At 61.5% G+C, this 230,686-nt stretch carries 195 protein-coding genes, 7 tRNA genes and 13 pseudogenes (1 of these 215 cut by a window edge); 119 read left to right on the top strand and 96 right to left on the bottom strand.

Annotation, left to right across the window (positions count from 1 at the left end; genetic code table 11):
• The 3 genes from aceF to lpdA form a co-directional block, all read left to right on the top strand.
• Nucleotides 1-577, top strand: the 3' end of a protein-coding gene (aceF, locus tag PTE30175_RS09515; protein WP_150696815.1) for a dihydrolipoyllysine-residue acetyltransferase. Its footprint begins 1,085 nt before the window's first position; the window shows 577 of its 1,662 coding nt (coding positions 1,086-1,662); the start codon falls outside the window, past its left edge; the stop codon is at nt 575-577.
• Nucleotides 578-655: 78 nt separating this feature from the next.
• The gene (locus tag PTE30175_RS09510; protein ID WP_150696814.1) at nt 656-1,243 is read left to right on the top strand and encodes an Ntn hydrolase family protein; all 588 of its coding nucleotides are present in this window, start codon (nt 656-658) and stop codon (nt 1,241-1,243) included.
• 19 nt (nt 1,244-1,262) lie between these two features.
• The gene (lpdA, locus tag PTE30175_RS09505; RefSeq protein WP_150696813.1) at nt 1,263-3,035 is read left to right on the top strand and encodes a dihydrolipoyl dehydrogenase; all 1,773 of its coding nucleotides are present in this window, start codon (nt 1,263-1,265) and stop codon (nt 3,033-3,035) included.
• Nucleotides 3,036-3,245: 210 nt separating this feature from the next.
• On the opposite strand, the gene PTE30175_RS09500 is transcribed toward lpdA, so the two are convergent.
• A complete protein-coding gene (locus PTE30175_RS09500) occupies nt 3,246-3,806 on the bottom strand; it encodes a phasin family protein (RefSeq protein ID WP_150696812.1) in 561 nt (186 codons plus the stop codon).
• Nucleotides 3,807-4,152: 346 nt separating this feature from the next.
• On the opposite strand from PTE30175_RS09500, the gene PTE30175_RS09495 reads away from it, so the two are divergent.
• The 4 genes from PTE30175_RS09495 (at nt 4,153) to PTE30175_RS09480 (ending at nt 9,641) form a co-directional block, all read left to right on the top strand.
• Nucleotides 4,153-5,103: a histone deacetylase family protein gene (locus PTE30175_RS09495; RefSeq protein ID WP_150696811.1), complete on the top strand. Its 951-nt coding sequence runs from the start codon at nt 4,153-4,155 to the stop codon at nt 5,101-5,103.
• Nucleotides 5,104-5,134: 31 nt separating this feature from the next.
• Nucleotides 5,135-6,022: a DMT family transporter gene (locus tag PTE30175_RS09490; RefSeq protein ID WP_224788672.1), complete on the top strand. Its 888-nt coding sequence runs from the start codon at nt 5,135-5,137 to the stop codon at nt 6,020-6,022.
• 358 nt (nt 6,023-6,380) lie between these two features.
• Nucleotides 6,381-7,628, top strand: a complete 1,248-nt coding sequence (pbpG, locus tag PTE30175_RS09485; RefSeq protein ID WP_150696809.1) for a D-alanyl-D-alanine endopeptidase — start codon at nt 6,381-6,383, stop codon at nt 7,626-7,628.
• Between the two features lie 339 nt (nt 7,629-7,967).
• A complete protein-coding gene (locus PTE30175_RS09480; RefSeq protein ID WP_150696808.1) occupies nt 7,968-9,641 on the top strand; it encodes a hypothetical protein in 1,674 nt (557 codons plus the stop codon).
• 22 nt (nt 9,642-9,663) lie between these two features.
• On the opposite strand, the gene PTE30175_RS09475 is transcribed toward PTE30175_RS09480, so the two are convergent.
• Nucleotides 9,664-10,503, bottom strand: coding sequence for an IclR family transcriptional regulator (locus tag PTE30175_RS09475; protein WP_224788671.1), 840 nt, complete (start codon nt 10,501-10,503; stop codon nt 9,664-9,666).
• A gap of 260 nt (nt 10,504-10,763) precedes the next feature.
• Between PTE30175_RS09475 and PTE30175_RS09470 the strand changes: the two genes are divergently transcribed.
• Together PTE30175_RS09470 and PTE30175_RS09465 are read left to right on the top strand one after the other, a co-directional pair.
• Nucleotides 10,764-11,492 carry a (Fe-S)-binding protein gene (locus PTE30175_RS09470; protein ID WP_150696807.1) on the top strand — a complete coding sequence of 243 codons (729 nt, stop codon included), beginning with the start codon at nt 10,764-10,766 and terminating at the stop codon, nt 11,490-11,492.
• Nucleotides 11,493-11,574: 82 nt separating this feature from the next.
• Nucleotides 11,575-12,990: a lactate utilization protein B gene (locus PTE30175_RS09465; RefSeq protein ID WP_150696806.1), complete on the top strand. Its 1,416-nt coding sequence runs from the start codon at nt 11,575-11,577 to the stop codon at nt 12,988-12,990.
• A 79-nt stretch (nt 12,991-13,069) separates the two neighbouring features.
• On the opposite strand, the gene PTE30175_RS09460 is transcribed toward PTE30175_RS09465, so the two are convergent.
• From PTE30175_RS09460 to PTE30175_RS09435, 6 genes are all read right to left on the bottom strand, one after another.
• A complete protein-coding gene (locus tag PTE30175_RS09460) occupies nt 13,070-13,729 on the bottom strand; it encodes an amino acid ABC transporter permease (protein WP_150696805.1) in 660 nt (219 codons plus the stop codon).
• A 138-nt stretch (nt 13,730-13,867) separates the two neighbouring features.
• Nucleotides 13,868-14,668 (bottom strand): cystine ABC transporter substrate-binding protein, encoded by an 801-nt coding sequence (locus PTE30175_RS09455; protein WP_150696804.1) that lies wholly within the window; start codon nt 14,666-14,668, stop codon nt 13,868-13,870.
• A 92-nt stretch (nt 14,669-14,760) separates the two neighbouring features.
• On the bottom strand, nt 14,761-15,783 hold the full coding sequence (locus PTE30175_RS09450) for a quinone-dependent dihydroorotate dehydrogenase (protein ID WP_150696803.1): 1,023 nt from the start codon (nt 15,781-15,783) through the stop codon (nt 14,761-14,763).
• Nucleotides 15,784-15,901: 118 nt separating this feature from the next.
• Nucleotides 15,902-16,681 carry an arginyltransferase gene (locus tag PTE30175_RS09445; RefSeq protein WP_150696802.1) on the bottom strand — a complete coding sequence of 260 codons (780 nt, stop codon included), beginning with the start codon at nt 16,679-16,681 and terminating at the stop codon, nt 15,902-15,904.
• Nucleotides 16,678-17,442 carry a leucyl/phenylalanyl-tRNA--protein transferase gene (aat, locus tag PTE30175_RS09440; RefSeq protein ID WP_150696801.1) on the bottom strand — a complete coding sequence of 255 codons (765 nt, stop codon included), beginning with the start codon at nt 17,440-17,442 and terminating at the stop codon, nt 16,678-16,680. The genes PTE30175_RS09445 and aat overlap by 4 nt, the downstream gene beginning before the upstream one ends.
• 25 nt (nt 17,443-17,467) lie before the next feature.
• The gene (locus tag PTE30175_RS09435; RefSeq protein WP_150696870.1) at nt 17,468-18,013 is read right to left on the bottom strand and encodes an NUDIX hydrolase; all 546 of its coding nucleotides are present in this window, start codon (nt 18,011-18,013) and stop codon (nt 17,468-17,470) included.
• A 175-nt stretch (nt 18,014-18,188) separates the two neighbouring features.
• Here PTE30175_RS09435 and PTE30175_RS09430 point away from each other — a divergent pair.
• Nucleotides 18,189-18,265: transfer RNA gene (locus tag PTE30175_RS09430), tRNA-Met, on the top strand.
• Between the two features lie 162 nt (nt 18,266-18,427).
• On the opposite strand, the gene PTE30175_RS09425 is transcribed toward PTE30175_RS09430, so the two are convergent.
• On the bottom strand, nt 18,428-19,771 hold the full coding sequence (locus PTE30175_RS09425) for a phosphoethanolamine transferase (RefSeq protein WP_191628956.1): 1,344 nt from the start codon (nt 19,769-19,771) through the stop codon (nt 18,428-18,430).
• A gap of 507 nt (nt 19,772-20,278) precedes the next feature.
• Here PTE30175_RS09425 and dusA point away from each other — a divergent pair.
• From dusA to PTE30175_RS09410, 3 genes are all read left to right on the top strand, one after another.
• The gene (gene dusA / locus PTE30175_RS09420; RefSeq protein ID WP_150696799.1) at nt 20,279-21,325 is read left to right on the top strand and encodes a tRNA dihydrouridine(20/20a) synthase DusA; all 1,047 of its coding nucleotides are present in this window, start codon (nt 20,279-20,281) and stop codon (nt 21,323-21,325) included.
• A gap of 109 nt (nt 21,326-21,434) precedes the next feature.
• A tRNA-His gene (locus PTE30175_RS09415) sits at nt 21,435-21,510 on the top strand.
• A gap of 274 nt (nt 21,511-21,784) precedes the next feature.
• A complete protein-coding gene (locus PTE30175_RS09410; RefSeq protein WP_224788670.1) occupies nt 21,785-22,981 on the top strand; it encodes a helix-turn-helix transcriptional regulator in 1,197 nt (398 codons plus the stop codon).
• A gap of 77 nt (nt 22,982-23,058) precedes the next feature.
• On the opposite strand, the gene PTE30175_RS09405 is transcribed toward PTE30175_RS09410, so the two are convergent.
• The 5 genes from PTE30175_RS09405 to PTE30175_RS09385 all read right to left on the bottom strand — a co-directional run bounded on the left by PTE30175_RS09405 (nt 23,059) and on the right by PTE30175_RS09385 (nt 28,929).
• The gene (locus PTE30175_RS09405; RefSeq protein ID WP_150696797.1) at nt 23,059-24,237 is read right to left on the bottom strand and encodes a CaiB/BaiF CoA transferase family protein; all 1,179 of its coding nucleotides are present in this window, start codon (nt 24,235-24,237) and stop codon (nt 23,059-23,061) included.
• A 211-nt stretch (nt 24,238-24,448) separates the two neighbouring features.
• Nucleotides 24,449-25,210 (bottom strand): SDR family NAD(P)-dependent oxidoreductase, encoded by a 762-nt coding sequence (locus PTE30175_RS09400; RefSeq protein ID WP_150696796.1) that lies wholly within the window; start codon nt 25,208-25,210, stop codon nt 24,449-24,451.
• 149 nt (nt 25,211-25,359) lie between these two features.
• On the bottom strand, nt 25,360-26,466 hold the full coding sequence (locus PTE30175_RS09395) for a 3-ketosteroid-9-alpha-monooxygenase, oxygenase component (protein WP_150696795.1): 1,107 nt from the start codon (nt 26,464-26,466) through the stop codon (nt 25,360-25,362).
• 199 nt (nt 26,467-26,665) lie between these two features.
• On the bottom strand, nt 26,666-27,508 hold the full coding sequence (locus tag PTE30175_RS09390; RefSeq protein WP_150696794.1) for an SDR family NAD(P)-dependent oxidoreductase: 843 nt from the start codon (nt 27,506-27,508) through the stop codon (nt 26,666-26,668).
• A gap of 32 nt (nt 27,509-27,540) precedes the next feature.
• Nucleotides 27,541-28,929 (bottom strand): spinster family MFS transporter, encoded by a 1,389-nt coding sequence (locus PTE30175_RS09385; protein ID WP_150696793.1) that lies wholly within the window; start codon nt 28,927-28,929, stop codon nt 27,541-27,543.
• A 200-nt stretch (nt 28,930-29,129) separates the two neighbouring features.
• On the opposite strand from PTE30175_RS09385, the gene PTE30175_RS09380 reads away from it, so the two are divergent.
• Nucleotides 29,130-30,560, top strand: a complete 1,431-nt coding sequence (locus tag PTE30175_RS09380; protein ID WP_150696792.1) for an aldehyde dehydrogenase family protein — start codon at nt 29,130-29,132, stop codon at nt 30,558-30,560.
• Nucleotides 30,561-30,606: 46 nt separating this feature from the next.
• Here PTE30175_RS09380 and PTE30175_RS09375 read toward each other — a convergent pair whose 3' ends face one another.
• From PTE30175_RS09375 to PTE30175_RS09350, 6 genes are all read right to left on the bottom strand, one after another.
• On the bottom strand, nt 30,607-30,774 hold the full coding sequence (locus PTE30175_RS09375; RefSeq protein ID WP_420819619.1) for a glycine zipper 2TM domain-containing protein: 168 nt from the start codon (nt 30,772-30,774) through the stop codon (nt 30,607-30,609).
• Between the two features lie 221 nt (nt 30,775-30,995).
• Nucleotides 30,996-31,071 (bottom strand) — tRNA-Lys (locus PTE30175_RS09370).
• An 86-nt stretch (nt 31,072-31,157) separates the two neighbouring features.
• Nucleotides 31,158-31,233, bottom strand: a tRNA-Lys gene (locus PTE30175_RS09365).
• Nucleotides 31,234-31,371: 138 nt separating this feature from the next.
• The gene (locus PTE30175_RS09360) at nt 31,372-31,551 is read right to left on the bottom strand and encodes a hypothetical protein (RefSeq protein ID WP_150696790.1); all 180 of its coding nucleotides are present in this window, start codon (nt 31,549-31,551) and stop codon (nt 31,372-31,374) included.
• A 195-nt stretch (nt 31,552-31,746) separates the two neighbouring features.
• Nucleotides 31,747-31,986: a DNA-binding protein gene (locus PTE30175_RS09355; RefSeq protein WP_150696789.1), complete on the bottom strand. Its 240-nt coding sequence runs from the start codon at nt 31,984-31,986 to the stop codon at nt 31,747-31,749.
• A gap of 72 nt (nt 31,987-32,058) precedes the next feature.
• Nucleotides 32,059-32,523 (bottom strand): rhodanese-like domain-containing protein, encoded by a 465-nt coding sequence (locus PTE30175_RS09350; RefSeq protein ID WP_150696788.1) that lies wholly within the window; start codon nt 32,521-32,523, stop codon nt 32,059-32,061.
• A gap of 456 nt (nt 32,524-32,979) precedes the next feature.
• On the opposite strand from PTE30175_RS09350, the gene glnA reads away from it, so the two are divergent.
• The 8 genes from glnA to PTE30175_RS09315 all read left to right on the top strand — a co-directional run bounded on the left by glnA (nt 32,980) and on the right by PTE30175_RS09315 (nt 43,309).
• Nucleotides 32,980-34,395 (top strand): type I glutamate--ammonia ligase, encoded by a 1,416-nt coding sequence (gene glnA / locus PTE30175_RS09345; RefSeq protein WP_150696787.1) that lies wholly within the window; start codon nt 32,980-32,982, stop codon nt 34,393-34,395.
• A 196-nt stretch (nt 34,396-34,591) separates the two neighbouring features.
• Nucleotides 34,592-35,692 (top strand): nitrogen regulation protein NR(II), encoded by a 1,101-nt coding sequence (gene glnL, locus PTE30175_RS09340; protein WP_150696869.1) that lies wholly within the window; start codon nt 34,592-34,594, stop codon nt 35,690-35,692.
• Between the two features lie 52 nt (nt 35,693-35,744).
• Nucleotides 35,745-37,319: a nitrogen regulation protein NR(I) gene (gene ntrC / locus PTE30175_RS09335; RefSeq protein WP_150696786.1), complete on the top strand. Its 1,575-nt coding sequence runs from the start codon at nt 35,745-35,747 to the stop codon at nt 37,317-37,319.
• 55 nt (nt 37,320-37,374) lie between these two features.
• Nucleotides 37,375-38,259 carry a dTDP-4-dehydrorhamnose reductase gene (gene rfbD / locus PTE30175_RS09330; protein WP_150696785.1) on the top strand — a complete coding sequence of 295 codons (885 nt, stop codon included), beginning with the start codon at nt 37,375-37,377 and terminating at the stop codon, nt 38,257-38,259.
• A 148-nt stretch (nt 38,260-38,407) separates the two neighbouring features.
• Nucleotides 38,408-41,308 carry a pentapeptide repeat-containing protein gene (locus PTE30175_RS09325; protein ID WP_150696784.1) on the top strand — a complete coding sequence of 967 codons (2,901 nt, stop codon included), beginning with the start codon at nt 38,408-38,410 and terminating at the stop codon, nt 41,306-41,308.
• 85 nt (nt 41,309-41,393) lie between these two features.
• A complete protein-coding gene (locus PTE30175_RS28205; protein ID WP_191628954.1) occupies nt 41,394-41,768 on the top strand; it encodes a hypothetical protein in 375 nt (124 codons plus the stop codon).
• The gene (locus tag PTE30175_RS28200; protein ID WP_191628952.1) at nt 41,765-42,241 is read left to right on the top strand and encodes a GGDEF domain-containing protein; all 477 of its coding nucleotides are present in this window, start codon (nt 41,765-41,767) and stop codon (nt 42,239-42,241) included. Before PTE30175_RS28205 ends, PTE30175_RS28200 begins: the two co-directional genes overlap by 4 nt.
• A gap of 63 nt (nt 42,242-42,304) precedes the next feature.
• A complete protein-coding gene (locus tag PTE30175_RS09315; RefSeq protein ID WP_150696782.1) occupies nt 42,305-43,309 on the top strand; it encodes a flagellar brake protein in 1,005 nt (334 codons plus the stop codon).
• A 22-nt stretch (nt 43,310-43,331) separates the two neighbouring features.
• On the opposite strand, the gene xth is transcribed toward PTE30175_RS09315, so the two are convergent.
• Complete coding sequence (gene xth, locus PTE30175_RS09310) at nt 43,332-44,111, bottom strand: exodeoxyribonuclease III (RefSeq protein ID WP_150696781.1); 780 nt, start codon at nt 44,109-44,111, stop codon at nt 43,332-43,334.
• 268 nt (nt 44,112-44,379) lie between these two features.
• On the opposite strand from xth, the gene PTE30175_RS09305 reads away from it, so the two are divergent.
• Complete coding sequence (locus PTE30175_RS09305; RefSeq protein ID WP_150696780.1) at nt 44,380-44,580, top strand: helix-turn-helix transcriptional regulator; 201 nt, start codon at nt 44,380-44,382, stop codon at nt 44,578-44,580.
• 316 nt (nt 44,581-44,896) lie between these two features.
• Here the strand turns inward: PTE30175_RS09305 and PTE30175_RS09300 are convergent, their stop codons facing one another.
• Nucleotides 44,897-45,355, bottom strand: a complete 459-nt coding sequence (locus PTE30175_RS09300) for a hypothetical protein (protein ID WP_150696779.1) — start codon at nt 45,353-45,355, stop codon at nt 44,897-44,899.
• A 1,682-nt stretch (nt 45,356-47,037) separates the two neighbouring features.
• Between PTE30175_RS09300 and PTE30175_RS09295 the strand changes: the two genes are divergently transcribed.
• Nucleotides 47,038-48,279, top strand: coding sequence for a phage integrase N-terminal domain-containing protein (locus PTE30175_RS09295; RefSeq protein ID WP_191628950.1), 1,242 nt, complete (start codon nt 47,038-47,040; stop codon nt 48,277-48,279).
• Nucleotides 48,280-48,323: 44 nt separating this feature from the next.
• On the opposite strand, the gene PTE30175_RS28195 is transcribed toward PTE30175_RS09295, so the two are convergent.
• Nucleotides 48,324-48,488, bottom strand: coding sequence for a hypothetical protein (locus tag PTE30175_RS28195; RefSeq protein ID WP_191628948.1), 165 nt, complete (start codon nt 48,486-48,488; stop codon nt 48,324-48,326).
• A gap of 14 nt (nt 48,489-48,502) precedes the next feature.
• Here PTE30175_RS28195 and PTE30175_RS28190 point away from each other — a divergent pair, with 14 nt between their 5' ends.
• The gene (locus PTE30175_RS28190) at nt 48,503-48,946 is read left to right on the top strand and encodes a hypothetical protein (RefSeq protein WP_191628946.1); all 444 of its coding nucleotides are present in this window, start codon (nt 48,503-48,505) and stop codon (nt 48,944-48,946) included.
• Nucleotides 48,947-49,475: 529 nt separating this feature from the next.
• Here the strand turns inward: PTE30175_RS28190 and PTE30175_RS09285 are convergent.
• A complete protein-coding gene (locus PTE30175_RS09285) occupies nt 49,476-50,129 on the bottom strand; it encodes a hypothetical protein (protein WP_150696776.1) in 654 nt (217 codons plus the stop codon).
• Between the two features lie 754 nt (nt 50,130-50,883).
• Here PTE30175_RS09285 and PTE30175_RS09280 point away from each other — a divergent pair.
• From PTE30175_RS09280 to PTE30175_RS09270, 3 genes are all read left to right on the top strand, one after another.
• Nucleotides 50,884-51,405 carry a GIY-YIG nuclease family protein gene (locus tag PTE30175_RS09280; RefSeq protein ID WP_224788668.1) on the top strand — a complete coding sequence of 174 codons (522 nt, stop codon included), beginning with the start codon at nt 50,884-50,886 and terminating at the stop codon, nt 51,403-51,405.
• Between the two features lie 444 nt (nt 51,406-51,849).
• Nucleotides 51,850-52,689, top strand: coding sequence for an endonuclease NucS domain-containing protein (locus PTE30175_RS09275; protein ID WP_150696775.1), 840 nt, complete (start codon nt 51,850-51,852; stop codon nt 52,687-52,689).
• Nucleotides 52,686-53,399: a hypothetical protein gene (locus tag PTE30175_RS09270; RefSeq protein WP_150696774.1), complete on the top strand. Its 714-nt coding sequence runs from the start codon at nt 52,686-52,688 to the stop codon at nt 53,397-53,399. Before PTE30175_RS09275 ends, PTE30175_RS09270 begins: the two co-directional genes overlap by 4 nt.
• 47 nt (nt 53,400-53,446) lie before the next feature.
• Here PTE30175_RS09270 and PTE30175_RS09265 read toward each other — a convergent pair whose 3' ends face one another.
• From PTE30175_RS09265 to PTE30175_RS09250, 4 genes are read right to left on the bottom strand one after another with little or no spacing between them, the layout of a single operon-like run.
• Nucleotides 53,447-53,968, bottom strand: coding sequence for a hypothetical protein (locus tag PTE30175_RS09265; protein WP_150696773.1), 522 nt, complete (start codon nt 53,966-53,968; stop codon nt 53,447-53,449).
• A complete protein-coding gene (locus PTE30175_RS09260) occupies nt 53,965-54,738 on the bottom strand; it encodes an abortive infection family protein (protein WP_150696772.1) in 774 nt (257 codons plus the stop codon). The genes PTE30175_RS09265 and PTE30175_RS09260 overlap by 4 nt, the downstream gene beginning before the upstream one ends.
• A gap of 5 nt (nt 54,739-54,743) precedes the next feature.
• On the bottom strand, nt 54,744-56,189 hold the full coding sequence (locus PTE30175_RS09255; protein ID WP_150696771.1) for an argonaute/piwi family protein: 1,446 nt from the start codon (nt 56,187-56,189) through the stop codon (nt 54,744-54,746).
• A 2-nt stretch (nt 56,190-56,191) separates the two neighbouring features.
• Entirely contained in the window at nt 56,192-57,919 is a 1,728-nt protein-coding gene (locus PTE30175_RS09250; RefSeq protein ID WP_150696770.1) for an SIR2 family protein, read from the bottom strand.
• Between the two features lie 384 nt (nt 57,920-58,303).
• On the opposite strand from PTE30175_RS09250, the pseudogene PTE30175_RS09245 reads away from it, so the two are divergent.
• A pseudogene (locus PTE30175_RS09245) lies at nt 58,304-58,414 on the top strand (DUF4113 domain-containing protein); the annotation flags it as partial.
• Between the two features lie 26 nt (nt 58,415-58,440).
• Here PTE30175_RS09245 and PTE30175_RS09240 read toward each other — a convergent pair.
• A complete protein-coding gene (locus PTE30175_RS09240; RefSeq protein ID WP_224788667.1) occupies nt 58,441-59,277 on the bottom strand; it encodes a peptide arginase family protein in 837 nt (278 codons plus the stop codon).
• 57 nt (nt 59,278-59,334) lie between these two features.
• Here PTE30175_RS09240 and PTE30175_RS09235 point away from each other — a divergent pair, with 57 nt between their 5' ends.
• A complete protein-coding gene (locus PTE30175_RS09235) occupies nt 59,335-60,048 on the top strand; it encodes a hypothetical protein (RefSeq protein WP_150696769.1) in 714 nt (237 codons plus the stop codon).
• A 2,034-nt stretch (nt 60,049-62,082) separates the two neighbouring features.
• On the opposite strand, the pseudogene PTE30175_RS29200 reads toward PTE30175_RS09235, so the two are convergent.
• Together PTE30175_RS29200 and PTE30175_RS09225 are read right to left on the bottom strand one after the other, a co-directional pair.
• Nucleotides 62,083-62,160, bottom strand: a pseudogene (locus tag PTE30175_RS29200) (SEC-C metal-binding domain-containing protein); the annotation flags it as partial.
• A gap of 276 nt (nt 62,161-62,436) precedes the next feature.
• Nucleotides 62,437-63,882, bottom strand: coding sequence for an IS1182 family transposase (locus PTE30175_RS09225; RefSeq protein ID WP_150696767.1), 1,446 nt, complete (start codon nt 63,880-63,882; stop codon nt 62,437-62,439).
• A 277-nt stretch (nt 63,883-64,159) separates the two neighbouring features.
• On the opposite strand from PTE30175_RS09225, the gene PTE30175_RS09220 reads away from it, so the two are divergent.
• Nucleotides 64,160-64,903, top strand: a complete 744-nt coding sequence (locus tag PTE30175_RS09220; RefSeq protein ID WP_150696766.1) for a TIGR02391 family protein — start codon at nt 64,160-64,162, stop codon at nt 64,901-64,903.
• Between the two features lie 81 nt (nt 64,904-64,984).
• Nucleotides 64,985-65,533 carry a hypothetical protein gene (locus PTE30175_RS09215; RefSeq protein WP_150696765.1) on the top strand — a complete coding sequence of 183 codons (549 nt, stop codon included), beginning with the start codon at nt 64,985-64,987 and terminating at the stop codon, nt 65,531-65,533.
• A 359-nt stretch (nt 65,534-65,892) separates the two neighbouring features.
• Here PTE30175_RS09215 and PTE30175_RS09205 read toward each other — a convergent pair whose 3' ends face one another.
• Together PTE30175_RS09205 and PTE30175_RS09200 are read right to left on the bottom strand one after the other, a co-directional pair.
• Nucleotides 65,893-66,258, bottom strand: coding sequence for a hypothetical protein (locus tag PTE30175_RS09205; RefSeq protein ID WP_150696763.1), 366 nt, complete (start codon nt 66,256-66,258; stop codon nt 65,893-65,895).
• Nucleotides 66,259-66,946: 688 nt separating this feature from the next.
• Nucleotides 66,947-67,327, bottom strand: a complete 381-nt coding sequence (locus PTE30175_RS09200) for a hypothetical protein (RefSeq protein WP_150696762.1) — start codon at nt 67,325-67,327, stop codon at nt 66,947-66,949.
• Nucleotides 67,328-67,538: 211 nt separating this feature from the next.
• Here PTE30175_RS09200 and PTE30175_RS29195 point away from each other — a divergent pair, with 211 nt between their 5' ends.
• The gene (locus tag PTE30175_RS29195) at nt 67,539-67,799 is read left to right on the top strand and encodes a DUF551 domain-containing protein (RefSeq protein WP_150696761.1); all 261 of its coding nucleotides are present in this window, start codon (nt 67,539-67,541) and stop codon (nt 67,797-67,799) included.
• A gap of 92 nt (nt 67,800-67,891) precedes the next feature.
• On the opposite strand, the gene PTE30175_RS09190 is transcribed toward PTE30175_RS29195, so the two are convergent.
• A complete protein-coding gene (locus tag PTE30175_RS09190; protein ID WP_191628944.1) occupies nt 67,892-68,671 on the bottom strand; it encodes a plasmid partitioning protein RepB C-terminal domain-containing protein in 780 nt (259 codons plus the stop codon).
• 4 nt (nt 68,672-68,675) lie between these two features.
• Nucleotides 68,676-70,763 (bottom strand): AAA family ATPase, encoded by a 2,088-nt coding sequence (locus PTE30175_RS09185; RefSeq protein WP_224788666.1) that lies wholly within the window; start codon nt 70,761-70,763, stop codon nt 68,676-68,678.
• 1,019 nt (nt 70,764-71,782) lie between these two features.
• Between PTE30175_RS09185 and PTE30175_RS09180 the strand changes: the two are divergent.
• From PTE30175_RS09180 to PTE30175_RS09155, 6 genes and pseudogenes are all read left to right on the top strand, one after another.
• Nucleotides 71,783-72,040: pseudogene (locus tag PTE30175_RS09180) on the top strand (transposase); the annotation flags it as partial.
• A gap of 226 nt (nt 72,041-72,266) precedes the next feature.
• A complete protein-coding gene (locus PTE30175_RS28975) occupies nt 72,267-72,401 on the top strand; it encodes a hypothetical protein (protein WP_263596282.1) in 135 nt (44 codons plus the stop codon).
• A 205-nt stretch (nt 72,402-72,606) separates the two neighbouring features.
• A complete protein-coding gene (locus PTE30175_RS09170; RefSeq protein ID WP_150696759.1) occupies nt 72,607-73,320 on the top strand; it encodes an NAD(P)H-dependent oxidoreductase in 714 nt (237 codons plus the stop codon).
• A gap of 199 nt (nt 73,321-73,519) precedes the next feature.
• Entirely contained in the window at nt 73,520-74,626 is a 1,107-nt protein-coding gene (locus PTE30175_RS09165) for an S-(hydroxymethyl)glutathione dehydrogenase/class III alcohol dehydrogenase (RefSeq protein WP_150696758.1), read from the top strand.
• Nucleotides 74,627-74,636: 10 nt separating this feature from the next.
• Nucleotides 74,637-75,488: an S-formylglutathione hydrolase gene (gene fghA / locus PTE30175_RS09160; protein ID WP_150696757.1), complete on the top strand. Its 852-nt coding sequence runs from the start codon at nt 74,637-74,639 to the stop codon at nt 75,486-75,488.
• Between the two features lie 84 nt (nt 75,489-75,572).
• The gene (locus tag PTE30175_RS09155) at nt 75,573-76,181 is read left to right on the top strand and encodes a glutathione S-transferase family protein (protein WP_150696756.1); all 609 of its coding nucleotides are present in this window, start codon (nt 75,573-75,575) and stop codon (nt 76,179-76,181) included.
• Nucleotides 76,182-76,206: 25 nt separating this feature from the next.
• On the opposite strand, the pseudogene PTE30175_RS09150 reads toward PTE30175_RS09155, so the two are convergent.
• Nucleotides 76,207-76,941, bottom strand: a pseudogene (locus tag PTE30175_RS09150) (GlxA family transcriptional regulator); the annotation flags it as partial.
• A 144-nt stretch (nt 76,942-77,085) separates the two neighbouring features.
• On the opposite strand from PTE30175_RS09150, the gene PTE30175_RS09145 reads away from it, so the two are divergent.
• The gene (locus PTE30175_RS09145; protein ID WP_150696754.1) at nt 77,086-78,093 is read left to right on the top strand and encodes a GlxA family transcriptional regulator; all 1,008 of its coding nucleotides are present in this window, start codon (nt 77,086-77,088) and stop codon (nt 78,091-78,093) included.
• 55 nt (nt 78,094-78,148) lie between these two features.
• Here the strand turns inward: PTE30175_RS09145 and PTE30175_RS09140 are convergent, their stop codons facing one another.
• The 3 genes and pseudogenes from PTE30175_RS09140 to PTE30175_RS09130 all read right to left on the bottom strand — a co-directional run.
• A complete protein-coding gene (locus tag PTE30175_RS09140) occupies nt 78,149-80,926 on the bottom strand; it encodes a winged helix-turn-helix domain-containing protein (RefSeq protein ID WP_150696753.1) in 2,778 nt (925 codons plus the stop codon).
• 114 nt (nt 80,927-81,040) lie between these two features.
• The gene (locus tag PTE30175_RS09135; protein WP_338044421.1) at nt 81,041-82,009 is read right to left on the bottom strand and encodes a LysR family transcriptional regulator; all 969 of its coding nucleotides are present in this window, start codon (nt 82,007-82,009) and stop codon (nt 81,041-81,043) included.
• Between the two features lie 156 nt (nt 82,010-82,165).
• Nucleotides 82,166-82,473 (bottom strand): annotated as a pseudogene (locus PTE30175_RS09130) (ferredoxin reductase domain-containing protein); the annotation flags it as partial.
• Between the two features lie 51 nt (nt 82,474-82,524).
• Between PTE30175_RS09130 and PTE30175_RS09125 the strand changes: the two are divergent.
• From PTE30175_RS09125 to PTE30175_RS09025, 21 genes are all read left to right on the top strand, one after another.
• A complete protein-coding gene (locus tag PTE30175_RS09125) occupies nt 82,525-82,632 on the top strand; it encodes a helix-turn-helix domain-containing protein (protein ID WP_420819618.1) in 108 nt (35 codons plus the stop codon).
• A 311-nt stretch (nt 82,633-82,943) separates the two neighbouring features.
• Nucleotides 82,944-83,696, top strand: a complete 753-nt coding sequence (locus tag PTE30175_RS09120; RefSeq protein ID WP_150696751.1) for an SDR family oxidoreductase — start codon at nt 82,944-82,946, stop codon at nt 83,694-83,696.
• Nucleotides 83,697-83,744: 48 nt separating this feature from the next.
• Nucleotides 83,745-84,185 (top strand): tautomerase family protein, encoded by a 441-nt coding sequence (locus PTE30175_RS09115; RefSeq protein WP_150696750.1) that lies wholly within the window; start codon nt 83,745-83,747, stop codon nt 84,183-84,185.
• A gap of 199 nt (nt 84,186-84,384) precedes the next feature.
• The gene (locus tag PTE30175_RS09110; protein ID WP_150696749.1) at nt 84,385-85,443 is read left to right on the top strand and encodes an aromatic ring-hydroxylating oxygenase subunit alpha; all 1,059 of its coding nucleotides are present in this window, start codon (nt 84,385-84,387) and stop codon (nt 85,441-85,443) included.
• A gap of 126 nt (nt 85,444-85,569) precedes the next feature.
• A complete protein-coding gene (locus PTE30175_RS09105) occupies nt 85,570-86,814 on the top strand; it encodes a polyhydroxyalkanoate depolymerase (protein WP_150696748.1) in 1,245 nt (414 codons plus the stop codon).
• Nucleotides 86,697-87,308, top strand: coding sequence for a 2Fe-2S iron-sulfur cluster-binding protein (locus PTE30175_RS29190; protein WP_420819616.1), 612 nt, complete (start codon nt 86,697-86,699; stop codon nt 87,306-87,308). The genes PTE30175_RS09105 and PTE30175_RS29190 overlap by 118 nt, the downstream gene beginning before the upstream one ends.
• A 247-nt stretch (nt 87,309-87,555) precedes the next feature.
• A complete protein-coding gene (locus PTE30175_RS09095; protein ID WP_150696746.1) occupies nt 87,556-87,996 on the top strand; it encodes a GlcG/HbpS family heme-binding protein in 441 nt (146 codons plus the stop codon).
• A gap of 81 nt (nt 87,997-88,077) precedes the next feature.
• Nucleotides 88,078-89,037, top strand: coding sequence for a PDR/VanB family oxidoreductase (locus tag PTE30175_RS09090; RefSeq protein ID WP_224788664.1), 960 nt, complete (start codon nt 88,078-88,080; stop codon nt 89,035-89,037).
• A gap of 90 nt (nt 89,038-89,127) precedes the next feature.
• Nucleotides 89,128-90,177, top strand: coding sequence for an aromatic ring-hydroxylating oxygenase subunit alpha (locus PTE30175_RS09085; RefSeq protein WP_150696744.1), 1,050 nt, complete (start codon nt 89,128-89,130; stop codon nt 90,175-90,177).
• A gap of 363 nt (nt 90,178-90,540) precedes the next feature.
• Nucleotides 90,541-92,001, top strand: coding sequence for a 2-hydroxymuconic semialdehyde dehydrogenase (locus tag PTE30175_RS09080; RefSeq protein ID WP_150696743.1), 1,461 nt, complete (start codon nt 90,541-90,543; stop codon nt 91,999-92,001).
• A gap of 17 nt (nt 92,002-92,018) precedes the next feature.
• Complete coding sequence (gene dmpE, locus PTE30175_RS09075) at nt 92,019-92,816, top strand: 2-oxopent-4-enoate hydratase (RefSeq protein ID WP_150696742.1); 798 nt, start codon at nt 92,019-92,021, stop codon at nt 92,814-92,816.
• Nucleotides 92,813-93,607 (top strand): 2-oxo-3-hexenedioate decarboxylase, encoded by a 795-nt coding sequence (gene dmpH / locus PTE30175_RS09070; protein WP_150696741.1) that lies wholly within the window; start codon nt 92,813-92,815, stop codon nt 93,605-93,607. Before dmpE ends, dmpH begins: the two co-directional genes overlap by 4 nt.
• A gap of 23 nt (nt 93,608-93,630) precedes the next feature.
• On the top strand, nt 93,631-94,884 hold the full coding sequence (locus PTE30175_RS09065; protein ID WP_150696740.1) for an acyl-CoA dehydrogenase family protein: 1,254 nt from the start codon (nt 93,631-93,633) through the stop codon (nt 94,882-94,884).
• A 14-nt stretch (nt 94,885-94,898) separates the two neighbouring features.
• On the top strand, nt 94,899-95,120 hold the full coding sequence (locus PTE30175_RS09060; RefSeq protein WP_150696739.1) for a 2-hydroxymuconate tautomerase: 222 nt from the start codon (nt 94,899-94,901) through the stop codon (nt 95,118-95,120).
• 10 nt (nt 95,121-95,130) lie between these two features.
• Nucleotides 95,131-96,048, top strand: a complete 918-nt coding sequence (locus PTE30175_RS09055) for an acetaldehyde dehydrogenase (acetylating) (RefSeq protein ID WP_150696738.1) — start codon at nt 95,131-95,133, stop codon at nt 96,046-96,048.
• Nucleotides 96,045-97,109 carry a 4-hydroxy-2-oxovalerate aldolase gene (gene dmpG, locus PTE30175_RS09050; RefSeq protein WP_150696737.1) on the top strand — a complete coding sequence of 355 codons (1,065 nt, stop codon included), beginning with the start codon at nt 96,045-96,047 and terminating at the stop codon, nt 97,107-97,109. Before PTE30175_RS09055 ends, dmpG begins: the two co-directional genes overlap by 4 nt.
• A 70-nt stretch (nt 97,110-97,179) precedes the next feature.
• On the top strand, nt 97,180-98,112 hold the full coding sequence (locus tag PTE30175_RS09045) for a catechol 2,3-dioxygenase (RefSeq protein WP_150696736.1): 933 nt from the start codon (nt 97,180-97,182) through the stop codon (nt 98,110-98,112).
• Between the two features lie 80 nt (nt 98,113-98,192).
• Complete coding sequence (locus PTE30175_RS09040) at nt 98,193-99,872, top strand: DUF1302 domain-containing protein (protein ID WP_224788663.1); 1,680 nt, start codon at nt 98,193-98,195, stop codon at nt 99,870-99,872.
• Between the two features lie 21 nt (nt 99,873-99,893).
• Nucleotides 99,894-101,240, top strand: a complete 1,347-nt coding sequence (locus tag PTE30175_RS09035; protein WP_150696735.1) for a DUF1329 domain-containing protein — start codon at nt 99,894-99,896, stop codon at nt 101,238-101,240.
• Between the two features lie 13 nt (nt 101,241-101,253).
• Nucleotides 101,254-102,324, top strand: coding sequence for a WD40/YVTN/BNR-like repeat-containing protein (locus PTE30175_RS09030; RefSeq protein WP_150696734.1), 1,071 nt, complete (start codon nt 101,254-101,256; stop codon nt 102,322-102,324).
• Entirely contained in the window at nt 102,321-104,816 is a 2,496-nt protein-coding gene (locus PTE30175_RS09025) for an efflux RND transporter permease subunit (protein WP_150696733.1), read from the top strand. Before PTE30175_RS09030 ends, PTE30175_RS09025 begins: the two co-directional genes overlap by 4 nt.
• 46 nt (nt 104,817-104,862) lie before the next feature.
• Here PTE30175_RS09025 and PTE30175_RS09020 read toward each other — a convergent pair whose 3' ends face one another.
• The gene (locus tag PTE30175_RS09020; protein ID WP_150696732.1) at nt 104,863-105,531 is read right to left on the bottom strand and encodes an SDR family NAD(P)-dependent oxidoreductase; all 669 of its coding nucleotides are present in this window, start codon (nt 105,529-105,531) and stop codon (nt 104,863-104,865) included.
• Between the two features lie 185 nt (nt 105,532-105,716).
• Between PTE30175_RS09020 and PTE30175_RS09015 the strand changes: the two genes are divergently transcribed.
• From PTE30175_RS09015 to PTE30175_RS08990, 6 genes are all read left to right on the top strand, one after another.
• Nucleotides 105,717-106,634 (top strand): LysR family transcriptional regulator, encoded by a 918-nt coding sequence (locus PTE30175_RS09015; RefSeq protein ID WP_150696731.1) that lies wholly within the window; start codon nt 105,717-105,719, stop codon nt 106,632-106,634.
• Nucleotides 106,635-106,863: 229 nt separating this feature from the next.
• Nucleotides 106,864-108,426, top strand: a complete 1,563-nt coding sequence (locus tag PTE30175_RS09010) for an amidase (RefSeq protein WP_150696730.1) — start codon at nt 106,864-106,866, stop codon at nt 108,424-108,426.
• A 63-nt stretch (nt 108,427-108,489) separates the two neighbouring features.
• The gene (gene nthB, locus PTE30175_RS09005) at nt 108,490-109,197 is read left to right on the top strand and encodes a nitrile hydratase subunit beta (RefSeq protein WP_150696729.1); all 708 of its coding nucleotides are present in this window, start codon (nt 108,490-108,492) and stop codon (nt 109,195-109,197) included.
• 13 nt (nt 109,198-109,210) lie between these two features.
• Nucleotides 109,211-109,816, top strand: a complete 606-nt coding sequence (nthA, locus tag PTE30175_RS09000) for a nitrile hydratase subunit alpha (RefSeq protein ID WP_150696728.1) — start codon at nt 109,211-109,213, stop codon at nt 109,814-109,816.
• A 10-nt stretch (nt 109,817-109,826) separates the two neighbouring features.
• Nucleotides 109,827-110,198, top strand: coding sequence for a nitrile hydratase accessory protein (locus tag PTE30175_RS08995; protein ID WP_150696727.1), 372 nt, complete (start codon nt 109,827-109,829; stop codon nt 110,196-110,198).
• A gap of 186 nt (nt 110,199-110,384) precedes the next feature.
• The gene (locus PTE30175_RS08990) at nt 110,385-111,422 is read left to right on the top strand and encodes a HoxN/HupN/NixA family nickel/cobalt transporter (protein ID WP_150696726.1); all 1,038 of its coding nucleotides are present in this window, start codon (nt 110,385-110,387) and stop codon (nt 111,420-111,422) included.
• Here PTE30175_RS08990 and PTE30175_RS08985 read toward each other — a convergent pair.
• Nucleotides 111,377-111,652, bottom strand: a complete 276-nt coding sequence (locus PTE30175_RS08985) for a hypothetical protein (protein WP_263596280.1) — start codon at nt 111,650-111,652, stop codon at nt 111,377-111,379. The two genes, PTE30175_RS08990 and PTE30175_RS08985, sit on opposite strands and share 46 nt — an antisense overlap.
• Between PTE30175_RS08985 and PTE30175_RS08980 the strand changes: the two genes are divergently transcribed.
• The 8 genes from PTE30175_RS08980 (at nt 111,651) to PTE30175_RS08945 (ending at nt 119,017) form a co-directional block, all read left to right on the top strand.
• Entirely contained in the window at nt 111,651-111,926 is a 276-nt protein-coding gene (locus PTE30175_RS08980; protein ID WP_191628962.1) for a hypothetical protein, read from the top strand. The two genes, PTE30175_RS08985 and PTE30175_RS08980, sit on opposite strands and share 2 nt — an antisense overlap.
• 18 nt (nt 111,927-111,944) lie before the next feature.
• Entirely contained in the window at nt 111,945-113,168 is a 1,224-nt protein-coding gene (locus PTE30175_RS08975; protein WP_150696723.1) for an urea ABC transporter substrate-binding protein, read from the top strand.
• 36 nt (nt 113,169-113,204) lie between these two features.
• Complete coding sequence (locus PTE30175_RS08970; protein ID WP_150696722.1) at nt 113,205-114,071, top strand: ABC transporter permease subunit; 867 nt, start codon at nt 113,205-113,207, stop codon at nt 114,069-114,071.
• 80 nt (nt 114,072-114,151) lie between these two features.
• On the top strand, nt 114,152-115,207 hold the full coding sequence (locus PTE30175_RS08965) for a branched-chain amino acid ABC transporter permease (RefSeq protein ID WP_224788662.1): 1,056 nt from the start codon (nt 114,152-114,154) through the stop codon (nt 115,205-115,207).
• A gap of 13 nt (nt 115,208-115,220) precedes the next feature.
• Nucleotides 115,221-115,937, top strand: coding sequence for an ATP-binding cassette domain-containing protein (locus tag PTE30175_RS08960; protein ID WP_150696720.1), 717 nt, complete (start codon nt 115,221-115,223; stop codon nt 115,935-115,937).
• On the top strand, nt 115,934-116,656 hold the full coding sequence (locus PTE30175_RS08955) for an ABC transporter ATP-binding protein (RefSeq protein ID WP_191628942.1): 723 nt from the start codon (nt 115,934-115,936) through the stop codon (nt 116,654-116,656). The genes PTE30175_RS08960 and PTE30175_RS08955 overlap by 4 nt, the downstream gene beginning before the upstream one ends.
• 441 nt (nt 116,657-117,097) lie before the next feature.
• Nucleotides 117,098-118,624: a CoA-acylating methylmalonate-semialdehyde dehydrogenase gene (locus tag PTE30175_RS08950; RefSeq protein ID WP_150696719.1), complete on the top strand. Its 1,527-nt coding sequence runs from the start codon at nt 117,098-117,100 to the stop codon at nt 118,622-118,624.
• 108 nt (nt 118,625-118,732) lie between these two features.
• On the top strand, nt 118,733-119,017 hold the full coding sequence (locus PTE30175_RS08945) for a YciI family protein (protein WP_191628940.1): 285 nt from the start codon (nt 118,733-118,735) through the stop codon (nt 119,015-119,017).
• A gap of 312 nt (nt 119,018-119,329) precedes the next feature.
• Here PTE30175_RS08945 and mmsB (PTE30175_RS08940) read toward each other — a convergent pair whose 3' ends face one another.
• The gene (gene mmsB, locus PTE30175_RS08940; RefSeq protein ID WP_191628938.1) at nt 119,330-120,220 is read right to left on the bottom strand and encodes a 3-hydroxyisobutyrate dehydrogenase; all 891 of its coding nucleotides are present in this window, start codon (nt 120,218-120,220) and stop codon (nt 119,330-119,332) included.
• 343 nt (nt 120,221-120,563) lie between these two features.
• Between mmsB (PTE30175_RS08940) and PTE30175_RS08935 the strand changes: the two genes are divergently transcribed.
• Nucleotides 120,564-121,478, top strand: a complete 915-nt coding sequence (locus PTE30175_RS08935; protein WP_150696716.1) for a LysR family transcriptional regulator — start codon at nt 120,564-120,566, stop codon at nt 121,476-121,478.
• 199 nt (nt 121,479-121,677) lie between these two features.
• Nucleotides 121,678-122,652, top strand: a complete 975-nt coding sequence (locus PTE30175_RS08930) for a quinone oxidoreductase family protein (RefSeq protein WP_150696715.1) — start codon at nt 121,678-121,680, stop codon at nt 122,650-122,652.
• An 87-nt stretch (nt 122,653-122,739) separates the two neighbouring features.
• Here PTE30175_RS08930 and PTE30175_RS08925 read toward each other — a convergent pair whose 3' ends face one another.
• Complete coding sequence (locus PTE30175_RS08925) at nt 122,740-123,612, bottom strand: AraC-like ligand-binding domain-containing protein (RefSeq protein WP_191628936.1); 873 nt, start codon at nt 123,610-123,612, stop codon at nt 122,740-122,742.
• A gap of 605 nt (nt 123,613-124,217) precedes the next feature.
• On the opposite strand from PTE30175_RS08925, the gene PTE30175_RS08920 reads away from it, so the two are divergent.
• A complete protein-coding gene (locus PTE30175_RS08920) occupies nt 124,218-125,873 on the top strand; it encodes an MFS transporter (RefSeq protein WP_224788661.1) in 1,656 nt (551 codons plus the stop codon).
• Between the two features lie 156 nt (nt 125,874-126,029).
• Nucleotides 126,030-126,377 (top strand): annotated as a pseudogene (locus PTE30175_RS08915) (IS110 family transposase); the annotation flags it as partial.
• Nucleotides 126,378-126,451: 74 nt separating this feature from the next.
• On the opposite strand, the gene PTE30175_RS08910 reads toward PTE30175_RS08915, so the two are convergent.
• The gene (locus tag PTE30175_RS08910; protein ID WP_150696713.1) at nt 126,452-127,222 is read right to left on the bottom strand and encodes an SDR family NAD(P)-dependent oxidoreductase; all 771 of its coding nucleotides are present in this window, start codon (nt 127,220-127,222) and stop codon (nt 126,452-126,454) included.
• 262 nt (nt 127,223-127,484) lie between these two features.
• Here PTE30175_RS08910 and PTE30175_RS08905 point away from each other — a divergent pair, with 262 nt between their 5' ends.
• Together PTE30175_RS08905 and PTE30175_RS08900 are read left to right on the top strand one after the other, a co-directional pair.
• A complete protein-coding gene (locus PTE30175_RS08905) occupies nt 127,485-128,933 on the top strand; it encodes an NAD-dependent succinate-semialdehyde dehydrogenase (RefSeq protein ID WP_150696712.1) in 1,449 nt (482 codons plus the stop codon).
• A 56-nt stretch (nt 128,934-128,989) separates the two neighbouring features.
• Nucleotides 128,990-129,739, top strand: coding sequence for an SDR family NAD(P)-dependent oxidoreductase (locus tag PTE30175_RS08900; protein WP_150696711.1), 750 nt, complete (start codon nt 128,990-128,992; stop codon nt 129,737-129,739).
• An 89-nt stretch (nt 129,740-129,828) separates the two neighbouring features.
• Here the strand turns inward: PTE30175_RS08900 and kce are convergent, their stop codons facing one another.
• The 3 genes from kce to PTE30175_RS08885 form a co-directional block, all read right to left on the bottom strand.
• The gene (kce, locus tag PTE30175_RS08895; RefSeq protein WP_150696710.1) at nt 129,829-130,758 is read right to left on the bottom strand and encodes a 3,5-dioxohexanoate:acetyl-CoA acetone transferase; all 930 of its coding nucleotides are present in this window, start codon (nt 130,756-130,758) and stop codon (nt 129,829-129,831) included.
• Between the two features lie 56 nt (nt 130,759-130,814).
• Nucleotides 130,815-132,035 carry a CaiB/BaiF CoA transferase family protein gene (locus PTE30175_RS08890; RefSeq protein ID WP_150696709.1) on the bottom strand — a complete coding sequence of 407 codons (1,221 nt, stop codon included), beginning with the start codon at nt 132,033-132,035 and terminating at the stop codon, nt 130,815-130,817.
• Between the two features lie 163 nt (nt 132,036-132,198).
• Complete coding sequence (locus PTE30175_RS08885; protein WP_150696708.1) at nt 132,199-133,182, bottom strand: alpha/beta hydrolase; 984 nt, start codon at nt 133,180-133,182, stop codon at nt 132,199-132,201.
• 364 nt (nt 133,183-133,546) lie between these two features.
• Here PTE30175_RS08885 and PTE30175_RS08880 point away from each other — a divergent pair, with 364 nt between their 5' ends.
• Nucleotides 133,547-134,926, top strand: a complete 1,380-nt coding sequence (locus PTE30175_RS08880) for an MFS transporter (protein ID WP_150696707.1) — start codon at nt 133,547-133,549, stop codon at nt 134,924-134,926.
• A 56-nt stretch (nt 134,927-134,982) separates the two neighbouring features.
• Here the strand turns inward: PTE30175_RS08880 and PTE30175_RS08875 are convergent, their stop codons facing one another.
• Entirely contained in the window at nt 134,983-136,149 is a 1,167-nt protein-coding gene (locus PTE30175_RS08875) for an acyl-CoA dehydrogenase family protein (protein WP_150696706.1), read from the bottom strand.
• 805 nt (nt 136,150-136,954) lie between these two features.
• On the opposite strand from PTE30175_RS08875, the gene PTE30175_RS08870 reads away from it, so the two are divergent.
• Nucleotides 136,955-137,326: a MarR family winged helix-turn-helix transcriptional regulator gene (locus PTE30175_RS08870; protein ID WP_263596279.1), complete on the top strand. Its 372-nt coding sequence runs from the start codon at nt 136,955-136,957 to the stop codon at nt 137,324-137,326.
• A gap of 9 nt (nt 137,327-137,335) precedes the next feature.
• Here the strand turns inward: PTE30175_RS08870 and PTE30175_RS08865 are convergent, their stop codons facing one another.
• Together PTE30175_RS08865 and PTE30175_RS08860 are read right to left on the bottom strand one after the other, a co-directional pair.
• Nucleotides 137,336-138,244, bottom strand: coding sequence for an HpcH/HpaI aldolase/citrate lyase family protein (locus tag PTE30175_RS08865; protein ID WP_150696704.1), 909 nt, complete (start codon nt 138,242-138,244; stop codon nt 137,336-137,338).
• Nucleotides 138,245-138,282: 38 nt separating this feature from the next.
• Entirely contained in the window at nt 138,283-138,741 is a 459-nt protein-coding gene (locus PTE30175_RS08860; protein ID WP_150696703.1) for a MaoC family dehydratase, read from the bottom strand.
• A gap of 550 nt (nt 138,742-139,291) precedes the next feature.
• Between PTE30175_RS08860 and PTE30175_RS08855 the strand changes: the two genes are divergently transcribed.
• Entirely contained in the window at nt 139,292-142,798 is a 3,507-nt protein-coding gene (locus PTE30175_RS08855; protein ID WP_420819615.1) for a pyruvate carboxylase, read from the top strand.
• Nucleotides 142,799-143,126: 328 nt separating this feature from the next.
• Here the strand turns inward: PTE30175_RS08855 and trxB are convergent, their stop codons facing one another.
• The 7 genes and pseudogenes from trxB to PTE30175_RS08820 all read right to left on the bottom strand — a co-directional run bounded on the left by trxB (nt 143,127) and on the right by PTE30175_RS08820 (nt 150,891).
• The gene (trxB, locus tag PTE30175_RS08850) at nt 143,127-144,125 is read right to left on the bottom strand and encodes a thioredoxin-disulfide reductase (protein ID WP_150696702.1); all 999 of its coding nucleotides are present in this window, start codon (nt 144,123-144,125) and stop codon (nt 143,127-143,129) included.
• 435 nt (nt 144,126-144,560) lie between these two features.
• The gene (locus PTE30175_RS08845) at nt 144,561-145,439 is read right to left on the bottom strand and encodes an MBL fold metallo-hydrolase (RefSeq protein ID WP_150696701.1); all 879 of its coding nucleotides are present in this window, start codon (nt 145,437-145,439) and stop codon (nt 144,561-144,563) included.
• Between the two features lie 11 nt (nt 145,440-145,450).
• Nucleotides 145,451-146,050: a hypothetical protein gene (locus tag PTE30175_RS08840; RefSeq protein WP_150696700.1), complete on the bottom strand. Its 600-nt coding sequence runs from the start codon at nt 146,048-146,050 to the stop codon at nt 145,451-145,453.
• Between the two features lie 221 nt (nt 146,051-146,271).
• The gene (locus PTE30175_RS08835) at nt 146,272-147,981 is read right to left on the bottom strand and encodes a DUF1302 domain-containing protein (protein ID WP_150696699.1); all 1,710 of its coding nucleotides are present in this window, start codon (nt 147,979-147,981) and stop codon (nt 146,272-146,274) included.
• A 69-nt stretch (nt 147,982-148,050) separates the two neighbouring features.
• Complete coding sequence (locus tag PTE30175_RS08830; RefSeq protein ID WP_191628934.1) at nt 148,051-149,418, bottom strand: DUF1329 domain-containing protein; 1,368 nt, start codon at nt 149,416-149,418, stop codon at nt 148,051-148,053.
• Between the two features lie 125 nt (nt 149,419-149,543).
• Nucleotides 149,544-149,800: pseudogene (locus PTE30175_RS28580) on the bottom strand (DUF6429 family protein).
• 5 nt (nt 149,801-149,805) lie between these two features.
• Entirely contained in the window at nt 149,806-150,891 is a 1,086-nt protein-coding gene (locus PTE30175_RS08820) for an IS630 family transposase (protein ID WP_150696697.1), read from the bottom strand.
• Between the two features lie 765 nt (nt 150,892-151,656).
• Here PTE30175_RS08820 and PTE30175_RS08815 point away from each other — a divergent pair.
• From PTE30175_RS08815 to PTE30175_RS08775, 9 genes and pseudogenes are all read left to right on the top strand, one after another.
• Nucleotides 151,657-152,721, top strand: a complete 1,065-nt coding sequence (locus tag PTE30175_RS08815; RefSeq protein ID WP_224788676.1) for a WD40/YVTN/BNR-like repeat-containing protein — start codon at nt 151,657-151,659, stop codon at nt 152,719-152,721.
• Between the two features lie 11 nt (nt 152,722-152,732).
• The gene (locus PTE30175_RS08810; RefSeq protein ID WP_224788660.1) at nt 152,733-155,153 is read left to right on the top strand and encodes an efflux RND transporter permease subunit; all 2,421 of its coding nucleotides are present in this window, start codon (nt 152,733-152,735) and stop codon (nt 155,151-155,153) included.
• Between the two features lie 145 nt (nt 155,154-155,298).
• Nucleotides 155,299-156,828: a CoA-acylating methylmalonate-semialdehyde dehydrogenase gene (locus PTE30175_RS08805; RefSeq protein ID WP_150696695.1), complete on the top strand. Its 1,530-nt coding sequence runs from the start codon at nt 155,299-155,301 to the stop codon at nt 156,826-156,828.
• A gap of 74 nt (nt 156,829-156,902) precedes the next feature.
• Nucleotides 156,903-157,808, top strand: a complete 906-nt coding sequence (gene mmsB / locus PTE30175_RS08800) for a 3-hydroxyisobutyrate dehydrogenase (RefSeq protein ID WP_150696694.1) — start codon at nt 156,903-156,905, stop codon at nt 157,806-157,808.
• Nucleotides 157,805-158,596: an enoyl-CoA hydratase gene (locus PTE30175_RS08795; protein WP_150696693.1), complete on the top strand. Its 792-nt coding sequence runs from the start codon at nt 157,805-157,807 to the stop codon at nt 158,594-158,596. The genes mmsB (PTE30175_RS08800) and PTE30175_RS08795 overlap by 4 nt, the downstream gene beginning before the upstream one ends.
• 1 nt (nt 158,597) lies before the next feature.
• Nucleotides 158,598-159,764, top strand: coding sequence for an enoyl-CoA hydratase/isomerase family protein (locus PTE30175_RS08790; RefSeq protein WP_150696692.1), 1,167 nt, complete (start codon nt 158,598-158,600; stop codon nt 159,762-159,764).
• 72 nt (nt 159,765-159,836) lie between these two features.
• A complete protein-coding gene (locus tag PTE30175_RS08785; protein ID WP_150696691.1) occupies nt 159,837-160,586 on the top strand; it encodes an electron transfer flavoprotein subunit beta/FixA family protein in 750 nt (249 codons plus the stop codon).
• 19 nt (nt 160,587-160,605) lie between these two features.
• The gene (locus PTE30175_RS08780; RefSeq protein ID WP_150696690.1) at nt 160,606-161,538 is read left to right on the top strand and encodes an electron transfer flavoprotein subunit alpha/FixB family protein; all 933 of its coding nucleotides are present in this window, start codon (nt 160,606-160,608) and stop codon (nt 161,536-161,538) included.
• 21 nt (nt 161,539-161,559) lie between these two features.
• A pseudogene (locus PTE30175_RS08775) lies at nt 161,560-162,012 on the top strand (hypothetical protein); the annotation flags it as partial.
• A 17-nt stretch (nt 162,013-162,029) separates the two neighbouring features.
• On the opposite strand, the gene PTE30175_RS28180 reads toward PTE30175_RS08775, so the two are convergent.
• The 4 genes and pseudogenes from PTE30175_RS28180 to PTE30175_RS08760 all read right to left on the bottom strand — a co-directional run bounded on the left by PTE30175_RS28180 (nt 162,030) and on the right by PTE30175_RS08760 (nt 163,779).
• Nucleotides 162,030-162,170, bottom strand: coding sequence for a hypothetical protein (locus tag PTE30175_RS28180; protein WP_191628929.1), 141 nt, complete (start codon nt 162,168-162,170; stop codon nt 162,030-162,032).
• A 76-nt stretch (nt 162,171-162,246) separates the two neighbouring features.
• A complete protein-coding gene (locus PTE30175_RS08770; protein WP_224788659.1) occupies nt 162,247-163,023 on the bottom strand; it encodes a glucose 1-dehydrogenase in 777 nt (258 codons plus the stop codon).
• A gap of 110 nt (nt 163,024-163,133) precedes the next feature.
• A pseudogene (locus PTE30175_RS08765) lies at nt 163,134-163,283 on the bottom strand (transposase); the annotation flags it as partial.
• 142 nt (nt 163,284-163,425) lie between these two features.
• Nucleotides 163,426-163,779, bottom strand: coding sequence for a terminase (locus PTE30175_RS08760; RefSeq protein WP_150696689.1), 354 nt, complete (start codon nt 163,777-163,779; stop codon nt 163,426-163,428).
• A gap of 102 nt (nt 163,780-163,881) precedes the next feature.
• Between PTE30175_RS08760 and PTE30175_RS08755 the strand changes: the two genes are divergently transcribed.
• Nucleotides 163,882-164,643: a helix-turn-helix transcriptional regulator gene (locus tag PTE30175_RS08755; RefSeq protein WP_150696688.1), complete on the top strand. Its 762-nt coding sequence runs from the start codon at nt 163,882-163,884 to the stop codon at nt 164,641-164,643.
• A gap of 286 nt (nt 164,644-164,929) precedes the next feature.
• Here PTE30175_RS08755 and PTE30175_RS08750 read toward each other — a convergent pair whose 3' ends face one another.
• From PTE30175_RS08750 to PTE30175_RS08710, 9 genes are all read right to left on the bottom strand, one after another.
• The gene (locus tag PTE30175_RS08750) at nt 164,930-166,645 is read right to left on the bottom strand and encodes a methyl-accepting chemotaxis protein (protein ID WP_224788658.1); all 1,716 of its coding nucleotides are present in this window, start codon (nt 166,643-166,645) and stop codon (nt 164,930-164,932) included.
• A 27-nt stretch (nt 166,646-166,672) separates the two neighbouring features.
• A complete protein-coding gene (locus tag PTE30175_RS08745) occupies nt 166,673-168,091 on the bottom strand; it encodes an NAD(P)(+) transhydrogenase (Re/Si-specific) subunit beta (protein WP_150696687.1) in 1,419 nt (472 codons plus the stop codon).
• Between the two features lies 1 nt (nt 168,092).
• On the bottom strand, nt 168,093-168,404 hold the full coding sequence (locus PTE30175_RS08740; protein WP_150696686.1) for an NAD(P) transhydrogenase subunit alpha part 2: 312 nt from the start codon (nt 168,402-168,404) through the stop codon (nt 168,093-168,095).
• Nucleotides 168,405-168,423: 19 nt separating this feature from the next.
• Complete coding sequence (locus PTE30175_RS08735; RefSeq protein WP_150696685.1) at nt 168,424-169,554, bottom strand: NAD(P) transhydrogenase subunit alpha; 1,131 nt, start codon at nt 169,552-169,554, stop codon at nt 168,424-168,426.
• A gap of 23 nt (nt 169,555-169,577) precedes the next feature.
• Entirely contained in the window at nt 169,578-171,722 is a 2,145-nt protein-coding gene (gene fadB, locus PTE30175_RS08730; protein WP_150696684.1) for a fatty acid oxidation complex subunit alpha FadB, read from the bottom strand.
• 74 nt (nt 171,723-171,796) lie between these two features.
• Nucleotides 171,797-172,060 (bottom strand): nitronate monooxygenase, encoded by a 264-nt coding sequence (locus PTE30175_RS28575; protein WP_224788657.1) that lies wholly within the window; start codon nt 172,058-172,060, stop codon nt 171,797-171,799.
• Nucleotides 172,061-172,239: 179 nt separating this feature from the next.
• Entirely contained in the window at nt 172,240-173,463 is a 1,224-nt protein-coding gene (locus PTE30175_RS08720) for an acyl-CoA dehydrogenase family protein (protein WP_150696683.1), read from the bottom strand.
• A 17-nt stretch (nt 173,464-173,480) separates the two neighbouring features.
• The gene (locus PTE30175_RS08715) at nt 173,481-174,218 is read right to left on the bottom strand and encodes an SDR family NAD(P)-dependent oxidoreductase (RefSeq protein WP_150696682.1); all 738 of its coding nucleotides are present in this window, start codon (nt 174,216-174,218) and stop codon (nt 173,481-173,483) included.
• A 38-nt stretch (nt 174,219-174,256) separates the two neighbouring features.
• The gene (locus PTE30175_RS08710; RefSeq protein WP_150696681.1) at nt 174,257-175,021 is read right to left on the bottom strand and encodes an SDR family oxidoreductase; all 765 of its coding nucleotides are present in this window, start codon (nt 175,019-175,021) and stop codon (nt 174,257-174,259) included.
• A gap of 235 nt (nt 175,022-175,256) precedes the next feature.
• Between PTE30175_RS08710 and PTE30175_RS08705 the strand changes: the two genes are divergently transcribed.
• The 7 genes from PTE30175_RS08705 to PTE30175_RS08675 all read left to right on the top strand — a co-directional run bounded on the left by PTE30175_RS08705 (nt 175,257) and on the right by PTE30175_RS08675 (nt 184,527).
• Nucleotides 175,257-176,465, top strand: a complete 1,209-nt coding sequence (locus tag PTE30175_RS08705) for an acetyl-CoA C-acetyltransferase (RefSeq protein WP_150696680.1) — start codon at nt 175,257-175,259, stop codon at nt 176,463-176,465.
• An 8-nt stretch (nt 176,466-176,473) separates the two neighbouring features.
• On the top strand, nt 176,474-178,609 hold the full coding sequence (locus tag PTE30175_RS08700; protein ID WP_150696679.1) for a 3-hydroxyacyl-CoA dehydrogenase NAD-binding domain-containing protein: 2,136 nt from the start codon (nt 176,474-176,476) through the stop codon (nt 178,607-178,609).
• Between the two features lie 2 nt (nt 178,610-178,611).
• On the top strand, nt 178,612-179,751 hold the full coding sequence (locus tag PTE30175_RS08695; RefSeq protein ID WP_150696678.1) for a CaiB/BaiF CoA transferase family protein: 1,140 nt from the start codon (nt 178,612-178,614) through the stop codon (nt 179,749-179,751).
• Between the two features lie 807 nt (nt 179,752-180,558).
• A complete protein-coding gene (locus PTE30175_RS08690; RefSeq protein ID WP_150696677.1) occupies nt 180,559-181,701 on the top strand; it encodes an acyl-CoA dehydrogenase family protein in 1,143 nt (380 codons plus the stop codon).
• Nucleotides 181,702-181,749: 48 nt separating this feature from the next.
• Nucleotides 181,750-182,658, top strand: coding sequence for an alpha/beta fold hydrolase (locus PTE30175_RS08685; RefSeq protein ID WP_150696676.1), 909 nt, complete (start codon nt 181,750-181,752; stop codon nt 182,656-182,658).
• A 137-nt stretch (nt 182,659-182,795) separates the two neighbouring features.
• Nucleotides 182,796-183,545 (top strand): glucose 1-dehydrogenase, encoded by a 750-nt coding sequence (locus PTE30175_RS08680; RefSeq protein ID WP_150696675.1) that lies wholly within the window; start codon nt 182,796-182,798, stop codon nt 183,543-183,545.
• A 328-nt stretch (nt 183,546-183,873) separates the two neighbouring features.
• Nucleotides 183,874-184,527 (top strand): TetR/AcrR family transcriptional regulator, encoded by a 654-nt coding sequence (locus PTE30175_RS08675; protein WP_150696674.1) that lies wholly within the window; start codon nt 183,874-183,876, stop codon nt 184,525-184,527.
• Between the two features lie 69 nt (nt 184,528-184,596).
• Here the strand turns inward: PTE30175_RS08675 and PTE30175_RS08670 are convergent, their stop codons facing one another.
• The gene (locus PTE30175_RS08670) at nt 184,597-186,402 is read right to left on the bottom strand and encodes an AMP-dependent synthetase/ligase (protein WP_150696673.1); all 1,806 of its coding nucleotides are present in this window, start codon (nt 186,400-186,402) and stop codon (nt 184,597-184,599) included.
• A 157-nt stretch (nt 186,403-186,559) separates the two neighbouring features.
• Here PTE30175_RS08670 and PTE30175_RS08665 point away from each other — a divergent pair, with 157 nt between their 5' ends.
• Nucleotides 186,560-187,621, top strand: coding sequence for a phosphotransferase family protein (locus PTE30175_RS08665; protein WP_150696672.1), 1,062 nt, complete (start codon nt 186,560-186,562; stop codon nt 187,619-187,621).
• Nucleotides 187,622-187,724: 103 nt separating this feature from the next.
• Here the strand turns inward: PTE30175_RS08665 and PTE30175_RS08660 are convergent, their stop codons facing one another.
• Nucleotides 187,725-188,735, bottom strand: coding sequence for an NADP-dependent oxidoreductase (locus PTE30175_RS08660; protein ID WP_150696671.1), 1,011 nt, complete (start codon nt 188,733-188,735; stop codon nt 187,725-187,727).
• 1,352 nt (nt 188,736-190,087) lie between these two features.
• Here PTE30175_RS08660 and PTE30175_RS08650 point away from each other — a divergent pair.
• Entirely contained in the window at nt 190,088-190,606 is a 519-nt protein-coding gene (locus PTE30175_RS08650) for a VOC family protein (RefSeq protein WP_150696669.1), read from the top strand.
• A gap of 158 nt (nt 190,607-190,764) precedes the next feature.
• Here the strand turns inward: PTE30175_RS08650 and PTE30175_RS08645 are convergent, their stop codons facing one another.
• The 3 genes from PTE30175_RS08645 to PTE30175_RS08635 are packed head-to-tail and all read right to left on the bottom strand — an operon-like array spanning nt 190,765 to nt 193,442.
• A complete protein-coding gene (locus PTE30175_RS08645; RefSeq protein WP_150696668.1) occupies nt 190,765-191,835 on the bottom strand; it encodes a beta-ketoacyl-[acyl-carrier-protein] synthase family protein in 1,071 nt (356 codons plus the stop codon).
• Nucleotides 191,832-192,416 carry a UGSC family (seleno)protein gene (locus PTE30175_RS08640; RefSeq protein WP_150696667.1) on the bottom strand — a complete coding sequence of 195 codons (585 nt, stop codon included), beginning with the start codon at nt 192,414-192,416 and terminating at the stop codon, nt 191,832-191,834. The genes PTE30175_RS08645 and PTE30175_RS08640 overlap by 4 nt, the downstream gene beginning before the upstream one ends.
• A 12-nt stretch (nt 192,417-192,428) precedes the next feature.
• The gene (locus PTE30175_RS08635; protein ID WP_150696666.1) at nt 192,429-193,442 is read right to left on the bottom strand and encodes a hypothetical protein; all 1,014 of its coding nucleotides are present in this window, start codon (nt 193,440-193,442) and stop codon (nt 192,429-192,431) included.
• A gap of 614 nt (nt 193,443-194,056) precedes the next feature.
• Between PTE30175_RS08635 and PTE30175_RS08630 the strand changes: the two genes are divergently transcribed.
• A complete protein-coding gene (locus tag PTE30175_RS08630; RefSeq protein WP_224788656.1) occupies nt 194,057-195,877 on the top strand; it encodes a flavin-containing monooxygenase in 1,821 nt (606 codons plus the stop codon).
• 93 nt (nt 195,878-195,970) lie between these two features.
• A complete protein-coding gene (locus PTE30175_RS08625) occupies nt 195,971-197,671 on the top strand; it encodes a flavin-containing monooxygenase (protein ID WP_150696664.1) in 1,701 nt (566 codons plus the stop codon).
• A gap of 769 nt (nt 197,672-198,440) precedes the next feature.
• Here PTE30175_RS08625 and PTE30175_RS28565 read toward each other — a convergent pair.
• Nucleotides 198,441-198,563 (bottom strand): annotated as a pseudogene (locus PTE30175_RS28565) (IS6 family transposase); the annotation flags it as partial.
• 15 nt (nt 198,564-198,578) lie between these two features.
• Here PTE30175_RS28565 and PTE30175_RS08620 point away from each other — a divergent pair.
• Nucleotides 198,579-199,026, top strand: a pseudogene (locus PTE30175_RS08620) (pantoate--beta-alanine ligase); the annotation flags it as partial.
• 54 nt (nt 199,027-199,080) lie between these two features.
• Nucleotides 199,081-199,500 carry an aspartate 1-decarboxylase gene (gene panD / locus PTE30175_RS08615; RefSeq protein WP_150696663.1) on the top strand — a complete coding sequence of 140 codons (420 nt, stop codon included), beginning with the start codon at nt 199,081-199,083 and terminating at the stop codon, nt 199,498-199,500.
• A gap of 646 nt (nt 199,501-200,146) precedes the next feature.
• On the opposite strand, the gene PTE30175_RS08610 is transcribed toward panD, so the two are convergent.
• The 4 genes and pseudogenes from PTE30175_RS08610 to PTE30175_RS08595 all read right to left on the bottom strand — a co-directional run bounded on the left by PTE30175_RS08610 (nt 200,147) and on the right by PTE30175_RS08595 (nt 204,626).
• The gene (locus tag PTE30175_RS08610; protein ID WP_150696662.1) at nt 200,147-201,967 is read right to left on the bottom strand and encodes a flavin-containing monooxygenase; all 1,821 of its coding nucleotides are present in this window, start codon (nt 201,965-201,967) and stop codon (nt 200,147-200,149) included.
• A gap of 183 nt (nt 201,968-202,150) precedes the next feature.
• Nucleotides 202,151-202,243: pseudogene (locus tag PTE30175_RS29185) on the bottom strand (IS6 family transposase); the annotation flags it as partial.
• Between the two features lie 98 nt (nt 202,244-202,341).
• A complete protein-coding gene (locus PTE30175_RS08600; RefSeq protein WP_150696661.1) occupies nt 202,342-203,487 on the bottom strand; it encodes an AraC family transcriptional regulator in 1,146 nt (381 codons plus the stop codon).
• Nucleotides 203,488-203,654: 167 nt separating this feature from the next.
• Nucleotides 203,655-204,626, bottom strand: coding sequence for an SDR family NAD(P)-dependent oxidoreductase (locus PTE30175_RS08595; RefSeq protein WP_150696660.1), 972 nt, complete (start codon nt 204,624-204,626; stop codon nt 203,655-203,657).
• A 355-nt stretch (nt 204,627-204,981) separates the two neighbouring features.
• Here PTE30175_RS08595 and PTE30175_RS08590 point away from each other — a divergent pair, with 355 nt between their 5' ends.
• The 3 genes from PTE30175_RS08590 to PTE30175_RS28175 are packed head-to-tail and all read left to right on the top strand — an operon-like array spanning nt 204,982 to nt 207,769.
• The gene (locus PTE30175_RS08590) at nt 204,982-205,764 is read left to right on the top strand and encodes an enoyl-CoA hydratase/isomerase family protein (RefSeq protein ID WP_150696659.1); all 783 of its coding nucleotides are present in this window, start codon (nt 204,982-204,984) and stop codon (nt 205,762-205,764) included.
• Nucleotides 205,765-205,781: 17 nt separating this feature from the next.
• Nucleotides 205,782-207,569: an acyl-CoA dehydrogenase C-terminal domain-containing protein gene (locus PTE30175_RS08585; protein ID WP_150696658.1), complete on the top strand. Its 1,788-nt coding sequence runs from the start codon at nt 205,782-205,784 to the stop codon at nt 207,567-207,569.
• Nucleotides 207,570-207,601: 32 nt separating this feature from the next.
• A complete protein-coding gene (locus PTE30175_RS28175) occupies nt 207,602-207,769 on the top strand; it encodes a hypothetical protein (protein WP_191628927.1) in 168 nt (55 codons plus the stop codon).
• Nucleotides 207,770-207,989: 220 nt separating this feature from the next.
• Here the strand turns inward: PTE30175_RS28175 and PTE30175_RS08580 are convergent, their stop codons facing one another.
• Complete coding sequence (locus PTE30175_RS08580) at nt 207,990-209,063, bottom strand: MBL fold metallo-hydrolase (RefSeq protein ID WP_150696657.1); 1,074 nt, start codon at nt 209,061-209,063, stop codon at nt 207,990-207,992.
• A gap of 411 nt (nt 209,064-209,474) precedes the next feature.
• Between PTE30175_RS08580 and PTE30175_RS28555 the strand changes: the two are divergent.
• Nucleotides 209,475-209,675: pseudogene (locus tag PTE30175_RS28555) on the top strand (IS701 family transposase); the annotation flags it as partial.
• A gap of 177 nt (nt 209,676-209,852) precedes the next feature.
• On the opposite strand, the gene PTE30175_RS08570 reads toward PTE30175_RS28555, so the two are convergent.
• The 3 genes from PTE30175_RS08570 to PTE30175_RS08555 form a co-directional block, all read right to left on the bottom strand.
• Nucleotides 209,853-210,347, bottom strand: a complete 495-nt coding sequence (locus PTE30175_RS08570) for a response regulator (RefSeq protein WP_150696655.1) — start codon at nt 210,345-210,347, stop codon at nt 209,853-209,855.
• Between the two features lie 15 nt (nt 210,348-210,362).
• A complete protein-coding gene (locus tag PTE30175_RS08565) occupies nt 210,363-211,961 on the bottom strand; it encodes a PAS domain-containing hybrid sensor histidine kinase/response regulator (protein ID WP_150696654.1) in 1,599 nt (532 codons plus the stop codon).
• A 362-nt stretch (nt 211,962-212,323) separates the two neighbouring features.
• Nucleotides 212,324-212,608 (bottom strand): DUF4224 domain-containing protein, encoded by a 285-nt coding sequence (locus tag PTE30175_RS08555; RefSeq protein ID WP_150696653.1) that lies wholly within the window; start codon nt 212,606-212,608, stop codon nt 212,324-212,326.
• A 225-nt stretch (nt 212,609-212,833) separates the two neighbouring features.
• On the opposite strand from PTE30175_RS08555, the gene PTE30175_RS28970 reads away from it, so the two are divergent.
• A complete protein-coding gene (locus tag PTE30175_RS28970) occupies nt 212,834-212,959 on the top strand; it encodes a hypothetical protein (protein ID WP_263596278.1) in 126 nt (41 codons plus the stop codon).
• Between the two features lies 1 nt (nt 212,960).
• On the opposite strand, the gene PTE30175_RS08545 is transcribed toward PTE30175_RS28970, so the two are convergent.
• Both PTE30175_RS08545 and PTE30175_RS08540 read right to left on the bottom strand, forming a co-directional pair.
• Entirely contained in the window at nt 212,961-213,272 is a 312-nt protein-coding gene (locus PTE30175_RS08545) for an addiction module antidote protein (RefSeq protein WP_150696652.1), read from the bottom strand.
• Nucleotides 213,273-213,275: 3 nt separating this feature from the next.
• The gene (locus PTE30175_RS08540) at nt 213,276-213,572 is read right to left on the bottom strand and encodes a type II toxin-antitoxin system RelE/ParE family toxin (protein ID WP_150696651.1); all 297 of its coding nucleotides are present in this window, start codon (nt 213,570-213,572) and stop codon (nt 213,276-213,278) included.
• Between the two features lie 141 nt (nt 213,573-213,713).
• Between PTE30175_RS08540 and PTE30175_RS08535 the strand changes: the two genes are divergently transcribed.
• A tRNA-Leu gene (locus PTE30175_RS08535) sits at nt 213,714-213,836 on the top strand.
• A 302-nt stretch (nt 213,837-214,138) separates the two neighbouring features.
• On the opposite strand, the gene PTE30175_RS08530 is transcribed toward PTE30175_RS08535, so the two are convergent.
• The 3 genes from PTE30175_RS08530 to PTE30175_RS08520 form a co-directional block, all read right to left on the bottom strand.
• The gene (locus PTE30175_RS08530; RefSeq protein WP_224788655.1) at nt 214,139-214,570 is read right to left on the bottom strand and encodes a surface-adhesin E family protein; all 432 of its coding nucleotides are present in this window, start codon (nt 214,568-214,570) and stop codon (nt 214,139-214,141) included.
• A 238-nt stretch (nt 214,571-214,808) separates the two neighbouring features.
• Nucleotides 214,809-216,065: a tyrosine-type recombinase/integrase gene (locus tag PTE30175_RS08525; protein ID WP_150696650.1), complete on the bottom strand. Its 1,257-nt coding sequence runs from the start codon at nt 216,063-216,065 to the stop codon at nt 214,809-214,811.
• A 334-nt stretch (nt 216,066-216,399) separates the two neighbouring features.
• Nucleotides 216,400-217,641: a dienelactone hydrolase family protein gene (locus PTE30175_RS08520; RefSeq protein ID WP_150696649.1), complete on the bottom strand. Its 1,242-nt coding sequence runs from the start codon at nt 217,639-217,641 to the stop codon at nt 216,400-216,402.
• Between the two features lie 679 nt (nt 217,642-218,320).
• On the opposite strand from PTE30175_RS08520, the gene PTE30175_RS08515 reads away from it, so the two are divergent.
• The 3 genes from PTE30175_RS08515 to PTE30175_RS08505 all read left to right on the top strand — a co-directional run bounded on the left by PTE30175_RS08515 (nt 218,321) and on the right by PTE30175_RS08505 (nt 219,412).
• Nucleotides 218,321-218,638: a DUF4148 domain-containing protein gene (locus PTE30175_RS08515; protein ID WP_150696648.1), complete on the top strand. Its 318-nt coding sequence runs from the start codon at nt 218,321-218,323 to the stop codon at nt 218,636-218,638.
• A 129-nt stretch (nt 218,639-218,767) separates the two neighbouring features.
• A complete protein-coding gene (locus PTE30175_RS08510; RefSeq protein ID WP_150696647.1) occupies nt 218,768-219,022 on the top strand; it encodes a hypothetical protein in 255 nt (84 codons plus the stop codon).
• A 159-nt stretch (nt 219,023-219,181) separates the two neighbouring features.
• A complete protein-coding gene (locus PTE30175_RS08505) occupies nt 219,182-219,412 on the top strand; it encodes a hypothetical protein (RefSeq protein WP_338044420.1) in 231 nt (76 codons plus the stop codon).
• A 79-nt stretch (nt 219,413-219,491) separates the two neighbouring features.
• Here the strand turns inward: PTE30175_RS08505 and PTE30175_RS08500 are convergent, their stop codons facing one another.
• From PTE30175_RS08500 to PTE30175_RS08490, 3 genes are all read right to left on the bottom strand, one after another.
• Complete coding sequence (locus PTE30175_RS08500; protein ID WP_150696646.1) at nt 219,492-221,177, bottom strand: gamma-glutamyltransferase; 1,686 nt, start codon at nt 221,175-221,177, stop codon at nt 219,492-219,494.
• A 104-nt stretch (nt 221,178-221,281) separates the two neighbouring features.
• Nucleotides 221,282-222,061 (bottom strand): class I SAM-dependent methyltransferase, encoded by a 780-nt coding sequence (locus tag PTE30175_RS08495; RefSeq protein ID WP_150696645.1) that lies wholly within the window; start codon nt 222,059-222,061, stop codon nt 221,282-221,284.
• Between the two features lie 369 nt (nt 222,062-222,430).
• Nucleotides 222,431-223,510, bottom strand: coding sequence for a calcium:cation antiporter (locus PTE30175_RS08490; RefSeq protein ID WP_150696644.1), 1,080 nt, complete (start codon nt 223,508-223,510; stop codon nt 222,431-222,433).
• A gap of 459 nt (nt 223,511-223,969) precedes the next feature.
• Here PTE30175_RS08490 and PTE30175_RS08485 point away from each other — a divergent pair, with 459 nt between their 5' ends.
• Nucleotides 223,970-224,539 (top strand): DNA-3-methyladenine glycosylase I, encoded by a 570-nt coding sequence (locus tag PTE30175_RS08485; RefSeq protein ID WP_150696643.1) that lies wholly within the window; start codon nt 223,970-223,972, stop codon nt 224,537-224,539.
• A 45-nt stretch (nt 224,540-224,584) separates the two neighbouring features.
• Complete coding sequence (locus PTE30175_RS08480) at nt 224,585-225,442, top strand: 23S rRNA (adenine(2030)-N(6))-methyltransferase RlmJ (protein WP_150696642.1); 858 nt, start codon at nt 224,585-224,587, stop codon at nt 225,440-225,442.
• 34 nt (nt 225,443-225,476) lie between these two features.
• Here the strand turns inward: PTE30175_RS08480 and PTE30175_RS08475 are convergent, their stop codons facing one another.
• The 4 genes from PTE30175_RS08475 to PTE30175_RS08460 form a co-directional block, all read right to left on the bottom strand.
• Nucleotides 225,477-226,259 (bottom strand): pseudouridine synthase, encoded by a 783-nt coding sequence (locus PTE30175_RS08475; RefSeq protein ID WP_150696641.1) that lies wholly within the window; start codon nt 226,257-226,259, stop codon nt 225,477-225,479.
• A 15-nt stretch (nt 226,260-226,274) separates the two neighbouring features.
• On the bottom strand, nt 226,275-227,402 hold the full coding sequence (locus PTE30175_RS08470; protein WP_191628925.1) for an acyltransferase family protein: 1,128 nt from the start codon (nt 227,400-227,402) through the stop codon (nt 226,275-226,277).
• Between the two features lie 259 nt (nt 227,403-227,661).
• Nucleotides 227,662-227,746 (bottom strand) — tRNA-Leu (locus PTE30175_RS08465).
• A 212-nt stretch (nt 227,747-227,958) separates the two neighbouring features.
• A tRNA-Leu gene (locus tag PTE30175_RS08460) sits at nt 227,959-228,043 on the bottom strand.
• Nucleotides 228,044-228,353: 310 nt separating this feature from the next.
• Between PTE30175_RS08460 and rnr the strand changes: the two genes are divergently transcribed.
• On the top strand, nt 228,354-230,686 hold a 2,333-nt coding region (gene rnr, locus PTE30175_RS08455), incomplete at its 3' end, for a ribonuclease R (protein ID WP_224788654.1).

Raw genomic sequence — 230,686 nt, 5'->3', positions numbered from 1 at the left:
GGAAGCCTTCCGCGTGCAGTTGAACAAGGAAAACGAGAAGTCGGGCACGAAGGTCACGATGCTGGCGTTCGTCATCAAGGCGTGCGTGATGGCGCTGAAGAAATTCCCGACCTTCAACGCGAGCCTGGACGGCGACAACCTCGTCTTCAAGCAGTATTTCCATATCGGCTTCGCGGCCGATACGCCGAACGGCCTCGTTGTGCCGGTCGTGCGGGATGCCGATAAGAAGGGCGTCTTCGAGATCGCGCGCGAGACGGGCGAACTGGCGAAGCTGGCCCGTGAAGGCAAGCTCAAGCCGGATCAGATGCAAGGCGGGTGCTTCTCGATTTCGTCGCTCGGCGGCATCGGCGGCACGAACTTTACGCCGATCATCAACGCGCCGGAAGTGGCCATTCTCGGGTTGTCGCGTTCGAGCCAGAAGCCGGTGTGGGACGACGCACAGCAGCAGTTCGTGCCGCGCCTGACGCTGCCGCTGTCGCTGTCGTACGACCACCGCGTCATCGACGGCGCCGAAGCCGCACGCTTCAACGCCTACCTGGGGCAACTGTTGCAGGACTTCCGCCGCGCCATGCTGTAAGGCCGGCGCCGGCAGGCGAGGGGCGCGATCCCGCGCCTGCCGGTCCCTGAGTTTCCCGACTTTGACGGAGAGCGTGCCATGACCACCGTGGTTGTCGTGAAGAAAGCGGGCGAGATTGCGATTGCCGCCGATTCGCTGGTGACATTCGGCGATACGCGTTTGTCGCAGGCGTACGAGGAAAATCGCAAGGTATTCGTCGTGGGCGATTCCTATGTCGGACTGGCCGGCACGACTGCGCACTTCCCGGTCATGCGGGCGATCCTGACCGGGATGGGCGACGAATGCCGTCTCCATTCCCGCGACGATGTATTCCGCACGTTCGTCAAGGTCCACCAGAAGCTCAAGGAAGAGTATTTCCTCAACACGAAGGAGGAGGAGGACGATCCGTACGAGTCGTCGCAGATCACATGCGTGATTGCGAATCCGACCGGCATTTACGGCATCTACTCCTACCGGGAAGTGTTTGTTTTCGATCGTTTCTGGGGCATCGGATCGGGGCGCAATTTCGCGCTCGGCGCGATGTACGCCCTCTACGATCACGATTTGAGCGCGAGTGCCATCGCCGAGGCGGGCGTGGCGGCCGGTGCGGAGTTCGACAAGAGCTCCTGCGGCCCGTTCCAGGTGCACGCGTTCCAGATCGATACCCTCAATACCATCAAGCCATAATGCGACAGGGAGACCCCGCATGAGTCTCATTGAAGTCAAGGTGCCGGACATCGGCGCGGAAGACGTTGACGTCATCGAAGTGATGATCAAGCCGGGCGATACGATCGCCAAGGATCAATCGCTGATCACGCTCGAGTCCGACAAGGCCTCCATGGAAGTGCCGTCCGAAGTGGCGGGCACCGTCAAGGAAGTGAAAATCAAGGTCGGCGACAAGGCCAGCCAGGGCACGCTGATCGCGACCGTCGAAACGGCGGGCGCGGGCGTTGCGCCTGCCAAGCCGGCCGCGCCGGCACCTGCCGCCGCAGCACCGGCACCGGCCGCATCCGCTGCGCAACCGGCCGTCGTGGCGCCGTCGGCAGCGAAGTTCGCCGGCGGTGCGGACCTCGAGTGCGAGGTCGTCGTGATCGGTGCGGGCCCCGGAGGCTATTCGGCAGCGTTCCGCTCGGCCGATCTGGGACGCAAGACGGTTCTCGTCGAGCGCTACGCAACCTTGGGCGGCGTGTGCCTGAACGTGGGCTGCATTCCGTCGAAGGCGCTGCTGCATACGGCAGCGGTTGCGGAGGAGGCGAGAGCGCTGGACCATCACGGCATCCATTTCGGCAAGCCCGAAATCGACCTGGACAGGTTGCGCGGCTACAAGGACAGCGTGATCGGCAAGCTCACGACCGGTCTGGCCGGCATGGCGAAGATGCGCAAGGTGGAAGTGGCGCAAGGCGTCGGCGTTTTCCTCGATCCGAACCACATTGAAGTGACGGGCCCGGATGGCGCGAAGCGCGTGATCAAGTTCGCGCAGGCGATCATCGCGGCTGGCTCGCAGGCGGTGAAACTGCCGTTCATGCCGGAAGATCCGCGCGTCGTCGACTCGACGGGCGCGCTGGAACTGCGTCAGATCCCCAAGAAGATGCTGGTCATCGGCGGCGGGATCATCGGTCTGGAAATGGCGACGGTCTACAGCGCGCTCGGCGCAGAAATCGACGTCGTGGAAATGCTCGACGGCCTGATGCAGGGTGCGGACCGAGACCTGGTCAAGGTCTGGGACAAGATGAACGCGAAGCGCTTCGGCCGTGTGATGCTGAAGACGAAGACCGTCGCCGCCGAGGCGAAGGCCGACGGCATCTACGTGAAGTTCGAAGGCGAGGCCGCGCCGGCCGAAGCGCAACGCTACGACATGGTGCTGGTGGCCGTGGGCCGCAGCCCGAACGGCAAGCGGATCGGCGCGGACAAGGCCGGCGTGGCGGTGAGCGATCGCGGCTTTATTCCGGTCGACAAGCAGATGCGCACGAACGTGCCGAACATCTTCGCGATCGGCGACATCGTCGGTCAGCCGATGCTTGCACACAAGGCGGTGCATGAGGCCCACGTGGCGGCGGAAGCCGCGCATGGCGAGAAGGCCTACTTCGACGCCTTGCAGATTCCGTCGGTGGCCTACACCGATCCGGAAGTGGCCTGGGCCGGCAAGACCGAAGACCAGTTGAAGGCCGAAGGCGTGAAGTACAGCAAGTCGGTGTTCCCGTGGGCGGCTTCGGGCCGCGCGATCGCGAACGGCCGCGACGAGGGCTTCACGAAGCTGCTGTTCGACGAAGCGACGCACCGCATTATCGGCGGTGGCATCGTCGGCACGCATGCGGGCGACCTGATCAGTGAGATCTGCCTGGCCGTCGAAATGGGCGCGGACGCGGTGGACATCGGCAAGACGATCCATCCGCACCCGACGCTTTCGGAGTCAATCGGCATGGCCGCGGAAATCTACGAAGGCGTCTGCACGGACGTGCCGCCGGCACGCAAGAAGTAAGCGGTTCCGGGGACTTCCCGAGACGTGAGCCGCCGCGAAGTTTGCGGCGGTTTTTTCATGCGCCCCGTTGACGCCCCGCGAAAAAGAAAAACCCGGCGCGGGGCCGGGTTCAAGGTACCTCGTCCTGCGAGAGGCGATCGGTACCGAGGAGACAACTTGCTGTCGCTACGCAGGTGAGGGCGCAGCGACCGTATTTCAATAGCGTGATGCTTACTTCTTCGGTGCAGCGGAGCGCGAAGCCTGGGCAGCAGCCTTCGTTGCAACGTTGGTCGCGGCGGCGAAGTTGGTTTCGGCGATCTCGACGGCTTGCTTGGTGGCCTTTTGCACGCTGTCGAAGGCGCTGTTCGCTGCGGACAGGGCCGACTTGGCCAGCGCGACAGCGGATTCCGAACCCGCCGGGGCATTCTTGGCAAGGCTGTCGAACAGCGCTTGTGCCGTCTGCGAGCCTTCAGCCAGCTTGCTTTCGGCAACCTTGTTCACTTCGGCTTGCGTGGCCGAGGCGATTTCATACACGTGGCGGCCATACGCGAGCACCTTTTCGGCGGCCGGTTGAACCAGATTGGCTTGCAGCGCCAACAGTTCTTGCGCGTCTTTCACGGCGAAAGCTTTTTCGGCCGTCGCGGCGGATTCTTCGAGCGAAGCCTTCACAACCTGAAGGTTCAGTTCGACCAGTTTCTCAACACCTTCAAAGGCCTTGTTGGTCAAGCCAAACAGGGTTTCCAGGTTGGCCTTGTGGGCGGCAGCGAATTGCTCGGGAGTCAAAAACGACATTGCGTTCTCCTATGATGTCATACACAGTTGACCCACTCCGTGTTCGCTGGTCTGTTCTCACCTTGGCGGCGGTGAAAACACGGTTGGGGCCGGCATTTGCGCGATGTCTTTTGATGCATCGCACAATCGCTAGTGTATATAAAAATTTTTTCGTGTCAAGATTTTTTTGTTGCGGTGCACCAATTGCCAAAAATCATAAGAAATCAACACCTTGTCACAAGGATGACACGTAGTTGGCGGCGGACTATGTAGCAGCGCGGCAAGCCTTTGCCCATGCGCTTTTCCGGGGTGTCAGCCGCTTGGGGCGCGGCCGGCGGGCGCGGCGTGCCGGTGGTACTATCCGGCGATGCAAGCCTTCTACAGTGACCATTTTGTCCTTCCGCTGCCGGCGGGGCATCGCTTCCCGATGCAGAAATACGCGCGCCTGCGGGAAAGGGTGGCGCAAGAGTTGCCGAATGTGCGTTTGACCGAAGCGGCCGCAGCTGACGACGCGACGTTGTTGCGCGTGCATACCGCCGACTATGTCACCCGGGTGAGTGCCGGCGCGCTGGCGCCGGCCGAGGCGCGCAAGATCGGATTCCCGTGGTCGCACCAGATGGTCGAGCGCTCACGCCGCTCCGCCGGGGCGACCCTTGCCGCATGCCGCGCCGCGCTTGCCGACGGCCTGGCAGTCAACTTGGCCGGCGGCACCCATCACGCGTACGCCGATCGGGGGGAAGGCTTTTGTGTCTTCAACGACGCCGCGGTTGCTGCTCGGGCTATGCAGGCGGCGCTGGGGCGGGGCACACGCGTGGCCATCATCGACCTCGACGTGCACCAGGGGAACGGCACGGCATCGATTTTTCGCGGCGATCCGAGCGTATTTACCCTGTCGTTGCATGGAGAACACAATTTTCCGTTCCATAAGGAAACGAGCGACCTCGATGTTGCGCTGCCCGATGGCTGTTCTGACGACGATTACCTTGTCGCCCTTGGCCACGCGCTGACCGATCTATTCGCGCAATTCCGTCCGTCGCTCGTGATTTACCTTGCGGGCGCCGATCCGCTCGCGGGCGACCGGCTCGGTCGGCTCGCGCTCACGCTCGATGGATTGCTTGCGCGTGACCGCCGGGTGCTGACGGCCTGCGCGGAGCGAGGGGTTCCTGTGGCGATCACGATGGCCGGCGGGTACGGCCGCGACATCGACGACACCGTTGCCGGGCATTTCGCTACCGTCCGTCTTGCAAGCCAGTTTCAGCGCCACTTCCAACAACAGTGCCCAACCCCGTGGTCCCATGACACCCGTCTTGTTGGCTGAGCCGCGCCGCGCCTCGCTCTGGAGCGCGGCCATGCCGTGGTTATTCGTCCTTATCTGGAGTACCGGCTTCATCGTGGCCAAATACGGGATGCCGTACGCCGAGCCGCTGACCTTCCTGTCGCTGCGCTTTGCCGGCACGCTCGCGGTCATGCTGCCGATAGCGTGGCTCTCCCGCACCCCATGGCCGCGCCGCGGCGGTACATCCGACTGGCGCCTCTACGGCCACCTTGCGGTCTCCGGGATCCTGATCCAGGCGGCCTATCTTGGCGGCGTTTGGGCGGCCATCAAGCTGGGGGTGCCGGCAGGCGTCGCGGCCCTTGTCGCCGGCCTGCAGCCGCTTCTGACCGCGCTGCTCGCGCGCGTCGTGGGCGAACCGGTGACGCGCCGCCAATGGATCGGGTTGCTGTTGGGCATTGTTGGCGTGGCGCTCGTCGTCGCCAACAAGCTCGGCGTGCGCGGCGTCAGCACCGCGGGCATCGCCTTGTGCGTGTTTTCGCTGCTCGCCATCACGATCGGTACGGTTTATCAGAAGCATTTCTGTCCGCATTTCGACCTGCGGGTCGGCACGACCGTACAGTTCGGCGCGGCGCTTGCCGTGACATTGCCGGTCGCATGGCTGACGGAAACGATGGCCGTGCAATGGCATGCCGCCATGCTGGGCGCACTTGCGTGGTCCGTGCTGGCGTTGTCGATCGGCGCCATTTCGCTGCTGTTCCTGCTGATACGCCACGGCGCGGCGACCAAGGTGTCCAGCCTGATGTACCTCACGCCGCCGACCACCGCCGTAATGGCATGGTTCTTGTTCGGCGAAACGCTTTCCCCGGCCAGCGCCGCAGGCATGGTCGTGGCCGCCTTGGGCGTTGCGCTCGTGATTGCGCGTAAACCCGCCCCCGCAACCCCCACTCGCGTGTCATCCTGATCGGGGGCTCATGCGTTGTGCGTTTGTGAGGGCCTGTTCACGCTAATATCGCGAGCCCGATATTAGCGTGAACAGGCCCTAGGCCCATCTTTCGAGAACGAAAGGGGACTTATCCGGATGGCCGTCCGGCTAATGGAATGCCAAACTTCATAGGCAGGCCGGATAAAAGCATGGCGTGACGCTTTGGCAATTTTTGGAAATTTGTGGCAATTATGTCGTAATGGACTGTTGCGGTGCGCAAAACAACCAGATGCCGGTTTAAGTATTGCAGCTAAGTCATTCATATTGCTTATTTTTTCGGACTTTACTAAACTTCACCCAAACTCGTTGCCCGCCAACCTTACGCTACCCCCAATTTATGTACGCGATCACCACCCTCGCACGACTGTGCCGCACCCGACTCTGGGGCGCGGCCGTAGTGGCGATCTCGCTCGCCGCCGGAACCCCGATGCTTGCGCATGCGGCCGGCAAAGCCAGTGAGTGCTCTCCCAAGGCCGCCAGGACCGCTGCACAGAAACGTGCGTGCGCAAAGGCGCAGCCGGTTGCCAAGCGCGCCGTTGCCACGACGGCTTCGGCACGTGAGACCAAAGGCCTGAATTCGGGCGCGCGCGCCAAAAAGCTCGCCGCCGTCAAGGAAGATGACGACGGCCCTGCGGCCAAGCGCGTCGCCATCAAGCGCGTGATCTATCGTCACGGCAAGAAGCACGTCGTCACGTCTTACCGCAACGTCAATTTCTCGCCGTCCCAGGAGCGGCTGTCGAGCGGCCGTGCCTTCGGCCTGCATGAGTCGCCGGATGCGCTCGCTCTGCGCTCGAGCGTGGCGTATGTCATCGATGAGCAGACGTCCGAAGTGTTGTTCGACAAGAACTCGCAAGCGGTGCTTCCGATTGCATCGATCACGAAGCTGATGACCGCGATGGTCGCGATCGACGCCAACGTGCCGATGACGGACGCGATGCAGGTGACGGACGAAGACCGTGACTACGAGAAGGGCACAGGCTCGCGCCTGTCGGTCGGCTCGACGCTCAGCCGCGAAGACATGCTGCACATCGCGCTGATGTCGTCGGAGAACCGCGCGGCGGCTGCGCTGTCGCGCTATTACCCGGGCGGGCGTCCGGCGTTCATCGAGGCGATGAACCGCAAGGCCAAGGAACTGGGCATGGCGGATACGCGCTTTGCCGATCCGACGGGTCTCACGAGCCAGAACGTATCGAGCGCGCGTGACCTCGTGAAGATGGTCAAGGCTGCCTACCAATACCCGCTGATTCGCCGTTTCTCGACGGACAGCAGCTATGACGTCAACACTGGCCGCCGCGAGCTGCATTACTCGAGCACCAACCATCTGGTGGGGCACAACGGCTGGGATATTGGTCTGCAGAAGACGGGTTACATCTCGGAAGCCGGGCAGTGCCTCGTGATGCAGACGACGATCGATGGTCGTCCGATGATCATGATCCTGCTGGATTCGACCGGCAAGTATTCGCGCTTCGCGGACGCCACGCGCGTTCGCAAGTGGCTCCAGGAAGGCGGTGCCGCACCGGCGCCGCGCACGGCCGGCACTGCGCCGACCGCACAAGTCGCTGCGGGCGGTCAACACGCACTGTAAGCCCGTGTTGCCGTAGCGAAAAGGCGCGCCCCCCCGACCGTCGGGCGCGTCTGCAAGATCAACCCCCATGTGCTGCGGCCATGGGGTTTTTTTATGGGCGGGCGCGAATTCGAAAGCTTCTCGTTCGTATGCCAAATCATTATCGGCCTGGTGCGTGGATGATGTCACTTAACGAGTGTCACGCTGAAGGACACTGGCCGACAATCTTGTCGATCGAACTCCAAAAAGCGCTGCACGATGCCTAAAGCACCGCCCGCCGTGCGACCTAGTATTGGTTGCATGCACTAATGCGGTGCGTAGTGGGGATCGTGCGGCGGACTCTTCAGGAGAATGCGACGAATGTTCTACCGAATCCCCGAAGAATATCGAATGCTGATGTCGATGTATGGGTCCGCAATCGCTCCAACCTCTTGGGAGCGGGGCGCGACGGCGGGCAGGTCGCGTACTGCGGCCAACGTCGCGCCGGTGCGCAGCATTGAGGAAATACGCGCCGATATCGCGGCTCAGTTCGACGCCATCCGAAACGTGGTGGCAACGCATGATGTCGCTGCCGAAAAGTCGGCCACCACGCAGCGCTTGGACGACATGTGTCAGAAGCTCGACAAAGCGATGACGAAGATGGCGGCGGCGTGGGATTTCTCCGTGCGCCGGAAATTTGCGGGCGGGACGCTCATACATCGTCTCGGCAAACAAATGAGCGTGACCGACGAACGCGCGCTCACAAAATCCGCTGTCGCGTTACGCAACACGTTGATTCAGTATGAGTTCGCAATGAAAGCGCTGGGCGAGCGCCTTCAGGCACAACGGGATTTACGCAGCCTGGCGCCGGCGGTCGGCGACGAGGTGAGTCCTGAATGTCAAGGACTTGAAGATGTGATCGAGAAGACGCAAAGCACTGTCGCGCAGTTCATTGCCGAGGCGAAAGATTCCATGCCGTCGGACAAATCGCGTTGGAATACCAAAACGGGCATGTACTTCTCGTTGGGTGCTGCGGGGCTTGCCATCGGTCTGGTCAACATACTGACGGGCGGCATAGTGGGTTTGGCAATCGCGTCTTCGGGCGTGACCTTGATGGGCACGGTCAACACGGTCGCCAATTTGCGGTTCTATCCCCGAGATCCTGGGTGGGACAAACTGGAAAAAGCCATCAATGCTTTCAAGGCGTTTGCTGACGAAATGGAGAGAGATATGTTGACATCGAACGTGGCCAATATGACGGGAAGGCTCGCGAACCTTCAAGGGAACGTGTCAGATGTTCGCAGTGACGTGAAGGGTGTTCGGTCGGAATTGCAATCCGTTCAGAATGTGCAAACGTCGAGCTTGTCAAACATGACGGGAAGGCTCGCGAACCTTCAGGGGAACGTGTCAGATGTTCGCAATGACGTGAAGGGTGTTCGGTCGGAGTTGCAATCCGTTCAGAATGTGCAAACGTCGAGCTTGGGAAGGCTCGCGAACCTTCAAGGGAACGTGTCAGATGTTCGCAATGACGTGAAGGGTGTTCGGTCGGAATTGCAATCCGTTCAGAATATGCAAACGTCGAATTCGGCAAAGCTCGAGAACCTTCAGGGGAACATCTCAGATGTTAGCGGGAACGTCTCGACCATGCAGGACGACTTGCATGAGGTCAAGAGCACTGTTAAGCCACTTCAAAGCGCGGTCGACGACCTGGCGAAAAAGGCAGAGGGTTTTGCGACGATCAGTGATATCGACAGGTTGGAAGCGGCCTTGCGTGAAATGGTCAACGTTCTCAAGCAGCCGTCCGTCAACGTGACGATTCCTGAAAAGTTGCAAAGCCTGCTGGACGAGTCAGGCGGCCGAAGCCCGGGCTCCCTGCCGAGGCAACGGCATTCGACGAGCGGAGACTCGCGGGATCGAGCTTCAGGACCGGACGCGCCCGGTATGACTCGCTCGTTTTCCTGCGGCGGCGTTTTCAGACAGTCAGCGATTATTCACGAGTTTACCGACGGATTGAAGCGCGTTGCTGCGGTACTGCCGTACGGCAGCAACGCGTAACGCGCGCAACCCTTGCTGGCGGCTATTCGCCCACCGCCGCCGCGACCGGTTGTCGCGGCATCGCCTGACCGTCGTCGCGCGGCTTCTGATTGAAGCCGAGCGATGACGAAATCTGCAGTGCCGTTTCGTTGAGGTTCGCAAGCCACGCATCCTGCAACCGATCGGCAGGTGCCGACAGCGACAGGCCGGCCACCAGCTTGCCACTGTCGTCGTAAATCCCTGCGGCGATACACCGCACCCCCAACTCCAACTCCTCGTTATCGCGCGCATAGCCTTGATGGCGCACCGACGTCAGCTCGCGTTCGAGCTTGTGCAGATCGGTGATGCTGTTGCGCGTGTGTCCCGACAACCCGGTTCGCGTCGCGTAGGCGCGCACACGCGTTGCCTCGTCGGCGGCAAGGAACAGCTTGCCGACCGAAGTCAGGTGCAGCGGCGCGTGGCCGCCGATGGCGCGCACCACCTGCATCCCCGAGCGCTCGCTATAGGCCCGCTCGATGTACACAATTTCGTCGCCCTGGCGCACCGACAGGTTCACCGTCTGACCGGTGGCACGGTGCAACCCGCGCATCGGTTGCAGTGCCGCGTCGCGGACCGACAGACGCGCCTTCACCAGATTGCCGAGTTCCAGCAGCCGCATGCCGAGACGATACGTGCCCGGATCGCACCGATCGACGAAGCGGCACGCCACCATGTCGTTCAGGATGCGGTGGGCGGTAGACGGGTGGAGGTCGGTCGCCTGTGCCAACGCTTTCAGGCTGACAGGGTCGGCGTGCGCCGACAGTGCGTCCAGCAGACGCATCATTCGTTCAATGACCTGGATCGAAGTGCGCGATTCTGCGCCCTGGCTTGTGTCGTCTTTCATGGGGATCGGTTCACGCCTCAGGCAAATTATGCATGACGCTATTCTATATCATATGGTGAAAAATGACGAAGCCGAACCTGCCGAAAAAACCTCGAATTCGCATCGGCGCGTCATCGTGACGCCATTTGCGGCGGATTGCTGCATGGCGGCGAAAACATCGGGGCATTCCCGTGCGGCGAGGCGCGGACCCGCGGGAACTGGGCCGAGGCGGACCTGCGCGCATATAATGGCGCATTACTCCCATTAGAGGACACTTCCCCATGCGCGTCGGACTCTTTGTCACGTGTCTGATCGACCTGATGCGTCCGGAAATCGGTTTCTCGACACTCAAGCTGCTGGAATCGGCGGGTTGCGAAGTGATCGTGCCCCACGCGCAGACCTGCTGCGGCCAGCCGGGGTACAACTCGGGCGAGCGCACCATCGCGCGCGATATGGCGCAGAAATTTCTCGACGAATTCGAAGACTTCGACTACGTCGTTGTGCCAAGCGGCTCCTGCGGCGGCATGATCAAGGCGCACTACGGCGACCTGCTGCGTGACGATCCGGAGTTGATGGGCCGCTACGCGCGAATCCAACCCAAGGTATTCGAGCTGACCGATTTTCTCGTCAACGTACTCAAGGTCGAGGGCGTGCCGGGCGCTTACGACGGCGAAGTGACCTATCACGATTCCTGCTCCGGCCTGCGCGAACTGGGCGTTCAGTCCCAGCCGCGTGAATTGCTGGCGAAAATGCCGGGTGTCAAGCTGACCGAGATGAAGGATTGCCAGGCGTGCTGCGGCTTTGGCGGCACCTTTGCGTTGAAGTACGGCAATATCTCCACGGCGATCGTCGACGAAAAATGCGCCAACGTCCACGCCAGCGGTGCGCCGGCCGTCGTGCTGGGCGACCTCGGCTGCATCCTCAACATCGAGGGGCGGCTGCGCCGTACCGGCGATGCCAAGACGCGGGTGCTGCATATTGCACAAGTACTGGCGGGCGATGCCCAGTAGCGCGGTGTCCGGCCGTTCGACCTACCGACTTTGCGCCGCCGCCGGGCAACCGGTGCGCGCCGCGTTTTCCTTGTGAGCCGCGATGCAAGTTCAATCGATGCATTTCAAGGCGCGCGCCGGGCAAAAACTTGCCGACCAGCGCTTGCAGACCAACCTGAAGAAACTGTCGACCAAATTTGTCACCGCGCGTGCGACCGCGATGGAGGAGATCGACTTCGAGGCCACGCGCGCCGCGCTCAAGGCGCGTCGCAACCGGGGTCTGGAGACGCTCGACGTATGGCTCGAACTGTTCGAGCGCGAAGCCGTGCGCCGGGGCGCCACCGTCCTGTTCGCAGAATCGACGCAGGACGCCGCGCGCCTGGTGGCCGAGATCGCGCGCAAGCATGACGTCAAGAAAGTCATCAAATCGAAGTCGATGGTGACCGAGGAACTACAGCTCAATCGTGTCCTCGGCGACATGGGTGTACAGTCGATCGAGACCGATCTGGGCGAGTACATCCTTCAGATCAACGACAACGAACCGCCGTCCCACATCATTGCGCCGGTCGTTCACAAGGACAAGGAAGAAGTCGCCGACCTCTTTGCGCGCGTGCATCACAAACCGCGTCAGACAGAGATCCCTGCGATGACGCGCGAGGCGCGCGAGATGTTGCGCCCCCAATTCCTGTCTGCCGACATGGGTGTCACGGGCGGCAACTTCATCATTGCGGAAACGGGTTCCGTGGCGGTGGTCACGAACGAGGGCAACGAGGGCATGTGCACGATCATGCCGCGCGTGCACGTGGCCGTGACCGGCATTGAAAAAGTGCTGCCGACGCTGGAAGACCTTGCGACCGCCATGCGTTTGCTGCCGCGCTCGGCGACGGGGCAGGGCACATCGAACTACTTCTCGCTCCTGACCGGCACGCGCGCCGAGGGCGAGCTCGACGGGCCGGAACACATGTACTTCGTGCTTGTTGATGGCGGGCGCACCGGCTTGATTGGCGGCGCGTTCCAGGACATGTTGCGTTGCATCCGCTGTGGCGCCTGCATGAACCATTGCCCTGTCTACCAGAAGATCGGCGGCCACGCGTACGGCTGGGTATATCCCGGCCCGATGGGTTCCGTACTGACGCCGAGTTACGTTGGCATCGAAAAGACCCTGGATCTTCCGCAGGCGGCCACGTTGTGTGGCGAATGCAACCGCGTGTGTCCGGTGGGCATACCGATTTCGGATTTGCTGCGCAAACTGCGGGAGCGCCAGGTTGAGCGTGGATTGCGTCCGTGGCAGGAGCGTTTCGGCTTGGCAGCGTGGGGTTTTGCCGTGCGCCGGCCGGCCTTGTATGCGACGTTGACATCGCTTGGCGGGCGCATCTTGTCGTGGATGGGGCGTGAGCGCGGTTCGATCAGCAAACTGCCGGGCGGTGGAGGATGGACGGACACCCGCGAGATGCCGGCCCCGAGCGGCAGGACCTTCCGCGCGATGTACAAGGCGCAGCGCGGAAAATCAGGCGAGTAGGTCCGTTGTCGGCCCCGGGCGTTGGACAGGACGGAGGCCGGACAACCTGCGCCAGTACAACGCGACGGTTTAAAGCAACTCAATGCTTTGCCGGCAACGCCAACCGCTGCTCGACATGGCGTTGCAGTGCAGACAGCACCGTACTCAACACCCAGTAAATCGCCGCAGCCGCCAAATAAAGCGGCAGTGGTTGATAAGTCGAAGCAATCACTTCCTGCGCGGACCGCAGCAACTCCGTCACCGTGATCACCGAAACGAGCGACGTATCCTTGATCAGGCTGATGAGGCTATTGCCGAGACTGGGCACGGCCATGCGCAGCGCTTGCGGGCCGATCACATAGCGCAGCGTCTGCCGGTGCGTGAGCCCGAGGCTGTAGGCAGCGAGCCATTGCCCGCGCGGCATGCCGAGCAGAGCGCCGCGCATGCTTTCCGAAAGATAGGCGCCGACGTTCAGGCTTAGCGTGAGGACCCCGGCGGGTGTCGGCTCGAGCGAAAGCCCCATGCCGGGTAGCCCATAGTAGACCACGAAAATCTGCACCAGCAGGGGCGTACCGCGCATGATGCTGACATAGGCGCGCGCGATGCCGCGAAACACCGCGATCTTGCCGATGCCCATCAGCGCGATGACGATGCCCAACGCGAGGCCGAACACCATCGACAACAGGGCGAACTTGATCGTCAGGACGGTGCCCTGCAGCAGAATCGGCAACGATTGGGCGGCGAGTTCAAAAGGATCCATAGGGGGCGGGGAAAATCGGTCGTGTTCAAGACCAACGCGCCGCACCGGACGAACCGGTGCGGCGCGTGGATTCGGCTTGTATCGATGCCGTCACGAGCGCGGGCGACACGAAAGACCGCGCGCGTTTCGTGCGGAGAATTACTTTGCCGCCAGCGGCTTCGACGTATCCTCGCCGAACCATTGCTGCGACAGTTTCGTCAGCGTGCCGTCTTGCTTCATCGACGTCAACGCATCGTCGATCGCCTTCGCGAACTTGGGGTTGTTCTTACGGAACGGGATGCCGACCGACTCGTTTGCGCCGGGCAGTACTGCACCGCCGCGCAGCGGCAGGTTCGACGTCTTGATCAGATACGCCAGCATCAGACGATCGTTGAGCGCCGCGTCGAGGCGATTCGACGCCAGGTCGCGCAAATATTCCGGCGCCCCGGGATACGTCTTCACATCGATGCCGGGGACCGACTTCGCGAGGTCGTTGTAATTGCTACCCAGGCTCACGCCCAGCTTCTTGCCCTTCAAATCGTCGAGCGACTTGAACTGGCGCGTATCGTCCTTGCGCTGAATCAATTGCGCCGCCGAGTAGACATACGGCTGACTGAAGTCGAACGACTGGCGGCGCTTCTCGTTGATCGCGACCTGATTGACGATCACGTCGAACTTGCCCGCTTGCAGGCCGCCGATGATGCCGCTCCACTCCGTCGTCACGAACTCGGCCTTCACGCCGAGCTTGGCCGCCACCGCCTTGGCCACTTCGACGTCGAAGCCTTCGAGCTCATTGCCCGCGCCGCGATAATTGAACGGAGGGTAGGTACCCTCGATACCGACCTTCAGGACACCGCGAGACTTTACTGTGTCGAGCAGATCCTCGGCATGGGCGCTGACGGACATCAGCGCAGCGGCGGCGAGCGGTACGAGGCAAAGTGTCTTGAGCCACGATTTCATGGCGGATCTCCTTCTGACATCGCCCGGACATGCCGGGCGTTGGGGAAAAAACGTCGGTGGGGCGCGAACGCCATCATCTCACGCCGTTCGCTTCAGCGCAGCGCTTCCACGCATTCTCGCACCAGCGCCGGACCGCGGTAAATCAGACCGCTGTACACCTGCACGAGACTCGCGCCCGCATCGAGCTTCGCACGCGCGTGGGCGCCGGACAGAATGCCGCCCACGCCGATGATCGGAATCGAGTCGCCAAGCTCCGCGCGCAACGCACGGATCACCCGGTTCGACGCCTCGAAGACCGGGCGTCCCGACAGCCCGCCCGTTTCGTTCGCGTGCGGCAGGCCGGCGACCGCCTCGCGCGAGATCGTCGTATTCGTGGCGATCACCCCGTCGAAACCGTGACGCGTGAGCGCGTCGGCGATGACCTTGATCTGATCGTCTTCCAGATCGGGCGCGATCTTCAGCGCGATCGGCACATAGCGGCCATGCTGGTCCGCGAGCGCGCGTTGCTTGTCCTTGAGCGGCGCGAGCAGCGCATCGAGTTCGCTGGCGCCTTGCAACTGGCGCAGATTCTTCGTATTCGGCGACGAGATATTGACCGTGACGTAGCTCGCAAACGGATACACCTTTTCGAGGCAAATCAGATAGTCGTCGACCGCGCGCTCGATCGGCGTGTCCGCGTTCTTGCCGATGTTGAGCCCCAGCGGGCCTTTCCAGCGCGCCGACTGAACATTCTGCAGGAACTGCTCGACCCCGCCGTTGTTGAAGCCCATGCGGTTGATGATGCCTTCGGCCTGCGGCACGCGGAAAATGCGCGGCTTTGGGTTGCCCGGCTGCGGACGCGGCGTGACCGTGCCGACTTCCACGAAACCGAACCCGAGCGCGGCCAGCCCGTCGATGCAACTGCCGTCCTTGTCCAGGCCGGCGCCAAGGCCGACCGGATTCGGGAACGTGATGCCCATGACCGTGCGCGGGCTGTCGGGCAAGCGTTGGCCCATGAGTCCGGCCAGGCCGAGCGAAGCGGCGCTGCGCAGGGCGGCGAGCGTCAAGTGGTGGGCCTGTTCGGCGTCGAGGCAGAACAGGGCGCGGCGGGCCAAGGGATAGAGCGGCGCTAGCACGATGAGGGGTACCGTCGAATCGGAAAAGCCGACATTTTACCGGCTGCGCGCCGGAATGCGGTTCAATCGCAGCGCAATGGCCGATCCATCCACGCGCCGGCGGCGGATCGCACCCCTGTCAAACCGTTGCCGCCGACTGCAGCATCTCCTGCGGCATCTCCTGCCAGCGGCCGTCCAGCAGGCCTTCGAGCGGATGGAACTTGGCTTTGTAGACCATCTTGCGGCTCGCAGCAATCCAGTAGCCGAGGTAGACGTTCGGCAAACCCAGCGCGCGCGCCTGCTCGATCTGCCAGAGAATGTTGTAGGTGCCGTAGCTTGCGCCCAGGGCATCCGGGTCGAAGAACGTGTACACGGACGACAGGCCGTCGCTCAGGATGTCGACCATGCTGATCATGCGCAGTGTGCCCGCGCCGGGGCGGCCGGCGGGCTCACGAAACTCGACCAGCCGAGAGTTTACACGGCTTTGCAGCAGGAACTGCTCGTATTGCTCGCGGCTGTCGTGGTCCATGCCGCCGCCGGCGTGCCGGCGCGACTGGTAGCGCATGTAAAGCTGATAGTGCTCTTCGGCGTAATGCAGTCCCGACACATTCACGTTGAGCGTGGCATGCCGGCGCCAGACGCGGCGTTGCGCGCGATTCGGCACGAAACGCGCGACGGGCACGCGCACCGGCACGCAGGCGCGGCAGCCATCGCAATACGGACGATAGGTGAACACGCCGCTGCGCCGGAATCCTGCGCGCACGAGTTCGCTGTAAACGTCCGAGTTGATCAGGTGACTGGGGGTTGCGACTTGCGAGCGCGCCGTGTGATTGTCGAGATAGCTGCAGGGATACGGCGCAGTCGCGTAGAACTGCAGGGCAGAAAGCGGAGAGAGCGGCAGTTCGTTCGGGTGCGTCACTGCGGAACCTTTTGAACCTTGTCTGCGGCGTTGCCTTGGAGCAGGGCGGTCAGGATCCCCTTGTCGAGGCGCCAGACCGGCGGGGCTGCGTCGACCGCCTGCCGGACGTGGGCCAGGAAGGCGCGCCGCGAGATTTCGCGGCCGCCCAGCGACGCCAGATGGGCGGTGCTTTGCTGGCAGTCTATCATTTCTATGCCGTGTGTGCGTGCGAACGCGACCAATGCCGCGAGCGCGATTTTCGACGCGTCGGTGCGGTGTGCAAACATCGATTCGCCGTAGAACATGCGCCCGAGCGACACGCCGTAAAGTCCGCCGACACGCACCCCGTCGTACCACGTTTCAATGCTGTGGGCGAGGCCGGCCCGATGCAGGCCGCTGTAAGCCTCGACGATCGCGGGCGTGATCCACGTGCCTTGCTGGCCCGGACGCGGCGCGCTAGCGCAGGCGTGCATGACGGCGGCAAAATTGTCGTCGAGACGGATCTCCCATTCAGGTTCACGCACTACGCGGCGCAGCAATTTGCGAAAATTCTGAGAAATCTTGAAGTCAGCAGGACCCAGGACCATGCGCGGGTCGGGACTCCACCAGAGGACTGGCTGGCCTTCGGAATACCACGGAAAGATGCCGTGCTCATAGGCATCGCGCAGACGGCGGGATGACAGATCGACGCCGGCGGCGAGCAGGCCGGGGGCATCGCTACGCGCGCCGAGCGCTGCTTCGACGGGGGGGAAGGGATCGTTGGCTTCCAGCCAGGCAACCATGGCGTCGGCGCGGCATGCCCGCGCGTCAGACGCGCAGCATGGGTTGCAGGATGTCGAAGGTGTGCAGGCCGAATTTCCCGGCGTCGCGATCGGCGAAGAAGAAGCGCAGCGTTTGCGCGACGGTCGGGAAAGCGATCTCGTCCCACGGAATTTCGTGTTCCGAGAACAGGCGCACTTCAAGGCTTTCCTCCCCGGCGGCGAAACGGGGCTCGCGCATGGTGGCCAGGTAGAAGATATGCACCTGATTGACGTGCGGCACGTTCAGCAACGAGAACAACGGGCCCACTTCGACGTCGGCCCCGGACTCTTCCAACGTTTCGCGCGCGGCCGCTTGCGCGGTCGTTTCGCCGATTTCCATGAATCCTGCGGGCAGCGTCCAGTAGCCGAGCCGTGGTTCGATGGCGCGCTTGCAGAGCAGCACCTGATCGCCCCAGACGGGCACCGTGCCGAGCACGTTGCGCGGATTCTGGTAGTGAATGGTGCCGCAATTCGGGCAGACGTGGCGCTCCCGGTTGTCGCCGTCGGGAATGCGCAACTCGACCGTATGGCCGCAGGCGGAGCAGAATTGGATGGGAGGGCGTCGGTTCATGTTGCTGGGAGTGTATCACTGGCCGAACGCGATGTGCGCAAGCCCCGTGGGATGAGGGAATGCGCGGGGCGTGTGTGATTTTCCGACGGCCCGTAACAATAATCAGGCACGGTTGTTGCAACGCAACCTGGATTGCGCTATACTTGAATTCTTCAGACGCGGGGTGGAGCAGTCTGGCAGCTCGTCGGGCTCATAACCCGAAGGTCACAGGTTCAAATCCTGTCCCCGCAACCAAGTTTCATCAGAAGCGCCGTCAAGAATTCGTTCTGACGGCGTTTTTGTTTTTGGTCGCCGCTTTTGGCGTCGTTCGGGTGTGCCGTTTTCGAGCACCTCACGTGCCCTTGACGTGCAGGGCATGCCGTTACAGGTGCGGCGCCGGCGAATCCCCGGGATTCGTCACCCTGGGTAGGGAAGGGTCCCGATAAAACGGGGCGCGTCGCGGAACCATTCGCCCAGGACATCATCTGCCGGATTCGCCAGCGGTGTCTCGATGCGCAGCAGCGAGGCCAATGTCCCTTCCAGGCGCGAGGTGCTGTACGCGCGTGATTCAACCATATTCGCCTTTCGGGACTCGCTTCGCGGCCAGACGATCATGGGTACGGCATGTCCTGCGATGTGGCCGGGGGCGTGTCCGGCAAAATTGCGTGTATGTCCAACTTCCTGTCCGTGATCCGCCGTGTAAAGCAGTGCGGCCTCGCCTGCGGGCAGTTGCCGCAGACGGTCGATGATGTCGCCGAGTTGTGCATCGTGATAGCGCATGGCTCGATCGTAGTGCTTGCGTGCGTTGCGAATCCATGGCCAGCGGTTTTTGCTGATCAGCTGGGCGTCAATCGGGTCGTCGTCTTGAAAGAACGCCCATGTCGCCGGATAGCGCAGGTCGTAATGCGGGTGTGCGCCGAGCATATGGACGACGATGAATTTGTGCGGCGCCGGATCGGATAATGCGGCGCTCACTAATGGCTGCAGCGCTTCGTCGAGGCTGCGCCCGCGTCGTCCGTCGTCGTTTGAATTCGTTTGTGCCCGGAAATCAGCTTCACTCGCAAAACGCCCCCACAAATATCGATCCACCTGATTGGTCAGCCAGTACGTCTTGTATCCGGCAAGTCGGGCCAGCGCGGTCACGCCGGGCCCTCGCATTTCATCGGTGCCGAGGGTCAGCATCGAGCGAATCGACGCTACCGTCGTGCCTTCCGAGGAGACAACATCGTTCATCACAAGCAACTCGTCGCGCAACGCCGAGAGCCGCGGCGATGTCTCGCGTAAGTAGCCATGGATCTGCCAATTCGTCCGGTTGATGCTCTCGCCCAGTACCAACACGACGGTGCGCCGGGACGGACCGACATACTTGACAGGTTGTGCAGCGAGCCAAATCGCCGCATCGTTTCGTTGCTTTGTCAGCTTGGCAATGTCGTCGCGAAATGCCGCGTTGCGGGTGTAGATTTTTGTCCAGCCGAATATCGGGTTCTTCTCGCGCGCGGTGGGATTGAGGTGGAGCATCCCGAAAATGGTGATCAGCACACATGCTTCAAGCCGCCAGCCTTCAGCGCGTGGTTGGCCAAGTCGCCAGAGCGCGGTGTAAAACAGTGCAAACCAAACGCAGAAGAGAACGCTCCATAGCAGCGACAGGGATGCAAGAAACTCCTTGGTTTCGTGCCAATGGGTATTTCCAAGGGCCGTGAGTACGGTGGGAGATTCGAGGGAGAGCCCATAGGCGGCCTGCAAACTTCCTGTCAGGCCCACGTCGACGGTCAGCAGGCAGTACCAGCAGAGCGCCAGCGATTTTGTCCATCGCCGTTTCGGCATCTGACGGGTCATCGCAAGCGACAGTGCAAGGACAGCGAGTATCTTGACGGTCTCTCGCCACTCGAGCCCGGCGCTGCCGAGCAGCGCGCCGCAGCCCGTCAGCAGCGCAATCACGCCCGGCCATTCGGCATACTTTCGCCAATACGATTCAAGGGTTATCGGATGGTCGACGCAGGGGGGTGTGGTCTTGTGCATTGCAACCTGTGGAAGGCATCAGAGAGATGCCCTTCGAGCGGGACGGCGTGATCGTTGTTCCACCCACGGGGATGTCCTTGTTGCATTTGGGATGGATCCTTGTGGGGCGGTAGGGCGATTTCCCGATCTCCGAGGGCTGGGCGTGGGCCGTGCGCCTGAAGGTTTTGAGCGCAAAATGGTAGAATGATCGTTTAGATCTGGCATTGACTGCCGGCGTTGCGGGGTATCCGTCACGGTCGGCGAATTCGCATGGCAAAATCCCCGAAGCCGAGCCGCCGCGTAAGCGTGGCCCCGATGATGGATTGGACCGACCGGCATTGCCGGTACTTCCACCGTCTGATTTCCTCGCATACCTGGCTCTATACCGAGATGGTCACGACTGGCGCGTTGCTGAATGGCGACGTGCCGCGTCATCTCGACTTCGACGGCTTCGAGCATCCCGTCGCGCTTCAACTCGGCGGCAGTGAGCCACAGGATCTCGCGCAAGCCGCGCGCTTGGGCGAGCAGTGGGGCTACGACGAGATTAATCTCAATTGCGGCTGTCCTTCCGAACGCGTGCAGCGCGGTGCGTTCGGTGCTTGCCTCATGGCCGAACCGGCGCTTGTCGCCGACGGCGTCAAGGCCATGCGAGATGCGGTCGACGTCCCCGTCACCGTCAAGCATCGTATCGGCATCGACGACGTCGAGTCATTCGCGTTCGTCGAGGACTTTGTCGGCAAGGTCGCGGACGCGGGATGCGCGACCTTCATCGTTCACGCGCGCAACGCGATTCTCAAAGGGTTGAGCCCGAAGCAGAATCGCGAAATTCCGCCGCTGAGATACGAATATGCCTATCGGCTCAAGCAATCGTTCCCGCACCTCGAGATCATCGTGAATGGCGGCGTGACCACGCTTGATCAGATCGAGGCGCATCTTCAGCATCTGGACGGCGTGATGCTCGGTCGTGAGGCCTATCACAACCCCTACGTGCTGGCCGGCGTCGACGCGCGTTTCTACACGGCGGATGCGCCCGTGAAGTCACGCATCGAGATCGAAGACGGTCTTATCGAATATGCGGCACGCCAGGTGGAAGGCGGCCAGTATCTCGGCGCGATCACGCGGCATGCGCTGGGACTCTATCGCGGGGTACCGGGCGCGCGCGGCTGGCGTCGCGTGCTGTCCGAGCCGAAGCGCTTGAAATCCGGTGTCGGCGCGTTCGAGGAGGCCCGCAGCCAGCTGCGCGCGGCCGCATTCGCCGAGGCGAACCTGGAGCACGCGGGGGATGCAGGCGCCGAGACGCCGCTCGCGGCCGCGTGAGCGCTGCAAAAAATTTGCGGCAAGTTGAAAATTCCGCTTGGCAAACCGATAAAGACACTTATATAATTTCGCTTCTGTTCAGCAAGCAAGTCTGTTGTTGATCACGGCGGTGGCCGTAGCTCAGTTGGTAGAGTCCTGGATTGTGATTCCAGTCGTCGTGGGTTCGAGTCCCATCGGTCACCCCAAAATTCCCTTGCAGTTCCAAGCGGTACCTCCCCGTTCGACACAGTTCCCCCACACGCGAAGTTCCCCTGTCGCATGTCGTTTGCCCATTGCGCGCTGTTTCGCGTCCATTGGCTATCCGGCAGGAATCCGATGTTCGCACCGGGGATTCATTCAATTTGGTATCCAGACTATCGAGCGTGCGCATCCTGCTTTCAAGCATCGCGCGTCGTCCATAAATAGTAGCGGATTACCCTAGATTGACGATAACGGAAAGGCCGCGACATACTGGATAACTTGAAACCTGAAGGATTGCTTGTGGGTACCGATGCATTGCCTCAGCAAGCTCCCGCGATTACCGTCGATCGCTTCGGAGAGTTGCTTGGCCTGATATATGACGCTGCACTTGAGCCCGCCAGGTGGACACGCTGCTTCGAGGAAATCTGTACCGAGTTCTCCGCCAACTACGTGTCGCTGATCGTGCGCCGCGGCACGCCTGAGGGCCTTGGCCTGATCTTCTCCGGCGCCGGCGACCGCCGTGTCATCCAGGGCGGCAACCCCTATCACGCGCTCAGCCCGTTCTCGGCATTGCCGCTGAACAAGCTCGTCACCATCGGCGATCTGCTCTCCGAGGCGGAATGGCGGGCGTCGCCGTATTACACCGACTGGTGCGCGCCGCAGGGTGTCTTTCACGTAATGGCTGTCGATTTCGCGGCGGCCGATCAGGCGGTGTACGGTTTCCGCATCACCCGGCCAGAGACCGCACCCCGATTTTCCAGCGAGGATCGGGCACTGTGCGAACGGCTTGTGCCGCATCTGCGCCGCGCACTGAATCTGTATCAGTCGACGCACCAGGACAAGCAGATCGGCTCGCTGTACAGCCAGGCGATGGTGCAATTGATGGTCGGCTTGGTGGTGCTCGACGAAAACGGCATGGTCCTCGAATGCAATCCGATCGCACGCGCCATACTGGATGCTGGTGACGGCCTCAAGATCGTCGGCAATCAGTTGACGGCTTCGTATGCGAACGACAATCGCAAATTGCAGCGCATGGTGCGCGAAGTGCTGCGTGTGCCATCGCAGATGGGCTTGATCGAGGCGATGTCCGTGAGCCGTCCGTCCGGGCGTGCAGGCTGGGGCGTCGTGGTGCGCGCGCTCTCGCCCGACGAATGGACCGACAGCAAACACCGTCCCACGGTGGCGGTCTTCGTTCGCGATCCGGAAGGGGCCTCGCATCCGCCCGTGCGCCTCGCGCAGCAGTTGTTCGAGCTGACGCCAGCCGAAACGTCGCTGGCCATTCAGCTTGCGAACGGTCTCTCGCTCGAAGAAGCTGCCGAAGCGCTCAACATCCGCCGCAATACGGCGCGCGCCCACCTGCGGTCGATTTTCTCGAAGACCGGGGTGCGCCGTCAGACGGAACTCGTGCGGATCTTCCTCAACAGCGTGATGATGCTCGGTACGCGCGCCAGCGCGGACATCGAGCCGGAGCGCTGATCAGGGCAACAGTGCCCGGCGGCCGGCGGCATCCACGGCGGCGCGCAGCGACGGCGCGGCCGACGACGGGCGGGCGTTCAATGACATGCGCCCGCGTCCGTCAGGCGGTCGATGTCGCTGTCGCTATGGCCCAGTTCGCGCAGGATGGCCCGCGTGTGTTCGCCGCATGCGGCACCGGCATCGGGCTGGCGGGGCGGGGTCCGGGAAAAGCGGGGCGCCGGTGCGGGTTGACGCTTGCCGTCGATGTCAACAAATATGCCGCGCGCTTTCATATGGGGGTGATCGGCTGCCTCGGCCAGGCCCAGCACCGGCGCGAAGCAGGCGTCGGTGCCTTCGAGCTTTTCGCACCAGTACGCCTGCGGCTGCGATAGGAACAGTGCCGTCAGCCGCGCTCGCAGGGCCGGCCATGCGCGGCTGTCATACTGGTCTTGCGGCGCGACGTCGTCGAGCCCCAGCCTTTGCAGCAGTTCTGCGTAAAACTGTGGCTCGATCGCCCCGACGGTCACGAATTTTTCGTCGGCGCATGCGTACGCCTCGTAGAACGGCGACGTGTGCGAGAAGAAATTCTGTTCGGGCGTGTCGCACCAAGTGCCCGCGCCGCGCATCGAATGAACCAGCGACATCAGCATGGCCGTGCCGTCCACGATGGCGGCGTCGACAACCTGCCCCTGTCCGGAGCGGCGCGCTTCGAGCAGTCCGGCGAGCAGCCCGGTCACAAGGAACATTGCGCCGCCGCCCATGTCGCCGATCAACGTAGGCGACACGGCGGGCGGCACAGCCGGGATGTCGGGCGTGGCCGGGCGTATCGCGAGACTGGTCGCGCCGGTCAGCGCCACGTAGTTGATATCATGGCCTGCCGCTTTCGCAAGCGGACCGTCCTGCCCCCAGCCGGTCATGCGGCCATACACGAGACGCGGATTGCGTGCGGCCACGGCGTCGGGGCCGAAGCCCAATCGTTCCATCACGCCGGGCCGAAACCCTTCGATCAGGGCATCCGCCGAGTCAATCAGTTGCCACGCGGCCGCGACGCCGGCGTCGTGCTTGAGGTCGAGCGCGATGGACCGTTTGCCGCGATGGATCGCCTGGCGCCCATAGCCTTTGCATGCGTCGGCGACGCGTTCGATGACAATGACGTCCGCGCCCAGATCTGCCAGCAACATGGACGCGAACGGTCCCGGCCCGATGCCGGCAAATTCGATGATGCGCGTGCCGGCAAGCGGGCCGCCGCGCGGGGAATCGGTGTAGCTGTCAGCCATGGTGTCCTTCCGAAGGCAGGCGATCGAATCAGGATGTTGACGCGGGGGGAACCCGACAAAGCATAGCAAATCCATGCTGCCCGCAAACGCGTGCTCGAGCGTGGTTCGTATGAAATAGTAGGGGGGCGGCCTGATCGGGGCCCTGCGGACGCCGGGGAACCGTACGCCGGACAGCGCAAGCCGTCCGGCGTTTTCTTCTACAGCTTGCGGCTTAGCACCAACGCGCCTGGCCGCCGTCGAGCGGGATCGTGGCCCCCGTCAGATAGCCGGCATCGGCGCTGACCAGGAACGCCACGGCACGGCCGATGTCTTCCTCGCACTCGCCCACGCGGCCCAGCGGGATCGTTTTCACGAACTCGGCGGCCTCTTCCGGGTGCTTCTCCGTCCACCATTTCAGCCCCGGCGAAAGCGCGTGCGGTGCAACTGCATTCACGCGAATATTGTCGCGGCCCCATTCGGAGGCGGCGGCGCGCGTGAGCGAGCGCATCGCTTCCTTCACGGCGGCGTAGATGCCGTAATTGGCGGCATCCCAACGCACTGCCGCCGAGCTGACCAGATTGACGATCGCGCCGCCGCCACGCGCCGCCATGTGCGGATAGCACGCGCGCATCAGCCGCAGCGTCGCCATCGGCCCGGTGTCGAAGCCCTTCTGAAAGTATTCGTCGGTGGCGTCGAGCAGCCGCATCGGGCCGCCGTCGTTGGCGTTGTTGACGAGGATGTCGACGCCGCCGAACGTTTCGACGGTATGCGCGACGGCGTGCGTGATGTCGTCAGCCGACGTTACGTCGCAGCGAATCGGCACCGCGTGCGCGCCGAAGCCCTTGATCTGCTCGCACGTGGCGATCAGTTTGTCTTCCGTGCGGCCGGCGACGGCGATGGCCGCGCCTTCCTTCGCCAGCGCAAACGCAATCCCTTGTCCGACGCCCTGTCCCGCGCCCGTGATCAGCGCGATTTTGCCTTGCAAACGGCCCATCTTCCTGTCTCCTTCGGTTCGATAGATTTGCTGCGATACCGGCAGCGTGAAGCGCGCCGCCAAAACGAAGGGCCGGAAATTCCGGCCCCTTCGTTTTGGCGCTTGATGAACCTCGCATTGCCGCGAGGTTCGTATTCACGACGCAAGCATCACGCCGCTTCGCCCGGGGTCGTGTACGGCACCGCGCCGCGCGGCACGTAGACGCCGTTGACCTGATTCTGGTACTCGGCCTTCGTCGCGCGCGGATTGAAGAACTGGCGATACCAGATGCGCGCCTTCATGAATGGCCCTTCCGTCGGCAAGAACATGCCGTTCAGGCAAGGGGCCTTGTTCATCCAAACTTCGAAGTCCTGCATGAACGCGAGGCGGCTCGATTCCTGGAACTGGCGCGCCGCCACCGTATCGGGCACCGTCACCGTGGCGTTGCCGCCCGGCGACTTCACCATCAGTGCATGCCAGACCTTGATGGAGCCGTCTTCAATCGGCGTGTGCGTGATCAGCAATACCGAATCGTAGAGGCCCGTGAGATACGAGATCAGCACGCCCGGGCCGTGATACGACGTCACCGTATGCAGCACCGGGCTCACGCCATCCGCGCCCACCAACGTGCGGTGCGGGCCGCATTGGCGTTGCGTGGCGATGTGGCCGTCGAATTCATTTTCGTAGCGCTGCACGGTCGAGCCGTGAATCGGCGAGAGGTGGGCCGAATCGCAAATGTTGTCGATGACTTCCTGCGGGTGCTGGTTCAGCGTGCCGAGATCGTCAAAGGTCCAGCGAACCCAGGCGGGATCGTCCCATTGCGGCAGGGTGGGGTGTTCCCACTCAGGCTCGCCGCCTTCCGGATCGTGCCAGACCCAGATGGCGCCCAGCGATTCCTTGATCGTCCACGATTTCACGCAGGCAGCGGCCGGAATGGGGCCGTTGTGATACGGAATATCGTTGCACTTGCCGTCCGGGCCGAATCGCCAGGCGTGGTACGGACAGCGGATATCGTCGCCCTCGACGTTGCTGCCGCCGCCGTCGATCACGACGTACGACGTATTGTTCGGCGCCGCGAGGTGCGTTTTCATGTGCGGGCAATAGGCGTCGAGCAGCACGACCTTGCCGGTGGCGCGGCCGCGATAGAGCGCGAAATCCTTGCCGAAAAAGCGCACGGCGACAGGCTTGTGTGTGTCGAGTGCCTTTGCATCCGCAATCATGAACCAGCCGCGCGGGAAGGTGAACTCGCCGAGGCGGTAATCTTTCGAGGTTGCCATGTTGTCTCCTTGGGGGGGCACCTGAAAATAGGTCTTTGCGAGGGTAATTGTTGCTGTTTCAGCCCGCCGCTGCATACTCTGTTTGGACGATGGAACACCCCCTCCAGGCTTGAAGATGCAGCCCGGCCGGCAAGGGCAACGGCCGCCGGGCATGCGAATTCGCCGTTAACGCGCGCAGTGTCTTGCAAGACTGATGGCGTCAGGCCGCCGTCAGTCCGTGCTCGCGCACCAGTTCCTGCAGATCGAGCATGACGGGCTTCTGCGCGAGCGTGGCGGCGTTGGCGTCGGTCGCGAGCCATAGCAGTGCGGCGGCGATCGCAGCGGGCGGCATCGCGCCGCGATGCTTCTCGAGCCAGCCGCCGTCGCCGAGCGTGGCCGTCACCGCTTCCGTCGTCACCACACCCGGGTTGACGGAAAACGCGCGGATGCCGGCCTTGCCGTGCTCGCGGTTGATACATCCCGACATTCGCGCGAGCGCTGCCTTCGAAGCCCCGTACGCGAAGCCCCAACCGCCCTGATCGGCGGGCACGGGCGGATCACTCTTTCCCGCCCCCGAGCACACATTGATGATCTGTCCGTACCCTTGCGCCAGCATGGCGGGCAGCACGCGGCGCACCAGATGCAATGGTGCGATCACGTTGCCGAACAGCGTGCGCTCGAGGGCATCGTCCGGCGTGTCGAGCAGCAGCGCGTTCATTTCGCGATTCTGATACACGGCGTTGTTGATGAGCAGGTCCACGCGTCCGTAATGCGCCAGCACAGCGTCGGCGGCGGCATCGAGCGACGCGACGTCCATCAGGTCCATTGGCGTGACGAACACCTCCGCACCCGTTGCGCGCACTGCGTCGGCCGTGACTGCCAGCGAACCGGCCAGCAGTGTGCCGTCGGGCCGCCGCAACTGGTGATCGAGCGCCTGGCCCTCGACTTGCGTTCGGGCGGTGATCGCGACGCGCCAGCCGGCGCGTCCGAAGGCGACGGCGGTGGCCGCGCCGATTCCCCGGCTCGCACCGGTCACGAGTACTACGGGGGGTGTCGTTGTCATTTTGTCTCCTGTGCGTCGTAGTGTGCGATGTTTCAGGCGCCCAGTGCTTCGAGGCGCCTGCGATACGGGTTGAGGGCGAGCGCGTAGCATCCGACCGTCAGCGCATACAATCCCATCGTCGCGACAAGTGAGTAGCGCAGCGCCTCGGCGCCGAACGTGGGCGCCAATGCGTCGCTCAGCACGCCCGCGACGAACGGCCCGCAGCCCACGCCGAAGAGCGTGATGAACAGGTTCAGCAGCGCGGAGGCCACACCGCGTTCGTGTGCGCGGACCAACTGGCTCATCGCGGAGTACGACAGTGCCGGGAACCAAGCGGCGAAGAAGCTGAACAGCATGGCGAACACGAGCGCGTGCGGCGTGTGCATGCCGCCGATCGTCCAAACGCCCGTGGCCGGCCATAGCAGGAACGCGAGGACCGACGGGATGCCAAGCGCCACGCCGATCATCGGCAGCGCCAATTGCCAGCGCCGGTCGCGCACCACCAGACGGTCGGCGAGTGCGCCGGAGAAGAGTGCTCCGGCGATCGCGCCGACGCCGCTTGTCAGGCCGAACATCAATCCGACTTCGGCGAGCGACACCCCATAGGTGCGCACGAGAAAGCTCGTCGCCCAAATGCCGTACGCGTAGCTCGGCACGCCGGCCACCCCGCATGCGAGACACAGGTACCGCAGCGCCGGAATGCGCCACAGGTCGAGCAGTTGGCGGAGGAACGATACCGGCGGCGTTGCCGCTGTGTCCGCCGCCGCAGCCATCCTGACCGCCTCGAACTGACCGCGTCCCGGTTCGCGCACGAACAGCCGCACGAGGAGCGCGAGCACGAGTCCGGGGCCGCCGAACCAGAGGAAGGTATGACGCCAGCCGAAGTGCTGCGCGATCCATCCGCCTGCCGCCATGCCGACGAGCACCCCGAGGTTCGGGCCCATCATGAATAGACTGATGACGAACGAGCGCTGGCGCGGCGGATACATGTCCGAGACGAGCGAAACCGACGGCGCCATGCCGCCCGCTTCTCCGATGGCGACGCCCATGCGGGCGGCGAGCAACTGCCAGAAGTAGACCGCCATCCCGCACCCCAGTGTCGCAAGACTCCACAGCGCGCAGCAGACGGCGACGATGTTGCGGCGGTTCGAACGGTCCGCGAGCTTGCCGACGGGCACGCCGAGGCCGGCATAAAGCACGGCGAAGGCGAGGCCCGACAGCATGCCGATGGCCGTGTCGGATGCGCCGAACTCGCGCTTGATCGGCTCGATCAGGATCGCGAGCGCCTGCCGGTCGATGAACGAGAAAATATAGACGAGCGCCAGCAATGCGAGGCTGAGGTGCGTGCGCAGGGTCACCCGTGCAGGCGGCGCAGCGTCGGCGATACGAAGATCGGGGGAGGCGTCGGCGCGCGGGGCGGACACCGGGGCGGAAATCGGCATGGTGAGTGTATGGGGGCGGGGAGGTGGCGACAGGTCGTATCGTTGCCGGGCGACGGGAGCAGGACATCGTCCCTTTGGACGACGTGGCCGGCATCGTGCCAAGATACGGTGTGATACCCGCCCGGGTCCGACGGCCCGCGCCTGGTGCGGCAGATGGCGTGCGAGTCGCGCGGCAAAACGAAAACATTCCAGGAGATACGATGGCGAGCCCTGAAGCTTTCCCCGACATCCGTGCGGCGCTGGACGTGCAGCGCCGCGCATTCACCGCGGCCGGCAGCGTCCCCGCCGCCACGCGCCGTCAGCGTTTGCAACGCGTGATCGACATGCTGGTGGCGAACGCCGACGCCTTTGCGGCGGCCATGCAAGCGGATTTCGGCCATCGCCCGGCGGTGTTTTCGATAGCGAACGACGTGCTGGGCGCGCTCGGTTCGCTCAAGCATGCGCGCGACCACCTGGAGACGTGGATGGGCGACGACGCCCGTCCATCCGTCGCCCCGTTCGACAACTTCGGCGCGACCGCGTGGGTGCGCTATCAGCCCAAGGGCGTGGTCGGCATCATCGGTACGTGGAACGCGCCGCTGTTTACGCTCTTTTCGCCGCTCGCGTGCGTGTTTGCGGCGGGCAACCGCGCAGTGTTGAAGCCGTCGGAGGTGACGCCCCAGACGGCGGCGCTTGTCGCCGGGCTGGTGGGGGAACACTTCGCGCCGGACGAACTCGCCGTCATCACCGGCGGCCCGGACGTGGCGGCCGAATTCAGCGCGCAGCCGTGGGATCATCTCGTCTTTACCGGCTCGACCGGCGTGGGCAAGCAGATCATGCGCGCGGCGGCGGAGCATCTGGTGCCGCTGACGCTTGAGCTGGGCGGCAAATCACCGGTACTGATCGGTCAGACGGCCGACATCCACAATGCGGCCGAGCGGATTGTCGTCGGCAAGACGCTCAATTCGGGGCAGCTTTGCGTCGCGCCGGACGTGGTCTGGGTGCCGGCCGAGAAGGCCGAAGCGTTCCTTGCCGAGGCGCGCGAGATTTTTGAGGGGATGTACCCTGACGTCGCACACAATCCGGACGTCACGGCGATCGTCAACGAAAAGCACTTCGCGCGTGTCGAAGGGTACATTGACGACGCGCTGCGCCGCGGCGCACGCGTCGAGACGTTGGGCGAAGCGGTGGAAAAGGATGCCGCGAACCGCCGGCTGCCGTTGCGCGCGGTGGTGAATCCGCCGCTCGATGCGGACATCTCGCAGTTCGAAATCTTCGGCCCGGCGTTCGTATTGCGGACCTACGACGAACTCCACGACGCGGTGGCGCAGATCAATGCGGGCGCTCGCCCGTTGGCGCTTTACTACTTTGGCGCGGACGACACCGAGCGCAACTGGGTGCTCGACCATACGCTGTCGGGCGGTGTGTCGATCAACGATGTCACGATGCACCCCGCGCTGCACGATGCACCGTTCGGCGGCATCGGTGCGTCGGGGATGGGCCATTACCACGGCCGAGAGGGCTTCCTCGCGTTCAGTCACGCGCGCTCGGTCTACAGCGCCGGCACGCACGATCCTCGAAGAGAGTGGGGCATGCTGCCGCCGTACAGCGACAACTTTGCCGCCATGATCCGCGCGGCGGTGACGCCATAATCGCACTGCCAGGCGGCTGATCGCGTAACGCTATGCAGTCCGTAGCTTACTTGCCGAGTTCGTGACCGATCACGCCGCCGACCACGGCGCCGCCGACGGTGCCGGCAGTGCTGCCGCCCGTGGCCTCGTGTCCGATGACGCCGCCGGCGACTGCGCCGCCAAGCGTACAACCTGCCATCGATACGGCCATCAGTGACGCTGTCAATAAGGCCATCAGCTTCAACATGATTTCCCTCCTTTTGCTGCGTTGTCCGGCGACAGGGGCGCCGGCACGCTTTCACAATAGCCGGTGCGGCAGGGGGTAGCTATCAGTCCGGACTGAATCGTATGTAGGAATGGGATGACATGCGGGGCGCCACGCGCTGGTTTGGGCATGACGTATTTGCGTGACGGAAAACAAAAAGGGCTGCACAGTGTGCAGCCCTTCATGTCGGGTGGTGGGGCGTGAGTGACTCGAACACTCGACCTACGGATTAAGAGTCCGCTGCTCTACCAACTGAGCTAACGCCCCAGCGCGAAGCCGGGATCTTCCTGCCGTGACTGCCGGTGGCGGGGAAGAAAAAAGGCTGCACGGCCTGCAGCCTTTCAAATATTCGTTGGTGGGGCGTGAGTGACTCGAACACTCGACCTACGGATTAAGAGTCCGCTGCTCTACCAACTGAGCTAACGCCCCAACGAGACCGAGATAATATCGACTCTCCCGACGGGGGTCAACCCTTATCGGTGAAATCGGTGAAAAATTCTTTCGGCGCACATGATGTCGGGCCGCCTATCGTCTCGTCTCGCACGGCGGCTGGCTGCAGGGCGGCATTCAAATCAGCGACGGCACGAGTTCGATGGCGATCACGGCGAGCACCGCGCCGATGACAACAAGCAAGGAGCGCCAGCACAGGCGAATCGTGCCCTTGCATGGCATCGCGCCAACAACAATCGCGCCAAATACGGCAAGCGCGAACATGGTGATCAACTGGGCGTTGGTCAGATGGAGCATTTCCCTCTCCCCGTTCCGCAGATGCCTGATCAGGCAACCATCACGGCCCGCGCGGCATGTCCGGCGCCGACCGCTGTCCGATTTGAGTATAGGGAATGGGGTGTATCAAGAAAAGCGGCGCGGCGACCGGGATTTCCCGAGTAACCGCGCCGCCTGGCGCAGATATGCAGCGTCCGTCGGGACGTGCCGGCGCGCTTATTCCGGCAAGTCGAGGATCAGGACGATCGTCCATGCGTCCTCGCCCTCATGGTGATACTGGCGCTCCACGACAATGAACGGCTGCTTCTTGTCGCCTTGTCCGAGGAAGAGGACGTCACCTTCCGCAGGCATGCATTCGATCGGAGGCAGCGCCAGCGGCGTGCCCTTCGGCATGAGCCGCTCCACCTTCTTCGACGCGCGCTCGGTCCATTCGATATCGAATTCGATCTGACTCACCGGTAATTCCTGTTCAGGCAAATAAACGGCTCATCGTAGCATGCGCGCCGAAGCGCCGCAAAATTGCGCCGGTCAGGCGCCGATCCAGGGCAGGCCGCGGTAGCACCAACCGCTGACGGCCTTGCGGTGGCTCTGCGCGTCCTTGTCGCCCTCGAAGCCCTCGAGGATGTCGTACGCCCCCGTAAAGCCGGCTTCCGTGGCGAGCTTCGCGGCAGCCTTCGAACGGGCGGCGCTACGGCACAGGAACAGCAACGTTGTGTCAGCCGACGACTGCGACTTCAATTGTTCCAGGAATTGTTCGTTCGGCACGCCGCCGGGATACCGCACCCATTCGATGTTGACGTACTGGCCGTCAGGCACTTGGGGGCGGCCCACCCAGTCGAGTTCAGCGCGCGTGCGCACATCGACGAGGCGCGCATTCGGGTCGGCCTGCAGCAGCGCCAGGGCTTCGTCAGGCGTCACGGCGCCCGCATAGCTCAATTGCGACGTCTCGCGGCGTTGTGCGGCTTGCTCGAGAATGGCTTTGGCGCTTGTCATGATGATGTGATCTCTGTGGTCGAAATTAACAGGACGATGGCCCGCCCATCGCGGGAGGGATGCCTCTGGATGAGCGATGGCGCGTGGCGGCATCGTGGCAATATTTGATTCTAGCGTGCGTCACGCTGCCTGCGGTGAACTGGCGCGGCGCGATGCCGCGATCCGCATGCACCAGAATGCGCGTCTCCATGGGCACTAAAGAGGTGCATAATGATTATATGCACCGATATCGGGATTCTATCGTATGCCGCGCACCAATATGGAGAATTCCGGGCGGAAGTGGTGAAAACCATTTTCCCTGTATTCAGATGGAGTTAGCATAGGTGACCTTGAAGCGATGGGGGTGGCACGCTTCGTGCTTATCCCCAATGAATCCGCATACGGAGTTCGTGAGAGGGTGGCCGCGCGGCCGGCAAATCAGCCTGCGGCGCCAGATTGAATCTTTCGGGAGATAGCATGAGCAAATCAGTGGCAGATGTACTCAAGTTGGTCAAGGATGAAGACATCAAATTCGTCGACTTCCGCTTTACCGACACGCGTGGCAAAGAGCAGCACGTCTCGGTGCCGGTGTCGCACTTCGACGCCGACAAGTTTGAAAGCGGCCACGCTTTCGATGGCTCGTCGATCGCCGGCTGGAAGGGCATCGAAGCTTCGGACATGCTGCTGGTGCCGGACGCCAACACTGCCTATATCGACCCGTTCTACGAAGAAACCACGCTGGTTCTGACCTGCGACGTGGTCGAACCGGCCGACGGCAAGGGCTACGACCGCGACCCGCGTTCGATCGCCAAGCGCGCCGAAGCCTACCTGAAGAGCACGGGCCTGGGCGACACCGCCTTCTTCGGTCCGGAACCGGAATTCTTCATTTTCGACTCGGTCCAGTGGAACACCGACATGTCGGGCACCTCGGTGCGCATCAATTCGGAAGAAGCCCCGTGGTCGTCGTCGAAGGACTTCGACGGCGGCAACACCGGCCACCGTCCGGGCGTGAAGGGCGGCTATTTCCCGGTCGCGCCGGTTGACTCGTTCCAGGACATGCGTTCGGAAATGTGCCTGTTGCTGGAACAACTGGGCGTGCCGGTCGAAGTGCACCACCATGAAGTTGCCGGCCAGGGCCAGAACGAAATCGGCACCAAGTTCTCGACGCTGGTGCAGCGCGCCGACTGGACGCAGATCCTGAAGTACGTCGTGCATAACGTCGCGCACAGCTACGGCAAGACGGCCACGTTCATGCCGAAGCCGGTCGTCGGCGACAACGGTTCGGGCATGCACATCCACCAATCGGTCTGGAAGGACGGTCAGAACCTGTTCGCGGGCAACGGCTACGGCGGCCTGTCGGAATTCGCGCTGTACTACATTGGCGGCATCATCAAGCACGCCCGTGCCCTGAACGCGATCACGAACCCGTCGACCAACTCGTACAAGCGCCTGGTGCCGCACTTCGAAGCGCCGGTCAAGCTGGCCTACTCGGCCCGTAACCGTTCGGCCTCGATCCGTATTCCGCACGTCGCCAATCCGAAGGGCCGCCGCATCGAGGCGCGCTTCCCGGATCCGATGGCCAACCCGTACCTGGCCTTCGCTGCCATGCTCATGGCTGGCCTGGACGGCGTCCAGAACAAGATCCACCCGGGCGAAGCCGCGGACAAGAACCTGTATGACCTGCCGCCGGAAGAAGACGCAAAGATCCCGACCGTCTGCTCGAGCCTCGAGCAAGCGCTGGGTTATCTGAACGAAGACCGCGAGTTCCTGACCCGCGGTGGCGTCTTCACCGATGCCATGCTCGATTCGTACATCGCACTCAAGACGGAAGAGGCGCGTCGCATCAACATGACGACTCACCCGCTCGAGTTCGAGATGTACTACTCGCTGTAAGCATCGCAAGCGATCGGGGCTCCATGGCGGTCCGGCCAATGTTGGCCGCCTGCTGCCCCGAATCGAAGAAGGGGGATGGTCCCGGCCGTCCCCCTTTTTTGTTGCCGTTTTTTGCCGAGTCAACATGAAATCTGCCCGTGCCAGCAGCAAAGCCAAGCTCGCCGACGCGCCCGCGAGCGCGACGCCGGCCGCGCACGTGCCGGCGGCCACCGTCGAGCCATGGGAAGCCGCGCTCGCCGCGACGGGCATCGTGCCGGGGCTGGAAGCCCTGCCAACGGTGCTGCTCGTGCTGGAGAAGCACACCTTGCGCGTCGTTTTCGCGAATCCGGCCGCCGAGGCGCTGCTTGCGTTGTCGCGCCGTTCGCTCTCGCAGATGACGTGGAACGACGTGTTCCTCAATGGCGAGGTGCTGAGCGCCACGATGGCGGACCTTATCTCCAATCTTTTTCAGACGACACGCCTCGATCTGGTGCTTGAACGCACCGGACAGGAGCCGCTGCATACGCATGCGATCGTCGCGGCGCCCGAAAGCGCGCCCGATTTCGTTATCGTCGAGTTGATCGAAAACGAGCAGAAGATCAAGAACGAGCGCGAGGAGCGCATTATCGACCAGGCGCTGATGAACAAGCACCTGATCCGCAACCTCGCGCACGAGATCAAGAACCCGCTCGGCGGCATTCGCGGTGCGGCGCAGCTGCTGGAGTTCGAACTCGAACAGCGCGAATTGCGAGAATACACGCAGGTCATCATCAAGGAGTCCGACCGGCTGCAGACGCTTGTCGACCGTCTGCTGGAGCCGCATCGCCATCCGTACATCGCCACGGACGTGAATATCCACGAAGTGTGCGAGCGGGTGCGTTCCGTGGTGCTGGCCGAGTTTCCGCAAGGGCTGGAGATCCAGCGCGACTACGACGTCAGCCTGCCGGATTTCCGGGGCGACAAGGAGCAGTTGATTCAGGCGCTCCTGAATATCGTTCGCAACGGCGCGCAAGCGCTGCGCGAGCAGATCGCGCGCGGCGACGCGCGCGTCGTGTTGCGCACCCGCGTCGCGCGAAAGATCACGATCGCCAAGCGATTGCACAAGCTGGCATTGGAATTGCATGTCATCGATAACGGGCCGGGTATTCCCGCCGACATCCGGGACCGCATTTTCTATCCGCTGGTCTCGGGCCGCGAGGGCGGTAGCGGTCTCGGGCTCACACTCGCACAATCGTTCGTGCAACGTCACGACGGTCTGATCGAATGTGAAAGCCGGCCCGGACGTACGGATTTCCGTATCTTGCTGCCCCTGGGATAAACCCGTCCGCCGCGCAATCTGGCGGCCGGGCATGAACGTTAAACGGTGAACAATGAAGCCGATCTGGATAGTAGACGACGACCAATCGATTCGATGGGTGCTTGAGAAAGCCCTGTCGCGCGCCAGCCTGCCCGTACGCAGTTTCACGGGCCCGCGCGAAGCCAGCGCGGCGCTCGAACACGACAGCCCGCAGGTGCTGGTGTCGGATATTCGCATGGCCGGCGGTTCCGGTCTGGAATTGCTTCAGACGGTCAAGCAGCGCCATCCCGGCTTGCCGGTCATCATCATGACCGCCTTTTCCGATCTCGACAGCGCCGTCGCTGCCTTCCAGGGCGGAGCGTTCGAGTATCTCGCCAAGCCGTTCGACGTCGATCGCGCGGTCGAACTGATCCTGCGCGCCGTGGAGGAAAGCCTGCGCGAGGCAACCGTCGACGAACGCATCACCGAAGAGCCCGAGATTCTCGGTCAGGCCAGCGCCATGCAGGATGTGTTTCGCGCCATCGGCCGTCTGTCGCATTCGAGTGCCACGGTGTTGATCACAGGCGAATCGGGCTCGGGCAAGGAGCTGGTGGCGCGTGCGCTGCACCGCCACAGTCCGCGTGCCTCGGGGCCGTTCATCGCCCTCAATACCGCCGCGATTCCGAAGGATCTGCTCGAGTCAGAGTTGTTTGGCCACGAACGCGGTGCCTTCACCGGCGCGCAAGCGACTCGGCGCGGACGCTTCGAGCAGGCCGAGAGTGGCACCTTGTTCCTCGACGAAATTGGCGACATGCCGCTCGATCTGCAAACGCGCCTGCTGCGTGTGCTGTCCGACGGCAATTATTATCGGGTTGGCGGCCATAGCCCGATCAAGGCGAACGTGCGCGTCATCGCGGCGACGCATCAGAACCTCGAGGACCGCGTGCGCCAGGGCCTGTTCCGCGAGGATCTGTATCACCGCCTGAATGTGATTCGGCTGCGCCTGCCTTCGCTGCGCGAGCGTAACGAGGATATTCCGCTGCTGGTGCGCCACTTCCTGCAAAAGAGCGCCCGCGAGTTGGGTGTCGAGACGAAGCGCATCAGCGAATCGGCGTTGAATCACCTCACGCGTTTCCCGTTTCCGGGCAACGTGCGTCAGCTCGAAAACCTGTCGAACTGGCTGACCGTCATGGCGCCGGCTCAGACCGTGGAGATCAAGGATCTCCCGCCCGAATTCCAGATGCCGTCGGCAGTAAACGCCTCCGTGACCGGCGGCGCGTCAGCGGCAGGCAGCTATGGCAACGTTGGCGTGTCGCCGGCGCCTGCATCGGCGTCTGCGCCGGGCAGCAGCGCAGCGGCGTCCGGCATGCCTGGCGCGCCGGGTGGCCTGCCGGCAAGCGCGGCGATGCCGACCGCGCACGGCGTGGCCGGCATTGCGGGCGGCGACATGGCCGATGCCTGGGAGCCGTTGCTGCGGCGCGAGGTTGCGCGGCTGCTGCGCTCGGCAACGCCGGATGTCATGGACCAGCTCACGCGCCGCTTCGAGACGGCGCTGATCAACGAGGCACTGGACTTTACGCGCGGACGCAAGGTGGAAGCGGCAAGCCGTCTCGGCATCGGACGCAACACCATCACGCGTAAAATCCAGGAATTGGGTCTGGAGTCGTAACGCGGAAATCGTTATGCTCCGGGACCGATACTTTTGACAGTCCTGGAGCATATCGATGGCGCGAAGAATTCTGGTGACCGGCGCAAGCGGTCAGGTAGGCTGGGAACTGGCCCGGACGTTGCAGGGCATGGGCGTTGTCTACGCGCCGCCGCGCGCCGATCTCGATCTGGATGACCTCGTCAGCGTCGCGCGCGTGGTGCGCGAGTTCCAGCCTGACCTGATCGTGAATCCGGCGGCATACACCGCCGTCGACCGCGCCGAGCAGGACGAGGCCGCCGCGCTTCGCATCAACGGCGAAGCGCCCGGCGTGCTTGCGGAAGAAGCAAAGCGCCTGGGCGCGCTGCTCGTGCACTATTCCACCGATTACGTGTTCGACGGCACGGCGCAGACGCCGTATCGCGAAGACGACCCCGTCGCACCGAAGAATGCCTACGGCCGCACGAAGCTCGCGGGCGAGTCGGCCATCGTCCAGAGCGGTGCGCGACATCTGATATTGCGCACGAGTTGGGTATACGGCATGCGCGGTCAAAACTTCCTGTTGACGGTCTTGCGGCTCGCGCGCGAACGCGACGAACTGCGCATTGTCGCCGATCAGTTCGGCGCGCCGACATGGTGCCGGACCATCGCGGAACTCACGGCGCAGATCGTGGCGCAGGGCCTTCGTGAAGACGGTCTGGACGACGGCTTCTGGCAAACGAATGGTGGCATTTACCACCTGACGTCGCAGGGCCAGACGACCTGGCACGGCTTCACGGAAGCCATTCTCGCGCGCGCGCAATTGGGCCGGCGCCCGATCGTCCACGCGATCGGCACGGCCGATTATCCGTTGCCGGCGCCGCGCCCGGCGTACTCCGTGCTCGACGGCGACAAACTGGCACGTACGTTCGGCCTGCGTGCGCCGGAGTGGGGCGACGCGCTCGATCTCTGCCTCGCGCGCTGACGCCGGAAGATGACCATTGCGTTCATGCACGAAATTACGTGTTATGGATCGCCGGGTGCGCGCATTTAGGAATAAGCCCGTCCGGTAGCCGGGATGCAGCGGGCAGTATGGTGGCTTCTGTCTTGGTGACACGACAAGGAGACACACCATGCGAAGCATCGTTTGTTGCTTGGGCAAGCCGTCCGACCCCACGCCACGTACTGTCAGCGGCACCGCAGGCATGGATGGGCACGGCGTTCCGCCGCCGGCGTGCCTGCAGGCGCTGACTGAGTGGCTTTCGCCGTCCGAGCGGGCCTGGTTGGCTGATACGGCGGATTGGACGGCCTACGCGCTGGCGCGTTTCGATGGGCCGCCGCACGGCCTGATCGGACATATGGTTGACGCCGTGCGCAACACCTGCCGGCGCGAGACACGGGCCAACGTTCATGCGACGTGGCTGCCGCTTGACACCGCTGCGCTCCAGCGCGAGTTTACCCGGCGTTTTCGGCACCTGAACGATTACGCGGATCTGGCGGCCTGTGCCGCAGCGTTGGTAGACGTCTGCCGCCCACACGGCACACCTGTGCCGCAGCGTCGCGCGGGCATGTCGACGATGTCCGAACCATGGAACAGCGACGGCGCGTCCGTGTGTCATGGCGATGCCTTTGATGATCTGATTCGTCGATGCGACACCACGCCGTTTTCCGACTGGCCCGCGCCGACGAAGTCGTTGGCGCTTCGGCTCACGCGGATGACCGGCGGTTGCGCCGCCGGGGCGAGCCTGCGGGATACCGCGCTCGACGGGCTGCGTGCAGCAGGCGCGAACTTCCACCGTACGGATTTACGCGGCGCAACGTTCGTGAAGGCCGCATTGCGCAAGGCCTGTTTCACCGATGCCCGGGCGTCGAACGCGAGCTTCGCGCACGCGGACCTGTCGCTGGCCGACTTCTGCGGCGCGGATCTTGCCGGGGCGGCCTTTCGCGGGGCGCGGATCGACCGGACGCAATTTCGCGATGCGCAGATGTCGCAGGCCGATCTCGGCGGCGCGGATGGGCAGAACGCCGACTTCCATCGTGCACGGCTCGTCGGCGCGGGTCTGCGGCGCACCGATCTGCGAGGACAGGCGTTCGAGGGGAACGACATGACGCGCGCGGATCTGACGCAAGCCGTGTGCGCACGCACCCACTGGCGCGGTGTCCAACTGACGGCTGCCTCGCTCGTTGGCGCCGATTTTTCGCATGCGACGTTCCGTGATTGCATTTTCGATCGTGCCAACCTGACCGGCGCGAACTTCGACGGCGCCATTTTTCGCGACGTTCGTTTTCACGACGCGATACTCGTCGGGGCGTCGTTGCGCGATGTGCGCTTCGCAGGGCTGGCGGATTTCGATGGCGCGACATGTTCAGACATGACGCTGTCCTTTCACCGCAAGGTCGCAAGCGGTGATTTCGACGTCGCCGTGAACGACTGGGCGATGAGCGTGGCCACGCTGCCGCCGCAAAATGTAGCGATGCGGACCGATGCGTTTTGCGAGCTGCTTCGCACGGCGGGTGCGACGCCGGCTCGCGCAGTGCCGGGCGACGGCATGCTCGAGTGGTGCTCATTGCCCCTGTCGTTGCGGGAGGCGGCGTGGTTTCGACGCCTGCTGCTCACCGATGCGGCGTGTGGCGGCCTGGCGGGGGTGAATCTCGTGGCGGCGCGCGACGTTTTCGCCAGCGAAATCGAGCGCCTGTCATCGGTATGGCAATCCGGGCAGGAAGCCGCGTGGGCATTGGGCCCGGTATTGCAGCATGCGCTCAGCCTGACGTTTCGCGAGCCCACATGGGCGCTGGCGCAGAGCAGTGCGTTGTGTCAGTTGATGTTCCTGGCGGCGCGTTGCGAAGCGCCCTGGATCCGCTCGGCGGGGAGGGCGCTGCGCCATCAATACCGGCAGGCGCTGCCGGAAAATTTGCGTCACGCCATGACGGCGTCATCGCTGGACAGCGCCGGCGGTCCGTTGTCCGAACGTTACGTTATCTTCGCGCCCGGAGGGCGGGAAGCCCTGGCTGTCGACGGGCGATTGCTGCATTTGGCTGCGTACGGATGGGTGCCGCCTGGCGGCGATGGGCGCCTGCTTTGGTATGCCGTTCACTGTTTCGCGATGGACGTCGTCGCGCCTGAGGCCATGCCGCGCCGCGCGCACGGCACACAACGTTCGTGCGTCGCGGGTGCCGGATCAGCCCGGACACTGGATGACCGGCCAACGCCGTTGGGCGACATTGGCCTTGCCCTCGCGCCATTTCCACTGCTGCGAAGCGCGACACCGCCGCCGCACACGCTTGAAGCGTTGCGCCACCTGTTGCGTCGGTGGTTCTCCGCCGACGATGCCGCCCCGCTGGTCGCGGCCCTTGAGCGCCCCGATGCGGCGGCCGTCTGCCCCGATAGTATTGAGGCCCGCTGGAATGCCGCGCTGAACGCGCTTGTCAAACCGGGCGCGCCCCGATTTCTCCCCGCACTGGAAACATTTGCGCGGGACAGTATCGGGGACTGTTTTTCGGCATGGTTGAGCGCCGCGCCGCCGGCACGCGGCCAACAGATCCGCGCGCTGATGCTTGGTCTTTGCGTAACGTTCATCCGATTCGCCTCGGCCGATCTCTTCGGCGATCGCGCCTGTGCGCCAGCGTTGCGCCGCCAGGCGCTCGCGCTGCTCGAGGGCACACGCCGTTGGCGCAGCGATGCCGCCGCCACGTTGCCCGATACGGATTGGCGCACGACGCTACACGACACGAATGCCGATGGCGCATCCATGTCGCGTCTGGCGCTGGCCATGCAATGCGCGCTGGACGACAGCGCCGATCCGTATTGGCCGGCGGCCCGTGAATTGACGATTCCGGCGTGGTGGCGCGTGCCCGACCGGGCGCAGGGCGCTCGTTCGGATATCGCGCCAACGTCTGCCGTGCAGGGCGCCGAGCACTGCGGCGTGACACATTGCGCGACTACGCACGATAGGGATCTTTTTTGGGATTCCTCTGAATCGAGTTGTGCAATGCGCGGCTCGGGCGGTCCGGGCGGTGCAGTCGGGCTAGCATAAGGTCTTGGCTTGTGAGATTTCGTGCGCGTGGTCGCGGAAGTGTGCGGCGCGCAGCAACGTCCGGAGCGAGCGAGGAGAATGAGCGATGCCCAAGCAAACAACGCAAAGCCTGGCGACGGCGCTACGGCACACGCTGCCGCGCGACCGCTTGCGGCCCCTGATCCGTCTGTACGAACGGCTGCTGGTCCTGTGCGGCGCATTGCTGCCGGTCGTGCCGATCGTGTTGCTTGTGAAGTATCCGTGGCCGGTTCAAGCGTGGTCGGCCCCGGGATTTCACGAGATCGCGATCGGCGTGTCGATCGCGCTGGCCGCGTTCGTGAGTGCGGTGACGCTGCGGTGCTATCGCGACTCGGGCGAGCCGTTGCTGTACTGGCTGACAGTCGCGATGCTGAGGATGCGCTGCGCAAACTGCGAAACGCCAACGGCGAACTGGCACGCCTGGCGTCGACCGATCCCTTGACCGGCGCGAGCAACCGGCGTCATTTCACGGCGCGCCTTGCGGCGGAGCTCACCAAGCGCCGGCCGCTCGCGGAGCCGCTTTGCCTGCTCTCGCTCGATCTCGACCATTTCAAGGAGATCAACGACCGATACGGGCATGCCGCGGGCGACGCGGTGCTCAAGGCGGTTACGCGCGCGTGCTGCGAGACCGTGCGAGCGGGCGACATCGTCGCGCGCGTTGGCGGCGAGGAATTCATGGTGCTGTTGGCGGGGGCTGCGCCGGCGGTTGCGTGCGGGGTGGCCGAACGCATACGCGCGTCCGTCGAAGCGCTGCGGGTGCCGATCAATGGCGGTACCACGATTCAAGTTACGGTCAGCGTGGGATTGGCGCGCGCCGATCAGGACGGCGTGTCATCGGATCATTTGCTGCGAGCGGCCGCTCAGCGGCTGTACGAGGCCAAGCGCCTGGGGCGCAACCGCGTGGCGTTTGCATGATCGTCCCGCGAATCGTGGTACAACTATGGAAATCTCCACCCGTCAGACTTCAGGTATCACGGCATGATGCAATCCTCACGTCATATTGCGGGTGCGCCGGGCTTTATCGCGGTGAATCGCCGCGAACTCGACGCCCATGCGCCGCTTTCCTGGCCGCTGTTCGACGCGGACGGCACCCCTTTGCTGGCGCAAGGCGAATGTATTCCGTCCGAAGCCGATCTCGATTGGTTGTTTACGATGTTTGCGCCTCACCGGCCACTCCCCGACATCGAGCCGGGGGAAGCCGGGGACGGCGCTGAATCGGCGTCCATGACTTACCTGCACGGCTTGCCGGTGCCGTTGCCCATCGGGGCCTGGTTACAGGTCCGCGTCGCACCGGGGGCAGAATTGTCGCGGGTACGCGCGCGGCTGGTTGGCCGTGCGCCGAACGGCATGCTGCTGATCACGCCGCCGACGGGCGGCGAGGCGCGCTTGCCGGTCGTGGCCGGCGACCGGCTGGCGCTGTGGACATTTCCGGGCGACAACCTGTACGAGTTCGTATGCGACGTTCATAGCGTCCATCGGGCGCCGTTCGAGTACCTGGTGCTGTCGCGGCCGATGCAGGTCCGTGAGACACCGGTGCGGCGCACCCCGCGCGTCGATACCCGGCTCGTCGCGCGTGTTTCGCCTGTCGACGAAAGCGGTCCGGCCACGTTTCAAGGCATGTCGGCGCAGTTGCGTGCTGCAGCCGCACTGGGGCGAGGCGACGATGGCGAGGATGGGGCATCGCCGGATGCGCCGGAATGGCTCGTCATGGTGCGCGATATCAGCGCGGAGGGCGTGGGCATCATGGCGCAATCGCCGCTGCCCGCGGGGTGCCGGCACGTGGCGCTGCAGTTTCGCGTACCGGTGGGGGCCGATATCGTGCCCGTGTTCGGCATGGCGGCCATCCGCCGTACCGAGGGCCCTTGCAGTGACGGCAGTTGGCTCTACGGCCTCGAATTCACGCGGATCGATGCTCGCAACCGGGCTGCCGTGCGCTGCTTCGTCTACGAGTTGCGGCTGGCGGATCCGAGGGCGCGAGGCTAGCCGATACAGGCCCCAAGGCGCCTCAGGCCGCCAGCGTGGCCACGACCGGCGCGTGATCCGACGGTTGTTCCCATTTGCGGGGCACGGGGTCGACCTCGCACGCTGTGCAGCGCTCTGCCAGCGCGGCGCTCAGCAGGATGTGGTCAATGCGCAAACCGGCGTTGCGGCGGAACGCACCCATGCGGTAATCCCACCAGCTGAAGATTTTTTCGGGTTGATCGAACAGGCGGAACGCATCGCGCAGTCCCAGCCCTTCCAGCCGTGCGAACGCTTCACGTTCCTGCGGCGAGACCAGGTTCTGGCCTTCCCAGGCCTTCGGGTCGTGGACGTCGCGATCTTCCGGCGCGATGTTGTAGTCTCCCAGCAGCGCCAGCCGCGGATGGTTCGCCATTTCGCCGGCCAGCCAATGGGTGAGGGCGTCGAGCCATTTCAGCTTGTAGACGAATTTGTCGGATTCCAGTGACTGCCCGTTCGGGAAATAGCCGCAGACGATGCGCGTGCCGGCGATCGTGGCGCTGATCAGGCGTTGTTGTTCGTCAGGGAAATTGGGCAGGTTGCGCACGATGTCGGTCGCTTCGCCGACTTTCGCATGATTGACGAGAATCGCGACGCCGTTATACGTCTTCTGGCCGGTGAAATGCGCCGTGTAGCCATGTGCGGCGAGTTCCGCAATCGGGAACTTGTCGTCCGTCAGCTTCAATTCCTGCAGGCACAGGACGTCGACGGGATTGGCGGTGAGCCATTCCTGTACGTGGCCAAGTCGAACCTTGAGGGAGTTGACATTCCAGGTGGCTAGTTTCATGGCGGATGGATTCTCTATTGTTGGCGTGGATTTCTAGGCGATTCTGATGTGTCTATCGCTAGCTAGCTACCCATCTAGCTACCCACTTTCGCGGTGGTAGATAAATGGGCGGACGTGATTTGATGTCATTGTAGGGCGGGCACCCCGGGGCGTGGTGGGCCGAGAAACGCAAGTTAAAAATACGATGGAATTAGCCGGCATTCTACCTATGAGGGTATGGGGTGGCCTGAAACAATGACGTCTACCAACCGCCCAAGAGGTTTCTGCCATGCTCATTTCCTCCCGCCACTCGCTGCTTCGCCTGCCTGATGTAATTGCCCAGGTTGGTCTGTCTCGCAGCTCGTTATACCGTCTTTTGGCTACCGGGGATTTTCCGGCGCCAGTAAAGATCGGTATTCGATCCGTCGCATGGAGAGCATTTGAAGTCGACGAGTGGGTGGCGAGTCGCCCGTCGCGCACGGAGGGCTGATCTCATGACGATCGCCGTTGAGAGGCACGAAGTGATGGAAGTATTGACGGGGCCGGAGCGTCGGCGGCGGAAGTGCTGGATTGCATGATCATCTGATGTCCAATCTACTTGTTAGGGCGCAAATGCTGCCGTCGATGTAGAGCAAATACGGCTTTCTCGGTGGAAGTTTCACCCCCCATCTGAAAAAATTCTTGGCGATCCTCATATTTGATGCCAGAAGGCCATGCATGAACCACTGTGGTGTCATTCACATTGGCGCCATCGCAGGGCTGATTGTGCTGTAGTGTGAATGGAAAATAGACGCTCAAACAGATGTCTACGCGGCTATTGGTGTCATGCCCGGACGGGGACGTCGGATAGGCGCCTTGAGCAAGGCTTCGTCGACCACTTTGCGGTAGTTGGTCGTGTCGTTTCCCACCTCCTGGAACGACAACCCTTCCGCGCGCAGGTCCGAGTGGATCGGGTTCTCGTAGACGACGAGACCTCCGAAGTAGGAGAGACCTGGAGTCTCTGTCAGGTACACGATGACGGGTTCGAACTGGACATCTAGGTCATCGCCTTGGTCGATGGTTGCGCGGTTGAACAAGATGCGCAGCTTTTCCGGTTGCAGTCCAACCTTGCGGAGCGTCTCGATCGTCCCTAGGGTCTCTTCCTGAACTCTGCCGTCCGGCGTCGTCGGAACGATGACAACGTCGAAGTCGTTGATGGCGCCGCGAACGCGGGCGAATTCCTTCATGATGTCGGCGTACTGCGAAGCGCCGACGTCGACGATCAAGTCCCGGGCTTCGATGATGATGTCGTCGATCAGGTTTGAGATTGATTCTTGCGTTGTCGATACGCTGCTAGTTTTGCTTGATAGTCCGGGGAGCTAAGCCGGTAGGGGACCACCACATCTTCCGCGGGCGCTTCGGCCCGTGTCTGGATTGTGTCGCCTTCTGTCGGGCGCTGTTCCCAGAATGCCTCGCCTGGAGCAGATGCATTCTTCTGAGGCGCGATAGGGGGAATCGGATGTGGCTGTGCCGCTGGTGTGGTAGGCAGGCCTGGCGCCGGCGTGCGCGTCAGCAGCTTGGTAGTTGCTAATGTGGCCGGCGAATGTGGCTCAAGTGGTTCCCGGGCCGGCTGCCGGGCCGTTCTGCTTCGAACGTGCTTGGCTACAGCGCGGGGGGTCACTGAGATGCCGTGTGCGAGATGCAGGTATTCGGCAATCTCGGTGAAACTCGCTCCACTCGCCCTGAATTCCAGGATCTGGTCAACCATTCCCGCAAGCTTTCCGCGCTTTCGCTCTTGCCGCTTTAGGTCGAAAAACTCGTCAAACGAGGTCACGGTGGTGTTTGCGTTAAGTTGCTTACTGGTGTGCTTAAAGTTACAGGGACAACTGATCTGAATCGAAATGATTGATGTGGAAATACGACTTTCATTTAAGACAGAGAAGAACCATCGGGAACGACCGGGAACGACCGGGAACGACCGGGAACCATTTCGGGAACCAAACGGAACTATCGGGAACCATCGGGAACCAAACGGAACTATCGGGAGCGACCGGGAACCATTTCGGAACCAAAGGGAACTATCGGGAACCAACAGGAAGTGCATTCGCGGGTGGTGTCGCGGAGCGTGCACAAGTATGCCCAGCGCGGGGCGGCCCTGCGGCGGATCAGCGCCATGCATGTGTATAAGAAATCCCGACGGCGCCTACTTGCAGCAAGGCTCCCGATGTGATTAACTTCTAGTCATCGGAGCGCAGTGGCTCCAACCAGTAGTTTCCTACGCCGCGTTGGCGGCATGCGAATCCCTCGCCGGATTCGCTCTCCTCGGAGTCAGTTGGTAGCACTACCTCTGACCACTCCTACAGGTGAATTCGTCGCACGACGACCACCTCGAAAAGCGAAGACGCGCGCAAGCGCGTTTTTTTTCACACAGTTCGAATCGAACGACAATCGAACACAGAGGAAGGGCGAAACCCTTATCTACTGTGGCAGAGCGTCCGGTACCGAACAACACAACGTACACAAATGAAAAGTCCGAAAGGTCGCACGACCTGCGGTAGAAGAGGCTTTTGCTGCCCCCTGGGGTGGGCTATCTGATCGGGTCGCAAGACCGGCGGATAGAGGGCTCGGCCTGCATGCTGAATGGCATGTGGGAGTTCAATGAACGAGGCTCGCACCGAGCCTACATCGTCGCAAGACGAACCGGTGCAGTATGGTCCCTGCTTGAAAGGCCAGTTCCAGCCCCCATGGGACGGAGACCCGGTTCGCGTAAGCGCCGGGGTGTCGCCGAGCGGTAAGAGTTGTAGTTGGAGCCGGCGCATAAACGCACATTTTTACGAAGGGCCAGCTCATGCCCCGCAAAAGCTACTGCAGGTGTGGTGCCCCGGCAAGAACGGGCGCGCATTTCACAATGCGCAAGTCGCGCGGCGAGGCGTGAACATTGTGTGATGTGTGACTTATGGAGGCTGGGATGAAAGCACTCGTAGAGCAAGACGCGCCGCAAGCGCCGCCGGCAGGGCGGAAGGACACCCCTGGAGGCTGGCGGAGGGAGTTACAGAGCATCGTGGACCGGCATGCTGGCGTCCGTGTGAACGGCAATATCGCCTCCCACCGGACGCGGGAGCTGACTTGTTCAGTGCTGTTCGCTGTATTCGGCACGCTGACCGGGCTTGGCTTCAAGCTCCAGAACCCTCGCAATCTCGGTGAACGCCACGTCGAGGCGCTCGTGCGCCACTGGCACTGGCAGGGCCGGGCCGTTGCCACGATGCAAAATGAACTCTCGGTGCTGCGTAAGTTCGTCATCTGGATCGGCAAGAAGGGAATGGTGCGCGGGCTTCAGGACTACCTCCCGGAGGTGCCGAAGGCTGACCTGCGGCGTAGGACCGGTACGATCGCGTCGAAGACGTGGACGAAGAACGGCATCAACATCGACGAGAAGATCGCCTTGGCGGACGCGCTCAATGAGCGTTTCGGCCTGATGCTCCGGCTGGTTGTTGCGTTCGGCCTGCGGCGCAAGGAAGTCATGATGCTCATTCCCTGGAAGTGCGACCACGGGGACTACCTCGCCGTCTACCCGAACGCGGGACCGAAGGGCGGGCGGGCACGGAATGTGCGGATCACGAACAGCTACCAGCGCGAGGTGCTGGACTACGTAAAGACGCGCATGCCGAAGGGCGATGCGATGGGCTGGAGAACGACGCGGCGCGGCAAGCCGGCGACCCTTGCGTACAACCTCAAGGAGTACGAGCGCCGCATGGAGGAAATCGGCATTTCCAAGAGCGCCGCCAGCGTCACCGGCCACGGGCTGCGTGCAGAGAACTCGGAGAACGCTGCCATGACAGATCCGGAGTTCCCGTTCGTGCCTCCGACGCTGGGCGGGACGGCCGACCAGATGCCTGCTGAGGACCTGCATCTGGCGATGAGTCGGGTCAGTGAAATGCTCGGCCATAGCCGCACGGGCATCACGGCTTCGTACTATGGTCATTTCGAGGGCTTCCGCCGCGCACCGCGCAAAGTCAGCGAGGAGCAGCGCCAGGCGCAATCGGCGAAGTCACGGCCAGTGCCGCGTGCGGTCGGAGTGGCGTCGCCCGCGGCAGTCCCCAAGCGGCCGGGCCAGGCGAGGGCAGGGCGGCGCCGGACGGATGCGTTGCTTGATGTGGGGCAACTGGATCTGCCGCTTAATGACCGTGCCTCGTTCACCCGGAGTCCGTGAGACTCGAACACCAGCTTTTCGATCTGCGGCCCGATGCCGTAATGTCAGTTGCCGGTCGCACGCTCCTTGTCGAGATCGCTGTGACGCTTAAGGTTGGGCGACAAACGCTGGCCAAGTTGCAGGCGCTTGGGTTTGCAGCGGTCGAGATCGATCTCGGCCGCGATCGTCCCGCCAACATTGGCGAGTTGGCCGCCGTGCTCTTCGGCCATGACTCCCGCAAAACGTGGCTTGTCAACTCGCGACAGGAGCATCTCCGTACGCGCTTGGGGGGGGGCAATGCGAAGCGCAATGCCTAGCGCAACTGTGCGAACAAGCTGAAATCGAGGCACAGCAAGGCCAGATTCGGGCGAGGGAGGCGGAGCAGTTGCGTCCGCGGATTGCGGAAGCCGAATTGGTACAGGAACGTCTCAATACGCGCGCTGGCAGTGCCGGGGTGAAGCGTGCCGGCGTGCGATACCAGACGCGCGATGGGGCTCTTGTCCTGCACGCGGGTACGGACCACCAGGTGCGAGTCACGATCGAAAGCGGCTCGGATGATATCCGTCAGGAACTCGAACGGCTGTGCGTCGGTACTCCCGAGGGCAGCTACCTGATCTCCAAGGCCTCATGGGCTCAACTGGTGAGCCGACACGGCCACGTGTTCGGTGCCATCACCAACGCGACTTAACCCCGCACTGGTGTCACCGCCTAAGCCTGCCGTGGAGATTCAGTCGACGCTGAACGTTGCCGCTTGTCGACCGGTTGAGTCCACAGCCATCTCCTGCCGTTCGGCCCGGCACCGTCTCAACGGCAGTTTCCAAGGTACAACGATCGTTCGCGCAGACGTCGCAGTCGGCAAGTCCTCGGCCTTTCCTGCCGTTCGACAGTCAAAGTTGATACGGCCGCTTGACGCAGCCTCCTACCGTTCGCTCACGACGCGGCCGGTGCGGGATGTCAGTCTACCGCTGGCTTGATCCGACGACCAAATTAGCCGCCCCACCGTGTGACAAAGCTCGTCCCCCCAACCTTGATTTCCAAAGCAACCTCGAGTTGGATTGGCGCAAACGGCCAGATTCGCACCGTAAACCGGATCGAATTCTACGCCGCCGTGCTGGCCTCCGGTACTTCGTCGCGGTCGCCCAAGTGGCCCACGGTTCCCCAAAATTGTACGAGCTGGAACTCGATCTGCCAGATATTTAGTCCAAACGCCAATCCCGTTAATCTGCGCGACTTTGCTCCGTCTGATAGAGGATTTGCTCAACAACCTCCACATTTTCCGCTTTGATGAGAGCGGGCTTGATGATGATTTCCTCTTCATCGCGCATGTCGAAGAACGCGGTGATGTCGCCCTTGCATACCGTCGTCTTGAGTAGGATTGCGTCTTGCCATTCATTCACCACATCCTTGGCCATATTCCGAGCTATTTCTCTGTCTATGCTCCAAGATAGGCCACTTGGGATTTTTGGGCGACCTGTCCCCTGAAGCCGGAAGACAACAACGTCATCCGGCAAGCTGTCGAGGCGGCGCCGCTCGCGAGGCGTCATGAGGGAGTTCACAGCATCTCCCAGCAACTCAATAAGTATCCAGTCGTCCGCATTGATACCGCTCGCCAACATTCGCCGTTTGAGCAGTCCCGCAATGACCCTTTTGTCGATACCATTCCCAAAAAGCAGATCCGCGAGATCGACGGTGCTTGATACGTTCTCGTCTTCTAGCTCAAATCCAAGTGCGACAGCCTCGGAGGTGTCTCGTGCAGGATAAAGCCGGGCGCTGAATTTGGCCCACCACGCCTTGCATGCAGCCTCGTTGTGGAAAGCGTTGGTTAGTCCCTCCTCAGTGAGGGACAGGAACGGGTTTGGAAGGATGGTCATGTTTGAATTTTTCAAGAGAGTTGGTATTGTCGAATTTCGAACTTTTGGACAGCGTGGTAAAGCGGGTTACTGCCGCCGTCACATGCCGTGCCCGATAGGTCGCGCACCGCTGCACTGTCGCCTCCGCCATACTATAACCCCTGGATCGTCACTTCCCGGTAACGCCTCATTTGGTAGCGTTTCTGGGTAACTTTGGGCTCCTCGAGAGTGTGGTGGATCGCGCCAGTGTTCTGTCAATGAAGCGGCCGATTAGGCGGTTCATCGGCCTTAGCGGACTTTAAACGATCGGCACGCCAACGGCCGTTGGCAGACACAGACCAGCCCGTCGGGCGAGGCCCTCGATAGGCAGTCACTGCTGTGCTCAACGCATGCGTACTCTCGACCCCAAGGAGCCGTTCAAAGGGTCGCATTTCTAATGCGAGGTGTCGCGTACTGCTCAAAGCACACGCCGATAATGCAGAATTTTCGGGGTGTAAAAGGCTTATCCTTTACCTGACAAGGGATTCAGCCTGTATGCCTGGGCCAGGTCTACAGTTCTGATACTTCGGGCATACAACGTGATGCGGGCTATTGGCGGCATCACGGAACGCCCTGCCGCGTTGATTTTGCGCCGATCGGATACCAGTTCCGGTGAGCATGCTCAGCCCCTTGGGCATACTTTAGGGATGTTTTTCGGCTCACCGTGGGACCGTGCCGGTGTATGCCCCGTATGCCCGGGTATGATCGGCGTCTCCTCCATCTCGCTGATCCCCGCATGCCGATCGACAACTGCACCCATACCTTCGACGAGCTGGCCGCGAACATCCTGCCGGCCCATCTGGAACGGCTGAAGACCGCCCTCCAATCGCCCATTCCAGCCAGTACCTTCGTCGGGTACACCACCGCCAAGAGCGCGCTGTCGGAGATCGGCGAGACCATCGACCGGAGCACGGACTTCCCAGGCTGCTACGTGTTCCTCGATGAGGACCGCCCGGTTTACGTGGGAATCTCGCGCGGGGTCATCAAACGCCTGCTGCAACACCTGAACTTCGAGACTCACTCGGCCGCCAGCCTGGTCTACAAGATGGCGAGCACGGACTTCCCGCACGAAATAAAGCGGGACCAGGCCATGAAGCACGATCAGTTCCGTGAGGTCTTCCTGACCGCACAGGGTCGCCTGCGCGAGATGTCGGTCGCGTTCGTCCAGATCGACAACGATTTGGAGCTGTACCTCTTCGAGGTGATGGCCTCCATGCATTTCGACACGGACACCTGGAACACCTTCCGCACCCACTGATTGAGCCGCGGTCTCGGCCTGCTCTGCACACGCCGATCACTGACCGGTCTATGCGCATCAAGTCACCCGCGCCAGCATCAGGCGCGTCAGCTGCCTCCAGTCCAACCGGTTCAATCTGTGCCACGGTTCCTGCTCCCCACCTCGCACGAGGCGACTACACCCTCGAACCGCCGACCGGTACGAACGCCGCAGACAAATCCCCGAACGGCGAGTCAAGGATCGCTCCTGTTGGTCGAAGAGACGCCCTCGCCTGAGTTTTTTCCACTGCGCCGGCTCTGGCAGCCAGATTCGCGCAGCGGCTGAAACCCGGTCCTTTCTGCCGAGTTGGCGGTCGCCAACAAGAGCAACACTTTTCCTCTGGCGCCAGCTCGTCGCACCATGGTTCAATCGGTGCCTGCCTGGGCGCGGCGCCCAGCGACAAGACCAACGCGAGGGACCTGAGCCGTGAGCACCACCAGCACCAACCGACCGCCGATCTGGCAACTCATCCGCGACGCGGTGAAGCCGCTAGGTCGCGAGACCAGCAACGCGGAGATCAAGCAACTCCTGGCGCAGGACCACCCCGACCTCAACGAGGGAACGGTAAACTGTCAGATTTCCATCTGCACGGTGAACCGGGTCGGCCGGGTCGGCTACCCCGAGAACAAGAAGCCCCGCCTGGCCAACGGCCGGTACGACTTCCTGTTCGCCACCGGGCGCGGCAAGGTGGTGTGGTACGACCCGGACAAGCACGGCCTGTGGGCTATCGAAGAGAGGCCGGACGGGTTGAAGGTGCGCCGCGTGGACGACTCCACCGAGGAGGCGCCTGCCTCGCCGGACATCGACGCTGCGGAGCCGGTGGACGATGGGTTCGGCGGTGGAGCGTTCGCGCTCGAGAGCCACCTGCGGGACTACCTGGCACGCAATCCGCCCAGCACCACTACGCACGGCCCCCTCACCCTGTTCGTCGACGCCGACGGACGGGACGGCGTGGAGTACCAGACCGACTGCGGGCCTGCGGACCTGGTGTTCCTAGACCGCGACGGCAACTTCGTGGTGTTCGAGCTGAAACTAGGCCGGGGCCCGGATGCGGCACTCGGCCAAGTGCAGCGGTACATGGGGTGGATCGAGCACCACGTGGCCAAGGGCAAGACCGTGTCCGGGGTGATCGTGGCGAACTCGATCAGCGACAAGCTCAAATACGCCGGCAAGGTCGCGCCGCGCGTGCAGCTCATGGAATACCGCCTGAGCGTCGAGCTGGCGCCGGCGGCGCTGACCGTGCCTGCGCCGGGAGATCGGGCATGATCGCGTGGTTGCCGCACGCCTCGACCGCGGCGGTGTCGTTCGTCGGGCACCTCGACGAAGGCGAGCTGCGCTTGCTGACCGGCGCCGTGTCGGTGGTGACCGTGCTCATCTCGGTCTTTGCCATCACCCGTCCGTTGCGCTACCAGAAGAGCGCGGCGCTGCTCGACCAGGCCGTGCGTGCGCTCGAACGCGCGTACAACGCCCTCACCGTCGACGGCGCCCAGACGGATCCTGTTCCGGCCGACCGGTTGAACTGGCTGACCGCCGCGCGCAACCTGGAAACGTACAAGGCGCTGAAACGCAAGATCGGCGTGAAGGTCCATCGCCGGATCGCGGACGACCACGAGGAGCATTGGCGCCACCTGATCTACCTCGCGCTCCAAGGCGATGCGTACCACCAGCCGACCTACTACGGCGAAGTGGTCGCACCCCGGGCGCAACGCCGCAGCGGGATCGAACCGCATTCCGCCGTCATCGTCCACGCGTTCGCGAAGTGGCCCGACGGTCGCCCGGACCCAGTAGAACACGCGGACTTCGATCGGATCTTCGAGGAGACGGACCCGCGCCCGGGCAACGTCGGGTTGAGGACGTTCCTAGACGCCCCTCAGAGCCGTGGTACCAGCCGCTTCCGCAACCTGCCGGATCCCTATCCAAAGGGGACCTGGTGGAGGCGCTGCCTTCGAACGCTCCGCCTGCGCCAACGCCTATGAAGTGAGCACGAGGTGCCGGCGCTGATGTCCCACCTGCGCTCTGGCGCTCAGCGCTCCCACATGGGTTTGGCAGCGGTATTGGTGATCAACCCGTGCAAGGCCACCGCCGCTTCGTGGATCTTGGCGGTGACCTCCTTGATGTCGGCGACCCGCACGAACTCAACGTTGGTCTTAAAGACGCCACGAGCCGACATGTATGCGATGTGAACCTGACCATCCTCGTCCAGAGAAAGTGCGTTGTGCGCGTACTTGTTACGCCCCGCCTGGGCCGACCGGACTTTCTTGATGACGATCTCGTAGTCCTTTAAGTGAGGTACCTGATCCACGAGCTGTCCGCATAGGGAACTTACGATGTCCACCCGCTGCTGGAAGTTGCTGTGCGCCACCATCGCCAACGCGCGAATGTCGGTCGGAGACTCATAGCCGGCCAGTTTCGAGATCGCGACCGCAGTCGTTGATTCGAGGGAGCCCCACAGACTCACCATGCGCCCAAGTTCGAGCAGGTATTCATCGGGGACTGGCCAGTTCGGGTTGAACTCGCCGCGTTTGGAGGTCTTCTGGGTGGTCATGACTGACTGGCCTGGGTCTTCGCTTCGATGGTTTTGAGAAAACGGACAAGGCCACCGATGTGGCTGACGATCAGTACGGCCTCGTCGTGATTCAGCATGGGGTTGTCGTGCGCCAGGCTTTGGTCGTTGCGCACCGTGTTCATCGCTTCCAGGTTGGATATGCTGGTCTTGAGGATCCGCTCGGTCATTTCGCTTTCGATGTGGCCGGCGCCGCGCAGGTGCTTGACGTACTCGCCCATCAGGCTGTGCAGCGGCTTCTCGCGCGTGACGGCGATGCCGCGTCGCTCGCAGAGCGTGCGCAAAAACTTCATCATGAAAACGTGCACACGGTCCAGAGCTGTAGCAGGCTCGTTCGCCTCGATCGCGGCCCGGATGTGCTTCGCCGCAGCGGTGAAATCCAGCGCATTGACGCTCGCCGTAAAGGCATCGGCCTCGGGAACCGGACTGCTGAGTTTCAGGCGGGAAATGATCGCTTCGACGGCAGCGCGCTGTTGCGGGTCGTCCGGCAAGCATCGGAACTCCTCCCCCCATTCGATCAGCGCGTCGAGCGCCCGAGCCACTAGGTGGTCGGACTCCAGCTCCCAGAATGCACGCATCCGCTTGGCCTTGGACGTGCCTTTGAACTGGTACTTCTCGTCGTAGATGTTGAGGTCAACCTGCTCCTGGAAAAACTCACCCATCGTTCGGTCGGAGAAGTTGAGCACGAAACCGCCGCCCATGTCGAGGTACGGTTCAAGGCAGCGACGATCGCGTGAAGTCAGGCTCGACATCGCATTCACATGAAGAGGCGATAGGGATACGCATGCCCCGGAAGATCTGGCACATTGGCGATGGTTCGCGCGAGCCGTTGCGAATAGCGAATGGTCACCGGCACCGGGTCGTACAACGCGTCGTTGTTCCAGTCCATTTTTGTTAGCCCGAGGGTTTCTAACGCAGCCACTTCCAGCGGTCCGCTGCCCGCGTGCCGGATGATGTTGAGCGGGCGTGGGATACTCTTGCTTCCCTGGAAAAACAAAGCTCCGCTGAGCGCAGCCGACGGAGCATTTCCCGATGCCCACAACAGCGCCGACCGATCCGTTCTCGTGAGGACAGTTCCCCGTGGCACCGGCGCTCGATCGGGCACGCTTCGGGGGCCGCCCTTCTTTCCCTGCTTCAGCCACACGCCACGCCAGGTGGCGCTGCTGCCGATCTCGATGCACTCCACCTCTGGGACCGTCGACAGGCCGTCGAAAACGCCTTGGAGTTCTTCGTCCTTGAACGACGTCGTTTTGTGGACGACGAGGCGTCGCGGCAACCGTCCACCGTTACGTCCAAGGTAGAGGCTCAGGCTACGTGCCATTACCGCCCGCATGTCGCTCCGACTGAGAAACGGGTTACGTCTGGCTTCGCGCGGATCCGCCACTTGCTCCTTGGCCTCAAAAGCGACGAACTGCATGCCGCCGCCGTCCGCATCGAACACTTGCGAGCAGCACGTGACGAACTGCGCGGACTTGGGGTCCCCGCGCAACGCGTAGGCGAGACCGATATAGGCCGTGTCTTCTGGCACACCGGCCATCGGCGCGAGCTTCCAGGGAATGCCGCCCGCCTTGGTGAAGAGTGCGATGGCCAGGCGCCAGGCCAAAGATGCCTTCAACCGGAATGTGAAAACACGATCGTTGATAACCTGTGTAGGGATGGCGTATCGGGCTCCGAGGGCCTTCAACGCGTCGTGCGCGTCGAATCCGTTGGCCGTGAATGCCGTTGCCCAAGCATCGGGAAGATGCACCAAGACGACATCAAACTGGTCGTGCAACGCGTCCAGACGCGCCATGGCCTCCGACATCGCCGAAAACAGCCGCTCATGGGGCGCCCCGGTGCGCGCGAGGGCCATGAGATCGTCGGGCCACTTGATATGCACGTCCTTCGGTCCTGCGACGAGCGGAACGCGAAACAGGTTTTCAAATCCTGGGAACGACGGCACGTAGTTGCGCCGGTCGCTTGCCTCGTGGCCTGATCGAATCGTGTCGACAAGGCCTCGGAGCTTCGACCAGCCTGACGCAGGGGCGATCGTCGCGACACGAAGCTTCGGGGTGTAGCCCTCGAACGTCTTGCCGTTGTAGGCACCAAAACGCAAAAGGCCACGCAGCGGGTTCTCGTCGAGGTCGGTGTCTTCGCTGTTAAACGTGAGAGCCGGCTCGTCCAGCAAGGAAAACGATGGCGCCTTCGAAAGGTTGTAGTCCATCGTTACTGGTTCCTTTGGAAGTACGCATGTTCATGGCTCGGACGGCTCCACGCCGTGACGGGCGAAACCTTGAACACCGCGTCGATGCCCTCGTCCTGGGGAACGCCCGTCGTCAGGAGAACGCGGCTCCCATCGCCCGCCAGCGTGTCGGCCCACGCGTCGATGATGGCCGCCCAAACGTGGTTGTAGCGCTGCGCCCATCGCTCCCGCCGCCAGTCGATGGTGGGGTCGACGAAGCGTGGACGGTCTAGACTCGTCTCGCTGTCGGGCCGATCCTGCGTGGGCTCTGGATAAGGGACGTCGACGAACGTAGCCGGCTCGAACGTCAACCACCAGCGATCGGCGGCCTGTTCCAGGTGAAGCTCTACCCCTTCCTGGAAGGGATACCCCTGCGGCGTCTTCCCGTATAGCGCGCTCGAATACGCGTTCCGCAGTTTGGCCTGCCGAGCCAACCGCGTCTCGCGCGCTTCCGGCGTTTCCTTGTCCGAGTCAACGTGAACCATCACCGCATGACCACTGCGTCGCCAGCGCACCCTCAGCGGACGGTTTCGGCACACGGCCCGCGTCAAGGCGTCGTATAGCAGCCCGAGAGCCCAACTGTCGTCGGCGGGCGCCAGGTTCACCGTGCCGTCGAGCCGTCCACCCGCTGGCCCGAAGGCACGAGCCAGCTCTTCATCATTCCCGAACGCGGCTATTTCCTTTCCCCTGCTGGCGACGATCGCCCACACGTCCGCGTCCCTCAGCATCTGACGAGCATCAGGCGTGGTTATGCTCCGCTCCAGCGTGATACGCCTCGCCACCCTCGGCATCTCCAGCACTGGGATGGCTGAGCAACGAAGAACAGGAAAAGCGCTGTGCTCCTTTGCGGGCAGCGGCACCGGTCTGACCACGCTGGGCGGCGCGTACGACCCGATGTGGGCGTCGAGCTGCTGCGGCCACGTCGAACCATCGACAATATCTGCCGCCAACTCATCGAACGTCTGGCACTCGACGACCGTGACCCGTACGCCTTTGGCTGCTGCGGCCTCGAGAAAGGCTCGGACGTCTGGCAACAATCCGTCGGCCGATCGGGCTACCCAATGGATCCCCGCGGGGTACGGCGTGGGCTGGGCCAGGGCATCGTTCAGAGCATTCATGACGGAAGCGTCGCGCCCGCTGTAGCCGACCACGATCAGGCCATACCGTCCGCAAGCACTTGTCAGAACCGTACGCATTTGCGCGTCCTGCTCACGCAGTTCGTCGGTTGTGTTTTTCAGGCTGACCGACTGATAGTCGCCGTGGATCTTCGCCAAGAGCGCGCGGCTCTCGCCCAGGGCGTGCATCGCACGTTCCGCGTTGTCGATGCCGGAGACCGATAGGTTGGCGCGCTCATCGGGAGCCACGAGTTGGTCGGTCACCGTCGCCGCAGTTTCCACCAGGCTGTCGAAGTTGGTCGTGAACACGCAAGGAACGCGACCGGTGGTGATCAGCGCTGCAAGCACTCGGTGCGCGTACGATGGCGTGCCCTTTTGCACCGCCCGGCTGATGTAGTTTCGCCGGTCCTGAGGTGTTGGGTAGACCGCCTCAAATGCCGCGGCGTACTCCATGGGATCGTTCGGCGGCGGGAGGACCGACCGTGACGCAAGGAACGTGTCGATGCGCTGGATCCAAAGCGGATCGTCAGCATCGACCTCCTTGAGCTTGGCCCCGGACAACTCGCAAAAAATCCGCTTTTTGAAGTCGGTGATCATCGCATAGCCGGTGGGGATTCCCGCAGCGGCTGAGGCACCCGCCCCCAAAAACCATGCGTATTGCGTTGGGCGAAGGCAAAACATTCTGGCGAACTGCGACCCCGAAACTGTTTGAATGCTCAAAACCGCTCCCGTCTATTGTCGTTTTGAGCGCCACCGCAGCGCACGAGATCTCTCCCGTCCTCGCACAACGGCACGCATTGCGAAGCTGCCCAGCAGTGTCGTCAGCCCCACCCCATGTCCGACAATTGTAATCAAAAGCCCCGCCGCCGCAGGGATCTCGTGATCACATCGCACTCCCCGACGACAAGCTCACCCGCCTGACTGTATATCCATACAGCATTTGCATCACCATGAACCACCCGTCCCCCTCGCCGAGGACGCGGGACTCTACGGGTCGGAAACGTCGAGGGCCACCAGGCGTGGCACATGAGCCAAAGCGCCAAAACACCCAGCTACACGACGGAGTGGGAGGGGTTGCCGACGGCGCGGTAAGCTGGTGAGCGGGTCGCCGGGACCGCTCAGGGCAAGGCGGTTTGGATGTGCTGAAGCATGTCCGCGAGCAGCGATTTCCCGGTGATCTTTGATCCCCGAAGCCGGAGGCTCTTCACGCACGCGGGTTCGGTCGCGACGGTGACCGCGAGCGCGTTTTGCAAGAGCTGGTAGAACGTCGTCGTATTGGTCGGGGCGATCGCTTTCTGCGTGTGGAAGTAGTCCAGGTCGATGTCCAGGATGTAGGGGTCTGCTCCGACGCCCGGCACGCCGTTCGCCCGCGCCTTGGCGTTGAGTTCGGCGATTTCGTGGTTCAGGTGGACCGATTCGAGCATCTGATCGGTGCGCGACCGCACGCACTGGTCGTCGTGGATGGGCTTCGTGCAGCCGATCGAGGCGCAACCCGAGCAGGTCTCGTAGACGTGCCCGACCGGGTCCGCACGGTTCTCGCCGGACAGGTTGATCACGAACGCGCGGGAGACGATGTCTGCCCGGATCGCGGTCCGGACGTGCTCGTCGTGCTTGAGCTTGGCGATCGCGCGCTTCACACTGGCCTTGGTCTTCCAGTCGATGTCCCCGATCAGACCGGGCAACATCGCGTCCATCGCCGCAGTGTTCTGGTCGGTCGGCCCCTTGTGCGTCGCCCAAAAGCGATGGTTGAAGAAGGGGTCTTTCGTGTCCGTGTGGTGGTCGAGCGTGAGCAGCGCCGGTGCCGGTGCGCCGGCCTGTGCCTGGCTGTGCCGAACCTCCGCCCAGCCTCCCAGGACGTGGTGGTGATCTTTGACGATGTAGACGTCCTTGCCGCCGATGGTGACCTTCTTGTGAGCCATACTGGTGATGCCCTTGTCGCGAGAGGGCATCAGCATACAACAACGTGAAGGGCCACACCACGGAGTGGGAGGGGCTTCCGACGGCGCGGTGACGTGCTACTGTTCGACGATCACAACGGTACGGGGAATGCCATGGACGTGGCCTGGTTTCTGAACCGCCGCCTGGATTTCATCCGACAGCTTTATGCCCGGGCGTCGGCGCCCTTCGTCGATCGTCGGACGAAGATCGAGAACGAGGAAGAGCCGTTTGTGCCGCCGTACTCGGAGGACCCGGAACCCGCCTTCATGCTCGAATGGCAGGAGGCCAACGATTCGATCGACGTCCTGGGCCATGCGTGCCTGTGCATGCTCGCGTCGGTGTTGCAGGCGTATCTGCAAACGCGCGTCAGGCTCCACTGCGAGGAGCTGAGCCCCGAGGACCGCAAACGCGTGTTCAAGAAAGGCTGGGTGCGGGGCTACGACCTGATCTTCACCGAGGCGTTCAAGATCCCGTTCGCCGACGGCCCGGTGCCCATCGCCGTCCTAGAAGACATCGTGCTGACCCGCAACAGCATCCAGCACGACCTGGAGATCACGACCAACCGGCCCAAGCACGCCGACCGGCAACCGGGGGCCGCGCGCTCGGTGTTCCTGGACGCCCGCGAGGTGGAGTTGCTCGATCGCATGGACCCGGACGCGCAGACCTGGTTGGCGCCGCCCAACGTGCACGTCGGCCAGGCCTCGCTCGAAGCCACGATCAACACCGTGGAGCGCTTCGTCGCCTGGCTCGACGCGGCCATCGAAGAGAAGCTGTACGGCCGGCGCTGAGATCTGACAGAGCCGAAAGGCCCCACCTCCGATAGGATCGTGTGATATTTGAACATCAAAGGCCAATGACGTACTGAGGATGGTTCAACAAACTAACGCTTGAGGTGACGGGGCACGACGCGACGCGGAAACTCCAGCCTGAAGGCATATCTCGTGGGACACTTGTGTACGACCGCGACGCGCGGAATATGGATCCGCCAAAGCCGTCGCGACTATCCGTCAGTCGGTGGATCGAACCACCGGTCGGCAGCAGGAAGTGGCCACATCCGCGCCGAAACACCAACGTCCGCTAAGGCCGATGACTCGACCGACATGATGGGTGGCTGAAGGACCGTTTATGGAGCGTAGCAGTCGCACGAATGTCCAGATGCCAGCCGCAACGAATGTCCCTTGATGGCCGGCAGTACGCGTTCAAACAAACCGCCGGAAGCTGCCGTTGAGGGCTTCGACGTTTATTCTGTAGAACGTTCACCGAACTAGTGCTATCGGCCAAGAGCCGACATTCGCATGGATTAGAAGCTACGCGAACTTAAGCCCAGCCGCAATGGCACCATACACGCTTCTCTCCGCAAAGATACTTGCGAGCTTCGGTTGATCTAACCTGGTCAACTCCTGGAAATCCGGCGCACCAGTCATACGCTCAAGTAAGCGCTCTTTGGGCGTTTGCTTGAAGCCATCAAGGAAGAAGTCGTACAACTGTAAGGGCGTTTCCACCTTCGTGCTCCGTTGGGTGACCACGCCGAAGAACGTGTCCGGATGCCGTCGCCACGCTGCTATCTCTTCGTCCGAAAGTGGCCACGTGCAGATAATGCTCGTACCGTTATCTAAGGTAAGACCGCAAACGGCCCGCTTCTCCGCTTCCATCACTGTTGCCGTGGTGAGTTCGCCGGGGCGCTCTATGGCATCGTGGTCCGTGACCAGATAGTGTCTACCAATGACCAATCGTGGTGCCCCATCACCAAACGCAAACTCAGGAACGTCGCCATCGAAGGTAGCAGGTATGTTGCTGTGGTCCTGAATAGAACGCATTAATTCATGCAATTCGATGTGAGACTCCCGCGCCTCAATCGCGGCACGCAGGCTTGGAGCCATGACATTCGCTTTGAAATCCGGGATCTGGAACCCGTCGACGTCCATGCAGCAACGAAAGGACGTCGATTCGAGATGATGGTGCCAAGGCGTATTCGTAACAATCAAATACGCTGGCGGCAACTGCTGGCCGTTAATGGTTTTGTGCTCAAAACCTCTCAGCTTGCGAACTGCGGAATTCATCAACGCAGATCCGTTCGCCTCACTGCCATCATCTGGCATGTTGATGTCTATGAAAACGATTCTCGGATGGTTTGCTCGCTTCTGTAGTGCCCCGATCAGCAGGTGCCCCATGCGTAACCTGGCTCCCGCCCGATGCTTGGCCTCGACGGAAAAGCGCTTTCCGGTCCTGGTGAACGTCGCGGTGAATTCACAATGAGTCGTCGTGCGATCATCCTCGTTTTCGAACTCAATTTCGAACCCTGCTCGAATAAGAGTGGCCGCTACGAAAACCTCATAGCGCGCACCTTCGAAATTGTCACGATTGCGCAGCCTCGCCACCAGTTTCTCCTGAAGCTCGGCATTGTGATCCAGGGCGTATAAGTCGTAGGCGAGGAACATGAACGCGGCGATCGCGCCGGTCATCTCGGCGGATGAGACCTTACCCGGCTCAGTGATGTAGGTACGCTGTTGCTCGCCCACCAACTGATACCAGTTGAGGATCGGATGGCGTTGATCCGATGGTTTCGCTAGCTCGGATGCTCCCCAATCCGAGCCAGAGCCCGAGCCAAGTGCGGTTTTGATGTAGTCAACCAGGAAATCGTGAAATGTCTTCCAACCTTTCGAGTACATCAAGCGATTTCTCACGGCCACTAACCGATGACCGGTCTCAGTCTGCACCGAGATGATGGGCCTCCCCATGCCCTGCTGGCGCTGACGCTGCGCTTCGGATGCTTGGGCACGAGCCACCATCTTTGGAATTTCGAACTGTAGACGATCTAAGTGGGCGAGCGCACCGTGGCAGCGCTTGAACTTCTTGCCGCTACCACAGGGACACGGATCGTTACGGCCTATCTTAGTCATAGGAAGTCGTCGTAGCCATCACAGTGCGATTGTAGGACATTGTTTTACGTTGCCTGCGCAAGCCGCTCAACGGCCGCACTTGGGACGCAGCAATTTCCGGTTTGGGTCGAGGGTGTGTGGAAACGCCGATTGATCCGCAGCATACGCGGCGGCCTGCGAGTCCTGCCTTGTTTTACTGATTCCGCGGTCAATTCACTGACGACGATCGGCTGAACGGCTCTGATGCCCTCCCCACCGTCGTCTTCGGTCCGCTCGGAAGGCGCAAAGGGTAGGTGCTTACGCACCCGCCAGCCGCATTGCTTTCATTGTTTTCGAGAACCCCAGTATTTTCAGCACGCGCTTGAGGTTGTAGGCGAGCACATGCAAGCTCATCTCGGTGCCCACGTTGGCCAGCCTGCGTGTCAGGAAGTGTGTGTAGCCCATCCAGTGCTTGAACGTCCCGAAGACATGTTCGACGGTTCTCCTGCGCACTGTCATCGCATCCGGCGTCTTGTCGAGCCGGCGTTGGACGGCTTCCAGCACCGACTCATGCTCCCACCGGGAGATTCGCCGGTACTTGCTCGGCGTGCATTGCGACTTCATGGTGCACTGAGGACAAGAGCTGCTCCAGTAGCTGCGTAGTTGCAGGCCTTTTTCCTCTCTGGTGAAGCGGTAAATCGCACGTTGACCGGCGGGACATTGATATTCGTCATCCCGAGCAATATAGACAAAGTCTGCCCTATCGAATCGACCATCGGCCTTTGCGCCAGACGTGGTGGGTTTGGGCAAGATCGCAGCAATACCAGCATCTGCACACGCCTTAATCTGAGAGCCGCTGAAGTAGCCGCGATCAGCTACTGCTCTGATCCTGGTCTTGCCCATGGCATCGCGAGCCGCTTGCGCCATGGGACTGAGCTGCGCTCGGTCGCTACCTGCATTCGTAACCTCATGAGCGACGACGAGATGATGCTTGGCATCGACAGCAACCTGCACGTTGTAGCCCACCATTCCTGAGCCCCTGCCGCTCGTCGCCATCGAGCGCGCGTCAGGATCGGTCATCGAGAGTTGACCGTCAGGTTCTGTCTTGAGTTGCTCCCTCACCTGGCCAAGCCTGCGCATCTGCTCGCGCAGTTGCGCGATCTTGTCTTGCAGTCGAGTGGTCTTGGCTTCCAACTCCGCCGGCTGCGTGCGATCGGCGGTCTCCAGCGCATTCAAATACCGCTGGATACTCTCCTCGATCTGCTGCTGGCGCTTGTCGACCTTGCCTGCAGTGAAGTTGCGGTCGCGAGTGTTGACGGCTTTGAACTTGCTGCCATCGATGGCAACTAGCGCTTGCGAGAACAGCTTGAGATCGCGGCACAGAACGACGAAGCGGCGACAGACGTTGCGAATGCCTGTGCCGTTATCCCGGCGGAAGTCGGCGATCGTCTTGAAGTCCGGCGCCAAGCGACCCGTGAGCCACATCAAGTCAACGTTGCGTTGGCATTCACGCTCCAGACGACGACTCGACTGGACCCGGTTGAGGTAGCCGTAGATGTAAATCTTCAACAGCACTGCCGGATGATAGGAGGGGCGACCTGTAGTCGAAGGCGTGGTTCCATCGAACCCGAGTGAGCCCAGTTCGAGTTCTTCAACGAACGCGTCGATGATCCTGACTGGGTTCTCCTCGGCGATGAAGTCATCGAGGCATTCTGGAAGCAACGTAACCTGCTTGCGGTCTTCGCCTTCTATGAATCGCTTCATCTGGACACCCAACCTGATTGCGTTGATCCAGTTTAGGCGATCACAGCGTTTTCACACACCCTGGGTCGGGAGCACGCATTCGCGGACAGTGAGACCCGACGTTCGCGGCCATCGGCGTGCGAACGGCAGGAAAGCGACCTGTAGCCGTCTCACCGACGTCGTCACCTCAACGGCGGCAAAGGCCGACCAAGAGACAGACACTGTGTCTGCTTACCGCGTTCGGCCGAGCCTTATAAATGATAATCTCCTTTGTCACGTATAAGAAACCGGTGAACCAATGATCGAACTGCCGACCGCCATCCCCGAAGTCGATGTGCTGCTTGCGCTAGAGCCGGAAGAGTTAGCTGCCAAGGTGATCTTCCTGCTGCGGTCACGACCGGAGGCCAAATTCAACTTTGGTAATTTGAGATTGGAACTTGGGATGGCCGGACATGCCCAGTATCCACGAGAACGCCTGCATGAAGTCGATCAGGCGCTCGCTGAGGCGTTTGCGTGGCTCGAGGCACAGGGGTTGGTGGTTCCCGATGAGGGGATGAATGGTCACAACGGCTGGCGTGTGCTGAGCCGGCGCGCGCAGCGCTTCGAGAACGAAGCGGCGTTCACGGACTACCGCACTGCGCGCCTTCTCCCGAAAGACCTGCTGCATCCGGCGATCGCCATGACCGTTTGGCTGTCGTTCATGCGCGGGGCTTACGAGACCGCAGCCTTCGAAGCGATGCGAGAGATCGAGATCGCGGTGCGCAAGGCCGCTGGCTATGGTGCCGCCGCGCACGGCATGCCGATGATGAAGAAGGCCTTCAATCCGGAGATTGGTCCGCTTACGGACTACGCGGTGGACATCGCCGAACGTGAAGCCATGCGTGACCTCTTTTCGGGCGCGATCGGCTCATACAAGAACCCGCATTCGCATCGGCATGAGCCGATTGAAAGCCCACGGGAGGCAATTGAGATCATCCTCTTGGCGAGTCATCTGCTGTACGTTGTCGATGCGCGCGTCGAAGCGATCCCGGCAAGCTCATGAACCATGGTGGAATGTGAGGCCGAGTACGCTGCCTGATCGATGCAGGCGTCCGGGTACGCTGGCTACTCCGGGGAACCGCTTATGAACAAGATACCGATGCTTTTCGCCCCCCACATCGAGCGAACTCGGCTCGACGGCAAACGGGAAGATGAAAGCGACTTCGACTACCTGAACATATCGAATCGTCCGGAAGCCGCGGAGGTGCGCCAGTTTTTCGAGTCGTTCCTTGAACGCTACCCGGGGGAGCATCGAGCGGAACTGCTTCAACGTCTTCGCGAATCAGATATCCAGTTTGCATCGGCAACGTTCGAGCTGTTCCTTTACACATGCTTCCTACAAACTGGGTGGACCGTAGAGGTGCATCCTGAGGTTCCAAATGGCAAAGGCAAGCGGCCTGACTTCCGGGTCCACACGGATACCGGCGATGCTTTCTACGTTGAGGCGACGCTTGCGCGCGAACTCAGCGACCAGGAGCTTGCGGCAGAGCGAAGAAAGAATGAGGTTCTACGCGCGATCGACGACATCCGTTCCCCCAACTTTTTGCTCGAAATTGATGTCCACGGTAGTCCCCGATCCAACGTGCCACGCAGGAACCTGCGTCATGTGCGCGCAAAAGGCCGACTGTACTGAAAGGTGGCTCATTTTTACTTTGCGCGCAACAACGCTGTAATCTTCGCGTTGTCGTGTTGATAATGGGCTGGGTCGACATAGATATGACCGCTGGCGCGACTAAAACGCGACCCCATGACGGTCAACCCACGCTTTCGCCCAGTCGATTCCCCGCTGTGTGGCGGACTCGAACGTGGGATAGGTACCGAGATCGTCACTTGCCCCGATCAGAAGATGGTCTTTCGAAACACTACCGGACGAATCGAAATGGCCGTCGGGGAGACCCTTGGCGAACCCCCAAACGGTGTATCCCTTGTACTGTTGTGGCGACACGGCAGCTCCCATCGCTTTGATGAATCGGAATGCGATACACAGCCAGATCATTCCAAGCTGTGTCGCGCACGCACAGCGCTGTGTGTGGACTTCCTGAGCGAGTTAAAGGTGAGTTCGAAGCTGAACGGGTGTTGTTCACGGTTTACAGGTTGAAAACTCTCAAGCTGTTTGTGCAGCTTGACCGCGATCAGCGGGCCGATGAGCAAGTTCATTTCGGTCTGCGTCGCATGCTCGATCGCGAACGCTAACCGATGATCCAGGTAGATTTCGATCGCCGGACACCGACCTGGCGCTCGACCCACGAAAGGTTCCGGCCAATAGATGAGCACACGACCGTCGCCTCTGTCGGCGAATTCAGAAGCGGCAGGAAAGATGCCTCGAATAAACGGGACGAGCGTTTCTGCGATCTTCATAAGTCCCCCCCCCCCCTCGGGGTTTATCCCAATGCTAGGTAATGAGGGGGCGAACAACAAGTCAATCGGCCAATATTCCGAGCTTTCAACATCTCGAATTTTGAGCAATTCGAAGCGTGACAGCACGGGCACTACCGGCCCCACAAAAAAAGCCCGCGCACATCGGCGGGCTGAATACCGTATCAAAGGGGCAGAATCTCGAGTACGGCGTGAATCGAAAGTATAGGAATCAATCGAGTGAGCGGATTACCCAAACATATGTTTGATAGAAGGCTTATGAAACGCGCATCTCAGTCCGCCCATAAAAGAAGCCCGCCAACGTGGCGGGCCAATCCTTCCTCGCTGTAAGTGGCCGAAGCGGAGGGGTGCGAGGAGGGATGTTGCTCAATATTCCTGACTAATTGTCGAAAGGCTATCAGATTTCAACCAGCAATTGGCGCGAGATCGCAAAATTGAATGTTGTCTTGCGGTCGCGAATTACCTCGACGCCGCTCAGGGACGCGCGGCATGCAAGGCGAACAACTTCCGGCAATGTTAGCGGGCACGAACGTCGACACCCAGGGGGCGCCCCCACGACTCTCTGACGCGAGCAGCTGCGTTGGTTCAGTTATTGTCGTTCGTGGACGGCGGCTATTGGCCTATTCTGTTGAAAATTCGCTGGCGGTCGATCGCCTGAGGTGTTCGTGTGTCAGTTCATGGAGCGCGAACGTTCCGCTTCATCTACCACGGGAATAATTCGTGCAAGGCCCTCGGCTAAGTGTTTCAGGCTGTCGTTTGGAACGCCGAAGCCAAGCCAACCAAACGCTGGATGCCTAAACTGGATGAGCGCTCCGCCGACTAATGGCTCAGGGGAGACCTGCCAAAACGGAGCGATAACAGAGGGTACTTGGTCGCCGATTTTAGGCGGCACTTCTGACACTGACGGCTTGAATTGCTGGCGCAGGTTGCCGAGGATGTTGATAATTTTGGTGAGGTTTTCCGAGTTCAAAGGGGCTCCGGAACCGGTGTCGAACTTGAGTTCTACCTTCCCATCGCTTTCCTTGAGCTCCAACTTGATTAGCGTCTTCATTCGGCACCTCGCTGCGGTCAGGGAATATTGGCAAGCCCCCGAACTACATGAGCCCCTTTCGGCGGGGACTCGGTCAAGTATATCCGCAGTTGTGCCATGTAACCGCCCATCTCAATTGCCGATAACGGATTCTTCTCCCACCATGCTACGATCAACGGATCATATGGGTGCTGACCACCGTACTGCGTGAGATCCGGGGAGGCGAAGACCAATGCGACAAGACGATTGGATATCCGCGAATGAGCGTCTGCCCAAACCCTCCTCGGGTTGCTCGTGTGTAGTGGTTTTGGTGACTGTGAACGATCCATCACTATTGAGAGACGGGGAGCCGGCCTTCATCGATATCGCGACTTACTGGCGCGATAGAGGCATCTGGACTATTAGCTGTAGAAGCGCCGACCGAAGTGTCTCGGACTTCCCTGTCCAGGTGAGCCATTGGATGCCGTTGCCAGCCCCTCCCACCGTAGACTAGCGAGTCGCGCATTTGTCCCTTGATCCGCTCAAGGGCAGCGCCGTCCACGGGCTGCTACGGCCGAACACGGGCGACCGGATAGGCAAAGCCGACTATCCCATACGAGCATCCGCCCCGGGAATGTCTTTGATCTCGGCAATTCGCTGAAGTCGCTGAAGATAGTCTGCATGAAATTGTGCCAACCAGCGCACGACTCGGGCATTGTTCAGCAAGTTAGCTATGTACGTTTTGACGACTACGAGCTTCAAATTGTCAGGGCCGTAGTTATCCTCCAGTAAGCGCGTATCGGTCTGTAATGCTGCTAGCTCTCGCTCCAACCGCTGAATTACGTCGGCCGCTTCGCTCTTGACGCCGGTACGTTTAGTACCGGCCTGCAGCTGATCGGGAGCCGTCGTCTCGAGCATGGCCAGAGCCAGTTTAGTCGAGAAATTTCCGAGGCTTACCATTGCCTGGGCAACGTCGATCTGACGAAATGCCTGCATCTGCCACAGGATGGGAAACACACTTCTTGGCACTTGCTTCTCCGCAAGAATGGCGACCGCCTCGCCGCAGATTCCATCCAACATTTTGAATCGACTTCGAATAGCGGCAGCAGATATTCCAAGCGCGGCACCCAGTCTCTCTGCCGAGACCCCCCTCTCTGCTGCCAGCACGATCATCCGATGCTCCTGGATCACTGCAAGGCGATTCACGCGCTTATTGTAGGTATAGGCTTCGTCGTCCTTGACGATGATGCATCGAGCGCGCTCGACTCCAAGGTCCGTTAGCGCTTCGACTCGTAAATGTCCGTCAAGGATGCTGAACTGACCGGCTATCGTCGGATGCGTGATTACAACCAGTGGCTCCACCAAGCCAATCGCCTTGCCCGACACAGCATCATTCCCCCAGCACCGCCCGCACGGCCGCCTCCACATCCGCCACCCGAATATCGGTCGTACGGTCCCGAATGCGACGCAGCGCCGCCACCCCAAGCGTCTTGTCGAGGATCGCGTCGGCATCGGCAATCGAGCGCCCCGTCACTTTATTGATCAGCAGGCCGACCGCCTCGGGCTGCACCCGCCAACGATTGCCCAGCTTCTTCCTGAGGGCCCCGCGCACATAGCCTGCCATCGCTTTGGGCCCCGGCACGTCGAAGATGACTTTCTCTTCGAAGCGCCCACCCCGTAGGGCGGCCGTGTCGATGCGATCGTAGTAATTGGTCGCGGCAATGAACATCACGTCCCGCATGCGGCCCCCGGCGCCGTCCATGGTCGCAAGGATCTTCTCGGTCAACATCCCGTAGTTCGTATGCCGCCGGTCTTGCAGGATACCGTCCGCCTCGTCGATGAACACGATCGCTGGCCGGATGTCGCACGCTTCCCGGTAAAGCTTGTCCCAGGAGCGCGGCTCGGCGATGATCTGCGCGCCGGTGAGCTGGAGAAACGCCCAGCCGCTCGCCTTGGCCAGTGCCATCGCCGCCTGCGTCTTGCCGGTGCCCGGCGGGCCGGTAAAGATGAGCCCCCGGGGAAGGCTCGCCCCCAACTGCTCCAGCCGCTCGACCTGCTCCATCCTGAATGCCAGATCCCGCAGCAGATCGCGGGAGGCTTCGGGCATGATGATGTCCGCGATCGCCTTGACGTCTTCCGGCAGTTGCCCCCGGCGGCCCTGCAGCAGGCGCATCGCCTGCATACCGATGTCAAACGTGACCGGTCCGCTGAATCCCCCATCCCGGCGCAGCTCACGCAACTGGCCTCCCAGGGCAGACAGGCGGGCCGCACTGAACCCCTCCCACCGGCCCGCGAGCGCCTGGATGGCCGACCGGTCGATGAAGTCTGCCCCCAGTTCGTCCCCAATCGCGCGGTCGAGCAGCGCCACGCGGGCTGTGAGATCCGGGGCCGGGATTTCAATCTTGAAGTCGAACCGGCCGTCGCGCTTGCCGGCTCCATCCAGCGCGTCCAGCGCATTGGTGGCCGCCACCAGGATGACCCGCGAACCGCGCAGGGCGACGATCTCGGTGAGCATGACATTGGTCAGATCCCGGTCCATCGCGTGCGCCCCGCCGTCGCGGGCCTTGATGAACGAGTCGATCTCATCGACAAAGAGGACGCAGGTGCCGACCTTGCGCGCCGCAGCAAAGACCGCCTTGACCTTCTGGGGTGTTTCGTTGACCCACTTGGAGGCGGTATCGCCATAGGCAATCGCGAGGAAGGGCACGCCAAGCTGACCCGCCAGGGCCTCGGCAAACAGGGTCTTGCCGTTGCCCGGCTCACCGAAGAGCAGGATCCCGTTACGTGGCCGGACCTGAGCCTCGATGATGTCTTGCGCGGCGCAGAACAGGCGTTTCTTGGTCTCGGTCATGCCGACGACGTCGGCGAAGGTGTAGCGGGCTTCGCGCACGTTGTCGCTGAAGTCGTACCCCGGCGCAGCGGGCTGTGCGGCCCGTTGGGGGCGAGGTGCCGGGGCAGGCGGCGGCGGGACAGGGACCGCAGGAGCCACGGGGGCGACTGGGGTCCTGGGCACGACGGACGCCGAAGGCGCTACCGGTACTGCAGGCACTGTCGGTGCGGGCGCTGCGGCTGGCGTGGCTGACGGTACCGAGGGGCTGATCTTGATGGCCAGCGGTATCCAGACTTGGGCGCCAGCGATCTCCATGGATGGAACGATTGCAGTGCGATGCAGGTGCCAGAGCCTGATGCCGGCGGCGGTCAGTACCAGTACCGCGGGAATGCTGAACAGAGACCGCTCGTAACCCAGGGGCACCAGGCCCAGGCAAAGCACGAAGAAGGCGACCCAGGTCCAGCCGCGCACGCGAGGGTTGGGCAGCCAGATGAGCGCGGCCGCGACGAAGGTCGCACCCAGCACGGTGCCGTTCTGGAGAGCGCCGGCGTGAGCCAGGCCGGGTAGTTGGGTGAGCACGGCAGTCAGGCTGGCCAGTACCGCGAGAAGGCGAATGCGCTGGAGGGAGCGGGAGTAACGCTGTTTCATAGGGACCTCGGCGTTGTTGTGGTCGACGGGGCGCGGCCTTGGCAGAACCGCGCTTCCTGAGGTTCAGTGTCCAACCCGATTGCGCCGATGCAAGTGGGCTTCGGGAGGCGGATGTGGGGATAGTTGCGGCTTCAATGCACTCATGGGAGTCCGAGCCACGTCCGCATCTTCGATGCCAGGCCTATGGGGGGACTTCCGTCGGTATGGCGGCGTCAATGGGGACGGTAACGCGGCCTTGGGCCCGCCGGACGACCTGCCGGCCGTTCGGTTTTGTGATGTGCCTCGGTCGTCCCCAGGCCAAGGGAATGGAATCCGCGGGGGCGGGGGAGGGCCGCAGGGTCTCACTTGCGGCGCCGGCGACGTGCCCACCGGATCGCAGCCATCAGGGGCCGGAGGTAGTCGCGCAGGCTCTGGCGCAGTTCATCGAGAAATATCTGCCATAAGCTCGGTTGCCGGTTCATCACAAAGCGCTCCTGAAATGAAGAACGAGGCCATCGAAGACGGTGAGGCATCACGCGCGATTGCGTGGCCGAGGGGCTGTGGATGTCAGATTAGGCAGGTGGCGGGCGATTTGCCGCCATGTGGCTGGACAGCGCAGAGAACGACCGGCACCTGCCTGGGCATCCGCATCGAAGACACAGGGCAGGCTCAGCATCTCATCGAGTCTTGTGGATGCAAGTCGTGGTGGCAGTGGCTGGAGGGGAAGAACGGGGAGATGAAGGGCTGTGTCTGATGTGCCCAGGGGGCGGGAGGGTGGAGGGTTTGCCATTGCTGTCAGGCCATAGCTGAAACCGGTGCCCGCGAACAGGCCCGGCTGCAGCACGGCAAAGTCGCCGGCATTGGCCAGCTCGGCGGAAAAGCGCGTCAGCGCGTTGCTGCTAGTTTTGAGCATCAAAAAATGTATTCGCCAGTGATCACGATCCCGGCAGCAGTCCAAGTGACCCTAGCCGACAAAACAGTACCGGTTGAAACTGGAAAATTTCGGCATGATGTTGACTCGACGACCAGGAGGTCATGCCGTGAAGAGGAGCAAATACACCGACGAGCAGATCGCGTACGCCCTCAAGCAGGCGAAGCTTGGCACACCGGTAGCCGAGGTGTGCCGCAAGATGGGCATCAGCGACGCCACGTTCTATAACTGGCAGACGAAGTTTGGCGGTCTGTCGCCGTCGGAAGTACGGCGCATGAAGTAGCTGGACGTAGAAAACGCTAAGCTCAAGCGGCTCGTAGCGGATCTGTCTCTGGACAAGGCTATGCTGCAGGATGTGCTGGCAAAAATGTATGGTCCGCCCCTCCCTCAGTCCCATAATCAGGGCTGGCACGAAACAACTCCGACGGAGGTGTGTCATGAGTCAGCGTATTCCCTCAGCTACTCGCGGGCATCGCGGGACCACTTGTGGCGCCACCAGTCACGGGGGTGCTACTCAATAGCGTGCTCGCATCGCTGGCCGGCACGGCGAGTGGCGTCTTCAATACAAGCCGTCAGATGGGGGCGCGCTTGCGGTGGCAGTATTCGGCACGTTGCTCGCGCAGTCGCACACGTTCGTGGTCGGCTTGCGCACCAGCCTCATCCTTGCCGCAGGCGTGGCGTTTGTCACCGCGCTGAGCAGCTTGCGACTCCAATCTACGGCAGAGTGAAGCCCCTGGCGAATGGATCAGCCTTCATTTCACTAAACAAAGCCAGATTGGCGGTATCCGCAGATAAAGTGTCAGTTTCGCCACTGTACCCGGGCTGTCGGCAACCGTAGACTCGCGGTTACGCCGTTCGCCTGCAGGCTTTTTGCGTCCTCCCACGTCCGGTCGCATTCGGCGCCACCGATTGTTTCAGTTCAGAGGATCTCAAGTGAATATCCTGATCGTCCACGCCCATCCGGAGCCGAAATCATTTACCGCCGCGCTCAAGAACGCTGCCGTCGATACATTGACGACAGCCGGCCATACGGTCGAGGTGTCCGACCTTTACGCGCTCAATTTCAACGCGGTAGCCAGTGCGGGGGATTTTGACAGTCGTCAGAATCCGGACTATCTCGTCTATGCGCTCGAACAGCGAAACGGCGTGAAAGACGACACGCTGTCGAAAGACATCCTCACGGAAATCGACAAGGTGCGGAGCTGCGATCTGTTGCTGCTGACTTTTCCGATCTTCTGGTTTTCAGTGCCTGCGATTTTGAAAGGGTGGATCGATCGCGTGTTCGTGTCCGGCGCCTTCTATGGCGGACGGCGGATCTACGATCACGGCGGCATGACCGGGAAGAAGGCACTCGTTTGCGCGACGCTTGGAGGTCGGCCCCACATGGTCAGCGAGGGCGGCATACATGGCGATTTGGTTGCAATGTTGCGGCCGTTGTTGCAAGGCACGTTGGGATACGTGGGCTTTGACGTGCTGGAACCCTTCTTCGGATATCACATTCCCTATCTAGATGATGCCGAGCGACACGGAATTCTGAACGAGTGGTATCAAGCGCTTGCCACACTCGACTCGCGATCCTTGCTACCCATGCCGTCATTGCGCAACTATGACGAAACGCTTGCGTTGCGGCGGATTGTCCTCGCGTAGGCGGCTGGCCCGGAAGCGACAACCTCGACATGGCCTTTGATGGGATTTCCTGGATATCCACCTGAACCGTTAAATTGGGACAAGTCTCCGCGTTCTTGGGCCAATATGGCATGAGGCGGTTTGTGGGCTCCTCGTACGAGGCAATAATCCAAGTCAGTGTCGCGTCGAGAACGTGATTCTCTTTGAGGAGACTTGTACGATGAAAACCAGAGCCGCCGTGGCATGGCAAGCGGGTGCCCCGCTGACGATTGAGATGGTGGACCTGCAAGGCCCGCGCGATGGCGAAGTGCTGGTCGAGGTGAAGGCCACCGGCATCTGCCACACCGACTACTACACGCTCTCGGGTGCCGACCCGGAAGGCGCCTTCCCGGCCATCCTTGGCCACGAGGGCGCCGGCATCGTGGTCGACGTCGGTCCGGGGGTGAGCAGCCTCAAGAAGGGCGACCACGTTATCCCCCTCTACACCCCCGAATGCCGCCAATGCAAGTTTTGCCTCTCGCGCAAGACCAACCTGTGCCAGGCCATTCGCTCAACCCAGGGCAAGGGCCTGATGCCCGACGGCACCTCGCGCTTCTCTCTCGACGGCAAGCCGATCCTTCATTACATGGGCACGTCGACCTTTGCCAATCATATTGTCGTGCCGGAGATCGCGCTGGCGAAGATCCGCGAGGACGCCCCGTTCGACAAGGTCTGCTACATCGGCTGTGGCGTGACCACCGGCGTGGGCGCGGTGATCTTCACGGCCAAGGTGGAGGCCGGCGCCAACGTGGTGGTATTCGGTCTGGGCGGAATCGGTTTGAATGTGATCCAGGGTGCCCGCATGGTCGGGGTTGACAAGATCATTGGCGTGGACCTCAACCCGGAGCGCGAAGCGTTGGCCCGCAAGTTCGGCATGACGCACTTCGTCAACCCGAGCCAGGTCGAGAACGTGGTCGACCACATCATCGGGCTCACCGATGGTGGCGCCGACTACAGCTTCGAATGCATCGGCAACACCAAGGTGATGCGCCAGGCGCTCGAATGCTGCCACAAGGGATGGGGCAAGTCGATCATCATCGGCGTGGCCGAGGCGGGGGCGGAGATCAGTACACGGCCATTCCAACTGGTGACCGGGCGCGAGTGGAAAGGCTCGGCTTTTGGTGGCGCGCGCGGACGTACCGACGTGCCGAAGATCGTCGACTGGTACATGGAGGGCAAGCTCAATATCGACGATTTGATCACCCACACCCTGCCGCTCGCGCGCATCAACGAAGGGTTCGACCTGATGAAGGCGGGCGAATCGATCCGCTCGGTAGTGGTGTACTGAGGACGTCGCCATGCTCGAACTCATCAGCGAACACGCCTGCTTTCGCGGGGTGCAGCGCTTCTACCGGCACGACTCGCCCGAGATTGGTTTGCCGATGCGCTTTTCGGTCTACCTGCCGCCGCAGGCATTCGAGCGGCCAGTGCCAGCGCTCTTTTACCTCGCGGGGCTGACCTGCACCGAAGAAACCTTCATGGTGAACGCCGGCGCGCAGCGCTTTGCCGCCGAGCATGGCTTGGCGCTCATCGCGCCCGACACGAGTCCTCGCGGCGCGAATCTGTCGGGCGAGACAGACGCCTGGGATTTCGGCGCCGGTGCCGGCTTCTACCTCGACGCAACCCAGACGCCATGGCGCGAGCACTACCGCATGTACAGCTACGTCGCGCGCGAGCTGTATGACCTGGTGCTGGAGGAACTTTCGATCCGCAGCGGCCATGTCGGCATCTTTGGCCACTCGATGGGCGGGCACGGCGCGTTGGTCCTGGCGCTACGCAATCCGGCGCGGTTCCGCTCGGTGTCAGCATTCGCGCCGATCGCCGCTCCGATGCAGTGCCCGTGGGGCCAGAAAGCGTTCAGTGGCTATCTGGGCGAGGACCGCGAAGCGTGGCGCCACTATGACGCCAGCGAGTTGATGACGGGGATGGAAACGCCGTTCCCGGCCGGGATCCTGATCGATCAGGGGCTGCACGATCAGTTCCTGGCCGAGCAGCTCTGCCCGGAAGCCTTCGAAGCCGCCTGCCGCCGCGCGAAACAGCCGCTGACGCTGCGCCGCCATGCGCGCTACGACCACGGTTACTACTTCATCTCGACGTTCGTCGAGGACCATCTCGCGTTTCACAGTCGCATTCTGTATGGGCAAGATTGAGATCCGCGACACCGACGATTATCGATTATTGCCCGCCAGAAGTTCGTCATTTCCATCGCATCACCCCAAGAGGAGACTCCTGTAATGATCAAGCTTTACGATTTTGAACTGTCAGGCAGCTGCTACAAGATCCGGTTGCTGATGAACAGTCTCGGCCTCGAATGCGAAGCCGTGAACGTGGATTTCGTCAACAAGGAGCACAAGACCGAAAAATACACGCGCCTGAATCCGTTTGGCGAGATCCCCATTTTCGAGGACGGCCATGTGCGTTTGCGCGACGCCCAGGCGATCATGGTGTATCTCGCCAGGAAATACGACAAGTCGAACCAATGGTATCCCGACGACGCGGAAGCGATGGGGCGCATCCAGCAATGGCTCTCGACGGGCGGCGGCGAAGTGATGAACGCAGCCGGCGCGCGTCTGGTCAAGATACTGAACTATCCGCTCGATCTCGAGAAGCTGCACGCGGGCGCCAACCGGGTGTTCAAGATCATGGACGATCATTTGGCCGAACGTGACTGGCTTGAGCTGGGCCACCCGACGATCGGCGACATCGCGTGTTTCCCGTACACCGCAATGGCGAGCGAGGGCGGCATCGATCTGAGCCCGTATCCCAACATCCTCAAGTGGATCGAACGCGTGAAGCGGCTGCCCGGGTTCATTCCGATGCCGGGGATTCCCGCCGCGGCTTAAGCTGGCGGGCTCGGGGCCGTCCGCTTCATGTGCCCGGCGTCAAGGGCACCGGCTGTGCGGCTCCCACACCTGTGGTCGAGAAGCGCTCACGGTAAGCGCGTGGCGTGATGCCGAGGCGCCGCTGGAACATCCGCCGCAGTTGATCGTCCGACGTGAAGCCGCAGCTGGCCGCGATGGACTTGAGCGGCAGTTCGGCATCTCCCAGCAGACGCTGGGCCAGTTCGAAGCGGGCCACCTCGATGAAGGCCGCCGGGCTATAGCCCGTCGCAGCGGAAAACATGCGCGTGAAATTACGCGTGCTCATCGAGGCATGTTTGGCCAGGTCCGGTGTCGCGAGCTTGTCAGTGAGGTGCTGGAGAATCCAGTCCTGCACGCCTCGAATGGTCGGATGATTGGTCATCTGGCTGGCCAGATGCATGCTGAACTGTGATTGTCCGCCGGGGCGCTTCAGATAAACGACCAGGTCGCGCGCGACTGCCAGGGCGAGGTCGCGGCCGAGATCTTCCTCCACCAGCGCCAGCGCCAGGTCGATGGCGGCGGTGACGCCCGCGGATGTCCAGATAGCGCCCTCCTTGATGAAGATCGCATCGGGTGCGACGGTGATGCCGGGATAACGCCGGCTGAGCCGTTCGGATACGCTCCAATGGGTCGTGGCGCGCTTGCCGTCAAGCAAACCCGCTTCGTCCAGGAAGAAGCTGCCCGAGCACAAGGACACCAGCCGGTTCAGCCGAGGCGCCACGCTTCTGACCCACTCGACGATCTCGACGACTTAAGGCCCACGGGGGAGTTTGGTCGGACGGCCGGAGGAGCGCGCCAATTGCATCACGAGTAAGCGCCGATTTACAGGTTGGGGTGCGGCTGCTATCGTGACAAAAATAAATCTTTACGTGCGGCTTCCGTCAATATGCCTTTCGCCGCGATTCTCGCCCTGGATGGCTGCTACGCATCAAGCCTTGCTGGCTTTGCAGACGTGCTGCAGGTGGCCAATGCACATTTGCGTAAGCAACGTGCTCCCGCAAGCGCTTATTTTGAATGGCGGTTTGTTTCGCTCTCCGGAAAGCCCGTGGTGGCGAGCAACGGCCTCCCGATCGCGGTGCGCGATGAAGTCGCGGATCGCCCGTTTGACCTGATCTTCATTCCCAGCCTTCACTACGGTGGCCGTAAAGTGTTCGAGCGCTTTCTTGGGGCCCATGCCCATGTGTACGAGTGGCTAAAGTCGGAGTGGCAACGCGGCGCATGGCTCGCGGCAAACTGCACGGGCACATTCGCTCTGGCGGAGACGGGCCTTCTGGATGGCCGCGTGGCGACCACCACATGGTGGCTAGAGCAACAGTTCCGTTCACGCTATCCACTCGTGGACCTGCGGCCAGATCCGGTAATCACCGAGGCGGACAGGCTGATCTGCGCAGGCGCGTCGGCGTCATATTTGCTCCAGGCGATACGCGTGGTGGAACGGTTCTCCGGTGCTGCCATCGCGTCGCGGTGCGCCAAGACCATGCTGATTGACATTAGCCAGACGAGCCAAACACCCTATTTGCCCCTGATTTCCGAGAAAGAACACTCGGATGCGCTGGTCAGGCGGGCGCAGCACTGGCTCATCGATCACTTATCGGAGCCCCTGCGAGTGCCACAGTTGGCGACCAGGCTTGCGGTAAGCGAGAGAACGCTCATCCGGCGGTTCAACGCGGCATTAGGGGAATCGCCCCTGACATACCTGCAGAATCTGCGCATAGATACCGCGCGGGCGATGCTGGAAGGCACTGGCCTGGGCGTGGAGGACATCGCGAGCCGCGTTGGTTACATCGACAGCAGCTCTTTCTCGCGTCTTTTCAAGGGGCGCATTGGTTTGTCCCCTGGCGCCTATCGTGCGCGTTTTCAGTTCGGCAAGACGCAAATCAAAAGCGGAGCTTAACCGCCACACGCCTTCGCTGATCGCAGCGACCCTGCATTGACGGGCGGCGCTGGAATCAAATCAGACCGCGCTGACGGGCAAGTCTGACCGCTACCGCCCGGCGGTGCACGCCAAGCTTTTCAAAAATCCGGCGCCAGTACCATTTCACCGTACTCTCCGCCAGACCCAGCGCATCCGCTATTTCTTGTGTCGCCAGACTATTCGCTGTCAACCGAATGATCTCGATCTCGCGCTCGGAAAGACTCGCGCTCTCTTCAAGCCGATCTGGTACGGGCAGAGGCAACACTAAATCGTTTTCAGCGCGGCCACCGAACGAACGCAGTAAAAGCTTCACATAGTCTCGCGAATAAACGTCTGACTCGGAAGGCGTCCTCGCAAGTTCCTCCAGCAGCGCCGAGATTGCTGTTCCTTCGTCCGTGAAGCTGCGAATGAATCCTCCGTCCGCGCCCCAGTGCAATGCCTCGATGAGGCTTCGGCGAGCGGCGAGAGACTCACCGTTGCGGACATAAAAATGGGCCAGCAAGATAGCCAGGCGAATGCTGGACCGGAGACAGTGCCTGTCGCGTGTCCAGTTCAACCACCGGCGCATTGACGCGATCGCCTGGCCAACTTCACCTCGCTCACAAGCCAAACGCGCGGCCGCGATTGCGAAACACTCCCGTGTGGTGTTGACATCGCCCGTGGGTGCAATGGACTGCAGTGCGCCCCGATAACGCGCATCATCTTTGAGTCGCTCCGCGTCCCGCGAAAGACCTTCCGCAATAAGGAGCCTGACACGCTCTGCAAATACGTGCGCATGCAGACGCTGCATGGCATACCGGTCTGCGATACCGGTAGCGATATCAAGGGCACGATGCGCAGTTCCCGGGTCCCCGTCGGCATAGGCCAGGCGGGCGGAGGTTAGCTGCCGGGCGATGACCGAGTCGACGAGGCCAAACTCAAGCGAGAGTTCGCGGCACTCATCGATCAGTCGACGCGCTTCGGTCAAACGGTTTTCTTCATACAGGACTTGTGCCAGTTGGGCCGATGGCATGGCGGCAAGCGTCGATTGTTCGCCATGGATGTGTATTGCAACGTTCCTGGCCTGTGCCAGCGACTGGGCTGCGGGGCCAAGCTCGCCGCGCATGAAGAACGTATTGCCGACGACAGTGTCAAGGAAAACCGTTCCGTAGATCGCACGACCTTCGACAAGTTGCTGCCTGATGGCCTCCGCTTCTGCCAGGACCCGATCACATGAGAAGGTTTCCCGGCGGCACATGATCATGGCAACTTCCACGGAGGCATTCATGAACGGGTCGTCGGTTGCGGACCCTGTCGCCCATGCAAAGCCCAACGAAACCGCACGTTCAAGATCATCGCTGAGCGCAGCGAGCATGATGTCACGATGCGCCAGTATGACCGACAGGGACTCTTTCTCCGCATCAGGCTCCGGCTTGCGAGGCATTTCCTGAGCGTCCGCTGCCCGTTTGGTGACATGGACGCGGACGTCATTCAGCGCTTCCCGGGCGTCATCGAAGCGCCAACGAATCATGTTTTCCCAAGCCATTTCCAGTTGTAGCCGCGGTAACGTCTTGAGAAGCGCGGCCGGCAGGCGATCGGCGTGCGCTTGCAGTGTGGTGGTTTGACCGCTGGCGAAGAGCCCTGTACTCGCTGCATCGATCAGTGCCCCCGCGCGCACGACGTCCTTGATCGCAAAGGCATGCTCGATCGCGTCGGTAGGAAGGTCATGCGCCGCCAGCCAGTCACAAGCGCGGCGATGGTAGCCGACCGCGAGATCGGGCTGTCGATCGTTGAGCCGTCTGCGCAATAGATCTGAAAAGAGATGGTGATAGCGATACCAGTTACGTTCACGATCCAACGAGAAGATGAACAGGTTCAGGGACTCGATACGATCGATGAACAGTCGGCTATCTGGGCATTCGAGCACCGCATTGGCCAGATCCGCGTTGAACCGGTCGAGGATGGAGGTTGCGAGTAGGAAACGCTGAATATCGTCCGACTGGTATTTCAGGACCTCTTCAATGAGAAAGTCGGCGACGCTGCGGTCTGCGCCGGTGAACTGTCGTAGAAAGGCCTCTACATCATCAGCGCATCGCATCGCGATCGCGGCCATCTGTAAGCTGGCAGCCCAGCCCTCGGTCCGCTTGCGCAGTTGCTCGGTTTGGGAAGGGGATAGTGTGACGCCGCCGGCGGACTGGACGAAAGCACTGGTTTCTTCGCTGGAGAATGCAAGAGCCTGGGCTTCTATTTCGTGGATATCCCCGAGTGCGCGCAGACGCGCGACCGGTAGCTTCGGCTGTCCGCGCGCGGCGACAACGACGTGAAGCTTTTCGAGGGGTGCAAGCAGGAGGGCGCCGACGAGATCGGAAATGCCACGCTCCTCGATCAGGTGAAAATCATCGAGAAAAAGAAACAGGTCGCCACGTAGACGGGCCAGCTCATTCAGCATCTCGGCCTTGAGCGCTGCGGGGGAGGGTATCAGACCAGGGATGATACCCGCATGAAGTATGCTTTTCGGATCTTGGTCAATCGACACACCGGAACGTCGGATGGCTTCCGTGACGTGCGCGACAAACCGGACGATATCGTTATCCTCGGGATCCACGCTGATCCAGGCGACATGCCGCCTTTGCGTCGATAGCAGATCGAAGCACTGGGCCAGGATACTGGTTTTGCCATAGCCCGCCGGCGCTGAAACCAGCAGCAGGCGCCGATTGAGATTGGGCTCGATTTCGTCGCGCATCAATCGATCCCGGCGCAGCAGGTTCCGCCTCTGTTTGGGAGGACGCAGCTTTGTACCTACCGTAACGAGGGGCGCCTGAAGCGTATCCACCAATTCTCCTTATTTTGTCGTTGGGCCTGTTGCACCATTTGAGCGCATCGCATTGGCAATTCACGATAAGGCTGATCCCCGGGCTCAAGAACGCCGCACGAGCATCAGAACAGTTCATAACTGTCTATCTTCTTCGGCCTCATCTCTAACGGATTTGACGACTTCCAGAAATGCCATCAATAACGGCGATCTGTCATCGCGGCGATAGATGCAACTGAGATCAACCGTGGCCTGTGGGGCGTTCTTGAAGGGCCGGTACACGACACCGGGAAACCTAAGGGTGGTGGCCGACTCGGGGACCAGGCAAATTCCGAAGCCACTGGCGACCAATGCAACGCCAGTCACCGCGTCGCCGACTTCCTGAGACACTTTCGGCAGAAAACCTTCGCGCCGGCAGAGGTCCATCACCCTATCGATAAAGTTAGGGCGCATGCCGCTCGGAAATAGGATCATCGGATGGTTCTTCAGCTCGCGAAAAGGAATAGCGTCCTCTCGCGCCAGTGGATGCGATTCGTTGACGGCCACCAGCAGTCGTTCGTTCCGGACCAATTGGGTCTCGATATCCGGCAATGGCTCCAGCAGCCGATTAAACCCCACCGTAATCCTGCGCTGTCGGAGCGCTTCGATTTGCTCGCCCTTCGTCATCGTATGGAGCACAACGTTGACTTCCGGATACGCGTTTCTGAACTGGAGGATAAGCTTGGGAATCGTGCCGAGAACGCCCGATCCGAAGATGCCGACATCGATCCGCCCGAGTCGTCCCTGGCCGGCACGCTGTGTGCGCTCAGTGGCCTGTTCCAACAATGAGCGAATATTCAGCGCTTCTTGAAGGAACAATTCGCCGGCTTGCGTGAGTTCGACACCTTTGGGCGTTCGGATGAAAAGATGCACGCCCATCTCTTCTTCCAGTTGCTGGATCTGTCTAGTCAGCGGGGGCTGGGAAATATTGAGAGTCAGCGCGGCCCGTCCAAAGTTCAGCTGCTCTGCAACTGCGATGAAATATTTAATCTGACGAAAATCCATCTCGGGCGTCCGCGGGGTGTAGAAAAGGTGGCGTGTGGAAATCTCGTTGGCGAGCAGCAAGAGGCACAAAACGCCGCATCGAGAACCATTCGTGTTTCTCAATATACTGCATCTCGATACTATTTTTGTATCGAAAAGAGGGTGCCAATGCCTTTGCGGGGCATTGGCACCGACATGACATTTCGGTTAGGTCCGCCGATAGCAGGTCTGCGCTGCTCAGATGACCTTGAACAGCGGACTCCGCACCAGCTCAACGTCGGCCGCCGAGAAAAACTTCTCGTGTAAATGTCGCGCTCAAACAAGCGGCCTTGCATCAACGTCGTGATACAGGCGTCGATCATCGCAGGCGGTCCACACAGATAAGCCTTGTGCCCGCGGAAGTCATTGCCGAAATGGGTTCTGGCGGCATCATGCACGAAGCCGCGAGCGCCAGTCCAGTCGCTATCCTCGGGCTCATGCGAGAGGGTCGCCGCATACGTAGATTTCCGGTGCCTCCCGGCTAGTGCAACGAAGTCATCGTGGTACCGAGCACCCTGCCGCTCGACGAAGTGGAAGCCGCACTGATCCGGAGCGCGATGTCACACACGCACGGCAATCAGTCAGCCGCGGCCAGACTTCTGGGTCTCACCCGGGCGCAACTGATTTATCGGCTGAAGACCTGCAAGCCCACGAACGAAGCGTGAGAGGCTCGTTGAGCGTCCATGCTCCCGGCGCACGCGAGTCAAGATCCCGGCTATACCGCAACCACCCCTCCAATCTCCCGCCTCAGTCCCTCCATACACCCGTTTCCATCGTCGCGCGTTGATGACCGGGTGCCGTTCGGAGCGGCCTCAGTCGCCCGGGTACGCCGGGCCTTGGCACGACACGTAGCCAATACCTTAGACGTATGGGCGGTTCGTGCCAAAGGTATTAGACGTATGAAGTCGGGCTTCCTAGACTTCGGCTTCAGAGAACGAAGTGAATGCCGCGGTCCGTGCGGCCTGAGGAGGAAGGGATGTGCCAAAGGGAGATCGCCGTCGTCGTGGGGAGCACCGGTGCAATGGGCACTGCGATCACCCGGCGACTGGCGTCAAGCGGTCTGAAGGTGGTGGCCGTGGCGCGCACGGCGGATGCCTTGCGGTCGCTGGTTAGCTCGACACCGGGCGTGCACGCTTGCGTGGCCGATATCGCTGACGACAGTGCCACCGACGTGATCCGCGCGTCGCTGGATGCACCCGTGCGCATGGTGGTGCAAGGCGCCGGCGTGGCCACGGCGGGCGGGGTATTGACCGCGCCCACCGCGACGGTGGTGGAGTCTGTGAACATCAAGGTGGGCGGCATGCTGCGCCTGGTGCGGGCGGTGGACGGCCACCTCGTGAAAGGTGCTCGCTTGGTGGCCATCGGCGGTCACTATGGATTTGAGCCCAGCGCCTACGCGGCCACGGCCGGCGTTGCCAATGCGGCATTGGCGAACCTGGTGCGTCAGCTTTCCTGGGCGTACGGCGAGCGTGGCGTCACCGCCCATCTGGTGGCACCGGGGCCGGCCGATACCGAGCGCTTGCGTCGTGTTGCCGCCGATCGTGGCTCGCGCGACGGCACTAGCGCTGAAGCGGTATTGCGCCAGATGCGGGCCGAGTCCGCCATCGGCGCATTTACGACGGTGGAGCAGATCGCCTGGGCCATGGTCACGCTGCTTGCACCTCAGGCCGATGCCTTGGCCGGCGGCACACTGTTCATGGATGCCGGCCGTCGCAAGGCCCTGCCCTGATCCTTCCCGCTTTCGTCCACCCCGCCACCCCGGATCGCCGCAGTCAAGATGCCCATCCTCGAATACCACTTGGCCGAAGGCCATTACGCCGACGCGCAAATCGCCGAACTGCTCGTCGCTTCCAGCCACCTCTACGCAGAGGTGCTCAATAGTCCCATCGAACGAGTGCGCGTGTTTGCGCAGTTTTACCAACCTCAGCATGTGGCGGTGGCGGGCAAGCTTTTGAGTCTCGGCGGTGCGCCGGCACCGTACTTTCACTTTCTGGTGCTCGAGGGACGTCCGCTGGACGAATGCCATCGGCTGCTCACCGGGTTCACGGACTTGGTGGTGAAGCTTCTCCACGCCGACGGCAGCCTGGTGCGCGGCGGATGTTGGCCTATTCCACCGCGCTATTGGGCCATTGCCGGCACGCCCGCCAGCCTGACGCGGGCCATGGAAATCGGTGCGCGGGCCAAGGCAACCAAGCCGATCGGAACTGGCCCAGGCTGACCTTACTTCTGAGCGCGGCGACCAGTAACGCGCAGAAGCTGCGTGCCGGGCGCGATGGCTAGTGGTTTGCACTAAGACCGACCCTCCGAAAAGGAGGGTGCCCGGAACAAGTCGCCTCCATACACTTCAATTGCATCGCGGAAAGCGTGACCCAAACTCAAGCCTCTGAAAAGCGGCGGGCATCCATAAGGAGACATCAATGTTTGTAAAAAACTGCTGGTACTGTGCGGGCTGGGACTACGAGCTTAGCCAAGGCAAGCATGCGATTCTGGCGCGCCGTATTGCCGATGAGCCAATCGTGCTGTACCGCAAGCCTGACGGCGGGGTGGTCGCGATGGAGGACCGGTGCTGCCATCGGCAGGCGGCACTGCATCTCGGGCAGAAGGAGGGCGACTCGATTCGCTGCATGTACCACGGCATGAAATTCGGTCCGGATGGTAAGTGCACCGAAATCCCCGGGCAGGACCATATCCCTGAGAAGGCCTGCGTACGCACGTATCCAGTGGTCGAAAAAGATAACTGGATCTGGGTATGGATGGGGGACCCCGCCAAGGCAGACCCGAGCCTCATCTGCTTTTCCGTGGGGCCGGGCGATAAAAATTGGAATATCAAAACGTCGCAGGTCCGGGTCAACGCCAACTACCGCCTTGAAATTGCCAATTTGATGGACCTGAGCCACCTTACTTGGGTGCACCGCAATACCTTCGGCGGAACGGACGCGTATACGAGAAACAAAATCAAGCACGTCATGACGCCGCGCGGTGTCAGATCGACGTTCTGGGTGCGTGGGGTGCCGGCCCCGGTGTTCGCTCAGCACATGTTTCCCCCCGGTGCATTGTTCGATCTGAGTTTCGACGTCGACATGACGTTGCCGTGCAATTTCATTCTGCATTTTCAGGTTTGGACAGCCGGTACCGCGACGGATGGCCCCTCCGACGGACAACTGGTTCTCGATAGCTATTCCTGTCAGGCGATCACGCCACGCGACGCAGATTCTGTGGACTACTACTATTCGTGGGGATCCAGTGTCGCGACTGACGGGCCTGGCATGAGCGACATGCTCTACGAGGCGATCAATGCCGCCTTTCTTGAAGACAGGGAGATGCTCGAAGCGCAACACCAGAACATCAAGGAGCGCACGGACAGAAAGATGGTGGACATCGTTCACGACGCCGGCCCTGGAAAGATGTTGTGGGTCCTCGAAAAGTTCCTCAAGGAAGAGGCGTCCACGCAGATCCCGATCGTCCAGGCGGCGTAGTGCCGTGAGGCGACTTTCCGTGGGGAAGAGGGTGCGCGGGTAACGACGGTGGCGTCGGCGGAATTTGCCATGACGCAGTGTTTCGGATTGATGCGGTTCCTGTCGCGGTCATTGTTAGAGGGACTTATGTTGTACGAGCTGAACGAACTGCAAAGCGCGACGTGGTCGCCGTTCCTGCCTTGGATTCAGGCGACCGCCGGGCTCCTTGCAAGTCCCTATAACCCGTTGTCCGGGACGCCTCTCACCCGGCAGATGGCCGCCGGCTGCGAACTCCTGGTGCGGCTATGCCAACGCTATCCCAAGCCGGAATTCGGTCTGACGGAAACCGTGATCAACGGCAAGCCGATCGGGGTTGCCGAACGCGTGGTGCTCGACAAGCCGTTTTGCCGCTTACTGCATTTCGAGCGCGCCATCGGGCGCCGCGATCCAGTGGTGCTGGTCGTGGCGCCGCTGTCCGGCCACCACGCCACATTGCTGCGCGACACAGTGCGGGCGATGCTGCCGGATTTCAACGTGTACATCACCGATTGGCGCGATGCCAGGAGCGTTCCGCGTTCCAAGGGCGAGTTTCATCTGGACGACTACGTCAACTATGTGCGCGAATGCATCGACTTCCTGGGGCCGGAAGTCCATGTGGTGTCAGTTTGCCAGTCCACGGCGCCGGTGCTCGCCGCGATTTCGCTGATGGCAAGCGATGGCGAGCCGACGCCTCGGAGCATGACCCTGATGGGCGGCCCGATTGACGCGCGCCGCAGCCCCACGCGCGTCAATGAGCTGGCAGTCGGCAATCCGCTGGCGTGGTTCGCGAGGAATCTGATCCACACGGTGCCGGGCAATTATCCGGGCGCAGGACGCCAGGTGTATCCGGGCTTCCTCCAACTCGCGAGTTTTGTGGCGATGAATCCCGACCGTCACCTGAAATCTCATCTGAACTATTACGGTGACATGTCGGCGGGTAACGTCGAGGCGGCAGAGGCACATCGGCGCTTCTACGATGAGTACAACGCCGTGCTGGACATGACGGCCGAGTACTATCTGGAAACCGTGCAAACCGTTTTTCAGGAGTTCTGTCTGCCCCGCGGAGTCTGGCGGGTACACGGTCAGAACGTGCGCCCGCAAGACATCGAATTCACGACGCTGATCACCGTGGAAGGTGAAGCGGACGATATCTGCGGCGTGGGCCAGACCATGGCCGCCCATGAATTGTGCGAAAGCATTGCGGTCGAGCGCAAGCATCATCTGAGCGTTCCCGGATGCGGGCACTACGGGATATTCTCAGGCCGGCGTTGGCGCAGCGACATCTATCCTCGAATTCGGGATCTGATTCGCCAGTGCGACGCGGCCGATGGCCTCCTCGCCGAAGCGGCGTAAAGAAGTGGCGCTATGTCATCCATTCAACGCTTTGTCGCAAGATTCATCCCTGCTATGCGATCTGTGCCCTATCGTCGATTTCTATTGTTTTTCTTTCGCGCCATGGGGCGATTCATGCCGTGCGCACGTTTATGAGGACAGCAGACATGCCAAATGACATTCGGATCGCCCCCGATACAACGCTTGCGGGGGCTGCTTATCACACGGTCGAAGTGGTAGATACCGGACGCGTCTTTCGATGCAGACCGGGTGAATCACTCTTGGCCGCGGTGGTGAAAACAAATAATCACGAGGTGCCGATCGGCTGCCGCGGAGGAGGATGCGGCGTTTGCAAAGTGGAGATTCTTACGGGTTCGTTTACGACCAAGGTAATGAGTCGCCGCCAAGTGAGCGAGGACGACGAACGGTGCAATCGGCTGTTGGCATGCTGTGTTTTTCCTGCCGCCGACCTTTCGATCAAAGTGGTCGGCCGTACTCGACGATCGCCCGCCTAGGCTTCCTGGGATGCAGAGCACAACCTGATCACAGCGCTGGTCCCATTTCGAGCGCGATGGCACTGCGGAAACAGACAAATTCCTGTCGTTAAGGCCATGCAAAAAAAGTATCGAAGCGCGGTGTGAAAGGTATTTGACGGTATTAGGGTGGCTCCATAGACTCAATTCACCCGAGGTGAAACTTCCGGGCAAGCAAGGAGTGCGAGCGCACGGACTGGGACCGCTACTGGAGTTTTGGAAACACGACATGAGCATTTACGTTACACAACACATCATCGATTGGCGGGCGGCATCCGAGGCGGTGCGTGGCGCCATGCAAACGGCCGAACGTATTGGTATCCGTATCAACGTTGCCATCGTCGACGCTTCCGGGAACCTGGTGGCATTTTTGCGCGCACCAGGCGCCTTCCTGCACTCGATCGAGATCGCGATCGATAAAGCTTATTGTGCCGCTGGCTTCTCCATGCCAACAGCCCACCTTGCGCAAGTGCTGGAGAGCCAGCCGCCAGCAGTCAAGGCGTGCTTGCAACTGCGGCCCAGGCTAGTAACGATTGGCGGCGGAGTCCCGATCCGATTCGATGGATCGCTCATCGGCGCCATTGGCGTATCGGGCGCTTCCGAAGAAGATGACATTCAATGCGCCACCGCAGGTATCGAGGCAATGATGCAGCTTGAGCGCGGCGCTTGAGGCGGCTGCCTTGGAAAGCAGCCTCGGAGAGCGCAAAAAAACATCTTGGAGACAACTCAAATGAACGGGCAAAGGACAGCCATGAGCGATGGGATTGACGTCATGGTGTCAAAAAAGGAGGCCATCGCGGAAGGCGTGATGCACTTCGAATTTCGGCCGGCATCCGGGGAACGGCTTCCGGCCTTCACCGCGGGTTCACACATCGACATCGCCTTGCCCAATGGCGCGATCCGCCAATACTCGTTGTGCAATGCCCCGCAGGAGTGTGATCGCTACGAGATCGCCGTACTGCTCGAACCCAACGGCCGCGGCGGCTCGCGCAGCGCGCATGGCGATCTGAAGCAAGGCGATGAGGTGCGCATCAGTGCACCGCGCAACCACTTTGCGCTGGTCCCCGCGCGGCACTCGATCCTGATCGCCGGCGGCATCGGCGTGACGCCGCTGCTGAGCATGGCCGAGCAGCTAACGCGTTCGGGTGCCTCTTTCAAGATGCACTACTGCACCCGGTCCGTCGCGCGCACAGCGTTCGCTCAACGGATCGGGGTCTCCGCTTTCGCGAGCCGCGTCCATTTTCATCACGATGATGGCGATGCCGGGCAGCGCTTCGATGTGCGGCAGGTCCTGAACGAACCGGCGCGGGACACGCATCTCTACGTCTGCGGGCCCGGGGGATTCATGGATCACGTCATTCAGGCCGCCCAGGCCGCAGGGTGGGCCGAAGAGTGCATCCACTTCGAGTATTTCGCGGGTGCGCCGGCCGACACATCCCACGATCGCGCGTTCGAAGTCATGCTGGCCCAGACCGGGTGTGTCGTTTCGGTGGCCGCCGACAAAACCGTCGTCCAGGCGCTGGCTGCCCAGGGTATCGACGTACCGGTGTCCTGTGAGCAGGGCGTCTGCGGGACTTGCGTCATGCGTGTGCTGGAGGGCGAACCAGATCACCGCGACGTTTATTTCAGCGACGCGGAGCGAGCCGCCAATGACCAGTTCACGCCGTGTTGTTCGCGGGCCAAGTCGTATCGGCTGGTGATCGACTTTTAGCCACGTTAGATCTGTAACGGCGAGGCCGGAGACCGTACGCGGGGCCATCGCTCAGCGACGCCTGTAATGAGAAAAGAGAGTGAATGAGACATGGAAACGAACACCCCCTATCTGTTGAATGCCTGGTACGCCGCTGCGCTATCGACGGAGGTCGGCCCCGAGGCATTGTTCCATCGCAAGATTCTCGACACGTCGATTTTGTTGTACCGCAAGCAGGACGGTACGCCGGTCGCCATGCATGACCGCTGCCCCCACCGGTTCGCGCCCTTGCATCTGGGCAAACGGCAGGGTGACGAGATTTCTTGTCCGTATCACGCGCTTCGATTCGACTGCTCCGGCAAGTGTACCCACAATCCTCACGGCAATGGCCATATCCCAAAAGCCGCGCAAGTCAAAAACTTTCCGTTGATGGAGAAGTACGGCTTTTTGTGGATATGGATGGGGGACCAGCCGGCCGACATCGGCTTGCTTCCCGATTTCAGCGAACTTGATCGCGGGCATCCCAACGGCGCGGGCTACACCTACATGCGTATGCCGGTCAACTACGAGCTGATCCTCGACAACGTCATGGACCTCAGCCACATCGATCACGTCCATGGCGAGATCATTACGACGCGGGGGCAACTGTCACCGTTGGTTCCCCAAGTTCAAGAAACGGAGCGTTCGGTTAATGCACGGTGGGAATGGAAGCAAACACCGCCACTGCTGATTTTTGCAAACTTCCTTCCGCAGCCCACCGAAGAAGCGAGGCATTACACCACCGTCTCCTGGACGCAGCCGGCCAATATCCAGTTGTCTGTCGGTGCGGTGCAGGGGGAAAAGTCATTCGACGAGTGCATCGGCCAGTATGACCTCCATACCATGACGCCAGAATCGCGGTTCAGCACGCACTATTTCTTTGCCACCCGGCGCAACCACAACGTCGAGGACGCGGAATATAACGCCATCAAAATCAAGGCGATGCATGAGGCTTTTGAAAACGAGGACGGGCAAATCATTCGGTCCGTCCAAGAGGAAATGGGCATGAGCGACCTGTTCGACCTCAATCCCGTACTCATGTCGAACGACGTTGCGGCGGTGAAGGTACGACGGTCGCTCAAGCGCCTCATCGACAACGAGAAACGCTTGAAAGCCGCGTAGCGGGGGCAGCCGAGCGCCGGCCGCGCCGGCCGCGCCGCCGCATCGTCGGCCGTAGACGAGACGGCGGCATGAATGTACCGACGCGGAGTTCCTGGTCAATCTTCATGCGGTGCGTGAAGAATGCGAATACCGTTCTGACGCTAAGTCGATGCAAAAAAGGTATTGGATCGTAGCTTTAAAGGTATTTGACGGTATCGGGATGGCTCCCTAGACTCCATTCAACCGACGTGTAGTTGTGAGCAAACAAGGGTTGCAAACACACCGCCTTAGCTTGTAAGCAACCCCGGTCAGAGGACTCGGTGCCGATAGCGTGAATGGCGAAACACCCCGTCCCATTTCAGCCGAACGAGTAACGGAAATCTCATGCAACTAATCAAGAATTTCATCAACGGCGAGTTTGCAGTTGCGGCTGACCAGAAATTTTTCGAGAAGCGATCCCCGCTCGATAACCGCGTTATCGCGCAGGTCGCGGAAGCCGGGCGAAACGAGGTGAATGCCGCTGTCCGGTCGGCCCGCGACGCGCTGCTCGGCGAATGGGGAGCACTGACGATGGACCGGCGCACAGAGCTGCTGTACGCGGTCGCCGATGAGATCACGCGACGGTTCGACGATTTTGTCGAGGCGGAAATGGCCGACACAGGGCAGCCGCATCATGTGATGGCGAATGCCTTCATTCCACGCGGTGCCGCCAATTTCAAGGTGTTTGCAGACGTCGTGAAGAACGTTCCGGGAGAGTCCTTCGAGATGGCCACGCCTGATGGGCGGGGTGCATTGAACTATACGATTCGTAAGCCGAAGGGAGTCATTGGGGTTATCTGCCCCTGGAATGCCCCGTTTCTTCTGATGACCTGGAAAGTTGGCCCGGCGCTTGCCTGCGGAAACACGGTCGTTGTCAAACCTTCCGAGGAGACTCCCTTGACCGCGTCGCTTCTCGGCGAAGTGATGAACACCGTCGGTGTCCCGAAGGGTGTCTATAACGTGGTACATGGTTTCGGTCCCGACTCGGCCGGTCAGTTCTTGACAGAGACTCCGGAGGTCGACGCCATCACGTTCACCGGTGAGACACGTACCGGGGCCGCGATCATGAAAGCGGCTTCCAATGGCATGCGAGACGTGTCGTTCGAACTCGGCGGTAAGAATGCCGGCATCGTCTTCGCCGACTGTGACTTCGATGCTGCACTAGACGGCATCTTCCGCTCCTCGTTTCTCAATACCGGTCAGGTCTGCCTCGGCACCGAGCGAGTTTACGTCGAACGGCCCATCTTCGAAAGGTTCGTTCAGGCACTGAAAGAAAAGGCGGAGGCCGTCAGATACGGGCGCCCCGAAGACCACGCCTCGAACTATGGTCCGTTGATTAGCCAAGAGCATCGCGCAAAGGTTTTGTCTTATTACGAGAAAGCGAAAGCGGAAGGGGCCACCATTGTTACGGGAGGTGGTGTGCCCGATATGCCGGCGGAGCTCAAGGATGGGGCATGGATTCAGCCAACCATATGGACGGGGTTGGCGGAGACGGCGACGGTCATCAAGGGAGAAATCTTCGGCCCATGCTGCCATGTACGCCCATTTGATACTGAAGACGAAGTCATCAACTTGGCCAACGACACCGAGTACGGCTTGGCTACCGCGATCTGGACACGGGATCTGGCACGTGCGCACCGCGTGGCGGCGCGCGTAGATGTCGGGATTACCTGGGTCAACAGCTGGTTTCTGCGTGATCTGCGTACGCCTTTCGGCGGTGCCAAGCAATCCGGCATTGGGCGAGAAGGCGGGGTGCACTCGCTCGACTTTTACACCGAGACGCGAAACGTCTGCGTGAAGCTCTGATCTTGGAATCGATGACCATGGACCCGAAGAAGATAGAGGCGTACGGAGACGAGCTGTATCAGGCGCTTCTTTCCCGCAAAACCGTTCCGCCACTGCTGGAGCGGGAGCCAGATATCACGATCGATGATGCCTACAAAATCCAATCGCGGATGGTCGCGCGTCGCATCCAGGCCGGCGAGACGATTGTCGGAAAAAAAATCGGGGTGACAAGCAAACCCGTGCAGGACTTTCTTGGTGTGTTCCAACCCGACTTCGGTCAACTGACTTCCGGAATGGTCTATCAGGAGGGGGACACGATTGATCTGGACACGCTGATCCAGCCCAAGGCCGAGGCTGAACTCGCCTTCGTCCTCAAGGACGATTTGCAAGGGCCGGGAATCACCGCGATGGACGTAATACGCGCAACCGATTATGTCGTCCCGTGTTTCGAAATCGTCGACTCCCGCATTACCGACTGGACCATCAAGATTCAGGACACGATTGCCGACAATGCGTCCTGCGGTGTCTATGTGCTCGGAAAGACAAGAGGCGACCCCCGCGCGCTGGATATTGCCTTGGCCGGGATGGTGCTGGAGAAGAACGGCGAACTTTTTTCCACCGGTGTCGGCGCGGCGGTCCGGGGTTCCCCCGCGAACGCGGTCGCATGGCTGGCGAATACACTCGGCAAACTGGGGATTCCGTTCAAAGCTGGCGAAGTCATCCTTTCAGGCTCTCAGTCAGCGCTTGTGCCGATCGCGGATCGCGACGAATTGGTGTGCACCGTGGGCGGCTTGGGTAGCTGCCGGGTGTCGTTTTCGGGAAGGAGCATCGCGTGAGTACGACATTGACCCATGAAGAGGTAGGCCGCCTCGCGGAGCGTGTTGATGACGCGCAACGCCGCGCACACGCGATTGCCAAGCTGACCGACGAGTTTCCGCTGATGACGGTTGCGGATGGCTACGCGGTTCAGGGCGACCTGCGCCGCCGGCGGATCGCGCGTGGGGCTCGCCTGGTAGGTTGGAAAGTGGGCTTGACCTCCAAAGCGAAAATGCAGCAGATGGGCGTCCATGAGCCAAGCATCGGCTTTTTGATGGACGATATGGCGCGTCCAGAAAACTCGGCAATCGACACGTCGGAACTCGTGCATCCACGCGTCGAGTGCGAGGTGGCGTTCGTGACGAAAAGGCTGTTGCGCGGGCCTGGTTGCACGATGCAGCAGGTGCTGGATGCGACCGATTTTGTGCTGGCTGCCGTTGAGATCATCGACTCGCGTTATGCCGGCTTCAAGTTCGATCTCCCGAGCGTCATTGCCGACAACGGCTCTAGTGCTCGCTTTGTTGGGGGCGGTCGAGCTCGTTACGCAGGCGAGCTCGATTTGCGCACGCTTGGCGTGGTCATGGAAAAAAACGGCGAGATCGTGGCAATGGGGGCCGCAGCCGCGGTGCTCGGACACCCGGCAGAAGCCATCGCAATGCTGGTGAATCTCCTCGGCACGCAAGATCAGGAGTTGCCTGCAGGGAGCTTTGTCATGAGCGGAGGAATTACCGAAGCCATTCACGTAAAGCCCGGTGACAACGTGGTGGCGAGATTCCAGGAACTGGGCAGCGTCTCGATGCGCTTCATCTAACCCGATCATAAGAGGCACTCAAAATGAATGCGCCTAACCAAGCCGAGAATGCTGTTGCCGGCCATCCGCAACGGCTGCAACCCGGCCTGTATCACGACCTTATGACGCCGGCCGAGTCATTGGCCATCCGCGAAGAAGTTCGCCGCTTTTGCGATGCAGAGGTGGCGCCTGTTGCTTGGGAAATTGGGCATCGCGAGGAAGCGCGAGAGCACTTCCCGCGGGAGTTGTTCCAGAAAATGGCGTCTGCGGGCCTATTTCGCATTCCGTTCAAGCGCGAAGTGGGCGGGCGTGGACTGAATTACGCCTGTACGGCGACAGCCATCACTATCGAGGAACTGGCCTACTACAGCAACAGTGTGGCAGCAATCTATGATGTCCATTGCATACTCGCTGGCCATGCACTGGAGCATGCCTCGCCGGAACTACAGCGACGCTATCTGGCGCCGCTCCTCGCAGGGGATAAGATCGGAAGTTTCGCGACGACTGAGCCCGATGCCAGCACGGATCTTTCCGTAGGCATGATGAAGACGGTGGCGCGACTCGATGGCGACAAATACGTTGTCAATGGGCAGAAGCGGTATATCACCAACGCTCCAGTTGCCGATTTCGTCGTACTTCTCTGTGTTGATGGCGAGCGCATGACCGAGCTGGTTATTGACCTCGATGCGCCCGGCGTCACGGTGGGCGCACCCGATAAAAAGCTGGGGAACCATGGCCAGCTGACCGCCGATATCCATTTCGACAATGTCGAAGTTCCGGTTTCGAATGCCGTTGGAGAGCTGGGCGGCGGCCTTCGTATTGCGCTGCAGACGCTGACTTATGGGCGGACTGGTATTGCCGCCTCCGGTGTCGGCATGGCGCAGTCCATCTTCGACCACAGTGTGGAGCGGTTAAAGACCCGACGGGCTTTTGGGAAGGCGGTCGCTCAGTTTCAACATTGGCAATTCAAGATGGCCGAGCGGGCGACAGAAATCGAAAATGCCCGAAACCTCTATGTCAAAGCGGCCTTGCGCATGGACGCGGGCGTGGCGTTCCCGGAGCCCGAGGCGGCGATGGCGAAGTACTACGCGACCAATCTCGCGGGCGAATTCGCGCGTGACGGCGTTCAGATTTTCGGTGGGTATGGGTATATGCGAGAACTCGGCCACGACCGTTCGCACTACCACGTTGAAGAAGTCTATCGGGACGCCAAGATTGCCGAGATATACGAAGGGACAAACGAAATCCAGAAGTGGGTCATCGCGCGGACCATTTTTGGTAAAGAAATCACGGCCTGATCGGGAGTACGACGATGCCAATCATCCAAATTCATTTGCTGGAAGGGCGGTCGGTGCAGCAAAAACGAGATCTTGTCGCCGACATAACTGCCGCCGTGACTGGCGCGCTCAGTGTCAGGCCGGAACAAGTGCGCATTCTTATAGACGAGGTATCGGCCGAGCACTTTGCCGTGGCGGGTCAGACAGCGCAAGAGCGAATGTCGGCCGAGGCGTCGATGCAGCCAGTGCAGGTTTGAGGAGAGGTTAATGGGAAAAATCAAGTGTGCCCTGATTGGGTCCGGCAACATAGGTACCGATCTCGTCTACAAGATTCGCCGCAGCGAGGTGCTCGAGCCGGTCTGGATGGTCGGCATAGACGCTGCGTCCGAAGGGCTCGCCCGGGCGAGGGAAATGGGGCTTAAAACCACTGCGGACGGAATTGACGGCTTACTGCCACACGTACGTGAAGATGGGATTCGGATCGCGTTTGACGCCACATCGGCTTACGTCCACGCGGAGAACTCACGGAAACTCAACGCACTGGGGGTCGTCATGATCGACCTCACACCCGCTGCCATCGGACCGCTATGCGTGCCTCCGGTGAATTTGAGGCCACTGGCGCGGACCCGGACAATGAACGTCAATATGATCTCCTGCGCGGGCCAGGCGACGATCCCAATCGTCAATGCCGTATCCAGCGTGCAGTCAGTCGACTATGCGGAAATCGTTGCCAGCCTGTCGTCCAAATCGGTGGGCCCGGGCACGCGCGCCAATCTCGACGAGTTCACATACACCACGTCGAGCGCGATCTGTGAGGTCGGCGGCGCCCGCCGCGGTAAAGCGCTGGCCATTATCAATCCGGCCGATCCGCCGATGATCATGCGCAACACCATATCTTGCCTGACCGACGATGCACCGGACAGGGACCGCATCACCACATCGATTATGTCGATGATTGGCGAGGTGCAGAAGTACGTGCCAGGTTACAAACTGATCAATGGTCCGGTATTCGACGGAAACCGAGTGGCGGTGTTTATGGAGGTCGCCGGCCTCGGCGATTACCTGCCTCGTTACGCGGGAAATCTGGACATCATGACTGCGGCGGCAACCCGTACGGCGGAGTTGTTTGCCGAGGGGATGCTGCGTGACGCAACGCAAGCGACAAATGTGGAGGCGACGCAATGAACGCGGCAACCAAAAGCTTAAGGGGCCGAAAGGTCATGCTTCACGATATGTGTTTGCGTGACGGCATGCACGCGAAGCGCGAACAGATATCCACCGATCAGATGGTGAAAGTGGCGACCGCGCTCGACGACGCAGGCGTGCCGCTCATACAAGTCACGCATGGTGGCGGGCTCGGCGGAAATTCGCTGCAGCACGGCTTCGCCTTGCATACCAATGAAGAGTACTTGCAGGCCGTCGTTCCGAAGTTGAAGCAGGCAAAGGTGTCGGTGCTGCTGATCCCGGGGCTCGGGACCATGAAGGACCTCGAATCCGCCTATCAATGTGGCGCACGCAGTGTGCATGTGGCGACCCATTGCACGGAAGCGGATACGGCCGGCCAGCACATCGCATTTGCACGCAAGCTGGGGATGGATACCACGGGCTTTTTGATGATGGCCCACCTGAACTCCCCCGAAGGCATCGTGCAGCAGGGCAAGTTGATGGAGTCGTATGGCGCCCAGACCATTTATGTGACGGATTCCGCCGGCTACATGCTGCCTGAGGACGTACGGTCACGCGTCGCAGCGTTGCGCGAAGCGTTGCGGCCGGAGACCGAGATCGGATTTCACGGTCATCACAATCTCGGCATGGGCATCGCGAATTCGATTGCGGCAATCGACGAAGGCGCAAGTCGCATCGATGCATCGGTCGCCGGTCTTGGCGCCGGTGCCGGCAATACGCCGCTGGAGGTATTCGTCGCCGTGTGCGAGCGCATGGGCATCGAAACGGGTTGCGATCTGTTCAAGCTGATGGACATCGCGGAAGACGTGATCTTCCCGATGATGGATCACATTGTTCGTGTAGACCGTTCGTCGCTAACGCTCGGCTTCGCCGGTGTGTATTCGACGTTCCTGTTGCATGCGAAGCGTGCCTCTGAACGTTATGGCGTACCAGCGCGAGACATCCTGGTCGAACTCGGGCGCAGGAAGATGATCGGTGGCCAGGAGGACATGATCGAGGACACCGCCATGACCATGGCCAAAGCGCGGGGCCTGCTGAAACCTCACGCGGAAGCGCTCTGATTAGTTGGCGAGGACACCACTCGGGGCGATGCGTGCGGGAAAAGGGCGAACTAAAACCAAGGAGACAGAAATGGCATTGCGAGGCGTTTTGCGGTTAGGTGAAGTCTGCATCCGCGTGCTGGACATGGTGGCGTCGCGGAAACATTACGGCGACCGCATGGGGTTGCATGAAGTGATGAGCGACGATCAGGGGCGAGTCTATTACAAGGCGTGGGACGAGCATGATCACCACAGCGTTGTGTTGAGAGAGGCGGACTCGTCCGGGCTGGATTACTTTGCATTCAAGGTTTACGACGACAAGACCCTCGTCGACCTTGAAGCGAAGATTGAGGCTTTTGGATTGCAGGTGGAGCGAATCGCGGCAGGCGTCTTTCCGAAAAGCGGGAGGCGCATTCAATTCGTCTTGCCCAGTGGCCACACCATGCAGTTATACGCTGAGAAGGAGCAGATCGGTAACACGCTGGGAACGTTCAATCCCGGCGTCATGCCAGACGAAGGCGTGATCCGCGGCTTTCGCATCAATCGCATCGACCATATCTTGCTGGGTGGCGTGAATCTCGATCAAAACGCCAAGCTGTTCCAGGAGGTCTTCGAGTTCGATATGAGCGAGCGGCTCATCGACGCCGATTCCAAGGCATCTCGCGCGCTCTTCCTTAGTTGTTCGACGAAACCTCACGACGTTGCATTCATTCTCCAACTGGAGCCGAACAAGTTTCACCATGTCTCCTTCCTGCTCGAATCGGTCAACGACGTCGTGCATGCGGCCGACATGATTGGGAAGTACCGAATTCCGGTGGATGTCGGTCCTAACCGACACGGTGTAACGCGCGGGGCGACGATCTACTTCTTCGATCCATCGGGTAACCGCAACGAGGTCTTTACCGGGGGATATGTCCACTATCCGGATACCCCGGTGCTGACTTGGGACACGACCGAACTCGGCGCGGCGACATTCTCACAGGACAACATCCCACGGGAGAGTTTTCTTACGGTGTTGACCTGACACGGTCGGAATCAGGGGGTAGACGACGCAGCGCAGCCAAACATACATCAACATGGCGCAAGGCAGGAGGAGAAGACAACGTGGGCATCATCAAGGCAAGGCGCAAAGAGCAGTCGGGGGGCAGTGGTCCAATTCGCACGCGGCGGGCGATCAGTATGGCGGTGTTAGCCCTCGGGGCGGCGGGGCAGGCATACGCGTTTGACATTGATACCGGGAATCCGGATATCAAGCTTCGTTGGGATAACACATTTAAATACAGCGCGGCGCAGCGAGTCTCGGGCCGGGACGATAATCTGGTGAATGACAACGCGGCCGCCAACATCAACAACATAAATCTTGACGATGGCGATCGGAATTTCAAGCGGGGGCTGATTTCGAACCGCCTCGATGTGTTGTCCGAGCTCGATTTCAGCTACCAGCAAAGGTTCGGCGCGCGCGTTAGCGGCGCCGCCTGGTATGACACGGTCTATAACCGGTCGAACAGCAACGATGCCCCAGGCCGGGCCAACCAGACGTCGGTGCCCTTCAATGAGTTTACCGCGGCGACGCGGGACTTGCACGGTCGTAAAGTCGAGGTGCTCGATGCCTTTGTGTATGCCAATGGTGATCGCGGCAACGTTCGGCTGGGACGTCACTCGTTGATTTACGGCGAGACGCTGTTCTTCGGGGCCAACGGCATCGCGTATGGACAATCGCCGGTGGACTACGTCAAGCTGTTGTCGGTGCCTAACTCGCAATTCAAGGAAATCATTCTTCCGGTCAACCAGATTTCAGGCCAGTTCCAGCTTTTGGATAACGTGACGGTCGGTGGTTATTATCAGTTCGAGTTCCGCAAGTCGCGTATTCCGGCGGTAGGAAGCTACTTCTCGTCGGCCGATGTGTTTGACGACGGTGGCGAACGTTTCCTGCTGGCGCCCGGTTTCGGGGCTCCCCGGGTCGGCGATTTGACGGCGAGGAATTCAGGGCAGGGCGGTGCGCAAGTGCGCTGGCGGCCGACGGGGTCGGACGTCGAGTTCGGCTTCTACGCGATGCAGTATCACGACAAGCTGTTCCAGACCTACTTGCGGCCGCTTGGCGCATTTGTGCCTGGTTTTCCATTCAATTATCAACTCGTCTACCCGGAGAACGTCAGATCGTTCGGCGCGAGCTTCAGCACGGAAGTCGCGGGCTTCAATCTGGCGGGAGAAGCCTCGATACGCCGGAATACGCCGCTCGTCAGCGACCCGCAAATCGATGCCAGTCCGAATGGTTCCGGAGGGATCAACGGGCAGGCCCTGTATGCGGTAGGCAACTCCGCGCACGCCAATTTGTCGGCCATCTTTGTCTTTAACCGCTCGCCGCTGTGGAATTCAGCCACGCTGACGGCCGAGGCTGGCTGGAACCGTCGCACGAGCATCACCAAGAACCCGGGCGCCCTGGCGGCCAACGCGTCGCGGGATGCCTGGGGCGTGCGCTTTGTGTTGGAGCCGCAGTGGTTCCAGGTGTTTCCGGGCTTTGACCTGTCAGCACCGATCGGTGTCGGTTTTAACCCGCACGGGAATTCGTCCGTGGTTCAGCAGTTCAATGGCGGCGCGAGGAAGGGGGGCGACCTCAGTATCGGGCTCAAAGGCGTGTATCAGCAGGTCTGGAAGGTCGGGCTGAACTACACGCACTTTTACGGCAGCGGCGGCCCCGCGCTTGGGGCGGACGGCCGTCTGACCTTCAACCAAAGCCTCCGCGATCGGGACTTCGTGTCCTTGTCGCTGCAACGCACATTCTGATAACGGACTCGGAGACACCCTATGAAAACCCTGAATACCCTCGCACTGGCAGTGCTTGCCATCGCTATGGCCGGCACGGGCAGCGTATCGGCGGCCGTGAGCCCTGAGGAGGCCGCCAAGCTCAAAACCGAACTCACGCCACTCGGTGGCGAGAAGGCCGGCAACAAGGAGGGCACGATCCCTGCTTGGGACGGCGGCTATACCAAGGTGCCGGCGGGCTACAAGTCCGGCCAGCCCCGGCCTGACCCGTTCGCCAATGAAAAACCGCTGCTGACGATCACGGCGGCCAACATGGCGCAGTACTCGGACAAGCTCGATGAGGGCCAGAAGTATCTGCTGAAAAAATACGCGGACTACAAGATCAACGTCTATCCGACCCATCGCACGGCGGCGGCGCCGCAATGGGTGTACGACGAGACGTTCAAGAACGCCACGCGCGCCAAGCTCGACGGCTACGCCGTGAAGGGTGCCTATGGCGGGCCTCCGTTCCCGATCCCGAAGAGTGGCGTGGAAGTGATGTGGAACCACGCGCTGCGCGTGGCGCCCGGTAGCGAAAACTGGTATTTCCGCAGCTACGTGGTCGATTCGAACGGCTCGGCGTCGATTGGCACTGGCGGGAACAACGAAATTCAGCGGCCGTACTACATCAAGGGCGAATCTCCCGAATCCGTCGAGAAGGGGTTCTACTTTGCCGCGCTGCAATCGGTAACTGAGCCATCGGTGCGCGCGGGGGAACTGGTGATATTCGAGGACAAGCTTGACGACACCCGGGCCTCCTGGCAATACCTGGTGGGGCAGCGGCGCGTGCGCCGGGCGCCCAACCTGTGTTGCGACACGCCGAACTTCGTCAACTCGGGCGTCGATTTCTTTGACGAGCCGTTCGTGTTCTTCGGGCCAATGGACCGCTACGACTGGAAGATCGTGGGCAAGCGGGAGATGTACATTCCCTACAACATGAACGGTTTCTTCCTGAAGTCCGACAAGGAGGTGACGGGCAAGCACTTTGCGAATCCAGAATATGTGCGTTGGGAACTGCATCGTGTCTGGGAGATCGAGGGGACCGTGCGAGCAGGACAGCGTGATGTACGGGCCCGCCGCAAGATCTATGTGGATGAAGACAGCTGGGTCGCGGTGCTTGGCGACACCTTTGATGGGCAAGGCACGCTCTGGCACACCACGATCGCGTTCCCGACGCTGATGTATGAACTGCCGGCGCTGTACATGCAGAATATGGAAACCCTGGACCTGCTCAAGGGCAGCTACACCTTGACCATCCATAACGACCAGAAGCTGCACCATGAAATCGTCAAACCGTTCCCGGTGAGCTTGTATACGCCGGAAGGCATGCTCAACAAGGGCGTGCGGTAGGTTGACGGCCAGCATGCACGAGAAGGTGAAAGCAATGCGCATATTGGAACGTGCGAGCCGCCGGCGGGCTTGGGTGGTCGGAGCCATTCTGGCTCTGGCCGCCTGGCCTTGTGTGGCGCTCGATCTGGACCCGCTCGACCCGTTGGCGCAACCCGCGGCCCAGAGTGTGCGGGCGGCGTCATCGGTGCTCATAGCTGTGGCACGCGCCGGGAACCGGATTGTGGCGGTGGGGGAGAGCGGCATCATCATTGCCTCCGATGATGACGGCAAGAGCTGGTCGCAGGCGAAGGTGCCGGTGAGCGTAACGCTGACAAGCGTCTACTTCGCTACGCCGCAAAAGGGCTGGGCGGTGGGGCATAGCGGCGTCGTACTCGCCACGAGCGATGGTGGCAAGACTTGGAGCAAGCAACTCGACGGGGCGCAATTGGCTCAGTTGCCCAAGGATGCGGGCGCGCCTGCCACCAACGCGGGCGACCCGATCCTCGATGTCTACTTTGCTGACGAAACCAATGGATTCGTGGTGGGTGCCTTCGGGCTGATGCTGCGTACTGGCGACGGCGGCAAGACCTGGGAGCGGTGGGAGCAACACGTGCCCAATTCTGAAGGCAGCCACCTCTATGGGATTCGTGCGGTGGGCGATGCGCTCTACATCGTGGGCGAGCGCGGTGCCATCTTTGTGTCGACCGATCGCGCGGAGCACTTCATCGCGGTCAAGTCTCCTTACGAAGGCAGCTTCTTTGGACTCACGGGCGTGCCCGGTAACGGTGTTCTGGTGTTCGGCTTGCGGGGGCATGCCTTCGTCTCCCGCGACCGCGGGCAGAGCTGGTCGGAGATAAAGACGGGCAGCGGCAATGCCTGGACCGGTGCGGCAATGCTCGATGACAAGCGCGTCGTTATGGTGAGCCAGGCCGGGGAGATCGTCCGTAGCGAGGACGGGGGCAGGCGCTTTGAGGCCGTGCCTGAGCGGCGCGCGCCACTGTCCGCGGTTGTCGGCACGGCTCATGGCGGCATGATCGCCGTGGGGGTGCGTGGGGCCGGCCTTGTTGAACTGCCGGTGCAAAAGACTGGAGCTTCTGGATCATGAATCACCTTAAGGAAGCAGGCGAGCACGGTCCGTCTGTCGATTATCAGCATCCTGCGAGCTTCGACAAACAGTCGGGCTCCCGAGTCGAGCGGCTGTTCTTCAACCACCGGCGGATCGTCGTCGTCCTGTGCGCCCTGATCACAATCGTGCTCGGCTTGCAGGCCAGCAAGCTGCAGCTCGCGGCTAGCTTCGAGCGCATGCTGCCCAGCGAACACCCGTATGTTTCCAACTTCCGGCAGTTCGCCCAGCAGCTTTCCGGCTCCGGCAATGTCTTGCGCATAACGGTGGCCACCAAGCGTGACTCCGTCTTCTACCCGGAGTACCTGGAGAAGCTGCGCAAGATCAATGACGAAGTGTATCTGTACCAGGGGGTGGACCGGGCCTACATGAAGTCGATCTACATGGCCGCGGTGCGCTGGATGGCGGTGACCGAGCAGGGATTGGAAGGCGGGCCCGTGATGCCCGATGGCTTTGACGGATCGCCCGCGAAGCTGGCCGAGCTGCGCAACAACATCGAGCGCTCGGGTCAGATCGGGCAACTGGTGGCGGCCGACTACAAATCCACTATCGTGCTGCTACCGCTGCTCGATGTCGACTACAACACGGGCAAGCCGCTGGACTATCAGGCGCTCAACCACAAGCTTGAGCAACTGCGCGCCAAGTACCAATCGCAGGACATTCAGATACACGTGACCGGTTTCGCCAAGGTGGCCGGCGACCTGCTCGATGGCTTGCGTCAGATTCTGCTGTTCTTCGCGGTCGCCATCGCCATTTGTACAGCGGTGCTGTTCTGGTACACGCGCTGCTGGCGCAGCACTCTGCTGGTCGTCACCTGTTCGCTGGTGGCGGTGATTTGGCTGCTGGGTCTGTTGCCCTTGCTCGGGTTCACGTTGAATCCGTACTCGATCCTGGTGCCGTTCCTGGTGTTCGCCATTGGCATGAGCCATGGCGCGCAGAAGATGAACGGCATCATGCAGGATATCGGGCGCGGCGCCCCGAAGCTGATGGCCGCGCGCCTGACGTTCCGGCGGCTGTTCCTGGCGGGACTGACCGCGCTGCTGGCCGATGCCGTTGGATTCGCGGTGCTGATGGTCATCAAGATCCCCGTGATTCAGGATCTGGCGTTGGCCGCGAGCTTGGGCGTGGCGGTCCTGATCTTTACCAACCTGGTGCTGCTGCCGATCCTGCTGTCGTATGCCGGCGTGAGTCCGACGGCGGCCCTGCGCAGCCTCAAGGCCGAGCGGATGGAGTCCGAAGACGGGCAACACCGCAAGCATCCGTTCTGGGCCTTCCTGGACCTGTTTACCGAGCGCAAATGGGCGAGTCTGGCGGTGGTCGCCGCCGCGGCTTTGGGGGGGGCAGGGTTCGTGGTCAGCCTCGATCTGAAGATCGGGGATCTGGATCCGGGGGCGCCCGAGCTGCGGGCCGATTCGCGCTACAACCGCGACAATGCCTATGTGGTGGGCCATTATGCGGCAAGCAGCGATGTCTATACGGTGATGGTGCCCACGCCTAAGGGCCGCTGCTCGGAATATTCGACGCTGCTTCGCGTGCACGCCCTCGAGTCTCGCCTGCGGGCGCTGCCCGGCGTGGAATCGACGCTGTCGTTCGTGGGCACCGCCAAGAACGGTCTCGTGGGTTTCGCAGAGGGCAACCCGAAGTGGTATGAGCTCTCGCGCGATCAGGCCAGCATCAATTCCGTGACCCAGTATGCGCCGCGCGAAACCCTGGATGCGCAGTGCAGTTTCCTGACTATCCAGACGTATCTGACAGACCATAAGGCGGACACACTCACAGCGGTCTCGAGGCTGGTCGACGAGTTCGGTGCGCAGTACAACAGTGAGGCGGCCCGCTTCCTGCCGGCGGCCGGGAATGCGGGCGTCGAGGCCGCGACCAACATCGTGGTCAAGCAGGCCAACCGGCAGATGCTGATGCTGGTCTACGGTGCGGTGATCATTCTGGCCTTCATCACATTCCGTTCATGGCGGGCGGTGCTGTGCGCAGTGCTGCCCCTGGTACTGACGTCGATACTGTCCGAGGCGCTGATGGTATGGCTCGGTATCGGCGTGAAGGTAGCGACTTTGCCGGTGGTGGCCCTCGGTGTAGGGATCGGCGTCGACTACGCACTGTACGTGCTGAGCGTGACGCTGGCGAATTTGCGGGCGGGCAAGCGCCTGTCAGAGGCCTACTATGGTGCCTTGCTCTTTACCGGCAAGGTGGTCGTGCTGACCGGCATCACCTTGGGCATCGCGGTGGCGACGTGGGCCTTCTCGCCAATCAAGTTCCAGGGCGACATGGGGATCCTGCTGGCCTTCATGTTCTTGTGGAACATGTTGGGCGCGCTGATCCTGCTGCCGGCATTGGGGCACTTCCTGTTGCGCGAGCGCGCATCGGTCGGTGTCGGCGCGGTTGGCGGGGAGACTCCCGCGAGCCTGCGCCAGTCGGGCGTCACGGAACAGGTCGATGCCGGGCAACAAGTCGTTGGACTGTGATCGATGGAAGGCGTTGGGCCTGGGGGCGAATTGGCGACCGTTTGACTCAGGTTACGATTTTTTCCCATTCCCACGATTTCGCATCCGTCTGCTCATGCAGAGTCCAGAACGCCTCGGCGATTTCCTTGGGCTTGTTTGTTTCGGGGGACACGAATGTGCAAACGGTCACTGTTGCAAGGTGGATGTTGTGGGCGCGCAGCGGCTCGAAAAGAGCCTTCGCCGCAGCACGGAGGCCTGCCTTCGCAACGCTGATATTGATGAAGTCGGGACTTGGCTCGATGCCGAAGCCTCCGCCGGTCAGCAGGATCGTACCGCCGCCACGGAGCGAAAGCACTTGTTTTGCCGCTTGCACGGCGGCCAAGGCACTCACGAGGTTGACGTTTGCATCGTGAGTCAGGCTGGCGGCGGTCTCAGCATCGAGAGGGCGCGTCAGCACCGTGCCACTCGCGTCATAGTGCAGCACGCCAGCGTTGTAGTGGAGCACTTCGAGGTCGTTTTCGTGGCGCTGAATCAGTTGCTGAACCGCTACCGGGTTCGACGCGTCGGCGCTTTCGAACACGACGTCGACTCCCGACTCACGCAGCGACCTGATGGCACCTTCGAGACGGGCTTCGGAGCGCGATGCGAGGACAATGCGGTAGCCATGGGCTGCGAATTGCTCGGCTGTTGCGAGCCCGATCCCCGGGCCGGCACCTAAGACAAGATAGGTTTTCAAAGTGGGTTCCTTGCGTTGTGTGCAAAATCAACATTGCGTTGGGCTTCCCCTCGTAATCGCTGGTTACTGATAGGCGGTCGAGGATGAGCTGCAAGGATAGGGGGCCGGGCATCGTCCGGGAATCACCGCTCGATTACACTCGTTATGAACTTTAAATTCATAATGTGTATTGGTGCGGAGGTAACATGATTTTTGGACCACAGCTGAAGGCACACCCGAGCCTGACGGCTTTATTGGCGTTCGAAGCCGTCGCCCGTCACAGAAATTTCAGCCAGGCGGCAGTGGAACTGCAGATCACGCCAACCGCAATTTCGCGGACGATCAAGAACTTGGAGGCGCAACTTAACGTTCGGCTTTTCAATCGCACCACCCGCAGCGTCGCACTGACCGAGTCGGGAGCCCAGCTACTGGAGTCGCTCGGCCCTGCGTTGGAAAGGATCTCGGAGTCCGTTCAACACATTGGCGAGACGGTCGATATGCCCAAGGGTGTTTTGCGTATCAATACGTCTTACGTGGCCTACGCCTGTTTCGTTCAGCCATTTCAAAAGGCTTTCGTCGAACGGTACCCAGACATCACGTTCGACGTCACGATCGACGACCGGCTTGTCGACATTGTGGGGACCGGTTTCGATGCCGGGATCCGGCTCGGGCACGCCGTACAGCAAGACATGGTCGCAGTGCCGCTTGGCCCGGATCAGAAGACGGTCGTCGTCGCCTCTTCGGCGTATCTGGACCTTCACGGCACGCCTTATAGCCCCGACGATCTGTTCGGTCATCGCTGCATCCGCCAGCGCTTTGGCGGCAGTGGCCGCTTTTTCGAATGGCGCTTTGGCAGCCGTAGAGCGCCGTTCGAGATGCACGTCGAAGGTAACCTGGTTTTCAACGAAATGCGCAGTGTGATGGACGCTGCCGCAAACGGGCTCGGCCTTGCGTACGTGTACAGGCAGTTCGCCGAGCCGGCGCTTGACGACGGACGTATCGTTCCGCTTCTGGAGCGACACTGCGTGCCGGGCGCGCCGTTCTACCTCTACTATCCGCATCGTTCACGTATGCCTGGCAAGCTGAGAGCATTCGTCAGCTTTATGCGCGAAATTCACGGCTGATCGGCGCTGTACATCCTCGGGCCACGAACGGTATGCAGGTTAAATCATTGGCGATCGTGGGCAACTAGTCGCCCGGGTTGTCTTGGGCAGTCAAATACGAATGACCGTCCTGAACAAGCGTCTCGCATATTGGCTTCGTAGCATGACTATCAAGTCGGCTGCCGTCGCGTGCGGTTTCGTGCGTCAGCCTCATGTTCTTCGTGTACTACATTCTCTTTGCGAGGTTTAAGTGAATACCCGTAGCTCCGATCGTTCCGGTACTGCGCAGAGCAGCGTCGCCGACATTCCGGCGCCGACCCCGGAGGATGTTCTCCAGATTTCTCGCAACCTCGGGCTTGGAGTGAGCGAGCAGGACGCCGGCTTTTACGCCGACGTCGTGGCGAAGAGCGTGAAGATTTACGATACCGTCTTTGCCATCGCGGCGGAGGGCGCGCCCCGGGCGCCTACGGGGCGCGAATACTCCGCCCCCCCCGCAGCGGAAAACGCCAACAACGCGTGGTACGTACGTTCGCATATCGTCGAATCGCCGACCGGCCGTCTGTCCGGCCGGCGCATCGCGATCAAGGACAGCATTCCCGTAGCGGGTCTGCCGATGCTGGCCGGCGCCAATATATTCGAAGGGTATATCCCCGAGTTCGACGCAGAAGTGGTGCGCCGTATTCTGGCCGAAGGTGGCGCGATCGCAGGCAAGGCGCATTGCGAATATCTTTGCTTCTCGGGCAGCAGCCATACGAACGTCGCAGGCCGAATCCAGAACCCGTGGGCGGATGGCTTTTCGTCCGGGGGCTCGTCTTCCGGCTCGGCGGTGCTCGTCGCCACTGGCGAAGTCGACATGGCGCTGGGGGCCGACCAGGCCGGTTCGATTCGTATGCCGGCCTCGTTCAGCGGGATCGTCGGGCTCAAACCGACCTATGGTCTCGTACCCTATACCGGCATCGCGCCGCTCGACGCGTCATTCGATCACGTTGGCCCGATGACGGCTAACGTCGCGGACGCGGCGCTGCTCCTGAGCGTGATTGCCGGTCCGGACGGTAGCGATGCTCGCCAGCACGGCGTGAAGCCGGCGAATTATGAGGTGGCGCTTGGCCAAGGCGTCAAGGGCCTGCGTATCGGCGTGCTCAAGGAAGGCTTCGAAGTACCGGGCAGCGACCCAGCAGTGGGCGAGCGCGTTCACCGTGCTGCCGCCGTTCTGGAGAGGCTCGGTGCGACCGTCGTTGATGTCTCGGTTCCGCTGCACATGCACGGTTTCGATATCTGGACGTCGATCGGCTGGACGGGCATGACGGAAACGGTCTTAAAGGGCAATGGATTCGGGATCTCCCGCAATGACCAGTACCCGATTTCGATGATGGAATGGGCTCGCGACCATGCAGCCGGAATCGATCAGGCGCCGCCGAGTGTCAAGCTCTTCTTCGTCATCTCCGAATACGCCAAACGCCATATCGGTTATGTGGGTTATGGCAATGGCATCAACGCCGGCCGCCTGCTGCGCCGCCAATATGACGAGGTGCTTAAAGACGTCGATCTGCTGCTGATGCCCACGACACCAATGACGGCCACACCGCTACCTGATGCGTCGACGTCGATCGAGACGGAGCTGAAGACGTCGCATCCGATGGCGCTCAACACGTCGCCGTTCGATTTCACGCATCACCCAGCGCTCACGCTACCCTGCGGCGGCGTCGACGGCATGCCGGTAGGCCTGATGCTCGTCGGACGACATTACGACGAGGCTTCGATTTTCCGCGCCGCGAACGCGTATGAAGAAACGGGCGAAGGTGCGTTCAGATAAGTACGTTAACTATGACGAATGTCCCGGTAGTCCGGAGCACCAATCAACGACTGGAGATCTAGCATGATAGGAATTCATGACATCGGTGGTTTCCACAACCTCGGACCCATCCAGACCAGGGACGAGGTCGTGTTCCATGAGCCGTGGGAGGGCCTGACCTTCGGTCTTCTGCTGGTTGCGGGCACGGTTGGGACGTGGGCGCTGGACGAATTCCGGCACATCATCGAAAAGATGCCGCCTGCAGACTACCTGAAGACGCCGTACTACGTGCACTGGCTGGAAGCGATCGAAGAACTGTGCGTGCGAGACGGGCTCGTAACGCGTGAGGAACTTGGTGCGCGTCAGCAAGCAGTCCGGAACGGAAAGCCGCTGCCGGATCTGAGCGGCACGAAGGCCGACCCCGCAGTCGTCGAGCGCCTGCGCGAAGGTGCGAAGAAGATCGCGTACGTTGGCCTCGGTGCGCGACGCCCGGATCAGAAGGAGTCTTTCGCGGTCGGCGATCGCGTGCGTGCGCGCATGAAGGCCGTTCCCGGCCATACGCGCCTGCCTCGCTTTGTATGGAACAAGCCTGGCACCATCGTGGCCTACAGTGGCACGTATCCGCTGGCCGACACGGTGGCCCATCGCAAGGGCGAAAACGCCCAGCCGACCTACGCGGTCCGGTTCGACGGCAAAGACCTCTGGGGCGACGACGCGGAGCCCAACACCAGCGTGACCATGGACCTTTACGAGTGTTACATGGACCTTGATACTGCGGCGGCGGCTGCTTGAGACGGAGAGCAACATGAGCGAACACCATCACCACCCACACGAGCTTTCGGAAGGCGAGGTCCGCGCGCGCGCGCTCGAGTCTCTGCTACGTGAAAAGGGCGTGCTCCAAGGGCCGGTCATCGACGAGATCATTGATACCTACACAAACGACATTGGACCGATGAACGGCGCGCGCGCCGTGGCGAAGGCCTGGGTCGATCCCGAGTACAAGAAGCGGCTGCTCCAGAACGCAACGGCGGCTGTTGCTGAACTTGGCATCAGCGGCATGGAGGGTGAGAACCTTGTCGCAGTCGAGAATACGGACGACGTTCACCACGTGATCGTCTGCACGCTGTGCTCCTGCTATCCGTGGCCCGTTCTTGGTCTGCCTCCGCGCTGGTACAAGGACGCGCCGTACCGCGCGCGGGTTGTGCGTGAGCCGCGCGCGGTGCTGGCCGAATTCGGCACGTCTGTGCCGGAAAGCAAGCCGGTCAAGGTTCTCGATAGTAATGTCGAAGTCCGCTATTTCATCGTGCCGCAACGCCCGAAAGGCACCGAGGGCTTCGCCGAAGAAGCCCTGGCCAAGCTGGTCACGCGTGACTCGATGGTCGGCGTGACGGTTCTGCCGGACGTCGCTTAGGAGCAACGACATGGAAGCGACGTATACGCCTTGCACAACGGGCACGGCCGGAGCCGAACTCGACCGCAACGTGACAGCCATGACCGGCGAGATTGCCATGCCGCGCGCGAACGGCGAGCTGGTTTTCGACGCGCCTTGGCAGAGCCGCGCGTTCGGTATGGCAGTAAGCCTTTCCAAGGCCGGCTACTTCACCTGGGACAAGTTTCGTACCGAGCTTGCCAGAGCAATTCGCGATCACGGCCAAAACGGCGTCGATGAGTATTACCTGCGTTGGCTCGACGCTCTCGAACAGTCGATGGCGGGTAGCGCCGTGATCGACCATAAGGTCTTGCACGAGCGCGAAGAGGACTTCCGGCACGGAGGGCGCGACGAGGTGTTCTGACGCGCATTGCAGTCGGGCGCGCTGCGTGGGCTCGACGCGGCCTGCCCCGACATAGGAGCGCGCCGTCGTCTATGAGAAGCGGTCGGCGGCGCTTGCTTTGTGCCACCGGCCGTCGTCCGGCTGTTCGCCGGAATTTGGACATTCGATAAGCAAGAGGATGCTGTGTATAAGCGATACATTGCGACGATGCTTGATGACAGCAGCAACGGGCTGCGCGGCCGCGTAACGGCGATGATTACCGTCGTCGTCGCTGCGAACCTTGCGGCGTGGGTTTATGCCGCGATTGTGTTGCACAGTCATCCGCTCCTGCTAGGAACGGCGTTGCTCGCCTACACGTTCGGCCTGCGGCACGCCGTAGACGCGGACCATATCGCCGCGATCGACAACACCACGCGCAAGCTGATGCAGACAGGGCGTCGCCCCGTGTCGGCGGCATTCTTCTTCGCGGTGGGGCATTCCACCATCGTCATCTTGCTTTCTTTGGGCGTTGCGTTTGCCGCATCCTCGATCGAAGGGCATTTCGACGAGCTGAAGTCGATCGGTGGCGTGATTGCCACGTCGGTATCCGCAACGTTTTTGCTCGTTCTTGCCATTGTCAACGTGCAGATTCTGTTCTCTGTGATCCAGACGTTCCGCCGGGTCAAACGCGGAGAGGCACTTGTGGAGGAGGATCTCGATATTCTCATGAACAAGAGTGGCGTGCTGAGCCGCATCTTCCGTCCACTATTCAAGCTCGTCACGCGCAGCTGGCATATGTTCCCGCTCGGGTTCCTGTTCGGCTTGAGTTTCGATACGGCAACGGAGGTAGCCTTGTTCGGCATCTCCGCAACGCAGGCGACCAGAGGAATGTCGGTGGAAACTATTTTCGTGTTTCCGACGCTATTCATGGCGGGCATGACGCTCATCGATACGGCCGATGGCCTGCTTATGCTCGGGGCGTATGGCTGGGCGTTCCGCCGGCCCACGAGAAAGCTCTTCTATAACATCACGATTACGTTCGTGTCAGTCGTGGCCGCGGTTCTTATTGGCGGTATCGAGGTGTTAGCGCTTTCGGCACAGCAGTTTCAGCTCAAAGGCGTGTTCTGGGATTTCATCGGCAGAATGTCCGACAATTTCGGAATGATCGGCTATCTGGTCGTCGGGTTGTTTATTGTCAGCTGGCTTGTTTCCGTCGCAATTTACAGGTTTGGAAAATACGACGACCTGCCAGTGAACTTCGGATAGAACGCAAGTCTACTCAAGTTCGCTGTTTCAGGCTCGGACGAGATTAGCCCATAGTCGCTGTTATCCTGACCGAAGCCTTCGTTCCATATCGCGATTTTCAATCCATCGACTCCCCGCTCGAGCGCCGGCATGTAGTTCGTGTCGAGGCCGGGCGCCACTTTCCCTTGCTGGCGCGTGTCATGCGCGTCATATCCAGCAATGATGGAAAGCAACTTTGCAATGCCTGCCATGGTGCTCGCCATGGGGCCCACGTGGTCGAGCGCCGCCCAGCTCATTGCTTCCGGTGCGCAGTCTCCCATGCCCATCCTGACGAATCAAAAAACGATGTCCTTGCATGTGGCGGCTAAGCGCGCGGGAGGCGGCTTTGCGTTGCCTCCCGTCGCCTTGTGTCTGTCACAGTCAAAGGTGCTGACCTCCGACGCCAAGAATCGCAAATTTCGAAACTTTAAGCTGCATGGAGACGAGTGCCGCACCCTCGCGGCGTTGACCAAAAAAATCTGTTGATTCCTGGAGAAGATAAAGATGGATCGTCGTTCGTTTATCAAAACGTCGGCCGTATCGCTGGCCGCCGCGAGCGCTGGCATGCCGTTGATCGCCTCGGCTGCAGACGAGATTCTCGTAGGTGGGTTGCATGATCTTTCTGGGGGGATCGACATTTATGGGAAGCCGATGGTCGATTGCCTGACGTTTGCAATCGAAGAGTGGAATGCAAAAGGTGGTCTTCTTGGCAAAAAGATCCGCTTTATCAATTTCGACACCCAGTCGAACATGCAGTTGTATGCGCAATATTCCCAGCAACTCGCGCTGAAAGACAAGGTCGCCGTGGTTCACGGCGGCATCACGTCGGCATCGCGCGAGGTGGTGCGCCCGGTACTCGACCGCTACCGCACCCTCTACTTCTATAACCAGGAATACGAAGGCGGTGTCTGCGATCGAAACACGTTCTGTACCGGCGTGACGCCGGCACAAACCGTGGCAAAACTGGTGCCGTACGCGATGAAGAAGTGGGGCAAGAAGGTGTACGTCATTGCTGCCGATTACAACTACGGCCAGATCACTTCACAGTGGATCAAGAAGTATGTCAAGGAAAACGGAGGAACGGTCTCCGCTATCGACTATTTCCCGCTCGACGTGACCACTTTCGCTTCGACGATTTCGAAGATCGAATCGGCGAAACCCGACATGATCGTCTCGTGCCTCGTGGGAGGCTCCCACATGTCGTTCTATCGTCAATGGGCGGCAGCGGGGATGCAGAAGAAGATTCCACTGGCTTCGACTACCTTCGGCATCGGCAACGAGCAGATCATCCTCTCGCCGAGCGAGTGCGACGGCTTCCTGCTCGCCTATAACTATTTCGAATCCGCAGACAACCCCGTCAACAAGGCATTCAAGACCAATTTCCGCAAGCGTTTCGGCAGCAACTATCCGAACGTTACCGAATTGGCCATGAGCGCCTATCAGGGCTTCAACCTCTGGGCCGAAGGGGTGAAGAAAGCGGGCACGGTGGATCGCATGAAAGTCATCGCCGCGCTGGAGGCGGGCGTAACGATCGACACTCCGAGCGGCAAGCTGTCGATCGACCCAGCGACCCACCACTGCATCCAAAACGTCAGTATTGCGGAGGTGCAGGACCATCAGTTCAAGGTACTCGAATCGTTCCCGGCACAGCCGCCGGGCGACACGAGCGCTGTCTGCAATCTGATCCGGAATCCGCAGGACAACCGGCAGTACACCATCAAGTTTTGAGAGTGCGGGACGGTCTTTTCGATAGAGGGGTAGGTGATGGATCTCGTTGCAGTCGTCGCAATACAGATCGTCTTCGCGATCGCGAGTCTGGTGATAGTGTCGGCGGGCCTGGCGGTCGTGTTCGGGATGATGAAGGTGATTAACCTTGCGCACGGCGAATTCATGATGTTGGGTGCCTATGCCGTCATCGCTGCGATAAAGTTCGGCATCAATATATGGGTTGGTATGTTTGTGGTCGCGCCAATCTCGGTGGCGATGGTCGGCGTCGTTCTCGAGCGCCTGTTCATCCGGCGGTTGTATGGGAGGATGGTCGATACCATGTTGGCTACGTGGGGGCTCTCGCTGCTGTTGATTGGTATCGTGACCTCCGTCGCAGGCAACACGACGTCAGGAATCTCCGCTCCGCTGGGGAGTTTCTCCATCGGGGCGTATTCCGTGAGCAATTATTCGCTCGTCGTCATTGCCGTCGCGGTCGTGATCGTCGTAGCACTGCGGCTCATTCTCGTGCGAACGTCTCTCGGCCTCGTTGCTCGGGGCACGATGCAGAATCCGGAAATGGCGGATGCACTTGGCATTAACCCCGGGCTTGTCTATTCCGGTACGTTTGCGCTGGGCGCAGCGCTCTCCGGACTTGCGGGCGCGCTGCTGGCGCCGCTGACCGGCGTCGTTCCGACAATGGGCGGAGCGTTTGTCGCGAAGGCGTTCATCACGGTCATTGGCGGCGGCCCGGCGGTCGTGCTGGGCATGATCAGTTCTTCGGTACTTTTCGGCGCACTGAACCAGGTCGTGACGTTTGCGTCGACGCCCGTGTTCGGCGAGGTTGCCTTGCTCGTCGGGGCCATCGTCATGTTGCGGCTACTGCCGCAAGGTATCACTGGGCGGTTTTTCAAGGGGGCGCTATGAACCACAGCCGGACATCAAAGCATGATTTCGTTCCCGGCGCCAACGCGCTGCAACGATTCGCCAGGTCATGGAAAAGCGCGGTGCTTACGCTCGCCATCGGGGCCACTCTCCTGCTGACGCTTCCGCGCATGCTCGACGACTTTATGCTCGTTCAGGCGACGGTCTATGTGGTGATGGCCATACTCGCGGTGAGTCTGGGCTTTATATGGGGTTTCGGCGGGATCCTTTGCTTTGGCCAGTCGGCGTTTTTCGGCATCGGTGCATATACCTATGCGGTCGCGGTTGCGAACATGGGCGAAAGCACCATGCCGTTCATTCTCGCGATTGCCGTTCCCGCCGCTTTTGCCGCTGTCCTGGGTTATCTGATTTTTTTTGGCCGGCTATCCGACGTCTATATGGGCGTCATTACGTTGACTGTGACGCTCATTCTGTTCAACGTCATGAATTCGACGGCAGGGCCGGAATGGAATATCGGCAGCGCATCACTTGGAGGATTCAACGGCATCCCGGGGATCGCAGCGCTCAACGTGCCAGGGCATCCGGACGACGTCATCGGGCCGCAAGGCATCTTCTACATCGCAATGAGCTCACTGCTCATCGTGTACGCGTTGCTTCGCTGGCTGCTAGCCAGCAAGGCCGGCCGTATAATTGTCGCCGCGAAGGAGAACGAGCACCGAGTGCTGCTATTGGGCTATGACTCTCGCGTCTACAAGCTCATGACGTTTGTTCTGGGTGCCGCCATCGCGGGGCTGGCGGGCTGTCTGTTCGCCAACTGGGGCGCGTTTACGAGTCCGACCATTTTTAGCCTGTCGCAATCGGCGCAGATCATCATCTGGGTCATCGTCGGCGGCCTGGAGACACTCGTCGGGCCCGTGATCGGTTGCATTGCCATTCAATGGCTGACCACGCAGATCGGTACGCAGCAAGTGGTCAACTCGAATCTCGTGCTCGGTGCGGTACTGGTGGCATTCGTGCTCCTCGTGCCAAAGGGAATCGTTCCGGGTGTGGGCGGCATCGCAAACTGGACGTGGAAGCGTCTTCGCGGGCGCCGAAAAAACGCTGAACCGAATGGTTCCGGCAGCGCGAACGCATTCGGAAAGCGAACTGCCGCGGACGTTGCAAACGCGGACGCATGAGGAGGCCGCGAACATGACACCACTTATCGAGACACGGAACCTGAACGTCAAGTTTGGCGGCGTACACGCGAGCCGTGACATCAACTTCAGGCTTGCCGAGCAGGAGCTGCGTTGCGTTATCGGGCCGAACGGCGCCGGGAAAAGTACGTTTTTCAAATTGCTGACCGGCCAGGTCAAACCGACCTCCGGCGAAATACTCTTTCGCGGGCGTAACATCGCGGGAATGCAGCCCCACGAACCTGGCCGGCTCGGGATTGGCATCAAGACGCAAGTGCCAAGCTTGTTCAATGGCCTGACAGTTTGGGAAAACGTCTGGATCGCGGCAAGGCGGCTGAATACGCCGAGGCAAACTGAACGGATTACGTCTGAGGTTCTGGAGCGCGTGGGCATGCTCGCGTTTCGCGATGCAATCGTCGGCCTGCTTGCGCACGGTCAGCGCCAATGGGTTGAGCTGGCTGTCGTTATCGCGGGCGACCCGCCGCTGATTTTGCTCGATGAGCCTGCCGCTGGCATGAGCGACGCGGAAGTCGAACGGACCGCGCAGCTCATCCTTGAGATCAATCGGCGTCACGCTCTCGTGGTCGTCGAGCACGACATGGGCTTCATCCGAAAGATCGCCAAGACGGTCACGGTGTTGCACCAGGGTGCGATCATTCGAGAAGACACGCCCGAGAACATCATGACCGATCCGTTCGTCCAGCAGATTTACCTGGGGAAGAAGCCACAATGAACGAAAAGACCAGCTTGCTTGAGGCGCGCGGGTTATGTGCCGGCTACGGCTCGATCCCGATTCTCTTCGACGTCGATTTCGCTGCCGCTCCGGGCGAGTCGGTCGGCATCTTAGGGCATAACGGCATGGGCAAGACGACGTTCCTTCGAACGTTGATCGGTGCGTTGCGAGCCACCACCGGATCGATCCGGTTCGACGGCGCGGAGATCACCAGCCTGAAGCCGCATGAGCGCGCCGTCCGCGGGATGGCCTACGTCCCGCAAGGTCGTGCGATCTTTTCGACACTTACTGCGCACGAAAACCTGAGGCTGGGATTGTACAAGACGGGGCGGGATGCGACGGACGCAATCGAAACCCTGCTCGAGTATTTCCCGCGTCTCAAGCGTTTGCTTGACCGGCCAGGCGGTTCTCTATCGGGTGGTGAGCAGCAGCTGCTGGCACTCGGGCGAGCGCTGGCAGGTAATCCGTCGGTACTATTGCTGGACGAGCCTACGGAAGGCATCCAGCCTTCGATCATCGAGGAGATTGCGGAGACGTTGGTGACGTTGCGCGCAAGCATGGACCTATCGATCGTCCTCGTCGAGCAGAACCTGGACTTCATCGCCGCGGTTTCACAGCGTGTTCTCGTGATCCGCAGAGGGCAGTTCGTGGGCGAGATTCCGCACGAGCATTTGACAGACCTTGAGGTGGTCAGCCAGTACGCCGGCGTACACGCTTAGCGTTGATGCACCAGGGTGCGAGGGCCACTTCGGCAAGCTTACCTACATGTCCCCGTACCCGTGCACCTCTGTGCGGAGCCTCTGAAGCTTGTAACGCGAGCTAAACCGCCATCCGGCGGTTTAGCGGGCCTGAGGCCGTACTGTCTCTTTGTCCCCGCCGCTACCGCCACGCCCTTTGCGACTTTCGGCCCTAGTGCGATTTGCGCACAACGATTGCGGAGTTTTGCACTTTTTGTGTGCCTTCATCGCGGAAATAATGGCTTCACGCTCACCGCATCGATCCTGTGCAACCGCACTGGCATCTCTGTGGACGGCGCAAGAGCATCACTGGGTCTGACGTACCGCTCGATTCGGGGCAGGTGGCCGGCGCAAATGATGGCGTGGTCGCCTGTCCGTCAAGCGGCGGTCGATCTCAATCAACCTCCATATCAGGCTCAAACTATGAACTTTCCAAGCGATCCTGTTCAGAACGCGGTTGCCACCGCGAAGCTTTTGATCAATGGCGAATTCGTTAACTCGAAGACCATCGAGTGGCGCGATGTTGTAAATCCGGCAACGCAGGAGGTCATCGGACGTGTGCCGTTTGCTACTAGCGCAGAAGTCAAAGCGGCGATCGACTCTGCGCACGAGGCCTTCAAGACTTGGCGCAACACGCCGGTCGGCGCGCGCATGCGCATCATGCTCAAGTATCAGGCCTTGATTCGTGAGCATCTGCCGCGCATTGCGAAGATCCTCAGTGCCGAGCAGGGCAAAACCATTCCCGACGCCGAAGGCGACATCTTTCGCGGTCTCGAAGTGGTCGAGCACGCGGCCTCGATCGGGACTCTCCAACAAGGCGGGTTCCTCGAGAACGTCGCCGGGAAGGTCGATACCTATACGCTGCGGCAGCCTATAGGCGTCTGTGTCGGGATCACGCCATTCAATTTCCCGGCCATGATTCCGTTGTGGATGTTTCCGATGGCGCTTGTGTGCGGCAACACGTTCGTGTTGAAGCCGTCAGAGCAAGATCCGCTGTCGACGATGGAGCTCGTCAAACTCGCGATCGAGGCAGGCGTGCCGAAGGGCGTGCTGAATGTGGTGCACGGCGGAAAGGACGTTGTGGATGCACTGTGCACGCATGAACACGTGAAGGCGATCTCATTTGTCGGCTCGACAGCGGTGGGCACGCACGTCTACCGACTCGGCAGCGAGCATGGCAAGCGCGTCCAGTCGATGATGGGCGCGAAGAACCATGCCGTGGTGTTGCCGGATGCGAATCGCGAGCACACTCTGAACGCTCTTGCAGGTGCAGGCTTCGGCGCCGCCGGACAGCGCTGTATGGCGACGTCGGTCATCGTGCTCGTTGGCAAGACGCAGGAGTGGCTCGCGGATCTCGTCGAGCGTGCGAAGAAGCTCAAGGTAAACGCAGGGAACGAGCCCGGGGCCGATGTCGGCCCGGTCGTCTCGCGCGCAGCGAAGGAGCGCGTCCTGCGCCTGATTCAAAGCGGCGTCAACGAAGGTGCGACGCTCTTGCTCGATGGTCGCGATGTCAAGGTGAAGGGCTTCGAGTCAGGCAACTTCATCGGGCCGACGATTTTCGCCGATGTCACGACGGACATGGAGATTTATCGCGAGGAAATCTTCGGACCTGTGCTGGTCGTCCTGAGCGTCGCGACTCTTGACGATGCTATCGCTCTCGTGAATCGCAACCCGTTCGGCAACGGTGTCGGCCTGTTTACTCAGAGCGGCGCAGCTGCTCGTCATTTTCAGAGCGAGATCGACGTCGGACAAGTCGGCATCAACATCCCCATTCCGGTGCCGGTGCCTTACTTCAGCTTCACGGGCTCGCGCGGGTCCAAGTTGGGCGACCTCGGTCCTTACGGCAAGCAAGTCGTGCAGTTCTACACGCAGACGAAAACGATCACGGCTCGTTGGTTCGACGACGCCACGGTGAATGACGGCGTCAACACGACGATCAATCTTCGATAGGCGGCAGCGCGCGCGGGACGGTTCAACACGCATTGCTGCTACCGTTTCGCGTTGCCCTGTTCGAGAAAGCAATGGCCAGCTCGACTGGCACGAAACATGGAGACGGAAATGCATTTCGTTATTTACTGCCTGGATAATCCCGCGACGCCGACTGCGCGAGATGAGCACTACCCGGAGCATCGCGCTCACCTCGCGTCAGCACCGTTGAAGCTTCTGGTGGCAGGTCCGTTGACGGAGGTCGCCGGCGAGAAGCGCATCGGCAGCATGCTGCTGGTCGAGGCGGAAAACATCGCCGAGGCGAAAGCCTTCGCAGAACGCGACCCGTTTTTTGTCCGCCGTGTCTGGAAAGATGTTCAGATCCATCCTTTCGTTAAATCGACGGATAACCGGTAGTTGTGTGTGCTTCGCGAAATCGCCGGAGGAGTCCAAGCTCCGAGCGAGCAGACACCGGGGGGGACTCGATACGCGTCGGTTTGCTGACGCGTCGCTCAGGCCGCAGCACCGACGAACGTCTGGAAGTCGCCGATGTCGTGGTACTCGGATACAACTGAGACTTGAGGCTGCGATCATTCGTGCTGCTACAGCGTATGAGGGCGGCATGCGGGATCGCGTTATTCAGCGGCTCAACTGTGTCGCAGAAAAAGACCCCGGAGGGTGAAGCCCCCAGGGGCTCTCAATGATCGAATCCTCACTTGACGCCGCTCGTCACTTCTTTCCGCTCAGATGCAGCACGAGCGAAGTCGCATCCATGTCAGCACCGCCACTGTCGGCATGGGAGGTCATCAGCTTGTGCGCAGTCTTTGCGGTTTCGAGTACGACACCGACTTCCCGGGCAGCTTCGACGGCGAGTTGCAGATCCTTTGCAAGGAGCCACGTCTTGAAGCCAGCCTTGTAGTCATGGGAGGACGGGGCATCGGGCACGACGTTCGGTGCCGGATTCCACAGACGGAAGGACCAGTTGTCTGCGGACGAACGCGTTGCGATCTCGAAGAATTCTTTCATGTCGAGACCAAGGCGCTGACCGAGTGCGGTCGCCTCGCAATTCACCGTGACGCAAACGCCCATGATGAGATTGTTCACAACCTTCGCGGCTTGACCTGTACCCGCGCCGCCAACGTAAGCGATGTAATCGCCCAGCGGCTGCAGCATTTCCTTTGCCTTGCCCGCATGCCTCTTTTCGCAGCCGATCATGAAGGTGAGCGTGCCGTCGCGTGCGCCTTCGGTACCACCGGACACCGGAGCCTCGACGAAGACAACGCCCGTGCTGGAGGCCGCCTCGTGCAGTTTGCGTGCGTAATCGATGCCGATGGTCGAGCAGTCGATGACCATCGTGCCGGGGCGGGCATTCGCAAACACGCCATTGGAGCCCGTCATGACCTCGTGCACATCCGAACCCGAGGGGAGCATCGAATACACGACGTCAGCATCGGCAACCGCATCCGCGATGCCGCTTGCCATCTCGACGCCGTCGCCAGCAGCACGCTCGCAAGCGCCAGGATCGATGTCGAAGCCTCGAACGGTGTAACCGGCTTTGATCAGGTGTTTGGACATGGGGTTGCCCATGAGACCGAGACCAATCCACGCGATAGTGGGCATGGGGTTGCTCCTTATGAAAATTGGTTTGCAAGAAAGTCCGTGCTTGCGACCTCTGCGTCTCTTCTGCAGGCAACGGTCACCGGACGAATGCATATTATGTTCGAGCCGCGTTCCGCGACAGGGCATCGCTTGCCAACGGCTGTGCATGGATTGCATGACAAGTAACCTGAGCAAAAGGGCGCACGGCAGGGAAGGTGGCAGTTGCACAGTCCGGCGGCTTCGCTTGCGTGTCGTCGATGTGCTTTCTTCGTGCGTCGCCTTCCAGTGAGAGGGTGCCCCGCAAGCGCGCAGCGCCGTGCGGTAGAATCTGAACGAAAATAAAATGGAGTAGACGAGTCGAGACATGCCAGCCCGAAAACAAGGCGAAAACTGGGACGATTTTCGATACTTTCTCGCTGTCGCCCGTACGGGCACGCTTTCAGCTGCGGCGGAAAGGTTGGGCACGGAACACACAACGGTTTCGCGACATATCCAGTCCCTCGAGAACGAACTCAAGAAACGGCTCTTCCACAAAAGTAACGCTGGTTATGTGCTGACTCCTGCTGGTGAGGGGGTACTGCAAACTGCGGAAGCCATCGAGAGCGCTTACCTGTTGTCGAAGGCGCCGACGGGGGGCGAGCAGCAACTTGAGGGCGTGGTTCGGGTCGGCGCGCCCGACGGATTCGGGAGTATATTCCTGACCCCGAAGCTCCATGAGCTCACCGATTTGCATCCAGCGCTGGAGATCGAGGTTTTCGCGGCGCCACGCGTTTTCAGTCTCTGGAAAGGCGAGGTGGATATCGCAATCAGCCTTTCGAGCGCCGAGCACATGCGAGTGGCGTCGCGACGTTTGACCGACTATCGGTTGTTCGTCTATGGCTCAAGAAGCTATCTCGCGCAAGCGGAGCCTATCAGGGCGGTTCGTGACCTCGAACGGCATCCGTTCGTCGGCTATGTGGAGGAGGGACTCTTCGCCCCCGAACTGAATTATCTGAGCGCGATCACCGACAAAATTGCGCCGCACATCCGAAGCTCGGCATTGTTGCCGCAAGTATTCGCCACGCTCGGCGGCCAGACGCTAGGTATTCTGCCGGCGTATATCGCCGCTTTCTTTCCTTCGCTCGTGCGTGTGCTTCCAGACGAGGTCGCGTTAACCTGTTCGTTTCACATGCACGTTCATCAGGATCACAGGAAAGCCGCGCATATTCGCGAGGCGGCCAATTTCATCGCCGAGGCTGTTAGGCGCAATACGCGCTTGTTCATGGGCGAGCCTTCGTGAAAGGTTGGGAAATGCTCGGCGAGTTTTCTGTCGCGCAGAATATGCACAACCACTGTTCATTTTTTCGCTTACCGGGTCTTTATGGTCGCGCGATCATCAAAGTGTTGGGAGGACGACGAGGCTTGCCGACCGGAATGCAAGACCTTGCAAGCTGGATCGCGGGACGTCGTCTCCGCAGGCACACATAAGGAGTGGAAGTATGACGCGAGCAATACGGCTGAATGAAACGGGCGGCCCAGAGTCGATGAGCTGGGAGGAGGTCGACATCGGCAAGCCCGGCAGCGGTGAACTGCGCGTGCGCCATACCGCTGTCGGCTTGAACTATATCGATGTCTATCATCGGCAAGGTGCTTACCCGCTGCAATTGCCTACTGGCTTGGGCGTCGAGGGAGCGGGCGTCGTGGAAGAAGTCGGGCCCGGTGTCAAGGGCTTCGCTGTTGGCGATCGTGTTGTGTATGCCGGTGGCCCTCCAGGCGCGTATTCGATCGAACGTCTGTTGCCTGCGGCGCGAGCCGTCAAGCTGCCTGAGTACGTGAACGATCAATTGGCGGCGAGCGTGTTCTTCAAAGGGCTGACCGTGGAGTACCTCATTCGTCGGTGCCACGAGGTCAAGCAAGGCGATGTCGTACTGTGGCACGCGGCAGCGGGCGGCGTCGGATCGCTTGCGTCTCAGTGGTTGAGTCACATTGGTGCGACGGTCATTGGTACGGTAGGTACGGACGAGAAAGCAGAGTACGCACGCGAGAACGGCTGCGCGCATACGATCAATTATCGGAAAGAAGACTTCGTCGCCCGGGTCAAGGAAATCACAGGCGGCGCGGGCGTCTCCGCCGTGTACGACTCGGTAGGCAAGGACACGGTCAATGGGTCGCTGGACTGTTTGCGTCCGCGTGGCATCCTGGTGAGCTTCGGGATCGCTTCCGGGCCGGCGCCGCTGATCGATTTGTCGACGCTCGGGGCAAAGGGTTCTCTGTTCGTTACAAGGGCTTCGGTCGCTCATTACACCGGACAACGCGAAGAACTCGAGGGCGCCGCACAGGCGGTTTTCGACATGTTGAAGGCCGGCCACCTGAAGGCTGACGTGCCCACGGTTTATCCTTTGGCCAACGTCGTGCAGGCGCACAGGGACATTCAAGCAGGAAAGACATCAGGCTCTGTGGTTCTGATGCCTTGAGCGCATAGGCTAAGGCACCGTTTTCATTGTCGCGAAAAAAGCGCCCATTTTTGGGCGCTTTTTTCATTTGTATCGAGCGGGCTCGAACTAACGGGCCTTAAGCACCGTGCTTGGCGAAGCCCCGTAGACTTTCTTGAAGAGCCGGCAAAAGTGCGACAGGTCCGCAAATCCGCATTGATAGGCGGCCTGCGTGACTTGACGAACCTTTCCTTCACTCAGCACTGCATAGCTCGCTTCGAGGCGTCGGCGCCAGATCTGCTGCATGGCCGTAGTGCCGCGCACTGCAAACACACGCGAGAGCGTTCTTTCCGATACATGTAGTTCGTTAGCCAAGGTATCGATGCACAATTCGTCGTCGTCGAAATGTGTGTCGATATATTCCAGTGCCTGCTTGTATAACTGATCGTGTCTGCAAGCCGACGTCGCGCCTTCATGCTGCAGTTGAATTTCCATTGCCGCCGTCAGTGTATCGACCAGTGCGCTGGCGTAGCGTGCCCTGGCCGCACTTGGCGCATTGGGATCGAGGCGGATGGCCTCTTTCATCATCTGCGCGAGTAGCAGCGCCATTGGCTGATTCTCGGCTATTTTCACGTTGACGAGCGATTCCGCGCGGGCAAATCTGGAAAGCAGCATTGCTCGCGGCATACGGAGCAACAACAAGGAACTGGTGTTCAAGTCGTGAATGAAGGGCCGTCCCGAATCATTGAGCGTAATATCGCCTGCGTGGAGCATGACCTCACGCCCTTGCTGAGACGAAAGCGTGGTGCCGGATTCGACAAACAGCAGGACGAAATCGTCGAGAGAGTCGCGGCGAATCCGGCGGTCGGTGCGCTCGAAGCAATGGTGTAAGGCACTGAATCGGCCAATGCTCGCATTCCCGATGGTGTGGCCGTGCAGACTACCTTCGAATTCTTCTGCTTCGGAGAACCGGCCGTCCGCAGGCATGAATTGCGCCGCCACTGCGTCGTTCCAGAACTCGGGCCGTTGACGGGCCACGATACCGTCTGTTGAATAGTGAAATTCCATAGCGTCCCTGCTCAAAAGTACCGCCAATCCTGCGATTCGCGTCGTTAAATCCAGCCCATAAGCAAGCAAACATCAGGCCAGAAATCGGAAAAATCACGCGCCAGTAGCCATCAAGGATAGGTATAGAGCGGGGTAGTCGATATTCGGACTTTCACCGTAATCGGGCATGGTTACCGCACTGCATTGACTAGCTGGTTCCCCAAAAGGGTGCGCACGGCGGGGCATGGTTCAGGTATGCGGCGTATTCGGCTTTTTCTAATCACGTCAATGCGGTCGCTCCGACATTGACTCGGCTGCAGGTAACTCGGCGCGGGTGAACACTGACGTGAGGCACGCACGGCGAGAATAAAAATAGCTGTTATGCGATGTGTGCACAATGAGTGTTGAATTTCTCCCTTATCCGGGTCTTGTAATCGCTCCAATATCTGTCAATACAAGGCGGGCGCGTATGTGAGCCCGACTTCAGATCGCGGGCACATCGAAACATAAAGCAACGAGGATGCGTGCCCTATAAGACAGATTACAAATGGAGACAAGGCATGAGTTCAGTCCTGGCAGCGGCGAGCCCCGTAAGAATGAACGGTAAAGAACGTGTGATTGTCTTTGCGTCATCTCTCGGGACAGTTTTTGAATGGTACGATTTTTTCCTCGCGGGTGCGCTTGCCCCCTACATCAGCAAGACGATTTTCTCTGGGGTCAACCCGACTGCCGCGTTTATTTTCACGCTATTGAGCTTCGCCGCAGGTTTCGCGGTGCGGCCGTTGGGTGCCGTGTTCTTCGGGCGCCTCGGGGATATGTTGGGGCGCAAGTATACGTTCATGGTGACCATCGTGTTGATGGGTTCATCCACTTTTCTGGTCGGTCTGCTCCCCGGATATGCTGCGATCGGGATTTTTTCGCCCGTCATTTTCGTGGCAATGAGGATGCTTCAAGGCCTCGCTCTGGGCGGTGAATATGGCGGCGCGGCCACGTATGTCGCAGAGCATGCACCAGCCAACAAGCGCGGCGGCTGGACCTCGTGGATTCAGATGACCGCGACGCTGGGCCTTTTCCTATCGCTGCTCGTGATCCTTGGGGTCAGGACGAGCACGGGTGAGGCCCACTTCGCCGCGTGGGGCTGGCGCATTCCGTTCCTGCTTTCCGTCGCGTTGCTGGGCGTGTCCGTGTGGATTCGCCTGCAGCTCAGCGAATCACCCGCGTTTCAGCGCATGCACGCCGAAGGCAAGGCATCTAAAGCGCCCCTGAAGGAAGCGTTCGGACATTGGAAGAACGTCCGACTGATGCTCATCGCGCTTTTCGGTGTGACCGCTGGCGAGGCTGTCGTTTGGTACACGGGCCAGTTCTACACGCTGTTCTTTCTGAATCAGACGTTGAAGCTCGACGGTCCAATGACCAACACGATTCTCATCGCCGCCTTGTTCGTCACTGCGCCGTTCTATGTGGTTTTCGGAGCGCTGTCCGACAAAGTGGGACGCAAGCCAGTGATGTTCATCGGATGCCTGTTGGCGGCCCTTACGTACATTCCCATGTTCAAGGCGCTCACTCACTATGTGAACCCGGCGTTGGAGGAAGCTCAGGCGCGAGCGCCAATCGTGCTTCTTGCGGACCCGCAAGAGTGTTCCTTTCAGTTCAACCCGGTCGGCACGGCCAAGTTCACCAGTTCCTGCGACGTTGCGAAGGCGGCGCTGTCGAAGGCCGGCGTCAGTTACGAAAATCGCCCTGCTCCGCAGGGGCAGGCGGCCACTATTCAGGTGGGTGGTCTGAGCGTGACCTCCTACGATGCAAAGTCTGGAAATGCCACCACCTTGGCATCGCAGTTCGATAGCGGGCTAATGCATGCACTGGCACAGAGTGGCTATCCGTTGAAAGCCGATCAGAATCGGGTGAACGTCGGCATGGCCATTGTCGTCCTGATTGTGTTGATGTTGTTTGGCACCATGGTTTACGGGCCGATGGCAGCGATGCTGGTGGAGTGCTTTCCAACGAGAATCCGCTACACATGTCTATCCGTCCCATATCACATTGGCAACGGCTGGTTTGGAGGATTTCTCCCGGCAAGTGCATTTGCGATCGTCGCAGCACGAGGCAATATTTATTCGGGGCTCTGGTATCCCATCGTCGTCGCTGCCGTTGCATGTGTCGTGTGCTTATTCTTCGTGAAGGAGACGAAAGGGATCGACGTCGACGACGAGTGATTGAGTGGCGTTGCGTGCCAGGTGCTGGTCGGTTGTGATGGCATTGGCGATTCTCGGGAATCACACTTTCGTCGAGCATGCACTCCTTTTGGTGCTTTTCATGTACGTCGCGTCTGACCGGTCTTTCGCGATTTTTGCCGCACTTTGCTGCCCTCACGACGCGACGCGGCATACAAGCTCCTGCGCGCAGGCGATCTGTCTGCGGTGTACGTGCTGAGCGTCGAGGATGAGGCATTTCAGGATCTGGCCCGTGCGTGGGCGGCTGCCCGAGACGATCTGCGGCAAGCCCGGCAGCGACTGAAGTCGTTCCTGCTCTCGCACGGTGTGCGTTACATCGGCCGCGCGGACTGGGGCGCCGCGCATCGGCGCTGGCTCAGCAAGTATTCGTTCGAGAGCGAGTGGCGGCAACTGGCGTTTGACGAACATCGGCGCACAATCGAGGACCGGCTCGCACAATGCGACCGCCTGCAAGCGGCGCTGCGCGAGGCGGTGCTGACCTGGCGGTTCAACAAGCGTCCAAAACCTACCCTGACTCCAATTCCGAATTTCGTTCCAAGCAGTTCAACCGCCGCTCGTCGCTATCGGCATGTAAAGCCCCCATCGATCGGGAGGGCGACACCCGTTAAATACGCGGCGTCGTCCGATATCAAGAATAATGCGGCACGAGCCACATCTTGCGCTTCCGCGACGCGTCCCAAGGGAATCTGGGCAGTGAATTTTGCTTCAACTTCCTTTGCCTCTTGCGCACTGAGGCCTCTGCCCATGAAGTCAGGAAGCATTGGGGTATTGACCGGACCGGGGCAAACGACATTGACACGGATCTTGTCAGCGGCAAGCGCCAGTGCCAATGATTTTCCCAAGCCTACTACCGCGAACTTCGCGGCGGAATAGATTGGGCTAAATTGCGAGCCGACCAGACCTGAAACGGAGGCCGTCAACAAGATTGCGCCGCCGCCGCGTTTGCGCATGTGGGGAACGACATGACCACTTGCCACGACTGATGCTCGGAGGTTCAAGTCCATCGCATGCTGGTAGGCCACCAGGTCTACGTCTTCGATCCCACCTGGTCCTGGCGTACCAGCGTGATTCCAGAGGATGTCGATGCCTCCAAGACGGATGGCAGCTTCGTCGACTGCACGCTTGCACTCATCCGGGGAGGTCAAATCGGCCTGAACGGCATAGGCGGTGCCACCCTGTCGACGGATGTCTTCGACGACGGACGATGCTTTGCCGCCGTCGAAGTCGACGACTGCAACCGCAGCGCCTTCGCTGGCGAACAACAGAGCGGATTCTCGGCCAATGCCGGATCCGGCGGCAGTGACGACGACCAATTTATCTTTCAGGCGCATAGGTGCCTCGCTTAAAGCCGCGTGCGGTACGGCTCGGTTGATGGAGTGCCCGGCATGGGGAAACAGCGGGAGGTCGTGCTGCTCGATGAACCTAACGCAGTATGCTGAGGTGACGGCACGGGGGAGTGTCTCCTGACATGTCGCAATTGACGACCAGCACACGAGGTTATCCGGGTCAGGCAAAACCAAAAGCTGGACACATGGTATCGCATGACATAGTATGCATGCAAACGATATTTTGAACTCAGTAGATGGAGACGACATGAACCTTGACGCAAAGCGGGGCTATTCAGAGCCTCTCCAATACATTGCGGGGCAGTGGCGAGCCGGTCGGGGCGGCGTTGTTGGCCAGATTCACAATCCGGCCACGGGCGAGGGGCTGTCCGATATTCGCGGTGCGAACGAGGACGACCTGAATGATGCGCTTGCGGCTGCGGATGACGCGTTCGGAACTTGGCGCCGGAAATCGGCGATCGAGCGTGGCGGAATCTTGACGCGGGCGGCGACCTTGTTGCGCGAGCGAGCAACGGACATTGCGCGCGTCATGACACTCGAGCAGGGTAAGCCACTGGCCGAATCGACGCTCGAAGTGATGCTTTGTGCCGAAACCCTCGAATGGTATGCGGCCGAGGGATTGCGAGCGTATGGCCGGGTCATCCCTCCGCGGTCGGGTGTCGCGCGGCAAATGGTGCTGCCCCAGCCGATTGGTCCAGTCGCCGCCTTCGCGCCGTGGAATTTTCCCGCGCTGTTGCCCATGCGCAAGATTGCGCCTGCATTGGCTGCCGGTTGCACGATGGTGCTGAAACCCGCTGAGGAAACGCCCGCTTCGGCGCTCGCGCTTGTCGCAGCGCTGCGGGACGCCGGATTGCCGGATGGTGTGCTCAATGTGGTATTCGGACAGCCGGCGGAGATCTCCGAGCATCTCATCCGTTCCGACGTGATCCGGAAGATTACGTTTACTGGATCGACTGCGGTGGGCAAGACGCTTGCGGGGCTGGCGGCGCAACACGTCAAACCTTGTACGCTGGAACTCGGGGGGCATGCGCCAGTTTTTGTATTCGACGACGTTGACATCGAGCGGACGGTCGCCGTGTGTGTCCAGGGGAAACTGCGCAACGCTGGGCAGGTTTGTACCTCTCCGACCCGGTTCTTCGTGCAGACCGGCATCTATGATCGCTTCGTCACGCAACTGACGGCGGCGATGGCGCAAACCAAGGTTGGCGACGGCCTGAGCGCGGAGAGCCAAATGGGGCCGCTCGCCAGCGCACGCCGTTTACACGCGCTGGAGGCAACGGTCGCGGATGCGGTCGCTGCCGGCGGCGTGGTCCGTACCGGCGGTGCACGCCTCGACGGCGCCGGCTATTTCTTCGCGCCGACGCTTATCGAAGGCACGCCGGTTCATGCGCGTCCGATGCAGGTCGAACCATTCGGGCCGATCGCGTTCGTTAACCCATTCGAAACCGTCGATGATGCGCTGCGTGAAGGTAATCGCCTGCCGTATGGACTGGCGGCGTACGTATTCACGTCGTCGTGGTCGACGGCCGCGGTGATGAGCGAGGCGCTCGAAGCCGGCGGCATCGGCATCAACGCTTTCAGCGTATCGCACATCGAGGCGCCGTTCGGCGGTGTAAAAGAAAGTGGATATGGGCAAGAGGGTGGGCTGGAGGGGCTGCAGGCCTTCCTTCACCAGAAGTACGTCCATCACGTTTGAAGCACGCGTGCGGGTGCGCGTCATCCGCATGACGGAAGGGCTTGGGAGAACAGGTAATGCTACGAAACAAGGTAGCGCTCGTGACGGGCGCAGCATCCGGGATTGGGCGAGCGGTCGCCGAAGCATTCGGACGCGAGGGCGCCCGTGTTGTGCTCGCGGACATTGCCGCGAAAGATGGGGCGGCGGTAGCGGAGGCGCTGCGGCAACGCGGTGTCGACGCATCGTTCAGGGAGATCGACGTCTGCGATCCCGGGCAGTTGGAATCATTGGTGAAATTCGCCGTGCGAGAACATGGCCGACTGGATATCGCATGCAATAACGCAGGTATTGGCGGGCCGACGACGCCGATCGCGGATTATCCGCCGGAGGACTGGCGTCGCGTGATCGACGTCAACCTATCTTCAGTCTTCTATGGCATGAAATTCCAAATTCCCGCGATGCAGGACAGCGGCGGCGGCGCGATCGTCAATGTTGCATCGGTGCTGGGTCTGGCGGGAAGCGCGAATGTCTGCGCATATACCGCGGCCAAGCATGGCGTGATCGGTTTGACAAAGGCAGCAGCGCTGGAGTGTTCAGCTCAAGGTGTGCGCGTCAATGCCGTGGCGCCCGGGTTCATCCGAACGCCGATGATCGGTCGCCACACGAGCGTGCCGGCGCATGAGGAAATGTTGAAAGCACTACATCCGATCGGACGTCTCGGGATGCCAGAAGAAGTCGCCGAATTGGTTGTTTGGCTGGCGTCGGACCGCGCGTCTTTCGTAACCGGTGCTTGCTATCCGGTTGACGGGGGGTATTTGGCGCGGTGACGAGTCGGCGCGATTCGGCACGGCCGACGGCGCGCGCGGAGACGGCTTGAGATGGCCGATCGCCGCGTGCGCGCGCCGCGCCGGCAGCATTAGAACGCGACTTTGTCGCGCCCCTTCAACTGCAGGATTTCCCGGGCTTCGTCCGGCGTGGCGACCTCGCGACCGAGGCCCTCGATGATCTCGCGGACTTTAAGCACCTGTTCAGCATTGCTGCGCGCGAGTTGCCCCGCGCCAATCCACAGGCTGTCCTCGAGCCCCACACGCACGTGTCCACCCATGGACGCGGCCATTGCGGCAACTGACATCTGGTTGCGGCCGGCGCCGAGCACCGACCAATGGTAATCCTTGCCCAACAGTCGGTCTGCAGTGCGCTTCATGTGCATCACGTCTTCGGGGTGCGCGCCGATTCCGCCCAGGAGACCGAACACGGTTTGCACGAAGAACGGCGGCTTGACCATGCCTCGATCGGCGAAGTGAGCGAGGTTGTACAGATGCGCAGTGTCGTAGCATTCGAATTCGAAGCGTGTACCGCTGGGCGTCAGCGTATCAAGTGCTACTTCGATGTCGCCGTAGGTGTTGCGAAATACGAGATCTCTGCTCCCCTCGAGATACGGGCGTTCCCAATCGTGCTTGAATTCCTTGAAGCGGTTGAGCATCGGGAATAGTCCGAAGCCCATCGTGCCGATGTTCATCGACGCGATTTCGGGCTCGAACACGCGAGCGGGCTGGATGCGCTCCTGTACCGACATGTACGGCGAACCACCGGTCGTCAGGTTGATGACGACATCGCTGCGATGCTTGATGCTCTCGAGAAACGGCGCGAATGCTTCGGGGCGTTGATCGGGCTTGCCGTTCGATGGATCACGTGCATGCAGGTGCACGATTGCCGCGCCAGCCTTCGCTGCGTCAACTGCGGAGTCGGCGATTTCTTCCGCGGTGACGGGCAGATAAGGCGACATCGACGGGGTATGGATCGAACCAGTGATCGCGCAACTGATAATGACTTTTCGACGTGACATATGGATTCCTTATGGAAGTGGTTGTTGATGGCGAATGAGCCGGCTAGGATGTGCGCTCAGGTGGCAGATGCTGGCAGGCGAACGGCGGCGGATGCGGATAGTGCGTCGATTTCGGCATCGCTGTAGGCCGCTTCTGCGAGGATTTCCCGGCCGTGCTGACCATGCTGAGGCGGTGGGCGCCGCTGCTGCGTGCGTTCTCCGTCGAACCGGATCGGTTGCGACACGCCGCGGAGTTCGCCGCGCAGCGGATCGTCGTAGCTGTAGACGATGCCGCTCGCCAGCGTATGCGGATGCACCGAGATTTCCGCCAGCGAATGGATCGGGGAGCATGGAATGCCGGCTTGACCAAGCAGGGTGAGCCAGGTGTTGCGGTCGCGCGTGACGAGGACCGCGCTTACCAGCGCGACGGTTTCCGCCCGGTGAGCAACGCGATCGGCGTTGGTGCGAAATCGCGGATCGTCAACGCTCGATTCGAGCCCGACAATCGCACAAAATTTCTTCCACAACGCGTCGTTTGCGACGCCCAGTATCAGAGGGTGGTCTGCCGTGTCGAAGGTTTCATATGGACAAAGCGATTCGTGGCCCGATCCAGGCTTCACCGGTTCCGTACCTCGCTCCCAGAAGGCTTGCAGGTAATAACCGAGAAAGCCGATCGCCGAGTCGAACAGCGATACCTCGACGAGACCGCCTTCGCCACTCCTGCCACGTTCCAGGAGTGCGGCGAGGATGCCGATCAACGCGTGCAGGCCAGTCGCCTGGTCGACTGGCGAGAACGGACTGCGTACTGCAGGACCGTTGGGCTCTCCGGTGATGGACAGCATGCCGGAGAACGCTTGAAGGATAACGTCATATCCCTTGTCATCGCGCATCGGCCCGCTGGGCCCGAAGCCTGAGATGTTGCAATACACCAAACGCGGATTGAGTCGGCGAAGGGTCGACTCATCTACATTGAGCCGTTGTGCGACGCCGGGGCCGAAGCTGCAGATCACAACGTCGGCGTTGGCGGCAAGCCGGTGAATGACTGCTTGGCCATCTGGATTGCGGAGATCGACGATGAGGCTGCGTTTGTTGCGATTCGCGCTCAGGAAGACCGTGCCCGTTGGCGGCGAGCGGTCGCTTGAGCGAAACGGCGGCCAACCGCGCGTTTCGTCGCCGTCCGGCGCCTCAATTTTGATGACATCGGCCCCCATGTCGCCTAGATACTGGGCGCACAGCGGTCCCGCCAAGACCTTGGAAAGGTCAAGAACCTTGATGCCCTCGACAGGCGTTCGACTCATTCGGTTGTCTCCTTCACATCGGAAATTTGATTGTTGCCCTGTTCAACGAAAGCGCCGTGGCGCTGCAACCCGGCGCGCGAGCGTGAACCGTGGCCTATCCGAACCGGAACCCGGTGTAGCCAGCTCCGGCGACATTCCGGCAGATGTCCCGATAGGCGCCTGATCAGGTGTTTCTGGCGTCATTTCGCGGTTCTTGAGTAGGGAGAGAATCGGGGGCAGGCAGCGAGGCGTCCTCGCATTGCGAGGTGACGTGCTGTCCGAGCTGTTGCAACAGCTCGGAGACAGGCGGAACCAAATTGGCGAAATGGGCAAAGCCGTGCGTCATGCCGGCCGCGCGGTGCAACTGAACCATGACACCTGCCTCGGCCAGGCGACGCGCATAGTCCTCGCCTTCGTCACGCAGCACGTCGTATTCAGCCGTCGCGATCCAGGTGGGCGGCATGCCCGAGAGGTCGTCGGCCCGCACGGGCGAAATACGAGGGGTGAGCCACAGCCCGGGCGGTGCGTAGTGTTCGAAAAACCAGCGCATGTCGGCTCGAGTGAGCGGCATGCCGTCCGAGCACAGGCGGTAACTGTCGCGTTCGAAATCGGCGTCGGTGACTGGATAGAGCAGGAATTGCAACGCGCACGACACGCGCTGACGCAACGCGGCGAGCGCGACGATTGCCAAGTTGCCGCCTGCGCTGTCTCCTCCGACGACGAAGGGCACCGCATCGCCGGCGAGGCGTTCGCGTGCCGCGAAACTCCACGCGATGGCGTCTTCGGCATCGTCCAGTCCGGCCGGAAAACGATGCTCCGGCGCGAGGCGGTAGTCGACGAGCAGAAGCGCGCAACTGCTGTGATGGACGAGCTCGCGGGCGAGGCCGTCGTAGTAGTCGAGACTGCCGCACACCCAGCCGCCGCCATGAAAATACACGATGAGCCCCTTGGCACGATCCGTCGGACGATAAAGGCGCGCCGGTACCGATCCCGACCGGGTGGGCACGTGCATCTCTGTCACAGAGCCGACTGCGGGCCCCGGCCCAAGCGCGGCCCTCGAGCCGTCCAGACTGGCACGCAATTGCGGTGGTGTGCAATCGGCGATAGCCGGCCGACCGGCGCTTTGCGCTAGCTGAATCAAGTGCTGAAAGACGGGATGCAACGGCATTACGGCTGTCTCCGGAAGAGCCAAGTACTTCCTCCGCGATGAGCGTGCACCGGGAAAACCATGGCTTTAGTTTGGTAGATTGTATTGCACAATATAGTATGCATGCAAACAATAATAAACCTTGTCGTCGGCCCCTGTTTAGCCGCACTGGTCCGGTCAAGATGAACATAAATCTGGAGGCGATCAATAGCCCGGACATACACAACCGGGTGACATTTGAAGTCAATTTCCGTGCCCGCGTGCCTGCATCGCGAGATCAAGACAAAATCGCGAACAAGTCAACGCCCTACAGCCTCGGCGGCAAGCTGCTCCCTGTCCCGGCGCGCGACACACTTGCCATAACCGTCACAAAAGGAGATCCATCGTGTCAGATCGTTTGATCGACGTTCAGGAGTATGTCAACGCCAGAAGAATTTCCGCCTTCCAGTGGTCGATCGTCGTCGTCTGTGTGCTGCTTATGGTCGTCGACGTTTACGATGTCGCTGCCATCGGCTACTCCGCGCCGCTCATCATCGAGCAGTGGCAAATAGACAAATCGGTGTTTGGCGTGATCGTGAGTGCAGGTGTCTTCGGCATGGCGGCAGGTGCGCTTCTCAATGGCGTACTGACCGATTACCTGTCCCCGAAGAAGGTGCTGATCAGCGCGTTACTGATCTACGCGCTGTGCACGATCGCGTCGGCTTACGCGCGCGACCCGGTGATGCTCGGGGTGTTGCGGTTCTTCACCGGATGCGGTATCGGCGCTGCCGTCCCCATCAGCGTCGTGCTGACCCACGAGTATTCGCCACAGCGCGTGCGCGCGTTGCTCACCAGCGTGACGGTATGCGGAACCTATGCCGGCGCCGTGATTTGCGGTTGGGTGGCGGCCGCCTTGATGCCAACGCATGGGTGGCAGATCGTTTTTCTGATCGGCGGCGTCGCCCCGCTGGTGCTGGCAGTGATATGCCTCGTGCATTTGCCGGAACCGTTGCAGTACATGGTGTTAAAGCATCGACCGGCCCGCCAGGTTGCTCGCGTATTGCGGAAGATCGATCGCACGGCGTCGCTCGATGGTGCGCGCTTCACGGTTCGAGTCGATGGCGCCGATCACAAGCAATCGAATGAATTGAAGGTGATCCTGTCCCGGAGGATGCGGCTTTCTACGCTCATGCTGTGGAGCATCTATTTTCTTGGCGTAGTGGTGTACTACGTGATGATGAGCTGGCTGCCGACCATGCTGCGTGAAAACGGCATGAGCATTCGGGAGGGGGCGCTGATCACGAGCCTGCTGGTGACGGGCGCCATTTTCGGGGCGCTGCTGTTCGGATGGCTGATGGACCGGTTCGAGCAGCACATGGTACTCGTGATCGGCCTGTCGACAGGCGTCGTACTGGGCGGGGTCATGGCGTATCAGATCAATCAGCCCGCCTATTTGCCGATCAGCGCCTTCGCCGCCGGATTTTGTACGATCGGCACAATTTCTTCGATGTTCGCGCTCGCCGCGTCGACCTATTCGCCTGACGGCCGTACGGCTGGGATTTCATGGATGAACGGTGTAGGGCGATTCGGCGGATTGCTCGGGCCGATAGTTGCGGCCGCATTGCTGCGGCAGGGCATGGCGGTCGGAATGGTGCTGGTCTGGTTGATGATGGTGCCGACGGGATTGCAAGTGGTGGGATTGCTTCTGAAGCGTGCCTGTGCGCGCCGCTTGTCGGAAGACCGTCGCTCGCCTGACGCGGGGGCAATGATGTCGGAGATTGTTTAAGGGGGGGCGCTTCCGGCACATGCTTCCGGAAGCGCCACCTTCCCGTCGTGAGGGTGTCAATAAGACTTCGGCAGATTGAGAACCTTCTCCGCGATGAACGACAGGATCAATTGCGGTGAAATTGGGGCGATACGTGGCAGCATCGCTTCGCGGAAGTAGCGTTCGACGTGATACTCCTTCGCATAGCCAAAGCCCCCGTGCGTCAATACCGCGGTCTCGCACGCACGGAAGCCGGCTTCCGCGCAAAAGAATTTCGCGGCATTCGCTTCGGCACCGCATGAGCGGCCCTGGTCGTACAACCAGGCCGCCCGCTGATAGAGGAGCGTGCCGGCTTCGAGGTCGACCCAGCGCTCCGCCAGCGGATGCTGAATGCCCTGATTTTTGCCGATCGGGCGGTCGAACACGATCCGTTCGCCGGCGTAGGCGCTGGCGCGGCGCAGCGCAGCTTTACCGAGACCGGTCGCCTCGGCCGCCAGGAGCACGCGTTCCGGATTGAGTCCGTGCAGGATGTATTCGAATCCCCGCCCCTCTTCACCGATGAGGTCTTCCTGCGGAATTTCCAGTCCGTCGATGAACAGTTCGTTTGAGTCGACCGCCTTGCGGCCGAGTTTCTCAATTTCTCGCACCTCGATCTTGCTGCGATCGAGATCGGTGTAAAACAGGCTCAACCCATGGGTTGGCGACTTCACTTCGCCGATGGGCGTGGTACGGGCGAGGAGCATGATCTTGTGCGCGACCTGGGCAGTCGAGATCCAGACCTTTTGTCCGTTCACGACGTAATGATCGCCGCGGCGGACGGCCGTCGTCTTGAGCTTGAGCGTATTGAGGCCGGTATTGGGTTCGGTGACGCCGAAACATGCCTTGACCTGACCTGCGATGATGGGCGGAAGCCACCGCGCTTTTTGCGCGTCGGTACCGTGAACGACGGCCGGATGAAGTCCAAATACGTTCATATGAACGGCGGAAGCGCCCGACAGACCTGCACCTGTCGAGGTGATCGCCTCCATCATGCACGCGGCTTCGCTGATCCCGAGCCCGGCTCCTCCGTATTCGACGGGCATGGCGATACCCAGCCAGCCGGCACCGGCCAGCGCCGAGTAGAAGTCGTCGGGGAAGCCGCCTTCACGATCCCTCTGTAGCCAATAGTCGTCGTTGAACGGAGTGCACACCTCCTGGATTGCGGCCTGAATGGCCCGCTGATCTTCGCTCAGATCGAAATTCATAGTGAATTGTCTCGTTTCGTGTTGGAATCGTCAGGGGCAGTATCGACTCGCCCGGCGGAGTCCGAAGCCTCACGCATGTCCGATTCATGGTGCTGCGACAAGGACTGCCCTCGCGGTCAGGCTGTTAAGCCGCCTGGGGCTGGCATGAGTCGTGTCGTCGGAAAACCATGCCGCATGATCAATTATGTATGCATGCATACGATATGGCAAGCATCGGTTAGCCAGCCGGTTGGCGCCTCAAAGACAGCGACACAGCGCTCGCCAGCGACGGGCGAACAATTTGCGAAACGGTAGTGTCGAGATGTCGATCAGTGCGTCAGCTCGCACGTCGATGCTGGCACCAACTGAACCTGGCAGCGCCGTATTCAGTGAAGCCGACATCGACATCGATGTGCGACAGCGATGGGAAGACTGGACAGGCGGGGAGTGACGCGCGAACGAGAATCCACGCATTAGATTGTCCAATGTGGAACAATACTATATCGTAGGCTATTTTATGTAATCGAACGAGAGCGGATCGCTACACTGACGCTCGGGAACTGGGCGCTGCCAGCATGTTCCGTGTGTCATTGGACGACCTGCCGAAAGGGGGAGCAATTTGAACGTATCGCCTCGAAAGAAGGCCACCGCGTCTGCGGCGCGGAAACCGAAAGATCGTCAACTGAAAAGTGGGCGCAACACTGGCGACGAACAGGCGCCTACATACGTCGATTCCGATAACTGGGACCAGCGTCTCGGCTTCTTGATGCATGACGTATCAAGGCTGAGACGGACCGTGTTTGACGATTTCATGCGGCCACTCGGCGTGACTCGTTCCCAATGGTGGGTGCTTGCCCATCTGTCGCGTCACGATGGCATGGTTCAGACTGAACTGGCCAACCGCCTGGAGCTCGGCAAGGCGGCGCTTGGCGGTCTCGTCGATCGGCTGGAGTCGGCGGGCATCGTTGAGCGACGCGCCGACGAGATCGATCGTCGCGCGAAACGGGTCTATTTGTCTGCGAAGGGCGCCCGGCTCATCGCCGAGATGCGCGAGAGAAGCAATCAAATGAGCGACCGGATCCTGAGTGGGTTGACGCGGGATGCGCGCCGGCAACTCGCTGAAATGCTGGCGCTCGTCAAGAGAAATCTCGTCGCGATTCGCGAGGAAGCCGGATGGCGAGACGACGAGGACATATGACAACGTCACTTAACGTACCGACGTCTCGGAACGGCTTTCGATAATCGCGGCGGTGTGAAGAATTCGCTGGGCTTGCTTGAGGTGCGGCATGTCCAGCATCTTGCCGTCCAGACCAATCGTGCCGAGCCCTGGATTTGCGGTGAACAAATCGACGACGCGCGTTGCCCAATCGACTTCTGCCTTCGTGGGCGAGAACGTTTCGTTGATGATATCGACCTGATCGGGATGGATGGCGATTTTGCCTGTGAATCCGGCTCTGCGCGACAGAGCGGCTTCGTTGCGCAGGCCCTCTCCGTCGCGATAGTCTGCCCAGATGGTATCGACCGGCTGCACGTTGGCAGCGGTTGCGCCTGCGAGACACAGTGCTTTGGCGAGTGCGTAGACGGAATCGTATTGTCCGCCTTCCAACCGATTCGCACTTGCGCCAAGCGCAGCCGCGAGATCTTCCGCGCCCCAGGTGAGTCCGCGCAGCCTGGTACTGCACCCGGAATACGTGCCCAGCGCAAACAGCGAACGGGCCGTCTCCGTAGCGACCGGCATGATACCGATTGCGCCAGGGGGGAGGCCGTCGCGCGCTTCGAGCGCGTCAAGACAATGAGAGAGGCGGGAAATATCGGCCGGCCCGTCGACCTTCGGCAACAATATGCCGTCGGGTGCGCCGGAGACGACCGCGAGGTCGAGCATGGCCTGCGGGGTAGAGAGCGGGTTGATGCGCACCCATAGCTTTTTCCGCCGTCGATCTGGTCGATTGCGCAAGTAGTCGAGGACCATTGTTCTGGCCAGCGCCGTTCGCGACGGAGCGACCGAGTCCTCCAGATCGAGGATCAAGGCATCCGCGCCGGAAGACAGACTTTTGTGCAGCTTGCGTTCGTTGTCACCGGGGACGAACAACAATGAGCGAAGCGGCGCGGCGACCATTGCCGTCGTATATGCCGTGTTCATGGGATGAATTTCCGTCACGAGTTGGAGGGCAACCGGTACATCAACGCGGTTCGCTTGCAGGAAGCCACCAGCTCGTTCCGCTGGTTGTACGCAAGATGCTGGAAGACGACAATGCCATTGTCGGGCCGTGAGCGACTGGCGCGCTTTTCGATCACGCGAGTCTCGACTCGCAGCGTATCGCCGGCAAACACTGGCTTCGGAAAGCGAACTTCGTCCCAACCCAGATTGCCGATGGTCGTACCCAGCGTGGTGTCCGCGACCGAGATGCCAACCATTAATCCGAGCGTGAAGGCGCTATTCATAAGTGGCCGCCCGAACTCGGTGTCCTTCGCGTATTCGATGTCCAGATGGATCGCCGCGGGGTTGTGCGTCATCGTGCTGAACAACAGATTGTCGGTTTCGGTGACGGTCCGTCGGATGTCGTGCGAGAACACCCGGTCGATCTCGAACTGTTCGAAGTAAAGGCCTGGCATGAGCTTTCCAATAAGTATGTATGGTGATAGTATGCATGCATACGTATTATCTGTTGGATTAGAAAAAACCCTAAGATGCAGTGGAAGGCGGGCGTCACGCGCAGCGACTTGCGCTGTTTCGATTCGACCGTTTTTCGGTAAGGGAACCGCAAGGTATCGGGTACCCAGATCATCGTAAGCTCATTGGCCCGCGAGACTGCTGCCAAGCCTAGGCAGTCGCCACGATCGTTTTAGATCCGGTCCCTGCGACAATCACCTATGGGATCCGTCCCGCAAGCCTGATTACACTCGCATCCGCGAGACTGATCGTCGTCCCCATGACATTCGCCCCATCAGACTTCGTGTCAGCACGAAAAATCCCACGGCACAACCCGGCAAGCACCGTCTGCACCACTGTTGCGAATCTGCCGAGATGATTGGATCCACCAGTTAAGGCATCAGGCTTTGACGCACGGGTCACCGATACACGTGTTTCGCCTGCACGAAATTGCCACAGCACAACGCGCAATTACCCCTTTCGCCGAACATCAACCTAATCGCAGAGGTAAACATGCACTCCATCGATCCGATGCCCCGTAAGCGGATCAAGTCCGTCCTGATTGCCAACCGCTCCGAAATTGCGATCCGCGTAATGCGCGCCGCAGCGGAGATGAATATGCGCACCGTCGCGATATATTCGCGTGAAGACCGGCTGGCATTGCATCGCTTCAAGGCTGACGAGAGCTACCTTGTGGGCGAAGGCAAGAAGCCGCTTCAGGCCTACCTGGACATCGAGGACGTGTTGCGCATTGCGCGCGCCGCCAAGGTGGACGCCATTCACCCCGGCTACGGATTCCTGTCGGAAAACCCGAATTTCGCCGAAGCCGTGATCGCGGCCGGCATCGAATGGGTGGGCCCGTCTCCGGAAGTAATGCGCACGCTGGGCAACAAGGTGGCGGCGCGCAATGCCGCCGTCGCGGCAGGCGTGCCGGTTATGCCGGCCACGCCTCCGTTGCCGCCGGACCTTGACGAATGCAAGAAGCTGGCAGCCGGCATCGGCTACCCGGTCATGCTCAAGGCCAGCTGGGGCGGCGGCGGGCGCGGCATGCGCGTCATCAACGGCGCAGCCGAATTGCCCAATGCGCTTGCAGCGGCCCGGCGCGAAGCGCTGGCGGCCTTTGGCAACGATGAGGTTTACTTTGAGAAGCTCGTACAGCGCGCCCGCCACGTGGAGGTACAGATCCTGGGCGATCGACAAGGCAACGTAGTGCACTTGTTCGAGCGCGACTGCACCGTGCAGCGCCGCAACCAGAAAGTGGTGGAACGGGCGCCCGCGCCCTACCTCGACGACGCCCAACGCCAGGCCCTGTGCGACAGCGCCATCCGCCTGATGAAGGCCGTGGACTACACGCACGCAGGCACGGTGGAGTTCCTAATGGATGCCGACAACGGGCAGTTCTACTTCATCGAAGTCAATCCGCGCATTCAGGTGGAGCACACGGTGACCGAGCTGATCACAGGCGTGGACATCGTCAAGGCGCAGTTGCGCATCAGCGAGGGGGGACGCATCGGCATCACGGAGGACACCGGCGAAGACGCCCCAGAGCACCGGGCCAGCGGCGTGCCGGAGCAGAGCCAGATCAGCTTCAACGGCACGGCGCTGCAATGCCGTATCACGACCGAAGATCCGGAGAACGGCTTTCTTCCCGACTACGGGCGCCTGTCGGCCTACCGAAGCGCCTCGGGCTTCGGCATCCGGCTGGACGCCGGCACCGCCTACGGTGGCGCGGTCATCACGCCGTACTACGACTCGCTGCTGGTCAAGGTCACGGCCTGGGCATCCACCGCGCGGGAGTCGGTACAGCGCATGGACCGCGCGCTGCGTGAGTTCCGCATTCGCGGCGTTGCCTCCAACCTGCAGTTCCTGGAGAACGTGATCAACCACCCGGACTTTGCCGCAGGCACCGTGACCACGCGCTTCATCGACACCACGCCCAAACTGCTCGAGTTCGCCAAGCGGCGCGACCGCGGCAGCAAACTGCTCGGATTCATGGCCGACATCACTGTCAATGGCAACCCGGAAATGGCGGGGCGCAAGATGCCTGAGCTGCCGTTTCCCAAACCCGTGCTGCCGCGCGCGGATTTGAACGCCCCCATTCCGCCTGGCTCACGCGATCGGTTGAAAGAACTAGGACCGAAGGGGTTCGCGCAGTGGATGCTGGACAGCCAGCCGGTATTGATGACTGACACCACGCTGCGAGACGCACACCAGTCGCTGTTCGCCACGCGCATGCGCACGGCCGACATGTTGCCCATTGCGCCGTTTTATGCGCGTGAGTTGTCGCAGTTGTTCTCCATGGAGTGTTGGGGGGGAGCGACGTTCGACGTGGCCATGCGCTTTTTGAAGGAAGACCCCTGGCAGCGCCTGGCACAGCTGCGCGAGCGCGTGCCCAATATCGTCTTCCAGATGCTGCTCCGCGGTGCCAACGGCGTGGGCTATACCAGCTATGCCGATAACGTGGTGCAGTTCTTCGTCAAGCAAGCGTCTGCGACTGGCGTGGACTTGTTCCGCGTGTTCGACGCGTTGAACTGGGTCAAAAACATGCGCGTGGCTATCGATGCCGTGCTGGATGCGGGGGCTCTGTGCGAAGGCGCCATCTGTTACACCGGCGACCTGTTCGACCCCACCCGCGGCAAGTACGACCTGAAGTATTACGTGGGCATTGCCAAGGCGTTGCAGCAGGCCGGCGTGCACATCCTGGCCATCAAGGACATGGCGGGTATTTGCCGCCCGCGGGCCGTGGCCGCGCTGGTCGCGGCGCTGAAGTCGGAAACCGGCCTGCCCGTGCATTTCCATACCCACGACACCAGTGGGATCGCCGCCGCCTCGGTGCTGGCGGCTGTGGACGCCGGCTGCGATGCCGTGGACGGTGCGCTGGACGCCATGAGCGGCCTGACTTCCCAGCCCAACCTCTCTGCCATCGCAGTGGCGCTGGCACATACCGAGCGCGATCCCGGCTTGTCGCCCCACGCGCTGCACGCGGCATCCACCTACTTTGAGGGCGTGCGGCGCTTCTATGCGCCGTTCGAGAGTGATATCCGCTCGGGCACGGCAGACGTCTACCGCCACGAGATGCCCGGTGGTCAATACACCAACCTGCGCGAGCAGGCGCGCGCCATGGGGCTGGAACACCGCTGGACCGAGGTCGCCCAGGCCTATGCTGACGTGAACCAGCTGTTTGGCGACATCGTCAAGGTCACACCCACGTCCAAGGTGGTGGGCGACATGGCCATCATGATGGTGGCCAACGACCTCACGCCAGCCCAGGTGGTCGATCCGGCGCACGAGGTGGCCTTCCCGGAGTCGGTGGTGTCACTGTTCAAGGGCGAACTGGGCTTCCCGCCAGACGGCTTTCCTGCCGGGCTGTCGCGCAAGGTACTCAAGGCCGAGCCGCCAGCAGCCTACCGTCCCGGCGATCACCTGCCCCCCGTGGATCTCGAGGCCGCGCGCATCACGGCCGCGAAGGCGAGCGGCATCCCTGTGGACGAGATGGATGACCGGCAATTGGCAAGTGCCCTCATGTACCCCAAGGTTGCCAGCGAATTCCATCAGCATTTGCAAAGGCATGGCGACGTTTCCGTCCTGCCCACGCCCACTTTCTTCTATGGCATGAACCCCGGCGACGAAGTGGCGCTGGAGATCGACGCCGGCAAGACACTGCTGGTGAGCCTGCAGACCATCCACGAGGACAAGGGCATCGCCAAAGTGCAGTTCGAGATGAACGGCCAGTCGCGCATGACCAGCGTGGCTCGGGCCGGAGCGGACACTGCCGCCCAACGCGCGGTGGCCGAACCCGGCAATCCGCTGCATGTGGGGGCGCCCATGCCCGGCGCCATCGTTACCGTACCGGTAGCGGAGGGGCAAACGGTGCACGCTGGCGCCACGCTGTTGTCGCTGGAAGCCATGAAGATGGAGACTCATCTGGCGGCTGAACGCGATGGCGTGATTGAGCGCGTGTTGGTCAAGCCGGGTGACCGTGTGCAGGCCAAGGATTTGCTGATCGTGTGGCGAGCATGAGCGCCGCAGCGCGAACGACCCGCTCCCGTACATCCACAATGCACATCAAGAGCTAACTCCTACCCAAACCGGAACAAAATGGGTCCGGTTTCAGAATTACGTGGACGCGATCCTCCCGGTCAGAAAATAGCCGGACAAGATGACTTCACCGGGGGCTCACGTTGCAACCGAGGCATGCGGAATCGAATCTCGGCGCGAGTGCCCGACGCCAAAAGGGCCGCGGGCGTATTGGCCGCGGCCATTCGACGAGCTTCGGGCAGTTTCGGGCAGCTTCGCGCTGCGCACGCCCGAACGTCCGAACGTCCGGGAGCGCGCTTTGCCGGCTATTTTACCGGTCTGCTTCGTGGCTCATCATGTGCGGCTGGGTCGCCTCGTGGATGCTCTCGAGGTAGCGCTGCGCGTCGAGCGCGGCCATGCAGCCCGTGCCCGCGCTTGTGATCGCCTGGCGATACACATGGTCTTGCACGTCGCCCGCCGCGAACACGCCCGGCACGCTGGTGCCGGTTGCGTTGCCGTTCAGACCGCCGTTCGTGAGGACGTAGCCGTTCTTCATCTCGAGCTGGCCGGCGAAGATGTCGGTGTTCGGCTTGTGCCCGATCGCGATGAACACGCCCTGCAGGTCGACGTCAGTCGTCGCACCGGACTGCATTTCTTTCACCCGGATCCCGGTCACGCCCGCGTTGTCGCCCATCACCTCGTCGAGCACGTGGTTCCACTTGATCTCGACGACGCCTTCCTTCTCTTTCTCGAGCAGGCGGTCAATCAGGATCGGCTCTGCGCGGAACTTGTCGCGGCGGTGGATTACCGTGACCTTCTTCGCGATGCCCGCAAGATACAGCGCCTCTTCGACCGCGGTGTTGCCGCCGCCGACCACCGCGACGTGCTGCTGCTTGTAGAAGAAGCCGTCGCAGGTCGCGCACGCGGACACGCCGCGGCCCATGAACGACTCTTCGGACGGAATCCCGAGATACTGCGCCGACGCGCCGGTCGCGATGATCAGCGAGTCGCAGGTGTACTCGCCCGAGTCGCCGATCAGGCGGATTGGCTTCTCGTCGAGCTTCGCGGTGTGGATGTGGTCGAAAACGATCTCGGTGTCGAAGCGCTCCGCGTGTTCGAGGAACCGCTGCATCAGCTCGGGGCCTTGTACGCCGTTGGCGTCGGCCGGCCAGTTCTCGACGTCGGTCGTTGTCATCAGCTGCCCGCCCTGGGCTAGGCCCGTGACGAGCACCGGCGACAGGTTGGCGCGCGACGCGTAGACGGCGGCGGTGTAGCCGGCTGGGCCGGAACCGAGAATAAGGACTTTGGTGTGCTTGCGCGAGATGGACATGGTGCCGAATTCGTAAAAAGGCGCTGTCTAGCGATAAAAGACGGTCTGCTCGGGTGGGATCGATTCATTCGCACGGCGCAACCGGGGCGCGAGTGTAGATGAGCATGAATCGCGCATCACAAAGGTCTGCCCGATGTGCGGCTGAGTGAGCCTGTCAATTGAGCAACACTTCGCATTCGCCGACAGCAAAATCGAGTAATGAAACGAATTTCTAACTCAGGAGAACAGCATTAACTCAATGCCGATGATGTGCGTGACGCAATTAGCGACGACGATCACCGGCTTGCGGGAAGGCCTGTGCGTAGCAGACGGGGCAACGGTGGCGGATACTATACTGCGCGTCACGCCACCATCGACTGCCAGAGTCTGCCGGTATAACTTGTGAACAGTCAGCGAACGCCTTTAGGTGGCAATGTTTATCGCAAGATCACGTATTCAATGCACACGGCTGATCGCATCATCCGCCAGGGTTACCTCTACCAAAGTCAGCCCCTCCTTGGAAACCCGTGACGGGAACACATCCTTCAAGCGACTTTCGTGAACCGGAATGACCCGTGTGTAGTCACCACCCACCGCCTTCATGATTTCCTCATAAGCCATAACAATGTTGATTTGACTTCCCTGAGCGTACCCTACAGGTCTATATTCCGGGTCTTCCTTATCCGAGCCAAACAGATTCTCGTACTTGTAGACCAAGTCACCCACGAGTGCCCAGACATCCTCGGAATTACGCTTTCCGTCGTTTCGAACGATGACATACTGACTTCCTGGAGTGTGCGAATCATATGCTGGCATCAGGTCGATGCCCGGCAAGACATCTTCCATCGGGCCACGGACGCTGACAAGCCGTCCCTGCCTTGCCAAATCCACGACCCTGAGAATATCCGATGGGTCAATCGCAGAGAGAAGCCATCGGAAACGCTTCTCTAGTGACAGCATCCAGACCCATTCCGACAGTTCTTGCTCCTGAATGTAGAACTTGGCGTTGCGGAAGAGGTCAATGCCGCCCATGTGGTCAAAGTGAGCGTGCGTGATAAAGACGTGTGTCACATCGTCTGGATGAACATCGCATTCGGATAAGACTTGATTCGCCGATCGCCAATTGACGATGGCATATGCTTCGGCCATCTCAGCTGCATGATCAACATGATTGAAACCAACGTCGACTAGCGCACATACGCCTTGCCCCTTTATGAGCACATATCCGTACGGCAGTTTCTCTGTGCCCGAATTGTGGTCGCCGTACACGAGACCTCCCTTCGGAAAATCAACCGTGTACGCGTACTCGAGTACGTGAATAGAGTACAGACTCATCGCTCCTCCATCTACCATTCTGTGAAAGACTGTTTAAAGGTACCCGCTATGCCCTCACCATCCGAGGTCACAGATCGGCAACATGAGCAACACGCAGAACTGATGTCGACCACTTCGAAGCCTGGAAGACACTGTCCGGCCGATTTAAGTTCAGTCAGCGCTCGCTTGATGCATTCGAGTGCGTTGTGGATTGGCGTTCCACTCTTCAGTCGAGACCGGGCGTCGTCAAGAGCGCGAACCGCTCTATCGACCCAGGACGCGCTTCTAGTCAAATGCCAGTGGAAATGCCGCGTATGTGCGGTCGCAGATAAAGCCCCCAAACAATCAGTTGTTTCGCCAAGTTCAAGCCGTGCCTTGTCGATCATCGGATGGTCGTAAACACCGACACTTCCGACCGACGAAAGTACAAGCAGACCAGCAACCTGCCCCGTGATATCACGTAAAGACGAAAAGATTGGCTTCGCGCGAGCCACGTATAGCGCGCTTGCAGCATCGAGGCGCTGCTGAATTGAAAGGAAATTGCCTTCAGCGATCGGAGTCTCCACGCCCTTGGCGGCATTACTGTGTTCCTTCATTTCTCTCCCGAACACGCGCGTAGCATCATCGCTCATGCAAATCTCCGATCCAAAAGAAGAGAGCCCGCGAGCACCGGATCGGAATCCCGTTCGATGGGCGGGTTGACTCGTGCCCGTCGGACATTGGCTCAGTCTTCATCAATGACTTGCCGAATTCGGGCTGTCAATTCTGTGGTGCCGCTCGGACTTCATTGCACCGTTTAGACCTCCTGCGCCCATACGGTGGCAGGAGGCGTTTCAATAGCGGGTAATGGACCTCAGAACGTCGCTTTGAACGTCAGGGAAATCCAGTTGCGGTCCCAATATTTGCCGAGGCTTGCGTTGCTGTTACTGAGGATGCCGGCCGAATCGTTGCTATGCCGCGCGATGAATCCGTTATAAGCGAGACTGACCGTGTACTTCTGCCTGACATCAGCCGTCAGCCCGATGCTGTAAGCGCCTTGACCTTGATTGTCTCCGAACGGGACGGGCGAGTTTCCATGCAGACCAATCGAAAAGAAGATCGGCATTTTCAGATCTACGCCGTTGAATACCGAGTACCAAATCGGCATGAACTGCACCCCCAATCCATACGCCTGCTTGGTCGGACAACCGTGATCGATGGCGACACCTGGCGTCGACGTGCCAGCGCCGCAGTTTTGCGGCAAACCAAGGAAAAGCTTATACGGATCGTTTGTAACCCGTAAGAGATTCGAGTAAGTGAGTTCGCCGATCAGCGTCGCAGAATCGAACAGCGGGGTTTTTCCGAAATAGGCGATAGCATTGACCAAGGCGGTGAAGACGTTGCCCTGCGGATGCCAATCTCCTTGGCCCGTAGATAAAAATACCGGCGCAAAGGGCGTCGCCCCCAGCATCGCATTCCGACGATAGGTAATATCCGTGCCCACCGACACGCCGGCGACGTCCTTTGACAAACTGAAGCCAATCAACTGTTGCCGAGGCTGCGTGTAGTCGGCCACTGCGCTCGTCGGGCTGTTCATCACGAGCTGGGGGAATTTGTTCGTGTAGTCACGGTAATAAAAGCCGGCACTACCATCGAGCCATTCCGGACGTACCTTCAGTGCAATACCCCAGTCCCCCATTTCATTCTTCGGACGCTGGGTACCGTTAAACGTCACCCCAGGCCCGATGAACGGCAAAAGGGTTCCACCGCCCAAAGTGAGAAAATCCGCCGCACCGAAATACGTTCCACCATCGGGCAACATCGCTGGTTTCCAGCCCAGATAATATTCTCCGGCTAATGTGACCTTATTCGTCAGCTGGGCAGTAAAGGAGATCTGATTTGTTGGCAAGAAAAGTGCCTTTGCCTCGGTACCGGGCGCAGTAAGCGCAGTACGGACGTCGACAGGCCCTTGACCGTCAGCGACGCCACCCACAAAGGAAAAGACCGACTCGCCCCAGTAGATGTTGTGCTGTCCAACCTTGATGTCGATTGGCACGTTGCCTGCGTTCACCCGGCCGAATGCGAACGCATCAAGGAGCTGACCCGAAGGTCCCCGGTTCCAACGCTTGATATAGTCCGTGTATTGATTGTTCGGCAATTGGCTCAAGCCAAGGGCTCCGAAAGCCGGATCGGGGGCCGCGGAGGCATTGTGGTATGCCTCGTCGTACCACACATTGCCGCTGACGCGAAAGCCCCAGTGATCCTTGTAGATGAAATCGAACTCCGAAAGATCACTGATGCGGTTCGTGATGACATCGCCGGCCTTCCCGAACTTCCTGTCGGAGGCCGTAGCCGTGAGATCGCCCGCACCTCGCCCATTCCCGCAGATGTTGGGGTCGCAGTTTCGCGCGCGAATGCCCAGATTGTACTGGATCGAGTTGTCCCAGCGCACTGACAGATCCGGATTGCCGGTGTCGAACTCAAATGCGCCCGCCACGTCGGGGCGGCAAAAGGCGGCCGCCAGTGCGGTGACAAGGGCTGCCCGCTTGAATGGGCGCGCAAATTTCGTTTTCCTATTCATCATTAATTGTCTCCTCGTTATAAGGTCTCACTTGATCGCCCGCGTCGCTGGGACCGATGGCGTCAGTTTCGATCAGCGTACTCCGGTGGCTGCCAGCGAATCCGGCGACATTTCGCGTGAGGTCTGCGCCGGGACGGCTCGCACGCCGCTCTCAGGAAGCGCAACCGCCAAGTAGGCGCCGCGAACGAAGTCGTACAGCAGAGTCGTCACCGAAAAAGGAGCCGGACCGTCGGGGCCGTCGGGGAGCATGACCGTCGGTCGGAACGTCGTGCGGTACAGTTTGCCGGCGGCGTCGTAGTCGTCGCTGGAGATGTTTTGATATCCGTCCTCGCCGACGTAGAAGACACGCTTGGGCAGCAAGTGCCGCTTTCCTTGCTTGACGGTGGCTTCGACGACATAGACGCGCTGCAGCTCCCACCGCATGCAGCTCGGGTTAAGGAAATTTGGCTGCACCACCTTTTCGGAGCCGCAGGCGCTCTTGTCAAGCATCAGCTTGTGATTGTTGTTGAGGACGAGCTTTTCCTGCTTGCCGATGAGCTTCATGTCGTAGCGCTCCGGCGACCCTTGGAACACTTCAAGTTGGTCCATCGTGGCTACCCCGCCCACATTGGGAGCCGGTGTGTCGAAGGTGAGTTCGGGCGCAAGGCGTACGCGCCGTTGTCCCGGGATGTACTGCCAAGCCTTAGTCGGTTTGGCCTGAGGGTCGGTGTACTGGTACTGCAGGTAGGCCTCACCTGCCGACCGGCTGGGCGCCATCGTGTAAGCCTGGAACTTGGAGAGGAGGGTGGCATCTGAATCCCCTCGCTTCGGATCGTAGTACGGAGCGTAGACGGTGTCCTCGACTTCGCCGCTCATGATCGGCTTGCTCGACGCCTCGACCAGCCAGTTTTTACTGCGTGTGGCGAATGAGTACAGACGGGTACGCGCCAGATAGTCCCAGATCACCTCCTTGCCGTTCTTTGGAAGCGGGAACGGTACGCCGGGGAGGCAGGTCTTGGGATCGAGGCCGTTGCCGTCATCGATCGTGGTGCAGTGCCGCGCGTTCTTGAGCGTATTGTTCTCGATCCATTTGCTCGCGGCGAAGGTTCGACGCGTCGGGTAGACGTCGATTCGGTAGTCTGGAAAGCGCTTCAGAAGTGCCTTCTGCCCTTCGGTGAGCTTATCCGCATATTGGGCCATGTTGGCCGCCGTGATCGAATACAGTGGCTTGTCGTTGTCGAGGGCACTAGCGTCCTTGGCCGCCGGCGACTTGGTAGTGCCGCCCGTCCAAGCCGGAATCGAACCGTCCGCATTGGCCCGCGCGTCGGCGCCGAACCAAGTCACGTCGGCAGTCGCCAGCTTGGCAGCGTCAGCCTCGCTGACGGCCGCCATCGCGGGCAATTGCAGACCGGCGCCGATGGCGCTGATTGCAAACAACGAGCGGAGTTGGAGAGTGTTCATAATTGCCTTCCTTGGGTGCAGAGGTGGACCAATGTGGTAGTGCGGAAGCATCCGCCCGACCTGCCGAGTGGGCAAGCATCCAGTTGCACAGGTCGATTGACCTTGCTGTACAACTGCGTCATGAGTTAAAAGTTCGTTTCATTATTGATCTTTGCTGCTTGAGGTGACGAATGTTGCTTGACCAGTCGCTCAGGTTCGCGCAGACCCTCCTGCGCGAGCACAACGGACTTCGCTTTCTTGATGGGATGGCCAATCGTGCATCGTTCATGGAGCGGGTTGCGGACATCCCAATCGAAGCTTTTCCACGCGCGGTTTTGGTCATGACGCGTCAGTAAAGAGGTGCGAGAACTGCGTCGTCAACTGCAGCGGTGTCGATGTTCATTGCCTTCATTCCGATTCCTTACGGATCGGAGCGCACCAGCGCTCGAGGCACGCCAGAATTTCGTCGGCTGACTTGCTCCAGATGAACGGCCGAGGATTCGTGTCATAGACATCGAGGTAATTGCGGATCGCATCTTCGAGCTGACGTGTCGAGCGATGGGTACCGCGTCGAAGGTACTTCTCGGTGAGCGTGGCAAACCAGCGTTCAATCTGGTTGTTCCGGAGGGCAGGCGTTGGCGTAACGTGCACGTGAAAGCGTGGGTGACGGAGAAACCAGTTCTTGATCGAGGGCGCCGTATGCGTGCCGTCGTTGTCCATCACCAGATGCACGTCCAGGTCGGACGGCACGTTTGCGTCAATAGTGCGCAGGAACAGCAAGAATTCACTGCTGCGATGATGCCGATGCAGCTCGCCGATCACTCCGCCGGTCGCGATGTCCAGCGCCGCGAACAAGGTGGTCGCGCCGTGGCGCAAGTTGTCGTGGGTACGTCGCTCGGCAATGTCCGGCGCGAGCGGTGGCATAGGCTGCGTTCGATCCAGCACCTGGATCTGACTCCTCTCGTCCACGCTCAGCACCATCGCCTTGAGCGGCGGATCCAGGTACAGGCCGACAATGTCGCGAACCTCGTCGACAAACAACGGATCGCCCGAGCGCTTGAACGTTTCCTGCCGATGCGGTTGAAGGCCGAACGCCCGCCAAATTCGCGATACCGCCGTCTGCGAAATTTTCATCTCACGGGCCATCGTGCGCGTACTCCAGTGCGTCTCCCCCGCAGGCGCGGACTCGAGTGTCTTTGCAATGACCGCGTCGACATGCGAGTCGTTGATAGTCTTCGGCGCACCAGGACGCGGCGCATCGAGCAATCCGTCCAAGCGATGAGCAACGAAACGCGCGCGCCATTTTGAAACGGTTTGTTGGGTAACTCGCAGTCTTGCCGAAACGATTTTATTGTCAATGCCATCGGCACACGCCAGCACAATCCGAGCCCGTAATGCCAACGCCTGCGCTGTCTTGCGACGCATCGTCAATGCCTGGAGCTGTTCGCGCTCCGATTCGGTCAAAATGAGTTCCGCCTTCGGTCTTCCGCTCATTGCCGCCTCTTGCAGCACGTGCCGTCAATCACACAGTAGTACAGCGGGCAAATAATTCAACGAATTTCTAACTCAGGGCGCCAGTTTAGGGCCTTCAGTGTGCCGCGCGGGCCACGCTAACCTACCATCGGGGATTCCCCGGAACAGCAAGAGGCGGTATCTTGCTTAGGTAGCGGCTTGCGCCGGGATTGGACGCGGGCGTGGGGGGCTGCCCGAACTACCTGGCGAAGTAGCTAGGGCCCTTGATGTGACACGTCAACCGAGGTGGCGGCCACCTAGGCCGCGGCGGTCAACAGCCTCGTGCCGGCCGCAGACAGCGGCAAGTTGCAGGCGGCGCTGTGGTGAGCTACATGGATCATGTATCCGCTCAACGTGTGCGGTGCAGGCCTCTCGCCGGAGAATTATCTTGCATAGGGTTTCCTGGATTCGCGGGGCCGACTTTTATTACGACCTTACCGGCGCCCGTAGTCTGCTCATTCCGTCGTGATGACTGGGAGGGACCGATGCGGCTTCGCGCTTACCTGTGGTTCCGGGGATTGCCAGGTAAGCCACGTCGCGCTGGGATATTCGGGTCAACCGCGCTGTTTCACGCGGACATGGCGCTCCGCCTACAGGTCAGGACAATACGGTTGAAGTCCGGCTCGGACGTGCCCGCGGCGGAGCCTCCGACGCAGTGCGTTCATTTCTCACCTGCTTGCCCACATGTCAATGCATCGCTGTGCCCGATCTATAGCGCGCCTCGCTCGAGGCTGCACCTTGCTCGTAGTGCTCTGCTGTGCGAGCACCTTGCTTTGGTCCCAGACGCCTGTTAAGCAGGAGGCCGGCGATCCTCTACGCCTGCCCGGCGTGCGCGTCCGCACGGCCGCGGATGCCCCCATTCTTGCCGTGGCGGCGCGTGAGAGTCTCGTTCTGGCTGTGGGGTTGCGGGGGGTGATTCTGCGCTCCGAAGACGGCGGGGCAAGCTTCGCTTCGGTGGAGGAGCCGGTCGGGGTCGACCTTACCGGTGTCGTAATTGTCGGTCACGAGAGGGCGTTCGCGGTGGGGCAGCGCGGCGTCGTGCTGCGCAGCGACGATGCCGGGCGCCACTGGCGCATGGTACTCGATGGGCCGCATGTCAAGAGCCTGATCGGTGCGCAGGGGCAGGCGGCGAATCCCAGCGGGAGCGATCTGGCGGCGCAGAGCGCAAGCCGTGTCGATACATGGCCGCTCTTCGACGCCGACTTTGTCGACATGAATCACGGCGTGGTGGCGGGTGCCTTCGGCCTGCTCCTGCGCACGGAGGACGGCGGCGAAACCTGGCAGGATGTGTCCGCTACGCTTGGCGATGCGTCGGCCTCTCACCTGTACGGTTTGCGTAGCGTCGACGGGGCGCTGTTCCTGGTCGGCGAGCGGGGTTTGATCCGGTGGCGCCCGTCGGGCAGTCCGCGGTTCCAGCCGCTGACCTCTCCCTACCGAGGCAGCTGGTTCGGTCTCGCAACGGGGCAGGGGACATTGCTTGTCTTCGGCATGCGCGGCAACGCGTACACCAGTCGCGATGGCGGACGTAGCTGGCGGCCCCTGAAAACCGGAACGCAAGCCAGTCTGGTGGTGGGGCTGCTGCTCGACGACGGTTCTCCCGTGCTTGTGGCGCAGAACGGCGAGGTCCTGTGGGGTGAAGCGGGCGCCGACTCCCTGCAGCGCCTGCAGGCGCCGGCACTGCCCTATACGTCTGCTGCTGTGGCCGTCGGCCGCGACGGACGGCGGAAACTGGTGCTCGGCGCCCTCTCGGGTGGACTGAAGGTCCTGCCCTTGCCGGCGAAACCCGCTTCCACTCATTCCACCAAGCCCTGAGTCAAATTGTCATGAAAGCAGCCCACCGCGACCTAGAAATGCCCGTCGTGCGCCGGGTCGAGGACTTCGACCTTCGCTCCGGCAATCTGCTGGAGCGCCTGATCTTCAACTACCGGAGTGTCGTGCTGGCCCTTTGCGTACTGGCCACAGTGATCCTCGGCACCCTAGCGTTTCGCTTGACCGTGAACGCCAGCTATGAGGACATGTCGCCGCGTGACCATCCGTTCGTGGCGAACTATACGGCCAATCAGCGCGATCTCAAGGGACTGGGCAACACGCTGCGCGTGGTCGTCGAAAATCCACATGGCGACATCTTCGACGCCAAGTACCTGGATGTGCTTGCGCGAATCAACGATCAACTGGTGCTGTTGCCCGGGGTGGACCGCGCTTGGGTCAAGTCGTTGTGGAGCCCACTGGTCCGCTGGACCGAAGTCACAGAGGAAGGTTTCAGCGGTGGCGCGGTGATGCCGGAGGACTACGACGCATCGTCGCGCTCGATAGAGCAGGTGCGGCGCAACGTGCTACGTGGCGGGCTCGTCGGCTCCATCGTGGCCAACGATTTCCGGTCTACCATGATTGTCGTGCCGCTCGCCGCTACCGACGCGAATGGTGCCTCCTCGGAGATCGCCTACGCTGACCTTTCCAAGAGCATCGAGCGCATCCGGCAGCAGTACGAGGCGACCGGCAACGTGCGCATTCACGTTATCGGTTTTGCCAAGCTGGTGGGCGACCTGATCGACGGCATCCGCAGCGTGATGTGGTTCTTTGCCGCCGCAGCCGTGATTACCGCGCTGATCCTGTACGGATACACGCGCTGCGTGAGGAGCACCATCCTCGTGGTGGCGGCCTCGCTCGTCGCGGTTGTGTGGCAGCTCGGCCTGTTGCGGCTAGCGGGCCTTGCGCTTGATCCGTATTCGATCATGGTGCCGTTCTTGGTGTTCGCGATAGGCGTCTCGCACGGCGCCCAGAAAATGAACGGCATCATGCAGGACATCGCCAACGGCACGCACCGCTACGTCGCGGCGCGCTACACATTCCGCAGGCTGTTCCTGGCTGGCCTCACGGCACTGGTCGCCGACGCGGTGGGTTTTGCCGTGCTGGCCTTGGTGGACATCCCGGTGATCCGGCATCTGGCTTTCGCGGCCAGCGTTGGCGTGGGCGGCCTGGTGTTCAGCAACCTCATCCTGATACCGGTTATCCTCTCGTTTACTGGGGTCAGCGCCCGGGCCGCACAGCGATCCGTGACGCCACCGGTCGACGAGGCGTACGTGCGGGGCACAGTCGAACGGTTCCTTGCGCGCCTCACGCGGCGTGGCGCGGCGGCGTTCGCGGTGGCCGTCGCGCTTGTTCTGGGCGTTGGCGCCTGGCACGTCAGCACCCGGCTGGCCGTTGGCGACTTGCACCCCGGGGCGCCCGAACTGCGTACTGACGCGCGCTACAACCGGGACGTGGCCTATATCGGCGACCACTACGGCCTTTCGTCCGACGTCTTCGCCGTGATCGTCAAGACCGTGCCGGACGGCTGCATGCGATACGAGACCATGGCGCGCACTGACCGACTGACCTGGCTGCTGTCACAGACCCCGGGGGTGCAGGCAGCAGAGTCCCTCGCGGATCGCGTACGGCTGTACACGTCCGGTGCATTCGAGGGTAATCCCAAGTGGTATACGGTGAGCGCGGATCCGGCGCTCATCAATCCGGCGATCGCCGCAGAGGCTGCGCTGACGACCACGCTGATGAACGGCGATTGTTCAGTTTTCCCGATCGTGGCGTATCTACAGGATCACAAGGCCGAGACGCTCAAGCGGGTGGTCGGTGTCGCCCAACGCTTTGCCGATACCAACAACGACGACCACACAAAGTTCCTGCTGGCTGCGGGCTCGGCGGGCATTGATGCGGCTACGAACGAGGTGGTGGCCCGGGCCAACCTGCAGATGCTCCTGTACGTCTACGCGGCCGTCGTCGCCTTGTGCTTCATCACCTTCCGCAACTGGCGTGCCGTGGTGGTTGCGGTGCTGCCGCTCATGTTGACTTCAGTCCTGTGCGAGGCACTGATGGTGTACCTCGGCATCGGCGTCAAGGTCGCCACACTTCCCGTTGTCGCTCTGGGCGTCGGCATCGGTGTGGACTACGCCTTATATCTGTTGAGCGTCCAACTGCAGGTGCAGCGGTCTGGGGCGAATCTGGCGGACGCGTATCTGCAGGCGCTCCACTTCACGGGCAAAGTCGTCGCCCTCATCGGCTTCACGCTGGCTGCGGGAGTGTTGACCTGGGTGGCGTCGCCCATCAAGTTCCAGGCAGATACCGGCGCATTGCTGGCGTTCATGTTTGTCTGGAACATGCTGGGCGCGATTGTCTTGATCCCGGCTTTGTCGCACTTCTTGCTGAACGACTGGCGAAAGCAAAAAACGACTGTCGCGGCCACGGCGTGAGAACCGGCCACTGACACGGGGGCGGAACCCTGAGCCGCATGCACGAAACCTCGACCATGGAACAAGACATGCGCAAGGCTATCTGCACCGTCGTGCGATCTATCGGCACATGTAAGAACGAGATTGTCAAAAAAGGAGATGGGCCATGAATGCAACGGTAGCAACACTCGCAGAGCAATCGGTACAGACGGTGAAGCTGCTCATCAGTGGCGAATTGACCGAGTCGACAACGACCGAGTGGCGTGATGTCGTCAACCCCGCCACGCAGCAGGTGCTGGCACGCGTGCCGTTCGCTACGACGGCCGAAGTCGACGAGGCCATCCGTTCGGCCCATGCCGCATTCGCAACATGGAAAAACACGCCGATCGGCACGCGCGTGCGCATCATGCTGAAGTACCAGGCGCTCGTTCGCGAGCACATGCCGCGCATTGCGAAGATCCTGACCGCGGAGCAAGGCAAGACGCTGCCCGATGCCGAGGGCGACGTCTTTCGCGGGCTCGAGGTCCTCGAGCACGCGTGCTCGGTAGGCACGCTGCAGCTTGGTGAATTTGCCGAGAACGTTGCCGGCAGCGTCGATACGTACACGTTGCGTCAACCGATCGGCGTCTGCGCAGGCATCACGCCGTTCAACTTCCCCGCGATGATCCCGCTCTGGATGTTCCCGATGGCCATCGTTTGCGGCAATACCTTCGTGCTCAAGCCGTCCGAGCAGGATCCGCTTTCGACGATGGCGCTCGTCGAATTGGCGCTCGAAGCCGGTGTGCCAAAGGGCGTGCTCAACGTCGTGCACGGCGGCAAGGACGTCGTCGATGCCCTTTGTACGCACGAGCTCGTGAGGGCGGTTTCATTCGTCGGTTCTACAGCCGTCGGCACGCACGTCTATCGCCTGGGCAGCGAGCACGGCAAGCGCGTACAGTCGATGATGGGCGCGAAGAATCATGCGATCGTGTTGCCCGATGCCAACCGGGAGCAGACCCTGAACGCCCTCGCCGGTGCCGGCTTCGGCGCGGCTGGTCAGCGTTGTATGGCGACCTCGGTGGCCGTTTTCGTCGGCGCATCTCAGCAATGGCTGCCCGAGCTCGTCGAAAAGGCCAGGACGCTGAAGGTCAACGCGGGACACGAGCCGAAGACCGATATCGGACCTGTCATCTCGCGGGCTGCGAAGCAACGCGTGCTCGGCCTCATAGGAGCCGGCGTGAAGGAGGGCGCGACGCTTCTGCTCGATGGCCGTAACGTCGAGGTTCCGGGCTATGAAGACGGCAATTTCATCGGCCCGACGATCTTCAGCGATGTGACCACGGAGATGGAGATCTACAAGACCGAAATCTTTGGTCCCGTGTTGCTCGTCATGACTGTGCCGACGCTCGATGAGGCGATTGCACTCGTCAATCGCAATCCGTTCGGCAACGGCGTCGGCATCTTCACGCAGAGCGGGGCGGCGGCGCGCAAGTTCCAAAGCGAAATCGACGTCGGGCAGGTAGGCATCAACATTCCGATCCCGGTGCCCGTGCCGTATTTCAGCTTTACGGGCTCGCGTGGTTCGAAGCTCGGCGACCTCGGCCCGTATGGCAAGCAGGTCGTTCAGTTCTACACGCAGACGAAGACGGTGACGGCGCGCTGGTTCGACGATGCAGCCGTCAGTGACGGTGTCAACACGACGATCAGCCTGCGTTGAAACACTAAAAGAACACAAGACAGCGAACGCGCGAGCGAAGAAGGCTCGGCGACGGGCAAATGGGAAACGTCATCATGAAGATAGGTTTCGTCGGGCTTGGCAACATGGGTGCGCCCATGGCACGCAATCTCGTCAAGGCTGGGCATGCGTTGAAGGTATTCGACCTGAGCGACGAGGCGGTGCAGGCCCTCGTCGATGCCGGGGCGCAGGCCGCCGCATCGCCGAAGGCGGCGGCAGACGATGTCGAATGCGTGATCACGATGTTGCCCACCGCGGCACATGTGCGCGAGGTTCTCGTAGGCGAGAACGGCATTCTTGCTGGGATCGCGCCAGGGGTCACGATCATCGACTCGAGCACGATTGATCTCGCCAGCGTAAAGGCGTGCGCGGCAATCGCGGCGCAGCGTGGCAACACCTTCGTCGATGCGCCCGTTTCGGGCGGTACCGGCGGCGCTGCGGCAGGCACGTTGACCTTTATGGTCGGGGCGAGCGAGAGCGTCTACGAAAAGGTCATGCCCATCCTTCTGGTCATGGGTAAGAACATCGCCCACTGCGGCGAGACGGGAATGGGGCAGGTCGCGAAGATCTGCAACAACCTCGTCCTGGGCATTACGATGGCCGGGGTTGCGGAAGCGATGTCGCTCGGTGTGGCGCTCGGCATCGACGCGAAGGTGCTTGCGGGCATCGTGAACACTTCCACGGGACGTTGCTGGAGCTCGGAGACTTATAACCCCTACCCGGGCGTCATCGAAACGGCCCCGGCATCGCGCGGCTACATGGGCGGTTTTGGCACCGATCTGATGCTCAAGGACATGGGGCTCGCGACGGATGCTGCCAGGCAGGTGCGCCAGCCAATCTATCTCGGCGCGCTCGCGCAGCAACTCTACCTGACGATGAGCGCGCGCGGCGGGGGCCGCCTCGATTTCTCCGCCATCATCAATCTTTACCAAGCCGACACAATACCAAGGGTACCCGAATGATCGAGCTCGAATATGTGGAACACGGTGATCAGCCGGCCATTGCGCTGATCACGCTGCAACGCCCTCCGGCCAACGCGTTTACGCCAGAAGGATTGTTGCAATTGCAGAGAACAATCGAGCGTCTGAATGCCGAGCCGAGCGTGCGTGCAATCGTAATCACGGGCAGTGGGCCGAAGTTCTTCAGCGCGGGTGCGGATTTGAATACCTTCGCCGATGGCAATAAGGAATTCGCACGTGTCGCCGCAGCGCGCTTTGGCGCCGCATTCGAGGCGTTGCAGAACGCGCGCCCCATCGTGATCGCGGCCATCAACGGCTACGCGATGGGCGGCGGGCTCGAATGCGCGCTTGCCTGTGACATCCGCATTGCCGAGGCGCACGCGCAATTGGCTTTGCCCGAAACGGCGGTCGGCCTGCTGCCTTGCGGTTGTGGGACACAGACGTTGCCCTGGCTCGTCGGCGAAGGATGGGCCAAACGACTGATCCTGACAGGGGAGCGCGTCGATGCGCCGACGGCATTGCGCATCGGGCTCGTGGAAGAGGTGGTGGAGCAAGGCGCTTCGCGTGAGGCGGCCATTGCGATGGCGAAGCGCGTGACGAACCTCAGTCCCCTTGCAGTGACGTTCAGCAAGCAGTTGATTCACGAAGCGAGCAGTGGAATCCCGCGTCGTGCAGCCTTGGCGATCGAACGCGAACGCTTCGTCGATCTCTTCGATGATCCGGACCAGCGCGAGGGCGTAAACGCGTTCCTCGAAAAGCGCGCACCGCGCTGGCATAGGCAAGGGGCCTGACATGGCGCATGAGGTACCGAATGAACGATCGATTGACGAAGGCGTGGCACAGACGCAAGCGGACGCGGACGTGCTTTTCCGGGTCGTCAACCGTGTGGCTGTCATTTCGCTGAATCGCCCGACCGCGCTCAACGCGTTGTCGCACGGGATGGTGATCACATTGGCAACGCTCTTCGAGCGGTGCCGTAACGATGATGAGATCGTCGCGGTGGTCTTGCGCGGCAACGGGGACAAAGCCTTCTGCGCGGGCGGCGATGTGCGCGCGTTGCACGAAAAAGTCAAAAGTGGCAGTTCGGAATGGCTCCAGTTCTTCGTAGACGAGTATCAGCTTAACTATGTAATTCACACCTTCCCGAAGCCGGTGGTCGCGTTGCTCGACGGCATCACCATGGGGGGCGGCATGGGCCTCGGTCAGGGGGCGAAGCTGCGTGTGGTCACGAATCGCACCAGGATGGCTATGCCGGAGACCCGTATCGGGCTCTTCCCCGATGTCGGCGCGACGCGTTTTCTGTCGGCGATGCCGGTGGAACTGGAACTTTACGTAGGCTTGACCGGCGTGACGTTGTCTGGTGCCAGTGCGTTGCTTTGTAATCTGGCCGATGTCTGCGTTCCCCCCGAGTGGCTCGCCACGTTCGAAGATCGACTGCAGTGCATGCCAGTTTATGCCGACCATGGTGGGGCGATGGCCGCCTTGCGCCGCGTATTTGAGCCGCCTGTAAATGTTGTCGCGCATGCTGCGCTAAGCGACGTGCTGCCGTTGGTGACAAGGCACTTCAACGCGTGTTGGACGGTGGAAGAAATCGTTGCTTCGTTAAACGATGCGCTCGAGCGTGAGGCATCGCCTGAAGTTCGTCAATGGTATAGATCGACGTCGGAAGCGCTCTCGACACATTCGCCGACGATGCTGAAGGTGACGCGCGACGCGCTATTGCGCGGCCGCACGATGACGCTCGCCGAATGCTTCCGGATGGAACTCGATTTGATGAGCCGCGCCGTGCCTGACGGCGATTTCGTCGAAGGCGTGCGCGCGCAGCTCATCGACAAGGACGGGAAGCCACGCTGGCGACCGTCTACGCTCGACGAAGTCAAGGAAGTGCATGTTCGTCATTTTGGCTCTGCACGATGGGGCGCCGAGGCCCATCCGCTCGCCGAGCTCGGTCGTCGATGATCACTTATCGAATGAGAAGTTTCAATCGTCCGTGCCCTTAGCGTTACGGCAGGCGGATTCAGGAGTGCGTAAATGAAGGTTTTGGTAGCGGTGAAGCGCGTGGTGGATGCGAACGTCAAAGTCGCCGCGAAATCGGATCGCACGGGCGTCGACATCGCGAATGTAAAGATGTCGATGAACCCGTTCGATGAGATCGCCGTGGAAGAGGCGGTGCGTCTGAAGGAAGCGGGCCTGGCGACGGAGATCGTCGCTGTGTCGTGCGGCGCGGCGCAATGTCAGGAAACCTTGCGCACAGCGCTGGCGATCGGCGCGGACCGCGCTATCCTGGTCGAGTCGGACGAGGAGCTGCAGCCGCTGGCGGTGGCCAAGCTCCTGAAGGCGCTGGTCGACAAGGAGCAGCCACAACTGGTGATCCTGGGCAAGCAGGCGATCGACGACGATTCGAACCAGACGGGCCAGATGCTCGCGGCGCTGGCGAAGCTGCCGCAGGCCACGTTTGCCTCGAAGGTGACGGTGGCCGATGGCCGTGCGCATGTCACGCGCGAGGTGGATGGCGGCCTGGAGACGGTGTCGCTGTCGCTGCCGGCGGTGATCACCACCGACCTGCGCCTGAACGAGCCGCGCTACGTGACGCTGCCCAACATCATGAAGGCGAAGAAGAAGCCGCTGGAGACGGTCAAGCCGGCGGACCTTGGCGTTGACGTGAGCCCGCGCCTGAAGACGCTGAAGGTGGTCGAACCGGCCAAGCGCGGCGCTGGCGTGAAGGTGCCGGACGTGGCGACGCTGGTCGAGAAGCTCAAGAACGAAGCCAAGGTGCTGTGAGAGAGGGAGGAGAGGGGATATGAGCATTCTGGTCATTGCGGAACACGACAACCAATCGATCAAGGCAGCGACGCTGAACTCCGTGACGGCGGCGCTCCAGTGTGGTGGCGACGTGCACGTGCTGGTCGCGGGCGCGAACGCGGGGGCGGCCGCGCAACAGGCCGCGCAGATCGCCGGCGTGAAGAAGGTGCTGCACGCCGATGCGGCGCACCTGGGCGACGGCTTGGCGGAGAACGTGGCGGCGCAGGTGGTGGCGGTGGCCGAAGGCTACACGCACATCCTGGCCCCGGCGACGGCCTACGGCAAGAACATTGCGCCGCGCGTGGCGGCGTTGCTGGACGTGGCGCAGGTCTCGGAAATCACTAAGGTGGATACCCCCGACACGTTCGAGCGCCCGATCTACGCGGGCAATGCGATCGCGACGGTGCAGAGCGGTGACAAGGTAAAGGTGGTCACGGTGCGTGCCACAGGGTTCGACGCGGCGGCCGGGCTGGGGGGCACGGCCGCTGTCGAATCAGTGCCGGCGGTCGAGGATACGGGACTTTCGTCGTTCGTGGGTCGAACAGTCTCCAAACTCGACCGTCCGGAACTGACTTCGGCGAAGATCATCGTCTCGGGCGGCCGCGGGCTGGGTTCGGGCGAGAATTTCACCAAGGTGCTCGAGCCGCTGGCGGACAAGCTGGGAGCCGCACTGGGTGCGTCGCGCGCGGCGGTCGATGCGGGATTCGTACCGAACGACTATCAGGTGGGCCAGACCGGCAAGATCGTCGCGCCGCAGTTGTACGTGGCGGTGGGCGTCTCCGGCGCGATCCAGCACCTGGCAGGCATGAAGGACTCGAAGGTGATCGTCGCGATCAACAAAGACCCGGAAGCGCCGATCTTCAGCGTGGCCGACTACGGCCTCGTCGGCGATCTGTTCACGCTCGTGCCCGAGATGGCATCGGCACTGTAGGGTAGTGATACGTTTGATCGCCCGATCTATGCAGGCAACGCGATCGCGACGTTACGGAGTCGTCAAAAGGTAAAGGTGGTCACCGTGCGTGCCACAGGCTTCGACGTGGCGGCCGAGTCGGGGGGCTCGGCCGCTGTCGAATCAGCGGTGGCGGTCGAGGATACGGGACTTTCGCCGTTCGTGGGTCGAACAGTCTCCAAACTCGACCGCCGGGAGCTGACCTCGGTGAAGGTGATTGCCTCGAGCGACCGCTGGCTGACAGGCTTGATACAGCGCTGGGTGCGTTGCGTGCGGTGGTCGACGCGGACTTCGAGCCGAACGACTATCCGACCGTGCGAGATACCTTCGCGAAGGGCGCGAACCAAGCAGCAGCATGAGAGCGTGTGTCGCGTTCCATCTCGAGGTGGCGGACCTTACAGCGCAGCCGCGTGGGCTCATGCCGCTGGGCCGTGGTCAGCCCATCGTGTCGAGTAGGGTGGGACGCGCGGAGATCAAGCTTGGCGCCACGCCGTAGCCGGCAGCGGTGCGAGGATCACACCGATCATGGCTGCCTCGCCGGCGTTGGGCTCCTGCCCTCCGGTGAGCATCAAATGGGTGAGCTGGGTGAATCGGCGCTTGCCAATCAGCTCCATTGCGAATCGCGCCTGGCCACATTGATGGTATCCGGCGGGCCGGCATGGCCCGAACGGATGGTGGCGTAGCGCTTGCTCACTGGATGAAGCCTCCGTCCGCGACGAATGCCGCGCCGGTAATGAAGCTCGCTTGGTCGCTGACGAGGTAGACGACGAGCGAGCTGATCTCTTCCGGCTCCCCGAGTCGGCCCAGTGCTGACGCCGCTGCCACGCTCTTGATCAGCCGCGTTGACTGCGGAGTCGAGGTGGTCATCGGCGTGTCGATCATGCCAGGGTGAACCGAGTTCACCCGTATGCCGTATGGCGCGAACTCCTTCGCCGCGACCTTGGTCATTCCGCGCACCGCGAACTTGGATGCGGTGTAGGCAATCGCGTTTGCCCAGCCGACGAAACCGGCCACGGAGGAGACGTTCACGATTGTCCCGCGGCCAAGGCGGCGCATCGAAGGCAGGACCGCCTTCATTCCAAGGAAGCAGCTGACCTGGTTGACGTCGATCAGCCTGCGGTAGTCCGCCTCGCTGGTGTCCTCGATGGTGTTCCAGGCCAATATCCCCGCGTTATTCACGAGGATCTCGACGGGCCCGAATACCTCCTCGGCGCGCGCGAGCGCGTCCGCCCATCCGGACGAGCTCGTGACGTCGTGGCGCACGAACGCCACGCGATCGCCGAGCTCATGAGCGAGAGTCTGGCCTTCGTTCTCGAGGAGATCTCCGATCACGACGCGCGCGCCCTGTCGAACCAGCGCCCTGACGTGCGATGCGCCCATACCGCGGGCGCCGCCTGTGACAAACGCGACGCGGTCAGCCAGCAGCGGGAATTGTGAGGGGAGCATCGCGCTTTCGCTTGTGGACATGGGATTTCTCCACGTGTGTGATAGATCTGGTTATTCTAACTCGCTACTGTCGTTATGTCAGTAGTGTTGTGCCTGATCAGTGACACAGGCGACCGACGTGGGATGCGTCTCAGGATGTCGTGCAGGCCACGGTTCTTCAGTTCATTGAAGACCTTGAGCCAGAACTTGGCGCCTTCGGTTTGTTCGATCCACAGGCCCAGCACTTCCTTGCGGCCGTCGGCGCGAATGCCCAGCGCCAGGTACACCGCCTTGTCCTTGACCGTGCCTTTGCCGGCGATAATAGCCGGCAAAGGAACCCGAAGCGAAATAAGGCGGTATTTCCCCGGCCATTTTTCGCGACGACGGTGTTTTCATCCGGCTGCGCATGGTGCATTGGTTGCCGCGTTAGCCACGCGGCGCCGATTACCGCGACGCTGCGCGCAAGGCCCGCGTCCAGCCGCCAGAGAATGCGAAGCGAGGAAAGGTTACCCATTGCTCGATGAGGATGCGGACCAAGGCTTCGGCCGGTCCGGAGAACGGCTCGGGCCGCTCGGGCTCGCCGCGATGGCAGCGGCCCTGCCACGCAAGCGATGCTGCCATGGCGGCCAGTGAGAGCGTCGCCGCTATCCACATGCCAAGCAGCAGAGCGGTGACCAGCGCCGTATTGGCGGCGACGAACGCCGGTACAGCCGCGAGGTGTACGAGCAGGTTGCGGCGAGAGCGGTGGGTCCGCGCGTAATCCAACCATTGCCGTTTGACGAGTTGCAGGAGGGGCATTTGCGTATATCCTTTGCAGTGCGCGATACATAGGCATCTCGACACAGCCTAAGCGACGGATCACGTCCTGTCTTGAACGTTCTGGCTGTCAAGAATCCAGTCATGCTCATTGCACCCAATTCCGGCGCATTCCCGTGGCCCACTGCGATGATCGTCTGGGGAGCGGGAGACGCTTCCAGCGAACATCGGCACCACAGCGTTCAGCTCATCCTGGCGCTGACCGCGAACTTGCGCATTCGCCGCGGCGACGGAGAGCCTTGGCACCTCTGCGACGCCGCGCTGGTGCGCGCGGACGCACCGCACGAAGTGGACGCGCGCGGTGCCACGGTGCTGATCGCCTTCGTCGAGCCGGAAAGCCCGCTGGGCGAGGCCCTGGCAGGACGCATTCCTGCGGACATCGCCCACATCCCGGCGGCCGAGGCGGCACGCTGGCGCGGCGCGGTCTGCGCGGCCGGCTCGCCGAGCGACGCGGGAATCAGGAGGTGGCTGGAGGCGGATCTGCTTGACGGTCGTCCCCCGCCTACCCTGCACCCGGGGGTACGGCGCGTGCTGCGCCACGTTCGCAACCACCTGCAGGAGCCCGACGCGCTGTCGCTGCGTGCGCTGGCCGTAGTGGCCGGCCTGTCGCCGTCGCGGCTGATGCACGCCTTTACCGCTTCGATGGGTATTGCGCTGCGTCCTTACTTGCTCTGGTTGCGCCTGCAACTGGCCTGCGGCGAACTCATGCGCGGCGCCAGTGTGACCGAGGCGGCGTTGCAGGCCGGATTCGCCGATGCTGCCCACTTGAGCCGTACCTGCCGGCGTATGCTCGGAACCACGCCAACGGCGATTGCCGCACGCAAGGCACGCAGCAAAATTGGATGAGCCACGTCTACTCGAATGACTGCTCGTTCCTGCAGAGCAGGCTGAGTATCGCCTCGCGATCGATGTCCCCTGCTGCGGATTGGGACGTACGCGACGTGGACGGCTGGGTTGGTCGAAGCCTGAGCGCGCCTGCAGGACAGGCTACGGCGGGCCGAGCGCGCCGAAGCCGACCCGAAACGTCCTCAGTCGAGCCTGGAGGATCGGACGCCACGTGAGGCATATTTCGCGACGCTGCCTGCGATTGAATCGGCAGCATGATCGGCCCCGGGCGCTCCAATTAAAAATCTCAGAAACCTGGCCGCACTACCGAGGCCACCTCTTTTGGCTTCGTACCGGTTGAGGATGCCTTCGGCACCGAAAGGCTTTGCCTGCCCTCCGGCTTGACCGTGCGCGACACGGAAAGTCCCGCATCGGCCAGCTTGAACACCGAAACGGCATCCCGGAGCTTGAGCGCCTGTTCTTCAAGCGACTGCGCTGCGGTAGCCGCCTGCTCGACGAGCGTCGCATTTTGCTGCGTGACGACGTCCATCTGCACGACTGCCTGATTGACTTGCTCGATGCCCCGGCTCTGCTCCTCCGACGCAGCCGCAATTTCGCTGACGATATCGGACACCTGCTTGATCGCTTGCTTCACCTGTCCGATGGTCGCGCTGACTTCCGTCATCTGCTGAGTGCCGTCCTCGATCATCGCCACCGACGAGCCGATCAGTTCCTTGATTTCCTTCGCTGCGGCCGCCGAGCGCTGCGCGAGACCGCGCACCTCGCTCGCCACTACCGCGAAGCCGCGTCCTTGCTCGCCGGCGCGGGCAGCCTCCACCGATGCATTCAGCGCGAGAATATTGGTCTGGAACGCGATGCTTTCTATCACGCCGGTGATTTCGGAGATCTTGCTGGAACTGCCGCTGATTCTCTCGATCGTACTGGCCATGCCTTGCACCGCATCGTCGCCGGTGTCTGCCATGTCGGTGGCACGCGCCGCGAGTGCGTTCGCTTGGCGCGCATTGTCGGCATTCCGCTTAACGGTTTCGGTCAGTTGCGTCATGCTCGATGCAGTTTCCTCAAGCGATGCAGCCTGTTCTTCCGTACGCGCAGACAGGTCGACGTTATCCGAGGCGATCTGTTTCGCCGCCGAGCTAATCGTCTCGACACTGGTGCGCACACCCCCGATAATCTGCGCGAGGCTCGCGTTCATCTTTTCCAATGCACGCATCAGTTGCCCCATCTCGTCGTTCGTCCTTACCTCGATGCGTGCAGTCAGATCGCCGTGCGCGACACGATTGGCCTGCTCGACAGCTGCTCGCGCCGGCGTCACCACGCTACGCCGAATGAGGATCGACGCCGCCACAACCACCAACAGAGCCACCACAGAGGTCCCCGCCAGTACGGCCAAAGCGAGCCGCGCGGAAGTCTTTGCTTCTGCGTACGACTGGTCCGTACTTTTGTAGAACTGGTCGATACTCGACTGGATGTCCGCCTTCCAGGCCGCATGCAGGCTGGTTGGATTGAGACTGGTCAATGCAGCGGCCCCGCCTGATGCCAATGCGGCGTCGTGGATGATCCCCATCATCACGGTGTTCTCTGATGCTGCGTTCTCCAGGCGCTGGGAAACATCCTTCGGCAGCTTGTCGCCAGCACGTTCCACGATAGCGCTCAACTTCGCATAATCAAGTTCGTACGTCCTGATGGCATTTTGCACGCCCTTCGCCTGCGCCTCCACGTCTTCGGCAGTCTGTGTCTGTGCGTAGCCCAGTGCGAGATTGCTGAGGTTGCTCAAGTCATTCAACATCGCCTGCGCCACCTTGGTCTCCTGCCCATGGTGCTCGACGATATCGGTCATCTTGTCTCGCATCGACGCGAGCTGCGCGATCGCTAATGCAGCCAGAGCCATCAGGAGCACCAACACCACCCCGAATCCTGCGGTCAACCGGTGCGCCAGCGTCATTCCACGCTTGCGAGCAACACCCGACCCGATGTGTTTGCGGAACCAATCTACTCTCGGCATCGACGTCTCCTATGTATCGCCTCGGACTTACTCCACCGCCTTCACCATCTCCTCGACCACCTTCTTCGCATCGCCGAAGACCATCATGGTCTTGTCCATGTAGAACAACTCGTTGTCCAGGCCGGCGTAACCGGCGGCCATGGAACGCTTGTTGACGATGACGGTCTTGGCCTTGTACGCTTCAAGGATCGGCATGCCGTAGATGGAGCTGCCCTTTTGTAGCGCGGCCGGATTCACCACGTCGTTGGCGCCGAGGATGATGGCCGCATCAACTTGACCGAATTCGCCATTGATGTCTTCCATCTCGAACACCTGGTCGTAGGGCACTTCGGCTTCGGCCAGCAACACGTTCATGTGGCCGGGCATGCGGCCTGCCACCGGGTGGATGGCGTACTTGACCGTCACGCCCTTGTGCGTAAGCTTCTCGGCCAGCTCTTTCACCGCATGCTGGGCACGCGCGACTGCCAGTCCGTAGCCTGGCACAATGACCACGGTTTCGACATTGCCCAGGATAAACGCGGCATCGTCGGGGCTTCCGCTTTTCACACTGCGCTGCTGCTGTGCAACTTGGCCCGCTCCGGCCGCGCCACCAAAGCCACCCAGAATAACGTTGAAGAAGCTGCGGTTCATGGCCTTGCACATGATGTAGCTCAGGATAGCGCCCGAGCTGCCCACGAGCGAACCGGCGATGATCAGCATGCTGTTGTTCAGGCTGAAGCCAATGCCTGCCGCTGCCCAGCCCGAGTAGCTGTTGAGCATGGACACCACCACAGGCATGTCGGCGCCACCAATGGGGATGATGATGAGCACGCCCATCGCAAAGCCCAGCGTGCAGACCAGGGCGAAGTCCACGGGCGATTGCGAATGCCAGAAGCTGAGCACGCAGAACACCGAGGCCAGGCCCAGCACGGCGTTAAGCTGGTGCTGGCCGGAGAAGGTTACTGGCGCGCCCTGGAACAGCCGGAACTTGTACTTGCCCGAGAGCTTGCCGAAGGCGATCACAGAACCAGAAAAGGTGACTGCGCCGATGAATGCGCCGAGCGCCAGCTCGAAGCGATTGCCCGCGGGAATCTGGCTGCCCTTGGCGGTGATCTGGAAGGCCCAGGGTTCGACCACGGCAGCAGCGGCGATGAATACCGCTGCCAGGCCTATCATGCTGTGCATGAAGGCCACCACCTCGGGCATTTTGGTCATCTCTACGCGCTGGGCCATCACAGTCCCGGCACCGCCGCCGATCAGCAGGCCCAGAAGCACCCAGGCCAGGCCGGTTCCTGAGCCGGCCAGCTTGATGATCAGCGCGGAGGTGGTGAGCACGGCAATGCTCATGCCGACCATACCGAAGGCATTGCCGCGGAGCGAGGTGGCGGGGTGGGAGAGGCCCTTGAGAGCCTGGATGAAGCATACACTCGCAACGAGGTACAGAAAGACAACGAGGTTCATGCTCATGTTACCGACCCTCCTTCTTGGCTGGAGTCTTCTTCTTGAACATCTCCAGCATGCGCCTGGTGACCAGGAATCCGCCAAAGACGTTCACCGCGGCCAGGGCCACTGCAAGCACGCCGAAGCTGCGCCCGAGGATGGTTTCCGTCAGCGCTGCGGCCAACATGGCGCCCACGATGACGATCGCTGACACGGCGTTGGTGACTGCCATCAGCGGCGTGTGCAGCGCAGGGGTGACGTTCCAGACTACGTGGTAGCCCACGTAGACGGCCAGCACAAAGGTGCTGAGGTTGATGAGGGTGTGGGATACTGCATCCATATATCGTCTCCGTTGCGCGTCAGGCGCGCTTGACTTCACCGCCGTGGGTCATCAGGCAGGCATCAACGATGTCGTCGTTGGCAGGCATCTCGAAGCGGGCGTCCTTGGTGGTGACCAGCTTCAGAAAATCCAGCACATTGCGGGCATAGAGGGCCGACGCATCGGCCGCCAGCAGCGCAGGCAGGTTGGTCTCTCCGACGATGACCACGCCGTGCCTGGTCACCGTCTTGCCGGCCTCGGTCAACGGGCAATTGCCATCGCGGCCATTCGGGCCCTTGCCGGCGGCGATGTCGACGATCACCGACCCCGACTTCATGGCTTTGACCATCTCCTCGGTGATCAGCACGGGGGCGGCGCGGCCGGGGATCAGCGCGGTGGAGATCACCACGTCGGCCAGCGCCACGCGCTTGGCCACCTCCACCTTCTGCCGGTCCAGCCAGCTCTGCGGCATCGGCCGGGCATAACCGCCCACGCCTTCGGCGGCTTCCTTTTCCTCAGCGGTTTCGTAGGGCACGTCGATGAACTTGGCGCCCAGTGACTCCACTTGCTCCTTCACTGAGGGGCGCACATCGGAGGCCTCGATCGTCGCGCCCATGCGCTTGGCGGTGGCGATGGCCTGCAAACCCGCCACGCCCACGCCCAGGATCACCATTCGCGCGGCCTTCACCGTTCCGGCGGCGGTCATCAGCATGGGGAAGAACTTCTGGTAGCGGTCGGCCGCCATGGTAACGGCCTTATAGCCGGCGATGTTGGCCTGGCTGGACAGCACGTCCATGCTTTGCGCGCGGGTGGTGCGCGGTGCGGCCTCCAGTGCGAAGGCGGTCAGGCCGGCCGTGGCCATGGCCTGCAGGCCAGCCTTGTCGAAGGGGTTGAGCATGCCCACCAGCACGCTGCCCGGTTTCATCAGGGCCAGCTCGTCGGCTCGTGGGCGCTGTACCTTCAGCACCAGCTCGGCAGCGAAGGCCGCTGCGCGGTCTACGATCTGGGCCCCGACGGCCTCGTAGGCCGCGTCAGTGACGCTGGCCGCCACGCCAGCGCGCGCTTGCACCTGGACCTCGTGGCCCTGGGCCGCGAGCTTCTTGGCAGTTTCCGGGGTGACGGCAACCCGGGTTTCCCCAGCCACTGTCTCCAGTGGAACACCGATGCGCATGAAACGTCTCCTCTTGACAGGCTTTAGTAATAGGTGGCGCCGCGGGCGGCCATGTCGCGCATCCCGGCGGTCGGCACGTAGGCCGGACCGAATGCCGCGAGCGCGTCGGCCCGGCCCACGATCTGGCGCAGGCCCAGCGAGTCGGCGTACTTCAGGATGCCGCCCAGATAGGTCGGGAAGCCAACGCCCAGCAGCAACGCCATGTCCAGCTCGGCCGGCGTAGCGACCACGCCGTCCTCGAGCGCGTGCGCTGCCTCGATCAACATCGGCAGCATCATCCGTTCGACGATCTCCGCGTCGGTCAGCTCGATACGCCGGCCACCGCTCAACTGCGCCAGTAGATCGTGCGTGTCGGGCGCAGCACTGCGGCGCGGCTTGCTGCCGTGAGCGGCGTCGTAGCGGTAAAAACCAATGCCGTTTTTCTGCCCCAGGCGCCGGTGGCGCACCATCAGCTTGAGCGCGTTATCGTCGAGCGGCGGCATCCGTTCGGGGTAACCGCCAAAGACGATCTCCACCGCGTGGCAGCCGGTGTCCATGCCGATCACATCCTGCAGGTATGCCGGCCCCATCGGCCAGCCGAAGTCCTCCATCACCCGGTCAATGCACTCGAAATCGGCGCCGTCGGCCAACAGCTTCAGGAAGGCGCGGACGTAAGCCGCGAGCAAGCGGTTGACGAGGAAGCCAGGACAGTCCTTCACGACAATGGGCGTCTTACCCATGGCGGCAGCGAAGGTCACGGCGGTGGAGACCGCTGCGTCGGTGCTGCGACTGCCGCGGACGATTTCCACAAGCGGCATCGCCGGCACCGGGTTGAAGAAATGCATGCCGACGAAGTTCTCCGGCCGCGCAAGCCCGCGGGCGATATCGTCGATCAGCAGGCTCGAGGTATTGCTGGCGATGACGGCATCGGCGCGGATTTTCGTCTCCAGATCGGACAAGACCTTGCGCTTCACGCCTATGTTCTCGACCACGGCCTCGATCACCAGTTCGGCGGCATCGAAGCCGGCCTCGTCGAGCTGCGGGTGGATGGAGGCGAGTATGGCGTCGGCCTGCTCCTGTGTCTTGCGTCCGTTGCGCACTTGCTTGGCCAGCAACTTGCCGGCCTCGCCGATTCCGAGCTCGAGCTGTTCCTGCGCGATGTCTTTGAGCAGCACCGGCGTGCCACCGAGCGCGCTCGTGTAGGCGATGCCGCCGCCCATGATGCCGGCGCCCAGCACTGCCAGTTGCTTGACGGGCCGCGCGGTGCGCGCGTGCTGTTTGACCAGTTTCTTGACGGACTGGCCTGACAGAAAGGTTTGCACCAGCGCGCCGGCGGCCTGGGTCTTGGCGATGTTCGCGAAGGCCTGCGCCTCGGCGTGCAGCGCACCAGCACGGTCCAACGTGGCGGCTTCGGCGAGCAGTTGCACTGCGGCCGCTGCGGCGGGCTGGTGTTTGGGCGATGCTTTGCGCACTTTGGCCAGTGCGGTGTCGAACAAGGCCTTGCGTTCGGTGGATTCCATCGTAAGTGGCCTCCGCTTGCGCTGCTGCGCGGCGCGCCAGTCGATACGGCCGGCGATCGCGTCGCCCAACACGGCCAATGCCGTCTCGCGAAGTGCCTGTGGCGGGCTAGTGCGGTCGGCCACCCCAGCTTCCAGCGCCGCCTGCGCGCCCGACGGCTTGCCACCGGTGATCCAGTCGAGAGCGACGGCCGCGCCCGCCACGCGCGGCAGGCGCGACGTGCCGCCAAGTCCCGGGAGGAGCCCTAGGCTCACTTCCGGCAGGCCAATGCGGGCGGTGTCAGACATCACGCGAATGCTGCCGCTCAAGGCCAGTTCCAGGCCACCACCGAGCGCATAGCCGTTGATTGCCATGACGCTGGGCACATCGAGGTCCTCGAAAGCCGTGAGTACCAGGTTGGAGCGGGCCACGTGGGCGGCCAGTTCAGGCATCGGCAGCCTGAACGTCTCGCCGAATTCGGTAATGTCGGCGCCGACGACGAAGGCGTCCTTGGCGCTGCTGACGAGCAGGCCGGCGACGCCCGCGGCCGCTGCGATGATCCTGGTGGCCTCGCCCAACTCACGGATGGTGGTGGCGTCGAGCTTGTTGATGGCATCGCCCTGGCGGTCGAACACGAGTTCGATGATGCCGCCATCGAGGCGCTGCAGGCGCATGGCGTTTCCTTGATACATACCTCAGTTCCTTTCTCGACAATGTTGTTCGGGGCGCCCCGCGTTGGCGCGGGCGACAGTCGCCATGCGGTCAATCAGGGGCGCCCAATCGGGTACATCGTTGCGTTGTTCAGGAAGATCGGCCGCGTGCCGCGCACGCGGACATACCGCAGAGCGCGGCTGATCCCGTCGTGGATCTGCGCTTCCCGCATCGCGCAACAGCGTGTGCCCATGTTGAAGCCCTGCGCGCTGAGCATCAGGGCGGGGCGAAGGCCTTGGCCATCGGCGTTGCCGCCGGAGGCGACGACGGGGACCTTCAGCGCCGGCGGGTTGGCAGGTATCAGCGCGGGGCCGTTCACGTCGTCTTTGCCATCTGCGGCGGCAATGCGCGTGCTGTGTCGCTGGCCGCAGTGAACGCCCGGGGGCGCTACAGACGTCCCCGGACGGCACTGTGACCAACGCACGTGTGGTGCCCGCCCAGATCGCCGAAGTTGTGGGCACGGGGCAGCAGGGCCGGGGACGTCAGTGCGATGGCAGCTCAGTGAGCGTTTGCGCAGTATTCGCCAATTTTCAGCTTGCCAAGCTGTGCGATGTGGACTTCGTCCGGACCGTCTGCAATGCGCAGATAGCGGTTGGTCGTGAAGAAGTAGGCTAGTGGTGTGTCGTCGCTCACCCCCATGCCGCCATGAATCTGGATCGCGCGGTCGACTACCGTCTGCGCCATTTGCGGCGCGACGATCTTGATTGCTGCGATAAGGTCTTTGGCGACCTTGTTGCCATAACGGTCCATGTGATCGGCGGCCTTCAGGGTCAACAGGCGCGCCTGTTCGATTTCGCAGTAGGAGCGCGCGATGTCCTGGCGGATGCTGCCTTGCTCCGATAACTTCTTGCCAAAGGCCACGCGATTTTGTGCGCGGCGCGCCATGATTTCGAGTGCGCGCTGTGCTTGACCGATGGAGCGCATGCAATGGTGTATCCGGCCAGGGCCGAGCCGTCCTTGGGCAATTTCAAATCCGCGGCCTTCACCAAGGATCAGATTCTCGCGAGGCACGCGCACGTTGTCGAACTTCAGCTCACACTCCCCAAAGGGCGAGTGCAGGGACCCGAAGACGGTAGTGTCACGTACGATGCTGACGCCTGGCGTGTTTCGCGGCACGAGGATCGTCGAGTGCTGTTGGTGAACCGGATTGTTCAGCAGCGTCTTGCCCATGACCAGAAAGATCTGGCACTGCGGATGCCGCGCGCCGGTGATCCACCATTTGCGGCCGTTGATGACGTAATCATCGCCATCGGGAAGAATCGTCATTTGGAGGTTAGTCGCGTCGGAAGATGCGACCTGCGGCTCGGTCATCACAAAGGCGGAACGAATCTCACCGTTCAGCAGGGGCTCGAGCCAGCGCTCCTGCTGCTCCGGGCTGCCAAACTTGGCCAGGACCTCCATGTTGCCGGTATCGGGCGCCGAGCAGTTGAAGACCTGCGAGGCAAAGGGCACGCGCCCCATGATCTCGGCCAGCGGAGCATATTCGAGGTTGTGGAGGCCAGGGCTAAAGCGGCCGTACTCACATGGCAGGAACAGATTCCACAGGCCTTGGGCCCGGGCCTCGGCCTTGAGAGCTTCCATCTTCGGCCATTCTTGCCACAGATGAGCCGGGTCATTGACGAACCCGTAGTAATCCTGCTCATTTGGATAAATGTGTTCATCCATGAACGCTTCGAGGCACGCGATCAACCCACGCACCTTGTCGGAATGTTCGAAGTTCATCGTGTTTTCTTTCAAGTTCAGAGATTGACCCCGCCGTCGACCACCAGCGTGTGGCCGACAACATAGGAAGCCAGCGGCGAGGCCAGGAACAGCGCGGCGCCTGCCATGTCCTGCGGCAGCCCCAGACGGCCGGCTGGGATGGTAGCGATCACAGCTTCGCGTCGCTTCGGATGTTCCGTCATGACTTTGGTGAGCTTGGTGTCGACCAGTCCGGGCGCCAGACCGTTGACGCGAACACCATCGCCGGTCCAGGCCTGGGCCAGAGACTTGGTGAGGCTGATTGCGCCTGCCTTTGACGCGGCGTAGGCCGGATTGCCCACATTGCCCTGCAGGCCGGAAACCGAGCTGACGATGATCAGCGCGCCGCCGCGCCGGGCCAATGCGGGCTTGAAGCGGCGTGCGCAGTGCATAAGGCTGTCGAGATTGACGCGCACCACGCGCTCCCAGCCCTCGCGTTCGAATTCGCCGCGGTTGTAAACGACGATGCCCTGGCACAGCACCAGCACGTCGAGTTCTTCGAAGGGCTCCGATGCTGCGGCGATGGCATCCGCATCGCCGACGTCGACCTGGGTGTAGCCCAGGCCCGTGAGGTCCGAACCTTCGCTTTCGCGATAGTCCTGCGCGGTCGGACGCGTGCCCCAGACGTGCACCTGGCCGCCCCGAGCCCGAAAGGCCTGTGCAATGCCGTTGCCAATGCCGCTGGAGCCTCCCACCACGAGAACGTGCTGGTTACTGAAATCGAGTTCGCTACTCATGGGTGAATCCACAGAAAATGCGTTCGAAGATGCCTGTCTTACTTGGCTTGCATGCGGATGCCGCCGTCGATGCGGATGCATTCGCCGTTGATGTACCCGTTTTCGACCAAGCAGGTCGCCAGATGCGCAACCTCCTCCGGACGGCCCAGCCGCTTGGGATTGAGCACTTGGGCCGCGAGCGAATCGATCACTTCAGGCTGCGTGGTATGAAACAGCGGTGTATGAATCAGTCCCGGCACGATGGTATTGACGCGGATGCCATAGGAGGCGAGATCGCGCGCGATCGTCAGGGTCATTGCCACGACGCCGCCCTTGGAGGCGGTGTAAGCCGCCTGGCCCATCTGCCCTTCGTAGGCAGCGACCGAAGCGGTATTGATGATGACACCGCGCTCGCCATCGTCCAGTGCGTTCTTCGCCATCTGTTCCGCGGCGAGACGCAGCACGTTGAACGTGCCGATGAGGTTGACCTGCACGATTTTGTTGAACTCAGCCAGCGGGAACGGGCCGTTCTTGCCGTAGGTCTTGAATACGTTGCCGATGCCGGCGTAGTTGATGCAGACGTGCAGTGCGCCGAAGCGTTCGATGGTCTGGTCGATGCCGGCTTGTACCGCAGCCTCGTCCGTGACGTTGACCTTGACGAACAGCGCTCGTTCGCCCAAGGATTCGGCCAGCTGCTGCCCTGCCTCTTCGTTCATATCGAAGATCGCGACGCGGCCGCCCATCGCCGTGAACTTGTTGACGGTCGCCAAGCCCAAGCCCGAGGCGCCGCCGGTGATGATGGAAACGCTGTTTTCGATTTTCATGGTTGCTGTCCGGAAGGTGGGTGAATGATTGCTCCCAGTTTGTCATCGGCGCAGCCGGCTAACCTTGATCGCAGCCGACAGCGCGATTGACCGGGGGCATCTCTCGGGCTGTCATTTCTTGTCAATCGCCCCGTCGGCGCTGGTCATTGGCGCGCCTTTCTCTGGGCCGAATACTTGTCCCCATTCCCCGCGTCGAACACGGCGCGACCGAGTTCATCATTTCAAGGATGGTCTGATGGCACAAACGGCATATATCTTTGACGCGGTGCGCACACCGCGCGGCAAAGGCAAGAAGGACGGCTCACTGTTCGAGGTCAAACCGATACATCTCGCTGCCGGGCTTCTCACCGAACTGCAGCAGCGGCACGCGCTTGATACGGCGCGCGTGGATGACGTGGTCCTCGGTTGCGTGACTCCTGTGGGTGAGCAGGGCGGCTGTATCGCCAAGGCCGTCGCACAGTACGCCGCTTGGGACGAGAGTGTTCCCGGCGTGCAGCTTGATCGCTTCTGCGCCTCGGGTCTCGAAGCGGTGAACCAGGCTGCAAGCCGCGTGGCTAGTGGGTGGGACGATCTCGTTGTGGCTGGCGGCGTGGAGTCCATGTCGCGCCTGCCCTTGGGATCGAGCGGCATCGCCATGATGGAGGACGCGGAGATCGCGACTCGCTTGAATTCCGTACCGCAGGGCGTGGGAGCCGATCTGATCGCTACCCTCGACGGCTACACGCGCGAGGACGTCGACGCGTACGCGCTGGAATCGCAGCGGCGCGCGGTGCGCGCACGCGACAGCGGCTGGTTCGACCGCTCGGTCGTGCCGGTGCGCGACATCAACGGGGTGACGATCCTGGAGAAGGACGAGTTCATCAAGCCGGGCACGACGATGGAGGGTCTCGCCGCTCTCAAGCCCTCGTTCGAGGCGATGGGCAATCTCGGCTATGACGAGATCTGCCTGCGCAAGTACACCTCGGTGGACCGGGTCCGTCACGTTCACACGCCCGGCAATTCCTCGGGCATCGTGGATGGCGCGAGCGCAGTGCTGATAGGCAGCGAAAAGGCCGGCCGCGACTTGGGCCTCACGCCTCGCGGCCGCATTGTGGCCACCGCCGTGCTTGCCACTGATCCGATCATCATGCTCGCTGGACCGGGGCCGGCCGCAAAGAAGTGCCTGGCCAAGGCCGGCATGACGACCAAGGACATCGATCTGTTCGAGATCAACGAGGCCTTCGCTTCGGTGGCGCTTCGCTTCATGAAGGATCTCGACATTGCGCACGAGATCACCAACGTCAACGGCGGCGCCATCGCGCTGGGCCACCCACTGGGTGCGACCGGAGCGATGCTCGTGGGCATCATGCTCGACGAGCTGGAACGCCGCAACCTCAAGCGCGCGCTGCTGGCCCTGTGCGTGGGCGGCGGCATGGGCATTGCCACTATCATCGAGCGACTCTGAGAAATTCCATGTCTGCATTCAATTACGACAAAGACGACGACGGCATCGTGACCCTCACGATGAACATGAGCGGTACCGTGAACGCCATGAACGCGGAGTATCGTGCCGCGATGATCGAGGCGCTTGCCAGGCTCGAAAAGGAGCCGGGGCTCAAGGGCGTGGTGATCACTTCGGCGAAGAGCACCTTCTTTGCAGGCGGCGACCTGAACGAGTTGCGGGCCGCCGTTCCAGGCACGGAAGCGGCATTCTTTGCCGGCGTGCAGGAAACCAAGGCACAGTTTCGCCGGCTGGAGAAGCTTCCCGTTCCCGTGGTGGCCGCGATCAATGGCGCGGCGCTGGGTGGCGGTTTCGAGCTCGCGCTGGGCTGCAATCGCCGCATCGTCCTCAACCGGCCGTCGGCCGTCGTCGGTCTGCCGGAGGTGACGCTGGGCCTGCTGCCCGGCGGTGGCGGCATCGTGCGCCTGGTCTACCTGATCGGACTGGAAAAAGCGCTGCCCTACCTGCTCGAGGGCACACGCGTGAAGCCCGAGGCGGCGCTCAAGGCCGGTCTCGTCGACGAACTGGTGCAAGAACTTGAGGATTTGGTGCCCGCTGCCAAGGCTTGGATCAAGGCCAATCCCACCGCCCACGAGCAACCCTGGGACCGCAAAGGCTACCAGATTCCCGGCGGCACGGCACTCTCGCGGCGCCTCGCTCAGGTCTGCACTGGCGCGATGGCCGTGCTGGCGAAGAAAACGCGCGGCCTGCTTCCCGCACCGGACCGCGTGCTGGCGGTTGCGCAGGAGGCAACGCTGCTGGACTTCGACACCGCGCTGCGGGTCGAAACCCGCGGCCTCACCCACCTGGTGATGACGCCGCAAGCCAAGAACATCATCAACACGATGTTCTTCCAGATGAACGAGGTCAACGGGGGCGGCTCGCGTCCGAAGGGCATCGAGAAGAGCAAGGTGCGCAAGCTGGGCATCGTTGGCGCCGGGATGATGGGGCAAGGTATTGCCTACGTTTCTGCGATGGCCGGCATCGAAGTCGTGCTCCGTGATGTGACGCTCGAGGCAGCGCAGAAGGGTAAGGCATACTCCGAGAACCTGCTCGCCGCTGCGGTCGCCAAGGGGCGGCTTGATGCGGCGAAAATGGACGCCACGTTGGCGTTGATCAAGCCCACCGCCGACGCCGCGGATCTGAAAGGGTGCGATCTGATCGTCGAAGCGGTGTTCGAAAATGTCGATCTCAAGCACGAAGTAACCCGCGAGACCGAGTCCTTCCTGGTGGAGGGCGGAGTCTTCGGCTCCAACACCTCGACGCTGCCGATCGCGTTGCTGGCGAAGGCCGCGCAACGGCCCGAGAATTTCATCGGCATTCACTTCTTCTCGCCGGTGGACAAGATGCCGCTGATCGAGATCATCTGCGGCGACAAGACCAGCGACGCCACGCTGGCCAAGGCTTTCGACTACGCGCGGCAGATCGGCAAGACCGCCATCGTAGTCAACGACGTACTGGGCTTCTTCACGTCGCGCACCTTCGGCACTTACCTTGACGAAGGTGTGCGCCTGATGGTCGATGGTGTCGATCCGGTCGTGATCGAGAATCTCGGGCGCCAGGTCGGGATGCCAGTTGGTCCGTTGGCGGTGCAGGATGAAATCAGCCAGCAACTGGCATTCAAAGTGAAGCAGACGCATGAGGCGCTCGGCGTGCTGCACAGCGTGGCCGACACGCACGTCAGCTCGGACGTCTGCGAGCGCATGGTTACGGAGTTCGGCCGCGGCGGCCGTTACCATGGCGGTGGTTACTACGACTACCCGGAAGGCGGCGAAAAGAAGATCTGGCCCAAGCTCTACGAACTGTTCCACAAGAAGGACGTTTCCCTGCCGGAAGCGGACATCAAGGACCGCTTGCTGTTCCGCCAGGTGATCGAAACCATCAAATGCCTGCAGGAGGGCGTGCTGCGCTCCGCGGCCGACGGCAACGTCGGCTCCATCCTCGGAATCGGCGCGCCAGTGTGGACGGGCGGCTTCCTGCAGTTCGTCAACACCTATGGGCTGGAACGCTTTGCGACGCGAGCTGCGGAGCTGGCAGGCCGCTATGGTGAGCGCTTCGCGCCGCCCGACCTGTTGCTGCGTAAGGCGGAAGCCGGCGAGAGCTTCTGACCATGGGGCCGCTGCACGGATTCCGCGTCATCGAGATGGCGGGCATCGGGCCGTGCCCGATGGCCGGCATGATGCTGGCCGACATGGGCGCGGAGGTGATCCGCGTCGAGCGCGGCACGCGTCTTTCACCCGATCAGCTCAACGACGTGAGCTTTCGTGGCAAGAAGTCGATCGCGCTGGACCTGAAGAAGCCCGGCGGTGTCGACGCTCTGCTGCGTCTCGTCGACGAGGCGGACGTCTTGCTCGAGGGCTATCGTCCGGGCGTCGCCGAGCGGCTGGGTATCGGTCCCGAGGCCTGTCGTGCACGCAATCCGAAGCTCGTCTACGGCCGCATGACGGGCTGGGGGCAGGAAGGGCCGATGGCGCAGGCGTCAGGGCATGATATTAACTACATCGCCCTTGCCGGCGCGCTCTACGCCATGGGCCGCCGCGGCGAGCGGCCCATTCCGCCGCTAAATGTCGTTGGCGACATGGGCGGCGGCGGCATGCTGCTGGCGATGGGTGTTATTGCGGCGTTGCTGGAGGCGCAGCGCTCAGGGCAGGGCCAGGTAGTGGATGCCGCAATGGTCGATGGCACCGCGCAATTGATGTGGATGTTTCACGGCCTCCAGGCCGGCGGCTTCTGGAACGCCGAGAAGCGTGGTGTCAATGTGACCGATGGCGGGGCGCCGTTCTATGACGTCTATGAAACCGCGGATGGCCAGTACGTCGCGGTGGGCGCCATCGAGCCACAGTTCTATGGCGAACTGGTGCGGCTCAGCGGCGCCAACGCGGGAACGATGGCCGCGCAGTACGACGAGCGCCGCTGGCCCGAGATGCGCGAGGAACTCGAGCGAGTCTTCAAGACGCGTACGCGCGCGGAGTGGTGCAGCAGCCTCGAAGGCAGCGATGCCTGCTTTGCCCCCGTCCTGAGCCTGCTTGAAGCGCCTGGGCACCCGCACAACCAGGAACGCGGCACCTACATCGAAGTCGATGGCATTGTGCAGCCGGCGCCGGCGCCGCGCTTCTCGCGCACGGCGTCGGAAGTGCGTCACGGCGCGCGCCCTGCTGGAGCGGATGGCGAGGCACTGCTATCCGCTGCGGGCTTTACGCCCACTGAGATCGAGTCGCTGCGTCGCGACGGCGTTCTCCTGAAGTGCTGAGCCGCGGACCTTAAACGTCATGTAAGCAAACAGCGGTGGACGATGGCGGAGCGGAGCGAAGACTTCCTGCCGCCGTCGTATGTGTCGGTCTGCTGGGTCTGTTGTTGAGGGCGTGACCCTCTGGGGAAGCCTGCCCGACGTTGTCTGGTCGGGTAGCTCCTATGTGCGGTGACATTCCCGTGTACTTTGGCGGGATTGGACGTGCGGTGCCGTTATGTACGGCGCTCTTCGGGCCAGCCAGAGTCGAGCGCACGCGTTGCTGGGTGCTTGTAGCGGGAATTGTGGGTGCTGCGATTCTGTTTATCCGCACGCTATGAAGCGGGACAGACATGCAGTGCGAATCAGCAGTCGATGGTGAGGTTGATGATGATCCGTGGCGAAAGGTCTTTGCGTTCGATATTCGACAAATGGGCGGGGCGCACGTCCGCAAATCCGGTTCGTATCACCCGACTACGCCACGCGCGATCGAAACGCAACGTGAAAGTTGTGCTCGCCACATCGCAGACGGAGTACACAATCTTCTTTTTTTGCCACGATGACGGTACCTGGCACGTTTTCCCACCAAATGTTGCGCGCCCGGTGTTGCGTATCGGGAAATACGCGGCATGACGGATATTTTCTTCGGCCGGCACATCCGTTAGAGCCCGTTGGATCGCTGATCCCAAAAGCCGAGCACTTGATTCCGATCATCCGGGGCGTCAGCTTCAGTCAATCGACGGGTAAGGCGAGATCATTGTTGCAGGCCGGTGCGACTTTGATACTGGCTGTTGCCCAAACCATACAACACAGTCTCGAGAAGGGGCTTTGATGCAAAGACAACACTACACCGCAGAGCATGAGTTGTTTCGCGATGGCTATCGGCAGTTCCTGCGCAAGGAAGTGCTGCCCCATCGCGAGGCTTGGCGCGAGGCTGGCATCGTGCCGCGCGAAATGTTCCGCAAGATGGGCGAGCATGGTTATCTGCTGATCTGGGCAGACGAGAAGTATGGTGGTCTCGGCGTGGAGGATTTCCGCTTTCAGCAGGTCATGCTGGAAGAGGATGCGCGTTACGGCGAAGCTGGCTTCTACCACACGCTGCACAGTCGGCTGGTCGCACCGTACCTGAAGCATTTCGGCAATGCCGAGCAGCAGGCGCGCTTGCTGCCCAAGTGTGTCTCCGGCGAAAGCATCCTGGCAATTGCCATGACCGAGCCCGATGCCGGCTCGGATCTGGCCGGTATGAAGACACGTGCCACGGACTGCGGCGATCACTGGCTGCTCAACGGCACAAAGACCTACATCTCCAACGGCATAAATGCGGATCTAGTGGTCGTGGCGGCTAAGACCAACCCTGACAACCCGCGCCAGATCGGTTTGTTCCTGGTCCAGCGCGGCATGGAGGGTTTTGAGCGCGGACGCACGCTCGCCAAGATGGGGCTGAAGGCGCAGGATACCGCTGAACTGTTCTTCCGCGACGTCAAAGTCCCGAAGGAGAATGTGCTCGGCGATCCGTTCAAGGGATTTCATTACCTGATGCGGGGTCTTGCCGAGGAGCGCCTGATCGGTTCGGTGATGTACCTGGGCAACGCATGGGGCTCATTCGAGGTGACCTGCGAGTTCGTCAAACAGCGTATGGTGTTTGGAAAGGCGCTGTCGGAGATGCAGAACACCCGTTTCAAGCTGGGGTCGATGCGCACCGAGCTGGAAGTCGCGCAGACCTACGTGGATCACTGCGTGGACCGCCACAACGCCGCCGAGTTGACCGCCGAGGTGGCGGCCATGGCCAAGCTGTTCACCAGTGAAGTCGAGGGGCGTGTGGTCGACGAGTGCGTGCAATTGCACGGTGGCGCCGGCTACATGGAGGAATACGAGGTCTGCTGGCGCTACACCAACGCGCGCATCTCCCGCGTCTACGGCGGCAGCTCAGAGATCATGCGCGAAATCGTCGCGCGCTCGATTCTCGGGCGCTGAGCGGCGGAGTGTTTACGGCAATCATCCGATTACGACAATTATCCGACCATGTCCATGAATCCACAGCCCACCACCGTCGCCGCATCATCTGTCTCCGCTCCGCGGCCGCGCGCGGTCTCAGCAGCGGATCTCCGGCAACCCTTGCAGGGTACCGTGCACGTGCTGGAGCGGCCGGATGGCACCCAACTCCATGTGGTCGTCGATGGCAACGGTCCGCAGAGCGTGCTTCTGGAGCATGGGTTCTCCATGTCGGCCGATGTCTGGTCACTTGTGCAGCGAGAACTGGTCGCGCGCGGTTTGCGGGTGATTGCCTACGACCGGCGCGCTCACGGACGATCGACCTGTGGTCGCGACGGCCTGACGTCGGCGGCGCTGCGGGCGGATCTCAAAGCCGTGGCCGAGACCTTCGACGTGAATCAGGCGGTGCTTGTCTGCCACTCGATGGGCAACTTTGTCGCGCTCGGTGCGCTGGAGGATGCGACTTTCAGGAGCCGGTTCCGCTACGGCGTGCTTGTGAATCCGGTGACGGGCCACAGCGCGAAGGGCTCGCCGGTCGTCCTGTTTCAGGCGCCGTTGTTGGCGTTGGGCGTGGTGCAATGCCTTGTGCGCATTCCAAGCGTCGGGCGCAAGTTCGCCCGGATGAACCTCGGGGGGGCTGCGAGCGACGCGGTTGTGGAGGCGACGCGACTGACGTTGGCGGAGGTCTCCACCAAGTTCTCACCGGTGCTCAAAATGTTGCGTCGCGAATCGGTCGAGTCGGTTTTGGCGCGGATCGACCTCCCGCTGCACGTGTTCACCAGCAACGAGGACAGAACGACGCCCGCGTGGCATGCCGAGCTGATTGTCGCGCGCGCTCCGCGGGCGAAGATCGATTACGTCGCGGGCGCTGGCCACATGCTCCCCTGGGAAGCGCCGGACGAGATCGTGCAGGCCGTACTGGCCGGACTGCCGGCGTGACACGTCCGGCACGCCGCCCGCGGCGGTTCGGTCTGCAGGGTTGCGTCGGCGGCGTCGAGGCGTGACCACGTCGACGGAATTTGGCGCGTTTGAAACGTGTTCGTCAACAATCCAATCGAAATAGTGAGGAGGTGAAAATGGGTCGAGTGGAAGGAAGCGTCGCGATAGTGACCGGTGCAGCACGCGGAATGGGAGCGGCACATGCGCGTGCCCTCGTGCGCGAGGGCGCACGGGTCATTCTCACGGATGTGCTGGAGGAGGACGGCCGCCGCGTCGCGGAAGAACTCGGGGAGTGCGCGCGATTCGTGGTTCACGATGTGACCCGTTCCGAGGACTGGGAGCGCGTCGTGGCGGCGGCCGAGCAAGCGTTCGGCAATGTCACGATCCTCGTCAACAACGCCGGCATCGGGCTCGCGGCGCCGCTTGATGCCACGACCGAGGCAGACTATCGCCGGGTCATCGAGGTCAACCAGGTGGGGCTGTTCCTCGGCATGAAGGCGGTACTCGATTCCATGACCCGCGCTGGCGGCGGATCGATCGTCAATATTTCCTCGGTCGCGGGCATTGTCGGCACGGCCCACAGCATTGCCTACTCGGCGTCGAAGTTCGCCGTGACCGGAATGACGAAGGTCGCCGCGAAGGAGCTTGGGCCGCGCGGGATTCGGGTCAACTCTGTGCATCCCGGGGTAATTGAAACCCCGATGCTGACCGAGGCGGCCGGCACCGAGGAGATCATCCAAGGCCTCCGAGCGGCCGCCGCAGCGACGCCGCTCGGCCGGCTTGGTTGCCCTGACGACGTTAGCAGGGTGGTGCTATTCCTCTCCTCCGACGAATCGTCCTTCGTAACCGGATCGGCGTACGTCGTGGACGGCGGATTTATTGGCTGACGCTCTCGCCTACCCGAAACGTGTCACATCGCGCGCTGCGCTTACCAAGCAAGAGCTGCCCGGCTGAAGCGGCGCCGCACTGGTCGCATCCTCGACCCCTCCGCGTATGTTAAGGGGCGATTTCATCCGGAATCAGGCATTTATTCGACGGCGTTCTGCGGCGCCTTGCTATACTGGCAGTTCACCAGTAAGGATGAACGCAGATGGAAGACACTTTTTCTTGTTCAATGCTCTGCGCGAGGTGGTCCGGGTATCGCTGCCGAGCAAGCCGACCGCGCGCTGAGAGAGGTATCGACGGCAGGACAATACCTTCGATGGGAGGCGTGGCATGTCTGACGTGACCCCGCCTCCTGTACGTCGTCGCGTTCGGTTGAACGCAGACGCGCGCCGCCAACTGATCATCGATGTCGCCCAGCAGCTGTTCTCGAAGCGGCCGTATTCCGATGTCTCGATGGGTGATATCGCCGATGCTGCGGAGATCGGCAGGGCAAACCTCAACTACCACTTCGGTACCAAGCGCGATCTCTACGTCGAAGTCATCAAGAACTTCGCCAGATTGCCGCCCCTCCCGCCGGTGTCTCGAACGCGTCGACCGCTTGAGGAGGAGGTGCACCACATCATCGACAACTGGCTGGACATCGTCTGGCAGAATCGCGGCACCTTCATTACGATTTCCGAGTCGGGCCCTATCAACAGCGACCGCGAGATCGAGGCTATCCTGGCGGACGGCAGGGAGGCGTGGGCGGGCCGCCTGGCCGATCTGCTCGAGCTGCCGGGAGGTGCCACCCGTCCAGCGCGCGGGCTGATCCATACTTTCCAGGCGTCGTGCGAGACTGCGGTGGACGAATGGCTGCGGCGCGAGCGGCTCACGCGCGACGACGTGCTGGTGCTGCTTGTCGAGACGCTGCTCACGATCGCGCGAACGGTCGTGCCCAAGGTCCTCGATCCGACAGCGGCGCGTCCGTCGTCGGCAGGCCGCTGAAGAGAAGAGCGCCTGCCTCGCGCAGCCGGTAGAGGTCATCGGCCTCGAGGCCGCGCAGCGCAGCCACAATTAACCGCCAGCTCCTTCGGAATACATCGCCTCGATCTCGTTCTCGTACTTGTCCGCAATCGCCTTGCGCTTGAGCTTCATCGTCGGTGTCAGTTCGTCGCCGCCCGGCAGCCAGTCGCCGGGCACGATCGTGAACCGCTTGATCTGCTCCACTCGGGCGAGCCGCCCGTTCGCCTCCTGCACCGCGGCCTCGACGGCGCGCCGGACCTGGTCAACATGGGCAAGCTCATTGAGCGCCGTCCCCTCAATCCCACGCTGCGCTGCCCATTGCGGGGCGTAGTCCGGGTCGAGCACGATCAGCGCCGTATTGTAGGGCCTGCCTTCGCCGATGCAGACGGCCTGCCCGATGAGCAGGCTGGTGCTCTTGAGGGTCGCCTCGATGTGCGCCGGCGACATGTTCTTACCCATCGCGTTGATGATGAGTTCCTTTTTGCGGTCGACGATCCTGAGGTAGCCGTCCTCATCCAGCGTGCCGATGTCGCCGGTGTGGAACCAGCCGTCGGCGTCGATCGCTTCGGCAGTCTTGTCGGGCGCGTTGCGGTAGCCGAGCATAACGTATTCGCCGCGGACGAGGATTTCTCCGTCGGGCTCGAGCTTCAGCTCCAATCCCGGCGATGGCGTCCCGACCGTACCGATTCTGACCTTGCCCGGCCGGTTGCACGTGCCGGCGGCGCAGGTCTCCGAGAGGCTCCAGCCCTCGGTAAGCTCCAGTCCGAGCGCGTGGAAGTACTCGATGACCGCAACAGGTGTGGGCGCCGCGCCCACGTGGACCGCGCTGGCCTGATCGAGGCCGAGCATCTTGCGCAGTCCGGAGAATAGTTCCCTATCCGCCTCTGCGACCGTCGCCTCGAGCTCTGCCGGCACGGGCTCGCCGCGCTGGCGCAGGCGCACGCGCTCGATTGCCGCCTGGATGGCCTGCTGCATCGGGAGGCGCTGCGCTTCGGGCTGGGCGGCCAGCTTCGCTTCCAGGCCAGCCTTGAGCTTTTCCCAGACTCTCGGCACCGCCAAGAACCAGGTCGGCCGCACCTGCGGGAGATACGAAAGTATCTCACGCGGGTTGGGGCAACAGGTCACGGAACCGGCGTAGACCACCGGGATATAGTGGTGCGCGATCCGCTCGGCGATGTGCGCTGCGGGGAGCCAGGAGATGACACGGAAGCCTGAGGCGAGGCCGACGACTTCCTCCACTGCCCGCGTCGCGGCCATGATGTTGCGGTGCGACAACTGCACGCCCTTCGGCGACCCGGTCGTGCCGGAGGTATAGATCAGCGTCGCGGGGACGTCCGGGCTTATATCAGCCGCGGCGGCGGCGAGGTCGAAGTCGGGAGCCGACTGCTCGAGATCTGCAAGGGCGATGGTACCGCCGGAAGCTGGCGCGTCGACCACGACCACATGCTTGGGCCCAGGCAGGTCCTTGCTCGCTTCCATTAGCATCGGCAGCAAAGCCGCCTCGACAATCGCCACATCGGGCGCAGCATCTGTGAGCAAGTACCGGATCTGCTCGACGGGGGCGGTGAGGTAGATCGAGAACGGCGTGGCGCCGAGCGTGACCGCGGCGAGATCGACGATGTGGAACTCCGGGCGGTTGCCCATCATGATCGCGACCGTTCCACCCCGTCCGACGCCGAGCGCGCCCAGTCCGCGTGCGACCGCCTCGACGCGACGCAGGAGGGTGGCCCAGGTCAGTGACACGCTATCGTCGAGCGTGCGCACCGCCACGAAATCAGGGTAGTCGCGTGCTGTTCGCCGCAGGGCCTCATCCAAGGTGAGGGCGTCGACCGCGCGGGTCGATCCGGTGCTGGCCATTGCTTGTCTCCAGTTCTTTCTAGTTACTGTCAAAATGCCAGTAATAATGCTACCATGCTTGGACTGGGAAGTGGAAATTCTGGAGAGCCGCCGAATCCACGGCGAGGCTGACGTGCGCGCGCGAAGGTCGCAAAACTGCTTGAGACGATTATCACCAATGACTGAAATCGATTTTGGCGCGGTGACGCGCTGGATGGACTCGGCCGGCTTGCCGGGCGGTCCCGTTGAGGATGTGCAGCCGATCGGCGGTGGGACGCAGAACGTGATGCTGCGCTTTCGGCGCGGCGGCAGCAACTACGTGCTGAGGCGCGGCCCGCGACACCTGCGCCCGCACAGCAACGATGCGCTGCGCCGCGAGATCCGCGTGCTCGAGTCCCTGTCTCGAACCGAGGTGCCCTGCCCGCAGATCGTGGCAGCCTGTAAGGACGAGCAGGTGCTCGGTGGTGCGGTCTTCTATCTGATGAAGCCGGTTGACGGCTTCAACGCCACTGTGGCCTTGCCTGACTTGCACGCATCCGACGCCGCCGTGCGTCATGCGATGGGATATTCGGCCGTTGATGCGCTGGCCGCCCTTCACGCCGTCGACCACGAGCGGGTCGGGCTCGGCGACCTAGGCCGTCCCGAAGGCTTCCTGACGCGCCAGGTTGCACGCTGGCTCGGCGAGCTTGAGTCCTACAAGCGCCACGATGGCTACCCCGGTTCTGAGCTCCCCGCCGTTGCCGAGATCGCGGACTGGCTCGAGGCCCGCGTCCCCACGTCGTGGACGCCGGGTATCGTGCACGGTGACTTCCACCTTGCCAACCTGATGTTCGCCCAGGACTCGCCTGCGGTCGCCGCGATCGTCGATTGGGAGATGTGCACCATCGGTGATCCGCTGCTCGACCTCGGCTGGCTGCTGGCGACGTGGCCGGACTCTGAGAACCCATCCCCCGCGGCCGCACATGTGCTCGGCGCAGCCGGCGGCCTGCCGGCGCCGGCCGAGCTGATCGAGCGCTACACCGCCCGCTCCACGCGCGACCTCACGGCGATCGATTGGTACACGGTCCTCGCCTGCTTCAAGCTCGGCATCGTGCTTGAAGGCACGCACGCCCGTGCCTGCGCGGGCAAAGCGGACAAGGCCACCGGCGATTTGCTACACCGCGCCGCGGTCGGGCTGCTGCAACGCGCTGAGGCGATTATCGCTGGAGCGCGCACGTGCTGGGCGACACAATCGACCTGATTCTTGGAAAGGCAGCTGCTGCCCGACTACGAGCCGCACGTCGTCGGGACCTTCTCAGCACTTGGGAAGTCCCGACGACGTGCGTTGAAGTGGCGTGCCTCGTTCAGGCAGGGTTCGCGACTCGGATCATCCGCTTGCCGAAGTTCGCCCCATTCAGCAAGCCGACGAGCCCCTCGGGCGCAGTTTCGAGACCCTCGAGAATATCTTCGCTCGGTTTCAGCGACCCATCCGCGAGCCAGCCTTCGAGCACCTTGAGCCCCTCCGGGTAGCGATCGATATAGTCCCACAGGAGGAATCCGCGCATCGTCAGGCTCTTGAGGACCAGGAGCCCGGGAACGCCACGTGGCCCGGCGGCGAAACCGCGCGTGTCGTACTGCGACACCGCGCCACAGCAGACGATGCGTCCGCCGTGAGCCATGGTGCTCAGCATGGCGTCCAGCGTGGGGCCACCGACGTTGTCGAAGTAAACGTTGGCGCCGTCGGGACAGGCTTTGCGAAGCGCATCGCGTAGCGAGGGATCGCGATGGCTGACCGCCGCGTCGAAGCCTAGGCTGTTTGTGAGCCACTGCTGCTTCTCTTCGCTACCGCAAATGCCCACCACGCGGCAGCCGTGGAGCTTGGCGATCTGACCGACGATGGTGCCAGTCGCGCCGGCGGCCGCGGAGACCACCACCGTCTCCCCACGCTTGGTCTCGCCCGCCTCCAGCAGTCCGAAGTAAGCGGTCAGCCCGGTGATGCCGAGCACGCTGAGGTAGTTCGGCAGCGGTCGCGTGGGCGCGATGCGCTCGAGTCGGGACGCATCGACGGCGGCGTACTCCTGCCAGCCGAGATCGCCTGTGACGATGTCACCCGGGGAGAGGCCGTCACAGCGGCTCTCGACCACTTGCCCGATTGCGAAGCCCGGCATCACGTCGCCGGCGCGCAGGGCGCGGCGGTAGGTATCGGACTTGAACCACGCACGGCCTGCCGCATCGATCGAGATCAGCAGCACGCGACACAGCGCCTGGCCTTCTGACGGCTCGGGTCGATTGGCAGTCTCCAGGACGAAGTTTGACGCGGCGAGGTGCTCCTCCGGGATTGTGGCCACGCGCCATTGGCGATTCAGGTCGGTCATAGTGTCTCCATTCATCAGGGTGTAAACCGCGGCTTGCGAGGGCGAAGTCACGGAGCCGGTCGGCGGCGTTGTGTTCCTCGTGCGGTACTGTCATTATGACAGTAATGACTCTATGTCTCAAGCAATCGTCGTGCCCGAGACCAATCGCCAGATCCTCGTTTCCGCGCGCTCGTGCGGCGGGATCGAGCCAGCGGATTGGGCGCATGTCAGTGCTTCGGTCCGCGTGCCGGGCGACGGAGAGGGCGGTTCACCGCGCGCACGCGCTTCGTATTGCTCGACCATGCGATGGGCGGTTGGATCGCCGACATTCCGTCCTACTTCGCCCGATCGTGCTTGGCGAGTCACGGTGGCGCGCGGCAAAGACGGCGCCACGGGGGCGAAATGCGTGGCGGCTACATTCACGTGCTCACTGCGGCCATGGTCGTGGAGACTGCGGGGCGGATGACCGGGGGCGGGACTGCGGGAAAGTCCGGGGTGCAGCGAGCCCCGGTGACGCTTGCGCATCCTCAATTTTACTGACACAATGACAGTAAAGCTTGGCGGACAAGACGGCCAGTGGTTCGGCCGGACGAGTGTGTCGCCAACGTAATGGGCGACTGGCTGCGATTACGTCGAATGTTCACATGTATGGCCGCGCCGTCATGTGCGGCGCCACGGGCTAAACCGGCGTGTTCGCCGCTTGAGCATTGGTCGCGCGTGGAGCCGCTGTTTGCTTCATGCGGCCGCCACAGGTTCGATGTGATCCCGATGGGACCCCCGAGGACTAGCCGGAAGGACGAGTAACTGAGGAAGCTGCCGAGTTACAAAAGAGATGCTGAAGTACTGAGCTTTACGTTATACGCGGCATTAAGGTGTAGAACATGGATACCGGGAAAACCTCCTTGCGTTCGCTAATTGACAAATGGCTCGGGCCGTCGCCGGAGAGGCAATTGGGGGGCACGCGGTTCGGGCGCACTGCAAATGGTGTGCGTTATGTTTCCGTCGAAGTGTTACGAATGGCCGGCCCGCTGACCATTGCCTTCTTCCGCCACGAAGACGGCGCTTGGTGTGTGTTCCCGCCCAGAGCCCGGCAGACTTGTACGACAAGGATCTGAACACGAGGGGCGACGCCTTCGTGCGCGCGATCGAACCTCTTCAAATTCCATGTCTATATGCGCAATGTCGCACCCGTTATTCAAATGTGAGAAATGCACTTGGTGTTCACCCTAGTGCATTGGTACGTCTCGGCGTGGCCGGGGCTCATGTGGAACATGGCCACGACCCTGAACAAGTTGGTCGAAATTTCATAACTACGTGGTGATGCGCAGAGCGGACACGCGGCCGCTGGCGTATGCACCGATTGAAGCGATGGCGTGAACGCCGACGAAGGAGAGGCCATGATGAGCAGAAACGCGGTGCCGATACAGATCGCATACGTGACGCAAGACCTCGCCGCGATGGAGGACGCGCTGAGCAGACAGCTCGGCATCAAGAAGTGGATCCGCAACACCGGCTACAGGACCGACCCGGCCCGAACCAGCTACCGCGGCATTCCCGTCTGCTTCGAAGTGGACCTGTCGCTGAGCTACGCCGGCGACATGCAGATTGAGATCATTGCCCCCGTGTCAGGGGACGACAACCCGTATGACGATTTCCTGCGGACTCATGGCCCGGGCCTTCATCACATCTGCATCGAGGTCGACAACATCGAGAAGGCCTTGCAGGACTATGCCGCCAACGGCATCGAAGCTGTCTTCCGGATCGCGATTCCGGAGGCAGGTGATTACGCGTACATCCGCTCGCCGGCTATGGGGGCGGCGTACGTCGAGCTTGCCGTGTTCACCCCGGAGATAAAGCAGCACTTCGAGTTCATCAAATCCGAGTGCCGGTAATGCTCGCGCCGTGCCATGCACCGGACGGGGCGCTCGTTCGATATGCGAGTTTTCAGACGGCGTCCTCGCCATCACCCTGAATCGGCAGGAGCAGCTCAACGCGCTCACAGAGGTGATGATGCGCGAGCTGCTTGAGGCGCTGGACCCCTGGCCGATGCTTAAGCCGGCGTAAGAGCGATCGGAGTGAGTGGCGGCCGGTCGGATCCTCGGTCCGGAGAGACCCTGGAAGCCGGGTTCGTCCGCGATGTCCTGCCGGCGGGCACTAGCATCGCAGCGCCGAACGCGAACGGGGTGCTCGCCCCGAGTGCGATCGGGCAGTCGGTATGACGCTCGTCGACCAGGCGCCTCAGCCCAATACCAAGGTCCACGGCTCCAACGTGCCCGGCGTCATTGCCCGTCACCACCACGCGCTCGAGCGGGACGCCGGCGAGCTCGGCGATCGAAGGCAGGAAGTTGGGCGACATTTGGTTGCATACGACGCGCTCAGGTCTGGCCGACGTGCCTTCGAACGCTCTGGCAAATGCGTTCTTATACCCCTCGACGTACGCCTCGCGCAGCTCGGAGAGCTTGACCGGCTGGAAGCGGCGGTAATTTGTCGCGCCGACAGGTGGCACGGGATGTCGGGTACCGCCGTATTCGACGCGCAGGAGGCCGGCAAAGGGAGCGTGGCTGGAGAACCCCGTCGACGCCAGATGCCACAGTGCCGGTGTGCCGGTGCCGACGCCGACGATGAGCGCAGAGCCGCCGTCTCCGTAGGGCCACAGGTGCTGGGCCGAATTGTCCGTACGGTCGACCGTGCCGCTGAGGCGTTCGCCGGCAACGATCGCGGCATACCCTCCGCCCTGGGCCGCAAGCCATCCCTGCACAAGCGAGAGCGCCGACAAAGTCGCCAGACAGCCGCACGAGATGTCGAGCGGCAGGCAGGTGCTCGGAATGCCATGCTGGCGCATCACCTCCGCGGCGCAGGACCATGAGCCGAGATACTCGCGTGACATTCCGGTGGAGACAACGATCTTGAGCTCTGACGCGGAAACACCGGCCTGCTCAAGCGCGACAGTGAGCGCTCGAGACGCGAGCGTGCCGGGATGGTCTTCGTCTCCGCCAAGGCGGATGCGGGGCCAGCCAGTATACGACTCTACATCGCCGCCCACCGCCGCTGCCAGCTCGGTCACCGACCGGGACTCCGGCAAGTTCAGGCCGATCGTGTGAATTGCCAGCGCCGGGCTCATGCTGACTTCTCCACCGACTCCAGGATCGCCTGCGCACTATCGGCGAGCGCTGTAGAACGAGCCATGATCTCGTCCGGACTGAGGTTTTGCATCGGGTGGTCCAGGACGACAAGCGGAACCGGCCTGTCGGTCTCGTAGTACGTGCCGACGCGCTCCAGTTGCGACGAGAACGGCCGGGTCAGGACCGCGACGCCCGCGGCGCCTCGCTGCTGCAGTAGGATCGAGTCGAGCGCGCTGCTCGCCGAGCAGCTCCCGCAGTCCGATACGCCGCAAAAGATGAGTCCGCCTCGGGACACAAGGTCGTTCAGCTCTGCCTCGTCGAGCGAGATGCTCGCGTTCAGCTTGACCTTGATCTCCTCGCGCACCGGCACGCCACGCGCGCGCAGAATCGCTTGCGCACCGCGCAGAATCGCGATCGAGTTCGGCTTGTTGTTGTCGACAAAGACGATCTCCCGGTTCTCGGGAGTGGTGTTGACCTTGATCGCGGGCGGCTTGGGGCGAGGGATGGGATTGACGAGGAACTCGCAGCTCATGTCGCCGCAACTGACGACGTTCTCGTCGGGAATGGTGAACGTGCTCATGTGGCTCTCCTCTCAGTTCGCCGGTGTCACAGCTTTGGACACCACCTCGATGTTCGCCGTCCAGCGCGGGATCACGGCGGAGAATTTTCCGCCCTCCTTCCCGGCCTCTACGAATGACAACTGACTCTCCGACCGCACCGGGCGGCGCATCTCTCCGGGGCGGACCTCCCACATCGCTGCCGGATCGCGCGCTATCCGGCCTACCCCGATGAGGTCGTGGGTTGGGCGTGCTGCGTGCTCGAAGATGAACCGCTGTGCTTCCTCTCGGGTGAATGCCGACTGGACGAGCTCCATGTGGTCAGGCGCGATGACGATGAGGTAGCCGCCGGACCGGTAGTAGAAGTTCGTGGTTCCGAAGTGCGCGATCGCGTCGGAGATGGTTCGGAGGATCTGCTCGCCCGTCTCGGCGTAGTGATTGTTGACGCTGATTGGCCCCTCCGTGCACATGATCGTCGCGGCGGACGCTTCCGCGGGCAACTCGAACTGCGTGTGGAACGACGGCCAAATCGTCTCGGGATGTTCCGCGATGCAGAACGACAGCCGTCCCGGGTGGCCGACAGTTCCGTGCGCTTGCAGCACGCCTCCCGCGCGACCGCAGAATAGCCGAACGAGTTGCGCGAAGCGACCAATCGTCGCGTTGACGCGATTGTTCGCTCCGAGCGCGTTCGCGCTGTGCTCGAAGCCGAGTTCCTCGACCACCGGTCCGCTCGCGATTACGGTTGTCGAGACGCCCCCCGTGGTTACCTCACAGCCTGAGAGGTTGAGTGCCGGGTCGACCAGCGCCTCGCCGACCGCCCGCAGGAAACGGCCGTATTCGGGTTTGCAGCCCGCCATCACTGCGGCGGCCGCCAAATGCTCGCCACGAATTTCGATGTGCTGCTTTTCGATCCGGCCGACGAGCTCAGTAGCCGACCAGCCGCAGGCTTTGAGCATCGTTTCGACGAGTGACCCGTACGGCGGAATGACGGGCAGGCCATCCGACCAGCCTGAATCGAAGCAGCGCTCGATGTCGTCGTAAACCTCCATTCCCATGCCTAGTCCCCTTTGTGAGTGATGCGCTACTGAAGGCGGCGCTGCAACGAATAATACTGACGCAATGACAGTATATCAATGCAAAGATGGGAGCGCAGGATAGGGATTTGTACGCATGGAAGCCACCGCAGTGCCCTAAGTCCAACGGCCATGCCCGATTTCCCTCATAAGCAAGATCAACCGACAGGCCTTGATACCGCGAGCCTGCCCAGCGCGCGGGCGACATCTGCGTCCAGGTCGGAGTGACGAGGGATGTGCTGGGAGTTCCAGGCCGAGCTTGCGTTTCTTTATTTTACTGTCATAATGCCAGTAATGGATTCGGATGGAGAGAGTCAATGGGCCGAGCGAATCAGTGTGTCGTGAACGTGGCCTGGCTCCGGGTGCCGACGTGTCTGGTCGCACCAACATGTCCGGCGCCGCAGGCTTAACCGGCGCGTTCACCGCTTGCGCACTGATCGTGCGCGGAGCGGGCGCTTGTTTTCTGCTGGCGCTTCAAGTTCGACTTGATCGCGATGGAGATCGTCGAGGACTGGCTGGCCGGTCGAGTAAGTGAAGACGCCGCCGAAATTACAGAATAGATGCTGAATAAATCCAATGGAGGAGACACTGTGAACCCGTCAGAAGCAATTAAGGAACGCCATCCTGAAATCGATTTGGAGGCATTGCGCGACAAATATCGAGTCGAGCGCGACAGGCGCCTGCGCACTGACGGAGAAGAGCAGTATGTCGAGGTTTCGGGCAAGCACGCCCATTACGGCGAAGACGACCCCTATTCGCCGGAAATCAAAGATCGCGCACCCATCACCGATGAGGTCGAGGTTCTCATCGTCGGTGGAGGCTGGGGCGGCCTTGTCACGGCCGCCCGCCTGAAGCAGGCCGGTGTGCAGGACGTTCGAATCGTCGAGGCCGGCGGTGATTTTGGCGGCACCTGGTACTGGAACCGTTATCCGGGGTGCCAATGCGACGTCGATGCTTACATCTACCTGCCGCTTCTGGAAGAGACCAACTACGTTCCCACGATGAAGTACGCATACGCGCCGGAGATTTATGAGCACGCCCGGCGCATCGCAAAGACGTTCGGCCTCTATGACAACGCCTGCTTACAGACTCGCGTGCGCGAAATGCGCTGGAACGAAGATGCGGGGCGCTGGTTCGTCACCACCAATCGCGGCGATGAATTCAAGGCGCGTTACACGGTCATCGCCACGGGACCGGTTAGCCGGCCCAAGCTTCCGGGCCTACCGGGTCTCGATGACTTTCAGGGCAAGATATTCCATACCAGCCGATGGGACTACGAGTACACCGGCGGCGACCACAGCGGCAACCTCGACAAGCTCGGCGACAAGACGGTTGCCGTCATTGGTACAGGCGGCACGGCCATCCAGTGCGTTTCACATCTGGGACAATCGGCGAAGCGGCTGTACGTGTTCCAGCGGACGCCCTCGTCGGTCGATCTGCGGCTGAACAAGCCGACCGACCCGGAATGGAAAGAGTCCCTCAAGCCCGGCTGGCAAGCGGAACGGCAGCGCAATTTCGACGACGTTTGTGCAGGCAAGAATGTGCCCGACCTTGTCGACGATGCTTTCACCTCGATATTCAAGTCTGTGCGCTTGTTCATGCCCACGGAAGGCGTGGAATCGCTCTCGCTTGACGAGATCAAGCTGATCTCGGAGCTCTCCGACGCCTATACGATGAACGGCAAGCGCGCCCGTGTGGATGCCGAGGTGAAGGATCCCAAGGTCGCAGAGCTGATGAAGCCTTGGTACCGCCTGTTGTGCAAGCGGCCGACTTTCAACGACGACTATCTGGCGACTTTCAACCGGCCCAACGTCACGCTGGTGGACACGACTGGTAGTCACGGTGTCGAGCGCCTGACCAAGGACGGCATCGTCGCGAACGGGATCGAATACAAGGTCGACTGCATCGTTTCCGCGACCGGCTTCGAAGTCTCCTCGTCATATCGCCGGCGTATTGGATTCGAGATCTTTGGTCGCAACGGCGAGAGCCTTTATGACCATTGGGCAGATGGCCTTCGGACTTTCCACGGCTGGGGATCGCACGGCTTCCCGAACTGGTTCTTCATCGGAACCTCGCAGAACGGCCTCTCATTCAACTACACCTCCACCACCACGGTGCAGGCGACGCACGTCGCCTCGATTATCAAGCAGGCCCGCGAGCGCGGCGCTACACGCATCGAGCCGACGGTTGACGCGGTGGATGAGTGGGTCTCCGAGATCGACCGTCTGTGCGCCGCTCAATGGGAATTCTTTGAAGCTTGCACCCCTGGCTACTACAACAACGAAGGCCAAGCGAATAAGCGGAAGCAGTCGCTCGCCGCAGTCACCTATGGCCCAGGCCCGAACGCGTTCGAGGATGTGATTGTGGAGTGGCGTAACGCCAACAAGCTTGAGGGGCTCATCGTGACTTGATCGCGAGTTCGGCGCGGCTCGCAAATCCTGGCGTGCTGAATTCAGATTCGCGCCGCGCGGGATCGAAGTGATGGGTTACCTAGTGGAGATACAATGGTTGAAGAACATACAGTGACGAATGACGCCGCGCGAGGCGCCAACGTCTACGACGTGCTGATCATGGGTGCCGGATTCGCGGGGCTGCACGGGCTGCATCGTCTGCGGGAGGATGGCTTCCGGGTTTTGGCTTTGGAGGCAGCCCCCGACACGGGCGGCGCGTGGTATTGGAACAGCTATCCAGGCGCTCGCTGCGACGTAGAAAGCCTCGTCTATTGCTATTCGTTCTCTCCCGTCATCGACGCGGAATGGCGCTGGTCAGAACGCTACGCGGCGCGCGATGAAATCTGCCAGTATCTGCAGTGGGTGGCGACACGCCTGGACCTGCGGAAGGATATCCGATTTAATTCGCGTATCGCCAAAGCGCACTTCGACAAAAACGATCAGCTCTGGCACCTTCGCACGGAGAATGGCGAGGAGTTTCTTGGCCGGCATTTCATCGCGTCATCCGGTCCGATCTCTACGCCGATCATGCCCAACATCCCGGGTCTCTCTGATTTCAGAGGACAGATGATCCACACGGCGCGCTGGCCAACGCCAGGCCCCGACTTCGCCGGCAAGAGGGTGGGCGTCATCGGCACAGGGTCGTCGGGCACTCAGCTGATTCCGCTCGTGGCCGAGCAGTGCGGGCAGATGCATGTCTTCATGCGAACGCGTAACTACTACATGCCCGCACGCAACAGGCCGCTTACCGACGAAGACTATGAATGGTGGTACAAGAACCGTGATGACGTTCGCGCCAAGTTGAACAGGAGCGAAATCAGCGGCGGCGGCGACATCATGCTCGACGAGGACATCGCAAAACATCCAAACAGTACGAATGGTATTGATCTGAGGCGGGAAGAGCGCTTTGAAATTTTGGAGAAGCGTTGGGAGCATGGCGGCGCCATGATCGGATACGCGTTTCGCGATGTGATCTGGAACCCGGAAGTCAACGAGGACGTCTCCGAATTCTTCCGCAAAAAGGTCCACACGTTCGTAGGGGATGCCGGGCTTGCGGAAAAGCTGGAGCCGGGCAAATTTCCTTTTGGCACGAAGCGCCCCACGGTCGGCACCGACTTCTTCGAGACCTTCCTCCGGCCCAATGTCAGCTTGGTCGATGTCAAGGCCTCGCCGATCGAGAGGATGACCGAAAAGGGTGTGGTGGTCGCCGGCAAGGAGTATGAGATCGACATTCTCATCCTCGCGTCGGGCTTCGATGCGGTTACCGGCGCACTGACGAGCATCGACATTCGCGGCGAAAGCGGCCGATCGCTCAAGGAAACCTGGGTGGACGGCACGGCTACCTTCCTCGGCATCTCACTTGTCGACTTCCCCAATTTCTACATGATTGGTGGACCCGGCAGCCCATCGGTTCTGACGAACGTGGTCCGCACCAATGAATTCCAGGTGGACTGGATCGCAGATCTGCTCTGCCAAATGCGCGAGAACGGCCATCGGATCGCGAAAGTGAAGCCGGAGGCCCAGCAGGCTTGGGCCGACAAAGTAGAAAAGGCGGCCACGCACGGCTTTTGGGGCAAGACGGATAGCTGGTACGTCGGCGCCAATGTTCCGGGCAAGAAGCGTCAGATCCTGGCGTTCACGGGTGGCCTGCCCGCCTACAGGAAAGCGTGCAACGTGGAGCGGGATTCAGGCTTTTCCCAGTACGGGTTCTCACACTTGGCAGAGCTTGCAGACGCCAGTGTTCTCTTGTCCTGATCTGTGCTGCATTGAGCGATCATTGCAGGTACGGATCGCAAACGTTCGCAGCGGGGCGCGCACACGCCGTCTATGGCGAGTGAAGTCTCAACCTGAGAGCGGCGGCTGAACCGTGCGAATCGCATCCCCGGCGAGGACTGGCGCAGTTGCGAGTCGCGCCGGGACATTCGCTACACGGGTGAGCGAGGACGGCCGGCGAAGACGGCGCTGACGAAGGCCGCTAGAGAAGCATACAACCGCGCGTGGCCTTGTGTAGCAAGCAGTGGAATTTGACCCATTCTCCTGTCCCCGCAGGCAAGAGGGAGTACTAAATGAGAAAGACTGAGTCGTCGGTTCGGCAATACCGTGAATGCCATTTGGAGAGCTCTTCGGGTCCGCCCGCTCAACTCCAGGAGGATGCACCAGTTGCCTGGATATGCGGAGCGGATTGTCATCCCTATGCCGTCAGCAGAGAAGAGGAACGACTGTACTACGCGTTTACGTTGCGGGTAGGTCTGGTTGCCGCAGCGATCCTCGTGCTATTGCTTTGCGTGATCTAGACACCGCCATTTACCGGCCGCGCGTTGATCCGGCGCGCGGGATCCATTGCGTGGCCCGAGGCGACGTCGCGTCGACTAATTGACACCGTGCACGCGCGGCAGTGAGACACGCGGTACGGTGAATGCCCGGAAGGAGACTTCTAACCAAGCGCCAAGGCGAACAGCTGGGCCTATTGGCCGATCTGCCCTTCTCAAGTCATACCCTTTAACGGGATCGAAGCGCTTTCTCCCAATACCGGCAGCAGTTTGATGGCATAGCGGTGCACTGTCAATTGATCGTCCGAAATAATGCGCTCAGCTCCCACTTCTTCGAAGTGCCGCAAGCTCAGCGGATAGACCCCGTGCCAGGGCACGTACGTCGCGATCTCAAATACGCGCGCACGTTCGAAGCGGACATCGAGAAACTGCAGAGGGAGAACATCTACGTGCTGTTCGCGCCGACGGAACCAGACATATTTCCGCAGCCGCAGGAATATCGCGTGCATCCGTCGCACGACCTGGGCGACGTTCTCGAAGGCGAGTTCCGGCCCGGCTTCTTCACGTGCGTGTGCACGGTCGTGATGAAGCTGCTGTCGTGCGCGCAGCCGCAACTCGCCGCGTTCGGCGAGCGTGCTGTCGGGCAACCGCGATTTCGCGAAGCTGGAACAGGACGCGATGGCGTCGCTGGCCGGTCACGGCTGGAAGCCGGACTACATCGCGATTCGCAGGCGCTCGAACCTACTGGCGCCCGCCGCGCACGAACTGGACGCGCCGCTCGTCGTGCTCGCCGCCGCGAAGCTCGGCGCGACGGGCCTGATCGATAACCTCGAAATCTGACCTCAACCGCCGCGCAAACGTAGCAAACTCGCAGGCAAAGTCAAGGGATTAACCATGCAACGTAACATGCTGAAGTCGAAGATTCACCGCGCGGTGGTCACTCACTGCGAGCTGCACTATGAAGGCTCGTGCGCGATCGACGAGAACCTGCTCGAAGCGGCTAACATCGTCGAGAACGAGCGCATCGACATCTGGAACATCAACAATGGCGAGCGCTTTTCGACGTATGCCATCAAGGGCGAGCGCGGCAGCGGAATGATCTCGCTGAACGGCTCGGCGGCACGGCGCGCGCAACTGGGCGACCTGGTGATCATCGCCGCGTTCGCGAATGTCGACGAAGAAGAGCTGAATGCGGGCTGGAAGCCCAATCTCGTGTTCGTCGACGAAAACAATGTGATGAAGGGCAGCCGCGATCACGTGCCGACGCAGAAACTTGACGCAGCCGCGAACATAAGGCAGCGTGACTTTCCGTGAGGCAGCCGGCTGGCCCCGGCGCGAGGAATGAGCGCGGGTTAGCATCGCTGTCAGAGCCGCATGGGTATTAACTCGAACACGTCCCGGCCATTTCCTTGCGAAGGCTAGCACGGGAAACGATAGCATGCTGAGCGTTGGTTTGGATGTGCATAAGGAGTCGATCACGGTTGCCTATGCGCTCGACGCTGGCGAGGTCGAACTGCTCTGCGGGATCGGCACAGCTGGCTGAGCCAAGTACAGGCATTGATCTGCCACGGATTTGATCCCGCGATGTCCGTTCATCGCAATGGACTTATTGGGGCATGGGAAATTGACTGACCGGAAATGCCACGATGTAGGTGCAACTCCCCGGGTAATAAGCGCAGTTTGCCTCGGATAACCGTTCAATGGACAAGTCCCAAGCGCGCCACGCGGCAGCGAGAATTATAATGAGCACCGCTGCTACGAATCCGACCATCTTCATTCGCCGTTTCATCTCAGTTTCCTCCGACGCAGAACTCGTTCGTTACGCCACGGCATCGGTACTGCCCAGCAGACACCTGCTTGCCATCGACGCACGGTCGCCTCTGACTAACATCAGGCAGAACCGCGACACCGGTACTCCCGGTATATCCCTGGCCGTGTGGGTGCGTGGCGGCGGACGCGATCATCTGAACTTCAGGCCATCGAATTCACCCGAAGCTCGCCAAGCTTCGATGTAGGCGAAAAATTTCTTGGTGCCGGCTGGGTATCCGACGAGGTAGGGATCGGGTTTCCGTCCCTCCTGGTTGTAGTAGCCGGGTGTGCAGTCTTCGGAAGCCCACTGGACACCGGCAGTGAGCAGCCACTCGACCCACGAGTTCTGGGCCTCCCGCGTGGTTTCGACTTCGCGGTAATGGTGGTTCACCGCGTGGCCAACGATCGATGCGATGGTTCGCGCGGCGTCGGCCCACCCGCTCGGGGCGTTGAGCGCGAAGAACCCGCCCTGTGCGAGCTGAACCAGGAAAAGATTGGGGAACCCGTGTACGTGCATGCCGTGCAGGGTGCGCGTGCCGTCGCTCCAGGCATTTCGCAGCGTGAGCCGGTCTCGGCCGGTGACCTCAAAAGACATGCTCCCAAGGACGTTGAGAGAATAGTCAAAACCGGTTGCGTAAATCAAGCAGTCAACGTCGTATTCGACCCCGTTCGCGATCACGCCGCGCGGAGTGATCCGTTCCACGCCGCGCCCATTGGTATCGATGAGATGGATATTCGGCCGGTTGAACGCCTGCAGGTACTCATCGTGGAAACACGGCCGCTTGCATAGTTGCCGGTACCAGGGCTTGAGCATTTCGGCCGTCCGCGAGTCTTCGACGACCTCGTCGATCCGAGCTCGGATTCTTTCCATTGCCGCATCGTCCGATTCTTCAAGCGCAACCCTTAACCGTTCGGGAGATAACTCCTCCGGGGGCACGGAGAGAATCGCGAACCGGATACGCTGCGCGATCTGGCAAAAGCCGTTGTCGTCCAGCAGGTTCTCCACTTTGATGTCAGGTCCGGGGCGTCCGTACACGCCTTCCCAATTCGCGACATAGTTGTCGTCGAGGCGCTTCTGCCAGCCTGGGGTCGCGATTGACCGGAACCACTCTGGATCAATGGGAGCGTTGTTTCGCGCATCGACTCCCGAAGGTGTGCGCTGAAATACGAACAATTGCCGTGCATCGCGGGCCAGCTGCGGAACAGCCTGCACGCTGGTGGCCCCGGTTCCGATGATTGCCACCCGCTTGTCGCGGAGCTTATCCATCGAAGCGCCTTCCGGGGTGCCCCCGGTGTACGCATAGTCCCATCTGCTGGTGTGGAATGATTTCCCGGCGAAGTCCTCAATGCCAGGGACACCCGGCACTTTGGGCTCGCTTAACGGCCCCAGCCCGATGCCGATGAATGTCGAGGTGAATCGGTCGCCCCGGTTGGTGACGACGAGCCAGCGCAAGTCGTCTTCCTGCCAGATGATCTCCTCCACCTTCGTATGGAACAGGGCGTGGTCATACAAACCAAATTTCTGCCCGATTCGCTTGCAGTGTTCCCGGATCTCCGGCCCGTAGGCCCATTTCCTGGTCGGTATGTAGCCGGTCTCCTCCAGCAGCGGCATGTACACCAGCGAGGGCGTGTCGCACATGACGCCCGGATACCGGTTCCAATACCATACGCCGCCAAAATCGCCAGCGGTGTCAACGATTCGTACGTCCTGAACGCCGCTCTGGCGGACCTGAGCACCCGCCAACAAGCCTGCCAGGCCGCCGCCGATGAACGTAAAAGTAACGTGGTCGGTGAGGGGTTTCCTTTCCACGATCGGCGTGAACGGGTCCTTTCCCAGGGCTTCGCTCAGATGGTGAAACTGCGCAATCCCCTCCGGACGCAGACGTTTCGCGCGTTCTTTCGCGTACTTGCGCCGCAGTCCCTCTTCATTCCCTGACGTGGCTCTGGTTCTGTTGCTTTCCACGGTGGACATGCGCCTCCCCAGGATTGGTCATTCAAATATGACGCGGTCGCCATACTACTGTCACAATGACAGTAGTATAGTAGGTCCAGAATGATCGCCACCTTGGGGAAATCCCGTGCCAGCATCCGAAAGCGTGATCGACGCTTCACAATTTCCCACTGCTGGTCGACTGCGTCGCTTTCACCTAAATGCACGAATCTTCAGGTTCGTCTCGTCAACTCGCCACGGCTTTCCTGCCGAGGTCGCGAAGCGGTTCCAGCGCTTGACAAGCGGCGGACAGTACCGCGTCGCTCGGGTCCAAGGACGGCGGCGCGTCCAAGATGGGCGGCAGCTCCGGGGCGAGCACGAGGGATGCGTTCTTCGCCTCGGACCGCACTCACGCCTCAACCCGTCAGGAAAGCAGCGCTCACGGTGTTCGGCGCTGCTCTCGCGGCTGCTGCAAGTGCTCCCTGTTGGGCGCTTACGCTACGGGTACGTTGAGACTGCGCATAGGTACACGGCGTCATCCCTGTCCAGCGATGGAAGGCGCGGATCAGGCTACTGGCTTCGGAGAAACCCGATCGATATGCGACCTCTTCGATGGAAAGGGCCTGTTTTTCAAGGTAGTATTTGGCCGCCTCGCAGCGCACCTGATCTTTGATCGTGCTAAAGGCCAAGCCCTCGTGCGCCAAACGCCGCCGCAGCGTCTGCGGATGGATGGAGAACTGTGCGGCTACCTGCTCGAATTCGGGCAGCCAGGGCAGCTTACTGGTCAGCAGCGTGCGGATCCGGTCCGCCCAAGTAGCGGTGTCGGTCATCCCAACGAGGATCTCGCCTACGTCGTTCAGCAGCAGCTGATGCAACTCGCGCTCGTCGCGTCGTACCGGCAGGTCCAGGATCGACCGGTCAAAGCGCAGTGCGGCGCGCGGCTTGCGGAACGAAACCTCAGCGCCCGGGAACATCCAGCGATACTCCGCAAGATGGTGCGGCGCATCATGCGGCAGCGTTACTGAGATTAGCTGCAGCGGACGTTTGAGCAGCCATGAGACGAAGCGCCACATAACCACAAAGGTCATCTCGTAGGCATAGAGATCCCGGAGCGGATCGGAGTCCGGCCCCACGATCTCAATGAGGGCATCATCGCCTTCGACGACAAGCTGCGGAGACAGTCCACGCTCGAGGACCCGGTAGAACTTGCACATCCTGCCAAGCGCATGGCCAATCGGGCCAGGGTGTACTGAACTCAAGCAAGCCATCTGCCAGGTGCCGACCTTGGACGGCAGCGCTGCATAACCTAGCGATTCGTCGTTCATCGCGCGCGCGGCCGCCACATGCAGCGCGGCGTATCGCGTCAACGGGACACGAGCGTTGTCGTCCTCCAACAGCGCGGGGTCGATTTCGATAGCGCGCAGCAGCGCTTGAACGTCGTCACCTCTTGCTGCTGCGTGGCGGACTGCCGAGCGGAGAAAGCAAATTGGTACCGTTTTCACGGGGGGGACTGCCATCGCCTGCATTTTCAATTCTCCAGCATTGCGATCGCTTGTGATCAATAACTGTCATTGTGCCAGTAACTCGTGATGAACCCATAGGGTGAAACCCGCAGTGGCTTGCAGGGCGGGAGGGGACGACCTGTCCCCGGTTGGTGATTTCAGAGGAGCGATCGACGGCCACATCTTCCCGGTGACGAAGGAAAACGCTCACGCGGATTCTTCCCGTGTCAAAGGGGAAGCGTGGTGCCGAGCAATTGCTCCGTGGCGTGCCACAAATCCTGCGCAAGGGTTTCATCCAGTGCGTAGGGCATCACGCCATATTGGAAGTTGGGTTGCGTGATTAGCGGCGCGACGGCGCAGTCCTCCAGGTACGCCGGGCCCACGCCCTCGAACTCGGCCGCGGTGGCGGCCCAGACACTCGTGGCGGCGCCGGCTGCAGCGGATTTCCACAGCGATGTGGAACCCACCGAACAGGTGAGTTGGGCCATCGCTGCTTTCTCTTCTTCAAGTAGAAAGCGTCCCAGCTCCGTCTTCGACATCCCCGGATGGACCGTCAGCGCCGTGACACCGTCCTGTCCGAGCTTCCGGTAGACTTGCACGGCCAGCAGGGCAGCAGCAGTCTTGGATTGGCCATAAGCGCTCCAGCGGTCATAGGCTCGATGTCGGTAGGACAGATCCGCCAGGTCCACGGAAGCCAAGTGATGCGCGCAAGAGCTGAGAGACACGAATCGGGCCCGTCCGGCAGATCTCAGCAAGGGACATAGCCGACTCGTCAGGAGCGCATGCCCCACGTAATTCGTCATGAACTGTGCTTCAATCCCGGTTTCGCTGCGCCAGAGTGGACAGGCCATGATGCCGGCGTTGCAGATGAGAATGTCGACTGGGCGGCCAAGCGACTCCACGGCCTTGGTGAACGCGCAGACGCTTGACGCCGACATGAGATCGAGTCGGTGTACGCTGATTTCCGTCGACAGGGAAAACGTTGAAATGTCCCGTTTGGCGGTCATCAGGGCCTGCTCGTCGCGCCCGCCGAGAAAGACATGGGCGCCAGCCAGCGCGAGGGCGCGGGCCGTCTCCTTGCCGAGGCCTGTCGATGCGCCCGTGATGACGGCGAGTTTCCCGTGTAGCCGAATGCCAGCGCATACTTCCTCGGCAGTAAGAGTCGCTCCCTGGGGCAAGCCGAACGAAGAGCTGAGCATTGAAGCTCCAAAGGATTTGGATGACTAGGATGCCATCGAGCGCGCCGGCGCAAATGTCCGCGCGGGGCAAACCAGTTGACGTTAGGTGACGAAATTGCGGGGCCTTCGATGCTCTAGAGCGTGTCAGCCGCGTGAAGCTGCGTGGCGAAGGCAGCATTTGCGTTCAGTCGCGCCGAGCGGCCCTTCGGAAAGAAATCGATCGGGGAGGTGTGGACAAGGCTGGCGCTGTCCAATCCCTGCACGGAAATTTCCGTGTGATGGTGGACAGTCGCGCGGCGTCAACTCGTTCGTTCAACCCGGTCATTGCGGCCGCCTGGCGCGCTTCCTATGCTACTTGAGCTTCCGGAAAATGATCATGAGCCAATACCAAACCGTGTTATACGAGGTCGCGAACCGCGTCGCGACCATCACGCTGAACAGGCCGTCCGCGTCGAATGCGTTCAACGCGCAGATGCGGCGGGAATTGATTGCCGCGATTGAGGCGGCTTCGAACGACGATGGCGTTCGCGTGGCGATCCTGACCGGCGCAGGCCGTCATTTCTCCGCAGGTGCCGATCTCACGGAAGAGGTCTCTGCCGACTTTCTTCCGCAGTTCGCGATCGAGGACGAGTTCAAGCCGGGCATCTTGGCGATCACGCAGGCGCCCAAGCCGTTCCTGGCCGCGATCAATGGCGCGGCGTCGGGCGTCGCCAGCGGGTATGCCTTGGCCTGCGACATGGTGCTCATGGCCGAGAATGCGTGCATCCACCAGGCGTTCAGTGCGATCGGTCTCATTCCGGATGGCGGCGCCACTTGGCAGTTGATCAACCACCTTGGCAGCAAGCGTGCTTACGAGCTGATCGCGATGGGCGAACGGCTTTCGGCGGAACGGTGCGTGAATCTGGGGCTTGCCAATCGGGTCGTGCCCACCGATGTGCTGTTGAAGGAGGCTCGAGCGCTGGCCGAGCAGCTGGCGCAGAGGGCGCCGCTCGCCCTGCGTTACGCCAAGCAGGTGCTGCGCAAGGTCATGAAGATGGAGCTCGACGATGCGATTTCCTACGAGGCCGCGCTGCAGAACCGACTCGTGCGCAGCGAGGATGCGAAGGAGGGGATCCGCGCATTTCTGGAAAAACGTCAACCGGTCTTCACCGGACGCTGAACAATAGGAGTCAAGCAATGCAGAACTATCGAGCGCCGATCCGCGACGTGTTGTTTTCGCTGTGCGAGCTTCATGGCAATTTCCCCTATCCTCAGGCCATGTCCGTAGCCCAGGGGCTCGGCGACGACGAGGCGCCGATGATTCTCGAGGCGATCGGCAAGTTTGCCGAGCGTGTACTGTTGCCTCTTAACAGCACGGGCGATCGCGAGGGGGCACACTGGGACAACGGCAAGGTGACGGCGCCCGCAGGCTTCAAGGAAGCCTATAAGCAGTATGTCGATGCGGGCTGGCCGCGGCTGGGTCATGCGGAAGAGTACGGCGGTCAGCCGGTGCAGTTTTCCCTCAAGCTTGCCAGTGATGAGTTTCTTCACAGTGCCAACCAGGCATGGTGTATTTACGGGCTGCTCAATGACGGTGCCATCAGAACGCTGCGTAGCCACGCCGAACGCGAACAAGTGGATGCGTTTGTGCCTGGGCTGGTCAGCGGCGAATGGATCGGCACCATGTGCCTGACCGAACCGCAATGTGGATCGGATCTGAATCTCGTCCGCACGCGCGCCGAGCCAGCCGGGAACGGGCGGTATCGCATCTATGGCAACAAGATGTTCATCTCGTCCGGCGAGAGTGATTGGGCGGACAATATCGTACATCTGATCCTCGCACGGTTGCCCGATGCGCCGCCCGGAACGCGAGGCATTTCGCTGTTCGTGGTGCCCAAGCGGCTGCCTGCTGCGGATGGCTCGCTGGGGGAGGTCAACAATGTGCACTGCTTGTCCATCGAAGACAAGATGGGTCTGAAAGGCGCCGCGACCTGCGCGATGTCTTTTGACGGCGCCGAAGGCTGGCTGGTGGGGAAGCCCAACCGCGGCCTGAACTGCATGTTCGTTTTCGTCAACAAGTCACGTGTGGGCGTTGCCCTTCAGGGCGTTGCGCAGGCTGAGGCGGCTTATCAGGAAAGCTTGGCGTACGCGCACACGCGGTTGCAAGGCCGCGCACCTGGAGGTATGCGTGAGCCTGCCGACCCGCTGGTGGCTCATCCGGACGTGCGCCGCATGCTGCTGACCCAACGGGCCATTGCTGAGGGTGGCCGCGCGCTGGTGCATCTCTGCGGGAAATGGGTCGACGTTGTCGATAGCGGCGATGCTGTCTCGCGCGACGAAGCCGAACAGCGCCTCGCACTGCTCACCCCCATCGCCAAAGGTTTGTTGACCGAGCTGGCGAGCGAGGCCACGGACCTTGCCATCCAGATCTTTGGCGGTCATGGATACATCAAGGAATCGGGAGTCGAGCAACGTTTTCGCGATGTGCGCATTACGCGCATCTACGAGGGCACGACCGGTATCCAGGGCATGGATCTGCTCGGCCGCAAGGTGCTGGGGCCGAATCGTGCTGTGCTCGACCGCTTCATCGATGAGATTCAGGCGTTCTGCGATACCGCCGTGTCCGAGGAGATCGCGAGCCTGCAGCAGCGTTTGCAGCGAGCCGCGACGATGTGGCGCGAACTGACTGACGAGCTCGGGCGAGAAGCCGGCGCCGACGCAGGACTGGTCGGTGCCGTTGGAGTGGATTACCTGATGCTCTCGGGCTATGTGACCCTGGGATACCTGTGGGCGCAAACGGCGGCGATAGCTGTGCGCAAGCTCGCCTCGGGTTGCGAGGATCCGGCCTTTTACCGTGCGAAGCTCCAGACGGCCAGGTTCTACTTCGACAAGATGCTCCCACGGGTCGCGACGCATCGTGCCTGCATCGAATCGGGCACCGATGTGCTGAGTACGGACGATGCCTTGCGCGGTGCGACTGCCTGATTTGCGGGGGAGAAGAGCGCATCGACTTCCAGATGATCACGACCAGCGAGATCAAGAAATCGGTTTGCGTCGAGCGTGCCGTGCGTACGCCGCACAAGGCGATCAAATCGGAAAACGGCTGCATCGAACACCTGTCGTCGCGAGCGGTCGTCGGCTGCGAGTTCGGGCGGCCAGTTGTCGTGACGATCCGCGCGTGTTGATTTACTGCGACCCCGCGCCAACTGCATCATCGCGTTCGGAAGGATTATGAGCGTTCCCCCGAACGGTCCGCAAAGGCAGCTTTCGGCTATCTGCTTTGAGGAACTCCAGATCTTGGGACTTGCATACGGGTTCGCCGCTTTGACGTAACCCGTCAGGAACACCCGGCTGAATAGAGCAGGGTGGACGCGCCCATTGGCAGGACCCACATGGGCGGTGGGGCTATTTCATCCGATACCATGCACAGCCGTCCGGGCCGACTTCCATATGGACTTCGCCGCCGTGCAGCAGGTAGTTCAGGTGCGCAACGCTCTCCCCGGTGGCCATACGGAGCAGTTCCGGCTCGGATCCTATCGGGCGGGAGAAAAGCTCCTCGAATACATCCACTGCGCGCTTCGGTTGAACGAGCGCATTCCGTAGCCGATCGAGCGCGGCGTGTACGCTCCGAGCGAGATAATCCAGGCGTGCGTGAAGTCCTCGGAACGGCTCGTTGTGTGCCGGCAGCACGAGCACGTCATCGGGAACGTTTTGCCTGAGCTTCTCGATCGACGCCAGCCAGTCAGCCATGGGATTGGCGTCCGGCTCTGTCGGGAAAACAGATACGTTAGACGAAATCCGTGGCAAGACCTGATCCCCCGAGATCAATAGATTCAATTCGGCGCAGTAGAAGCAGGCATGTTCGGGCGAGTGCCCGTTTCCCACGATTACTTGCCATTGACGTCCTCCAATATTGAGCAACTCGTCGTCGTGCAGCCGGCGGTAGCTGTCCGGCAAAGCGTGAACGAACTTGCCGAAGTCGCCGAAGCGGACGCGATATGTCTCGATTGCGTCGTCGTCCCAGCCTGCCCGCCGATAGAATTGAACGCCGTCGTCCGGCGCTTCCCGTCCGATGTCCGCGGTTAGTACTCGGCACATGAGGTATTCGAGCCGCGTTATCCAGAGCCGGCAACCGAACTTGCGGGTGAGCCAGCCCGCCATGCCGATATGGTCCAGATGCATGTGCGTCACGAAGATACGTGTGAGTCCGCTCTGCGCCAGTGCGCCACCTTGGGAAAAAAGCTTGCGCCAGGATGCAGCTGTCTCGCTCGTTTGCAGGCCGACATCGACGGCCGCCCAACCGTTGTGGTCACGCAGTGCCCACAGATTGATGTGATTGAGCTTGCCAGGCATCGGCATTTGCACCCACAGGACACCGGACGCAATTTCGGTCGCCAAGCCAGGTGCTGGAGGCTCGCCGCAAGGGTAGTCAAGAACGGGTCTGTCTTCCAAGGGGGAGATGAGGGTTTCGTCGCTCATGAAATGTTCCAGTTTTTTCGCGGCGTGCTTGAATGGCCGGTTGAAATGCCGCGCGGCGCCACCACCAGTTTTTCGAGTTGGCTCGATGTCGCAGGGCCGTGCGAGCGTGCTTTTACATGTCGATGCTAATTGAAGTCAAAAGATCTCACAGGCGGCGGTCGCGAGCAAGCGAGAACCGCGCCGTCGTTGAACGTTTCGGATCATCTGTTTCGTCGAACAGGGTACGCTGAGGACAGCTGAGTGTGATGATCTTTACTGTGGGTAATCGGCATTCAATGTTATCGCTTTCCACGCATCAAATTCCGTGGCAAGGTCAGCCAGCTGTTTGCGTGCCACCTTTAGGCCGGGACCGCCTAACAACAGATGAAGTGGGTGATTAGGACCGTCGACGATGTTGAAACGCTGAATCCCTTTCTTTCCTCGCTGCCGCCGGACATGACACTGGGCGAGCTGGTTGCCAAAGCTCACATGCGCTGGTGCATCGAACGTGACTACCAGGATCTGAAACAGGACTTGGGGCTTGGCCACTACGAAGGCCGTGGCGGGCACGGATGCCACTATCATGTGGTCCTGGGTATCGCGGCTTGCGGGCTTCTCGTCGCTGAACGCATTGCTGCGATCTGGATGCTGATGATTGCGCGGAGGAAGGTAAAGCCGGCGACACCGATCCTTTCGACTCATGGCTACCACGCTTGCCGCGCATCGGATCTCTCGACGACGCGGAAAGGACCGAGAAGCTTATGTTGACGTTGGCGCTTGGTCCGCCCTTGCAATGATCGAGAAGACGAGTTAAAGCGCCTCTACGATAAGATCGCGGATCGTCTCACGGCTTGCCTCGACTTCCCGCACCGTCTGCTCTAGCGCCTTGCCGAAATTCAGTGACTCCTTGTGCAACAGGCGCACTTCCAGCATATTGCGAACCCGTATCAGCACCTCGACCAGATCAAACGGTTTGCTGACGAAATCCTTCGCGCCGACTTGCAGCGCGCGCAGCTTGTGAGCCGGTTGTGCGGTGATGACGATGACGGGAAGGTAGCCGTCCGTCGCGATTTCCTTCAAACCCTCCATCACCTGGAAGCCATCCATGCCGGGCATCTGGAGATCGAGCAGGATCAGGTCGTAGCGGCTTTTTCGGTTAAGCTCGCACACCGCGTGCGGATCCATCGTCGCAGCCCCGGCAAGATAGCCGGCACCGCTCAGCATCTGCTCGAGCAGCAGAACATTGGCTTCCAGATCGTCGACGACCAGGATGCTGGCGCTAAGGATGTCGGAGGCTCCGATCATGGCTCGCTGGCTGTCTCACTGGTGCTGATCAACGCCCGGTTTCATGAATTCGATTGCCACGCTCAACGCGTCCATGAACTCATCGAGCTTGATCGGTTTGGTCAGGTAGCGGAAGAATCCGGCCTTCATGCCTTTTTTGATATCGTCGGGCATGGCACTCGCACTGAGGGCAATGACCGGGATATGCGCCGTTGCCGGGTCTTTGCGCAGAATTTTCAGGGCTTCGACGCCGCTGATGTCGGGCAGATGGATGTCCATCACGATCACCTCGGGTAAAGCGGTGTGCGCAAGCTCGACGCCAAGTTGCCCCGTCACTGCGGTCAGCAAGCGCATATCGGTGTGGCGCGCGATGAGTTGCTCGACAAGCTTCAGGTTCGCAGGGTTGTCCTCGACGTAGAGCAGGGTGTGCACCGACACGCCGTCCTCGACTGGCGCTTTGGCAGGCGCGGCGGGTTCGGCGCCTGCCGCTGCGATTTGCGGGGCGGGCGCCGAGTCCATTTCGACCCAGAACACGCTTCCCGCGCCGACCGTACTTTCCACGCCAATTGCGCCGCCCATCAGTTCGATCAGGCGCTTGGCCACCACGAGGCCGATGCCGGTGCCTTCCTCGGCGCCGGCCTCCTGTCCGAGACGATTGAATGGCTGGAAAAGCTGTCCCAGCTGTGCCGGTGACAATCCCGCACCGGAGTCCTGGACGCTCACGCGAACGCGGTCCGGCGTGCGCATGCTGCACTTCACTTCAACCGTTCCCCGCTCGCGGTTGTATTTGATCGCGTTCGAAAGCAGGTTGATGAGAATCTGTTTTAAGCGGGTCCGGTCGGCGTGCACAAAGCAAGGGACGTCGAACCGGGGAAAGCTTATGCGAATGCCACGCTGTTGCGCCTGCGGCTCAGTCATGCTTTGGCATTCGCGCATGGCGTCGGCCAGCGACACCGGCTCCAGCGACAGCGACACCTGTCCGGACTCGATCTTCGCGAGATCGAGAACTTCATTGATCAGCTCGAGCAGATGCCAGCCGGCCCGCAGAATCTGATCGATGCCGGCCCGCTGCGAGGGTGTCGGCGGTGGGGAGTCGGACGACAGCAGTTGCGCGAAACCGAGGATCGCATTGAGCGGGCTGCGCAACTCGTGGCTCATGCTGGAGAGGAAATCCGATTTCGCGCGGTTGGCTCGCTCGGCCGCGGCCTGCGCCTGCTTTTGGTCCTCGATGTCGGTGCAGGTGCCGAACCACTTTGCAATATTTCCACTGGAGTCTTTAAATGGTAATGCGCGTACAAGGTGCCATCGATGGACGCCATCGGAGGCTCTTTTGATGCGGGATTCGGCTTCAAAAGCGTCACCCCTCTCGATGGCCCTCGTCCAGCGATTGATGGAAGGTTGCAAATCATCCGGGTGGATTATGGGCTCCCAACCCCCCCCTTGCATCTGCTCAATCGTGAGTCCAGTAAAGGTGACTGCCTGCTGGTTGATGTAGTCGACCCAGCCATCCGGCCTGGCTGTCCACACGATATGGGGAATCGCATCTATGAACGATCTGAAGCGCCGTTCGCCTTCATCAATCTCGCCCACTGGAGGAGGCAACTCGGTCGATGTATGCGTGCGTAGTTTTCGCATGATGAGTCACCAGAAAATGCATCAACGCTCTTATTGTAGACATTACCCTGGATAGGCTGAGCGGGTCAGTCGTCGCGACGGAGCGGGGCAAAATACGAGCGATGGTTCAGCAATTCCGGGAACAAAGGATCAGTGCGCGGTCGACGCCCGATAATGGCGGGAATGTCGGAATTATCGTGGAGGTGTTCGCCCGGGGGGGGGGCGGCGTTAGCAAGGTGGTTGTGACCTTCGAGAAGTGCGAGGCGCACGACACATTTGAAGATGCCAGGACCAGCGTGCCGAAACTGATTCAGGCGACTTCGGATGCGGGCTATCCGTCCCCCGTCATGCAGTAGCCGACTGGACGAACTCCTGGGGGCACATCAGCCAAAACCTTGCCCAAGTTTGCGGGCTTGAGGTAAATCCGACGATTTCTGGGTTTTTTGTTGCCGATGATGCCCAGCGCGATCCGTAGAACGCCTGGAGCAACTCTGTGGTCCCCCTCCGCCCAATACATGTTCCATGTGAGCGCGCAGGACCAGCATGCTTCCATCCGGCCGCACCTTGTGCTCAATTCCGAGCGGGGAAAGCACGTGGGCCTGCGTCTTGTATTTGACCCGCCCGGTCAGTTCCTTAACTTCGTCGCAAGTTAAGAACGTTTGACTCATACGCTTTCCCGTGTGGCAAGCCAAAAGCATCCCAAATCCTGATTCCAGAAAACCTGGCACCGGTCGAGACTCGCCCCCGCCAACTGTGCGGACTCGAATGCGGTAACGATGGCCTCGACCGGCGTGTCCGATAGCAAATGGGCTATGGAGTGTCGCTCCGGGACCTCGATGCCCCGGCTGGTCAAGTAGCGCTTTTCGTTGAGCGCGTGTTCTGCAAAGTCTTTCGTGATGTATTTGCCTACCTGCGGCATCCAGTACACCGTCGCCGGCGGCGGCAAGGCAGCCGAGCGCACCGAGGTCATCATCTACAGTTGGGACCGGCAATCGGAGCCTGCTGGACTCTTCGGCTAAGTCAGGCCGTCGATGCTTCAGGCTCGGAATTCGCGGTCAGCGTGAGGTGCAGCCCAAGCGCGCCGACCACCTTCACGATGGTCGCGAATTCCGGGTTGCCGGTGTCTGAGAGCGCCCGATACAGCGCCTCACGCGCGATGCCCGACTCCCGGGCAAGGGCGCTCATTCCACGTGCGCGGGCGACCGTGCCAAGAGCGCGTTGGATCTCACGCGGATCTCCGCCTTCAAACGCGAGCGACAGGTAGTGTCGAATCGTCTCGTCGTCCTTCAGCGCCTCTGCGGCGTCAAATTCCTTCAGGTCACTCAGTTTCATTTCTCAGTCCTCCAGCTCGTCGGCCAACTTCTTCGCCCGCTTGATATCTTTGTCTTGCGTGGACTTGTCGCCGCCACACAACAGCACGACAAGCACGGCCCCGCGCTGCACGAAATACACGCGATAGCCCGGCCCGACGTCGACCTTCAACTCCGACACACCTTCGCCTACCGGCTTCACGTTGCCCGGATTGCCGAGCGCCAAGCGATCGAGGCGTTGGGCGATGGCGGCAACGCCCTTGCGATCGCGCAGGCCGGCGTACCACTTGCTGAATTCGGGGTGTTGGAGAATTTTCGTCATGGCCTAACTGTAATCCATGGGTTACAGTTAGGCAAGGGCCGTTATGGTTCTGGTCCCCGGCACCGGTCGGATGGGGCAGCGGGCTTGAATTTCGCGTGTCATAGCTGGCCAGACGGCCCATATGAATCAATGGCTTAGATGGGGGTGAGGGCGCAGGCTATGGCACATTAAAACGCGCCCACGATATTGATTTTTATCGGGAATTCGGGGTGATGCGCGTAGGTTAATAGCCTATCGGGGGTTCGAATCCCCCTCTCTCCGCCAGAATTACATGAAAAGCCCAGCACATTCAAAGACTTGCTGGGCTTTTCCATTTTCGGCCCATCGCGCAGCCTATCAGAGAGACCCGGCTGGTCACATGGGTGAGTGACCTGGTCGACTCGTTTGGACGATCCGATGCATATCGGGATGCTTCGGCGGCCGAAGGCTCTGTTTGTTGCACAAATGACTCGTGCTGAAAATGGGTATCCTGTTGCCCTGATCTTGGGTTCGGATTTTGGACTCTGGATCGAACCAGGCTATATACATCAGCGGCGTTTTACTGTCGGATTACAGATCTGCGCGAATTATTTCTTCGCAGCGGGGACCTCATAGCCGCATACGTGCTGCACCATGGCGTCGCCGACCGAGTTCGGCGCCGGCTTGGTGAACTGCATGTTCTTCAGCGCGTCGGAATGGTCGCGCTTGGCGCCCTTGCCGTCGTTTTCCGCAAAGATGACTTCGCGCGTGAGCTTCAGGGTCTGGTCCTTGCAGTTGTACTGGTGCATGTCCTGGTATGACTTCAGCGAAGGAAATTCGCTGTCGTTGTTGGGGCGGGCCGCCTTGAAATTCCACATGGACCAGGCTTCGCGAATGCCTTTGCTTTCCTTGATGGAATCGACATCCATCGACAATTCGGCCTGGTCGGTGCCGCCGATCGATTGCCAATTTTCAGCGTGGGCAGCTCCGGCGCACAACAGGCTGGGGAGGCTCAGCATCAACGTCCATTTTTTCATCATGTGTCCAATTCTATTCGGTGGAGGGCGGGGGCGTGCAAACAATATCACGCCGGTCGGCTCCGTAAGGGGAGTATGCCGCGCACCAGCGCCTGCAGGTTCTGGTGCAAATAGGTTATAGCCTATCGGGGGGGGATCCCGCCATCTCGGCCAAGGCCTCTTCAATGCGCGCACACGAGCGCCTGAACGCACGGCAGTGGCTGCCGGCGAGTATTGATGACCTTCCTGCGGCATTCTCTGGTTATGCCGCCTTGAATGGCACGACGTTCCATTCGCCTCCTTCGGCGCAGGATGTAATGAACGCGGCCCAGACTTCGAGTGCCCTACGACGTTCCGGGATTTCTTCTCGTACGTCGTAGATCGCTTCCATACCCTTGAGTTTGTGGTTTAGGGCGATTTCGGTGATCTCGTTCGGGATGCCCATATTCCGCATGTGGCTCTTCGCCGTGCTGCGCGTATCGTGAGGAGTGAACTTCCGCCCTTCGATACCGCCCCGGTTATACGCCCGCGTGATCGCCGCCCACAGGGTCGTATTTCCGATGTGGGTATCGCCAAGCCGATTTCGGCGCATGCCGCCTCTTGCGGGCAGCAGCCATTCCGAATCGCCTGAAAGCGCCAGCAATTCACGCATCCAGAGAGCGACCGATGGGACAAGCGGGACTTGGAAACCTGCGCGAGTTTTGACGGAATCAGCCTCGATCCACCACGTGCCGCGATCGAGATCGATATGTTGTTTTCGCGCCTTTACCAGTTCATTCGTGCGCACACACGTGGCCAAGAGGATTCGCAGCGCTAAGGCATTTTCTCGACCGATCGTCTCGTCTATGTTGGGCAGCAGCGCGCGCAGTTCTTGCTCGGCGAGCATCACGCGCTTTTTAACCGGCGGTCGTTGCCCCTTGATCGCCTTGATATCGATGCCGACGCAGGGGTTCGCATCGATCATTCGCTTACCGCAAGCGTGAGCGAAGATCTGCTTGGCCGACGTTAGAATTCGTTTGCAAACGGTCCAGGAACGGCCGCTGCTCTCGACCATGTGAACGATGTCTGCCGGCATCACGTTGCGCACTTCCATGGTGCCGATTTTCGGCTTGAGGATGTTCGCGATATCCCACTTTCTGTAGTATGTGGTGGAGTGCGACAGGGGCGGCACGAGGATTTTTTCCTCATAGTTGTCACAGAGCTGCGCGACCGTCCAGGCCGCGACTGACCTGGCTTTCTCAGCTTGCTTTTCGGCAGCCGGGTCAATGCCATTGTCGATCGACACGCGATGGGCGCGCGCAGCCTTACGGGCCGCAGCGAGCGTCATGTCTGGATAATTGCCCAGGGTCAGTTCCTTGCGCCGTCCGCCGCCGCGCCGATATCGCAGAATCCATGTTGCTGTGCCGGCTCGGGAAAGTGTGAAGGTCAGACCCTCCCCATCGGACTTTGCTACTGGCTCGCCCTTGGCGACCCAGTGTCGAATTTCGACGTCATCAAGCAGATTAGTCTGTCTGGCCATTGGGTAATCGATAAATGGGTGGCTAGGAGATTATACGTTGCCTAGCTACCCACCTAGCTACCCATTTTGGGCGCGCTGTAGTGACTTGGTATGGGATGTTGTGAGCGTTGCCTTCAGTCGGAGCGGCCTGATTTCAGGGGTTTTGTCGAGAAAGTGAGATTTTTTGAAGCACCATGGAACCTCTATTGACATTCCAGGTGGCGAGTTTCATGGAGGCGTGGGTCTCTATAACCGGGTTGGGCATTTCCGCGATTCTGGCATGCAGATCGCGAACTGGCTACCGGGACGCGCCGTCACCCGGGCATTTGCGTCAGCGGGTCAGCGCCACGACAACTCAATGCTCGTTCCAAACGACGTTATCGTTCACGGCATAGAGATGGCAGGGCGCGGTGCTGCGTTTCGCACAACTGCTGAGCGCGAGCGACATGGCGTCGTCCCCGCCCGCGGCCCACGACCATGCGCCGTTGTCCGATACGGCGAACGCGCGCGTCGGGTATTGCTGCAGGAATGTCTGGTAGCCGGCGCGGCCGGTGTCGTCAACGAACGGCACGGCATCGATCGCGTCGATGGTCGCGAAGCCGCTGCCACGTGGCAATACCGGATCGGCGATCCAGTAACGAACCGACGTCGGCATGCCGACTTGCGCCAGGAATGCCGCTGCCGATGGCCACCAGACCGGCACGCCATCGCGGTCGGCGACGATGCGGTGCGCGTCGTCCTTGTAACGTCCGATATCGACGAACTTGGCGTGCCCGCCATGACGTACGAAGGCATCGTACATGCGGCTGGCCAGTTGCGGCGACCAGAACGAATCATTGTCCCCATAGAGCCAAAGGGATGGCACGCGCACTTTGGCGCCGTAGGCGCCGAATGCGTGGCTCAGGTCCGTTTGCCAGTTGACACACGCTGCCTGACGCAGGCCGCCCGCAAAGTTCAGCAGGCCGCGTACGCCCGGTTGCGGCGTTTGGCCGTAGGCGATCGTCGTGAGTCCGCCGTGCGAGACGCCGGCGACGACGATGTGCGCGGTGTCGACATACGGTTGCCGCGACATGTAGGCGACGGTCGCGGCGACGTCGCGCGCTTGCGCGAGGCCGTTGGTCGCCACGTCACAGGTGTTATCGACGTAGGTGCCGCCAGATCGCGCGAAGCCGCGACGATTCGGTGCGACGACCACGTAGCCGCGCCGTACGAACTCCCGTGCGAAGGCCAACGGACGGCTGCGTGCTTGCTCACGCGGGTCGCCATGTTCCTTGCCGTGATTGAAGACGATCAGCGGGAAGGGGCCATTGCCGCTTGGCTTGAAGATCGTGGTTTCGAGCGTCATGTCGCCATCGGCGATCTCGCCAACGGGAATTTCGACGACCTGCTCATTGAGGTCGCGTGGCACCGTTGGCAACACCTCGCCGCGCGCGTTCAGCGGTGCTGCGCTTTCGTCTTCCGCATCGCTGCCCGAATGTGCCGAGCTTGCGTTGAGGCTTCCCGGCACGGTCACCGCCGAAGACGGCCTGATGCCGCCCGTCGACGGCGCGTCGAGGTCGGGGTGTGCGAAAGCGCCTGCGCTCAGAAGCAGGGCCATGACGACGGCTGAAAGTTTCAGCCCGCACCGGGGAAGGCTGAAACTAACGAGCACCGCTCACCTGATGCAGCCGGTCCGGCCTCATTGTTGACTGGACCATGCCGCGTGCCATCTCAAACGGGGCGGGAAAGAAAAGTGCGGTGCACATCCGCGTGACCTCCTGGTGCCACAGCTACCGAATATCTGGCGTCCTCTTGGGGACGCTGACTGAGTGCCAGACTGACATCTTACGTGGAACAACGAACGCTCGGGGCGGCGAGACGGGTGAGGAAAAACGATAAGAGGGGATACCCGGGTAGACGCTGAGGCAATTCGCACAAGCAGGAACTATAACAAAACCTTGGCGGCGCTTTTCAGTCCGCCTGTTTTTCCGCGTTGCCGCATTGCCTTGGTGCCGATATGCCAAGCGCCGAGTTTCGGGGCGGAGCCGCTGACTTCATGCCGTTGTGCCGAACGTTCACCACGTGGCGCAACGGTGCCCCACCGAACAATACCGAACCCGTCTGCAAGCTGCCGCGACGAGGTGCGGGCAAGAGTGCCGCATTTCCGAATGATGATCGGCCGTGCATGCGAGCTGATGGATCGATCGGAACCCGGGGCGCCACATGCCCCGTGTCATTGCGGCAGCATATCCCAATGCGATAGCCGTGGTGGCGACGATCGCCTGCGAGGAATCGATATGAAAATGCAATCATTGTGGTTAGCCGGCTCGGTGGTGTTCGTCGCCGCGACGGCCGCAGCGCTGGCACAGAACATGCCGAAGACGGAGCAAGCCCCTGCGTGGCAGGACTCTCAGCCAGCCACGCCGCAAGGTTATTCGCCCGAGACCAAATCGGACAGCACGTCGGCGGGTGGGTTGCCTATGACGGGAAGTCAATCCAGCGGACCGGAAGCAACAGGCAAGACCCGGGCCCAAGTGTTGGATGAACTGAAACGTGCGCGGGATAGCGGTGAACTTAAGCGCTTGAATGAGTTTTACGGGTACGGCGGCGAGTAATCGCCTCGCCTTGGTGGCGTTCAGGCCTGATTCCTGACGCATTCCCTGGTCCCAGGCTTCCAATTCCGGATCGTGCGAGCGTCACGCATGATCCGGCGTGCTACGATTCCGCTTTTTTGCGGGACGGACATGACGAGCGAAGGCAGCCTTCAGGCCGGCGATTTCTTTTACTGGGCGGAATCCGAACTGGCGCCGGACGGGCAATATCGCGGCGTGGTGCATTTCACCGCCTGGCGTGACGTCGACGACGTCATCGAAACGCTTGATCCGCCGCTCGTCCATCTCACCGGTCAAACTTGGCGCTGGCCGGCCGATGCCGTCGAAGCTGCCCACGCATTGGCCGCCGAGCTCGCGGCCGGCGATGCACTCGGCATCGATCGTTGAGTCCGGATGTTTTTCGGTTGCCGGCCCGGTTTGATTCCGGTGCGTCAGGCGCAATTCTACTGGCGGATCCGTTCTGCGGATCCCGAAGGTGACGCCCGTCGTGCTCGACCGGCGAGCGCGTTACGCGTAATCTGACGACTTTTCGTTTGGCCTTGCCCCGTGCAGGCCGACTTCCTTCCCTTTGCGCAAAGCTGCTCCATGAAAAAAACCGACCTCGAAAAACTGAAAGGCCTGAAGATCAATAGCGCCGTGCGCCGGGGCCCGCCCGTGCGCTCGGGACAAAAATCCGGCACGGGCGCCTCCGGCCCGGTCCGCAGCAAGCTGCTCGGCGCGTTGCTCGGCACCGCCGACGCGCCGAAGACCGACGATACGTCAGACAACGGCAAGTAAGCCGGCAAGGCGCCGGGCGACGACGGCGGCACGACGTTGCGCTAGCGGTCGCAGTCACGACGCGACTTCTGCAACGTCCTCATGTCCGTCGCGAGAATGGCGCGGAGACGGCGCCGGACCCGTGCAACAAGGTACTGCCGCCATCGAGGCCTTCGTCGAGCAGGGCAGCCGTGCCTTGATCATCGACGGCATACGCTTTCAAGCTACCGCCGACCGGCCTCATCGGCCGGCATTGCAGGCCGGCGGCCTTGACGGCGGCCAGTTCTGCTGGAGTCGGGGCGAAGGCGGTGTCGATGCAGGGCGGGCCGTCGATGCGATCGAAGGGATCGGCCACCGGCGAATACTTCCAGCGCCGCTCGGCGAAACGAAACATGTCGAGACGCCGGTGATGCAGAAAATGACCGAGCAGATGCGCACCCAATTGCACTTGCAGATCGCCGCCGGCGGTACCCGCAACGAGACGCAAACGGCCACCCGTATCGATCGCAAGCAGCGGGAAGATCGTATTGAGCGGCCGTGCAAATGGGTAGAGCGGATTGTTCGCACCCGGCGCGGCACTGAGTCCACGCATCAGCCGGGCGTTGAGGATCGCGCCGGTTTCGGGGACTGCCACGCCACAACCGAACGCCAGGGACAGGCTCTGGATGCACGCCGCACCGTTGCCGGCAGCATCCACGACGTGGAAATAGGTGGTGTCGCCGTCACATAGCGCTGCGCGTTGCGCCGTCGGCCGGTGAAAGTCGAGTGCGCAGGCATCGCGGGCAACCTCCTCAATTCCCGCAGGCGTAAGCCGCCGCATCAGCCATGCGTGGCAATCATTACCGTGATCGTGAACGAAGCGCCGGCGCTGCGCATGCAGTTGGTGCAGCACGCGCGCCTGCGCGACGATTCGCTCACCGTCGCCAAGCATGGCCCAGTCCCGCTCGCATTGCGAAAAAATTCGGCCGCCTTGGAGGCAGAGGTACCCGGGCGTGGTGCCTGCGGACGAGAATACGCGAAGATCTCGATCTGAAAGATGAATTGGGCTGTCCAACGTTGCCTGCGGGCGGGCTCGGAAGTCCTCCACGGCGAACGCGCCGCCGCGTTGCTGGTTCGCGCGAACAGCGGACTCGAAGAAGGGACGTTCCCATGCGTCGTCGTTCTGTCCGGCATGCCACGAGAACGATTCGAGAAACGCGGTCAGCGCCGGTTGACGAAGTGGCTTGTCTGCCAGCATTTCGGGTGTCGCCGACGTCATCCCAAGCCACGGACCGAAGTGTTCCTGCAGATAGGCGTCGTTCTCGCAAACATGGCGATTTTCGAACATCCACCGCCGGCACTTTTCGTCGGGCACGAAGCCGTCGGCCGCCAGTCGCATAGCCGCTTGTGCAAGATGAATCGGCGTACGGGACAGGAACGGCAGGCTTAGGCGCCACACCCACGGCAGTGCAGGCAGTGATGCAGCGAGGGGGGGCATTCGCTGGCGTGCGCTGGCGCCGCGTTTGCGCAGGAACTGGCGAATCGGTGCAACGTTTCCCGGTGCCCGGCCCAGTCCTTCAATGACGTGGGCGCGGCCAAGTTTGGCATCCCAGAACAGCATGACGCCGTCGCCGCCAATACCGCTCGACATGGGCAGGGTGACGGCAAGGACCATCGACGCGCAGAGGGCTGCGTCGATTGCGTTGCCGCCGTCGTCGAGTACAGCCATGGCGGCTTGCGTCGCGAGCGGATCGCTGGTGGCTACCACGGCGTGACCGCGGTCGCATCGTTTGATGATAGATGGCATGGTTGGGTCAGCACTCGGAAAATGGCATTGCGATCACATGCGTGCTTTTCGGCGCCTCGCCATACAGCAACGGCAACCGTGCCTGCGTAACGCGCGGCGCCATCTCAATTCACTCCCGCCGTGTTGCGAAACAGTCCCACACTCGACCAATGGCCGACGCGCAGCAGGGGGCCAAAGCGCGTACGTACCCGATGCTTCGCCGCATCGACGAAGCGAGGGTGCGCGGACAAGCCAAGGCCAAGATCGAGGCCGCTGGCGCAGAGCCAGTCAACAAAACTCTCGCTGTCGACAACCTCATGACGTGTTAGCGCAAACAGGTCAATCGGCTGCAGGCCTGCCCTTCCGGCGGCGCGTTGCAGTTCTATGACCGTGACGCGTCGGCGTGAGAACGGCGATTCGCCCGCTTCACCCGTCAGGACCTCGTGAAGCGCATGATCGAACGCGACCGCATCGTCGCAGAGCCCGGCCGTGGCAACGGCCAACACGCCGCCTGGCACAAGCAGCCTGGCCAGCTGCTTCACTGTCGCTTCGACGTTGTCCGAGAACCAATGCAGCGCGGCGTTGGAGATGACGAGGTCGTAGCTCGCCGCTTCGTCATGCGTCATGATGTCGCCGACCCGCAAATCGCAGTCTTCGCCGTACAGGCGATTTCGGGCCTCAGCGATCATGTGCGGAGATACGTCGATGCCGACGCGATGCGCACCCGGCGCCTTGTCGCCAAGCGTGGCAAGCAGGGAGCCGGTGCCGCAGCACGCATCGAGAATGCGCATCGGTGCGGGATTGTGCTGGCAGGCAAGTGTCGCAAGCAGTTGCGCGTTGCGTCGCTGCAGGGCGCGGCTGAGTTCCGCATATGCCGTCGGCGTTTGCCAGATGGTTGGGTCCATGGCCAAAGTCTCCCAATTTTGAGTCGTCGATCCGGGTCCGTGACAGTTCGCAGTCCGACGACGTCGCCGTCGTCCGGACTACGGATGGAACATTGGCCAGTGGATCACGACCTTGGGCGCTATGGCGCTAGTGAAAGATCCGAAAGCGCAAATGGGGAGGCATGCGATGGTCGGCGTCGCCGTGCGCAAATCGCTGCGGGACCGGTGGGGTGGGGGGAGACGGAGGTGGGGATGGCGCTTTGGCGACACGCCAGAGGCCACTTCAGGCCAATGTCTCAATTGGCATTAGCAGAATTATCCCATGTGCTGGCGGCCCATTGGGCGGTGACCCTGTGCCACGGCGACGCGTGGCACGGGGTGCCGATGGCCTTACGGCACGATGGCGAGAAACAGGAACGCGGCGAAGATGACCAGATGCACCATGCCCTGCAGTACAGTGGTGCGGCCGGTGCCGAGCGTCGTGACGCCGACGATCAAGGTCAGCGCGAGCAGCACGGTCTCCTTGGGCGCCAGGCCCAATTCGATGGGCTGGCCGAGCACCAGGGAGACAGCGGCGACGGCGGGAATCGTGAGGCCGATACTGGCGAGCGCGGAGCCGAGCGCGAGATTCAGGCTTGTCTGCAATTGATTGGCGCGCGCGGCGCGCAGCGCGGCGAGCCCCTCGGGCAGCAGCACGAGTGCGGCGATGACAATCCCGACGACGGCCTTGGGCGCACCGGCCTGTGCGACCGCCTGCTCGACGGCCGGCGACAGCTTCTTGGCCAGCCCGACGACCGCGACGAGTGCGACGACCAACAAGCCGAGGCTGAACACCGCAACGCGCGTGGGCGGCGGCGGCGCATGGACGTCGGCGCTGTCGGGCTTGGCCAGGAAATAGTCGCGGTGCCGCACGGTTTGCACGAACACGAATACCATGTAAAGCACCAGTGAGATCACGCCTTCGAACGCGAGCTGCGACGGCGCGAGACCCGGGCCGGCCACGGAGCTCGTATAGTTGGGCAAGACAAGTGTCAGCACCGACAGCGCGCACAGCACGGACATGGCGGCGCTCGCGCCCTGCACATGAAAGCCTTGGGTGTGATGGCGCACGCCGCCGAACAGCAGGCACACGCCGACGATCCCGGTACACACGATCATGATCGCGGCGAAGACGGTGTCGCGCGGCAATCCGGCCTTGTCGGGGCCGCCGGAGAGCATCACCGAAACAATCAGCGCAACCTCGATCACGGTCACGGCAATGGCAAGCACCAACGTGCCGAACGGCTCGCCGACCTTGTGGGCGACGGTCTCCGCGTGGTGTACTGCCGCAAACACGGCGCCGGCCAGTGCGATGCCAGACGCGGCCAGCATCACCGCGTTGGGCAGCATGCCGGCCACCAGCAGCACGATCCAGGCCAGTACCGGCGCGATCCAGGTCCAACGGGGCAAAATGGCGGTGTGGGACGACATCGTCGGACTCCTCGGGAATGGGCGGGCGCGGCATGCCCGCGGCCGTTCGGGCGACTCATGGTCGCAGAAATGACGCCGCCTCACAACATCGGCAGCCTGCCGCGCCGGCGAGCGCAAGTCGCGCCCGCTTGACACCCATGCGTGCCGCAACGTACAACCGGCGAAGACACCGGCGGTGTTGCCGGTATCCCATGCAAGGAGATGACCCTTGAAACTGCTGCGCTACGGCCCCAAGGGCCAGGAAAAGCCGGGACTGCTTGACTGACGCCATTGGACGCGAGCCGGCGTATGCATTTCGGCATGTTGTCCGATGTTTTGTGTGCGGCCGCGTCCGAAAGCGGCATTGCCGGGTAGGCCGTTCCGTCGATTGCTGGCACACTGGGTGCTCGTCAGTCGAGTCGATCAAAACACGCCGGACAGATTTGGACAGTCGCCCGGCAGCAGGCGCGAGGAGCGGAAATGGAGCGGTGTCCGTGGAGCGAGAGCTTCGAGGCTTATCAGCGGTACCACGACGAGGAGTGGGGCGTGCCGTTGCGCGATCCGCGCGCCTTGTTCGAATTGCTGATGCTCGAAGGAGCGCAGGCGGGATTGTCGTGGTCGACCATCCTGAAGAAGCGCGAAAACTACCGCCGTGCCTTCGACGGCTTCGATCCCGAGAAGATCGCGGTCTATGGCGACGCCGAACAGGCGAGGCTGCTGGCCGACGCCGGCATCGTGCGCAATCGCCTGAAGGTCGCAGGTGTGATCAAGGGCGCGCGTGCCTACCTGGCCATGCAGAAGGCAGGTACGCGCTTCGAGGATTTCGTATGGCAATTCGTCGGCGGCAGACCGGTGCAGAACCACCGCAAGACGCTGGACGACGTGCCGGCCAGCACCCCGGAATCGGATGCCATGAGCCGCGCGCTCAAGAAGGCCGGCTTCACTTTCGTGGGGTCGACCATTTGCTATTCGTTCATGCAGGCGAGCGGCATGGTCAACGATCATCTGGTGGCGTGTCCGCGTCATCGTGCGGTGGCGCGGCTGGCTTGAGCCCTGCGTAGGCTACAATCGCGCCTGACGAATCAGGAATGCCCAATGTTCAGTTACCGCCATGCCTTCCACGCCGGCAACCATGCCGACGTATTGAAACACTTCATCGCCATCCAGTGCATCGATTACATGCGCCAGAAAGACACGGCGTTCTGGTACATCGACACGCACGCGGGTGCGGGCGGCTATGCGCTCGACGGCAAGTGGGCCGACAAGACCGCCGAGTATGAAACGGGCATCGCGCGCCTGTGGGATCGCAAGGACTTGCCGCCCGCTTTGGCGGATTATGTGGCGCTCGTGCGCGAATTCAATCGTAACGGCGAACTGCGCTATTACCCGGGCTCGCCGTTCTTCGCGCTGCAATTGCTGGGCGATCGCGACCGCCTGCGCCTGTTCGAAATGCACCCCACGGAAAAGAACGTGCTGCTTGAGAATTTCGCCGCGCAAGGCAAGGACGTCCAGCGCCGCACGATGATTTTCCCGGGCGACGGCTTCGCCGGACTCAAGACACTGCTGCCGCCCGCATCACGCCGCGCGTTCATCTTGATCGATCCGTCGTACGAGGACAAGCGCGACTACACGCGCGTTGTGCAGACGGTGCAGGAGGGCTTGCAGCGCTTCCCGACGGGCACCTACGCCATCTGGTATCCGCAGGTGCAACGCCGGGAGGCCGCACAGCTGCCGGAGAAGCTCAAGCGGCTGCCGATCAAGAACTGGGTGAACGCCTCGCTGACCATCAGTCATCCGGTGCCGGGCGGCATGGGCCTGCACGGCAGCGGCATGTTCATCATCAATCCGCCATTTACGCTGCAGGCTACGCTCAAGGAAGCGCTGCCCTGGCTCACGCGTGTCTGCGGCCAGGACAATGGCGCCAAGTTCCAGCTCGAGGGCAAGCAGGCCTGAGTTTCACCTTCGCCATGAAGGATCTGCGATTGCGCTATTTCTCGCCGGCCGCCGAATAGGGCAGCGCGGCGAGGTCGTCTGCCGTCAGATAGCGCCATTCACCTTCCGCGAGATCGCCGAGCGCCAGGCCGCCGATGCCATCCCGGTGCAGGGCTTCGACGCGATTGCCTGCCGCCGCGATCATCCGTTTGACCTGATGATACTTGCCCTGTGCGATGGTCATCGCGATGCGGCATTCCGCAGGGCTGGCAGCATCTTGCGCGGCGAGCGGTTCGGTTTCGTCGCGCAGCAAGACCCCGGTGCGCAGGGCGTCGAGCATGGCGTCGGTCACCGGGTGCTTGGTGGTCGCGACATAGTGTTTCGGCACATGCCGGCGCGGCGACATCATTGCGTGCAGGAAAGGGCCGTCGTCTGACAACAGCAACATGCCGGTCGTATCGTGATCGAGGCGCCCCGCCGGCTGTACGCCACGCACTACGAGCGGCAGCGGAAGCAGGGCATGCACCCCTTCATGATGGGTGGGACTGGTCGAGCATTCAAAACCGGGCGGCTTATGCAGAAGCACGTACACATGTTCCCGGTATTCCCACGGCTCACCATCGATCGTGAAGTGCAGGCCCGTCGGGTCGATGTCTTCGCGCGGCCGGTCGCGAACCTCGCCGCCGATTTCCACGGCGCCGGCTTCGATCAACTTTCGGCAAAACTTGCGGCTGCCAAATCCCTGCGACTGCAATAGGCGTTCCAGCTCGATGATGCTTTCTCCACGGGTGACGGCTTGTTCACGCGCCCGATATTGGCGCAGGCTGCGAGCCGCCATTGTAGCGGCGCAGCCTCACCCGGGGGAAGCGCGGCGCGGGGCGGGCGCAGCGGGCAACGCGGGTGTGGGGGGCGGCAGGTAGCGGCGCCGCATGCCGAGGAACGGCGATTCGATCCATTGATAGCTGAACCACGAGAGCAGCAGCGCGGGCGGCAGCACGACGATCAGTCCGTTCAGGATGGCATTGATGCCGCTCGCGTCGGTGAAATGCACCCAGTTGTGCGTACGGTCGATCGCTTGCACGACATAGATGTGCATCAGGTAGAGCGAATAGCTCAACTGCCCCAGCCGCGCAAACGCGCGGCTCACCGCCGGGCCGAAGTTCAGGCGGCTCTGGAAGTAGGCGACCAGCAGCGCGCCCCAGGTGGCCGCTTCCGCCGCCCCCAGCCACATGAAGCGTGCGTCGTTGCGCCACAGATCGCCAGACGCTGCCATGATGTGGAAAGCGGTGAGGGCCAGCGCACCGCAGGCCGGCAACACCCAGGCCGACCGGAACCGTTGCGGTGCGCGCAAATGCAGCAGGCCGAGCAACATCCCGATCAGGAACTGATCGAGGCGGCCAAGCAGGGTGAAGTAGACATAGTGATTGTCGTCGCCGAATTGTGCGCCGAACAGCGCCGCGATGAGCGTGCGCCAAACGATCCAGAACACGGCCAAGCCGATGAGATACGACGGCCCGCGCTGATGCGCGAAACGGATCAGGAACGGGAACAGCAGATAGAACTGGCACTCCACCGCAACGGTCCACAACAGATTGTTGAACTTGAAGAGTGGCGATGAGCCGAGATTCGAGAACAGGATGACGGACAGCGCATCGCCGACGGTGGCGTCGCGGCGCGCGAGCGCCAGCGCGGTGATGAACAGAACGCCAAGCAGCGGAAAAATGCGCAGGACCCGGTTGAGGACAAAGCGTCGATAGTCGATGGGTTCCGCGCCGCCTTGCGTCAGGATCGTAAACAGGAAACCGCTCAATACGAGGAAGAGCGTCACCCCCGTGTGGCCGATGTGGATGAGCTCCTCGCCCCAGTTCGCCGGCGCCTGCCCGCCAGCGGCTGCCCACGTGTGATACAGCAGGACGAGCGTCGCCGCGAACAGGCGAACGTGGTCGAGTTTTTCAAAATAGGCTTGATTGCTGCTGCGCATGAGGGGTGCGCGGCCGACGGGCATCGTGCGAGGTGTCGCGGCGTGATGCAGTGCCGCCCCGCATCGCGGCCGAGGGCCATGGAGCGTGGACAAAAGACCAGCCTAGCACCGGGAGTGGCGCGCGCCGATGGCCGAAACGTTTTGATACATTCCGGGGCGGCCGACCGCAATCCCCGCCATCGGTAGCCTGGGTATACGGCAAGCTGCTGCCGCGCCAATGCAAAAAGGCTTGCATCGCTGCAAGCCTTTTTCTTTGTCTTGGTGCCCAGGAGAGGACTCGAACCTCCACGGAGTTACCCGCTAGTACCTGAAACTAGTGCGTCTACCAATTCCGCCACCTGGGCATCGCCAGCTGCTGCTTTTGTGCGTCAGCTGCGAAGAAGTGAAATTATGCGGATTACTGCATTTCCTGTCAAGCGGTTCTCGCGAAATATTTTCAGGCGATCGCGCCGCAGATGGCGTGCCCATTCATTCTACGTGTCGAGCGCCGTTCGGTGGCGGCGCATGCGTGAAAAACAAAAAAGCCGACAATCTTGTGATTGTCGGCTTCGTTGTTTGGTGCCCAAGAGAGGACTCGAACCTCCACGGAGTTACCCGCTAGTACCTGAAACTAGTGCGTCTACCAATTTCGCCACCTGGGCAGGTGTTCTTTGGAAGACCGCTATTCTACTGAGTTTCGATGCGGTGTCAACACTCTTTCACAAAAATTTTGCGCATGTCGTGCAGCCAGGCGCGATGCGGCGCAAAATCCCCGCAGGTGGCGGATTTCGCGAGGTTTGCCGTATGATTGGGACTGTTCGTGTTTCCGATGCCCGCCTGCCGCGATTTCAGCCCCTGGCATGTTTCGTGCCCGGGGGCCGTAACAGACCTGATTCCCGGCGGGACGGACGGTCAGGCGCATGGTGCGCCAATGGGCCGGAATTCACCGGCATTGACTGCGATAACCGACCTTTGAGCAAATATCCTTATCCGATCCCGAGCCGCGAAGAAATTCTCGGTGTCCTTCGAACCGCCGAGTCGGCGCTCTCCGCGAACGACATCGCCGAGTCGCTGGCCATCAAGAAGCAGGAACGCGAAGGCTTCTTCAAACGCCTCGCGGCGATGGAGCGCGACGATCAGATTCGCCTCGACCGGCGTGGCTACTACCAATTGACGCATCCTTCGAACTTCATCGCGGGCCGCGTAATCGGGCACCGCGACGGATACGGCTTTGCGGTGCGTGACGACGACGGCGACGACCTGTATTTGCCGACCGAAGAGATGAAGAAGGTCATGCACAACGACCGGGTGTTGTTGCGTGTGGCCGGTTTCGACCGGCGCGGCCGGCCGGAAGGGCACATCGTCGAAGTCACAAGTCGCGCGAACACGCATGTGATTGGCCGCCTGCTCAATGAAAACGGCGTGATGGTCGTGGCACCCGAAGACAAGCGCATCGGGCACGACATCCTGATTCCGCCACGTTCGCAAGGCAAGGCCAAGGTCGGCCAGGTCGTGAGCGTGGAGCTGACCGATTACCCGAGCCGCTACAGTCAACCGATTGGGCGCGTGTCCGAGGTGCTCGGCGATATCGACGACCCCGGCATGGAAATCGAGATCGCCGTGCGCAAATACGGCGTGCCGCACCAATTCTCGCCCGAAGCGCTGGCCGCTGCCGGCGGATTGCCGGACGAGGTCCGCACGCCCGATCTCAAGCACCGCATCGATCTGCGCGACGTGCCGCTCGTCACCATCGACGGCGAGGACGCGCGCGACTTCGATGATGCGGTGTATTGCGAACCGTGCAAGGTCGGCCGCGCCAACGGCTATCGCCTGATCGTGGCCATCGCGGACGTGTCCCACTACGTCACGCCGGGCGGTCCGCTCGATGCCGATGCGCTTGGCCGCAGCACGTCCGTCTATTTTCCGCGCCGCGTCATCCCGATGCTGCCCGAGAAGCTGTCGAACGGTTTGTGCTCGCTCAACCCCGAAGTCGATCGCTGCGTGCTGGTGTGCGACGCGACCATCGCGCCCAACGGCGAGGTCAAGGCCTACCAGTTCTATCAGGCCGTGATGCACTCCGCGGCGCGCCTGACCTACACCGAAGTCGCGGCCGTGCTCGGCAACACCAAAGGTCCCGAGGCCCAACGCCGCGCCGCGTTGCTGCCGCACCTGCAGAATCTGTATGACCTTTACAAGGTCCTCGCCAAGGCGCGCAAGACGCGTGGCGCAATCGAATTCGATTCGCGTGAAACGTATATCGTGTGCAACGCACAGGGCAAGATCGAGCAGATCCTGCCGCGCACCCGCAACGATGCGCACCGCCTCATCGAGGAATGCATGCTCGCGGCGAACGTGTGCGCGGCCGATTTCCTGAAACGGCACAAGCAGCACGGCCTGTACCGGATTCACGCGGGTCCGTCGGGTGAAAAGCTCAATGTCCTGCGCACCTTCCTGAAGACGCAGGGGCTCACGCTCGGCGGCGGCGACGAGCCCACCACAGGCGACTATGCCGAGTTGATGACGCAGATCGAGGCGCGTCCCGACGCGCCGATGCTGCAGACGATGGTGCTGCGCTCCATGCAGCAGGCGGTCTACAGCCCCGAGAATATCGGCCACTTTGGTCTCGCGTATCCGGCGTATACCCATTTCACCAGCCCGATCCGCCGTTATCCGGACTTGTTGACGCACCGGGGCATCAAGGCTATCCTCGCCGGCCGCAAGTATGAGCCGCAAGTGCCTGCGGGCGTTGAACTGGTGACGGGGCTGTCCGCCAGGGCGCGCAACCTGCAGAAGGAAGACGAGGCGGCAGGCAAGCCGCGCGCGGCCCACAAGCGCGATGCGGTCTGGGACGAACTCGGCCTGCACTGTTCGGCCAACGAGCGTCGTGCCGACGAGGCGTCGCGCGATGTGGAAGCGTGGCTCAAGTGCTATTTCATGCGCGACAAGCTGGGCGAGGAATACGGCGGCACGGTCAGCGCCGTGACGTCGTTCGGCATCTTTGTGCAGCTCGACGACCTGTTCATCGAAGGTCTTGTGCATGTGACCGAACTCGGCAGCGATTATTTCCAGTTCGACGAAACCCGACACGAATTGCGCGGCGAGCGCACGGGCATCCGTTATCGTTTGACGGACCGGGTGCGCGTCCAGGTGGGCCGCGTCGATCTCGACGCGCGCAAGATCGATTTCCGTCTGGTACGGGAGCCGGGGGTGCGCAGTCTGGCCAAGGCTTCGGCCAAGCCGGAGCGCGGCCGCGCGCCGGTGTCGGCGCCGGTGGCCGTGCCAGCGGCGGCAGCGCCGGGCCTGGC

It is taken from the genome of Pandoraea terrae, assembly GCF_902459695.1.
GTDB lineage: Bacteria > Pseudomonadota > Gammaproteobacteria > Burkholderiales > Burkholderiaceae > Pandoraea > Pandoraea terrae.
The sequence above is the reverse complement of the archived record's forward strand: the minus strand, read 5'-3'. Positions and strand labels throughout refer to the sequence as shown.

Excerpts from the sequence above, each read along its gene's own strand:
- PTE30175_RS09510 (WP_150696814.1), top strand. The coding sequence starts at position 656 with ATGACCACCGTGGTTGTCGTGAAGAAAGCGGGCGAGATTGCGATTGCC.
- lpdA (WP_150696813.1), top strand. The coding sequence starts at position 1,263 with ATGAGTCTCATTGAAGTCAAGGTGCCGGACATCGGCGCGGAAGACGTT.
- PTE30175_RS09500 (WP_150696812.1), bottom strand. The coding sequence starts at position 3,806 with ATGTCGTTTTTGACTCCCGAGCAATTCGCTGCCGCCCACAAGGCCAAC.
- PTE30175_RS09495 (WP_150696811.1), top strand. The coding sequence starts at position 4,153 with ATGCAAGCCTTCTACAGTGACCATTTTGTCCTTCCGCTGCCGGCGGGG.
- PTE30175_RS09490 (WP_224788672.1), top strand. The coding sequence starts at position 5,135 with ATGCCGTGGTTATTCGTCCTTATCTGGAGTACCGGCTTCATCGTGGCC.
- pbpG (WP_150696809.1), top strand. The coding sequence starts at position 6,381 with ATGTACGCGATCACCACCCTCGCACGACTGTGCCGCACCCGACTCTGG.
- PTE30175_RS09480 (WP_150696808.1), top strand. The coding sequence starts at position 7,968 with ATGTTCTACCGAATCCCCGAAGAATATCGAATGCTGATGTCGATGTAT.
- PTE30175_RS09475 (WP_224788671.1), bottom strand. The coding sequence starts at position 10,503 with ATGAAAGACGACACAAGCCAGGGCGCAGAATCGCGCACTTCGATCCAG.
- PTE30175_RS09470 (WP_150696807.1), top strand. The coding sequence starts at position 10,764 with ATGCGCGTCGGACTCTTTGTCACGTGTCTGATCGACCTGATGCGTCCG.
- PTE30175_RS09465 (WP_150696806.1), top strand. The coding sequence starts at position 11,575 with ATGCAAGTTCAATCGATGCATTTCAAGGCGCGCGCCGGGCAAAAACTT.
- PTE30175_RS09460 (WP_150696805.1), bottom strand. The coding sequence starts at position 13,729 with ATGGATCCTTTTGAACTCGCCGCCCAATCGTTGCCGATTCTGCTGCAG.
- PTE30175_RS09455 (WP_150696804.1), bottom strand. The coding sequence starts at position 14,668 with ATGAAATCGTGGCTCAAGACACTTTGCCTCGTACCGCTCGCCGCCGCT.
- aat (WP_150696801.1), bottom strand. The coding sequence starts at position 17,442 with ATGGTTGCCTGGCTGGAAGCCAACGATCCCTTCCCCCCCGTCGAAGCA.
- dusA (WP_150696799.1), top strand. The coding sequence starts at position 20,279 with ATGGCAAAATCCCCGAAGCCGAGCCGCCGCGTAAGCGTGGCCCCGATG.
- PTE30175_RS09405 (WP_150696797.1), bottom strand. The coding sequence starts at position 24,237 with ATGGCTGACAGCTACACCGATTCCCCGCGCGGCGGCCCGCTTGCCGGC.
- PTE30175_RS09400 (WP_150696796.1), bottom strand. The coding sequence starts at position 25,210 with ATGGGCCGTTTGCAAGGCAAAATCGCGCTGATCACGGGCGCGGGACAG.
- PTE30175_RS09395 (WP_150696795.1), bottom strand. The coding sequence starts at position 26,466 with ATGGCAACCTCGAAAGATTACCGCCTCGGCGAGTTCACCTTCCCGCGC.
- PTE30175_RS09390 (WP_150696794.1), bottom strand. The coding sequence starts at position 27,508 with ATGACAACGACACCCCCCGTAGTACTCGTGACCGGTGCGAGCCGGGGA.
- PTE30175_RS09385 (WP_150696793.1), bottom strand. The coding sequence starts at position 28,929 with ATGCCGATTTCCGCCCCGGTGTCCGCCCCGCGCGCCGACGCCTCCCCC.
- PTE30175_RS09380 (WP_150696792.1), top strand. The coding sequence starts at position 29,130 with ATGGCGAGCCCTGAAGCTTTCCCCGACATCCGTGCGGCGCTGGACGTG.
- PTE30175_RS09375 (WP_420819619.1), bottom strand. The coding sequence starts at position 30,774 with ATGGCCTTATTGACAGCGTCACTGATGGCCGTATCGATGGCAGGTTGT.
- PTE30175_RS09360 (WP_150696790.1), bottom strand. The coding sequence starts at position 31,551 with ATGCTCCATCTGACCAACGCCCAGTTGATCACCATGTTCGCGCTTGCC.
- PTE30175_RS09350 (WP_150696788.1), bottom strand. The coding sequence starts at position 32,523 with ATGACAAGCGCCAAAGCCATTCTCGAGCAAGCCGCACAACGCCGCGAG.
- glnA (WP_150696787.1), top strand. The coding sequence starts at position 32,980 with ATGAGCAAATCAGTGGCAGATGTACTCAAGTTGGTCAAGGATGAAGAC.
- ntrC (WP_150696786.1), top strand. The coding sequence starts at position 35,745 with ATGAAGCCGATCTGGATAGTAGACGACGACCAATCGATTCGATGGGTG.
- rfbD (WP_150696785.1), top strand. The coding sequence starts at position 37,375 with ATGGCGCGAAGAATTCTGGTGACCGGCGCAAGCGGTCAGGTAGGCTGG.
- PTE30175_RS09325 (WP_150696784.1), top strand. The coding sequence starts at position 38,408 with ATGCGAAGCATCGTTTGTTGCTTGGGCAAGCCGTCCGACCCCACGCCA.
- PTE30175_RS28205 (WP_191628954.1), top strand. The coding sequence starts at position 41,394 with ATGCCCAAGCAAACAACGCAAAGCCTGGCGACGGCGCTACGGCACACG.
- PTE30175_RS09315 (WP_150696782.1), top strand. The coding sequence starts at position 42,305 with ATGATGCAATCCTCACGTCATATTGCGGGTGCGCCGGGCTTTATCGCG.
- xth (WP_150696781.1), bottom strand. The coding sequence starts at position 44,111 with ATGAAACTAGCCACCTGGAATGTCAACTCCCTCAAGGTTCGACTTGGC.
- PTE30175_RS09305 (WP_150696780.1), top strand. The coding sequence starts at position 44,380 with ATGCTCATTTCCTCCCGCCACTCGCTGCTTCGCCTGCCTGATGTAATT.
- PTE30175_RS09295 (WP_191628950.1), top strand. The coding sequence starts at position 47,038 with ATGAAAGCACTCGTAGAGCAAGACGCGCCGCAAGCGCCGCCGGCAGGG.
- PTE30175_RS28195 (WP_191628948.1), bottom strand. The coding sequence starts at position 48,488 with ATGGCCGAAGAGCACGGCGGCCAACTCGCCAATGTTGGCGGGACGATC.
- PTE30175_RS09285 (WP_150696776.1), bottom strand. The coding sequence starts at position 50,129 with ATGACCATCCTTCCAAACCCGTTCCTGTCCCTCACTGAGGAGGGACTA.
- PTE30175_RS09280 (WP_224788668.1), top strand. The coding sequence starts at position 50,884 with ATGCCGATCGACAACTGCACCCATACCTTCGACGAGCTGGCCGCGAAC.
- PTE30175_RS09270 (WP_150696774.1), top strand. The coding sequence starts at position 52,686 with ATGATCGCGTGGTTGCCGCACGCCTCGACCGCGGCGGTGTCGTTCGTC.
- PTE30175_RS09265 (WP_150696773.1), bottom strand. The coding sequence starts at position 53,968 with ATGACCACCCAGAAGACCTCCAAACGCGGCGAGTTCAACCCGAACTGG.
- PTE30175_RS09260 (WP_150696772.1), bottom strand. The coding sequence starts at position 54,738 with ATGTCGAGCCTGACTTCACGCGATCGTCGCTGCCTTGAACCGTACCTC.
- PTE30175_RS09255 (WP_150696771.1), bottom strand. The coding sequence starts at position 56,189 with ATGGACTACAACCTTTCGAAGGCGCCATCGTTTTCCTTGCTGGACGAG.
- PTE30175_RS09250 (WP_150696770.1), bottom strand. The coding sequence starts at position 57,919 with ATGATCACCGACTTCAAAAAGCGGATTTTTTGCGAGTTGTCCGGGGCC.
- PTE30175_RS09240 (WP_224788667.1), bottom strand. The coding sequence starts at position 59,277 with ATGCTGATGCCCTCTCGCGACAAGGGCATCACCAGTATGGCTCACAAG.
- PTE30175_RS09225 (WP_150696767.1), bottom strand. The coding sequence starts at position 63,882 with ATGAAGCGATTCATAGAAGGCGAAGACCGCAAGCAGGTTACGTTGCTT.
- PTE30175_RS09220 (WP_150696766.1), top strand. The coding sequence starts at position 64,160 with ATGATCGAACTGCCGACCGCCATCCCCGAAGTCGATGTGCTGCTTGCG.
- PTE30175_RS09215 (WP_150696765.1), top strand. The coding sequence starts at position 64,985 with ATGAACAAGATACCGATGCTTTTCGCCCCCCACATCGAGCGAACTCGG.
- PTE30175_RS09205 (WP_150696763.1), bottom strand. The coding sequence starts at position 66,258 with ATGAAGATCGCAGAAACGCTCGTCCCGTTTATTCGAGGCATCTTTCCT.
- PTE30175_RS09200 (WP_150696762.1), bottom strand. The coding sequence starts at position 67,327 with ATGAAGACGCTAATCAAGTTGGAGCTCAAGGAAAGCGATGGGAAGGTA.
- PTE30175_RS29195 (WP_150696761.1), top strand. The coding sequence starts at position 67,539 with ATGCGACAAGACGATTGGATATCCGCGAATGAGCGTCTGCCCAAACCC.
- PTE30175_RS09185 (WP_224788666.1), bottom strand. The coding sequence starts at position 70,763 with ATGAAACAGCGTTACTCCCGCTCCCTCCAGCGCATTCGCCTTCTCGCG.
- PTE30175_RS09165 (WP_150696758.1), top strand. The coding sequence starts at position 73,520 with ATGAAAACCAGAGCCGCCGTGGCATGGCAAGCGGGTGCCCCGCTGACG.
- fghA (WP_150696757.1), top strand. The coding sequence starts at position 74,637 with ATGCTCGAACTCATCAGCGAACACGCCTGCTTTCGCGGGGTGCAGCGC.
- PTE30175_RS09155 (WP_150696756.1), top strand. The coding sequence starts at position 75,573 with ATGATCAAGCTTTACGATTTTGAACTGTCAGGCAGCTGCTACAAGATC.
- PTE30175_RS09145 (WP_150696754.1), top strand. The coding sequence starts at position 77,086 with ATGCCTTTCGCCGCGATTCTCGCCCTGGATGGCTGCTACGCATCAAGC.
- PTE30175_RS09125 (WP_420819618.1), top strand. The coding sequence starts at position 82,525 with ATGTCACACACGCACGGCAATCAGTCAGCCGCGGCCAGACTTCTGGGT.
- PTE30175_RS09120 (WP_150696751.1), top strand. The coding sequence starts at position 82,944 with ATGTGCCAAAGGGAGATCGCCGTCGTCGTGGGGAGCACCGGTGCAATG.
- PTE30175_RS09115 (WP_150696750.1), top strand. The coding sequence starts at position 83,745 with ATGCCCATCCTCGAATACCACTTGGCCGAAGGCCATTACGCCGACGCG.
- PTE30175_RS09110 (WP_150696749.1), top strand. The coding sequence starts at position 84,385 with ATGTTTGTAAAAAACTGCTGGTACTGTGCGGGCTGGGACTACGAGCTT.
- PTE30175_RS09105 (WP_150696748.1), top strand. The coding sequence starts at position 85,570 with ATGTTGTACGAGCTGAACGAACTGCAAAGCGCGACGTGGTCGCCGTTC.
- PTE30175_RS29190 (WP_420819616.1), top strand. The coding sequence starts at position 86,697 with ATGCGGGCACTACGGGATATTCTCAGGCCGGCGTTGGCGCAGCGACAT.
- PTE30175_RS09095 (WP_150696746.1), top strand. The coding sequence starts at position 87,556 with ATGAGCATTTACGTTACACAACACATCATCGATTGGCGGGCGGCATCC.
- PTE30175_RS09090 (WP_224788664.1), top strand. The coding sequence starts at position 88,078 with ATGAGCGATGGGATTGACGTCATGGTGTCAAAAAAGGAGGCCATCGCG.
- PTE30175_RS09085 (WP_150696744.1), top strand. The coding sequence starts at position 89,128 with ATGGAAACGAACACCCCCTATCTGTTGAATGCCTGGTACGCCGCTGCG.
- PTE30175_RS09080 (WP_150696743.1), top strand. The coding sequence starts at position 90,541 with ATGCAACTAATCAAGAATTTCATCAACGGCGAGTTTGCAGTTGCGGCT.
- dmpE (WP_150696742.1), top strand. The coding sequence starts at position 92,019 with ATGGACCCGAAGAAGATAGAGGCGTACGGAGACGAGCTGTATCAGGCG.
- PTE30175_RS09065 (WP_150696740.1), top strand. The coding sequence starts at position 93,631 with ATGAATGCGCCTAACCAAGCCGAGAATGCTGTTGCCGGCCATCCGCAA.
- PTE30175_RS09060 (WP_150696739.1), top strand. The coding sequence starts at position 94,899 with ATGCCAATCATCCAAATTCATTTGCTGGAAGGGCGGTCGGTGCAGCAA.
- PTE30175_RS09055 (WP_150696738.1), top strand. The coding sequence starts at position 95,131 with ATGGGAAAAATCAAGTGTGCCCTGATTGGGTCCGGCAACATAGGTACC.
- dmpG (WP_150696737.1), top strand. The coding sequence starts at position 96,045 with ATGAACGCGGCAACCAAAAGCTTAAGGGGCCGAAAGGTCATGCTTCAC.
- PTE30175_RS09045 (WP_150696736.1), top strand. The coding sequence starts at position 97,180 with ATGGCATTGCGAGGCGTTTTGCGGTTAGGTGAAGTCTGCATCCGCGTG.
- PTE30175_RS09035 (WP_150696735.1), top strand. The coding sequence starts at position 99,894 with ATGAAAACCCTGAATACCCTCGCACTGGCAGTGCTTGCCATCGCTATG.
- PTE30175_RS09030 (WP_150696734.1), top strand. The coding sequence starts at position 101,254 with ATGCACGAGAAGGTGAAAGCAATGCGCATATTGGAACGTGCGAGCCGC.
- PTE30175_RS09025 (WP_150696733.1), top strand. The coding sequence starts at position 102,321 with ATGAATCACCTTAAGGAAGCAGGCGAGCACGGTCCGTCTGTCGATTAT.
- PTE30175_RS09015 (WP_150696731.1), top strand. The coding sequence starts at position 105,717 with ATGATTTTTGGACCACAGCTGAAGGCACACCCGAGCCTGACGGCTTTA.
- nthB (WP_150696729.1), top strand. The coding sequence starts at position 108,490 with ATGATAGGAATTCATGACATCGGTGGTTTCCACAACCTCGGACCCATC.
- nthA (WP_150696728.1), top strand. The coding sequence starts at position 109,211 with ATGAGCGAACACCATCACCACCCACACGAGCTTTCGGAAGGCGAGGTC.
- PTE30175_RS08995 (WP_150696727.1), top strand. The coding sequence starts at position 109,827 with ATGGAAGCGACGTATACGCCTTGCACAACGGGCACGGCCGGAGCCGAA.
- PTE30175_RS08990 (WP_150696726.1), top strand. The coding sequence starts at position 110,385 with ATGCTTGATGACAGCAGCAACGGGCTGCGCGGCCGCGTAACGGCGATG.
- PTE30175_RS08980 (WP_191628962.1), top strand. The coding sequence starts at position 111,651 with ATGGTGCTCGCCATGGGGCCCACGTGGTCGAGCGCCGCCCAGCTCATT.
- PTE30175_RS08985 (WP_263596280.1), bottom strand. The coding sequence starts at position 111,652 with ATGGCAGGCATTGCAAAGTTGCTTTCCATCATTGCTGGATATGACGCG.
- PTE30175_RS08975 (WP_150696723.1), top strand. The coding sequence starts at position 111,945 with ATGGATCGTCGTTCGTTTATCAAAACGTCGGCCGTATCGCTGGCCGCC.
- PTE30175_RS08970 (WP_150696722.1), top strand. The coding sequence starts at position 113,205 with ATGGATCTCGTTGCAGTCGTCGCAATACAGATCGTCTTCGCGATCGCG.
- PTE30175_RS08960 (WP_150696720.1), top strand. The coding sequence starts at position 115,221 with ATGACACCACTTATCGAGACACGGAACCTGAACGTCAAGTTTGGCGGC.
- PTE30175_RS08955 (WP_191628942.1), top strand. The coding sequence starts at position 115,934 with ATGAACGAAAAGACCAGCTTGCTTGAGGCGCGCGGGTTATGTGCCGGC.
- PTE30175_RS08950 (WP_150696719.1), top strand. The coding sequence starts at position 117,098 with ATGAACTTTCCAAGCGATCCTGTTCAGAACGCGGTTGCCACCGCGAAG.
- PTE30175_RS08945 (WP_191628940.1), top strand. The coding sequence starts at position 118,733 with ATGCATTTCGTTATTTACTGCCTGGATAATCCCGCGACGCCGACTGCG.
- mmsB (WP_191628938.1), bottom strand. The coding sequence starts at position 120,220 with ATGCCCACTATCGCGTGGATTGGTCTCGGTCTCATGGGCAACCCCATG.
- PTE30175_RS08935 (WP_150696716.1), top strand. The coding sequence starts at position 120,564 with ATGCCAGCCCGAAAACAAGGCGAAAACTGGGACGATTTTCGATACTTT.
- PTE30175_RS08930 (WP_150696715.1), top strand. The coding sequence starts at position 121,678 with ATGACGCGAGCAATACGGCTGAATGAAACGGGCGGCCCAGAGTCGATG.
- PTE30175_RS08920 (WP_224788661.1), top strand. The coding sequence starts at position 124,218 with ATGAGTTCAGTCCTGGCAGCGGCGAGCCCCGTAAGAATGAACGGTAAA.
- PTE30175_RS08910 (WP_150696713.1), bottom strand. The coding sequence starts at position 127,222 with ATGCGCCTGAAAGATAAATTGGTCGTCGTCACTGCCGCCGGATCCGGC.
- PTE30175_RS08905 (WP_150696712.1), top strand. The coding sequence starts at position 127,485 with ATGAACCTTGACGCAAAGCGGGGCTATTCAGAGCCTCTCCAATACATT.
- PTE30175_RS08900 (WP_150696711.1), top strand. The coding sequence starts at position 128,990 with ATGCTACGAAACAAGGTAGCGCTCGTGACGGGCGCAGCATCCGGGATT.
- kce (WP_150696710.1), bottom strand. The coding sequence starts at position 130,758 with ATGTCACGTCGAAAAGTCATTATCAGTTGCGCGATCACTGGTTCGATC.
- PTE30175_RS08890 (WP_150696709.1), bottom strand. The coding sequence starts at position 132,035 with ATGAGTCGAACGCCTGTCGAGGGCATCAAGGTTCTTGACCTTTCCAAG.
- PTE30175_RS08885 (WP_150696708.1), bottom strand. The coding sequence starts at position 133,182 with ATGCCGTTGCATCCCGTCTTTCAGCACTTGATTCAGCTAGCGCAAAGC.
- PTE30175_RS08875 (WP_150696706.1), bottom strand. The coding sequence starts at position 136,149 with ATGAATTTCGATCTGAGCGAAGATCAGCGGGCCATTCAGGCCGCAATC.
- PTE30175_RS08865 (WP_150696704.1), bottom strand. The coding sequence starts at position 138,244 with ATGGTCGCCGCGCCGCTTCGCTCATTGTTGTTCGTCCCCGGTGACAAC.
- PTE30175_RS08860 (WP_150696703.1), bottom strand. The coding sequence starts at position 138,741 with ATGCCAGGCCTTTACTTCGAACAGTTCGAGATCGACCGGGTGTTCTCG.
- PTE30175_RS08855 (WP_420819615.1), top strand. The coding sequence starts at position 139,292 with ATGCACTCCATCGATCCGATGCCCCGTAAGCGGATCAAGTCCGTCCTG.
- trxB (WP_150696702.1), bottom strand. The coding sequence starts at position 144,125 with ATGTCCATCTCGCGCAAGCACACCAAAGTCCTTATTCTCGGTTCCGGC.
- PTE30175_RS08845 (WP_150696701.1), bottom strand. The coding sequence starts at position 145,439 with ATGAGTCTGTACTCTATTCACGTACTCGAGTACGCGTACACGGTTGAT.
- PTE30175_RS08840 (WP_150696700.1), bottom strand. The coding sequence starts at position 146,050 with ATGAGCGATGATGCTACGCGCGTGTTCGGGAGAGAAATGAAGGAACAC.
- PTE30175_RS08835 (WP_150696699.1), bottom strand. The coding sequence starts at position 147,981 with ATGATGAATAGGAAAACGAAATTTGCGCGCCCATTCAAGCGGGCAGCC.
- PTE30175_RS08830 (WP_191628934.1), bottom strand. The coding sequence starts at position 149,418 with ATGAACACTCTCCAACTCCGCTCGTTGTTTGCAATCAGCGCCATCGGC.
- PTE30175_RS08820 (WP_150696697.1), bottom strand. The coding sequence starts at position 150,891 with ATGAGCGGAAGACCGAAGGCGGAACTCATTTTGACCGAATCGGAGCGC.
- PTE30175_RS08810 (WP_224788660.1), top strand. The coding sequence starts at position 152,733 with ATGAAAGCAGCCCACCGCGACCTAGAAATGCCCGTCGTGCGCCGGGTC.
- PTE30175_RS08805 (WP_150696695.1), top strand. The coding sequence starts at position 155,299 with ATGAATGCAACGGTAGCAACACTCGCAGAGCAATCGGTACAGACGGTG.
- mmsB (WP_150696694.1), top strand. The coding sequence starts at position 156,903 with ATGAAGATAGGTTTCGTCGGGCTTGGCAACATGGGTGCGCCCATGGCA.
- PTE30175_RS08795 (WP_150696693.1), top strand. The coding sequence starts at position 157,805 with ATGATCGAGCTCGAATATGTGGAACACGGTGATCAGCCGGCCATTGCG.
- PTE30175_RS08790 (WP_150696692.1), top strand. The coding sequence starts at position 158,598 with ATGGCGCATGAGGTACCGAATGAACGATCGATTGACGAAGGCGTGGCA.
- PTE30175_RS08785 (WP_150696691.1), top strand. The coding sequence starts at position 159,837 with ATGAAGGTTTTGGTAGCGGTGAAGCGCGTGGTGGATGCGAACGTCAAA.
- PTE30175_RS08780 (WP_150696690.1), top strand. The coding sequence starts at position 160,606 with ATGAGCATTCTGGTCATTGCGGAACACGACAACCAATCGATCAAGGCA.
- PTE30175_RS28180 (WP_191628929.1), bottom strand. The coding sequence starts at position 162,170 with ATGGAGCTGATTGGCAAGCGCCGATTCACCCAGCTCACCCATTTGATG.
- PTE30175_RS08770 (WP_224788659.1), bottom strand. The coding sequence starts at position 163,023 with ATGTCCACAAGCGAAAGCGCGATGCTCCCCTCACAATTCCCGCTGCTG.
- PTE30175_RS08760 (WP_150696689.1), bottom strand. The coding sequence starts at position 163,779 with ATGCCCCTCCTGCAACTCGTCAAACGGCAATGGTTGGATTACGCGCGG.
- PTE30175_RS08755 (WP_150696688.1), top strand. The coding sequence starts at position 163,882 with ATGCTCATTGCACCCAATTCCGGCGCATTCCCGTGGCCCACTGCGATG.
- PTE30175_RS08750 (WP_224788658.1), bottom strand. The coding sequence starts at position 166,645 with ATGCCGAGAGTAGATTGGTTCCGCAAACACATCGGGTCGGGTGTTGCT.
- PTE30175_RS08745 (WP_150696687.1), bottom strand. The coding sequence starts at position 168,091 with ATGAGCATGAACCTCGTTGTCTTTCTGTACCTCGTTGCGAGTGTATGC.
- PTE30175_RS08740 (WP_150696686.1), bottom strand. The coding sequence starts at position 168,404 with ATGGATGCAGTATCCCACACCCTCATCAACCTCAGCACCTTTGTGCTG.
- PTE30175_RS08735 (WP_150696685.1), bottom strand. The coding sequence starts at position 169,554 with ATGCGCATCGGTGTTCCACTGGAGACAGTGGCTGGGGAAACCCGGGTT.
- fadB (WP_150696684.1), bottom strand. The coding sequence starts at position 171,722 with ATGTATCAAGGAAACGCCATGCGCCTGCAGCGCCTCGATGGCGGCATC.
- PTE30175_RS08720 (WP_150696683.1), bottom strand. The coding sequence starts at position 173,463 with ATGAACTTCGAACATTCCGACAAGGTGCGTGGGTTGATCGCGTGCCTC.
- PTE30175_RS08715 (WP_150696682.1), bottom strand. The coding sequence starts at position 174,218 with ATGAGTAGCGAACTCGATTTCAGTAACCAGCACGTTCTCGTGGTGGGA.
- PTE30175_RS08710 (WP_150696681.1), bottom strand. The coding sequence starts at position 175,021 with ATGAAAATCGAAAACAGCGTTTCCATCATCACCGGCGGCGCCTCGGGC.
- PTE30175_RS08705 (WP_150696680.1), top strand. The coding sequence starts at position 175,257 with ATGGCACAAACGGCATATATCTTTGACGCGGTGCGCACACCGCGCGGC.
- PTE30175_RS08700 (WP_150696679.1), top strand. The coding sequence starts at position 176,474 with ATGTCTGCATTCAATTACGACAAAGACGACGACGGCATCGTGACCCTC.
- PTE30175_RS08695 (WP_150696678.1), top strand. The coding sequence starts at position 178,612 with ATGGGGCCGCTGCACGGATTCCGCGTCATCGAGATGGCGGGCATCGGG.
- PTE30175_RS08690 (WP_150696677.1), top strand. The coding sequence starts at position 180,559 with ATGCAAAGACAACACTACACCGCAGAGCATGAGTTGTTTCGCGATGGC.
- PTE30175_RS08685 (WP_150696676.1), top strand. The coding sequence starts at position 181,750 with ATGTCCATGAATCCACAGCCCACCACCGTCGCCGCATCATCTGTCTCC.
- PTE30175_RS08680 (WP_150696675.1), top strand. The coding sequence starts at position 182,796 with ATGGGTCGAGTGGAAGGAAGCGTCGCGATAGTGACCGGTGCAGCACGC.
- PTE30175_RS08675 (WP_150696674.1), top strand. The coding sequence starts at position 183,874 with ATGTCTGACGTGACCCCGCCTCCTGTACGTCGTCGCGTTCGGTTGAAC.
- PTE30175_RS08670 (WP_150696673.1), bottom strand. The coding sequence starts at position 186,402 with ATGGCCAGCACCGGATCGACCCGCGCGGTCGACGCCCTCACCTTGGAT.
- PTE30175_RS08665 (WP_150696672.1), top strand. The coding sequence starts at position 186,560 with ATGACTGAAATCGATTTTGGCGCGGTGACGCGCTGGATGGACTCGGCC.
- PTE30175_RS08660 (WP_150696671.1), bottom strand. The coding sequence starts at position 188,735 with ATGACCGACCTGAATCGCCAATGGCGCGTGGCCACAATCCCGGAGGAG.
- PTE30175_RS08645 (WP_150696668.1), bottom strand. The coding sequence starts at position 191,835 with ATGAGCCCGGCGCTGGCAATTCACACGATCGGCCTGAACTTGCCGGAG.
- PTE30175_RS08640 (WP_150696667.1), bottom strand. The coding sequence starts at position 192,416 with ATGAGCACGTTCACCATTCCCGACGAGAACGTCGTCAGTTGCGGCGAC.
- PTE30175_RS08635 (WP_150696666.1), bottom strand. The coding sequence starts at position 193,442 with ATGGAGGTTTACGACGACATCGAGCGCTGCTTCGATTCAGGCTGGTCG.
- PTE30175_RS08625 (WP_150696664.1), top strand. The coding sequence starts at position 195,971 with ATGGTTGAAGAACATACAGTGACGAATGACGCCGCGCGAGGCGCCAAC.
- panD (WP_150696663.1), top strand. The coding sequence starts at position 199,081 with ATGCAACGTAACATGCTGAAGTCGAAGATTCACCGCGCGGTGGTCACT.
- PTE30175_RS08610 (WP_150696662.1), bottom strand. The coding sequence starts at position 201,967 with ATGTCCACCGTGGAAAGCAACAGAACCAGAGCCACGTCAGGGAATGAA.
- PTE30175_RS08595 (WP_150696660.1), bottom strand. The coding sequence starts at position 204,626 with ATGCTCAGCTCTTCGTTCGGCTTGCCCCAGGGAGCGACTCTTACTGCC.
- PTE30175_RS08590 (WP_150696659.1), top strand. The coding sequence starts at position 204,982 with ATGAGCCAATACCAAACCGTGTTATACGAGGTCGCGAACCGCGTCGCG.
- PTE30175_RS08585 (WP_150696658.1), top strand. The coding sequence starts at position 205,782 with ATGCAGAACTATCGAGCGCCGATCCGCGACGTGTTGTTTTCGCTGTGC.
- PTE30175_RS28175 (WP_191628927.1), top strand. The coding sequence starts at position 207,602 with ATGATCACGACCAGCGAGATCAAGAAATCGGTTTGCGTCGAGCGTGCC.
- PTE30175_RS08580 (WP_150696657.1), bottom strand. The coding sequence starts at position 209,063 with ATGAGCGACGAAACCCTCATCTCCCCCTTGGAAGACAGACCCGTTCTT.
- PTE30175_RS08570 (WP_150696655.1), bottom strand. The coding sequence starts at position 210,347 with ATGATCGGAGCCTCCGACATCCTTAGCGCCAGCATCCTGGTCGTCGAC.
- PTE30175_RS08565 (WP_150696654.1), bottom strand. The coding sequence starts at position 211,961 with ATGCGAAAACTACGCACGCATACATCGACCGAGTTGCCTCCTCCAGTG.
- PTE30175_RS08555 (WP_150696653.1), bottom strand. The coding sequence starts at position 212,608 with ATGAGTCAAACGTTCTTAACTTGCGACGAAGTTAAGGAACTGACCGGG.
- PTE30175_RS08545 (WP_150696652.1), bottom strand. The coding sequence starts at position 213,272 with ATGAAACTGAGTGACCTGAAGGAATTTGACGCCGCAGAGGCGCTGAAG.
- PTE30175_RS08540 (WP_150696651.1), bottom strand. The coding sequence starts at position 213,572 with ATGACGAAAATTCTCCAACACCCCGAATTCAGCAAGTGGTACGCCGGC.
- PTE30175_RS08530 (WP_224788655.1), bottom strand. The coding sequence starts at position 214,570 with ATGATGAAAAAATGGACGTTGATGCTGAGCCTCCCCAGCCTGTTGTGC.
- PTE30175_RS08525 (WP_150696650.1), bottom strand. The coding sequence starts at position 216,065 with ATGGCCAGACAGACTAATCTGCTTGATGACGTCGAAATTCGACACTGG.
- PTE30175_RS08520 (WP_150696649.1), bottom strand. The coding sequence starts at position 217,641 with ATGGCCCTGCTTCTGAGCGCAGGCGCTTTCGCACACCCCGACCTCGAC.
- PTE30175_RS08515 (WP_150696648.1), top strand. The coding sequence starts at position 218,321 with ATGAAAATGCAATCATTGTGGTTAGCCGGCTCGGTGGTGTTCGTCGCC.
- PTE30175_RS08510 (WP_150696647.1), top strand. The coding sequence starts at position 218,768 with ATGACGAGCGAAGGCAGCCTTCAGGCCGGCGATTTCTTTTACTGGGCG.
- PTE30175_RS08500 (WP_150696646.1), bottom strand. The coding sequence starts at position 221,177 with ATGCCATCTATCATCAAACGATGCGACCGCGGTCACGCCGTGGTAGCC.
- PTE30175_RS08495 (WP_150696645.1), bottom strand. The coding sequence starts at position 222,061 with ATGGACCCAACCATCTGGCAAACGCCGACGGCATATGCGGAACTCAGC.
- PTE30175_RS08490 (WP_150696644.1), bottom strand. The coding sequence starts at position 223,510 with ATGTCGTCCCACACCGCCATTTTGCCCCGTTGGACCTGGATCGCGCCG.
- PTE30175_RS08485 (WP_150696643.1), top strand. The coding sequence starts at position 223,970 with ATGGAGCGGTGTCCGTGGAGCGAGAGCTTCGAGGCTTATCAGCGGTAC.
- PTE30175_RS08480 (WP_150696642.1), top strand. The coding sequence starts at position 224,585 with ATGTTCAGTTACCGCCATGCCTTCCACGCCGGCAACCATGCCGACGTA.
- PTE30175_RS08475 (WP_150696641.1), bottom strand. The coding sequence starts at position 226,259 with ATGGCGGCTCGCAGCCTGCGCCAATATCGGGCGCGTGAACAAGCCGTC.
- PTE30175_RS08470 (WP_191628925.1), bottom strand. The coding sequence starts at position 227,402 with ATGCGCAGCAGCAATCAAGCCTATTTTGAAAAACTCGACCACGTTCGC.